Raw genomic sequence first — 204484 nt, 5'->3', positions numbered from 1 at the left:
GCGCTGCGTGAGCGGCTGCCCGACTACATGGTCCCGGCGCACGTCGTCGCCCTCGACCGGCTTCCGCTCAACCCGAACGGGAAGATCGACCGGGCCGCCCTGCCCGAGCCGGTGGCCGAGCAGGCCGCGTACGCGGCGCCCTCGACGCCGAACGAGGAGCTGGTCGCCGGGGCCTTCGCCCGGGTGCTCGGCGTGGAGCGGGTCGGCGCGGGCGACGACTTCTTCGCCCTCGGCGGCGACTCCTTCGCCGCCGTCCGCGCGGTCAAGGAGATCGGCCGCGGGCTGCGCGTGATCGACCTGTTCACCCGGCCCACCGTCGCCCAGCTGGCCGCCTTCCTCGGCCAGGAGAGCGGCGCGGGGCTGCTGCACCGGCTGGGTGGGGGCCCGGCCAGCGAGTTCACCCTGCTCTGCGTGCCGTACGGCGGCGGCTCGGCGGCGGTCTACCAGCCGCTGGCCCAGGCGCTGGGCGACCGGGTCGAGGTGCTCTCCGCCGAGCTGCCCGGCCACGACCCCGCCAGACCCGACGAGCTGCCGCTGCCCCTGGCAGATCTCGTCGAGGCGTTGTCCGCCGAAGTGGCGAAGTCCTCGATCAGCCGTCCGGTGGCGGTGTACGGCCACTGCGTCGGCTCCGCGCCGGCCGTCGCGCTGGCCCGCAGGCTGGAGGCCGACGGCGTGCCGGTGCTGGGCGTGATCGCGGCGGGCAGTTTCCCGTCCGCCCGGCTGCCCGGCCTGGCCAGGAAGCTGTTCCGCGGCGACCGCCTGGTCTCCGACCGGCTGTTCCGCGACGCGCTGCGGGCGTCGGGCGGCCTGCTCGACGACATGGACGAGGCCGCCAAGGCGACCGCGGTGCGCGCGATGCGCCACGACTCCACGCAGGCGCAGGAGTGGTTCACCCGGGAGCTGGCCGCCGACGGCCCGCGGCTGGCGGCGCCGATCCTGTGCCTGGTTGGCGAGCGGGACCGGGCCACCCAGCTGCACGAGGAGCGCTACGCCGAATGGGGCGCCTTCGCGTCGAGGGTGGGGCACGCCGTGCTGCCCAGGGCCGGTCACTACTTCCTGCGCCACCAGGCCGAGCCGCTGGCCGCCCTGGTGTTCGGTCAGCTACGGCGCTGGTCGGACGGGGAGCTCCCGGATCCCGTGCGCCCGCCTGACCGGACCGGTCTGCGCTCCTTCTACTCCGTCGCCGGCGGGCAGTTCGTGTCGGCGGTGGGCAACGCGCTCAGCGCCTTCGCGCTGGGCATCTGGGCCTACCAGCGCAGCGGCGAGATCCTGGACCTCGCGCTGGTCACGATGCTGGCGCAGATCCCGGCCGTGCTGCTCACCCCGCTGGGCGGCGCGCTGGCCGACCGGGTGGACCGGCGGCGGATCATGCTCGCCTGCGACGCCCTGTCCGGGCTGGCGATGGGGGCGCTGGTGCTGCTGATGGCGACCGGCCGGCTGGAGTTGTGGAACGTCTGTCTCATCGTCGCCGTCATCTCGATGGTCACGGCGTTCCATCAGCCCGCCTACCTGGCCGCGATCGCGCAGCTGGTGCCCAAGCCGTACCTGCCGCAGGCCAACGCCATGGCCAACCTGGGGTTCGGCGCGGGCAACGTGGTGGCCCCGCTGGCGGGCGGGGCGCTGATCGGCCTGTTCGGGCTGTCGGCGGTGATCTCCATCGACGTGGCCACCTTCGCGATCGGCGTGGGGACGCTGCTCGCGGTCCGGTTCCCGAACCGGCTCTTCCACCGGCGGGAGGAGAGCTTCCGGGCGGCGCTGAGCGGCGGATGGCGCTTCATCCGCCGGCGGCGGCCGCTGCTGGTGATGGCGGTCTTCTTCGCGGTGGTGAACTTCTGCACCGCGCTGATGTGGGTGCTCATCACCCCGATCGTGTTGTCCATCGGCAGCTCGGCCGACCTGGGCGTGGTGACGGCCGCCGGCGGTCTCGGCGTGGCGGTGGGCACCGGCGTGATCCTGGTGTGGGGCGGCAGCCGCCGCCGGGCGACCGGCATGATCGCCTTCGTGATCGGCTCCGGGGTCGGTGTCGTCCTGATGGGCGCGTGGCCGGTCGTGGGGCTGGTCGCGGTGGGCCTGTTCGTACGGCTGGCCTGCATGAGCATCGGCAACGCGCACTGGTTGTCGGTCATCCAGACCAAGGTGGGCCCGGACCTGCAGGGCCGGGTGCTGGCGGTGAACGTCATGCTGGCCACGGCCATGCAGCCACTGGGCTTCCTGTCGGCCGGGCCGCTGGCCGAATGGGCGGAGCCGCTGACCTCCCGGCCGGGCGGCGGAGCCGCGGCGGTGCTGCTGGCCAGCGGCGTCCTGCTGGTGATCTGGGGCCTGCTCGGGCTGCGTCACCGGCCGCTGCACCACATCGAGGACCTCATCCCCGACGCGGCGCCGCCCTCGGAGGCCGCCGCCGACCTGAACGCGATCCAGGAGAAGGTGCTGAACGGATGATCTTGGTATCCGCGTCCGACGTGCGGGCCGCCGCGGTCCGCATCGCGCCGTTCGTCCGGCGCACGCCGCTGCTGCGGCTGCCCGGCGAACGCCTGTGGCTCAAGCCGGAGAACCGGCAGCCCACCGCCTCGTTCAAGGTGCGCGGCGCCGCGAACGCGGTGGCCCGGCTGGCCGGTCGGGGCATCACGCACGTCGTGGCCCAGTCCTCGGGCAACCACGCCCAGGCCATCGCCTACGCCGCCGCCCGGCACGGCCTGCGGGCCACCGTCGTCCTGCCCGACACCGCGCCGGAGCTCAAGGTGGAGGCGGCCCGCGGGCTCGGCGCCGAGGTGGTCATCGTGCCGCCGGCGCTGCGCGAGATCACCTGCCTGGCGCTGGCCGACCATCTCGGGGCGACCGTCGTGCGCTCCGACGACTTCGACGTGATCGCCGGGCACGGCAGCGCCGGGGCGGAGATCGTCCTGGACCTTCCGGAGGCGGGCACGATCCTGGTGCCCGTCTGCAACGGCGGCCTGCTGGCCGGCGTCGCGGTGGCGGCCAAGGCCGCCGACCGCGCGATCACCGTGATCGGCGTCGAGCCCGAGCTCGCCGCCGACGGCGCGGCCAGCTTCCGCAGCGGCACCCGGACGGCCTGGCCGGTGGAGCTGACCTACCGCACCCGGGCCGACGGGTTGCGCGGCCCCGTCCTCGGCGAGCTGGCCTGGGAGCACATCCGGCGGCACGTGGACGACATGCTGACCGTTCGCGAGGACGACATCGACGCCGCCGCCGAGCTGCTGTGGGACCGGCTGGGCGAGCGAGCCGAGCCAAGCGGGGCCGTGACCACCGCCGCCTACCTGGCCCATCAGGCCCTTCTGCCCGACGGTCCGGTGGTGGCGATCGTCTCCGGCGGCAACGTGGCGCCCGCCCTCCAGCCGGCGGCCCGGCAGGCGGAGTGACGCCGCCCTCGCGTCCCATGGCGCGGAACCACCATGGGACGCGAGGGGCGGGGACGGCCGCTACGCCTCTTCGGAGACCCCCAGGTACATCACGCCCGGGTGCGCGGGGTTGAAGGCGATCGAGGTGACGCGGTCGTAGGCGTTGTGGTTGACGGTGACGCGGTCCTTGCGGGACTCGTACTTGTAGATGTCCGTGCCGATCGCCGACCATCCGGTCCCGAAGTCGAAGTAGAGGACGTCGGCGTCCTTCGGGTGCGGGGCGAGCAGCGGCCCGTTGGGGATCGTCACCACCGCGTCCTGGTCCACGGCGGGGGTGAAGTTCCGGCCGCCGTCGTCCGAGCGGTAGATGTGCCGGCCGCCGGACGGCACGCCGGCCTCCAGCTCCGCCAGGTTGAGCCCCATCGCCCACACGACGTTCCCGGCGGCCGGGGAGATCGCGGCGCTGAACACGTTGACCCGGTCGCCGTCCCCGGCCAGCCCCGCGGCCGAGGCCCAGGTGCGGCCGCCGTCGAAGGTGACGCGGGCGCCGGTGTCGGAGGCGCCGAGCACCACGTGGTCCAGGTCGTGCGGGTCGAACACCGCCGTGTAGGACATGCGGGTGTCGCTCGGTGACCAGGCCGGCACCCCGACGGGCTGCCAGGTGCGCCCGCCGTCCCGCGACTCGTGCAGCTGACCCAGCAGGTCGGAGGCCCGCAGGCGGTCGCCGTCGCCCCGGTCCACGCCGATCCCGATCAGGTCGCCGCCCGGCCCGGTGAGCGGCGTGACGCCCTCAGGCGTGGCGAGCGCCAGGTTGCCGTCGCGGTCCCAGGCGTAGGCCCGGCCGCCCTGGGCGGCGACCAGCTCGACGAAGGAGCCCCTGACCTCGCCGGCCGCGCTCCAGGTGCAGCCCGCGTCCTTGGAGGCCAGCAACCGCCTGTTGGACATGGCCAGCAACTGGTTCGGGCGGTCGAGCGCGACCAGCCCGGTGGTGTAGACGATCGGGCCGAGCACCTCGCTGGTGGACGCGATCTTCTTGCCGTCGTTCCACGCGTACGTCACAGAGCCGTCGCCGGCGACCGTCTGGCAGACCGGCCGGCTCCAGCCCGAGCCGTCGAAACCCTCACTGGAGGTCCTCGCCATGGCGGGCGTGGCGGCGGACAAGACCGTCAGCGCGGTCGCGAGTCCGATGGTGAACGCCTTCTTCAACACTGCCTCCCCGACAGGAATCTGGTACGCGTTCGTTCCTATCGGTGAATGCGATGCTCAGGCTAGGTCTGCCCGCGGCTGGTTCACGCCATGGCAGGTATCTGTCAAACTGTTCGATCATGAACGCGGACGACAACGCCCTAGCCGCCGTCGGCGTGGACGCCGAGGACGAGCAGATCTACCGCACCCTGCTGCGCCGGCCGCGCACCACGCTGCCCGAGCTGGCCGCGCACACCGGCCGCACCACCGTGGCCCTGCGCCGGGCGTGCTCCCGGCTGGAGGCGCTCGGCCTGGTCAGCCGCATGGCCGGTCGTCCGGTCCGGTACGTGCCGACCAGGCCCGACGTGGCGGTGGCCGCCCTCATCTCCCGCCGCGAGGAGGGGCTGGCCCAGGCCAGGCTGGCCGCGCTCGCGCTGCTGGCCGAGACGCCGCGGACGGAGAACCTGGCTCCCGAGGAGCTGGTGGAGGTCGTCCAGGGGCAGGCGGCCGTGGTGCAGCGGTTCACCCAGTTGCAGCAGACCGCGACCGAGGAGCTCCTGGTCCTCGACCGGCCCCCGTACGCCCAGGATCCCTCCCAGCAGAACGCCCCCGAGATGGAGCGCCTCGCGCACGGCCTCGTGGTGCGCGGCATCTACGACGCCTCGGCCCTGGAGATCCCCGGCAAGCTCCGTCTCGCCCAGGAGTCGGCGGCGGCCGGGGAGCAGGCCAGGGTCAGCCCCGAGGTGCCCATGAAGCTGGCCATCGCCGACCGCAGGACCGCCATCCTGCCGCTGAACGCCGACGCCTCGGCCCACTCCGGCAGCGCGGTCATCGTGCACTCTTCGTCGCTGCTCGACGCGCTGGTCGCCCTGTTCGAGGTCCTGTGGCGGGCGGCGCTGCCGCTCCCGCTCTACGACGCGCGCTCCCGCCCGGCGGACCTGCCGGACCCCGAGCTGTTCACGCTGCTCGCGGCCGGGCTCAAGGACGAGGCGGTCGCCCGCCAGCTCGGGGTGAGCCTGCGCACGGTGCACCGCAGGGTCAGCGAGCTGATGGACCGGCTCGGCGCCCGCACCCGCTTCCAGGCCGGCCTGCTGGCGGCGCGCCGCGGCTGGTGCGACCCGGACGCCTGACCGCCCGCGCAAAATCGTTTGCGGCCGCCCGGTCCGGACGCACCGTCCGTGGCGGCCGGTCACCCCCGGCACGGAGGACTCGCGGCTCGTGGTGGACGACACCGTGGAGGCGGTCGTCCCGTTCTCCGTGGTGGACCTCGACGGCGGCGCGCTCGTCGGCGCGGCGACGCTGTGGGGCATCGACACCCACCACCGGTCCGCGCACCTCGGGCTGGGGCTGCTGCCGTCCTGCCGCGGCAGGGGTTACGGCACCGACGTGGTCGCGGTGCTGTGCCATTACGGCTTCGTCCTGCGCGGCCTGCAGCGGTTGCAGATCGAGACGCTGGCCGACAACGTCGCGATGTCGCGCGCGGCCGAGCGCAACGGCTTCGTCCGCGAGGGCGTGCTGCGCTCCTCCGCGTGGGTGATGGGCGAGTTCCTGGACCAGGTGCTGCTCGGGCTCCTGGTCCAGGAGTGGAAGCCGGCCTCGCGGAGCTAGGCGGGGCCGCTCATGCCCCCGCCCACCAGGCCCGCGGCCCCCGTGGCCGCGCGGGCCTGGCCTCCCTCAAGGCCAGGACCGCAGGTCACAGCGTCGGCGGGGTCCCAGTCTCGATGACCGGCCGATTGTCCGGCAGCCCCCCGCACCGGTCCGGACAATCGGCACGACCCGCGCCGGACGCCGCCTTGTAGCATCGGGGCATGATCTTCACAGCGAGCACCGCCGACGTCGCCGTCGTCCTGGGGCCGGGCGGTCCGGTGGGCACGGCCTGGCTGCTCGGCCTGGCGGCGGGCCTGCGCGCGGCGGGCGTGGAGCTCGCGGACGCCGATCTGCTCGTCGGCACCTCGGCGGGCGCGATCGCCGCCGCCGCCCTGGCCGCCGGACGCGACCTGGACGAGCTCGCCGACCTGCCGCCCGCGCCCCCGGACCGGCGGGTCGGGGACCCGACCGTGATGCCGCGCGTCCTGCAGATCCTCAACGCGCCCGGCGCCGACCCGCGCGAGGCGCTGCGCCAGGCCGGCGCGCTCGCCCTGGAGGCGGACGCGCTGCCGGAGGAAGACCATCTGACCGCCATGCGCCGGCTCGTCGGCACCGGCTCCTGGCCCGGCCGGCCGCTGCTGATCACCGCCGTGGACGTCGTCAGCGGCGAGCCGGTGGTCTGGAGCGGCCACAGCGGCGTCCCGCTGTCCGCCGCCGTCGCCGCCAGCAGCGCCGCCCCCGGCCACGCCGTCCCGATCACCGTCGGCGCACGCCGGTACATGGACGGCGCGCTCGGCGGCGGGTCCAACGTGCACCTCGCCGCGGGCGCGGGCGCGATCGTCCTCGTCGAGCCGCTCGGGCACCTGTTCCCGGGCCCGGCGGTCGAGCGGGGCGTGCGGATCCTGCCCGACCAGGCGGCGCTGGAGGCGTTCGGGCCGGACCTCGGCGACCGGAGCCGGTGGGGGCGGGTGTACCTGGCGGGACGCCGCCAGTCCGCCGGGCTCGCCGAGCTGGTCGGGCCGTACCTGCCGGGCCGCTCCGCCCCGGCCTGAACCGGGGCGTGCCCGGCACGCAGCGGATCGGGGCGGGCGCGCGTTCCCTATGCATGAATGTTGAGATCGTCGCCCGCGCGTCCCCGCCGCCGGCCGGCGCCGCCGACGCGGTGGTGGCCGGTTTGTACCGGGAGCACCGGCTCGCCCTCGTCCGCCTGGCCCTGCTGCTCGTGGGCGATCGGGAGAGCGCGGAGGACGTCGTCCAGGACGTCTTCTCCAGGTTGCACGGCAAGAGCCCGGCCACGCTCACCCTGTCCTACGTGCGGGTCTGCGTGCTGAACGCCGCGCGCTCGCTGCTGCGCAGGCGGAGTGTCGCCGCCCGGGCGTTCCTGCGGCGGCGGGACGAGCCGGTGGACTCGGCCGAGGCGATCGCACTGCTGGGCGAGTCGCGGCAGGAGATGCTCGCGGCGCTCGGCCGGTTGCCCCGGCGGCAGCGCGAGGTTCTCGTCCTGCGTTACTACCTCGACCTGTCCGACGCCGACATCGCCGAGGCGACGCGCCTGCGGCAGAGCACGGTACGGTCCACCGCCTCCAGAGCCCTGGAGCGGCTTGAGCGCGAGCTGGGAGGCCGGGCATGACCACGATCGAGGACCGGCTCAGGGACGCGATGGCGGCCAGGGCCGAGACGGTTCAGGACGACGGGCGGCCGCGGGTCGCGCCGTCGCCGCGCAGGCGGGCGACGACGGCCCGATGGTGGTGGGCGCCGGTGGCGGTGGCGACCGCGACCGCCGCCGTGGTGGGCGTCACCGTCCTGGGGACCCGGACGATCGGCTCCGCGCCGCCGTCCGCCGCGGCCCCGCCCGCGGCGGGCGCCGGCCGCCTGTCGCCGCCGGTCGAGCAGGTGTGGCCGGGCGCGGTGCACGAGATCCCGGCGACGGGCCCCGGCGGCCGGGTCTTCGTGCCGGACGTGTTCGTCGCCGACCGGGTGGTGGCCGGCCGGGGGCTCACCGGGAACCGGCTCGACGGCATCTGGTCGTACGACCTCGACAAGCGCGTGTTCACCCAGGTCGCGCAGTTGCGGGACGTCAAGGTCGCGAACGAGCCGCTGGTCTTCGGCGACGGCTACCTGGCGTGGTCGGCGCTCCGGGACGACCGGTCGGAGATCTGGGCGGTGCCCGTCACCGGGGGCGTCCCGCAGCGGATCGCGGCGCTGCGGGCCGTGCTGTCCAGCGACAACGCCTACACCGGGCTCAAGAAGCTGGCCATCGCCGGCGGCATGGCCGTGTGGTCGCCCGCCGACGGCGGCGTCTACCGGGCCCCGCTCAAGGGCGGGAACGTGTCCCTGGTCAGCGGGACGAAGGGCTTCTACCTGGTCGAGTGGCCCTGGGCCGGATGGCCGGCGCACGACCCGACGGTCGACCATCCCGTCGCCCGGCCCCTGGAGCACCTGAAGAACGTGCTCACCGGCCGGTCCAGGAACGCGGTCCCGGCCAAGAAACGCTCGTCGTGGGCCGACTGCGGCCCGGTGTGGTGCCTCGACAGGACGACGGCCTGGCGGCGCGACGGGACGGACCGCCGCGACCTGCCCGGGAACGCCACGGGAACGCTGATCTCCGGCCGCTTCGTCCTGCTCAACCAGGGGGACGCCGGCGGCCGCGCCCTGGCCCTGCACGACGTCGCCACGAAGCGCACCGGCCGGCTCTTCCCCGTGCCGACGCGCAGGGGCGACAAGGCCCCGCCCACCTTGCACGTCGAGAAGGAACTGGTCTGGTTCCGGACGGCGCAGGGCACCCAGGTGGTGATCGACCTGAAGGCGGCCGGCCGCTGACCGGGGGCCGCCCGAGAATCGTCCGGCCGGACAGGCATAGCGGGAGTGCCCCGCGCGCGTCTCAGGGGTGTCATTCACACGTTTGGAGGTGGTCGTGGACCCTGCGGACGAGCAAGGCTTCCGCGAGTTCGTCTCTGTGCGCTCTCCTGCCCTGATGCGGCTCGGGTTCATGCTCAGCGGCGGCGACCAGCACGCGGCCGAGGATCTCGTGCAGGCCGCGCTGGCCAAGCTGGCGGCCCGATGGCGGCAGGTGGACGCCCCCGAGGCGTACGTCCGGCAGATCATGTACCGGCAGCAGGTGAACTGGTGGCGCGCGATCGGGCGGCGCGGCGAGGTGGTCCAGGCCGAGCCGCCCGACCGGCCGGGGGCCGACGGCACGCACCAGAGCGACCTGCGCATGGTGCTGCGCGCCGCCCTGGCCCGGCTCACCCCGAGGCAGCGTGCCGTGCTGGTGCTGCGCTACTTCGAGGACCTGCCGGAGGACCGGATCGCCGCCATGCTGTCCTGCTCGGTCGGCACGGTGCGGAGCACCACGTTCCGGTCGCTCGCCCGGCTGCGGCAGATCGCCCCGGAACTGGCTGCGGAACTGGAGGTCACCACATGAACCGGCTGCTTCGCGACACCATGGAGGAGTGGGCCGACGAGGTGCGGCTGCCGCACGACCTCGCCGACCGGGCGCTACGGCGGCGTGCCCGGCCGCCGGTCATGGCGGTGGTGCTGGCCGCCGGGATGGCCGTCGTCGTGGCGGTGCTGGCCGTCGGGCTGCACGGCCGGAGCACGACGGTGCGCCCGGCGAACGGGGTCACCGTGCCCGTTCGTCCGTCGGTGACGTCCACGGACGTGCGGGCCGACGTCGAGAACGCGCCGCCGAAGAGGTTCGTGGCGGCGGGGGACGTGGCCGTCTCCGCCTACTTCACCACCTGGCTGGAGAAGACGCCCGGCGGCGGCGAGCGCGTGCGGCGCACCTGGCACCTGTACGACCCCCGCTCCGACGGCTACGAGAGGACGCCGTGGGCCTGGCTGGACGTGGCGCCGGGGCTCCAGCTCGCGGCGGTGCTCCAGGGCGAGCGGATCGGCAGGCGGGTGGGGATCGTCGACATGAACACCCGGCAGGCCCTGGCCTGGATCGACCTGGAGCACGACGTCGGCTCGCTGGTCTGGTCGCCGGACGGCACCAGGGTGCTGGCCACGGCGTACTCGCAGTATCCGGAGCAGAGCCGCAAGCAGGTGGGCAAGGACTCCTACACCGTCGAGGAGTTCGTCCAGCCCCGGATCGGCTTCTACGTCATCGACGTCGCCACCGGCCAGGCCGCCTACCACCCGCTGCCGTCGCTGGACCGCGACGGCAAACCCGGGAACATGAACGCGCGCCAGGACCTCGGCTGGAGCCTGGACGGGTCCATGCTCTGGGAGCCCACCGACACCATGCCCGACAGGTTGTGGCTCGGCCTCGACGGCGCCCGCCGGGACGGCCCGGCCGGCGACCGGTACATCGACTACTCGGGCTGGTCGAAGGTCTCGCCCGACGGCAGGCTGACGCTGGACCGCGACCTGCCGCCCTCGGTGCCCGGCCGGCAGCTGGTGCTGCAGCACCTGGCCTGGGCCGACAACGAGAACGTGGTGGTGCTGGGCTGCGCGGGCACGTGCAAGAACGAGTTCGACAACGGCCTGGCGCTGGCGAGCGCCGACGGCGAGCGGATGATCCAGCTCACCGGCAGCCGCGACCGCGGCGGCGAGGAGAGCTGGCAGTGGGTGCTCACCCGCCGGAACTAGGCCCGGCGCACGCCCCGAGCCCCGTGCCGTCTCCGGCACGGGGCTTTCCCGTGCCGCTTGCCAGACACTGAACATGTGTTTAGTGTACTGAACATGTGTTCAGACCTGACCGCTCAGGCCAAGATCCGCAACGCGGCCATCGCGCACTTCGCCCGTGACGGCTTCGCCAGGACCAACCTGCGCGCCGTGGCGGCGACCGCCGGGGTGAGCCCCGCCCTGGTCATCCACCACTTCGGCAGCAAGGAGAAGCTCCGGAGCGCCTGCGACGAGCACGTCCTGGGCATCCTGGTCCGGCGGGCCGGCGGCGCCCGCCCGAGCGGCATGCAGGACCTCTTCCGCGAGTACCTGTCCAACCCGGAGGAGTACCGCCTCCAGGTGCGGTACATGCTGCGCGCGATCGAGGAGGACACACCGGCCGCGGCCACGTTCGTCGAGACGCTGGTGGAGGAGTCGGAGCGGGTCCTGCGGGCCGGGATCGCCGACGGCTCGATGCGGCCGTACTCCGACGTGCGGGCGCTGGCGGTGCTGACCGTGCTCAACAGCGTGGCCACGCTGACCATGCCGCCGTCGCTGGCGCGCGCGCTGGGCCACGAGCAGTTCGGGCCCGACGTGCTGCGCCGCCTCGCGCTGCCCACGCTGGAGCTCTACACCCACGGGCTGTTCACCGACGACGCCGCCCTCAAGGCGGCCCGGGCCGCCCTCGACCACTCACCCCAGGAAGAGGACTGACGCGATGACCATCCCCCTCCCCGACCTCACCCCGCTGGAGAACACGCTCTGGCTCACCCTGGCCGGCAAGGCGCTCGACTACCGGGCCGAGCACCCGATCCTGCGCGACCGGACGGCCTGCGACCTGGCCGCGAAGCTCGACCTCGACACCGCCCGGTTCAAGCTCTCCGCCAGCCCGGTCGTGGGCATCGCCCACCGGTCCCTGGTCATGGACGACATCGTGCGGCGGTTCGTCGCCGGCCGTCCCGACGCGGTGGGGCTCGACCTCGGCGCCGGGCTCGACACCCGCGTCCACCGCGTCGATCCGCCACCCACCGTCGACTGGTACGACGTCGACCTGCCCGGCGTGGCCGAGACCCGGCGCCTGCTGCTGCCGGAGCGTCCGCACGCCCACGTCATCGGCCGCGACCTCAACGACCCCAGCTGGCTGGACGAGGTGCCCTGCGACCGTCCGGCCGTGATCGTCGCCGACGGCCTGATCGGGTTCCTGTCGCGGGAGGAGCTGGCCGGCCTCCTCGACCGGCTCATCCGCCACTTCCCCGCGGGCGAGATCTGCTTCAACGGCTACACGAGGTTCCACGTGTGGGCGGCCAGGAAGTACCCCGGCACACGATCCGTCGCGCCCTTCCTGAAGTCGCCCGGATTCGACACGCCGCAGGACATCGAGCGCCTGGAGCCCCGGCTGAAGCTGGTGCGCGAGATCTTCCTGACCCGCGAGCCCGAGGTCGCCGGCTACCCGTGGACGACCCGGCTGGCGAGCCGGCTCACCTCCTGGAGCACGTCCCTGTCCCGCAAGGGCACCGCCGTCCAGCACTACCGCTTCTGAGGGACGGGCTCGGCCCGGCGGATCAGGCGCCTGCCCAGCCGCTGCGCCGGCGCCTCCACCCACCGCCACGTCAGCGCGCACAGACCGAGCAGCGCCGCGCACACCGCGGCCAGGAGCGTCAGCCGCGCCGCGAGCGGCACGCCCGACGGCATCGCGCGGCGGCGCAGCGTCATCGCGACGGCGAAGGTCAGCCAGGCCGCCACGGTCGCCATCTGCGTCCCGAGCTCGGCGCGCGCCGGCCACAACCCCGCCAGCGGGATCAGCGCCACCCAGCGGAGATGCCGGTGATCGAGCTCTCCGGCCTCGACGCGGCCAGGTACTGCCCGAGCTGCGGGATCCGCGCGTCGGACAGGCGGCTGGACGGGCCGGAGATGCCGGCCGCGCCGATCAGGGAGCCGCGGATCCGCACCGGCACCGCGACGCACCGAACGCCGTCGAAGGTCTCGGCATCGCGGGTCTCGGGCTGATCTCGAAGACGCACGCGGCGGCCTACCAGCGCATGTCCGACGTGGTCGACCTGGTGGCCGGCTGCGACGTCGACCCCGGGGCGGCGTCGGCCTTCACCGCCGAGTTCGGCGCCAAGACCTACACCGGCCTCCAGGACCTGATCGACGACCCGCGGGTCGACGTGGTGGACCTGATCCTCCCCCACCACCTGCACCACGACGCCGCGATGGCGGTGCTGGACGCCGGCAAGCACCTGATCCTGGAGAAGCCCGTCGCGCCGACGTACGAGCAGTCGGTGGCCATCCAGCGCCGGGCGGCCGAGGCCGGCGTGCACTTCATGGTCGCGGAGAACAGCCGGTACATCGCGGCCTACCAGGCCGTGCACCGGCTGCTGAGCGAGGGCGCCATCGGCGAGGTCATCCACGCCAGGACGTACCTGCGCTCCAACGAGAAGGCCCACCTGTCGATGCCCGGCTACTGGCGGACCCAGTACAAGCTCGGCGGCGGCCTGGTCATGGACACCGGCGCGCACTCGTTCTACCTGCTCAAGTGGCTGCTCGGCGAGTTCGAGGAGCTGACCGGCGTCTCCAGGAAGGTGTTCCCGCTCGACAACGAGATCGAGGACACCGCCGAGGTGTACGGCCGCATGCGCAGCGGCGCCCACTTCTCGTGCGGCTTCACCTCCGTGTCGGAGGTCCCCCACAGCGAGCGCCTGGAGCTCTACGGCACCGAAGGGGGCATCCTGGTGGACCAGATGTCCGACCCGGTGGTCAAGATCTTCCGCGGCCAGCACGACTACCAGGGCGAGGCGGTCGCCGGCGTGCCCTTCGGCCCCGACGCCTGGCACCCCGGCGGCTGGCACTACGAGTCCGTCATCACCGAGGTCACCGACCACGTGCGCGCCCTGGTGGAGGGACGCCCGCCGCTGATCGACTCCGGCGACACCGTGTACGCCATGCGCGTCGTCGAGGCCGCCTACGAGTCCATCCAGTCCGGGAAGACCGTCACCGTCCCGGCCGGCGCGCAGCTCTGATCCGCCCCCACAGCAGAATCTGGACCTTCCCATGAGACTCATGCGCATCGGCGCCGCCGGCGCCGAACGTCCGGTCGTCGCGATCGACGACGAGACCTACATCGACGTGTCCGACGTGGTCGCCGACTTCGACGGCTCCTTCTTCGCCGCCGGCCTGGACGGGCTCGCCGCGACCGTCGCCGACCGGGTGGCCGCCGGCGCGGCCCGCCGCTTCGCCGGTGAACGCGTCGGCGCGCCGATCGCCCGTCCGCACCAGATCCTGTGCGTCGGTCTCAACTACGCCGACCACGCCGCCGAGTCGGGCCAGGAGCCGCCGGCCGAGCCGATCGTGTTCACCAAGGCGCCGAACACGCTGGTCGGGCCCGACGACGACGTGCACATCCCGCGCGGCTCCGCGGCCACCGACTGGGAGGTGGAGCTCGGCGTCGTGATCGGCGCCCGGGCCCACTACCTGGACAGCGACGAGGAGGCGCGCGCCGCCATCGCGGGATACGTGCTGGTCAACGACGTCAGCGAGCGCGACTTCCAGCTGCGCCACGGCGGCCAGTGGGTCAAGGGCAAGTCGGCCCCGACGTTCAACCCGTGCGGCCCCTGGCTGGTCACGCCGGACGAGCTGGGCGAGGTGTCCGGCCTGGGCATGTGGCTCGACGTCAACGGGCGGCGCCGTCAGACCGGCTCGACGGCCCACATGTTGTTCGACCCCGTCTTCGTCGTGCGTTACCTGAACCGGTTCATGGCGCTCGAACCCGGCGACCTGATCAACACCGGCACGCCCGCGGGCGTCGGCATGGGCGTCGACCCGCCCGTCTACCTGCGGCCGGGCGACCGGATGGAGCTCGGCATCGACGGCCTGGGCCGCCAGACGCAGTCCGTCGTGGCCGCCCCCTGACCGGCCGGGGGGCGGCCCGCCCCGAAGTCCGGACGGGCCGCCCCCCGGCCGGCAGCCTCACGACGGAGCTGGACTTCCCGTAGGGCTGTCACAGCGCGGACCTATGCTCGTCGCCATGTCGATATCCGCCACCCCCGCGTCCCTGTCCTACGCCGACGCCGACGCCCGTCTGAGCGGCGCGTTGTCCGCCGCGTTCGAGAGTGAAGGAGAGTCGTCCGACCATGACGGCGTGCTGTTCTTCGACGGCGATCTCGCGGTCGACGGTGACTTCCTGGACGCCGTCAATGCCCTGCGAAGCGGGGACGACGAGGACGACGTCGAGCTGATCGTGATCACCGGCAATCTGACGGTCAACGGCCCGATCGCGCTCTATGATGACCAGCCCGGACTCTACGTCGGCGGTCGCACCGAGGCCGAGACCCTGGAGGCCGGCGACTGCGAGATCTACATCCACGACGGCGCCTTCACGCACCTCGTCCACGGCTGTGACAACCACGGCTCGCTACGGACCGGGACCGTCGAGACCCCTTGGGTGATCGACTCCGGACACGCCATGGACGTGCACGCCGTCGGCGGGCGCTGGGTGGACAACCTCGGCGACGTCAAGAACGCCGACTACGCCAAGCCGGGCATCGTCGAGGCGTTCGTGCCCGAGGTCGTCGACGCGGAGGACCGCTGTCTGGACGTCGATGCGTTCCTGGACCGGCTGCGGGCCGGGCTGCCGGTCCTGCGGCCCGGAGCCCGGACGGCGGCCGAGTCGGCCGAAGCCGACGTGTCCCGGTCCCGGGCCGACCGAGTGGAGCACCTCGACCTGACCGGTCGCAAGCTCAAGGAGTTTCCCGCCGAGGTGCTCCAGATGCCGTGGCTTCGTACCCTGATCCTGGACGGCAACCCGATCGGCGAGCTGCCCGAGGCGCTCGGGACGCTCACCCGGCTGGAGCACCTGTCGGTGCGCAACTGCGAGCTGACCGCCCTGCCGGAATCGATCGGCGACCTGGCCGCGCTCCGGGTGCTGTGCGTCGCCGGCAACCGGGACACGGACCTGGACACGGTCGAGTTCACCCTGCCGGCCGCCATCGGCCGGCTCACCGCCCTGGAAGAACTCGACATCTCCTACCTGTCCGTCTCCGTCGACACGGAGTCGGGGTCGGAGTGGAACCTGCCGGAGGTGACGCGGTTCGTCCTGCCGGACGCCTTCGGCGACCTGGTCGCGCTGCGCAAGCTGGTCGCCGACGGGACCGACGTCGTGTTCCCCGACTCCGCGCACGGGCTGGCCGCCGTCGAGGAGGTGTCCATGACCGGCGGGAGCCACTACTTCCTGCGGACCTTCCCCGAGGCCGTCACCACCTTCCCGAACCTGCGCCGGCTCGACCTGAGCGGCAACTCCTTCGACACCGTCCCCGACAGCCTGCTGCGGTTGACCCGCCTCGAAGAGCTCGACCTCGGCGACAGCCTCGGTCTGCTGCGCGACCCGCTGCCCGACCTCGGCCGCCTGCCCGCGCTGCGGGTCCTCGGCTTCGGCGGAGACAGCCGCCGCGCCGGCACACCCCTGCCGTCGCACGATTTCCTGCGGGAGCTGTTCGCCATGGAGCTGCCCGGACTGGAGGAGCTCCGGATCAGCCGGTGGCAGCGGAACACCAAGCGCCTGAAGCTCAAGCCCGAGCACTTCGCCGGGATCGGGACGTTTCGTCGGCTGCGGATCGTCGACCTGAGGTTCAATCAGCTCAACGACCTGCCGGCGGATTTCGACACGCTCCCCGATCTGGCGGTGGCCAACCTGTACGGCAACCTGTTCCCCGGGGCCGTCCGCGACCGGATCACCGCCGCACACCCGACCGCCCAGATCGACTTCGAGTAGGCGCGGCCCGCACCCGATCCGGGCGGAAGCGGTGACGACCAGGGACGACAGGCGCTGTCCGGGTTCGCAGGCCAGATGAACCTCACAGGTCAGGCCGCCGCGGGAGCGGCCCAGGCCGTGGTCGGCCGATTCGATGTCCACCCCGCCCGGCGTCTCCTTCGGGGCTGCGCCGTCGCGGCGGGCGCCGGCGGCGTGCTGATGGGCCCCGGCTGATCGTGGAGTCCACCGTCTGCCGCCACCGGCAACAACGGCTCCAGCACCGCCCACCGCCCATCACTCAAGTCCCCACGCGCCACACCGAGATCATCCCGGTGCAGCGCGATCAACGCGACAGGGTTCTCCAACACGCTCTAGGAACGCCAGCCGGGCAAGCGGTCGGTCTCGCAGCCGGCGTCCTCGATGGCCGCCACGATGAAACTCTCCTCGACCGGGCCCTCGGTGAGCACGCTCACCCGGCCGGCCGCCAGGTTCACGTCCACGCCCACCACCCCCGGGATCAGGGCCAGCTCCCGCTTCACCGCCTCCACGCACGTGGCGCAGCTCCCGGTGTTCAGGTCGGGGATGCCGTAGGTGACGAGGCTGTGGACAAGGGTGATCATAAGGTCCTCCGAAGTGCCGTACAGGGGTTGGGTATGGGGTCCGTTTCACCACGCCGTACCCTTTTCTGAGCTTGCCGCAAGGAGAGCGGCGACGACAGCGGATACGACTTCCCCTTCCCGCCATGGCGGGAAGCGGACAGGAGAGGGACGTGAGCGACGAGGCCACCGCCAGGCGGGTGTACACGCGGATGCGCCGGCACCGGGAGTCGTTCGGCGCGGCGGCCGCCGGGCTGGGGCTGCGCGGCGCCGAGGTCGAGCGGGCCCGCGACCGGCTGACCAGGCTCGGCCTGCTCAACCCCGGCGCCGAGATCGCCGTCGACGCGATGGCGGCGCTCAACCGCATGCTGCTCGGCGGCGAGGAGCTGCTCGGGATGCTCGCCGAGCAGCGGGCGGCCTCCAGGGAGCTCACCGAGCACTACCTGCGCCTGGACGGCGACCCCCTGGACGCCCGCGTCGAGTTCTTCCCCCGGTCCAACGTGGAGGCCCTGCGCGTGAAGCTGCGGGCGGCGACGGACCTGGCCCGCGAGGAGGTCATGGGCATGCACATGCCGCACGCCTGGGAGCCGGATCGGCTGCGGGACTCCCGCGCCGAGGACGTGCGGGCGGTGGCCCGCGGCGTACGGGTGCGCATCATGCACGCCCAGAGCCAGCTGGCTCAGCCGGCGATGCGCGAGCACGTCCAGGGCATGCTGGAGGGCGGGGTCGAGGTGCGCACCATGCCGTTCGTCCCGGTACGGCTGATCATGCTGGACCGCGAGCTGGCCGTGGCCGAGGTGATGCCCGGCGACCTCATGGCGGGTGCGATGCTCATCGAGGGACGCGGGCTGGTCGCCTCCTACGCCGCGCTGTTCGACTACTGCTGGATGACCGCCTCCGAACCGGGCGACGTGCCCAGGGCGGCCGACGGCGAAGAGCTCAACGACCAGCAGCGGGCGGTGCTGCGCCTGCTGGCCACGGGCGCCAAGGACGACGCCATCGCCCGTGCCCTTGGCGTCTCGAACCGCACGGTGACCAGGGTGGTGGCCGAGCTGACCGCCCAGCTCGGCGCCGACAGCCGCTTCCAGGCGGGCGTCCGCGCCGCCAAGCTCGGCTGGATCTGAGCCGGGAAGGCCCTCTCTCCCCCGATCCGCGCGCCGGGCGGATCGGGCTTGTGAAACTCGCATTGTTCTATCAGGATTAGAACATGCTCTATCGCGTCGACCCGAGCAGCAGCACGCCGTTGAGCGAGCAGATCGCCGGATGCGTCCGCCGCGGCATCGCCGACGGGCTGCTGACCCCCGGCGACCGGCTGCCCTCCGGCCGCGACCTGGCCTCCTCGCTGGAGGTCAACATGCACACCGTGCTGCGCGCCTACGCCGACCTGCGCGACGAAGGACTGATAGAGCTGCGTCCCGGCCGCGGCGCCACCGTCACCAGGACGAACCCGCGCGAGCGGGCACAGCTCGTGCAGACCGTCCGGCACCTTGTCACCGTGGCCCGCCGCGCGGGCCTGAACCGCGACGAACTGATGTCGCTGGTGGGGAAGGAATTCACATGATCGGTAAGGTCCGATGGCTGACGGGCGCGGTCGCCCTGCCCGCGACGGTTCTGGGCGGCGCCGTGCTGACCGTGCTCGCCTGGCGTCAACGGCTGCCCGCCGCGTTACCCGGCCGGAGCGGCGCGGCCCACGGCTCCACCGTCACGGTCGAGCAGTTGTCCACCCTGCTGCTCGGCGTCCCGGCGGCCGTCTGGCTGGCCGGGCTGGCCGGGTTCGTCCTGGCCGGTCGCGCGCCGGCCTCGCGCGCCCATGCGATCCGGACGGCGATCCTGGTCGCGGTCGTCACGATCGCCGTCGCGCCGGCCACGTCCCTGCTGGTCATCCTGCACGCGGCACTCGACGCGCCCACCGCGGCCCAGGCGGCCGCGCCCTCGCCGGCGGTGATGGGCGTGCTCGTCCCCGTGGTCACGCTCGCCGGCGCGCTCGCCGCCTTCCTGCTGGCCGGCCGCCGCACCCCCGCCGGCCGGGCCACCGGCGCCCCCGCCCCCGACGCTCCCCGGCTGCCGCTGCGCGGCCAGGAGAAGGTCTCCTGGCAGGAACGGCGCGTCATCCGGGCCGTCGACCTGGGCGTGGCCGCTCTCACGCTGACCGGGGCGGCCATGACGGCGGCGCTGGTGCTCACCGTCGGCCCCGCGGGCTGGGCCGGGGCCGCCGTCGTGGTCGTCGCCGTGGTGCTGCTGCCGATGCGCTCCTACCGGCTGGCCATCGACGAGCGCGCGGTGACCGTCGCGCTCGGCCCGATCAGCCGGGAGGTCGCGGTCGGCAGCGTGCGCCGGGCCGACGCGGTCGACGTCCCGGCGGATCGGTGGCTGCTGAACGGAGCCCTGCACGGCGCCGGGGCGGGCATGTTGCTGCTGCCCGGGCCCGCGCTGGCCCTGCGCCTGGCCGACGGCACCGACTTCCTGGTGTCCTGCCGCGACGCCCCCACCGCCGCCGGCCTGATCAACAGCCTGCGCGACCAGGCCGCCTGAGCGCCCGGGGCCGGCACGCCGGTGACATTGGTCAATGTGATCACGCTGATCCCATTGATCACTCGGCCACCGGCGTGCCGGGACCCGGCCTATACACTGCCGCTGTTCCTGGTTTTCGTGGCGCCCGGCCCGTCGCGGCCGTGCGGCACCGTTCTCCTGGGGGGCGCACCTGCGCCGCCTGCGTGTACACCCGATTCACGGATGGCATGGGGCAGGTGGGATGACGACGGTCGGGAAACCGGATCGGGTCGTGCCCGAACAGGGGCGGCCGTGGCCGCTGGGCGCGGCGCGGCACTACCGCCGCGATCCGCTGGGGTTCGTGGAGCGGGCGGCGGCCGAGCGCGGGCCGGTGTTCCGCCTGCCCGACGACGGGTCGCTGTGCGTGGCCGACCCGGCGCAGGCCCTGCGCATCCTGCACGACGAGGCGGGCGACTACGACGACGTGTCCGGGTTCTTCCACGTCGGCGGCGGGCTGCTCGGGCCGCGGGCGACGCAGGTGGCGATCGGCCGGGCGGCCCGCACGACGTTGCGCGCCCACGTGGCCGCCCGGCGCGAGCGGCTGCCCGCCGTCGTGGCGGAGCTGGGCGAGGTCAGCGAGTGGCCGTCGGCCGGGCGGGCCGCCGTGCACCGGTTCCTGGCCGACGCCCTGCTACGGCCGGACAGCCCGCCCGCCCTGCGGGAGCTGATGGCGCACGTCGTGCGGCGCGAGGTGCTGATCCGTCCCGCCGGCCGGCTCGCGCGGTTGTCGCGGCGCGCCCTGTGGGCCCGCGTGGTGCGGACGCTCGCCGCCGAGGCCCGCGCCCGGCGGAGCGATCCGGGGAGCGATCCGGGGAGCGATCCGGGGAGCGATCCGGGGAGCGAGGCGCGGCCCGGCGACCTGCTGGACGCCGTCCTGGGCGCCACCCCGCCCGAGACGCCCCACGAGCACGTGGCGCAGGTGTACCTGCTGCTCTTCCGCACCTCGATCGCGCCGGTGGGGCACGCGGTGGCCTGGGCGCTGCTGTCGGCGGCGGCCCACGGGGTCGACCTGGCCGCCGTGCCGCCCGAGTCGGCCGTCCGCGAGTCGCTGCGGCTGTGGCCGGTGGCCTGGCTGCTCGGCCGCCCGGTGCGCAGGGCCCACCAGGTCGGCGGCGTGCCGCTGGAGCCGGGCGACAGCGTGTCCGTCTGCCCCTACCTGCTCCATCGCGACGAGCGGCACTGGCCGCGGGCCACCACGTTCCGCCCCGGCCGCTGGGACGGTCCCGAGCCGCGCGGCCCCTACCTGCCCTTCGGCGGCGGCCCGTTCACCTGCGCCGGAGCGGGCGTCGCCCAGGCGCTGGCCACCGACCTGCTGGCCGCCCTGACCGACGGCGCCCGCCTGGAGGTGCGCGGCGGCGCCGGGCGGCCGCACGTCGAGGGCATCATCACGCCCCCGCCCTTCCAGCTGCGCCGCACGCCACGCCAGACCTGACCACCAGCGGTTCGTCGAGGAAGGAGGTGATCTCCCATGAGGAAGCTGCTGCGCCGCGTCACCGGCCGCCGGGTCAACCGGCAGGCCTGGTACATCTGGTAACCGAGTCCGAGCGACCGCGCCGGGCCGAGGGCCCGGCGCGGTCACCAGGCCCGCCGGCCGTTCAGGAGGCACGCATGTCGCATGTCGAGGAGACCCTGGCGGCCTACGAAGGCGTCGCCGCCCGCTACGACGAGCTGAACGCGCGGATGGACACCGAGGCGCTGGTGGACCGCTTCGCCGAGGCGGTGGAGCGGCACGGCAACGGGGGGCGGCGGCTGCTGGACGCCGGTTGCGGCACCGGCCGCAGCAGCACGGCGTTCAAGAAGCGGGGATTCGCGGTGACCGGCTACGACCTGTCCCCGGCGATGGTGGCGGCCGCGCGGCGGCGGCCGGGCGCCGACGGCATCCCGTTCCTGGTCGGATCACTCCTGCGCCCTCCGCCGGAACTGTCCGGCTTCGACGTGGTCGCCTGCGTGGACGTGCCCCTGACGTACCTGACGAGCGCCGGCCAATTGCGGCAGGCGCTGGCGGCGGCGCGTGACCGGCTCGCCCCGGGCGGGCTGGTGGTCTTCGACCTGAACACCATCGGCTACTACCGGCGCACGTTCGGCGTCCCGGTGGTCGCCGACCGCGGTGACCGGTACGTGGCCTGGTTCGCGCACTCGCCGCGGATCGAGGCCGACGAGATCGTGATCACCCAGTTCGACCTGTTCGAACGGGCCGGGGCGGGCTGGGAGCGGCTGTCGATGCGGCACGTGCAGCGCCACCACTCCGACCGCACGGTACGCCGGGCCGCCGAGCTGGCCGGGCTGCGCGTGGTGGCCGCGCACGGTCTGGTGGGCACCTCGGTGCGCGACCCGGCCGACGAGGAGGCCCACGACCGCATCCTGTACGTCGCCCGCCCCGCCTGACGTTCGCTATATTCAGAATATGGTGAATCTACCGTCCGTCCTCTCCCTGCGGGGTTGCGACCTGCGTTACGCCGACAGCGGGGGCGGCGGCGTGCCGGTGGTGTTCTCGCACGGCGCCGGGGCCGACCACGTGATGTTCGACGCCCAGGCCCGCCACCTGCGGGCCCGGGGGTACCGCGTGGTCACCTGGGACCTGCGCGGTCACGGCCTCTCCCGCCCGGCCGGCGGGTGCTTCACCGCCGAGCAGGCGATCGCCGACCTGTGCGCGCTGGTCGAGCACCTGGCGCTGGACCGGCCGGTGCTCGTGGGGCAGTCCCTCGGCGGCAATCTCAGCCAGGCCGTCGTGCGGCGGCATCCCGGCCTCGCCCGCGCCCTGGTCGTCATCGGCGCCACGCCGAACACGGCGTCGTTGTCCTGGCGGGACCGCCTGCTGCTGAGGGCGGCCGCGCCGATGCTGATGATGATCCCCGCCGGAAGGCTTCCGCGGCTGATGGCCGACGCCTCCGCGACCACCCGAGCCGCCAGGGACGACGCCCGGCGGGCCTTCGGCCAGGTGCCGAAGAAGGAGTTCGTGCAGGTGTGGCGAGCCACCGTCGAGTTCCTCTCCCCCGACCCCGGCTACCGCACGCCGGTGCCCCTGTGCCTGATCCGCGGCGGACGTGACACCACCGGCGACATCGCCTCGGCCATGCCCAATTGGGCCCGCGCCGAAGGCGTCGAGGAGGTCGTCGTCCCCGGGGCGGGCCACATCGCCAACCAGGACGACCCGCAGGCGGTCAACGAGGCGATCGACGCGTTCCTGTGCACGCTCCCGGCGCCGGGGCGGGCGCGGCGATGAGCGCGCGGCACACGTTCGTCACCTCGGTGGGCGACCTGCTGGCCTCGTGGAACCTGCCGCACGCGACCGGGCGCGTCTACGGGCTGCTGCTCCTCGCCGAGGAGCCGATCTCGCTCGACACCATCGCCGCCGAGCTGGAGCTGAGCAAGGGGGCGGTGAGCACCGCGGTACGGCAGCTCGACTCCTGGGGGCTGGCCAAGGTGATCCCGCAGCCGGGCAGCCGGCGGCTCCTGGTGGAGGCCACCGGGGGGATCGAGTCGCTGCTGGAGGCCAGCCAGGCGCGGGCCAGGACCCTGATCGCCGCCCTGCGCGAAGGCGAGGCCCTGGTGAACGCCGGGCCCGCGCAGGAGCGGCTGCAGGACGTGATCGGGTTGTTCGCCGGTTATGTCGACGTCGGCGGGCAGCTGCTGGCCAGGCACCGGGAGCGACGCCCAGGATCCGACACTGCGCGGCCCTCCTCCGCCGGGTAGGGTCTGCCCCACGAAGTCGATCAAGGGGGACCGGCGGTGGAACTGCCAGACACGCGCCTGGACATGTCCCGGGGCGAGCGGGCCCGCAGATACGGCGACGTCGCGAGCGCGCTGGCGTTGCACAGCGACCGGCAGCTCGGCCAGGCGCTGGAGCAGGCGCGGGTTGTGGGCGCGGGCATCGGCGGCACGTCGGTGCTGCTGGACGTCGAGGGCGTGCCGGTCTTCGCCAAGCGCATCCCGCTGACCGACCTGGAACGCCGGCCGGCCAACGTGATGTCCACCGCGAACCTGTTCGGGCTGCCGCCGTTCTGCCAGTACGGGGTCGCCGCCATCGGCACGCCCGGCTTCGGCGCGTGGCGGGAGCTCGCCGCCGCCGCCATGACGACCGGCTGGGTGCTGGCCGGGCACAGCGCCGCCTTCCCGCTGCTGTACCACTGGCGGGTGCTGCCGGGCGCGCCGCCGCCGGCCGCCGAGCACGCCGACGTCGAGGCGGCCGTGGAGTACTGGGACGGGTCGCCCGCGGTACGGGAGCGCCTGCACGCCCTCGCCCGCGCCTCGGCCGGCATCGTGCTGTTCCAGGAGTTCATCCCCCACGACCTGAACCACTGGCTCGCCGCCCAGGTCGCCGCCGGCCAGGAGGCGGCGACGGCGGCGGCCGCCATGCTGGAGTCGTGCCTGCCGCGCGACGTGGCGTTCATGAACGGCCGGCACCTGATGCACTTCGACGGCCACTTCGGCAACATCCTGACCGACGGCGAACGCCTCTACCTGGCCGACCTGGGGCTGGCGACCTCCTCCCGGTTCGACCTGGCCAAGCCGGAGATCGAGTTCCTGGAGCGCAACCGCACCCACGACACCGCGTACGCGCTGGCGCGGCTGGTCAACTGGATCGTCACCGATGTCTGCGGGGTGCGGTCGCCGAACGGCGCCGTCGAGGAGCGCAACGCGTACATCCGCGCGTGCGCCGAGGGCGCGGACCCCGCCGGCGCGCCCCCGGCCGTGGCTCCGACGATCCGCCGGTACGCTCCCGTGGCGGCGGCCGTGAACGACTTCCACTGGCACCTGTGGGGCACCAGCAGGACGACGCCCTATCCGAGCGAGAAGATCGAACGCGCCCTGAGCGCGATGCGCTGACGACCGGGGCCGAGGTCGCTGGTGACGACCCGGCCACCGGTGTCATACCGTCACATCATGGACGAGCACCGCCAGAGCATCCCCGACGTTCTCCGCCCCGTACGGGACGCCGCCGCGGCCCTGGGCGAAGACCTCACCGACCTGGGCGACGCGCTGCGGGCGTTGCGACGGGTCGAGGTGGAGGTGGAACTGGCGACCGATCTGCTGATGCGGCAGTCCAACGCGAAGGCGAACCAGGCCCGGCAGGAGACGTCCTGACCGGCCCGGCGAAGACGCCGCCGCGCTGTCGCCTGTCCCGCCCCGATGCGGCCGCCGCTCAGCCCCGGCCGGACGCCTGCTTGGCGGCGTACGCCTGCCGCCACTCCTCGGCCGCCTGCAGCATGGCGTGGCCGACGTGGTCGAAGAAGTCGCCGATGTCCTGCAGCCGGGTCCCGGCGGGCGAGGCGGCTCCGAGCATCGCCGCGCCTTGGCGGGCGACGTCGGCCAGCAGCGCGTTCTGGCGGGCGCTGGCCGTCCAGCCGCGGAACCAGGCCTCGGCGTCGATGACGTAACGGTCGCGCCGCCGGCGCGGGTCGCGGTCGCGCCGGATCAGCTCCTGCCGTTCGAGCTCGCCGATCGCCTTGGAGACCGAGGCGGGGCTGACCTGGAGCCTGCGGGTGAGCTCGGCCGCGGTGAGGCTGCCGCTGTCGGTGAGGTAGAGGCTGGCCAGGACGCGGGCGGTCATCCGCGACAACCCGGTGCCGATCATCACCGCGATGAACTCCTCCTCCAGATCGGTGACCGCCTTGCGGTCGCGCGTCCCGGAGGCCGCCGGACGTCTGCGGGCGCGGTCGCGGGTGGCCTGGTGCGCCTGGTCGGCCTGGTAGCCGTCGGGGCCGCCGTTGCGGGCCACCTCGCGCGTGACGGTGGACAGCGGCCGGTTCAGGCGGGCGGCGATCTCGGTCTGGGTCAGCCCTTCGGCCAGCCCCTCGGCGATCTGCCGGCGGTCCTGCTGGGTCAGCCTGCCTCCGGGCATCGGCGGCCCCTTCCTGGTCGTACGCGCAACGGACGGCCGCAGTCTTGCATTCGCCGCCATCTCATTGCAACTCAACCGACTTGCGTTCATCATCATGCCATTGCAATTAACGCTAAATACCTGATGAACAAGCACTTTTCAGTTGACGATTTCGCGAATGCAAGTTAGCTTTTCCGTTGTCGCGAACGTCAAGAATCGCGCCGCCCACCTCTAGACAAGGAACCGACGTGACCGCATCCCAGTCCGCAAAAGCGGCGGTGCTCACCGCCGCGACCCTGGCCGCCACGGCCCTGCCCGCCGCCGCGTCCCCCGCTCCCGGACATGCCGGGGTGCAGCAGGTGCTCGACCGGACGGTGGCCGCCAAGCTCGCGCCCGGCATGGTCGCCGACGTCCGCGACGGCCGCCGCTCCTGGTTCGGCTCGGCGGGCGTGTCCGACACCGGGACCGGACGCGAACGCCGGCAGAACGAGCGGTTCCGCATCGGCAGCACCTCCAAGGCGTTCACCGCCACCGTGGTGCTCAAGCTCGCGGCCGAGGGAAAGCTGAGCCTCGACGACACCCTGGACAGGCACCTGCCCGGCCTGTTCGACGGCAGCGCCTACGAACCCGGCAAGATCACCATCAGGCAGCTGCTCAACCAGACCAGCGGCATCTTCGCCTACACCGACGACGAGAAGTTCGTCGGCACGGGCGGCGGCGAGGAGTGGTTCAAGCACCGCTTCGACACCTACACCCCCGAGCAACTGGTGAGGATCGCTCTGGCCCACCCGCCCACCGGCGAGCCGGGCCGGCGTTTCAAGTACTCCAACACCAACTACATCCTGGCCGCGATGATCGTCGAGAAGGCGACCGGCCGGACGTTCGAGCAGGAACTCGACCGGACCGTCATCCGCCCCCTGAGGCTGAACGGCACCTCCCTGCCCGGCGCCGACCCCGGGATCCGGGGCCCGCACCCCGTGCACTACTCCATCCTGTTCTCCCGCGACCCGCAGCCCACCGTCTACGACGCCACCCGGATGAGCCAGTCCTTCGCCTGGGCCGCCGGCGGCCTGATCTCCACCACCACCGACCTCAACCGCTTCTTCGCCGCCCTGTTCGGCGGGCGCGTCCTGCCGGGCGCGCAGTTGCGGGAGATGCTCACGACCGTCTCCACCGAGGGAGCCGGCTGGATCCCCGACACCCGGTACGGCCTGGGCGTCTTCGAACAGAAGCTGCCCTGCGGCGCCAGTGTGTGGGGCAACGGCGGCGCCACGTACGGGTCGTGGAACTACAGCATGGGCACCCGCGACGGCAAGCACCGCCTCACCACGCAGGTCAACGGCGACTGGGCGCCCCTGAGCGTCTTCAACGACGCCCTGGCCGCCGAGTTCTGCCCCTCCCCCGCCGCTAATGGATCTTGAGGCATTCGAACATATGGTAAAAAAGGGAGTTAGATCATGACCGAAATGCCAGCAGATTGAAGGATGCCTGTGCTCAGGAAGACCCTCACGGCCGCCGCGTTCACCCTCGTCGCCGCCACCTCCCTCATGGCGATCCCGACGGCCGCCAGCGCGGACGTCTACTGCGGCGACGGCTACAAGGTCGTCCACCAGAGCGAGATGCACAACTACACCAAGGTCTGGGGGACGGTGTACCTGACCTACAACAGCAGCACCGGCAAGAACTGCGTGACGGTCGTCAAGAGCAACTACGTCGGCACCAGCACCTGGACCAACGTCACGCTCACCGTCCAGGGCGGTAGCAGCTACGGCGTGAGCGAGACCGTCAAGTACTACGGCGGCCCGGTCTACGCCGGCGCCAAGGGCGCCTGCGTGAAGTACTCGGCCGTCATCGAGGCCCCCAGCGGCGCCCGCGCCATCGGCGGACGCTCCACGTGGGGCAACTGCGGCTGACCCGAACGGACCCGATCCGTCCACGCGGAGGGTAGGGGGGCGAGGAAGTAGGCGGGCTGGTGTTGAAGTTGCGATCAGGGTTTCCCGCCGCGTACTGGTCAACGCTGGCGACCGCCTCCCGCCAGTCGGCGCGTAGTGTCGCCGCCGAGCTCCGCCACGACCTTGCCACCCGGATCGGCTCTCCGGCCTGGCGGTCTCCCGCCAGCGTCAGGAAGGTGAACGCGTCACCGACATGACGCAGGCGGATCAACTCCCGTTGTGCCACAGCACAAGATCGTCTAGCGTGGACCGGTGCCAGGAAGCAACGCGACGCCCTGGACGGCCTCCTACACTCGCCAGGTCGCCGAGAACATCCGCCACCACCGCAGACGCCAGGGCTTATCCGTGCAGAACGTCGCCGACCGGTGCGCGGCCCAGGGCTACCCGCTGCAGCGCAACCACCTCACCAAGCTGGAGTCCGGCCACCGCGCCTCCCTGACCGTCGCCGAACTGCTCGTGCTCGCCCACGCTCTCACCGTGCCGCCCGTGCTCCTGCTCGCCCCGCTCGGCCGCTCCACCGACACGGTGGAGATCCTGCCCGGCGTCGACGCCGACCCCGGCGAGGCCGTCTTCTGGCTCGACGGCACAGCGCCGCTCCCCGACACTCCGCCCGACGACGGGGCCGGCGCCCGCGCCGAACTCCAAACCCTACGCGCTCACCGGACCTTGGTCGGCGAGTGGAGCGCCCGCGCCCGCGCGGCTGCAGCAGCCCGCGGCCGCGCGGGCGACGAGAACGAGCCCTACCGGGACGCGTGGCGGACAGCGGCGCACGACCACGCCGAGCAGGCCGACCACGCCGCCGAACGCATCAGCCACCTCCGCGACAACATGAGGCTACGTGGCCTGCCCCTGCCCGACCTGCCGCCCGGCCTCATCCACCTCGACCTGCGGCCCGAGTAGACGACGCGCGGGCACCGACAGCTCGACCTCGATCGACTCCCACGGCGCCCCGAGCTTCACCAGCTCCGGCAGGACCTCCCGCCGCCGCATGTCGAGCACTGCCACCCCGAACGGCGGCTCGGCGAAGTAGCGGTAGGCGGCCGTGGGCAGCGCCACCGGCACGCATCCCTCCTCGACCACTCTGGCGAGCAGCTGCTCCAGCATGCGCCGCTCGACCAGGTGTCGGCCGAGCTGGCCGGGCAGGTGGCGCCGGATCGGGCGGCCCCGGGTGGTGGTCTACTGCTCCGGGCCTTACTGCAACACTCGAAGATCGCGGCTGCCGCGTTCGTGCGGCTCGGCTAGGCCCTCCACTCAGGTTGCTGCGACCGCCCGAAAGCCAGAGTTATGTTCGGGAGCGGTACGCATGGGTCACAACATGGCAATACTGCTCGGTAGTCGCGGCGACATCGTCCGTCACTGCAGGTTCTTCTGGGCACTCCTCTCCCAGGCGGTGTTGGTGTCGAGCTCGGGCGGGGAGCCGACGAAGGCCGTACGAGCCTCGGGGTTGTCCTGGAGCGTGTACATGAGCCACGCCGTCACGTATCCGAGAGGCCCGCTCCCCGCACCCTTGATCATGGTGTGGGAGCCGTCCTTGAGTATCGCCATGGCGGCAGGTCCGGGGACGCTGTCGTAGTACGTCTGGACGGCCCGGTAGGGCGACAGCAGCAGGTCGCGGCCACCGCTGGCGAAGAAGACCGGGCAGGTGAGCTCCTCCACGTGCATCTCGCCGATGGTGGCGGCGGCCCAGGGGGCGGGCAGGGAGACGGCGACGACCGCCCTGATCAGGCCGCCGGAGTGGTTCGCGGCGTTGATCGCGCCCATGGCGCCCTGGGAGGAACCGATCGCGCCGACCCTGGTCAGGTCGAGCTTGCCGTGGAACACGCTGGCGGGATCGGCGTCGGCGTCCACCAGCAGACGGACGCCGGCGAGCATCTCGGTGCCGGAGCCGGTCGAGCCCGAGGTGGCGGCGATGACCACGAATCCCCAGGAGGCGAGCTGGTTCGAGATTCCGGGGAAATCCTCGGGCGTGGTGTTGGTGCCGTTGCCCCAGGTGACGACGGGGTGGCGGAAGCCGCCCGCGCCGAGGTCGGCCGGGTAGTGCAGGCGGTACGCGGTGCCGACCTGGGCGGTGGTCACGGCCCAGGGGCCGGGGGCGGTGTAGCTGGTCTCGACGGGGAAGCAGGACAGCAGGAGGAGGGCGGTGGTCACGATGCGGCTGATCATGCGTCCTGCACCGCCTGCTCACGCCGGGCCTGCAGCTCCTGCTGGACGCGCTCCACGTCGGGCGTGTACGTGCGGTAGAGCAGGCTGAGAAAGGCGCCGTTTGCCAGCATCAGGATCACGAGCACCCAGAGGAAGACCGCCTGGAGCCCGATCACGTCGCCGAGGAAGCCCGCGCCGAGGCTGAAGACGGCCCAGGCGATGGCCTCGAAGATGTTGATGTAGACGGTGAAGGCCGACCCGCGCAGCTCGGGCGGGGTGATGGCCATGACCATCGGCCGGTTGATGCCGGGGTTGACGCCCTGCATGCCGCCCATCAGCGCGAAGAAGACCGAGAAGAGCGCGATGGAGCCCAGGTCGAACTGGGTGCCGACGAACGCGGCCGCCGCGAAGCCGAACTGGGCGCCCTGCAGGACCGCGACGAGGCCGTGACGCGGGCTCCGCCGGATCGCCCAGTCGGCCATGAAGCCGCCGGCGAAGTTGCCGAGGAAGTAGCCCACGCCGTACGGCAAGAGCACGACCGAGGCGACGGCGGTGGTGTAGCCGTAGACGTCGACGAGGAAGACCACGGCGAAGACTCCGAGGAGCAGATGCCCGGACAGCAGCCGGGACCCCAGCAGGATGAGGAAGCTGGGGATGCGCAGCAGGGACAGGGCGCGGCTCCAGGTGAGCTCTCCTTCGCGGGTACGCGCGTCCAGCCCGGCCAGCCGGGGCTCGGTCGCGCCACGGCCCGGGTCGCGGAACCAGAGCCAGATGGCCGCTCCGAGCAGCATGTTGAAGGCGCCGATGCCCCACAGGCCCCACCGCCAGCCGTCGTCGACGTTGGCGAGCTGCCCCTTGATCGGCCCGAGGACGGAGGCCACCAGGGCGAGCACACCGTACAGGAGACCGACGGCGCGGCCGCGGGAGGCTTGGTCGAACAGGTCGCCGATGATCTCGGTGACGATGGGGTGGGCCGCGGCGTATCCCGCTGCCAGGATGGTGAAGAAGATCAGTAGCTGGGCGAAGTTCTGGGAGAAGCCCGCGGCGATGCCCCAGACGCCCCATAGGCCGATGGAGACGGCCAGTACGGCCCGCCGCGACCAGCGCCGGGCGGCCCAGACCCACAGCGGGCCGCTGAACGCGCCCACGATCTTGCCGGCTGCGGTGAGGACGCCGAGCGCGCCGAGGGAGAGCCCGAGCGCCTGCCTGATGACGGGGAAGAGCGCCGAGGCCAGGCTGGCCTCCGTGCTGTCGACGAGCACGGCTCCGCCGAGCAGCGATAACTGCCGCCAGCGACCCCGGATGATGATGGGCGCGTCCTCGATAATCTTGGACATGACGCCACCTCTTTCTGTGTGGGAGGAGAGGGTGTTGAAGCTGGTGGCGGGGATGCCGCCCCGCCACCAGCGGCAGAGTCAGAGCTTGGCGAGCTCTTCGGCGATGGCCCGGACCTTCGCCGGGGGGAACGAGCCGCCGGCCATGGCGGCCAGGTCGAGCAGCGGCGTCCCGGCCACCAACTGCAGGATCTCGCTGTCGACGATCCCCGGCAGATGCCTGGCCAGCACGTCGGCGGCCTGCGGATCAGCGATCAGCGTCCTGAGCGGGTCACGCACCGACAGCCTGCCCTCGGGGAACTCCTGCGGGGTGGGGAGCGGCGCGGCGAAGCTCGTGGCCTGCGCGCGCTGGGCGCGCACGAGCAGGTGGTCGGCGGTGACCTCGCCCGTCTCCGGCAGGCCGAGCCGCTCGAACTGGCTGGGCGGGGCGTCGTTGGCTCGCATCGCCTCGACGAGCAGCGCGGCCATCCGCAGCTCCACCTCGTCGTCGACGATCGGTTCGAGCTGCTCGGGGTCGGTCTCCAGGTCGAACAGGAGCGTGCCCATGTGGAAGGGGTTGATGAAGCTCCGGCCCGGCACGCGCACGGTCCGCACGCCTTTGGTGAAGGGGAACGGCTCGGCCAGCTCCATGTCGGCCAGCTCGGCGGGGGAGAAGCGGCCGCGCATGTGGGTGGGCATGAGCGTGTGCTCCAGCAGGGGCGCGTTGTCCGCCGTGCCGGGGGCGCGCATGTAGACGTAGCGGCCGTCGGTGACGTTGACGTGGCCGCCGTGCGCGCCGAACAGGCCGGCCTGCCGTACCGGGCCAGCCTGCAGCGGCAGGCCCTGCATGGCGTCGGGGATCTCCACGCCGAAGTAGTCGAGCAGGGTGGGCGCCAGGTCGATGGTCTGCACGAGGGCTTCGCGGCGCTCGCCGGCGGACCGGGTGCGGGGGTCCCAGACGAACAGCGGCAGCCGCACGAGCTCGTTGTACCAGGGCTGCACCCACTTGGCCCACCAGTTCTTCTCGCCGAGCATGAAGCCGTGGTCGGTGTTGACGATGAGCAGCGTGTCGTCCCACAGGTCCAGTTCGTCCATGAGGTCGAGCACGCGGCCGAGCGAGTGGTCGCACATCGACAGCAGCGCCGCGTACTCGTACCGGGCGTGCCGCACCTGGTCAGGGGTCTCGGTGACGCGCTTGTAGTCGGGCCAGTCGAAGTGCGGGCCGTCGTAGTCGTGCGGGTAGAGGTCCTTGAACCGCTGGTGGCTGAAGAACGGCTCGTGCGGGTCGAAGGTCTCGATCTGCAGGAACCAGCGCTCCTGGTCGGCGTTGGTGCGGATGAACTCCAGTCCCGCGTCGAAGGTGCGCGTCTGCGAGTGGCGTTCCACGGTGTCCATGTACTGGCGGTTGATCCAGTCCTGCCGGTAGCCGTCGCGCCGCATGCGCTTGACGTCCTCGGGCATCTCCGGATCGGCCACGTGGCCCTTCCAGGGATCGCCCTCCTGGCCGCGGAAGAACTCCCAGGTGGTGTAGCGGTTGTGATAGGTCGCGCCGCCGTCCTCCCAGTAGTGGTAGTGGTCGCTGACCAGATGTGTGTAGACGCCGTGCTGGCCGAGCAGCTCCGGCATCGAGTCGTCGAACGGCTCCAGCGGGCCCCAGCTGCGGTGCAGGAAGTTGTAGCGTCCCGTGTGGAGCTCCCTGCGCGCGGGCATGCATGGCAGCGATCCCGCGTAGCAGTTGTCGAACGTCGCGGCGCGCTCCGCCAGGCGGGCGAAATTCGGCGCGTGCGTCCAGTCACCTCCGTAGGGCGGCAACATGTGCCTGTTCAGGCTGTCGAACATCACCATGATCGCTCTCATCTGGCCTCCAGCCATGTCTTGGTCTCCTCCAGCCATGCCACCCACCGGTCCACCCCGGCCGCGCCGTACTCGTGCAGGCGGTCGAAGGTCGCCTGGGCCAGCTCCTGGTCCAGTTCGGGCAGCGGATCCTCGAAGCGCATCGTCCGGCCGCGGTCACGGTTGCGGGTGATCTGCGCACGCCGGTAGCCGAGCTCGGTGTCGATCATCCGGAGTGCCGCCTCGCGGTCCAGCGCCACCGTGAAGCCGAAGCGGGTCAGGAAGTCGGCGTCCTGGAAGCGGCTGGTCGGCTCGTACGGCGAGCGCACCCACTGCATCAGGACCTCGCGCCCCCGAGGGGTGAGGCGGTAGACCTTCGCGTCCGGTCTGCCCTCGCGCGGGTCCACCTCGAACTCCACCCAGCCGTCCGTCACCATCCGGCTGAGCAGCCGGTAGATCTGGCTGTGGTGTGCGCGCGAGCGCACGAACTGGCCCTCGGTCTCGACCCATTTGCGCAGGTCGTAGCCGCTGTAGGGGCGCATGCTCAGCAGGGCGAGCAGGACGAACTCGAATCTCACCGACTATCTCCTATGTGCGGATGCACTTATGTGAGTTGATTCATATACTCTGCCCATGGAGCCGTCAATGACCTGTTGCAGCCCCTCCACCGGTGACGCGCCGCGGCCCCCGACGCCCGTGACCCCGTCGGTCGCCCCGGTCGCGCACGACGACGTGCCGCTTCCCGGCGGGTCCTTCCTCATGGGTGACGCCCACGGCGAGGGCTATCCCGCCGACGGCGAGACTCCCGTCCATGAGGTACGGCTGGAGCCCTTCCGCGTCGACGTCACCGCGGTCACGGTGGAGATGTTCGCGGCCTTCGTCAGCGACACCGGATACCGCACCGAGGCCGAACGCGCGGGCGCGTCCTCCGTCTTCCGCCTCGCCCTGGCTGCCTCGCGCCACGACGTGCTGGGGATCGATCCGGCGGTGCCGTGGTGGGTCGTGGTCTGCGGCGCGGACTGGCGTCACCCCTTCGGGCCGCTGTCACGAGCCGAGCCCGATCACCCCGTGGTCCACGTGTCGTGGGACGACGCCGCCGCGTACTGCGCGTGGGCGGGCAGGCGGCTGCCCACCGAGGCCGAATGGGAGTACGCGGCGCGCGGCGGCCTGGCAGGGCAGCGCTTCGCGTGGGGGGAGGAGCTGAACCCGGGGGGCGCGTGGATGTGCAACATCTGGCAGGGGCGCTTCCCCTCCGACAACACGGCAGAGGACGGCTGGCTGGCGACCGCTCCCGTTCGGTCGTACCCGCCCAACGGCTTCGGCTTGTATGAGATGACGGGAAATGTCTGGGAATGGTGTGCCGACTGGTTCGGCGCGACCTACTACGAAGAGTCACCTTCGGTCGATCCCCGCGGCCCTCGGACGGGGGACCGCCGGGTGATCAGGGGTGGGTCCTACCTCTGCCACGACTCCTACTGCAACCGCTACCGCGTCGCCGCTCGCTCGGCCAACACCCCGGCCTCCAGCAGCGGGAACTGCGGCTTCCGAACCGTGGCCGCCCTGGGCGGCGGGCCTGACCGGGGCAGGACGAGCGCTGGGCAAAGCTTCCCGGCATCGGGGTGATGGGCGGTCAGCGGCGACGCGCCCTCACCGCGTTTGCCATGCGTACCGGCAGCCTGTCGAATCCCGCATGCCGGCCGTTCTCGTAGCGCCGGGTGGCCCCTCCGCACAACTCGGGGCCCACTCCGGTTCCGTCCTCTCAGAACAGCGTCCGCGCTAGGTTTTGCGACATGACCGAGTTCGCGGACCCCGCCGCCGCTGTCGAACAGTTCGATTGCCCGATGTGCGAGGCGCCCGCGGGCAGCACCTGCCGGACACGGGGCGGCAAGGTCGCGCCCAAGTACCACACGCCTCGCTTCATGCTGGTGCCGCAGTTGCGTACTGAGTTGGAGGTGCGCACTCCCCCCGAGCGCGGGCCCGGCCGCGTCTGGCAGGTGGGACCGGCCCTGGACGCTGTAGCGCCTGCGGCCGCGAGGAGGCCGACCCGGGTGGGCTATGCCCGGTGCAGCACGGCGCAGCAGGAGCTGGACAGTCAGCTCGACGCTCTGAAGGAAGCGGGCTGCGAACCGATCTTCGCCGAGAAGATCAGCACGCGCATCAAGCTGCGGCCGGAGTTCGCCAAGGCGATGGACTACGCCCGCACCATCAAGCAGGCCGTCCCGCATCAGCGGGTGATTTTTACCGTGCATGAGATGAAGCGCCTGGGGCGGGGTGCCGCCGAGCTGCTCGCCATCGCCGAGGAACTACGCCGCCACGATATCGAGCTGGAGTTGCTGAGCGGCCCGCTGCAGGGCATCTACAACCCCTCAGGGCACGGGGCGGCGTTGTTCGCCTTCTTCGCCGGCATGGCCGAGTCCGAGCGGGAGCACATCCGGGAGAAGTCCCTCGAGGGCCAGGCCTCAGCCCGCGAGCGCGGCCGGCACGGCGGCCGCCCCAAGGTGTTCGACGACGACATGATCGCCTATGCCCGGTCGCTGCGCGCCCGAGGCGTGGCGGTCCCCGACATCGCCCGCAAGCTGGTCATCCCCTCGGGCAAGAACAAGGGCCGGCATCCTTCGGTGGCCAGCATCTACCGGATGCTGGCCGATGACGGCGAGGTTCCAGCCAGGAGCTGATCACCTCGCCGCCGGGTAGGGATCAGCCGGCCTGGTGGCCGACGGGCACCACGGCGATCGTCGCCCCGGCCGAGGATCCGGGCACCAGGCGGACCGTGTCGCCCGGTTGCGCCGAGGCAAGCTCGTGAGGATCGGCCAGACGGGCGCTGTGATAGAGGACACGACGATGCACGTCATCCAGGAGGATCTGCCGGCCACCAGGAGCGGTGGCGAGGCGAAGACAGGCGTGAACCATTTCGGTCTGGCGCGACAAGAGTACGTGTGACCGGCATACGCCAAGAAGGGGTCGACATGCATGACCCCATACGCGACGTCATCAAGGCTGACGATGCGACCCTCATCGAGAGGTCGCTGAACGAGCCGGAGACCTTCGCCGTTTTATTCGACCGGCATGCGCCGTACCTCCATGGCTACGTGGTCCGGCGACTGGGTCCCAGCCAGGCCGAGGACGTCGTGGCCGACACCTTTCTGACCGCCTTCCAGCGCCGGGGCGATTACGACAAGGCCCGCGCCAACGCCCGCCCATGGCTGTACGGCATCGCCTCCAACCTGATCGGCAAGCATCGGCGCACCGAGATGAGCCTCTACCGCGCCTACATCCGCAGTGGGGTGCATCCGGCGGAGGTGTCCGGCGCACCGGTTGAGGACGGGGTCGGCACCCTGGCCGTCAACCGGCCGCTGGCACGGGCGTTGCTGAAACTCAATCGAGCCGATCGCGATGTGCTGCTGCTCGTCGCCTGGGCCGAACTGAGCTACCAGGAGGTCGCGGACGCACTTGCCATCCCTGTGGGAACCGTGCGCTCGCGACTCAACCGGGCCCGCACCCGGGTTCGTCAGGCACTAGAACGAGGAGCAGAATGATGGACGAGCTCAAAACCATGTGGGTGACTCCCCCGGGCACTCCGGACGACCTCGCCGGAGCGCGGCGGCGGCTGCTGGACGGAATGGACGGCCCGCCCGTGCGCCGGCGCATCTTCGGGGGAGCCCGGGCGATCTTCACCGGTCCACGGCTGCTGGTCGCGGCCGGCGTCGCGATGGCCGCTGTCGCCGCACCGCTGGTGATCGGGGACGGCGAGCCCGCTTACGCGGTGGCGAAGAACCCCGACGGCACGCTGATCGTGACGATCAACGAGCTGCAGGATCCCGAAGGCTTGCAGGCCGCGCTGAACGCCCAGGGCATCAAGGCCGACGTCACCTACAACCCACGGGACAAGAAGTGCGCGTCCGGCCGGTTCGTCGGCGCGGACTACATGTACGGCTCGCCTAACCCCGAGAACTTGACCGCGGAGCAACGTAAGGAGTTCTACCGGCCAGAGAACTGGCGGTCCAGGGACGTCACCCGCCCCATCTCCAAGGACAAGTTCAGGATCTCCCCAAAGTTCATGAGGACCGGAGAGACCCTGGTGCTGGAGTTCAGGCTCGGCAACGATCCGGGGGTCAGCTGGAGCCTGGGGGCCTGGCTGGCCAAGGCGGGTAGCTCCGTGATGCCCTGCACGCTCGTGGATGAGGGAGGGCAGGACAAGGAGCACGCCGAGGAGATGGCGGGAGGCTGACAGTGAGGCTCCTGCGGGACGACCATGGTCCCGCAGAGTGCAGGCCCGCGCCGACCAACCGGTGTGCCAGCGTCTTCACTCACCGCAGTGGATCGGCGACGACCTCCAACTCCAGGTGGCGGTTCATGTCGAGCTCGAAGCGCCCGTACAGGTTCAGGTGCGACCAGAACAGGGCGCTCAGCCCTCGCCGGTCGGCCGGGCTCAGCTGCTTGGTCCAGGCCGGATCGCGCAACACCATCTGGATCAGGTGCGTGTTGAGGTAGGTGATGGCGGCGGCCAGCAGGTGCAGCGCCAGCGCGGAGACCTCGGCGTGCTCGCGGTCGTCGCCGGTCAGATCCCCGGCCTTGCCGTAGAACAGGTCCTTGCTGGCGGAATTGAAGTTCTCCACCACGTTCAGGCCCTCGCCGATCTCGCGCCAGAGTTCCTCATCCGAGAGGTACTCACAAATGAAGATCGTCCTGATGACGCGGCCCAGCTCCTCGATCGCCTGGTAGGTGGGGGGTGCTTGGGACCGCCGCGGGTGAAGCGGCGCCCGGAGCGCACTGCCCTCGTCTACGTCAGCTGACCGTCGCTGAGAGCACACCACCCCGGGCCGTCGAGGCAGGCCATCGTATGAGACCCAGCCGTACCGCACCACGATGTTGGCTTGGCCGGCGGCTGGGGCCCAGGTCCGCTTCTCCCGTGCACAGCCATGGCGGCCCTGCCTGCCCCTCAGCGCAGGAACCGACGGTCCACAGCAGGATGGTCTCGCGCCGCCAAGGAGGGGTGCTCAGTGGAGCCGGCGGACGGAACGACCGGGCCGGGCACCAGTGGGCCGCCCCTCATCGATCACCCAGGTGCCGGCCACCATGACAAAGGGAATGCCCGCGGGGGCCGCCGAGGTTCGTCGTACGTCGCCACCTCGCCGACCGTTTCGGGGTCGAAGAGCACGAGGTCGGCCAGGTATCCGGGCTTGACCAGACCACGGGTGGCGAGCCCGAGGCGGCGGGCGGGCCGTGACGTCATCTTCGCGACGCATTCCTCCAGGGTCAGCAGGTTGAGTGCACGGACGTAACGGCCAAGAAGGCGAGGGAAGGTGCCCCACGCGCGAGGGTGCGGCCGAGTTCCCGCGAGCAGCCCGTCACTGCCTACCGTGTGCGCGGGGTGGCGCATGATGGCACGCACGTTCTCTTCGTGCCCTACGTGCTGGAGGCATGTGGTGCCGAGCCGGTCGCGGACGAGCAGGTCGAAGTACACGTCCGCGGCCGCTCGTCCCTCCCGTGCGGCAAGGTCGGCGAGCGTGGCGCCCACGTAGGGCTGGTTGGCGGGATCCCGGACACCGCTGATCCGGACGGTGCTCCAGTCGACCGGTACGCCGTGGCACCCGTCGGAGCCGCGCTCTTCCAGATCCCGTCGGAGCCGCATACGAGTCGGGAGGTCCTGCAACCGGTCGATCAACGCCCGCGGACCGCCCTCGGCCGCCCAGTTCGGCAGCAACGCGGCAAGAGTGGTCGAACCTGCGGTGTAGGGATAGCTGTCCATGCTGATGTCGCAGCCGTCGGAGAGGGCGTCGTCGATCAGGCGCAGGAGGTCGGCGGCGCGTCCGGCGTTGTCGGGAAAGTTCATCATGGTGTGCGCGAGGTGGAGGGGGCAGCTTGCACGCCGCGACACCTCGATCATCTCGGCGTAGGCGGCGAGGGCGTCCCGGCCGTAGCTGCGGTGGTGCGGGCTGTGGTAGCCGCCGTGGGCCGCGACCACGCGGCACAGTTCCACCAGTTCCTCCGTGTCGGCGTACATGCCGGGCGGGTAGGTCAGGCCGGACGACATGCCGACGGCTCCCTGCCGCATTCCCTCGGCCACGAGTTCGCGCATCATGTCGAGTTCGCCGCTGGTCGGTGGCCGGTTCTCCCAGCCGAGGACGAGCGCGCGCACCGTCCCATGCGGGATCAGGTAGGCGGCGTTGACGGCGATGCCCTCGTCCAGCCGGTCGAGGTAACCGCCCACGGTGCGCCAGTCCCAGTCGAGAGCCTCGGGATCGCCGTTCCAGCCGGCGAGCTGGATCCGCAATTGCCGGAGAGTCGTGTCGTCGACCGGCGCGTAGCCGAGGCCGTCCTGACCGAGGACCTCGAGCGTCACACCCTGCGCCGCCTTCGCCACATGATGCGGGTCCGTGAGGAGGGCGAGGTCGGAGTGCGCGTGCATGTCGATGAAACCCGGCGCCAGTACGAGCCCGTCGACGTCCATCACGCGTCCGGCGCCCGCCGTTGCCTGCCCGGGTTCCGTGATTTCGGTGATCATGCCGGCCTTCGTGACGACGTCGGCGCGGTATGAGGGCCGGCCGTCCACGACCCGGGCGCCACGGAAGGTGTAGTTCACGAGTCCATCACCTCAGAACAGCGTACGGATGTAGTCGACGACGACGCCGTCCTCGACCACGGGGATCAGAGGCCACTTGTCGAAGACCGTGCAGGGGTGCGAGAGGCCGCAGCCCACCCAGTCGCCGACCTGGAGCTGCGTGTCTCCCGCTACGGCGACAAAGGCGTGCTGATCGTTGAGTGATACGACCTCCAACCCCTTGCCCGGCATCGAGCAGCCATCCGAACGGCGGATCTCGCGGGGGACCGGCAGCCCCACATCGAAGGAAGCGTCCCTCTTGCCGAAGTCCAGCAGCGCCAGGCCCGGCTCAGGGCGGGAGATCACCTGGCTCCACAACAACAGCGCGGGACGCAGCGCGTCCGCCGTCACGCCACGTGCGGACGGCCCGACCCCGGCATGGAAGCCGTCGTCATGGGTCGCATATGCACCGCTGCGCAGCAGAGCGGCGGGTCATGGTGACGCCGCAGATGACCATCTCCGACACCCGCGCCGGGTGGGCTTGGGCGTAGGCAAGCATCAGTGTGGATCCCCACGACCCGCCATAGAGCAGCCATCGGTCGACACCGAGATGCTCGCGCAGCCGTTCCATGTCAGCGATCAGGTGCTGGGTGGTGTTGGTGCTCAGGTCGACTGCCGGGTCGCTGGCGTGCGGCTGTCCGCCGGTTCCTCAACCCCGGAACCGCCGTTCGTGCCGGAAGCCCCGCGAACTCGCGAGGAGCACAGCAGGATCCCCGGCACGAGGTTCCTGAGAGCTTCCTGTTCTTCGTTCTCGAAGCCAATCAGGTGCACACAGCAATGATCAATTGCCATGGTTAGCGCTTCCGCGTGCGATTCCCGCCAACTGAAGCGCTAACTCACAGCCACCGCGCGCTAACGATTGCTTCAGCGCCCAGGCCGATGACAGAACGTAGCAGTGATTACAGAGAGCTACTTTGGAGCTGGTCGCACGGACCCGAGCGGGGGCCGATCTTCGCGTTGACGGTGAAGACCCCAGGGAAGCGGCAGCATCCCCGACGTCTACCTCGCCACCGCACAAGGGATGGCGTTGAGGGTGAAGGTCGCGGGGACGCCGTTGGTGCCCTGGGCCGAGGAACCGTTGAGGCCGAAGCTCACCGTGCCGCCGGCCGGGATGGTCGAGGTCCAGGACTCGTTGGTCACGGTGACCTGCCGGCCCGACTGCGTGGCCTTGGCGTTCCAGACGCTGTTGATCGTTTGAGCGGCCGGGAAGGCGAACCGCAACGTCCAGCCGCTGATCGCAACGGCGCCGTTGTTGCGGATCGTCACCTCGGCGTTGAAGCTCGACCCCCAGTCGGACAGCCCGTACGAGACCGTGCAGGCCGAGGTCGTGGGAGTCACCGTGGGAGTGGGGCTCGACGTCGGGGTGACCGTCGGGGACGGGCTCCCGGTCGGGGTGACCGTCGGCGAAGGGCCGGGGCCGTTCCTGGCGGCCTGGCGGTCGGAGTGGGCGCGGAAGGCGGCCAGTTCGGGAGCTCCCTGGGCGACGCCGAACTTGCCGTCGATCTGCCGGTCCTGGTACCACCAGAACCCCGTCCCGTCACCGCCCTCCGCCTCGAAGGTCTGGAAGATCGCGTTCCACCACTGCGTGCGGTCCACGTTGTGCACGTTGAACTCACCCAGGTAGAACGGCTTGCCGATGACGTCGTGCGACTCGCGGATCCAGGTGCGCACCAGCGCCTGGGTCTCCTCGATGCTCAGATCGGCCCAGTCCTCGGTCGGGTAGGGGTGCGCCGAGGCGAAGTCGATGTAGGGCGACTGGTGGATGTAGACGAAGGGGTTGCCCTCGTCGCCGCCGAAGCCGAACCGCGTCTCGTGCGCCTCCAGGCCGGTGCCGAGCAGGTGGTTGGCGTCGATGCCTTTGATGAAGGCGCCCATCTCGTCGACCCACTTGCGCAGGGTGTGGCCGGACTTGTTCTCCTCGGGGCTGACGTCCTGGTAGCGCGGCTCGTTCATCAGCTCCCAGGCGGCGATGGCCGGCTCGTCCTTGTACTTCACGCCGCTGTAGTGGTTGGTCCGGTTGAGCACGTAGCTGACGTAGTTCTTGTAGGAGGTGAAGCAGCCGCCGCAGCGCGTCTTGTCGAAGAAGGCCGCGCGGCCGGGGTGCCCGCCGGACAGGCCCTCCCACCGGAGCCGGGTGTCGATGCCGCCGTAGGCCTCCCAGTAGTTCTCGAAGACGGGCAGCAGCTTGACGCCGTGCCGCTTGGCCGACTCGATGACGTAGTCGAACAGGGCGAACTGCTGCTCGTTGTAGACGCCTTTCTCGGTTTCGAAGCCGTGCCAGCTCTCGTGGTTGAACAGCCAGGTGCGCAGCACGGTCACCTTGTCCGCCTGGAGGCGGGCGAAATGGGCGTCGATGCGGGCCTTGTCCATGTACTGCGTCTCGGTGTCGCCCGAGGCGCTGCCGTACGTGAAGAGGTCGTAGGTGTTGGCGCCGGCGAAGAAGAAGGTCTTGCCGTCGAGACAGAAGTGCACGCCGCAGCGGTAGGCGAACCCGGGCGGAGCGGCGGCGGCCGCGGAGGGCCGAAGCGCGAGGAGTCCGGCTCCCGCGACGGCCAGAGCGATGACCGCAGCCCACACGATGGGGCCGCGTGCTACAGGGGGGTGGGCGTTCATACCTCCAGTGAAATTCTTAACCAGTTAAGTTTCAAGGGGTCAGACTAATTCAATGTGGTATTCGTGTGCCCCTTCTGGAGCGATCCAAATCAGGCTCGACCCGAAACACGTCGCCATCGACCCAGACCTGTGCACCCGCGGGAGGGCGGCTGCCCCAGAAAGACAACTGCCGCTTCCACCTGCACCGGCCCCTTCACTCACCAGATAATTCCGGGATATCGACCATTGATTTCAGCCTCTTCTCCAGCGCGGATCACATCGAGCCTGAATTCGTCGGCAGAATGACCGAACGGTGAGGACGGAGCGGACGACATTGTCAGAGCTTCCCATGACCTCCACACAGGCTGCGGGAGCCGTCGGTGGCGTGTTCGCGCGCGGGCGCGACGGTCCCGGCGTCGGTCTGCCAGTTCCCGGCCGTCAGCGCGGCGGGTCTCATGGTGTGCTCCTCGGCGGGTTCAGGACGAGAGCGGCGGCCCCGAGCAGTCCGGCGTCGCGGCCCAGGCGCGTGGGCTCCGCCCGCAGGCGGCGGGGGAAGCTGAAGCCGGCGTTCTCCCTCACCGCCCGCCCGAGCGGGCCGAACAGAGTCGGCCCTGCGGCGGCCACGCCCCCTCCGATGACGACGTGGTCGAGGTCCAGCAGGACGGCTGAGCTGAGGATGCCGATGGCGAGCGCCCTCGCCGCGCGCTCGAAGGCCCGGGTGGCGATGACGTCCCCGGCCGCCGCGTTCGCCGTCAGGTGCTTGGCGTCAGGCCCGTCCCAGCCCTGGTCGCGGGCCCAGGCTGCCATGTTGGGACCGCTGGCGTAGATTTCGACGCAGCCGGTCGCGCCATACGGGCAGAGCGGTCCCCCGGGGTCTGCGGCGAGGTGGCCGATGTGCCCGGCGTTGCCGGTCGGCCCGGTGTACGGCAGGCCGTCCAGGACGATGCCGCCGCCCACGCCCGTCGAGACCACCAGGCCGAGCATCGCGCGTGCGGTACCGGAACCGCCGCGCCACCACTCCCCCAGGGCCATGCACTGGGCGTCGCCGGCCAGGCGCACCGCACGCTCGGGCAGCGTCTCCTCCACCGTCTTGACGGGCACGACCCGGGTGATCGCCTCGATCACGTCCAGCAGTGTCCGCTCGGCCAACACGGCGGGTTCGAGCAGCAGCTCAGCGCGGGCCAGCAGCTCGCCATCGGCCGAGACGGCCGCCGCGGCGAACTTGGTGCCGCCGAGATCCAGCGCCGGCACGGTCATGGTCTCGCCTCGTTGACGCAGCGCAGGACCGGGTGGCCGACCAGGGCAGCCGGGTCCAGCTCGCGTTCGGTGGCCACGTGGAAGGTGATCGACTCGCCGGGCAGGAGCGTGACGAGCTGCTCGTCCACGGTGGCCGCCGGGTCGAGCCGGTCGGGGAAGAGCGCCAGTTCCCGCAGCAGGGTCCGGGCGGTGACGGTGACCGCCACCCCGTCCGGCTCCGCCGTCACGCGCGTCTCGTAGGCGGCGACCGGCAGGCCGGCTCGGGGGTCCTCGGCGAAGAAGTGCAGCCGGCGCCGCTCACCCAGGGTGATCGCCACCAGGTCGGCGTCCGGGCCGTCGAGCAGCGGGACCACGGCCGTGGACCGCGCCGGCACCTCGACGGCGACACTGCCCTTGGCCAGCGTCCGGCCGTCGAAGGTCAGCCGGTGTTGCTCCAGCTCGCCGGACCAGACCTCGGCCGAGTCGTTGACCACGACGACTTCACCCTCACGCACGGTGAGCAACCGGTCGGCGTAGACGCGGCGCAGCGCGTACCACAGCGGCTTGCGCCGCCCGCCGCCGTCCACCGCCGCCCACGACACGACCGGCCAGCAGTCGTTGAGCTGCCACACGATCGTGCCCATGCAGACGGGCAGTTGCGCGCGGAAGTGCTCGATGCCGAAGGCGACCGCGCGCGCCTGGTTGACCTGGGTGAGGTAGTGCCAGTCGTCGAAGTCGCGCGGCTGCGGCAGGTGCTCGCCCAGGCCGCGCAGCAACTTCTGCTCGCCGTCGATCGCCTTCTGGTGCCCGGCCGGCGGCTCCTGCGTGCTGCCCTCGCGCAACGTCGCGTGCGTGGGCGGCCCCTGGAAGCCGAACTCGGCGACGAAGCGCGGCCGGTAGGCGGCGTAGCGGGTGTAGTCCTCGCGGTTCCAGACGTCCCAGATGTGGATCGTGCCGCGCCCGGGGTCGTTCGGCGGCAGGTCCGGCGCGCCCGAGTAGGGACTGCCTGGCCAGTACGGGCGGGTCGGGTCGAGCTCGGCGACCACCTTGGGCAGCAGGTCGAAGTAGAAACCGGCGCCCCACGACAGCTCGCCCAGCCTCTCCCGCCAGCCCCAGTCCGCGTGGCCCTCGATGTTCTCGTTGTTGCCGCACCACAGCACCAGGCTCGGCCGGGCGCTGAGCCGCGCCACCTGCTCGCGCGCCTCGGCCTCGACCTCGCTCGCGAACGGCTCCTCCTCCGGGTAGGCCGCGCAGGCGAACGGGAAGTCCTGCCACACCAGCAGGCCGAGCTCGTCGGTCAGATCGTAGAAGTCGTCGCTCTCGTAGCGGCCGCCGCCCCAGACCCGCACCAGGTTGACGTTGGCCTCGACGGCCTGGGTCAGCCGGGTGGCCAGCCGGTCGCGCGTCAGCCTGGAGGGGAAGCAGTCGTCGGGGATCCAGTTGACGCCGCGCACCGCGACCGGCGTGCCGTTGACCTGGAGGGCGAACGCGCCGCCGGTCTGGTCGAGGCGCACGTCGCGAAAGCCGATCCGCTTGCGCACGACCTGCTCGCCCAGGCGCACGGTCAGGTCGTAGCGGTACGGCTCGCCGTACCCGCGGGGCCACCACAGTCGCGGCTCGGGCACCTGGAGCCGCAGCACGCCCTCCCCCGCGACCTCGGCGGAGACCGTCACCCCGGCCACCTCGGCGCAGACCGTCCCCGCGCCCGCCACGACGACGTGCACCTCGACCCGGCCGTCGCCGTGCACCAGCGGCCGGACCTGCGCCAGCCGCGCCCCGCTCCAGCTCTCCAGCCCGATCGGCTGCCAGATGCCCGAGGTGACCAGCGTGGGCCCCCAGTCCCAGCCGAAGTTGCAGGCCATCTTCCTGATGAACTGGTACGGCTCGGCATAGGCCCCCGGCCGCTCGCCCAGCTCAGCCCGTCTCGCCTCGGCGTAACCGTACGGCGAGGCGAACCGCACCTGGAGCGTGTTGACCCCCTCGACCAGCAGGTGCCGCACCGGGAAGCGGTAGGAGCAGTGCTGGTTGGCCGTGCCGCCCACCTCGACGCCGTTGAGCGTGATCGTGGCCACGGTGTCAAGCCCCGCACAGACGAGGTCGGTGTGCTCGTGCCCGTCGCCGGCCCAGGTGAACTCGGTCCGGTAGAGCCAGTCCGTGCGGCCGATCCACCCCAGCCGGTCCTCGTTGTCGTCGAGGTAGGGGTCCTCGATCAGTCCCGCGGCCAGCAGGTCGGTGTGCACGCAGCCGGGTACGACGGCGGGCACGCCGGTGATCCGGACGTCCTCCGAGACGGCCGAGAGGGTCCAGCCGTCGTGCAGCGGACGGTGAGTGCTCAACGTGGTTTCTCCTAAGGACGGGTCTCAGCCCTTGAGGCCGGACATCGCGATGCCGCGGGTGAAGTGCTTCTGGAACAGCAGGAAGAACACGACGGTCGGCAGCGAGGCCAGCAGCGAGGCCGTCGTGATCACGCCCATGTGCTGGGCGCCGGTGAAGGCGGAGTTCAGCCTGGCCAGGGCCACGGGCAGGTTGGCCATCTGATCGCTCTCGACGATGATCAACGGCCAGAGGAAGTTGTTCCACTCGTTGAGCATCACGAAGATCGACATGGCGGCGAGCGCCGGCCGCAGCAGCGGCATGACCACCTGCCACCAGATGCGCCACTCCCCCGCGCCGTCGATCCTGGCGGCCTCGATGAGGTCGTTCGGGATCGACTGGAGGTACTGCACGAGGAAGAAGACGACGAACGCCTTGGGGATGGCCGGGACGATGTAGCCGAGGTAGCTGTCGATCCACCCGAGGTTGCGCACGACCAGGTAGTTGGGGACGAGCGTGGCCTGCCAGGGGATCATCATCGAGCCGAGGATCATCAGGAAGATCACCCGGCGGCCGGGGACGCGGTGCTTGGTGATCACGTAGGCGGCCAGCGAGGCGGTCAGCAACGCCAGCACGGTGATCACGGTGGCGATGAGCACGCTGTTGATCGCGAAGCGCCAGAAGCCGAGGTCCACCTCGGTGAAACGCTGGAACAGCCCGGCCACGTGACCGGGGTTGTCGGCCTCCGGGTTCCAGTCCGGGTCGCTGAAGCCGACGGTCGTCGGGTTCTGCGGCACGAACGAGGGCGGGTTGCGGGTGATCTCGAAGACAGGCTTGAACGCGGTGATCACCATCCAGTAGAACGGCACGATCATCGTGAACGCCAGCAGGTAGAGCGGCGCCTTGGCCCAGCGGATGCGCGTGCGAGGCTTGGCCGCCCGGTGCAGGGCCGTCATCCCAGCTCCTTCGTGGTCCGGCCGAGGCGCAGTTGCACCAGGCTGATGGCGAAGATGATCAGGAAGAGCGTCCAGGCGATCGCCGAGGCGTAGCCGAGCTGGAACTTGGTGAAGCCCAGGTCGTAGAGGTAGGGGACGATCATGAGGCCGGAGTCCATGACGCCGCCGACGTTGCTGACTGAACGGAACACGATGTAGACCGCCTCGAACACCTGGAAGGCCGCGATCATCGTGGTGATCACGACGTAGGTGGTGACCGGGCGCAGCAGCGGCAGGGTGATGCCGGTGAACTGCTGCCAGGTAGTGGCGCCGTCGATCCGCGCGGCCTCGTAGTACTCCTCCGGGATGGTGTTGATCCCGGCGACGAAGATGACCATCGCGTAGCCCATGCCGGACCAGACGGCCATCAACACCATGATCGGAATCGTCAGCGACGGCGTGGCCAGCCAGGCCACCGGTTCGCCGCCGAACCAGCCGGACACCGTGTTGGCCAGCCCGTAGTCCTCCGCGGCGAAGATCCAGCGCCACATCAGGAACAGCGCGATCGTCGAGGTCACGGAAGGCAGGAAGAAGACGGTGCGCATGATCCGGTCGCCCCAGCCCTGGCCGCGGAAGGCCAGCGCGAGCAGGAGCGCGAACGCCGAGGTGAGCGCCACCGCCGCCAGGACGTAGACCAGCGTGTTGGACAGTGCCCGCAGGAAGCGCTCGTCCTCCAGCAGGCGCGCGAAGTTGGCCAGGCCGACGAACTCCGGCGGCTTGACGCCGTTGAACTCGGTGAGGCTCAGGTACAGCGAATTGATCAGCGGCCAGATCAGGAAGCCCGCGAAGAGCGCCAGGAACGGCAGGAGCATCACGACGGAGGTGAGAGTGCCCCTCTTGGTGGCCATCGGATCGCCTTTCGATGGTGGGGACGGGCCGGTCGGGCCAGGTGACGACCGGCCGAGGGCGGATCAGCCGGCGTTCTGCTCCATGATCTTCGCGGCGGCGTCCAGTGCTGCCTTGGGCTCGGCCTTGCCGTAGATGACCTCCTGCAGCTTCTTGGTCACCTCGGCCTGGCTGGTCTCCCAGCCCGGGCAGTTCGGCGGGCCGTACCCGGAGGCGAAGGCGGCCTTGATGGCCTCCACCTGGTCCGGCGTCACGGGGAGGTTGGCGATGTTGTCGGTGAGCGGCGAGATCCACAGCACACCCCTGGTGGCGGCGGTGTCGGTGATCACCTTGACCGCCTCCGGGGTGTAGAGGGACTTCAGGAAGTCGGCGGCCTGGGCGGCGTGCTTGCTGTAGGACATGACGCCGGCGATACGGCCGCCGATGAAGGCGCCGGCGCCGGCCGGGCCGACGGGCAGCGGGGCGGTGGCCCACTTGTCCTTGATCTTCGGCTGGGCGGTGTCGATGGCCTTGATCTGCCAGCTTCCGCCGGACACCATGGCCACGCCGTTGGCCAGTGCCGCCGGGGTCTCCGCGGTCTGGGTGGGCGCCTTGTGCTTCTTGTAGAGGTCGGCCCAGTAGGTCAGCGCGGTGACGCCGGCGTCGTTGTTGAGCGCGGGCCTGCAGTCGGGTGTGTAGAGAGTGCCGCCGGCCTGACGCAGGAAGTTGAAGTACTGCAGCCAGTCGATGTTGCCCCAGTCCATCGAGTAGGGCACCTTGACGCCGTCGGCCTTGAGCTTGTCCAGGGCCGCGGTGAGTTCCTCCCACGTCTTCGGCGGCTTGAGGCCGGACTTCTCCAGCAGATCCGTACGGTAGTAGGTGAGGTACACCGTCATGTCGAGCGGCGTGCCGTACACGGCGCCGTCACGCGAGGTGATCGACTCCCAGACGCCCTGCTGGGTCTTGGCCTTGATCGCCTCGGGCAACCCGTGGTCGCGCAGGTCGATCATGCCACCGAGGGCTCCGAACTCGATGCCCCACGACAGGCCGCCGGAGACGATGTCCGGGCCGGTCTTGCTGGTGGCCGCGGCCAGGACTTTGGCGTGGCCGTCGTCCCAGCTCAGCGCCGAGACCTTGATCTTCACGTCGGGGTGGGTCCGGGTGTAGAGATCCGCGGCCTTCTGGACGGCCAGGGCCTCGTCCTCCGACCCGGTCATCCAGAACGTCAGGTTGGCCGGACCCTCCGCCGGGGCCTGCTCCTGCTTGGGTGCCGTGCTGGTCGCACAGGCACCGGCCAGCAGGCCGAGTGCGACGACAGTCACCGTGGCCGTGCGGCGCCTCTTCACGGTGTCCTCCTGAGAGTGTGGGGGGAGTTAACTTAACCGTGTAAGTTGCGCCTAATGTAGGAGCGGCATGGCAACGTTGTCAACGACGGGTTTACCGGGGATTTCGGCGTGCTAGATTCCCCATGGTTTACTTAACTAATTAAGGAGCCTCGGTGAAGCGTCCAACCATCGCGGACATCGCGCAGCGTGCCGGAGTGTCGAAGGTGGCGGTCTCCTACGCACTGAACGGCCAGCCGGGGGTGTCGGAGGCCACCCGTGCGCGCATCCTGGCCATCGCCACCGAGATCGGCTGGCGGCCCAACAGCGCGGCCCGCGCCTTGAACGGGGCCAAGGCCCGCACGATCGGCCTGGCCCTTCGCCGGCCCGCGCGCACCCTCGGCATGGAGCCCTTCTTCATGGAGCTCATCAGCGGCATCGAGGATGCGTTGTCGATGCACTCCTACGCCCTGATGTTGCAGGTTGCCAGGGATCACGCCGAGGAGATCGAGTTGTACCGCCGCTGGTGGGGCGAGGGCCGCATCGACGGAGCGATCCTGGTGGACCTCCATGCCGATGACCCGCGCATCCCCGTGGTCCAATCGCTGCACATGCCCGCGGTCACCATCGGCCACCCGTCCGTGTCGGGCTCCCTCCCCGCGGTGTGGTCCGACGACGGCGCCGCCATCCGGGAGACCGTGCAGTACCTGGCCGCCCTTGGACATCGCCACGTCGCCCGGGTCGCCGGCCTGCCCAAGCTGGCCCACACCGCGATACGTGACCGCGCCTTCGCCGCCGTCTGCCAGGCGGCCGGGGTCAAGGAGTGGACGATCGAGCACACCGACTATTCCGGGGAGCAGGGCGCTCGCGCCACCCGCCGGCTCATCACCTCACCGCACCGGCCCACGGCCATCGTCTTCGACAACGACATCATGGCCGTGGCCGGTCTGTCCGTCGCGCAGGAGCTCGACATGAGCGTGCCGGGCGAGCTGTCCATCGTGGCCTGGGACGACTCGCCGCTTTCCCAGGTGGTCCGGCCGGCGCTCACCGCACTGAGCCGGGACATTCCGGCCTATGGCATGAACGCCGCGCGCACCCTCATGGCAGTGATCGCCGGAGAGCGAACCGAGCATTTCGAGGATGTGGCGCCCCACCTGACTCCGCGGGCCAGCACTGGACCGGCCCCCACCCGGCAGGACATGAGCCTGTGATCCCGCGCTCGTCAGCGGAACAACGGAGATCCACACGCGTCCGCGGGAACAACGCTCCACGCCAGGGCGGGCTGCCATCCTGAGCAAGGCGCGGCGGTAGGCCAGGTCGAGGTTCTCGATGTTCAGTGATCCCTCACCCTGGCGTTCGACCTGGCCTGAACAGCCACACCAGCACATCGGAACGGTGGACGGCGACATCTCGGCCCGCTGATGCCGTTGGGCGGGCGATCAGCGCCTGCGCAACCGCCGCGCCCGGGTCCGGCGCAAGGGCGGCGCCGTCGACGTCATCGTCTGGCGCACCGCCAACGCCCGCCTGCTGCCCCGCCTCCTGGACGGCCGCCGCACCGGCCCGCTGTTCCTGACCGGCCGCCGCGTCCGCGCCGAACTGCCGCCTGGCGGCCTCGACCCCGCCACCGGCCAGGCCCGGCTGTCCTACCGGCGCGCCGCCGAACTCTTCGAGACCGCCACCAACGACCTGCCCGGCGAACCGTACACGCTGCACCAGCTGCGACACTCCGCGCTCACCCACGCCGCCGAGGACGCGGCGAACACCACGACCCTGCCGGCCCACTCCGGGCACACCCCGGTCGCCTCGCCGGCCTGCTACGCCCGCGTCTCACCCGAGGCCCTCGCCCGGGTGAGCAGCTCGCCGATGCGGTGGCCGCCCTCGCACTCCGCGGTCGTTGATCTGGTGTTTACGGCCATCTCCTGGAAGACCGTTTACGGAATGTCCGATTTGGGGTGACCGCAAGGCGGGGATCTTTATGGGCGATATGTCCGACAGGAGGGGCGAGGGAATGAGAGCGTCCAAGCTCGCAGTCGCCGTCGTGGGGCTGTCGATCGGTGCGCCGGCTTGCTCCAATGGCGCTCCGGCGGCGATCTTCGCGGCTCAGCCCAGCCCGACGGGCACCTCCGCCGACGACGCCGAACTCGACAAGGAACTGCTGGGACCGAACCCGCCCCAGGCTCCCCGGTTGAGCGCTCCGGTGCAGAACCTCACGGTGAGGGTCGGCGGCATGACCCGCTCCTACGTCGCCTTCGTTCCCAAGGATCTGCCGAAGAACGCCCCGCTGTTGCTGGCCTTCCACGGCACGGGCATGAACGGCGAGCTCATGCGGGCCTACACGGGATACGAGTTCGACAAGCTTGCCGACTCCAGGAAGTTCGTCGTCGTCTACCCCAACGGATACGGACGGCACTGGAACGACTGCCGCACGGACGCCACGTACCCCGCCCGCACCGAGAACGTCGACGACGTGGGATTCGTCCGCGCGATCATCGACAAGTACCGCGAGTCCAACGACATCGACCCGAACCGGATCTTCGCCATGGGCTACTCCAACGGCGGCCACATGACCTACCGGCTGGCCTCGGCGACGCCCGGCCAGATCAAGGCGATCTCAGCGGTCGCGGCGAACTTCCCAGGGCCGGGCAACAATGTCTGCCCGGCGATCAGGAGCCCGATGCCCATGCTCATGATCACCGGCACTAAGGACCCGCTCGACCCGTACAACGGTGGCGACGTCGTCGTGGCCGGCACCTCCTACGGCAAGGTGCTGTCCTCTCCCGACACCGCGGCCCACTTCGCCGAGCTCAACGGCAACACCGCGACGCCGCACGACACCAAGCTCCCGCACCAGGCCGCTTCCGGATCCACCTCGGTCTCCGTCAGAAGCTATGCAGAGCCCGGCAAGCCTCCCGTCACCCAGTACACCGTCGACAACGGCGGCCACGTCGTCCCCAACCGCGTCTTCGAAGCCCCAAGCCAACTCGGCCCGACAACACATGACCTCGACGCACCACCGGTCATCTGGGACTTCTTCATGAAGAACAGCGGCTGACCGATCACTCAGCCCGGCTTCGCGAGGAACGCGGGCACGGCCACGCCCCTGCCATGAACCAGCTGTTCGGTGCGACGAGGAAGAGGCCCGGCAGCAGGCGCGCCCACCCCCGCGTTTGGGGCTGGCTCTCCCGAGGCTCTTCCCTACGCGCCGGCATAGATCGTCGCGCCAGGAAGAATCTCTTCCTGACGGTAATAGCGATGTGTTACCGTCAGCCCATGGATTTGGCCGATTTCCCGGTCCTCGGCACCGAACCCATCTCGGTGGAGTTCGCCAACACCCTCTACGGCACCGGCCCGGACCGCATCGACTTCCTGGCCACCCCGGAGTCGATCTCCCAGTGGTTGTCACTGATCCCGGGCCAGGGGCCGGGCCTTGCCGGCGCCACTGTGCAGGTTCGCGCCTTGCGCGATGCCGTCCGCGACGTCCTTCTGGCTGCCATCGATCAAGCCACCCCCTCTCCCGCGGCCCTGGACACGATCAACGCCGTCGCCGCCGCGGCGCCTACCTACCTGCGGCTGGACTGGGCTGATCACACTCCCGTCGCCTCGCGGCTCGACTCCTCCACGTTCGGGCGGATCGCGAACTGCTGCATCGGACTGGTCTCCGGCCCGCGCGTCCACGACCTGCGCCGCTGCGCGAGCCCCGACTGCACTCTGCTGTTCGTGCGCGCCCATCAGCGCCGTCGCTACTGCCACCCCTCTTGCGCGCATCGCGACCGACAGGCCCGTTACTACCGCCGTCACACCATCGGAGCAACCTCATGACGATCACCTTCCGCCGGGTGGAGACCCTCGACTTCCCGCTGCTGGGGAAGTGGCTGGAGCAGCCGCACGTGTACCGCTGGTGGCAGCATGAGTCCACCGCCGAGGCGGTGGAACGCGACTTCGGTCCCACGGCCCGCGGCGAGGAACCCGCCGAGGACTTCGTCGCCCTCCTGAACGGTGAGCCGGTCGGGATCATCCAGCGGTGCCGCATCCACGACTACGCCGAGGACCTCGGCCCGCTGTCCGCCCTGGTCGAGGTACCCGCCGAGGCCATGACCGTCGACTACTTCATCGGTGATCTCACCCAGACCGGCCAGGGCCTCGGGCCACAGATCATCTCCTCGATGATCGCCCGGACGTGGGACGACCACCCCGCCGCCACCTGCGTCATCGTCACCGTGGTCGCCGCCAACCGCAACTCCTGGCGCGCCCTGGAGAAGGCCGGATTGCACCGCGTCGCCGAAGGCGCGATAGCCCCCGAGAACCCGATCGACCCTCCCCTGCATTACATCTACCGCGTTGACCGCCCGCACGCTTGAATCGGTGCGCACCTTCACCGAGCCTGAACCCCAAGATCGCGCTCCTGCCGCACCGCCGCCGCGTTCCTGTCCGTCCTGACAGCTCAACGCACCGACACCCAGGCGTGGCTCCAACTTTCTGACGCCTCCGTCAAGGTCACGCCCTCGGCGATGCCGATGCTGCGACATCAGGAGGCTGATTGGTTCCCTTGGGCAGTCTTGTGACCATGGATATCAGCCCATACCTCTGTCAGTCGGCGAGACGGGACAGGGCAGCGGCGGTGCCATCCAGGAGAACGCGCAGGCCATGGTTGAAGCTGCTTTCCGCCCAGGCGCCGCCCTCCGCGCGGAACGCCTCCAAGAGGGGGGCGTCGCTGCCGAGCAACTGGACGACTGCCTCCAGGTGGTCATGCGGCGGCTGCTCCACCTGGCCGGCAGGGGAAGCGCCTTGCACTTGCAGGGCCCATCCGGTCACGTAGTGGCTGATCGCCGTGATCGTGTGAAGGGCCAGAACCGGGGTGAACCCCTGCTCCACCAGACCCGCGATCTCCTGGTTGAAGCGCACCATCGTCGCGGGGCTCAGCTGCCGGGCCTGGACGACCACGAGGGCGCCGTCGCGGTGGGCCAGCAGGCTCTCGTAGTAGGCGCGGGCTCGGCGCTCAAGCCATTCCCGCCACGACTCCCCCGTGCGCGGCGGCCCCATCCCCGCACCCTGAACCATCGCATCGGCCATGCCGTCGAGCAGTTCCTGCTTGGTCCGAAAGTGCCAGTACAGGGCGGGGGATCGGACGCCCAGATCAGCGGCGAGTCGTCGGACCGTGAGTCCCTCCAACCCAACCTCATCGAGCAACCTCAGCCCGGATTCGATGATGATGTCCCGGGTCAGGCCAGGGCGTCTGTTCGCATGCATCGTTGACACCTTAGCACTGCTAAGGCTAGCTTAGCAGTGCTAAGGGACTCTTGGCAGGAGAGGCGACGATGCTCACCACGACCTCGGCGGACGGCACGCAGGTCCGCGCCCACGATGAAGGAGACGGGCCCTCGATCGTGCTGGTGGGACCGGGCATGGACGACGGAACCCGCACCCGCAAGCTGGCCGCCCGCCTGTCTCATCGCTTCCGGGTGCTCCGCCTCCACCGCAGGCAGTATCGGCTCGATCTCAAGGCCGCGGGTGCCTGCACCGTCGCCCAGGAGGTCGAGGACGTGCTCGCGCTGGCGCGCGTAGCGGGCGAGCCCGTCGTGCTGTACGGGCACTCCTCCGGCGGGGTCGTGGCGCTCGAAGCACTGGCGTTCTCGCCCGCTGCCTTCGCCGGGGCCGTGATCTTCGAGCCGGCCGTCGTGATCGATGCGCCCCTGTCGGGAGAGGGCGGCCACGCTCTCCAACGTGCCCGTACGGCGTGGGCCGAAGGCAGCGTGCGCAGAGCCGCGGACATCTTCTACCGCGAGACCATCGGCCTTCCCCCATCGGCATCCTGGCTGGCTGCCGCGTTCACCGCACTCCACCCGCACTACCGCAGGCTGGTCGGGTGCCAACTGGACGACCTGGAAGCGCTGGACCGGCTCGGCGTGCGCCTCGGCGCCTACTCCGCGCTCAAGACACCGCTCGTCCTGATGGGCGGCGACCGCAGTCCCGCCCATCTCACCGAGCGGATTGAAGCCGTCGCAGGCGTACTGCCACATGCCGAACGCGTCGTGATGCGGGGCCGAGACCATGGCGCCGACCTCAAGCACTCCGGCGAGGTGGCCGAGATCATCGCCGCCCTCGCCGTCCGTGTGCTGCATCGGTAGGTCTGGTACGAGCTTTGCGGACAATATCGCGATGAACTAAGCACATCGACTCGCTGTTCGGCGAGGAGGCGATCGACTGGCAGCTGATCGAGACGCACTGGACCGACCTGTCGCGCACCGCGATCTCCGTGATCTCCTCGGTAACACTTCTGTGGGGGCCGGGGACGCACTCCCACAAGAATCGCCTCCACAGAGCCTTCCGCCGGCTCGGCCGCGCGGTCCGTACCGTCACGCTCCTGCGCTACCTGTCCGACCCGGATCTACGCGAGGGAGTGCAGGAACGACGGTGTGACTCCTGATCATGGAGGACGCACCCAAGGCCAAGAAGTCGGATCGGGAGTTGGCGGCCCGGCCGGTCGACCAGGCGCGCGACGAGGGCGTGGAGTTGGTGGGTGAGAACGTGCTGCTCAGCCGGCTGTCCAAGCTGGTTCTGGAGCCTGCTTGGAAGGTGAGATCTCCGACCATGTCGGCTACGACAAGCACGAACCCGAGCGGTTCGCTGGACTGTTCGACCGCTACGTCGAGCAGATCCACCGCTATGTCGCCCGGCGACTGGGCGTTCAGGCGGCCGACGACATCGTGGCGGAGACGTTCCTGACCGCCTTTCGCTGCCGCGTGGCCTACGACCACACACAACGGCTGGCCCTGCCGTGGTTGTACGGCATGGCGACCAACCTCATCGCCCGGCATCGGCGCGACGAGGAGCGCTTCCCGCGGGCGCTGTCACGTACCGGAGTGTCCTACGCCTGGACCCAAGGGAAGAGCTTGCCAGGGCAAGTGGGGTCCGCGACCCGTGGAAGCCCATGTCGTTCATCAACAAGAACGGCAGAACGTCACCAAGACGGGGGCGGCCCCCAACGGCGCATCAGGGGAATGGCGGCTGGACATCCTTGATTCCGACGGCACGGTCAGCTCGCAGACGCGCGACTACAGCGTCCCGTGCGGCTGACGTCCGTGCTCGGATGACGGCAGGCCAGGACGTCGGACGACGTCCGGGCCTGCCGCCTTCGCTTTGATCGCTCCGGTCAGGGACGGGCGCCCAGGGAGTCCACCCAGCCCGAGGACAGGATCGCGACCTGGCGTCCGCTCACCGAGGCCGCCCGCACCGAGGTGCCGCTCCACTTCTCGGGGCTGCTCGGTCCCGTGTAGGTGAAGGACAGGAGCCTTGCCCCCGTGGGGTCGATGACGAGGCGGAAGTCGCCGTCACGCAGGCCGATCTCGACGCCGGTCCGCCCGGTCGGGTCGGTGACGTCCTGCTTCATGGTCAGCCCCGGCTGCGCCGCGAGGATCCGCAGGATGGCGGCGCGGGTGGCCGGGGTCGCGGGGGAGTCGAGCAGGTAGCGCGCGGCGCCGAGGACGAACGACGGGTACGACTCCGCCCGCGCCTCCGCGGCCGCCTCGGCGGGCAGCCCCTTGCCCGCGCCCCGATAGGCCTCGCGCAGCCACGCGTCGAGCGCCTCGTGACCGCCGGGCAGATCGGCCATGCTCTCGTCGGTGACGCGCGCGCCGCCGATCGCGGTCTGGAGAACCATCGGCCCGTGGTCGACGGTCTTCTCCTTCGGCAGCTTCGCGCCGGGGCGGGCCGGGAGGTAGGCGGCGTCCTTCCCGGTCACGAGCCGGCCGCCGCTCGGAGCGCTCCAGACCTCGTCGGTGACCGCCAGCACGCCGCCGCCCTTCACCGGGTCGAACGTACGGGTGCTGGCGAACCAGTAGCGGGCCGTGGCCGCAGGCGTGCGCGCGACGGTCTCGGCGCCGGCCAGCAGGAACGAGCGGGCGTCCACCGTCGCGACCGGGCCGGCCGTCGAGCGGGACCCGGCGGGTGCGGAGCTCTTCGCCACCCGGGGCGCCGCGGCGGGTGCGCTGCTGATCGCGTACGGCACGCCCACCGCGGCCGCCGCCGCGAGCCCGAGCGCGGTCTTGACCAGGCGCGCCGTCAGTGGCGAGCGGGACCGCCTGTACGCGGAGAACGCGGCCGACAGGTCACGCTCGCGGCGCAGCCGGTGGCTCTCCTCGGTCAGAGTGTCGGGCCGCAGGCTGAGCATGAAGTCGTCGGGGGTCATCGCTGTTCCTCCAGGGTGAGTGCGTCACGGTCGAGCGCTTCCGAAAGGCGGCGGCGGGCACGGTGCAGGCGGACGTTGAACGCCTTGACGGTGCAGCCCGCGACGCGGGCGGCCTCGGCAGGGGTCAGCCCGTACCAGCTCACCAGGACCAGGGCCTCGACGTCGTTGTCGCCGAGTTCGGCGAGGGCCGCGAGCGCGGTCGCCCGCCCGGTGACGTGGTCGGCGACGTCGCCCTCCGGCGCGGGGGCGAGATCGGCGAGCCGAGCGGCGAGCGCACGCCCGCGCAGCCCGGAGTCCTGCTGCTTGCGCAGGAGGTTCCGGGCCACGCCGAGCAGCCACGGCAACACGGGGTCGGGGACCTCGCGCAGCCGTCGCCACGTGATCAGGAAGGTCTCGCTCACCACGTCTTCGGCGGCCTGCCGCTCGGCGCGCAGGAGCGCGTAGCCGAGGACGTTCCGGTAGTGCCGGTCGTAGAGCTCGGTGAAGCGTTGCTGGGGATGGTCCACGAACAGAAGTCCCCGGAGGAGGGCGTGGATTACACGCCGAAACGAAGAATCCCGACGAGAGCGAAAACGGCAGCGGCCGGTACGCCCCGGTGCAGCGTACAGCCCGTCCGACCAGGCCGCCCGGCGACCGAGACCCCGGCCCATCGACGGCCGCTGCACCGACGCGTTCAACGGCCTCAGGACCGGCGCCTGCAGAAGCTGATAAAGCGGTAGTGGGAGAAACAGAAGCTGAAGTTGTGCGGCCTGATAACCAACATGCCCGACTGTGGAGGGGCAAACCTCACCACCGCGGCGTCGGCGGTGTTCGGAGTGCCGATGGATCTCTTCGTATTCCTCGCAAACAGCCGGACAACCTCAGCCTCGGTGAATTGAGCACGCGCGTCAGAGATCGGGCCGCCAAAGTTCCCGGCGCCAAATGTTCATGGAACAGCGCAACTGGGCTGAACGTGTGCACGAGGCTCGCTGGACCCGTGCCAGAAACCTATGAACGGCAGGCGGATGCCGTGTACAAAACGTACAGCGAATGCTGGAGGGTGTGCTGTGTGACGGCGAAAGGTGCAAGGGGGGCGGATAACTCTGGGCGACGCGAAGCAGTTCAAGCAGGTGGAGACCGAAGGGGTTCCGGAGACTTACCGAATGGCATTCACTAAAGCTCTTCCCGAGACGTCTGCCGGGCCCTTATATTGCTCAAAACTGAACGCCTTTCAGTTATGGTAGCGGAGGGTGACGCCAGACTCATGAACGCCGACATCGTCTTCACCGGAGTTCGGCGACGGGCACGTCCACCCTCTGGCCGGTGGCATGGGGCTGCGGGACGTCCAGGTCCGGGGGGCGCGAGCGTCGAGGAGGTCCGCGAGGCCGTACAAGCGTGGGCCGCCGCGCACCCGGAGGCCGAGTGGATCACCGGTGACGGCGTCGACCCGTGGCTCGCCCCCGACGGGACCTTCGACGTTCGTGGCGGCGGCGACGCCGAGCACGGCCGCCCAGGAGGGGTGGAACGGGCGACGGAGCAGGAGAGGTGGTACCGGTTGTTGAAGTACGTGATCTCGGGTGACCAGACGTTGCCGAAGTTCGATGTCCCGATGCGCTGGGTCACCCACGCGGGCGTCTGGTCGAAGACTGTGCCGATCTGCGCGGCGCGGGTGCTGGCCGTGGCGGCCGGGGTGGCTCCCGAGGCTTGACATTCACCTGAACCAGCCGCACCCCATGCCGCACGGCCTATGCCCCATGGCCGAACCGGGATGAATCGCGCACCTGCCGGAAGAACCAGGGCGGGCGTACGACGGTCGGCCTTCATCGGACAGCAGCAGGGACGCCGTCCGCGCGCGGGCCGTCCGACAGATGCGAATGTCGTCATGCGGGCGATGCATTGGTGCCGGACTGCGCCCTGTGTGCGCTAGCGGCGTGGCCGAGCCCGTCGGCTCCTGCCGCGGGCGTGTCGGGCGAGGTCGTCCTTGTGCCGGTCGACGCCCGGGGAGAGGGCATCGTGTCCACCGTCTCCGACCTGCCGGCTGCGGACCCGAGCGGGATCGTGGCCGGATTCGCCGACATGACCGGCCGGTTCCTGCCGGTGGTGTGCACGCTGAACGCCGCTCGGGTGCTGGACGCCGCCGCGACCATGCTGGGCGTGGACCACGCGGAGCTGTCGGAGCTGGCACTGTCCGCCCCGCAGGGCGCCGACGGGCTGGTCCTGGTGCCCTATCTGGAAGGCGAGCGCACCCCGAACCGCCCGCACCCCACCGGAGCCGTGCACGGCCTGACCCTGCGGACCTCGACCCCCGCCCACCTGGCCCGCGCGGCGGTGGAGGGCATGCTGTGCGCACTCGCCGACGGGCTGGACGCGATGATCGCGCAGGGCACGACGGTCGACCGGGTCATCCTGGTCGGCGGCGGCGCCCGCTCCGAGGCGGTGCGCCGGATCGCGCCCATGGTCTTCGGCCGCCCCGTGCTCGTCCCACCATTGGGCGAGTACGTCGCCGACGGTGCCGCCCGCCAGGCGGCCTGGGTGTTGTCGGGCGGGCGGCAGCCGCCGTCGTGGACGGTCGGGCAGGTTGAGACGCACGAGGCGGACGCCGTGCCGGCGATCCGCGAGCGGTACGCCGAGGCTCGCGCGAACGTCCTCGACCGTGCCGGCTGACGGCGGCGGTCAAGTGGCTGCCATGCGGCAGCCCAGGCAACGGGTTCGGCCATCCCGGCTTCGAGATGGCCGGACCGGGGTCGAGCGTCTCAGTCTCGCGCAGCCAACAGGTGGTCCATGGCGAGCTGGTCCAGGCGTTCGAACGCCATCCCGCGCTCCGCGGCGGCCTTCACGTCGAAGTCCTCGTAGGCGGAGCGGTCCGCGAGGAAGTCGGCCACGGTCTCGCCCTCGCCCAGTGTCGGCAGCGCGAGTTCGTCCAGGCGTGAGGCACGCAGGGCCTCCTGCACCTCCGGGTCGGCGCGGAAGGCCGCGGCCCGCTCCTTGAGGATCAGGTAGTTGCGCATGCAGCCGGCGGCCGAGGCCCAGACGCCGTCGATGTCCTCGGTCCGCGGCGGCTTGAAGTCGAAGTGGCGGGGGCCGTCGTAGCCGCCGGTTTCCAGCAGGTCCACCAGCCAGAAGGCGGCCCTCAGGTCACCGGCGCCGAAGCGCAGGTCCTGGTCGTACTTGATGCCGTTCTGGCCGTTGAGGTCGATGTGGAAGAGCTTGCCCGCCCACAGGGCCTGGGCGATGCCGTGCGGGAAGTTCAGGCCCGCCATCTGCTCGTGGCCGACCTCGGGGTTGACGCCGTACATGTCGGGCCGTTCCAGCTGCTCGATGAAGGCCAGGGCGTGTCCGATGGTCGGCAGGATCATGTCGCCGCGCGGCTCGTTCGGCTTCGGCTCGATGGCGAAACGCATGTCGTAGCCCTGCTCGACGACGTGCGCGCCGAGCACGTCGAAGGCCTCCTTCATCCGCTCCAGCGCGGTGCGGACGTCCTTGGCGGCGCCGCTCTCCGCGCCTTCGCGGCCTCCCCAGGCGACGTACGTCTTCGCGCCGAGCTCGGCGGCGAGATCGATGTTGCGGATGGTCTTGCGCAGCGCGTAGCGGCGCACGTCCCGGTCGTTGGCCGTGAAGGCGCCGTCCTTGAAGACGGGCTGGGTGAAGAGGTTCGTCGTGGCCATGGGGACGACGAGACCGGTCTCGTCCAGGGCCTTGCGGAACCGCTTGATGTGCTCTTCGCGCTCGGCGTCGGAGGAGCCGAACGGGATCAGGTCGTCGTCGTGGAACGTCACGCCGTAGACGCCGAGACCGGCGAGCCGTCGCACGGTCTCGGCGGGATCGAGGGCCTGCCGGGTGGCCTCGCCGAAGGGGTCCCTTCCCTCCCAGCCGACCGTCCACAGGCCGAAGCTGAACCGGTCCTCCGGGGTGGGGGTGTAACTCATGCTGCCTCCCTGCCATTTGTCATGCCGATTGACAAATTAGTACATTGAGGCGTCCCGGGGAACCCTTCATCCGCATCCCGGGTTCGAGACGAAGGACGCGAGGGCGAACAGATGGCGGCAGCCGTACCCGTGCAGGAAGGCCCCCTGGTCATCGGCGTGGACAGCTCCACGCAATCGACGAAGGCGCTGGTCGTCGATGCCGCTACCGGCGCCGTGCTCGCGCGGGGACAGGCCCCGCACACCGTGAGCGGCGGGCCCGAAGGCGACGGCAAGGAGAGCGACCCCGAGCGGTGGTGGGCGGCGCTGCGGGAGGCGCTCGCCCAGTGCGGACCGTACGCCTCGCGGGCCGCCGCCGTCTCCATCGCCGGCCAGCAGCATGGGCTCGTCACGCTGGACCGCTCCGGCCGGCCGGTACGCCCCGCGCTGCTGTGGAACGACGTCCGCTCCTCCCCTCAGCGCGACCGGCTCATCGGCGAGCTGGGCGGCCCCCAGGCGTGGGCGGAGAGGACCGGCAGCGTTCCCGCGCCGTCGTTCACGGTCACGAAGTGGGCCTGGCTGCGCGAGAACGAGCCGGAGGCGGTCCGCGCGACCGCGGCCGTCCGCCTCCCCCACGACTACCTGACCGAACGGCTCACCGGGCAGGGCACGACCGACCGCGGCGACGCCTCGGGCACCGGCTGGTGGGCGGCCGCCTCCGAGACGTACGACGAAGAGATCCTGGAGCACGTCGGGCTCTCCCCCGAGCTGTTGCCGCGGCTCCTGCCGCAGGGCGCGGTGGCCGGGACCGTACGGAGCCTGCCCGGCCTGCCCTTGGCGCCCGGCACGCTGGTCGCGGCGGGCACCGGCGACAACATGGCGGCGGCCCTCGGGCTCGGGCTGCGTCCGGGGCGGCCAGTGCTCAGCCTCGGGACCTCCGGCACGGTCTACGCCGTCACCGCCCGCAGACCCGCCGACCCGACGGGGATCGTCGCGGGGTTCGCCGACGCCCGCGACGCGTGGCTGCCGCTCGCCTGCACGCTCAACTGCACGCTGGCCGTGGACAAGATCGCCGGCTTCCTCGGCCGCGACCGCGAGGCGGTCGAGCAGGGCGGCTCGGCCGTCCTGCTTCCCTTCCTCGACGGCGAGCGCACGCCCGACCTGCCCCTGGCCTCCGGCCTGCTGTACGGGCTGCGCCACGACACGACACCAGGGCAGGTGCTCCAGGCCGCGTACGACGGCGCCGTCTTCGCCTTGCTCACCGCCCTGGACCGGGTCCTCGACGAGGACGCCTCGCCGGACGCCCCCATCCTGCTCATCGGCGGCGGCGCCAGGGGCACGGCCTGGCGCGAGACCGTCCGCAGGCTCAGCGGCCGTCCCGTCCAGGTGCCGGAGGCCAGGGAACTGGTCGCCCTGGGAGCCGCCGCGCAGGCCGCCGGGCTGCTGCTCGGCGCCGACCCGGCGGCGGTGGCGCTCGACTGGGCCACCGCCGAGGGCGCCCTGTACGAGCCGGTCCAGCGCGACGACGAGGCGTCCCACCGCATCAGCGAGGTCATGTCCGGGGCGGAGGGACTGCTGCGGCATGGATGATGCCGCCCGCGCCGTAGCCTGACACCTGGCGGTTCTCGCTTCGCACCGCGGAGTCCGGGGCTCTCCACACGAGCCGCCTCCGCCACCCCCGGTGGCACGGAGCTGGAGAGACACGACGACCGGTCAAGAGGAGTCCAGGTGTCAGAGCCACCGTCCATCACCCAGCAGGAGATGCGCCGGCGCAACCTCTCGCTCGTCGCGCACGCCGTGGCTCGGCTCGGCCCGCTGTCCCGCGCTTCCGTCGCGGCCCACATCGGCTTGACGCGGGCCGCCGTGTCGACGCTCGTCGACGAGCTGATCCGCGACGGGCTGCTCGTGGAGTTGGGACCGTCGCGCCCGGGAACCGTAGGACGTCCCGGCAGCGCGCTGCAGCTCAACGACCAGGGACCGGCGGGTCTCGGGGCGGAGATCGGGGTCGATCGTCTCGCCGTGTGCGCGGTGGACCTCAGCGGGCGGGTGCGGGGGCGGGTCACGTACGAGGCCGCCAACCGGGGGCGCGAGCCGGGGCCGGTGCTGCGCGACCTCGCGAGGCTCGTCCGGAAGGTCTCGGCGGAGGCGGAGGGCCAGGGGCTACGACCGGCGGGGCTCGCCGTCGCGGTGCCCGGCCTGGTGGCGCGCGGGTCGTCGTCCGTGGTACGCGCCCCCAACCTGGGCTGGGAAGGCGTGGACCTCGCCCCCGCGCTCCCCGCTCTCCCGCTGACGGTCGACAACGAGGCCAACCACGGCGCGCTCGCCGAACTGTGGCTCGGGGCGCACGACCCTTCCCTCCGCAACTTCGTGCACGTCTCCGCAGAGATCGGCATCGGTGCGGCCATCGTCATCGATGGACGCCTGTTGCGCGGAACACACGGCTTCACGGGGGAACTCGGCCATGTTCCGGTACGCCCCGAGGGCCCGGCGTGCGCCTGCGGCGGCCGAGGCTGCCTGGAACGGTACGCGGGCGAGGAAGCCCTGCTGCGGTCGAGCGGCGTCGATCCGGCGCGGGTCGCGGCCCTGCATCCGGGCCCGGGCGGGCGCATCGCCTTTCTGGCGGAACGCGCCCGCGAGGGCGACCAGCAGGTACGGCGTGCCCTGCGCGAGGCCGGCAAGGCACTCGGCATCGCCCTCGCCGGCGTCGTGAACCTCCTCGATCCGCAGAAGGTGATCCTCGGCGGCGGGCACTCCCCGCTGCTGCCCTGGCTGCTGCCCGCCCTGGAGCGGGAGCTGGACCGCCGGGTCATGGATCCGGGCCGCGTGGGCCAGGGCGGGGTGATCGTCTCGCGCCTGGGCTCGGACGGGCCGCTCCTCGGCGCGGCCAACTCGGTCGTGCAGGCGTGTCTCGACAACCCGGCCCGGCTCAAGGCAGGCGGCAAAGGCGCAGCAGCAGGTCCTTGACCTCCGTCGCCTCGAATCGGTCCTTGCCCACGGACGGGTCCGAGCAGAGCAGCACCGGCGCGTCGGCGGCATCGGCGGGAAGCAGCCCGTGCGATCCGCGTACGGCCCGGGCGCCCTGGTCGAGGCCGACGACGTTCATGAGGTAGCGCAGGCCGAGCTTCTTGCGCAGCAGCGCCACCCCGGCCCTGCGCTTGGCGGCGGCCGGGCGCGCCGGGTCGAAGAAGAGCTCGGCGGGGTCGTAGCCGGGCTTGCGGTGGATCTCGACGAGGCGGGCGAAGTCGGGCGCGCGGGCGTCGTCGAGCCAGTAGTAATAGGTGAACCACGCCTCGGGCTCGGCGAGCAGGACCAGTTCGCCGGAACGGGGATGGTCCAGGCCGTACGCCTTTTTCCCGCTCTCGTCGAGCACCCGGGCGACGCCGGGCAGGGACGCGCAGAGCTCGGCGACGGCCGGCACGTCGGCGGGGTCGGCGACGTAGACGTGCGCCACCTGGTGGTCGGCGACGGCGAACGCGCGCGACGTCCACGGATCCAGGTACTCCATGCCGTCCTGGGTGTGGACGCGCAGGAACCCCTCGGCGCGGAGCATCCGGTTGACGTCGACGGGGCGCGAGACGTCGGTGATGCCGTACTCCGACAGCACCACGACCGTCCGGCCCGCCGCCACGGCGGCCTCCAGCAGCGGCGTCAGCACGGTGTCGAGCTCGGCGGCCGCGGCGGCGGCGCGCGAGTCGGAGGGGCCATATCGTTGCAGGTCGTAGTCGAGGTGGGGGATGTAGGCCAGCGTCAGGTCGGGGTCGTGCGCGGCCATGACGTGCTGGGTGGCGCGGCAGATCCAGGCCGAGGAGGCGATGCCCGCCCCCGGGCCCCAGTAGCTGAACAGCGGGAAGACGCCCAGTTCGGCGGTGAGCTCGTCGTGCAGCTCCGGGGGGTGGGTGTAGCAGTCGGGCTCCTTGCGTCCGTCGGCGTGGTAGATCGGCCGGGGGGTGATCGTCCAGTCGACGTCGGCGCCCATGGCGTACCACCAGCAGACGTTCGCCACCGTGAGGCCGGGCCGCTCGCGGCGGGCGGCCTGCCACACCTTCTCCCCGCCGACGAGCGCGTTGTGCTGGCGCCACAGCAGGACCTCGCCGAGGTCGCGGAAGTACCAGCCGTTGCCGACGACGCCGTGGCCCGCCGGCGGCACCCCGGTGAGGAACGTGGACTGGACCGAGCAGGTGACGGCGGGCAGGACGGTGCCGAGTTCGGCCTGGAAGCCGCCCACCGCGACCGCCTTGAGCCGCGGCATGTGCGCGAGCAGTCGCGGGGTCAGCCCCACCACGTCCAGGACCAGTAGTGACGTCATGCGCGAACTCCCAGGTGACGCAGCTCGTTACGGGCGAACTCCAGCTCCCCCGCGATGCCCGCGGCGAGCTGTCCGGGGGTCCGCGGACGCAGGGCCGGCGGCAGCACCCCCCAGGTGTAGGTCTCCACCTCGAAGTGGTCGCAGAGCGGCCGCGGCCCGCCGAGGAGCTCCGCGAGCGCCGCGCGCAGCACGGGGACGGTCGTGGCGAGCGGCGCGGACGGCCTGACGTGGAGCGGAACGTGGTAGTGGACCCGCCATGGTCCGGGCAGCGACCGCTCGAACGCCTCGTCGAGGTCGTCAGCGGCGTCGCCGGCGGGGTTGCGCGTCTGGTGCAGGAAGCGCGGCTCGGCGTACTCGCGCAGGGCGTCCGGGTCGGCGCTCTCCAGGGCCGCGGAGAGCTGGACCTTGACGACGGGCAGGCCGACCCGGCCCAGCTCCTTCAGCGCGTCGGCCGGATCCTCCCAGGCGCAGGCCAGGTGGGCCAGGTCCAGGCAGATGCCGAGCCGGTCACGGTCGACGTCGGCGAGCCGGGCCGCCGCCTGGGGCGTCGTCTCCACCACGCAGCCGGGTTCGGGTTCGAACCCCACGCGGATCACCCGTCCGGTGGCGGACTCGACGGCGGCGAGGCCGGTGGCCAGCTCGTCGACCCGGCGGGCGGCGAGGTCGGCCGTCCCGGCGTCCCAGGGGTCGCGCCAGGCGAGCGGCAGCGTCGAGACCGACCCGCGGGCCGCGTCGTCGGGGAGCAGGCCGGCGAGGACGAGCGCCAGGTCCAGCGTGTACGACAGCCGCTCGTGGGTGGTCCAGTCGGGACGGTAGACGGCGTGCTTGACGACCGGGTCCTGGAAGGAACGGTAGGGGAACCCGTTGAACGTGACCACCTCCAGCCCCCGTACGGACAGCTCGCGGCGGAGCCGGGTCCGAAGCGCGGGGTCGGCGGCCAGGGCGGCGGCGACCGGCGCGGCCAGCCAGAGCCCGACGCCCAGGACGTCCGTGCCGAGGCGCTCCCGGATCGGGACCGCGTACACGTCGAGCTGGGCGACGATGCCGTCAAGGTCCTCGGCCGCGTGCACGTTCGTGCAGTAGGACAGGTGCAGCGGGGTTCCTTCCGGGTGGATCAGCCGCATCAGCTGCCGCCGCGCTTGATGGAGCTGCCTTCGAAGGTCTCCTCGCCCGCCGCGGTCTCGGTCAGGTCGAGCCGCCCCGACTGGCCGTAGAACTCCACGGGGTTGCGCCACAGCACCCGGTCGACGTCGTCCTCGGTGAACCCGGCGGCCAGCATCGCCCTCCCCGTCTCCGCCGTGAGCAGCGGGTCCGAGACGCCCCAGTCGGCGGCGGAGTTGACCAGCATCCGGTCCAGGCCGTACCGCCGGAGGATCTCCACCATGCGCGGCGGCGACATCTTCGTCTCGGGATAGATGGAGAAGCCCGCCCAGCATCCGGACTCGCGCACCATCTCGACGGTGACCTCGTTGAGGTGGTCGACGGCGACCCGGTCGGGCGCGATGCCGGAGGCGGCGACGACCTCCAGCGTGCGCCGGGTGCCGGCGGCCTTGTCGCGGTGCGGGGTGTGCACGAGCGCCGGCAGGTCGTGCTCGACGGCGAGGGCGAGCTGCCGCTCGAAGGCGTCGTCCTCCTCCGGCGTCATGGAGTCGTAGCCGATCTCGCCGACCGCGACGACGCGGTCCTTGTCCAGGTAACGCGGCAGCAGGTCGAGAACGGGACGGCAGCGGGGGTCGTTGGCCTCCTTGGGGTTCAGCGCGATCGTCGCGTGGTGGACGACGCCGAACTGCGCCGCCCGGTACGGCTCCCAGCCGATCAGCGAGTCGAAGTAGTCGGTGAAGGAGCCGGGGCCGGTGCGCGGCTGGCCCAGCCAGAAGGCGGGCTCCACGACGGCCCGGACGCCGGCGGCGGCCATCCGCGCGTAGTCGTCGGTGGTGCGGGAGGTCATGTGGATGTGCGGGTCGAAGATGCGCATCAGGGCTCCTCGCGGGTCAGACGGTCGAGCAGGGCGGCGGCGTCGGCGGGCATGGGGCGTCCCGCGGCCGCGCGCTCGTCGGCGAACGCGGCCAGCATGGCGGCCAGCTCACGGTCGGCCCGCTCCTCCAGCCCATCGACCGCGGTCAGCGGCACGCCCGTGAACACACACTTGAGCACCGCCTGCCGCCAGGCCGCCTGGTCGAGGTGACGGGCGTAGGGGCCGAGCGCGGCGGCCAGCAGGCGGGCGTCGTTCGTGCGGATGGCGTCGTGCAGGAGCGGCAGGCCCGCTACGCCGACGGCGAGCATCGGCAGGGCCTTGAGCGCGGCCCGCTTCTCGTCGGCGTCGCCGTGGTGGTAGAGGTCGGCGATCCCGGCCCCGGCCCGGTCCGGCGGCAGCGCGGCCAGCAGCAGCGCGCGGGTGGCCTCGTCCGCCGTCCAGCCGGGCACGCCGGGCAGCGGGGTGCGCCCGGCCCGCCGTCCGGCCTGGGCGAAGGACCGGCTGATCGTCTCGGGCCGCTCGCCCGCCTCGGCGAGCGCGGCGTCCACCCATTCCGCCCGAGAGGTCTCCCGCAGCGTCTCCCGAAGCGTCTCCCGAAGCGCGGCGCGCAGCCGCTCCGGACCTGTCATGCCGTCCTTCCTTCGTTGGAGGCCCGCTCGGCGTCGCGCAGGAACTCGATCGAACGCGCGGCCACGACGGGCGCGGCGTGGCTGTGCCGGGGCAGCTCGACCGCGACCAGGCCCCGGTAGCCCGCGTCGGCGAGCGCCCGCAGCACTGGCGGGAAGTCGATCTCCCCTTCGCCGAGCTCCAGGTGTTCGTGCACGCCGCGCCGCATGTCGTCGATCTGTACGTTGACCAGGTGCCCGGCGAGGGCGGCGACGCAGTCGGGCACCGGCTGGGGCTCGTTGCAGCGGCAGTGCCCGATGTCCAGGGTGATGCCGAAGCCGTCCGGGGAGCCGAGCGCCTGGTGCAGCGTCCGCCAGCCGGCGATCGTCTCGACGAGCATGCCCGGCTCGGGCTCGAACCCCAGCGGCACGCCGGCCCGCCGCGCGGCGTCGAGAACCCGCCCGCAGCCGTCGACCAGCCGATCCCAGGCGGTGGCCCGGTCGACGCCGGCCGGGCGTACGCCAGACCAGAACGACACCGCCTCAGCGCCGAGATCCGCGCCGACGGCGACGGCGCGGCTCAGGAAGTCCACCCGGCGGTCGCGGTCGTCGTCCAGCAGGGTCGGGGCGTGCTTGCGACGCGGGTTGAGCAGGTAACGCGCGCCGGTCTCGACGACCACCGCCAGGCCGAGGTCGCGCAGCCGGTCGGCGACCCGCGCCACGCGCCGTCCCAGGCCGTCGGCGTACGGGTCGAGGTGGCAGTGGTCGAGCGTCAGGGCCACACCCTCGTAGCCGAGGCCGGCGATGACGTCGAGGGCGTCGGTCAGGCGGTGGTTGGCGAAGCCGTTGGTGCCGTAGCCGAATCGCGTCATGTCGCGGAGATCCTTCTGACCAGGCGCCGGGCCAGCGGGACCGCCGCCCCGAGGGCGAGCGCGACGCGGGCCGCGCCGGCGCGCGCGGTGAGTGCCGCCTGGAGGGCGGGCAGGCTGACGATGCCCGCGCTGACCGCGTCGCGCACCCGGCCCGCGCAGGGGTCGGCGACTGCGCGGGCCTGGGAGAGCCCGAACTGCGCGGCGTACCAGGCGGCGAGGGCCGGCTGCGTGAGGCTCACGCCGGTGCGGACGGTGACGGCCGCCCGATCGGGGCTCGCGCCGCCGCGGGCGGTGACGGCGGCGAGCGCGACGGTTCCTGAGAGGGTGAGCGCGGGCAGGCGCGGACCGGTGCCCGACACCTCCGCCCGCGAGAGCGCGGTCAGCAGGTACGTGTGCGCGCCGACCGTGACCGCGGCAGGCAACGCGTCCGCGACATGCCTGGTGGAAAGGGCGGGGGCGGCGCCGAGGAGGACGTCGAGGGTGCGGCAGAGGGCCATGGTCAGGGGACCGGCGCGGGTGCCCTTGGCGGCCACGTCGTACGCCCAGACGGCGGCGGCCAGCGGGACGGCGACCGCCAGGGCACGCCGGCCGCCCGCGAGCCCGGCCACGGCGAGCCCGGCAGCGGTGAGGCCCACCGCGACGCCGAGAGCCGCTCCGGCGGGCACCCGCCCTGAGGGGATGGGACGTTCCGGGCGTTCGACGGCGTCGAGACGCCGGTCGGCCCAGTCGTTGGCCGCCATTCCCGCCCAGTACAGGCAGACCGAGGCGCAGGCCAGCCCGACGGTACGGCGGCCGAGCACCCCGGCTGCGGCCGCCCCGGCGATCACGTCGCCGGGCACCGACAGCGCGGCCGGAGCGCGGACCAGGTCCAGCAGGTCGCGCGGCGCCGTCATCGCGCCGTCATCGCGTACGCCTCGACGGCCGCCCGCAACGACTGCCACTGCTCGGCCAGCCCGTGCGGCACCTCTCCGAGGGGGTCCTTGAAGAAGAAGGCGAGTTCCGTGAGCGGGCCCGTGCGCCCGGCCCGGTGGGCGGCGGCGGTCAGCCGTGCCAGGTCCAGGATGAGCGGCGCGGCCAGGGCGGAGTCGCAGCCGTGCCAGGTGAACTCCATGCGCATGCGGGTGCCGAGGAAGCCCTCGAAGGAGATCAGGTCCCAGGCGGTCTTGAAGTCGTCGAGGTCCTCGACGAAGTCGATCCGGGTGTCACCCTGCGGGACGTAACCGAGCGTCTCGGGGAGCACGCGCTGCTTGCTGGCGGCCTTGGCCGCGTTGGCGGCCGGATCCGCCAGGTTCGCGCCGTCGCCGCCGCCCAGCAGGTTGATCCCGGACCAGGTGCGCACCTTCAGGTTGCGCTGGGCGAACATCGGGGCGAGCACCGACTTGACCAGGGTCTCGCCGGTCTTGCCGTCGTGGCCGCCGTACGGGAGGGCCTTCTCCCGGGCGAGGGCGTCGAGCGCGGGCAGGCGGGCGCCGGTGGAGGGCGTGAAGTCGACGTACGGGCAGCCGGCGGACAGCGCGGCGTAGGCGGCCAGGGCACTGGGCGGGAGAACCGGGTCCGGACCGTCCAGCGCGGAACGCAGGGCGTCGAGGTCGGCGTGCGCGAGGTGCGGTGACGGCGCCGGTTCCGTGGTGGAGACGTTGATCACGACGACCCGGTCCAGACCGTGCCCGGCGCGGAACCGGTCGAGGTCGGCGGCGATGGCGCGGGCGGTCTCGCCCTGCGTCGCGGCGACCGGCAGGGGCCGCACGTCCTGCTCGATGCCGAGCAGCGCGTCCTGCACCGCGCTCGCCAGCCCGTCCGGGACGACTCCCGCCTCGGCCAGCGCGGCCGCCTTCTTGTCCAGGGGTGTGGAGGAGATGTCGTGGCCGCCGAAGACCAGGTCCCCGATGCCGGGCAGGGCGTCATGGCGCAGTTCCGGCGTCTCCAGGACGCATCCGGTCGGCGCGGCCAGGCCGGCCCGGATCGCCAGTGCGCCGATCATGCTGGTGACCGCGACCGATCCTCGTGCCCCGATCAGCCATAATCCCGTTCTCATTGCTTTCCTCTCGCTGTTCTTCTCGCGATCGGTCAGCCGGGACGGCGGTGCCGCCGTCCCGGCGAGGCGCGCTACTCGGCCGAGAACGCGGCGTCGAAGGCGGCCGTGGGCGGGGTGATGGCGTTGAGCTCGCGGATCAGCGCCAGCGCGTCGGGCGCGCCGACCAGGCGGTCCATGCCCGCGTCCTCCCACTCGACGGAGATCGGGCCGTCGTAGCCGATCGCGTTCAGGGCCCGGAAGCAGTCCTCCCAGGGCACGTCGCCCCGGCCGGTGGAGACGAAGTCCCAGCCGCGGCGCAGGTCGGCCCAGGGCAGGTGCGACGACAGCCGGCCGCGGCGGCCGTTGCCGGTGCGCACCTTGGCGTCCTTGCAGTCGACGTGGTAGATCCGGTCGGCGAAGTCGAGGATGAAGCCCGCCGGGTCCAGCTCCTGCCACACCATGTGGGAGGGGTCCCAGTTCAGCCCGAACGCGGGCCGGTGCCCGATGGCCTCCAGCGTGCGGACGGTGGTGTGGTAGTCGTAGGCGATCTCGCTGGGGTGCACCTCGTGGGCGAAGCGCACGCCCACCTCGTCGTAGACGTCGAGGATCGGGTTCCACCGGTCGGCGAAGTCCTGGTACCCGGCCTCGATCATCGACGGGGGCACCGGCGGGAACATGGCCACGGTGTGCCAGATCGACGAGCCGGTGAACCCGACCACGGTCTTGACGCCCAGCTTGGCCGCCGCGCGGGCGGTGTCCTTCATCTCCTCGGCGGCGCGCCGCCGTACGCCTTCGGGCTCGCCGTCGCCCCAGATGCGGGCGGGCAGGATGCCCTTGTGCCGTTCGTCGATCGGGTTGTCGCAGACGGCCTGGCCGACGAGGTGGTTGGAGATCGTCCACACCCGCAGGTTGTGCTTGGCCAGGGTCTCCTTCCTGCGCTCGACGTAGGAGTCGTCGGCGAGGGCCTTGTCGACCTCGAAGTGGTCGCCCCAGCAGGCGATCTCCAGGCCGTCGTAGCCCCATTCCGAGGCCAGGCGGCAGACTTCCTCGAACGGCAGGTCCGCCCACTGCCCGGTGAACAGCGTGATGGGCCGGGTCATGAAACCTCCACAGGGGTGAAGCGGCTGTCGTCAGCCGCGCTCTGCTCGACGGCCGCCAGCACGCGCTGCACCTGCAGCCCGTCGTCGAAGGACGGCGCGGGGTCGGTGCCGGCGGCGATCGCCTCGATGAAGTCCTTCGCCTCGTGGGTGAAGGCGTGCTCGTAGCCCAGGCCGTGGCCGGGCGGCCACCAGGCGCCCGCGTACGGGTGTCCGAGCTCGGTGACCAGCACCCGCCGGAACCCGGCTTCGGCGTCGTCGAGGGTGTGGTCGTGGAACCACAGCTCGTTCATCGACTCGAAGTCGAAGGCCAGGCTGCCCAGGGATCCGTTGATCTCGATGCGCAGCGCGTTCTTGCGGCCGGTCGCGAAGCGGGTGGCTTCGAAGGAGGCCAGGCCGCCGCCGCTGAGCCGCCCGTTGAACAGCGCGGCGTCATCGACGGTGACCGGACCCGTGCCCGTGCCGCTGCCTGCCGACAGGCCGGACGACCCGGCGGCCAGCGGGCGTTCCTTGACGAACGTCTCGGTCATGGCGGAGACGCCGGTCAGCCGCTCGCCCGTGACGTACTGGGCGGTGTCGATGATGTGGGCGCCGATGTCGCCGAGCGCGCCCGATCCAGCCTTGTCCTTCTGCAGCCGCCACACCAGTGGGAAGTCCGGGTCGACGATCCAGTCCTGCAGGTACTGGGCTCGTACGTGCCGGATCTGTCCCAGCTTGCCTTCGGCCACGAACCGTCTGGCGAGCGCGATGGCCGGGACGCGGCGGTAGTTGAAGGCCACCATCGCCCGCACGCCCCGTCCGGCGGCGGCGCGGGCGGCGGCGGCCATCTCCTCGGCCTCGGCGACGCTGTTGGCCAGCGGCTTCTCGCAGATGACGTGCTTGCCCGCGGCCAGCGCCGCGATGGCGATCTCGGCGTGGCTGTCGCCGGGCGTGCAGATGTCGACGATCTGCACGTCGTCACGGTCGAGCACGCGCTTCCAGTCGGTCTCCGCGTGCGCCCAGCCCAGCTTCGCCGCAGCCTGCTCGGTCGCCTCGGGGTTCCTGCCGGCCAGCGCGACCATGGCGGGCCGGAGCGGCAGGTCGAAGAACGCGTCCACGTTGCGCCAGGCCTGGGAGTGGGTGCGGCCCATGAAGGCGTACCCGACCATGCCGACGCCGGCCACCGGCCTCATGATTCGAACCCCGACGGGAGGTACTTGGCGACGTTGTCCTTGCTCACGGTCTGTGAGGCGAGCGTGATCGACTGCGGCACCTCGTTCTCCATCAGGTCGCTCATGCCCTTGCCCTGAGCGATCAGGCGGGCGAGCTTGATCGCGGAGGCGGCCATCGTCGCGGGGTAGGTGACGGTGGCCTTCAGCACGCCGGAATCGGCCTTGATGTCGCGCATCGCGTTGGCCGAGCCGGCGCCGCCCACCATGATGAACTCGTCGCGGCCGGCCTCCTTGATCGCAGCCAGCACGCCGATGCCCTGGTCGTCGTCGTGGTTCCAGATCGCGTCGATCTTCTTGTGCGCCTGGAGCAGGTTGCCGGCGACCTGCGTGCCCGACTCGACGGTGAACTTGGCGTCCTGCTTGGCGGTCACCTTGAACCCGTACATCTGCAGGGCGTCGGCGAAGCCCTTGCTGCGCTCCTGGGTCAGCGGCAGCGTGGCGATGCCCTGGATCTCCAGGATCACCGGGTTCGACACCCCCTTGTCCTTGAGCGTCTTGCCGATGAAGTGCCCGGCGGCCACGCCCATGCCGTAGTTGTCGCCGCCGATCCAGGTCCGGTACGACAGCTTGTCGGGGAAGACCCGGTCCACGTTGATCACCGGGATGCCCGCGTCCATCGCCTGCCGGGCGACCTGGTTGAGCTGCTGGCCGTCGTTGGGCAGGATCACCAGCGCGTTGACCTTGGCCTGGATCAGCGACTCCACCGCCGAGATCTGCTGGTTGATGTCGTTGGTCGGCTCGACCGCCTTCAGCGTGACGTCGGAGTACTGCTTGGCCGCCTCCTGCGCGTTCTTGCTGATGGCCGCGATCCAGCCGTGGTCGGCGGCCGGGGCCGAGAAGCCGATGACGACCTGCTCGCCCGGCTTGTCGTTGTCCGTCCCGGCCGACGCCGCCGCCTGCGGGGCGGCGGAGGAGGCCGACACGGCGGCGGGCTCGTTACTGGTGCAGGCCGCGAGGAGGGCGCCCGCGCCGAGGACGGCGCCGCTCGCGAACAGCCCTCGACGGCCGACGTTCTTGCTCATGTATTTCTCCGATGGGTGGGGGCCCGGGTCAGGGACGGAAGGGTTTCGGTGGGTCATAGAGGTGATTTGAGACTTCGCCGCTGCAGGAGCACGGCGGCGACGATGATCGCGCCCTTGGCGACGAGCTGGTCGGCGGTGTTCAGGCCGTTCAGGATGAACAGGTTGGTGATCACCGTGAAGATCAGCAGACCGAGGATCGACCCGATGATCGTGCCCTTGCCGCCGCTCAGCAGCGTCCCGCCGATGATCACCGCGGCGATCGCGTCCAGCTCGTACAGGTCGCCGTGTGTGGAGGAGCCGGTGGTGGTCCGCGCCATGATCAGCACGGCGGCGATCCCGCAGCACAGGCCCGACAGCGCGTACAACATCAGCGTGTGCTTGCGTACGTCGATGCCGGCCAGGCGGGCCGCCTCGGGGTTGCCGCCCACCGCGTACGTGCGCCGGCCGAACGTCGTGCGGTTGAGCACCAGCCAGCCGACCAGCACCACCAGCGCGAACATGTACACCAGCAGCGGCAGCCCGAGCACCCGCGTGGTCGACAGGTCGACGATCAGCGAGTTGTCCGGCTGGACCAGCTGGGTGCGCTGGTTGGACATGCGCTGGGCCAGGCCGCGCGCGGCCACCATCATGGCCAGCGTCGCGATGAACGGCACCATCCGCCCGTAGGCGATGAGGAATCCGTTCAGCAATCCGGCGCCGGTGCCGACCAGCACCGCGCACACGATCATCACGACCGGCCCGTACGCCTGCGTCGCCAGCGTGGTCGCCCACACCGACGCCAATGCCATCAACGCCCCGACCGACAGGTCGATGCCACCACCGATGATCACGAACGTCGAGCCGACCGTGATCACGCCGATGGTCGAGGCCAGCGCCAGGATGCTCACCAGGTTGGAGGGGGTGGCGAAGTTCTCCGGTCTGGTCACCACGCCCACGATCGCCAGCAGCACCAGCGCCGCGACCAGACCCAGATGGCGGATCTCGCCGAGCCGGCCGAGGCGGCCGCGCGCCCCCACGGCTTTCAGGCGCGGGCCGGCCGGCGCGCTCTGATCAACGTCAGTCATGGAACGCTCCTTCTAGGGGATTCGCTTCGTCGGCCCCGGACGCCGACCCTGTGGAGACCATCACCAGGTCGAGCACGCGGTGCTCGTCCAGGTCCTCGGCCGGCGCCTCATGGACGATCCGGCCCTCGCGGACGACCAGCACCCGGTCGGCCAGGCCCAGCACCTCGGGCACCTCGCTGGAGACCAGCAGCACGCCGATGCCGTCGTCGGCCAGCTTGCGGACCAGCGCGTACAGCTCGGCGCGGGCGCCGACGTCCACACCGCGCGTGGGCTCGTCCAGCAGCAGCAGCTTGCGGTCCTCGGCCAGCCAGCGGCCCAGCACCGCCTTCTGCTGGTTGCCCCCCGACAACGTCCTGATCGCCCGGAGCGGATCGGGCGGGCGGATGTCCAGCGCCTGCGACAGCCTCGTGGCCTCGGCGAGCTCGCTGCGGCGGTCGAGCCAGCCCAGCCACCGCGGCTTGGTGTGGCGGCTCATGCTCGCCAGCGTGATGTTCTGCGCGACCGAGTGGTCCAGCAGCAGCGCCTGCGCCTTGCGCTCCTCGGGGGCCAGGCCCATGCCCATCCGCACCGCCCGGGTGGTGCTGCCCGGCCGCACCGTGCGCCCGTCGAGGACGACCCGGCCGCTGCCCTTGCGCGCGCCGTAGATCGTCTCGATGATCTCGCTACGGCCCGAGCCGACCAGCCCGGCCAGCCCGACGATCTCCCCCGCCCGTACGGTGAACGAGACGTTCTCGAAGCGGCCGGGCAGCGTCAGGTTCTCCACGCGCAAGATCTCCTCGCCGGGCGGGGCCGAGGAGCGGGGCGGGAAGACGTACTCGACGTTGCGGCCGGTCATCAGGGAGACGATCTGCGAGGTGGGCGTCTCCTTGGCCGGCAGCCCGACGGCGACCGTACGGCCGTCCTTCAGCACGGTGACCCGGTCGCCGATCTCGCGGATCTCCTCCAGCCGGTGGGAGATGTAGATCACCGCCACGCCCTGGGAGGTGAGGTCGCGGATCACCCGGAAGAGATTGTCCACCTCGTCGTGGGCCAGGGCGGCCGACGGCTCGTCCATGATGATGAGCCGGGTCGAGTGCGACAGCGCCCTCGCCATGCTGACGATCTGCTTGTGCGCCGGGGACAACCGGCCCACCTCGGTACGCGGGCGGATCTCCCCGTGCCCCAGCCGCCTGAGCAGCTCGGCCGTGGCCCGGTCGGCCTCCGACCTGCGGGAGAAGCCGAAGCTCGCCGGCTCATGGCCGAGGAAGACGTTCTCGGTGACGCTCAGCCCGTCCACCAGGTCGAGCTCCTGGTACATCGTGGAGATGCCGAGACGGATCGCGGCGGTGGGGCCGGACAGGCGGGCTTCCTCGCCGGCGAAGGTGATGGTGCCCTCGTCGGGCTGGTGCGCCCCGGCCAGGATCTTGATGAGCGTGGACTTCCCTGCGCCGTTCTGGCCGAGCAGGCAGTGCACTTCCCCGGCGCGTACGTCGAGGTCGACCCCGTTCAGAGCGCGGACACCGGGGAACTGTTTGACGATTCCCCGCATGTGGAGCAGAGACGCCGAGTCGGATGTTGACCGCGGCACAGGTGCCTCCCTGGATTCATGGTGCGGTCGGGTCCCGCCCGCCTGACGGCGCCGGTTGGCACCGCCGACGGCATCGAGGTCGGCGTGAACGATGCCGATACGGCTCCGGACTGCCGGTCAGGCGGGGCGGGACGTTCTGGGGGGAGAGGTGGCGGGTTCCCGCCCGCCTGACGGCATGCGCCATCGCCGCGGCACCTATGTGGGCGGGGTGCGCCGAGGCGGGCGGGACGATCGGGCGGACGGGAGGTCTAGTGGGGTGATCGGGTGTCGTGGGTCATGCCGATGGCTGAGGATGTCGGATCTCGATGTTCGCGGGGTCGGACAGCGCTCGTTCGACGACGACGCCGGCCGCTCCTCGCGAGGCGGCGCCGAAGCCGAGGTCGGATGCGACGAACCGGCAGCGGCCGGCGGCGCCGCTCATCCCGAGGCGGGCCAGTTCTCGCTCGGCCGCGGGGATGAGCAGGTCGGCCAGTCTGGCGAAGTAGCCGCCCAGCACTATCACCCGCGGGTTGAAGAGGTTGACCAGCATGGCCGCTCCGATGCCGAGCCACGCGCCGACCTCCGCGACGGCCGTGTCGACCCGGGGGTCGCCTTCTGCGCGCCGCTGCTCGATCTCGGCCAGCCGCTCCTCCGGGTCGCGGACGATCTGGGACCTCATGCCGTACGCGCGGTCGGGGGTGGCCATGCGCACGAGCGCGGCCAGCCCGACCTTGGTCTCCCAGCAGCCGGTGAGGCCGCAGCGGCACGCCTCACCGGACGGGTCGACCACGACGTGCCCGACCTCTCCGGCGAATCCGTCCGCTCCACCCAGCAACCGGCCTCCGGAGATGACGCCGCCGCCGACGCCGACCTCACCGGTCAGGTAGACCAGGTCGGAGGTGCCCGCCGCGACGCCGAAGGTGTACTCGGCCAGGGCCGCGAGGTTGGCGTCGTTGTCGACCCCGATGGGGATGTCACCCGGAATGTCGGCGTGGGACAGTCGCTCCGCCACCTTCACGCCGCGCCAGCCGAGGTTCGGGGCGACGACGACGGTGCCGTCGGTTGTGTCGACCAGGCCGGGGACGGCCACGGTGATCCCGGCCGGCGTGACTCCGAGCGGTTCGAGGTCGGCCAGGGTCTTCTCGATCACGCGGGCCAGCTCGTCCAGCGAGCGTTCCGGGCCGGATCCCATCGCGTCGAAGCTGATCCGCCGGTCGATGAGGACCCTGCCTGCCAGGTCGGTGGCGATCGCGGCGATGTAGTCGACGTTGACTTCCACGCCCAGGGCGCCGACCCGCGAGCCGTCCAGGACGAGCGCGACACTCGGTCGGCCGACGGAACCCGCGTGCTGCGGGCCTGTCTCCTTGACCAGCCCGCGTGCCTGCAGCTCGCTCACCAAGCTGGTGACGGTGGTCTTGTTCAACCCGGTCTCGACAGCGACGGCGGACCGGGAGCACGGGCCGTGCCCGCTGATGTGACGCAGCACCAGAGCGAGGTTGGAACGTCGCACGGTGGTCTGGTCCGCGGGGACTCCCGCGGGCAGGCCCCGACTCGTCGAGTCGGTCGCTGGGGCGTCAGCCCTGCCGTGGTGCACGCGTCTCCTCCGCAATTAGTACGTATGGCTGGCCGAATTAAAAGCGGCAAAGACTGTGAAGCACAAGAGGGAAAGCGTTTGCACTTCCCGTAACAGTCCGGTAACGAGATCGGGAATGCTCTCTGAACTGCTGGAAGATCGTCGATGCCAACTCGTTACGCGGGACGGGGGTGCACGGTCGGACACCTTCGTGTTACAACCCTCATTAATTGATCCCCGATACAAAACAAAGGGCGGGTGACACGAGTGACCAACAGGCACCTCACCCGCACGTCCACCGGCGGCACTCCCCCGGCAGGCTCCACCGCACTGCGCAGGGCGAACCTCTCCTCAGTGCTGCGCGAGCTGCGCGACCACACCTCCCTGTCCCGTGCCGACATCGCGGAGGCGACCGGCCTGCACCGCGCCACCGTCTCCAATCTCATGGCCGAGCTCCTGGAACGGCGGCTCGTACGGGAAGTGGGAGTCGAGCACGTGGGCGCGATCGGCCGGCCCAGACGGGCGGTGGCGCTGCATGGCGCGCATGTCGGCGCCCTGGGCATGGAGATCAACGTCGACTACATCGCCGTCCACGGCACCGACCTCAGCGGCCGGGTCCTGGTCGAGCGCCGGGTCGTCTTCGACGCGATGGGCAGCACGCCGGATCGTGCGGTGCGCCGCCTCGGGCTCGTGGCCAAGGAGGCCGTGGAGGCGATGTGCCGGGCCGGAGCGACGCCCGCCGGCATAGCGGTGGCCGTCCCCGGGCTCGTCGACGTGGCACGCGGTGTCGTGACGTTCGCGCCGAACCTCTACTGGCATGATTTGCCGCTGGCCGAGCGGCTGACCTCCGTGCTCGGCCCGCTGAGCGTACCGGTGCTGGTGGACAACGACGCCAACCTCGCCGCGCTGGGCGAGTACATCTCGGGTGTCGCCGCAGGCACGTCCGACCTGGTCTATCTCACCGGCGAGGTCGGGGTCGGCGGCGGCATCATCTCCGGGGGCCGGCTCCTGCGCGGCGCGGACGGGTTCTCCGGCGAGGTCGGTCATCTGCGGCTCGACCCCAACGGCGACCAGTGCGGCTGCGGCCGCATCGGCTGCTGGGAGACCAAGGTCGGCCTGGCCGCGCTCGTCCGCGCGGCGATGCCGGAGCACGCCTACGGGCTGCCCGGCATGCCGATGCCCGACCCCGGCGAACGAGTGGCCGACATCGCGCGCGGCCTGGCCTCGGGCGATGTACGGATGACGAAGGCGGTGGCGCAGGTCGGCGAATGGCTCGGGCTCGGTGGCTCGATCCTGGCCAACCTGTTCAACCCGCGGGTGATCGTCATCGGCGGCTACTTCGCCTCCCTGGCCGAGTGGCTGCTGCCGCACGCGCAACATCAGCTGCAACGGCTCGTGGTGGCCGCTCCCGCCGCCCAGTGCCGATTCGTCGCCTCCACGCTCGGCTTCGGCGCCGCCTCCCGGGGCGCCGCGAGCATGGTGGTCACCCAGATCATCGACGACCCGACCACGATCATGGACTCGCCACCGCGGCCGGCAGTCCACTGACAGCACCCCACAGACCTGGAGACGGCACCCTCCAGCACCCCGCAACACCCGCTCGAAAACCAAGTGGCAACAAGCGCGGCGGCGCGCGCCTTGCCTGACGTCCCCCCGGTCAGGAAGGGTTTCCATGTCACCACGTCATCGAACGTGGGCCAGGCTGCTCCACGCGGCCCCGCCACAGGACCGACGTCGTCCGCGACGTCGCATCGCGGCGGCGACGGCTCTTGCTCTCGTCGCTCCCTTCATCACCTTCTCAGCCGCACCGGCGAGCGCCACGGTCACCGCGTCGTCGGCCGCCACGGAAGCCGCCGCGGCGCCTGACTTCAAGGTGCTGGTCTTCTCGAAGACGACCGGCTTCCGGCACGACGCGATCCCCGAGGGCATCGCCGCGGTGCAGAAGCTCGGCCAGGACAACAACTTCGCGGTCGACACGACCGAGGACAGCGCCCGGTTCACCGATGAGAACCTGGCGCAGTACCAGGCCGTGGTCTTCATGTCCACGACCGGCGACCCGCTGGGCACGCAGGAGCAGAAGGACGCCTTCCAGCGCTACATCCAGAAGGGCGGCGGGTTCGTGGGCGTCCACGCCGCCGCCGACAGCGGGTACAACTGGGCCTGGTACGGCAAGCTGGTCGGGGCGTACTTCAAGCAGCACCCGGCGATCCAGCAGGCCACGGTCAAGGTCGAGGACCCGGCCCACCCGTCGACCAAGGACCTGCCGACCACCTGGACCCGTACCGACGAGTGGTACGACTACCAGGCCAACCCGCGCAACACGGTCCATGTGCTGACCTCGCTGGAGGAGAAGTCCTACACCGGCGGCACGATGGGCGCCGACCACCCGAACACATGGTGCCAGGACTTCGACGGCGGCCGTTCGTGGTACACGGGGCTCGGCCACCTCAAGGAGAACTACACCGAGCCGAACTTCCTGAAGCTGCTTCTCGGCGGCATCCAGACCGCCGCCGGCGCGATCAAGGCCGACTGCTCGGCCTCGCAGAGCTCCAGCTTCGAGAAGGTCACGCTCGACGACAACACCTCCAATCCGATGATGGTGGACGTCGCCAAGGACGGCCGGGCCTTCTACATCGACCGGCTCGGCGAAGTGAAGATCATCAAGCCCACGGGCGGCACGGTCACCGCCGGGAAGCTGAACGTCTTCACCGCCAACGAGAGCGGCCTGCTCGGCCTGGCGCTCGACCCCGGCTTCGACACCAACCACTGGGCGTACCTCTACTACTCCCCCAGCGGCGAGAACGTCGACCGGCTGAGCAGGTTCACCGTCAACGGTGACAGCCTGGACCTGACGAGCGAGAAGAAGCTCCTCGACGTCCCGGTGCAGCGGGCCGAGTGCTGCCACCACGGCGGCGGCATGGTGATGGATCCCAAGACCGGCAACCTGTGGCTGGCCACCGGCGACAACACCAACCCCTTCGCCTCCGACGGCTACGCGCCGCTCGACGAGCAGTCCGGCCGCACCAACTGGGACTCCCAGCGCACCTCGGCCAACACCAACAGCCTGAGCGGCAAGCTGCTGCGCATCCACCCCGAGGCTGACGGCACCTACACCGTCCCGTCCGGCAACCTGTTCCAGCCGGGTACCGCGAAGACCAAGCCGGAGATCTACGGCATGGGCTTCCGCAACCCGTTCCGCATGGGGCTCGACCCGAAGACGGGCGGCATCATGCTCGGCGAGTACGGCCCCGACGCCAACACGGCGAGCGCCACGCGGGGCCCGGAGAACACGGTCGAGTGGAACCTGGTCGCCAAGCCGGGCAACTACGGCTGGCCGTACTGCGTCGGCAACAACACCCCGTACGTCGACTACGACTTCGCCACCAAGAAGTCGGGGTCGCCGTTCAACTGCGCCGCGCCGGTCAACGACTCGCCCAACAACGACGGCCTGACCAACCTCCCCCCGGTCATCCCGGCGACGATCTGGTACCACTACGGGGCCGACCCGCAGAACTTCCCGGAGCTGAGCGGCGGCGCGCCGATGGGCGGCCCGGTCTACCGCTTCGACCCGAACCTGCAGTCGGACGTGAAGTGGCCGGCCTACTGGGACGGCAAGGCCGTCTTCGGCGAGTGGAACAACGACAACGTGTGGTCGTTCCAGCTCGACGAGAACGGCACCAAGCTCGTCGAGATGAACCGCATCCTCGGCTCGCTGAAGTTCAAGAAGCCGATGGACATGAAGTTCGGCCCCGACGGCGCGCTGTACATGATCGAGTGGGGTTCCGGCTTCGGCGGTGACAACGCCGACTCCGGCATTTACCGCATCGAGTACATCAAGGGCAACCGCCCGCCGATCGCCCGCGTCACGGCGGACAAGACCGACGGGCCGCTGCCGCTGACCGTGAAGTTCTCCAGCGAGGGCAGCCGCGACCCGGACGACAAGGCGATCACCTACGCCTGGGACCTCGACGGCGACGGCGACACCGACTCCACCGACCCCAACCCCACCTTCACCTACGACAAGGCAGGCGAGTACGGCGTCGTCCTGACCGTCACGAACTCCGACGGCAAGACCGGCACGGCGAGCGTGACGATCACCGCGGGCAACACCCGTCCCGTCGTGACCGTCGACGTGCCGCCGAACGGCTCCTTCTTCGAGTTCGGCGACCAGGTGAAGTTCAAGGTCACCGTCACCGACGCCGAGGACGGCGCGATCGACTGCGACAAGGTCCAGATCCAGGCGATCCTCGGCCACGACAGCCATGGCCACCCGCTCGACCAGCTCAAGGGCTGTGAAGGCACCCTGCAGACCTCGCAGAGTGGCCACGGCGAGACCGACAACCTCTTCTATGTGATCGAGGCCAGCTACGCCGACAAGGGCGCCGGCGACGCCAAGCCGCTGACCGGCCGCGGCCAGGTCATCCTGGAGCCCAAGCGCAAGCAGGCCGAGCACTTCGCGCAGACCGGCCGGGTGGCCGACGGCAAGGGCACCGACGCCGCCGGCGTCCAGACGGAGACCACGACCGACCCGCAGGGCGGCAACCTCAACATCGGGTTCGTCCAGGACGGTGACTGGTGGTCGTTCGACCCGGTGAACCTGTCGAACGTCACCGGGATCCGGTTCCGGGTCGCCTCGGGCGGCGCGGGCGGGACCGTACAGGTCCGGGCGGGCAACCCCGGGACCGGGACCCTGGTGGGCTCGGCCGAGGTGAAGCCCACCGGCGGGTGGCAGACGTTCACCGACGTCACGCTCGACCTGACCGGTCCGCCGTCCGAGAGCGGGCCGCTGTACTTCGTCGTGCGCAAGCCGGCGAGCGCGGCGAACGACGCCTACCTGGCGAACTTCAACTGGGTGGACTTCGTCGGCAAGGGCGCCACCGACAACCAGCGTCCGACGGTGACCGCGACGGCGCCCCAGGCGACGGGCGTCGCGCCGCTGAAGGTGGACTTCAAGGCGACGGCCACCGACCCGGAAGGCGGTCCGATCACCTACAAGTGGAACTTCGGGGTGACCGGCGCGCCGCAGCCCACCACCGCCGAGGCGAGCTACACCTACACCGCGCCGGGCTCCTACACGGCCGTGGTGACCGCGACCGACGACAAGGGCGCCTCGGCCACCGCCCAGATCCCGATCAAGGTGGACTCGGCGACCACCGTCTGTCTCACCGGCCGTTCGGACGGCTTCACCGGGACCCAGCTCAACCGTGACCGCTGGTCGGTCATCCGGGAGAACCAGGACCTCAAGGTCGCCGACGGCAGCCTCGTGATCCCCACGTCCAGCACCGACATCTACGGCGCAGGCGGTAACACGTCGAACATCGTGGTGCAGCCCGCACCGCAGGGAGCATGGACCGCGACCGCCAAGGTCACGCTGAAGGCCCTCGACGCCTACGAGCAGGCCGGCCTGGTCCTGTACGGCGACGACGACAACTACGCGAAGATCGTTCTGGAGGGACGGGGCACCAACGACCGCGCGGGCCGCATCTTCCAGTTCATCCGCGAGGAGAACGGCGCCCCGAACGAGGTGAACGCGAGCAACACGGCCAACCTCGGCGACGCCTACCCCGACACCGTGTACGTGCGCCTCGTCACCGACGGCACCAACCTGAACGCCTCCTACTCGGCGGACGGCGTCACCTTCACCGCGATGCCGGAGACGAAGAAGCTCGCCGGCATCACGAACCCGAGGATCGGCCTGCTCGCCCTGTCCGGGACCGGCGGCCACCCGGTGGTGGACGCGTCCTTCGACTGGTTCCAGATCACTCCGGACGACACGGCCACCGGCGCGGCGCCGGACGACGAGTTCGACGGCGGCGCGCTCGACTCCTGCCGCTGGAACGCGGTCGTCCGTCCCGACGCCACCGGGATGCGGGTGACCGGCGGCAAGCTGGAGATCGACACCTCGAAGGGAGACATCTACGGGTCCGACAACAGCGGCCCGAAGAACTTCGTCCTGCAGAACGCGCCCGGGGGCGACTGGACGCTGGAGACCAAGCTCGACGGTTCGGCGTTCAACCAGGCGTACCACCAGGGCGGCCTGGTGGTCTACGGCGGTGACGACGACTACGTCAAGGTCGACTACGTGGCCGACAGCGCGACGGCGACGAGGATCGAGCTGCGCAGCGAGGTCGGCGGAGCCGTTCAGGACCCGCAGCCGCAGGTCGACCAGCACGGCTCCGGCGTGTGGTGGCTGCGGCTGAAGAAGGAGGGCGACACCTTCCACGGCTACTACTCCGCGAACGGCACGGACTGGACCGAGCTCGGCGCCACGGTGCAGAACGGCGCCGTGGCGAGCGGGGCGAAGGTCGGCGTGTTCGCCTTCGGCGGCAACAGCCAGACCGCGTCGGCGACGGCGAAGTTCGACTACTTCCACCTGGTCAAGGGCGGCGGGGGCGCCGACGACAAGACGGCGCCCACGACGACCGCGACGACCGACCCGGCGGCTCCGCAGAGCGGCTGGTACACCGGCCCGGTCTCAATCACGCTGTCGGCCGCCGACGAGCCGAACGGCAGCGGGGTCGACAAGACCGAGTACCGGCTCGACGGCGGCGATTGGAGCGCCTACACCGCTCCTGTGGTCGTCTCCGGCGACGGCTCGCACACGCTGGCCTACCGCTCGGCGGACAAGGCGGGCAACGTCGAGGACGCCAGGACCCTCACGGTCAAGGCGGACGCGACCGCGCCGATGACCAGGGCGGAGTTCGCCTCGCCGAACGACAGCGGGTGGCACGACGCCGCCGTGCCGGTGACGCTCACCGCCACCGACGCCACGGCCGGGGTGGGGAAGACCGAATACGCGCTGGACGGCGGCGACTGGACGCCGTACACCGAGCCGGTCACCGTCTCGGGCGAGGGCAAGCACGAGCTCAAGTACCGCTCGACCGACAAGGCCGGGAACGCCGAGGACGTCAAGGCCGCCGCGTTCCAGGTCGACACCAAGGCGCCCGCCGTGGTGATCTCGGGCGTGGCGAACGACGAGAAGTACGGCGACAGCCAGGACCTGCAGATCGCCTGGCAGGTCGTCGACACCGCCTCCGGCGTGAAGTCGGTGAGCGGCACGCTCGACGGCAAGCCGTTCGAGTCCGGGACGCTCCAGCCGCTGTACGGGCTGGCCCTGGGCACGCACACGGTCACGGTCACCGCGGTCAGCAACGCGGGCAGACAGACCGAGCAGTCCGTGACGTTCACCGTCGAGACCTCGACGCAGGACCTCGCCGCCCTGATCGACCGTTTCGAGAAGGACGGCAAGCTGACGGACAAGGAAGCGCACCGCTTGCAGACGAACCTCGCCACCGTGCGCGATGCCGAGGACAAGGGCAAGAAGGATGACAAGATCATCAAGGAGATCCGGAAGTTCAAGGACGCCGTCAGCGGCAACAAGGGCGTCTCGGACGAGCAGGTCCGGGCCGTCCTCCTCCGGGACGCCGACGCACTGATCGTCCGGCACGGCGGCACGCCGGCCTGACGACGAGCGAGACCGGCGTTCCGGACGCCGCCATAGAGCGCCGCTCCGTCACGTCGCCGACAGACGGTGAGTGCCCTCGCCAGGCGAGGGCACTCACCCCCTCCCGCTCCACGACGCGGTCTTCATCCCGGCCGGCCGGGACCGCCTTCATCGGACGCCGGCACGTGCTCGCGCCGGCATCGTCCGGCGACGACCCCGAAGGGAACCACACCCCGTGAACAACGCACTGCGATACGCCGTGACCGTCCTGCTGGCCGGGCTCGCCCTCATGCTCGCCGCACCCGCGGCATCCGCCCATCGCGGACCGATCAAACTGGAGGTGACCGGGGACGGCGGCCACAACGTCAATGTGCTGGTCACATGGAAGGAGGACGGGCATCCCGTCACCGACGTCGTCGAGGCGACACTGACGGCGACCTCCTCCGACGGTCGCTCCTTCGGCCCCGTCCAGCTCAGGTCCTCCTCCGAGGGCCAGAACCTCTACACCTCCCCCGAGCCGCTGCCGAGCGGGACCTGGAAGGTCACGGTGACCGCGACCAAGCCCGCCAAGGCACGCGCGACGGCGAAGGTGAAGGCGGCGGACCTGGCCGCCACCCCCGTGGCGGCGACTTCGCCCGCGCCGCGCGCGGCGGCCGCCGCGGCTCTGGCCGACCGCGAGGACGCGGACGACACTCCGTTCAAGATCGGAATCATCGCGGTCGCGGTGGTGATCGCTTCCGGGATCTGGATCGCCTTCGCCCGTCGCGGGCGGCTGCACAGCCGTCGCTGAAGGCACCTCGGCCGGTGCGCCCAGTGGGCGTCGCGACGCTGGTGCGCACCCGGCACACCCGGTTGTCGACGCCCCGGAGACCACGCTCTTCGTAGATGAACGCATCCGGTTCCTGCACGGCCCTCGACCAGTAAGCTCCCCTTCCTACCGCACACCACAGCCATTGACGGGTCCAGTTGTGTTAGCGCTAACATCCCTCAGGAGTCCTCATCATGAAACGCGTCGCGTTATCGGTCATGCTCGTCGCCGCCCTCCTCGCGGCACCACCGCCCGCGTCCGCCTCAGCGGATCCCATCCCTCAAGGAGCAGCCGTCGACCAGTTCGACGGCGACAGCCTGGGGCAGGAGTGGAGCGTCCTGTCCCCCGACGACTCCCGCTGGTCGCTGTCAGGGGGCGCGCTCCATCTGGACACCTCCCCCGGTGACACGTACGGGGGCGGCAACAGCGCCAAGAACGTCTTCCTCGTCGACGTTCCGGCCGGCGACTTCGAGGTGATCACCAAGCTCAGCGCGCCCGTCGCGCTGGACTACCATAACGCGGGCCTTGTCGCCTGGCAGGACTGGGACAACTACGTACGAACCGGGCTGGCCCACGTCAGCTTCTCCGGCGGCACCGTGATCGAGACGGGGACGGAGGTCGGCGCGAGCTACACCGGCGGCTTCAAGACCCGTCCGGGATCCACCGGCGAGATCCTCAGGCTGGCCAGGACCGGCGACGAGTTCGTCGCCTCCTACTGGGACGGCTCGGCATGGATCGAAGCAACCCGGTCCACCGCGAAGCTGGACATCAAGCAGGTCGGCCTCTACGGTCTGTCCGCCCAGAACGGGACGCCCGTCCGCGCGGACTTCGACTACTTCGCCGTCAAGGCCGCCGAGGGACGGCCGGTGAGCCCGCAGGGGCGGTTCACGCTGAAGGCGGTCGACGCGCCCTACCTGTCCGTCAGCAAGTCGGGCGTGGTGCGGGCCTCGGACAGGGCGCCGATGACCGGCCTTGTCATGACCGCCGAGCCGCGCGACGGCGGACTGGCGCTCAAGGACGCCGCGTCCGGGAAATACCTGGAGGCCGGCGACAAGGTGCGGCTGGGCGCGAACCCCTCGGTCTTCCAGCTCAAGGACGCCGGTGGCGGCAAGGTCGAGCTCTCCTCCAGCGGCAAGAACGTCTCCGTCAGCGACGGCGCTCTCGTCACCGGCCCGGCGATCACGAAATTCACGATCGAGGGCTACACGTCCGGCGCGCTCACCGTGGACACCAAGGCCAAGGGCACCGAAGTCAGTCCCAACCTGTACGGGGTCTTCTACGAGGACATCAACCACGCCGCCGACGGGGGCCTGTACGCCGAGCTGGTCCAGAACCGCTCGTTCGAGTTCAACGACCAGGACCACGCCTCCTACACGGGCCTGACCGCGTGGAGCAAGACGGAACGCGGCGCGAGCGCCACCCTCGCGGTCACCGGCGATCAGCCGCTGAACTCCAACAACCGCAACTACCTGCGTCTCGACGTCACGGGAGACGGCACGGCCGGGGTGAGCAACGCCGGGTTCAACCGCGGCCTGCCCTTGAAGAGGGGCGCCCGCTACGACCTGTCGTTCTGGGCCAGGCGCACCGAGGCGGGGACGCTGACGGTGACCGTCGAGGACGGCACCGCGGTCCTCGGCACGGCGGCCCTGCAGGTCAAGGCGGGCGGCTGGGCCAAGTACGAAGCGTCGTTCACCGCGGCGGCGACGACCGACACCGGTCGCCTGATCGTCCAGGCGCCGAGCGGGCGCACCGATCTGGACATGGTCTCGTTGTTCCCGCATGACACCTTCAAGGGGCACGGCATGCGAGCCGACCTGGCCAAGGCCGTCGCGGAGTTGAAGCCGGGCTTCCTGCGCTTCCCCGGCGGCTGCGTGACCAACGTCGGCACCTACGCCCCCTACTCCGACAAGCAGGACCGGCGGCGGATCTACCAGTGGAAGGAGACGATCGGCCCGGTCGAGGAGCGGCCGACGAACTTCAACTTCTGGGGCTACAACCAGTCGTACGGCATCGGCTACTACGAGTACTTCCAGTTCGCCGAGGACATCGGCGCCGAGCCGCTGCCGGTGCTGTCGGTGGGCGTCAACGGCTGCAACGTGAACCAGCCGCTGACCGACGAGGCCAAGCTGGCCCGGTGGGTCCAGGACACGCTCGACCTGATCGAGTTCGCCAACGGCCCGGTCACCTCCGAGTGGGGCGCCAAGCGGGCCGCGCTCGGGCACCCGAAGCCGTTCGGCCTGGACTACATCGGCCTCGGGAACGAGGAGATCTACTCCGAGTTCTTCACGAACTATCCCAAGTTCGCCGACGCGGTCAGGGCCAAGTACCCCACCATTAAGATCATCAGCAACTCGGGGCAAGCCCCACAGGGCGCCTGGTTCGACAAGATGTGGCAGTTCGCCCGCGACCACAAGGCCGACCTGGTCGACGAGCACTACTACAGCAGCCCCGGCTGGTTCCTGACCAACAACCACCGCTACGACTCCTACGACCGCAACGGGCCGAAGGTGTTCGCCGGCGAGTACGCCTCGCAGGGCAACACGTTCGGCAACGCCCTGGCGGAGGCGTCGTACATGACCGGGTTGGAGCGCAACTCCGACGTGGTGGAGCTGGCGTCGTACGCGCCGCTGCTGGCCAACGTGGACTACGTGAACTGGTTCCCCGACCTCATCTGGTACGACAACGACCAGGTCTTCGGATCGGCGAACTACTACGTGCAGAAGTTGTTCTCCACGAACCTCGGCGACCGGATCCAGCCCAGCACGTTCGAGAGCGCGACCAGGCCCCCGGCCGACATCACGGGCGGCATCGGGCTCGGCTCGTGGAGCACCCAGGTCCGTTACGACGACGTCAAGGTCACCGCCGCCGACGGCACGACACTGTTCTCGGACGACTTCTCCGGCGGGGGCGAGAAGTGGACTCCAGGCCAGGGAGCATGGGCCGTGCGGGACGGCGCCTACGTCCAGACCGCCGACGTCACCGACGCCCGATCCACCGCCGGCTCACCTGACTGGTCGAACTACACGATGGAGGTCAAGGCCCGCAAGACCGGCGGCGCCGAGGGATTCCTGGTCATGTTCGGCGTGGGCGACACCTATTACTGGTGGAACCTCGGCGGCTGGAACAACACTCGGTCCGCCGTCGAGAAGGGCATCGGCGGCGGCAGGTCGGAGATCGCCTCCTCCCCGACCACCATCGAGACCGGCCGCGACTACCAGATCAAGATCCAGGTGAACGGACGCAGGATCACCACCTGGCTCGACGGCCAGAAGATCAACGCGTTCACCGACAATGCCGTCGTGGAGCCGCTCTACCAAGTCGTCTCGCGAGACGGCGACAACGTCACGCTCAAGGTCGTCAACGCTCAGGCGACCGGCGTGCGCAGCACCGTCACCCTGAAGGGTCCCCGCCTTCGCCCGTCCGCCACGGTGACCTCGATGGCCGGCGCTCCGGGCGATGCCAACTCCCTCACCGAACCGACCAAGATCAAACCGGTTGAACGCCACCTGAACGGCTTCTCCAACGCCTTCACCTACGACTTCCCCGCCAACTCCGTCACCTTCATCCGCCTCACCGAACGCTGACCCGCCGACCAGGGGCGGGCCGCCCGCCGGCTCGCCCCTGGTCGGCCTGCCACCCCGGCCCCATTCGATGAACCGCCCAAGGAGGAGGGCGGCCGAACGTCAGGGCAGGGCGCACGGTGGAACATCGAGGAGATCGTCAGGCGGGCGGGGGTTCAGCGCGATCCCGGATGGGCGCCGGCGACGTCGTCGCCGGCGTTCGTCGGCTGCTCGGCGGCCAGGGATGCGAGCAGGCGCAGGCGTTCGGCGGAGGGGGAGCCGGGTTCGGCGGTGTAGATGATGAGCACGAGTCCGGGTTCGGCGGTGATGGCGAGTTCCTCGTAGGCGAGGACGAGTTCGCCCACCTCGGGGTGGTTGAACCGCTTCGTGCCCGTTCCGTGGGTGCGGACGTCGTGTGCGGCCCAGAGCGTGCGGAACGTGTCGCTGCGAGTGGAGAGCTCGCCGACCAGGTCCTGCAGGGCGCGGTCGTGCGGGTCGCGGCCGGCTTCCGCCCGCATGATCGCGACGCACATCTCGGCGAACAGGTCCCAGTCGGGGTAGAAGTCGCGGGAGGACGGGTCGAGGAACTGGAAGCGGGCCAGGTTGGGGGTGCGCCCGCCGTCGCCGATGACGGGCGCGTAGAAGCGGCGGCCGAGCGCGTTGGCGGCCAGCAGGTCCTGGCGGGGGTTGCGGACGAACGCGATGCCGTCGGTGATGGCCTCCAGCGCCCAGTGCAGGCTGGGGCGGGAGGCGCTCTGGCGGGTGGCGCGGCGGCGCGGGCGGCCGGAGGCGGGGATGCCGTCGGCGGCGCGGGCCAGGTCGAACAGGTGGGCGCGCTCGGTGTCGTCGAGGCGCAGCGCGCGGGCGATCGCCTCCAGGACGGACGCTGACGCGCCGGCGATCTGGCCGCGTTCGAGCTTGGCGTAGTACTCGACGCTCACCCCTGCGAGGACGGCGACCTCGGTGCGCCGCAGGCCGGGCACGCGCCGGTTGAGGCCACCGGGCAGGCCGGCCTGCTCGGGCGTGACCTTCGCCCGGCGCGAGGTGAGGAACTCGCGGACTTCGCGGCGGTTATCCATAATCCCAGCGTAGAGGCGGTCTGGAAGGTCTGGGGTGCCCTGTCGGTACACCCCTTGACAGAGACTCCCGCTCTGCCGCGGGGGCCCCTTGACTGGAGCCATGCTCAATCAATCTCCGCCCACGCAGCGGCCGGTCTCCCGGCTGTTGCCCATGCTGTTGCTCCTGTTGACCGTGTTCGGTCCCATATCGATGGATATGTACCTGCCGGTTCTGCCCGCGTTGACGGACGAGCTGAACGCGGCGACGTCGATGGCGCAACTGACCGTCACCGCTTGCCTCATCGGGCTGGCGTTGGGGCAGCTCGTCGCCGGGCCGCTGTCGGACCGGTTCGGCCGCGCCCGGCCTCTGTACGTCGGCGTGGCCGCCTACGTCGCGACCTCGCTGCTGTGCGCGCTCAGCCCGAGCATCGAGACGCTCGTCGCCGCCCGGCTGGTCCAGGGGCTCGCCGGGGGCGCGGGCATCGTGATCGCGCAGGCGGCGGGACGTGACCTCTACTCCGGCGGAAAGCTCATCCGCTACTACGGCCGCATGACCGTGCTCGGCGGCCTGGCCGCCATCGTGGGACCGCTGGTGGGCGGCCAGCTGGCCCGGGTCACCGACTGGCGCGGACTGTTCACGTTCCTGGCGGTGATCGGCGCGCTCATCCTGGCGCTCATCGCCTTCGGCTACCGCGAGACGCTGCCCCGGACGAGCCGTACGACGGGTGGGTTCGCCCAAACCGGCCGCGACTTCCGCACCCTGCTGGCCGACCGCGTCTTCACCGGCGCGGTGCTGCTGCAGGGGTTCGTCAACGCCGCCCTGTTCGCCTACCTGGCCGGGGCCACCTACGTCCTGCAGGGCGTCTACGGCCTGTCGCCGCAGCAGTACGCGCTCGCCTTCGGGCTGAACTCGGCCGGGTTCATGGTCTTCGGTTACCTGGCCGGGCGTAGCAGCGAGCGGTGGAGCGTGCGCGGCACCCTGGCCGTGGGCCTGGCCATGTGCGCACTCGGCGCGCTCGGCCTGCTGGCCGCCGGGCTGTGGACGCTGCCGCTGGCCGTGGTGATCGTCTCGCTGCTGATCATGGTCAGCGGCGTGGCCGCCACCACCCCGCCCGCCACCACGCTGGCCCTGGCCGGATACCCGCATATGGCGGGCACCGCCTCCTCGCTCCTTGGCATGGCCCGCTTCGCCTTCGGCGGTGTCGCCGCGCCCTTCGTCGGCCTGGCCGGGGCGGACGGCATGCTGCCGCTCGGGATCGTCACCGTCGTCTCGATCGCGCTCGCGCTGGCGGCCTGCGCCGCTCTCGGCCCCCGGCATCGCGCGCGGACGGCGCGGCCGTCCCCGGCCGTCGAACCCGAGCTCGCCGCCGCGCCGACGCGGTGAGCACGTCGTGCGGACGCCGGGCTAAATGCCGGGAAAGAGTTCCTCTCGCCTGTTCATGCCTCACCTACCGGGGGAAATGCCTCCTCTGCTGGGGAACCGTGCGGGACGCTGCCGGCGCCGGTTCGGCCGCGACATCTGGCCACCGGCCGGCGAGGCACCTTGGGCGTCGGGCCTTCGACGCTCGACGGAGTCCGCTGATCCGCCGCCGTCACCCAACACTCGAAGGAGACACCACTCATGCGTGGAGCAGTTCTGCACGGACCGCGCGACGTGCGCGTCGAGGACCGTCCCGACCCGCGGATCGTCCAGCCCACCGACGCGGTCATCCGCATCACCGCGACGTGCGTCTGCGGCTCGGACCTGTGGCCCTACCGGGGCGTGGACGCCGCCGACGCGCCGGCGCCGATGGGACACGAGTACGTCGGCGTGGTCGAGCAGACCGGCGAGGCGGTCGAAACGATCAAGCCCGGCGACTTCGTGGTCGGATCGTTCTTCGCCTCCGACAACACCTGCGAGATCTGCCGGGCCGGCTACCAGTCCCGGTGCGTGCACGCCGAACTCATCGGCGCGATCGGCACCCAGGCCCAGTACGCCCGGATCCCGCTGGCCGACGGCACCCTGGTCGCCACCCCCGCCATGCCGGACGCCGACCTCGTCCCGAGCCTGCTGACCGCCTCCGACGTGCTGGGCACCGGCTGGTTCGGCGCGGTCGCCGCCGAGGCCGGGCCCGGCAAGACGGTCGCCGTCGTGGGCGACGGTGCGGTCGGCCTGCTCGCCGTCCTGGCCGCCCGGCGGCTCGGCGCCGAACGCATCGTCGCCTTCAGCCGCCACGCCGACCGGCAGAAGCTCGCCCTGGAGTTCGGCGCCACCGACATCGTCACCGAACGCGGCGACCAGGGCGTCGCCCGCGTCAAGGAGCTCACCGGCGGGCTCGGCGCGCACTCGGTCATCGAGGCCGTCGGCACCCAGGAGTCGATGATGCAGGCCATCCGCTCCACCCGGCCCGGCGGCCACGTCGGCTACGTCGGCGTCTCCCACGACGTCGAGCTGCCGGGCGAGGAGCTGTTCTTCTCCGGCGTGCACCTGCACGGCGGCCCGGCCCCGGTACGCCGCTTCCTGCCCGAGCTCATCGGCCTGATCTGGAACCGCGCGATCGACCCCGGCAAGGTCTTCGACCTCGAACTCCCGCTGGAGGACGCCGCCGACGGCTACCGGGCGATGGACGAACGCCGCGCCGTCAAGACCCTGCTGCGCCCCTGACGGCCCCCATCCCTTCGCAAGAGATCACCGACCACGAGAAGGAACGACCATGGAACTGCTGAAGCAGCCACCGACCACCAAGGGACCAGCCGAATGGTTCACCGGGGACGTCTGGTTCGACGTCATCCACCGCGGCGAGGACCCGTCCCGATCCCGCGCGAACATGGTCAGGTTCGCGCCCGGCGCCCGAACCGCCTGGCACTCCCACGGCCTCGGCCAGACGCTGCTCATCGTCGAAGGCGTCGCGCTGATCCAGTCCCGCGGCGGCCGGCTGATCGAGGCCCATCCGGGCGACGTCATCTGGACCCCGCCGGGCGAGGAGCACTGGCACGGCGCCGCCCCCGGCCACTTCATGACCCACCTGGCCCTGTGGGAAGGCGACGACACCGCCTGGCTGGAGCACGTCACCGACGCCGACTACACCGCGACGCCGGCCGCCACCCGCCAAGCACTCTGAAGAGGGTCGACATGGACTACGAGCACCTCGGCCGCAGCGGGCTGCGCGTCAGCCGGCTCGCCCTGGGCACGATGAACTTCGGCGACGCGACCGACGAACCCACCGCCTTCCAGATCATGGACGCCGCGGTGGAGGCGGGCATCAACTTCTTCGACACCGCCGACGTCTACGGCGGCCCCCAGAGGCCGGACATGGACCAGGGGTACGGCCTCTCCGAGGAGATCATCGGCCGCTGGCTCTCCCAGGGCGGCCGCCGGGACCGGATCGTCCTGGCGACCAAGGTCTACCAGCCGATGGGGCTCGGACGGAACGACAAATACCTGTCGGCCTACCACATCCGCCGCGCCTGCGAGGCGAGCCTGCGCCGCCTGCAGACCGACCACATCGACCTCTACCAGATGCACCACGTCGACCGTGCCACGCCGTGGGAGGAGATCTGGCAGGCGATGGACCAGCTCATGCGCGAGGGCAAGGTCACCTACATCGGCAGCAGCAACTTCGCCGGCTGGGACATCGCCACCGCCCAGAACGCCGCCACCTCCCGCAACCTGCTCGGCCTGGTCTCGGAGCAGAGCCTGTACAACCTCATCGCCCGCACCATCGAACTGGAAGTCATCCCGGCGCTGCGCTACTACGGCATCGGCCTCATCCCCTGGAGCCCGCTCGCCGGCGGCCTGCTCGGTGGCGTCCTGCGCAAGGTGAGCGAGGGCCGCCGCGCCGGCGACCAGATCCAGCGGCAGATCGAGCAGCACCGCCCCCAGCTCGAACGCTACGAGGCCCTCTGCTCCGACCTCGGCGAGCAGCCCGCCGACGTCGCCCTGGCCTGGCTGCTGCACAACCCCGTCCTGACCGCCGCCATCATCGGCCCGCGGACCGCCGAGCAGCTCAAGGACAGCCCGCGCGCCCTGGAGATCGCCCTGTCGCAGGAGACGCTGCGTGAGCTCGACGACATCTGGCCGGGTCCGGGAGGAGAAGCCCCCCAGGCATACGCCTGGTGACCAGGCGTATGCCGCCGGCCCGCAGTGAGCCTCCCGCGCCGCCGCTGACCTTCCTGCACCGAACGGCGCCTCGGCCCGTCATCCGGGTGGGGGCCGGTCCCTGCCAACCCCCGAACCACCAAAGGTGCCACCCACGATGAGCAGATCAGTCTCCAGGACCGCGCTGGCGGCCCTCCTCACCGTCACAGCGTGCGGTGGGGCGGGCGGCACCGGCCAAGCAGCCCATGCTCCGGCAACGACATCATCGGCCGCGCCAGCCGGTACCGAGCAGCCCGAGAGGACCACCGACATGAAGATCCGCCTGATCCTCGACGATGTCACCCTTGACGCGACGCTCGCCGACAGCGCCGCCGCCCGTGACTTCGCCGCTCTCCTGCCGCTCACCCTCACTCTCAGCGACTACGCGGGGAACGAGAAGGTGAGCGACCTGCCGAGGAAACTGTCGACCGCCGGCGCCCCCGCCGGAACCGCCGCCAAGGTCGGAGACATCGACTACTACGCCCCCTGGGGCAACCTGGCCATCTTCTACCAGGACTTCCGCCATTCCGACGGCCTGGTCAACCTCGGCAGGATCGAATCCGGCATGGAGAAGCTCACTGCCAAGAACGGCGACTTCACCGTCACCGTCGAACGCGCCTGACTCCGGTCCGCGCGCCCCGCTGAAGGCTTCCCGCCAATGCACCGGATGACAGCCTGTCATCACGTACATGAGCGATCACGGTCGCGCGACGACCAGGGGAACCCATGGTGTCCGAGCGCCGACCGGACACGCGCTCCTCCCTCCTGATCCCGCCATCCCTGCACGCCGGGTGTTGATCGTCCAGTCTCCCGACGAGGACGGCGTGCGGGCTTGGGACGAATCGGAAGACCGTGACCAGCTCGTGAACGAGGCAGAGGAGTTCTCAACCTTCCACGCCCAGCGGGCCAGTGACCTTGAGACGTGGTTCGCTCTGTCAGGCAGGCGGGCCGTTGTTCCGCCTCCGCGTTGGAAGCAACTCCTCGCAACACTCATAGGCGCTTACCCGCTCGTCGTTCTGATGTCCGCCTTCGTCCTGCCGCGGCTGACGGGGCTCGCCCCTCGAACGCGGACACCGGTCCGTCGGCCGGCGTGAGGTCGATGTAGTCGACGTTGACCGCGTCGCGGTCGTCGCCCGCGTCGCCTCCACCGGGATCCGATTGGTGCCCGCGGCCTGGAACACCCTCCTCGTGACGGTGTTCCAGTCGTTCCAGGGTGGGCGTGGCGGGCAGGGCGAGGTCGGTGATCGGCGAGCCGTCGAGTCGCAGCCCGACCGACCGGTCGGCGGAGGCCCGGGGAAGCCCGTACGTGACCTTCGCGGTGCCGCCGAGGGCGGCTACTTTGCTTCAGAGCTCGGTGCGGCGATGCCTGTTGAAGTGAGCGAGAGCATATGAAGCGCTTCAGAGCTGAAGCGCTTCATACGCCCACCCATGCGTTAGCATGGCCGCGCAGAGACGGGCATGGAAGGCGGAGGCACCTACACAGTGGCAGCGATTCGGCCGGGCCTGAACGGGCGTGCCAATCCGAGCATCCGTGACGTGGCCGCGGCCGCCGGCGTCTCGATGGGCACGGTCTCCAACGTGCTGAACCATCCCGACAAGGTGAGCGAGGCCACCGCGCGCCGGGTGCGGGAGGCGATCGACCGGCTCGGGTTCGTCCGCAACGACGCGGCGCGGTCGCTCGCGTCCGGTTCGAATCACAGCATCGGCCTCGTGCTGGCCGACATCGAGAACTCGCTGTTCGTCGACATCGCCCACGGCGCCCAGGAGGCGGCGCGGGCCGCCGGGCTCAACCTGCTGCTGGCCAACGCCGCCTGCGATCTGTCCCAGCAGGACCAGTACCTGGACCTGTTCGACCAGGCCCGGGTCACGGGGGTGCTGCTGGCGCCCATGGAGGACTCGACGGCGGGGATCGAGCGGATGCGCTCCCATGGCCGGCAGATCGTCCTGCTCAACTACGCGCCCGAGCCGGGCACGTGCTGTTCGGTGCTGGTGGACAACGAGCGGGTGGGCTATCTCGCCGCGCGTCACCTGATCGCGGGCGGCCGGAGAAGGCTCGGGTACGTCGCGGCCCGTGACGTCTACCAGCCGGTACGCGACCGGCGCCGGGGCATCAGGGCGGCGATCGACGACCTCGGCGCGGGCGTCGGCCTGGAGGAGATCGACAGCGGCGGGCTGACGGTGGCCGAAGGGCGGCGGGTCGGCCGGGAGCTGGCGGCGCGGCCGCCGTCCGAGCTGCCCGACGCGCTGGTGGTCGTGACCGACGAGCTGGCCCACGGGATCATCCAGGAGCTGCACGCCGGGGCAGGGGTTCGCGTGCCCGAGGACGTGGCCGTGGTGGGGTGCGAGAACAACCGGTCGGCCGCGGGATTCACCCTGCCGCTGACCGCCGTGGAGCTGTCGGGGCGGCAGATGGGCCGCGAGGCGGTCCGGCTTCTGCTCGACGAGGTCGCCTCCGAGGATCACCGGCACGTGACCGTGACGCTCCAGCCGGAGCTGGTCGTCCGGGCCACCGCCCCCTGAGCCCTTCACCAGCCACGGACGCCGTCGGCATGCCCTGACGCCGGGACGAGGCCGGTGGTCACAGTGCGGACTCGTTGTTGACACCGCGACGCGACCCGCCATACATTCCTTCCACTTGAAACGCTTCAAAAGCGTGTCTCTAGGAGGAAGCGGTGCGGATCATGCACAGGCGCCGGAAACCCGTGATCTTCATAGCCCTCGCCGCCGTGGGCCTGTCCGCGACCGGCTGCGGGGGCGCCGCCGGCGGTCCGCCCGGCGAGTTCAGCCTCATGATCAACGACGACAACCACATCGTCCAGCAGGAGCTCGCCGTGCTCAGCACCGGCGCGTGCAGGACCCAGAACCAGGCGCTGCCGCTCAGGACGGAGACGCTGCCGATCGGCAACGTCGACCAGAAGGTGCAGCTCCTGGCCGGGCAGAACGCCCTCCCCGTGCAGTTCGCCGCCGGAGGCACACCGCAGCTCACCAAGACGCTGAGCCAGGCCGGCCACGTCCTCGACCTGGAGAAGACGCTCAAGGAGCTCGGCGTCTGGGACAGCGTCGAGCCCGCCGCCGTCAAGACCGTCCAGAACCTGTACGGCCGGTTCGACGTCATGCCGTACCAGTTCAACATCGAGGGCATCTGGTACAACAAGAAGCTCTTCGCCGACCACGGCATCGCGGTCCCGGCCACGTACGACGACCTGGTGGCGGCGGCGGCGAAGCTCAAGGCCGCGGGCGTGCAGCCGTTCTCGGCGTCCGGCAAGGCCGGCTGGCCGATCACCCGGCTGATCAGCGGCTACCTCTACCGTGACCTCGGCCCTGAAGCGCTCCAAGAGGTGGCGGACGGCAGGGCCAAGCTCACCGACCCGCCGTACGTCAGGGCCGCGCAGGCCGTCGCCGACCTCGGCAAGGCAGGGTACTTCGGCGACGGCGTCGGGTCGATCGACTACGACACGGCCGTGCAGCAGTTCCTGACCGGCAAGGCCGCCATGTTCTACATGGGCAGCTGGGAGCTGGGCAGCTTCAACGACCCGGCCAAGGCGAAGATCGGCGCCGACACCATCGGCTTCATGCCCTTCCCCGCCGTGAAGGGCGGCTCCGGCAGCGCCGACCAGCTCCCGGCGAACGTCGGCCTGCCGATCGCCGTGTCGGCGAAGACGTACGACAAGAAGGTCGGCGACTGGCTGGCGTGCATCACCAAGAACTACGGCGCGGCGTCGCTGAAGGACCAGGGCACGATCTCCGGCTTCAAGCCGGTCGGCGACACCGGGACGCTGCCGCCGCTGACGCGGACCGTCCGCGAGGCGATCTCGAAGACGACCACCAGCGTCCTGTGGTTCGAGGCGCTGTTCACCACCAAGGCCACCGAGACGAGCCAGACCAACGCGGCGCCGCTGCTCACCGGCGGGATCTCGGCGCAGGACTTCATGCGGAAGATCCAGACCGACCTGGCGGCCCGGTAGTCATGGGCACAGTTCTCGGCGACCGCCGGGCCGTCGCCATCCTGCTCGGGCCCGCGCTGCTGGTGTACACGCTGGTCATGCTGATCCCGATGCTCTGGTCCCTGGGGTACACGTTCCAGACCGGCAACGTCATCGGCGGGTTTCGCTTCAACGGCCTCGGCAACTTCGCCAAGCTCTGGGACGACCCGCAGGCCATGTCGGCGCTGTGGTTCACCGTCAAGTACGCGGTGGTCGTCAGCGCCGGCCAGGTCCTGCTCGGCTACCTGCTGTCCCTGCTGTACGTGTTCGCCCTGCGCAGGTCGTCGGCCCTCGTGCGCACGCTCGTGTTCTTCCCGGTGATCCTGCCGACCGTCGCGGTGTCCCTGCTGTTCCAGAAGCTGTTCGCGGTCGCCCCGCAGAACGGCCTGGCCAACGTCGCCCTCGGCATGGTCGGGATCCATCCGGCTGACTGGTTCGGCAGCGGCACCGGCGCGTTCTGGGTCATCGTCGCCATGGACCTGTGGCGGTCGATGGGCTTCTACGGCGTGCTGATCTACGCCGGCCTGCTGGAGATCCCGGAGGAGATCCTGGAGTCGGCGCGGCTCGACGGCGCGACGGGCTGGCGGCTGGTCCGCCACCTCGTGCTCCCGTTGTCGATGCCGGTGCTGCTGTCGGCCGTCGTGTTCAGCGTCAACGGCACGCTGAAGGTCTTCGACTCGGTCCTCGCCCTGACCAACGGCGGCCCGGGCAGCGACACCACGCCCCTCACGCTGCACATGTACCGGACGGCGTTCTCGTACGGCGACTACGGCTACGGCAGCACCATCGCGTTGCTGCTGACCGTCCTGTGCCTGGGCGTCACCCTGCTGATCTTCCGTTTCGCGCGCCGCGACCCGACCAGGAGCTGACCCGATGCTCGACTCGTTGGCCCCCACCTCGCCGATCACGGCCCCGGCGCCGGGGCGGCGGCGCGACCGGCGGCGGTCGTACCGGCGGTTGCGGCGTGCGCCGGTGACCGTCGCGGTCGCCCTGTTGATCGTCGTCGAGGTCGCGCCGCTGCTGTGGCTGCTGCTCAGCTCGTTCAAGACGCAGGCGGAGTTCGTCAACGAACCGGCCTGGTCCCTGCCGCACTCCTTCGCCCTGGACAACTACCGGGAAGCGTGGACGACCGGACGCGTCGGGGCGTACGTGCTCAACAGCGTGCTCGCCACGGTCCCGTCCCTGGCGTTGATCGTGCTGCTGGGCGTGGCCGCCGGGTTCGCCCTGGAGGTGCTGGTGTGGCGCGGACGCCACCAGGTCCTGCTGGTCTTCCTGGTGGGGATCATGGTGCCCAGCCAGATGATCCTCCTGCCGCTGTTCCGGGTGTACTTCCAGGCGGGGCTGTCGGGCACCCTGTGGCCGCTCATCGTCACGTACACGGCCACCGGGCTGCCGCTGACGGTCTTCATGATGGCGACCTACTTCCGGGCGATCCCGCGCCAGGTGTTCGAGGCCGCGACCATGGACGGCGCGAGCGTGCTGCGCTCGTTCGTGTCCGTCGGCTTCCCGCTCGCGCGCAACGCCGTCTTCACCGTCGCGCTGGTGCAGTTCTTCTTCATCTGGAACGACCTGCTCATCGCCCTGACCTTCACCACCGACGACGACCTGCGCACCATCCAGGTCGGGCTGCTGAACTTCACCGGCCAGTACGGCGAGACCGCCTTCGGCCCGCTGTTCGCCGCGATCAGCGTCAACGTCGTCGGCACGTTCCTGCTGTACCTGTTCATCAACCAGCGGATCATGCAGGGTCTGACGGACGGGTCGGTGAAGGGTTGAGCCTCCCCACTCCCCTCACGCCCACGGTCGAGCACCACCGCGAACCGCTGGGCATCGGCGAGGCCGCGCCGCGCGTCTCCTGGAAGACGGTCGCGCCGCCGGACTGGAGCCAGCGGGCGTACCAGATCCGGCTGGAGCGCGAACACCGCACCGAGACGAGCGCGTGGCTGGCCGGTGCGGAATCGGTCCTCGTGCCCTGGCCGGGCGCGCCGCTCGTGTCCCGGGAACGGGTGCGGGTCCGGGTCCGGGTGCGCGGCGACGGGCCCGCGAGCGAATGGAGCCCGCCCCTGACCGTCGAGGCCGGTCTGCTGCGCGCCGACGACTGGTCCGCCGCCGCGATCGCTCCCCTGGCGGCGGGTGACCGCCGTCCGCCGCTGCTGCGCAGGGAGTTCCGTCTCGACGGCGAGGTGGCCCGGGCCAGGCTGTACGTCACGGCCCACGGCCTGTACGAGGCCGAGATCAACGGCGTACGGGTCGGCCGGGACGCGCTGACGCCGGGCTGGACCAGCTACGGGCACCGCCTGCTGTACCAGACCTACGACGTCACCGGCCTGCTGGAGCCGGGCGCGAACGCGGTCGGCGCATGGCTGGGCGACGGCTGGTACCGGGGCCGGCTGGGCTTCCACGGCGGCCACGCCAACCTGTACGGCACCGACGTGGCGCTCCTGGCCCAACTGGAGGTCGTCCTCACCGACGGCCGCCGCGTGACGGTCGCGACCGACGAGTCCTGGCGCGGCACGTGCGGACCGATCCTGGCCGCCGGGCTGCTCGACGGCGAGACCCACGACGCGCGAGCCGAACGACCGGGCTGGTCACGGTCGGGCTTCGACGACACCGGCTGGACCCCGGTCCGGATCGTCGAGCGGGACCCGTCCACGCTGGCCGCACCCACCGGCCCGCCGGTGCGCTGCACGGAAGAGGTCCGCCCGGTCTCGGTGACCGCGCGCCCGGGCGACCGGCTGATCCTCGACTTCGGCCAGAACCTCGTCGGCCGGCTGCGGATCACCGTCGACGGCCCGGCCGGGCACGCGGTGACGCTCCGGCACGCCGAGGTCCTCCAGGACGGCGAGCTGTGCGTGCGCCCGCTGCGCGACGCGGTCTCCATCGACCGCTACGTGCTGCGCGGCGACGGCCCGGAGACCTGGGAGCCGCGCTTCACTCTCCACGGCTTCCGCTACGCCGAGGTCACCGGCTGGCGCGGCGGCGACCCCGCCGAGGAAGTCGTCGCCCACGTCCACCACACGGACATGGCCCGCACCGGCTGGTTCTCCTGCTCCGACGAGCTCGTCAACCGGCTGCACCGCAACGTCGTGTGGAGCATGCGCGGCAACTTCGTCGGCCTGCCCACCGACTGCCCACAACGGGACGAACGCCTCGGCTGGACCGGCGACCTGCAGATCTTCGCCCCCACCGCCGCGTTCCTGTACGACTGCCACGGCATGCTCGGCTCCTGGCTGCGCGACGTGGCCGACGAACAGCTCGGTGACGGCACCGTCCCCTGGTACGTCCCCGTCATCCCCGGCGGGCCGGAGTGGACGCCCGTCCGGCCCGGCGCGGGCTGGGGCGACGTGGTCACGCTCGCGCCATGGACGCTGTTCCAGGCGTCCGGTGACACCGAGGTGCTGGCCCGCCAGTACGACAGCGCCCGCCGCTGGGTGGACCTGGTCGCCCGCATCGCCAGCCCCTCGCACCTGTGGAACACCGGCTTCCAGCTCGGCGACTGGCTCGACCCCGCCGCCCCGCCCGACGACCCGGCGGCCGGACGCACCGACCGCTACCTCATCGCCACCGCCTACTTCGCCTGGTCGGCCCGTCACCTCGCCCGGATGGCGCGGACGCTCGGCCTGCAGGAGGACGCCCGGCGCTACACCGACCTGGCCGCCCGGGTAAAGGCCGCCTTCCAGGCCGCTTACCTGCGCCCGGACGGCACCCCCACCGACGACACGCAGACCGCGTACGCCATCGCGCTCGTCTTCGACCTGCTGCCGGACGCCGCCAGCAGGGAGCGGGCCGGGCGGCGGCTGGCCGAGCTGGTCGAGGCCGACGGTCACACGATCCAGACCGGGTTCATCGGCACCCCGCTGCTGGCTCCGGCCCTGGCCGCCACCGGACACTTGGAGACCGCCTACTCGCTGCTGCTGCAGCGTAAGTGCCCGTCCTGGCTGTACGCGGTGGACCAGGGCGCGACGACCGTGTGGGAACGCTGGGACAGCCTGCTGCCGGACGGCACGGTCAACCCTGGCGGCATGACGTCGTTCAACCACTACGCCCTCGGCGCGATCGCGGCCTGGCTGCACACCGACGTGGCCGGGATCACCGCGCACAGCCCCGGCTACCGCCACATCCTGTTCCGCCCCCGTCCCGGCGGCGGGCTGACCTGGGCCGCCGCCGAGCACGAGTCGCCGTACGGCAGGATCGCGATCCGCTGGGAGCTGCACGGCGACGACCTGAGCGTGCGGACCACCGTGCCGACCGGGACCATCGCCCGCCTCCAGTGGCCGGACGGCACGGTCAGCGACCTCCCCCGCGGCACCACCGAGACCCGCCGCCCGTTCACCCGCTGATCAGGCGGCGCGGAACACCCACCCCCCACATGAAGGGAGCCCGACATGGTCGGCAGTCCCACCCGAGCGGCACCGGCCACGCGCCGGACGGCACTGTTCCTGGTGGCCGTGCTGCTCGGCGCGTTGCACGTGGCGCTGGCGAGCCCGGCTCAGGCACTCACCGGCGAGACCCGCCTGCACGACCCGAGCGTCATGAAGGTCGACTCGTGCTACTACGCGTTCTCCACCGGTTTCGCCGGTGACGCGCAGAACCCGAACGGCCAGATCCTGCGCTACCGCTCGTGCGGCTCGGCCACCGGCCCGTGGACGAAGCTCGGCACGGTCTTCGACGAGACGCCCGCCTGGGTGACGCAGCGGATCGGCCGGTCGAACTTCGGCAACGTCTGGTCGCCCGAGATCCAGTACTTCAACGGCCGCTACCACCTGTACTACTCGGTCGCCCGCTCCACCCCCTCGTGGGCGGCCGTGCTCGGCGTCGCCACCGCGACCGACATCGAGGGCCCCTACACCGACCAGGGATTCGTCACCGACGTCGAGTTCCCGATCGACCCCACGGTCAACGTCGGCGGCGACGGGCGCATGTACATCACGTGGGGCTCGTTCGGCGGCATCTACCAGCACGTCCTCGACCCCGCCACCGGGAAGCTGTCCACCACCGACCACAACCTGTGGCACCTGGCCGCCGACATGGAGGGCGTCACGATCGTCCAGAACGGCGGCTACTACTACCTGTTCGGCTCCAGAGGCCCGTGCTGCAACGGCGTCAAGAGCAACTACTGGACCGTCGTCGGCAGGTCCACGAGCATCAACGGCCCGTACGTCGACATGGCGGGCGTGCCGCTGACCTCGAAGGGCGGCACGACGGTGCTGACCGGGAGCTGGCCGAAGACCTCGGCCGGCGGCGGCGACGCCTACACCGACGGGCCGGACACGTACCTGGCCTACCACTACTACGACGCCGACAACGGCGGGCGGGAGACGCTCGACATCCGGCAGGTCACGTTCGCGGGCGGCTGGCCGGTGCTCGGGACGCCGCTCGGCGAGACGTCCTTCCACCTGCTCAACCAGTACAGCAGGATGTGCGCGGACGTCTGGAACCTCAGCACGGCCGACGGCGCGCCGGTGAAACAGGGCTTCTGCAACAGCGGCGCGAACCAGCGATGGTCGCTCACCCCGGCCGGGGGGAACATGCGGATCGTCAACCAGAACAGCGGCAAGTGCCTGGAGATCTCCGGCTCCAGCACGGCGGCCCGCGCCCCCGCCGTGCAGGCCCCGTGCGACGGCGGCGCGAACCAGCAATGGACCAGGACGGCCACCTACGGCGCGTACATGACGTTCAAGAACGTCAACAGCGGCATGTGCCTGGAGGTCTACGGCAACTCCACGACCAACGGTGCCGCGTTGAACCAGTGGCCCTGCAACGGCGGCCCCAACCAGCAGTGGCTGCTTGGCTGACCGTCATTCCGACCGACAACAGTGGTGCGGCGAAGCTCCTTCGCCGCACCACTCCACGGTGGTGGCTCGGTCAGGCGGCGGCCCGCTCGTCGGCGATCTTCTTGAGCAGGTTGATCGCGGTCATCGCGTTCGGCCAGCCGGCATAGAAGGCGAGGTGCGTGATCACCTCAGACAGCTCCTCGACACTCAGCCCGTTCTCCAGCGCCACGCGAAGGTGGTAGTCGAGCTGCTCAGGGCGGTACAGCGCGGCCAGCACGCTCACGGTGACCATGCTCCGGTCACGCGGTGAAAGCGCGGGCCGCTCCCAGACGTCACTGAAGAGAACCCGGTCGGTGACCTCCACCAGCTTGGGCGCGATACCGGCCAACTCCTGTGGTGCGGACTGCTTCACCATGGAACAACTGCTTCGCCCGCGACAGTGGTGAACCGGACGCTTCCGATCCGTGGTCAGTTGCCCGTGCCAGCGGCACCTAACCCCTCGTCCTGAGCGCGCCAATGGCGGGGGAAGTGCGGCCACGATCGTCTGGCCCGTACCCGCGCCTGGGCCGCCTCCGGATCCGGCTCTGCCATGTGCACCGCCGCCAGCGGCTCGCCCTCGGCACGTGCCCAGACGCACCCGCCGACACAGCGACCAGCTCAGCGGTTGGCGCAGAGCGCGTTGTCGATCAGGCGGGCCGTGGCCCGGCCTTGGGCTGGGGTGCCGGGGTAGGTGGTGCGGGAGACGATCACGCTGGTGCGGCCGTCCTCGGTGACGGCGTTGTCGGTGATGAACCCGGGTGTGCCACCGGGATGCGACCACGCCGTGATCCCGCAGCTCAGCCGCTGCTTGGCCATGCCCAGGCCGAACTCCCTGCCGGGCGCGCCGACGGGGACCGTGGTGGTCATCTTTTCGAGCTGACGTGGCGTCAGGAGCCGGCCACCCAGCAACGCTCGCCAGAACCTGCCCAGGTCGCCGGTGGTGGTGACGGCCTCGCCCGCCGGGCCGGCCCAGCCGAGGCTGAGCACCGTGGCGCGGAACGGCCGGCCGGTCCTGGCGTCCTCGGTGTAGCTTTGCGGGTGCGGCTTGGGCAGCCGTGAGGCGTCACCGGGCAGCGTCGTCTCGCGTAGCCGCAGCGGCGTGATGATCCGGCGGGTCACCACATCGCGCCAGGAGTTGCCGGTGGCCTTCTCGATGATCATCCCGGCCAGGAGGTAGTTGATGTTGGAGTAGCTCCAGCGGGCGCCGGGCGAGAAGAGCGGGCGCCGGCCAACGCTGAGAGCGACCAGCTTGCGCGGGGACATGCGGAGGAACCGGTAGGCGCGGTAGCCCTGCTCGGTGCGCATCTTCATCTCGATGTCGCCCACGGAGTCGTGCAGGCCGCTGGTGTGCTGGAGCAGGTGCCTGACGGTGATGGCGCGCCCGTCGTTGCCGTTGCCGCGCACCAGTCCGGGCAGCCACCGTTCGACGCTGTCGCCGAGGGACAGGCGGCCCTCCGCCTCCAGCTGCAAGATCACGATGGCCACGAAGGTCTTGGTGTTGCTGCCCATCCGGAAGTGCCCGTCGAGCGGGATCGGCACGGTACGGCCGCGCACCGCCGTACCGGCTGCCGCGGACAGGCCACCGGCGGGAGAGACCACCCGTGCCTGCACCCCCAGCGTGCCGGCGTCGCGGATCGCGGCCAGATCCCGCTGCAGGGCCGCCCGGTCGTAGCCGGACGCGGCGTGGGTCGGGCCCGCCGCGAGTGTGACGAGCGTCGCGGCCGTGACCGCTGACGCCACAATCGCGTGGATGCGGTGGTTGATCGGATTCCTCTTCGTCATTCTTGCCTCCCGGCAGATGCGACCGCCGTAGCAGTCGGGTGGGACTCAAAAGCAGTCGGATGGGACTCGAAAGGTCCGGTGCGATGGCTGTCTGCGGCGGGTTGTGGGCGCAGCGGCCACCAGATGGCCCGGCCGAGCAGCGCGGCCAGGGCGGGGACCAGGATCAGTGACACGACGAGCGCGGAGAGCAGGATGCCGAGCGTCATCGCGAAGGCGATCTGCTCGTTGCCCGGGGACGTGACGAGGCCGGCGAAGGAGGCGGCCAGCACCAGGCCGGCCGTGGCGATGGCCGGCGCGGTGTGCCGTACGGCGCGGGCCACGGCGGCGCGAGCCGTACCCGGTCGCCGCATCTCCTCCCGGATGCGGTCGGCGATCAGGATGTTGTAGTCGGTCCCCAGTGCCACGACGAACAGGAACAGCACGAGCGGGAGTGTGAAGCCGACGCCAGGCTCGCCGATGACGTGCTGGAACAGCAGCCCGGCTGCGCCGAGGGTCGCGGCGAAGCCGAGTCCGACGGAGAGCAGCAGGATCAGCGGGGCGAGCAGGCTGCGCAGGAGCAGCAGGAGGATCAGCGCGATCAGCGCGGCCGCGACCGGGAACACGATCTTCAGGTCGTGGTCGACCGCGGTCGAGATGTCGGCGACGATGGCGGGCGTCCCGCCGACGTGGGCGGTGATCCCGGCAGGCGTGTGCTGGGCGACCGTGGCCCGAATCGGTCCGACGGCCAGGTCGCGCGCCTGCCGGCTCCGCGGGTCCGCGGTCGGGTAGAGGTCGATGCGGGCGGCACGGTGGTCCTTGTTCAGGACGGTCGGTGCGATCTGGCCTACGCCCTTGACCTGGGTGAGCGCCCGGGAGAGGCCGTCGAGCCGGTCGGCGGTGAGGGTGCCGCCGTCTTTGGCGGTGATGAAGACGCTCGTCGGGTCGGACACGCCGGCCGGCAGCGTACGGGAGATCTCGGCCGCGGTGGCCGCCGCGGGGGTCTGGGCGCCGGAGCCGCCCTGGCCGTAGTCCATGCGGGTGCCGATCAGCCCGGCGGCCAGTGCGGCGAGCAGGCCGATGGAGGCGGTCAGCATCATCAGCGGCCGGCGCGTGACCAGCGCACCCAGGCGGGCGGCCCAACCCTCACCGGTCTCGGGGCGCAGAGCCGTACGGGAGGGCCAGAACATCTTGCGCCCGGCAGCGGCGAGCAGCGCCGGCAGGAGCGTGAGGCTGCCGACCATCATCACCACGACCGCGACGGCGATCGCGGGGCCCATCGAGCGGAACTGCCCGAAGGTCGCGAGACCGAGGGTGGCGAACGCGGCCACGATGGTCAGCGCCGCCGAGGTGATCGCGGTGCCGACCCGGCCGGAGACCTGCGCGGCCACCTCACGGGCGGACTGCTCGGGCCTGGTACGCAACTGCTCGCGGTAGCGGAACAGCAGGAACAACAGGTAGTCGATGCCGATGCCGAGCAGGACCACGTTGATGAGGCCCGGGGTGCCCGCGTCGAGCTTGAGCCCGGTGAGCATCGCGGCGCCCGCGACGGCTCCCGCCGCCACGAAGCCGATCATGGCGACCGCGAGCAGCGGCAGCAGGGCCGCCAGCACGCTACGGAACACCAGCACGTTGAGCAGGACGATGAGCCCCACGATGAGCCCGCTCCCGACCGTCGTGACGGTCTTGCGGGAGTCGACCGTGTCAACGGTTTCGGCGAGCGCCCCGGTGAAGCCGGTACGCATCCCCGCCTCGGAGAACTGGGTCCTGGCCGAGTCCCGGAAGGTCCGGTAGACGTCCTGGACGCCCTTGTCCCCGCGGTTGCCGATCAGCTCGACGGAGAGCAGTTGGAAGCGCCGGTCGGGCGCCGTCATCGCCGGGGCGATCCGGGGCGTCTGGGAGCGGTCCGGGATCAGGAACCGCTGGGGGCCGTCGTCCTCCCTGGGCATGATCACCCGGCGCTCGGCCAGCTTCGCCGCCTCGACCTCGACGCGCTGCCGGTCGGCGGCGCTGAGGGCCTTGCCGTCGGACCGGGCGACCAGCACCGTCACCGTGGTGGCGTCGGGGTTCACCCCGAACCGCTCCTCGGCGATGCGCAGCGCGGCGGCCGAGTCGTAGCTCCGGGGCAGGAAGGCGCCGGCCTGGTTCTGGGTGACGCGGTCGACCAGCATCGGGGTCAAGGCGCTCAGTACGACACCCAGCACCGCCCAGAGGGCGATGACCTTCCATGGGTGTCTGGTGGAGTACCCGGTCAGGGCACGGATCACGATCTCCTCCGGCGGACGGCGTCTGCCGGGGGGGCTCCCGGCCGATATCCAGACCATCAGCCGCAGAAGCGGTAAACCTCCTGGTAGCGGATGATTCGCACCGGGGCCCTGGGCCCTTCCTCCTCTCGGAGACCAGGACCGTGGTCCTGGTCCCGGCCTGGCCATCGCCGCCGCTGTGCAACCCTGTTCCGGGGGGCCGTAAGGCCGGATACGGGGGAACAGGATTGTTGAGCAACGCCCGGGAGCTGCCGTGGGCCCGCAGCGACGCGCTCGTCGCCGGCGGGGCGTGCGTGATGAACCTGCTCAGCTACGCGTTCTTCAACGCCCCCGACGGCCGGCACGCCGTGAGCGTGGCGGGGTTCCTCTTCGTCGCGCTGGCGGCCCTGCCCTTGCTCGCCCGGCGCCGCCATCCGGTGGCGGCGCTCGCCGTCGTCCTGGTACTCGATACCGCGGCCACCCTGATCGTGCCGCTGCCCAGGCATTTCGGCGCCGTCCTGGTGGTCGCCCTGTACGCGGTCGCCAGGGCCCGCCCCGGCCGGGTCACGGCGATCGCGGCCGCCGCGACGGTGGCGCTGACCCTGCTGAGTCAGAACATCGGCCACGTCCCGCCGTGGCAGGACGCCGTCATCCCGCCCCTCACCATCCTGATCGTCGTCGGCACCGCCATGGCGGTCAACCGCTGGCAGGCAGAGGTGGCGGCCAACCGCAGACTCCTCGCCGACCGCGCGGTGGCCGACGAGCGGCGCCGTATCGCACGGGAGTTGCACGACATCGTGGCCCACCACATCACCACCATGCAGCTGATGGCCGGCGGCGCCCGCGCCAACGTCGCGGAACCGGAGGTGGTCAGGGAGGCCCTGGTCGCCCTGGAGTCCTCCGGGCGGCTCGCGCTGCGCGAGATGCGCCAGCTCCTCGACGTGCTGCGGGACGGCGACGAGCCGGAGACCACGCCCGCCCAGCCCCAGCCCGGCGCCGACGACCTCGGCCGCCTGGTCGAGGAGTCCCGCCTGGCCGGACTGCCGACGGACTTCGGCGTCCACGGGCAGCGGCGGCCGTTGCCGCCGACCGTCGGCCTCACGGTGTTCAGGATCGCCCAGGAGGCCCTCACCAACGCCCGCAGGCACGCGGAGCCGGCGCGCGTGTCCGTTCGGCTGACGTACCGTCAGGACCGGGTCACCATCGAGGTGCGAGACGACGGCGGGGGCACCCTGCCGCAGGAGGGGGCATCGTCGGTAGGCTCTGGCGGTTACGGCCTGATCGGCATGCGCGAGCGCGTCGCCCTGCACGACGGCACCCTCACCGTCGGCCCGCAGGCCGACGGGGGGTTCGCTGTGGTGGCCGACCTGCCGCTGACCACGGACGAGGCCGCCGAGGCGGCCGTCCAGCACGAGGGGGCGCGCCGATGACCGGGACCGGGCCGACGCCGCCGAGGATCAGGGTGCTGATCGTGGACGACCAGCCGCTGGTACGGCGCGGACTGTCGCTGATTCTCTCTCCCGACCCGTCCTTCGAGGTGGTGGGAGAGGCCGAGAACGGCGCGCAGGCCGTCACCCTCGCCCGCCAACTGCGCCCCGACGTCGTGGTGATGGACATCCGGATGCCCGTCCTCGACGGCGTCGCCGCGACCAGGGAACTCGCCGCCACCGTGCCCGGCAGCCGGGTCCTGGGGCTCAGCACCTTCGACATGGACGAGTACCTCGTGGGCGCCCTGCGAGCCGGAGCCTACGGGTTCCTGCCCAAAGACAGCTCCCCGGAGGAACTGAGCGCGGCGATCCGCACCGTCCACGCCGGCGACGCCGCCGTCGCGCCACGCCTGCTCACCCGGCTGATCTCCACCTACGTACGGGCGCCCCACGGCACCCGGCCGAACCCCACGGGCCTGGGCGAACTCACGCCCCGCGAGGTCGAGGTATGGCGCCTGATGGCCACCGGCCTGGACAACACCGAGATCACCCGCGTCCTCGACCTCAGCCTGTCCACCGTCAAGAACTACATCACCAGCATCTTCGACAAGCTCGCCGTCCGCGACCGCGCCCAGGCGGTCATCGTGGCCTACGAGTCCGGGCTGGTCACGGCCCGGGTGGCAACCGAGGGCGGCGAACAGCCGGGTTAGGAGCTGTTTCTTGGATCAGGTCCGGAGCCAGATGACCATGGCGGCCAGCGTGACCGTGCCGAGGAAGATGTAGGCGCGCTTGTCGTAACGCGTGGCCATGGCCCGGAAGTTCTTCAGCCGGTTGATCGCCCGTTCGACGACGTTGCGCGCCTTGTAGCGCTCGGCATCGAAGCCGGCGGGCCGCCCTCCAGCCGAGCCGCGCCGGCGGCGGTGGGCGCGCTGGTCGCGTGGTTCAGGGATGGTGTGGCAGATCTTGCGGCGGCGCAGGTAGACGCGGTTGGCGCGGGAGGAGTACGCCTTGTCCGCGGCCAGGCTGGCGGGCCGGGTGCGCGGGCGGCCCGGCCCAGGCCGGGGGACGCGGATGGCCTCCAGCACCCGCCGGAACTGTGGGCTGTCACCGTACTGGCCCGGCGTCAGGACCAGCGACAGGGCCCGGCATCGGCCGTCTGCCGACAGATGGATCTTGGTGGTGAACCTGCCACGCGAACGGCCTAGACATTCCCCGTCGGCGCCGGCGCGGTCCCCAAGGATCAGGTTCCAGGCCAGGATGTTGGTCGCGCGGTCCCAGATGCCGATGTCGGTGACCTCGTGGCTGGACGGGGTGGTGTTGCGGTCGTCGAGCATCGGGTAGCTCAGCGCCTGGAACAGCGGCGCCGGTTCGCCCTGGTCGCGGATCACGAGCGCGGTGGCTGCGGCGATACCGCCGCCGCCGCTCTGCCCGGCCAGGGCGACGCGGGCCGCGTCGATGCCGAGCGCGGCTGCCTGGATGCGAAGTCAGCGATAGGCGAGCAGGCCGTCCTCGGCGGCGGCCGGGGCGGGGGCCTCCGGCGCGAGGCGGTAGTCGACAGAGGCGACGATGCAGCCGACCTCCGGGACCAGCTGCTTGAGGGTGGGATCGTCCTGGGCCGCGTACCCGAGAACCTGCCCGCCGCCGTGGAACCAGACCAGCACCGGCAGCGGCCCGGCCGCCTCAGTGGGCCGCAGCAGCCGGATGGCGAGGGTGGATCCGTCCAGGCGGGGCGCCTGGACCTCTTCGACCGACACGGACGGCTCATCCGGTATCTGGGCCGCGATCGCCTCGGCGAAGGCGCGGACGCCTACGCGCGTGCCCTCCAGCTCACTGAGGTCGAACACCCCAGCCTCCGTCATCGGCACCGTCTTCAGGACCTCGGCCAGTTCCGGGTCGAGCCGCTCGTGTGCGTTCTTGGTGTTCATGTTGTTCGTCTCCTTCCGGCTGCACAGCAGCCGGTCGTGCAGGGGGTGACGGGTCGTGTGGACCGGTTCCGCCCGAGCCGTCTGGAGGGGCGCGGGAAAGGACCGGGATGGAGAAGGGGGCGGGCTCAGCGCGCGGTGGTGGTGCCGGTGTCGAAGTAGTGGCCCTGGCCGAGGTCGTCGATGAGGCCGAGCTGGACGGGCGTCCAGCCCAGGAGGTCGCGGGTCAGCGTGCTGGAGGACGGGTTGTCGGCCTGAGCGTGGGCGCTCAGGAAGCCGAAGTGGGCCTCAGCCTCGGTCGGCGCGATGCTGACCACGGGCAGGTTCAGCCCGTGGCCGATGCCCTCGGCGATCTGGCGGAAGGCGATCCCCTCGTCGCCGACGGCATGCAGCCGTGACCCCGCCGGCGCGGATTCCAGCGCCAGCCGATACAGGCGTGCCGCGTCGAGCGTGTGCACGGCGGGCCAGCGGTTGGCCCCGTCGCCGACGTAAGCCGAGACGCCCTTGGAGCGGGCGATGGAGATGAAGGTCGGGATGAAGCCGTTGTGGTCCAGCGAGCTGTGCACGGTCGGGGTGAGCCGGACGACGGACGACCGGATGCCGCGCTCGGCGAGTGCGACCACCGCGTTCTCGGCCTCGATCCGCGGTCCTGCGTCGAGCACGTCGGCCTCGGTGAGGGAGCCCTGCAGTCCCGCGAAGGCGAACAGCACGGTTCCCGACGTGGCCACCAACGGCTTGCCGGTGCCGGCGAGCGCGTCCCCGAGCGCGTGGAGGGCGCGCAGATCCGTTGCGACCGCGCCGTCGAAGTCGCCGGCGAACATGGCGTCGTGCTTGAAGGCCAGGTGGATGACCCCGTCAGCCGCAGCGGCGGCCGCGGCGAGGCCGTCGGGGTCATCGAGGTCGCCTCGGTGCACCTGGGCACCGGCAGCCGTCAACGCGGCGGCGGACTTGTCCGAGCGGGCCAGCCCGACGACCTGGTGTCCCGCTTCGAGGAGCTCGGGGACGACGGCGGAGCCGAGATGTCCGGAGGCTCCGGTGACGAATACGCGCATGGTGTTGCCCCTTTGCTACGGGCTCCCCACCAGGGGCGGAGAGCCGTGATGTCAGTTCGTGACATGACGGTAGCACCCATGTCAGCCTCTGTCATCACTCTGATGTCAGATTCTGTCGTCGCTGTGTAGGATCGGGACATGAGCCGATGGAAACCCGACGCACGAGGCCGCCTGGAGAAGGCGGCGATGGAGCTTTACAACGACAAGGGCTTCGACGCCACCACCGTGGCGGAGATCGCCGCCCGGGCCGAGGTCACCGAACGCACCTTCTACCGGCACTTCGTCGACAAGCGGGAAGTCCTCTTCCAGGCCAACGCCCTGGCCGACGTCCTCGCGCACGCCACGGCCACCGCCGCCGACCCTCTGGCGCCGCTGGAGGTGATCACCCACGCCCTGACCGAAGCCGCTCCCGTCTTCGAAGAACGCGCGGAGCTGGTACGGCAGCGCCAGGCCGTCATCGCCGCCAATCCCGAACTGCAGGAACGTGAACTGGCCAAACTGGCCTCACTCGTCTCCACCCTCGACCGCGCGCTTCAGGAACGCGGTCTGGATTCCGCCACCGCGGCACTCGCTGCCGAAATAGGGATTGCCGCCTTCAAGGTCGCCTTCGAGCGCTGGATCGACGACCCCGACCAGCACGCCCTCGTCCAACACATTCGGGAAACCCTGGACGCCACCAGGCACCTCACCGCACCGGCCGAACACGCCGCTGCGACCGACGACGCGAGCTTCCAAGGCCAGGAGAACGTGGCATGAATGCGGTGGTCACCCTGAGCAAGGGGCCCGCAGCCAGTCCCGGGGGCGAGCAGCGCAGGCTTCCCACCCGGCCCGCCACGCCTCCGCGTACAGGCGGTCGATCAGCTCGATAGCCTTCACCGGCGTACCGTCCGGGTCGCCAAAGTCGAGCACCTCCTGAACCCATTCGTCCGGAGGCTCCGGCGGCGCCCCCTCGTCCAGCGCGGGCCCGACGCGCAGGCCGCGCTCCTGCAGCGCGAGCTGATCGTGGCCAACACGATGGACGGCCTGGCCTCCGCCCGCGCCCGCGGCCGCGGCCGGGTCGGTGGACGCCGGCCCAAGCTCACCGCTGACCAGGCCGCCCTCGCCCAGGAGCTGTACGACACGCGGGACAAGACCGTCCAGCAGATCGCGGACCTGTTCGGGGTGCCGCGCTCGACGGTGTACGGGCACCTGAAGGGCGACACCGTGCGCCGCCAGCCAAAGAAGACCCCGGACAGGCGTAGGACCCGGTAGGAGCCTTGGGCCATCCGGTCGAAATGCGGAGGCAGGCCAAGTACGCCAGAAGGGGTTAACAGGGCTGGTCAGAGGCCGTGACTGTCGCTTACTCGGCATGACCGTCAGGCGAGCCCGGAGCACGGCCGTCCGGATCCTGAACCCCGGACGGCCGTACCGCCCCAACACCAGGGCCGGGAACCCCCGGAACCGTGTGCCTCCATGAGGCCCGTCAGCCCCTCGCCTCCGCCGCTCGCAGCGCACCCACTGCGACACTTCTTCGAGCCCGTGCCATCTGGGGCCCGCCCCACAGCCGGCCCACCACGCTGCGGCGCCCGCCCCTTCAAGCACCGGCTCCAGCCCGGACGCCCGGCCGCACCGACCAGCGGCCCTCTGGCCACCGACGGCCCCCGAGCCCTCGCCCCCGGCACCCGCGACCCCCGCGACCCCCGCGACCCCCGCGAGATCAACGCGCCCAAGCCGTATGCCAGCGTTTGCCTTTATAGCGCGTGTGCAACTATTGTCGAAGCCCGCAAGAAGCAGTAGCAATAGTAAGAAGGGTCGCGCGATGCCTCTCGCACTCCTCGCCCTGGCCATCGGGGCCTTCGGGATCGGCACCACCGAGTTCGTGATCATGGGCCTGCTGCCCGAGATCGCCGGCGACTACGGTGTCTCCATCCCCACCGCCGGCCTGCTGGTCACCGGCTACGCGATCGGCGTGGTCATCGGCGCGCCGCTGATGACGGTGCTCGGCACCAGGATCAGCCGCAAGACGATGCTGCTCGTGCTGATGGGCCTGTTCGTGATCGGCAACCTGCTGTCCGCGCTGGCGCCCGGGTTCGGCGTGATGCTCGGCGGCCGGATCGTGGCCTCGATGGCGCATGGCGCGTTCTTCGGCATCGGCTCGGTGGCCGCCGCCGGCCTGGTCGCCCCGCACAAGAAGGCCGGCGCCATCGCCACCATGTTCACCGGCCTGACCGTCGCGAACGTCGTGGGCGTGCCGCTGGGCACCTTCATCGGGCAGGCGGTGGGCTGGCGCACCACCTTCGCGATCGTCGCGGGGCTGGGCCTGGTCGGCCTGCTCGGCATCGCCGTGCTCGTGCCCGCCATGCCCCGGCCAGAAGGCACCCGCCTGCGCCCGGAGCTGACGGCGTTCCGCAACCCGCAGGTGCTGCTCGCGATGGCGATGACCGTGCTCGGCTTCGGCGGCGTCTTCGCCGCGATCACCTACGTCGCGCCGATGATGACGCAGGTGGCCGGCTACTCCGCCGACGCGGTCACCTGGCTGCTCGTGCTGTTCGGCGCCGGCATGTTCCTCGGCAACCTGCTCGGCGGCCGGTTCGCCGACCGCGCCCTGATGCCGCTGCTCTACACCACCCTCGGCGGCCTCGCGGTCGTGCTGGCGCTGTTCACCCTGACCGCGCACGACAAGGTCGCCGCCGCGGCGAGCATCTTCCTGGTCGGGGCGCTGGGCTTCGCCACCGTGCCGCCGCTGCAGAAGCGCGTCCTCGACCAGGCGCACGGCGCGCCGACGCTGGCCTCCGCGGTCAACATCGGCGCGTTCAACCTCGGCAACGCGCTCGCGGCCTGGCTGGGCGGCCTCGTCATCGCCGCGGGCCTGGGCTACACCGCGCCGAACTGGGTCGGCGCCCTGCTCGCCGCCGCGGCCCTCGCCCTGGCGTTCTGGTCCGCCGCTCTGGAGCGCCGTGCGCCCGCGGGTGAACCGGCCGGCGCCGCCGTCCCGGTTCCCGCCCTCGTCCGCGACTGACAGTCCCTCTCGTCAGGCCCGGCCACCGGCGGCCATCTCCGCCAGGACGGCGTCCACCGGTGTCGCCACGACGCCGAGGATCTCGACCGTCGAGGACGCGTCGAGCACGTTGGGCCGGTCGTACAGGTACAACATCTCGGGGAACTCGGCCATGATCGAGTCGGTGCGCCCGATCTCCGCCAGCTCGCGCAGGGACATGCGCCCCAGCCGCGGCGCGGGCGCCTGGGCGGCTTCCGCCAGGCGCCGGGCGAGCCCGCGCACCGGAAGCTCGCTGGTGGAGGGCACGTGCCAGGCCCGTCCCCAGGACGCCTCGTTCCCCGCGGCGGCGACGAGCGTGCGGGCCGTGTCGCCGGTGTAGGACCAGCTGTGCGGCGCGTCCAGATCACCGGGATAGGAGACCGGCGCGCCGGCCAGCACCTGCGCCCCGACCATGAGCGTGAACGGCGAGTACGCGCCGGCGCCGAGGAAGTCGGCGGCCCTGACCTCGGTCACCCGCACCCGGCCCGCCTGGTGGGCGGCGAGGGCGTCCTGCCACATCCGCGCCCGGACCTGCCCCTTGCGGCTGGTCGGCGCCATCGGCGCCCCGTCGGCGACAGGCCCCTCGACCGGCCCGTACCCGTAGGTGTTGCCCAGCATGACGTAATCGGCGCCGCTGCGCCCGGCGGCGGCCAGCAACGCGGCGGCCAGCGGCGGCCACTCGGCCGGCCAGCGATCGTAGGACGGCATCGCGCAGTTGAACAGGACGGCGGCTCCCTCGGCCAGCTCCGCCAGCCGGTCGGCGTCGCCGGCGTCGGCGGGCACGCGTTCGATCCGGGGATGGACCGGGCCACTGCCACTCCGGGTGACCAGGCGGACCTGCCGCCCGGATTCGGCCAGCAACCGGGCGGTGGCCGATCCGGTGGCTCCGGCGCCGACGACGACATGAAAAGACACGATCTTCTCCAAGGACAGGGGACAGTGACACCGGTTGTCCACCCTGTACCGCCGGCGATCAGTACGATAGTGGCCCGAATGCCAAGTATCTGGAGGTTCGGGCCATGCACCGGGTGGCCGTCATCGCCGTCCCGCCGGCCACGACGTTCGACCTGTCCATTCCGGAGCTGGTGCTCGGCGAGATGACCGTGGACGGCCGGCCCGGCTACGACGTCCGGATCTGCACCGCCGACCCCGGCCCCGTCGCCACCGGCGGCAGCCTCCACGTCACCGTCACGCACGGGCTGGAGATCGTCGAGGACGCCGACACCGTCATCGTCACCGGAACGGGCGCCCGCGACGACGTCGACCCCCGGGTCCTGCGGGCCCTGCGCCGGGCGGCGGAGACCGGCAGGCGCGTCGCCTCGATCTGCACCGGGGCCTTCGTCCTGGCGCGGGCGGGGCTGCTGGCGGGCCGCAGCGCCACCACGTACTGGGCCAGATCGGAGGAGTTCCGCCGCCGCTTCCCGTCCGTCGACCTGCGTCCTGACGTGCTCTACGTCGAGGACGGCAACATCTGGACCTCCGCCGGCCTGTCCGCCGGCATCGACCTGTGCCTGCACATGGTGCGCGGCGACTACGGCGCCGCCGCGGCCAACGCCGTGGCCCGGCTGGTCGTGGCCGCGCCGGTGCGTCCCGGCGGGCAGGCCCAGTTCATCGCCTCCCCGCTGCCGCCCGAGACCGGGCTCTCCCTCGCCGCCACCCGGGCATGGGCGCTGGAGCGGCTGCACGAGCCCCTCACCCGCGCCGACCTGGCCGCCCACGCCCGCACCAGCGTGCGCACGCTGACCCGCCGCTTCCACGCCGAGACCGGCCACAGCCCGTTGCAATGGCTGCTCCACCAGCGGGTGGAGCAGGCCAGGGAACTGCTGGAGAGCACGGACCTGCCCATGGGCCAAGTGGCCCAGCTCAGCGGCCTGGTCACCACGGACTCGCTGCGCCAGCACATCTCCCACCGCACCGGCCTCACGCCCACCGCCTACCGGGCGGCCTTCACCCGCGGAACCGCGGCCGGCGCGCCCGAGGTATTGCACCAATCGATGCAAAACCGGTAGCGTGCCCGTATGGCGAGGCCGAGATCGTTCGACGAGGACCGCGCCCTGGACACCGCGATGCGCACGTTCTGGGCGAACGGCTACGAGTCCACCTCCACCCGAGACCTGTGCGAGGCGCTCGGCCTCGACCGCAGCAGCGTGTACAACGCCTTCACCAACAAGCGCGAGCTGTTCAAGCGCGCCCTGACCCGATACATGGACGCCACCACCGCCGACCAGCTGCGCATCCTCGACGACCACGAGCTGCCGGCGATCGAGCGCCTCCGCGCGCTGTTCGCCAGGATCCTGCGGACCGAGGCGGAGAACCGGCGCGACGGCCACGGCCTCGGCTGCCTGACCGTCAACACCACGATGGAGCTCGCCGGCCGCGACCCGGAGATCGCCCTGATGCTCGCCCGCGACGCCGAGCGCCGGGCCGCCGGCCTGAGCGCGGTCATCAGGAGCGGGCAGCGCGACGGCGACATCGGCTCCACCCGCGACCCCGCCGAGCTCGCCCGGTTCGTCAACGCCGTGATCGCCGGGATCCGGGTGGCCGCGCAGGGCGGCGCCGACGACGCCACCATCGAGGCCATCGCCGCCACGGCCATGGACGCCCTGAGCTGACCGCTGTTTTTTCGCGCCCGAGTTCTACACCGATCGATGCAAAAAGCAGCCCCCTTGCCCAGAGCCGTCTATGTCCTGGCCGTCGGCATCTTCGCGATGGTGACCAGCGAGTTCGCCGTCAGTGGCCTGATGCCCCAGATGGCGGGCGGGCTCGGCGTGACCATCTCGCAGATCGGCTACCTGATCACCGCCTTCGCGGTGGCCATGGCGGCGGGCGGCCCGCTGATGACCGTCGCCCTGGTACGGATCCGCCCCAAACCCGCACTCATGCTGCTGTTCGCCCACCTGAGCGTGCCTGCGGTGATCGCCATGCTGGGCGTCGGGCTGGTCGGCGTGACCATGAACCCGGCGATGGCCGTACGCGTCCAGCGCGTCGGCACCCCGGGGCCGCTGGTCAACACCGTCCACGCCTCCTTCATCACCCTCGGGGTGATCGTCGGCTCGTCGGTCGGCGGGCTGGTCATCGACGGCTTCGGACTGCGCGCCCCCCTCTGGCTGGGCGCCGGGCTGGCCGTGCTCGGAGTGGTGTCCCTGCTGCCCGAGCTCGGCCGCCGTACCGGGGCGCGGTCATCGGCGCCGGGCCTCGTCGACTCCTGCCTGGCCTCGCCCGCCGGACAGGAGCGTCCCTAGGAGAACCAGCTCCCGCCGAGTTCCTGGACGGCCTTGCTGCCCTTGGGCACCAGCACCGCCTCGCTCAGCACGTTGTTGACGCTCTTGGCGTCGTTGAGCAGGGCGAACAGGAAGAACATGCCGCCACTCGCCGTACGGAAGCCGAAGACGGAGCCGCGGCCGGCGAACCCGACGTACATCCCCTTGTTGACCTGGGGGAACGCCTTGCGGCTGTAGCTGTCCTTGGCCAGGCGGTAGCCGGAGTCGCCCTCCTTCTTCCTGTCCCCGTTCCAGAAGTTGCGGTACTCCTCGGCCACGGCGGCCGCCATCGCGTCGTCCATGTCCGTGATGTAGCCGTCGGCGTCGAGCAGCGGCTTGGGCATCTGCTGTCCCCAGTGCAGCGGGGTCGCGACGGCCAGCCGGAAGGACTGCCCGGGAGAGCGCAGGAACGCCAGCACGTGCGGGCGGCTGTGGCCCTTGGTGTCCCGGTAGGTCGCCTTCGCGATGAACCAGTCCCCGGCCGGTGGCTGCCGCTCCGGCCTGGGCACATAGATCGTCGGGGTGCCCGCCGGGTTGATCGGTTTGTGCGCCGGCTTCCATCCGAAGCCTTCACGACTGCGTTCCAGGACGCCCTCGTACAGGGCGCCTTCGACGAACAGCGCGTCGAGCCGGGCGTTCGACCGCCACCACTTGCGCTTCTTGATCGCCGCGTTGTACGCGGCCACCCACGTGCGCATGGCCGTCCGGGCCTGGGCGACGGTCAGGGCCCGCACGGTCGCCGAGGGAGCCGGGGTGGCGCTCGAGGACGGCGTGGCGTCCTGCGACTGAGACTGAGACGGCGAGATGGCGGGCGAGGCGGCCCGGCTCAGCGTCGGCGGGTCGGCGGGGCGATAGGGCAGTCCCGGGATCGCGCCGCAGCCGGCCAGGCTCAGCACGAGAGCCACGATCAGCGGTAGTGCGCGCACCGACAACTCCCCCAAGACAACACAAAGAACTGACAAACAAGAACATATCGGATGCGCCCCGCCGCGCCGGTATCCCCGCAGCTCACCCGCCACGCGCGCGGACCGGCACCCGCGAACCGGCCCCGTGGACCGGCGGACCATACACTGCCGGTCATGCCACCCAGACGCAGGCGCAGCCCTGCGGAATCACGTGCCGAGCTGCTGGCCGCCGCGGCCGAGCTGATCAGGGAACGAGGTCCGGACAACGTCAGCCTGCGGCAGATCGCCGAGGCCGCCGGGGTCGCCCACGGGCTCGTCTCCCACTATTTCGGCACGTACGCCGTCCTGGTCCGGGAGGTGCTGCGGGCCGAGAACGACCGGATCGAGGCCCGCGTACGCGAGCGCATCCAGGCCGAGGACGGCGTGCCCACCGCGGCGGGAATGATGGACGTGCTCTTCGACACCCTGGCCGACGAACGTTATCTGCGCCTGTTCGTCTGGACCGAGATGCACGCCGACTACCGGGGCGCCGCGCGGCCGGAGCTGGTGGAGCTGATCGACACGATGGAGGCCGGGATCCGCGCCGCGCTCGCCGGACGGCCGGCGCCCAGCCGGTCGCGCATCGAGGCGGTCGTCCTGGTGGGCCTGTCGGCCGCGTACGGGTTCGCGATCGGCGGCCGGTCGTGGCTGGCGGGCCTGGGCCACGATCCCGACGACCCGGCCCGCGAGGCGGAGTTCCGCGTCCAGCTCGCGCGGATGATGGGCGCCCACATGGTGGAGGAGTCCGGGCTGGAGCCGTCCGGCTGACTTGTTCTCCACTTGGAGAATAGGATGGTCCAGTCACTTCGACCACACGGACAGGACCGCCCATGCCCGAGCACCCCGACCTCATCCCCGCCCGGCCGGTACGCCCCTCCGACGAGGACCGCGAGCAGGCGGCCCGGCGACTCCAGGAGGCCGCCGCCGCGGGCCGGATCGAGCTGGCCGAGCTGGACCAGCGGCTCGGCGAGATCTACACGGCCCGCACCCAGGGCGAGCTCGCGCACGCGGGCCGCGACCTGCCCGAACCGGCCCGGACGGACTCACTGGTGGTCCGGGACGAGCCCCACTCGCGCTTCGCCTTCAGCGTGTTCGGCTGGTTCAGCCGCAAGGGCCGCTGGATCGCCCCGCGCGTGTTCACCTCCCTGTCGGTCTTCGGCGGCGGCGAGATCGACCTGCGCGACGCCCGCTTCGCCGGCCAGGAGATCCGGGTCCGCGCCTTCGCCCTGTGGGGGTACACCGAGGTCGTGGTCCCCGACGACGTCGAGGTGGAGGTCAAGGGCCTCGGGCTGTTCGGCGCGTTCGACCGGAGCGCCGTCAACAGGAGGCAGGGGGCGCCGCGGGTCATCGTCAGCGGCCTGGCCCTGTTCGGCGGCGTCGGAACGAAGACCAAGCGGCCCGCCGCCAGGTGAACCGCCCTTCGCCGGTCAGAGGCGGGGGATCTCCACCTCGCGCACGGCCGACAGCGCGGCCGGCGGGAAGTCCGGCCAGTGCGGCCCGTGGTGCCCCTCGCCCTGGAGGTGCTTGTCGGCGAACGCCTGGGCGGCGGCCAGCACGTCCGCGACCTGCCGCGCGGTGAGTCTCCCGGACGTCAGCGCCTCCCCCAGCTCGTGCAGATCCAGCACCCGGTACGGAAGTCCGGGCGGGCCGACGACGAAGTCGACGTAGTGGTCGGCCACCCGCACCGTGTCACCGCTCTCCCGGATCCCGACCAGGTCGATGTACCACCAGCCGGCGCGCTCCGGCCCGAACACCACGGGCTGGTGGAGTTGCACCGACTCGTCCAGCAGCAGGAACGCCCGTTGCCGGCGCCCCGCGCCGGGACGCACGTACCTGCCCTCCGGGATGTCGAACTCGTACGCCGCCACCCGCCCCACCCGGACCCCCGGGCACGGCAGCTCACCGCGCACAACGGTGACCCGCTCCTGAAGAGTTCGGCCCGCGCTCACACGGCGGATCGTATAGGGGGCCGGCCGTTCAGCGGGACGGATCGGCGGTGGGCGTCTCCCGGGGATGGGCGGCCGCCAGGCCGGCCAGGTGCGCCGGCCCACCGACGCGCTGGTCCGCGTCACCGCGTCCTGCATCTGCGGCAGCGACCTGTGGCCCTACGGCTCGATGAAGCCGGAGGAGGGCCCCGCCCGGATGGGTCACGAGCTCATCGGCGTCGTCGAGGACATCGGCTCCCAGGTGACCACCCTCGCCCGGGGCGACCTGGTCGTGGCGCCGTTCGCCATCTCCGACAACACCTGCCGGTTCTGCCGCGAGGGCCTGCACACCTCCTGCGCCGACCCGCAGGCCGGCTTCTGGGACGCCGAACCGGACGAGGGCGGCCAGGCCGAGGCCGTGCGCGTCCCGCTGGCCGACGGCACCCTGGTCAAGCTGCCCGTGGAAGCCGACTCGGCCCTCATGCCGTCCCTGCTGACACTCGCGGATCCTCATACAGCCTTGATTCCCGACGCTCACGGGGACGCCGGGCCCCATCGGCCAGGACGGACCCGGCGCCGGAACACCACCCGCGGGCGAAGCCGCTGCCAAGCGGGAGGAAGGAAACAACCCCGCGAGGAACGATCCTCAGCCCGCCAGGCCACCCCGCCCGTCCCTCCCCGGCGCACGGTCGCCATACTGCAGAAGGCGCACGGTGAAGAGCCCCCTGGTGGCCTGAGCACAGACCACCACGGCACCTCCCGCCGACCCGGTGCTCCGGAGCCGCCGTCGGCCCGGAGCACCCGCGCCCACGACATCCACGACGTCGGAAGGCCCTGATGACAGCCGACCAGCCCATCTGCTGCCCCACCTGCAAGGGAGTCCTCCCCGGCCGGCAGCCCAGCGACTACACGGCCGCCCGCGGACGCCTCGTCGTCGTCAACGGCTACTGCCAGGGCCGCTGCCCGGCCCCCGAGCAGCGGCCCCGCCTCCAGGCCCACGCGGAACACCCCGCACCCGCCGAGCACGGCACCCGGCAGCCGCTGAACGTCCCGGCGCCGGCACTCTGACCCCCGGCACACGAGACCGGGCCGCCGCTCAGTCAAGGAGCTCCACGTACCCGTCGGTCCCGTGAACGCGGATCCGCTGCCCGTCCCGGATCAGCCGGGTGGCCCCCTCCACCCCCACCACCGCCGGCAGCCCGTACTCCCGCGCGATCACCGCTCCATGCGTCATCAGGCCGCCCACCTCCGTCACCAGCCCGGCGATGCCCACGAACAACGGGGTCCAGCTCGGGTCGGTGAAGGCGGTGACCAGGATGTCACCCGCCGCCAGATCGGCCCGCGCCATGTCCAGCACCACCCGGGCACGTCCCTCGACCGTCCCCGCCGACACCGCCAGACCGGCCAGCGCCCCCGGCGGCACGTCCTCGCGCTGGTACCGGCCGGCGAGCACCTCGCCGTCCGACGTGAGCACGCGCGGCGGGCGCAGCGTCTCGTGCCACCGGAAGTCCTCCCGACGCCGCAGGACGAGCTCGCCGTCCGCCTCGCCCGTGCGCACGACCTCCTGCAGTTCCTGGAAGCGCAGGAAGAAGACGTCCTCCCGGTCCCGCAACACGCCCGCCCGGACGAGCCGATCGGCCTCCCGCCACAACGCCTGCTTGTAGGCCAGGTAACGGCAGACCATGCCGTACTTGGGGAACTCCCGATAGCCCGCGAACGTGCGCACCCGGGCGATCATCCGCTCGGTCTCCGCCGCCTTCCGCTCCCCGTCGGGCAGGGCCCGCAGGCGCGCCAGCACCTCCCGCTCCTTGCGCAGGGCCTCCTGACGTCCCTGCTCGAAACGCCGCGCACCAGCACCCGCCTCGAAATTCCGGACATTGCCGAGAATCACCGGAACGAGCATGGCGGGCCGCTCACTCCAGCGCGTCCGGGTGATGTCGATCTCCCCCGCGCAACGCATGCCGTACTGCTCCAGGAAGCCCCGCACGGCCTCGGCCGCGTCCTCGCCGCCGGGCAGCTCGCCCAGTTCCTCCAGGAATGCGTCGCCCTCCCGCTCCTCCGCCGCCACCCGCTGCAGGAACGCCACCACCTCCGCGTGCGGACGGATCACGTCCGCCACGTCCAGCAGCGCCAGCCCCATCTCCGACGTCACGTTGTGCGGGACGGACTGCGTCAGCACATCGGCCGCGTTCCGCTCCCCCAGCCACTCCTCCAGATGATCGTTCAGCCACCAGGCCGCCTCCATCCCCGCCATGATCGCCTGGAAGCTCCGCGGGCCGAACAGCAGACGCCGCAGCTCCGCGATGTCCGCCAGGATGAACTCGAACAGCTCCGGCCCGGACAGCTCCTCGATGCGGCGCCGCAACGCGGCCACCGACTCCCGGCCGTCCCGGACGAGCTCGGCGACCAGCTCCGGATCGGTCTCGATCGGCGCGGGCGGAGCAGCCGCAGGCGCGACACCCGACTCCTCCTCCGGCACCGCGCGGACGAAGTCGCCACGATCCACCACCGTCTGCAACGCGTCCCGGATGAGCGGATCGGACTTCCCCAGCGTCCCGATGAGGTTCGCCCGGCCCGCCGCCGTCGCCAGGACCGGGGCCACGTCCACGAACAGCCGCCCGCCCGCCTCCGCCATCGGCCGCGACGTCGTCAGCTGCCAGAAGGACAACCCCAGCGGCTTCATCGCGTCGGTCATCATCTGCTGATGCCCCACGGAGACATAGACGTGGTTTTCCTGGTCGTCGGCGACCGGAACCGGGAACAACGTCGTGATCGGCCGGCTCTGGACGACATGGAACTCCTCACCGGCCAGACACCACTCGATGTCCTGCGGCCGGCCGAACCACGCCTCGATCCGCCGCCCCAACCCCACCAGACGAACCGCCTGCTCATCGGTCAGAGCCCGCCGGACCGACCGCTCGGCCTCGACCGGCCCCTCCTCGGTGCCGCCCGCCGGCGACGCCCGCACCACCCGCGCCTTGGCCCCCACCGACACGTCCACGACCCGGTCGTCCCGCACCGTGTAGACGTCCCCCGCGACCACGCCCGAGACCAGTGCCTCGCCCAGCCCCCACACCGCCTCCACGACGGCGGCCTTGCGGTCCGACGTCACCGGATCGGCGGTGAACAGGACCCCCGCCGCCTCCGGGAACACCATTCGCTGCACGACCACCGCCATCCGCACCCCGCGGTGATCGAACCCGTTGCGACGCCGATAGACCACCGCCCGCTCCGTGAACAGCGAGGCCCAGCACCGCCGCACGTGCCGGAGCACCTCCGCCGGCCCCACGACGTTCAGGTACGAATCCTGCTGCCCGGCGAAGGACGCCGTCGGCAGGTCCTCGGCCGTCGCGCTCGACCGCACCGCGCAGGCGGTGTGCTCGCCGAGCCGGGCCAGCGACTCCCCGATCGCCGCCACCACGTCGTCGGGCACTGGCGCGCCCTCGACGACGGCGCGGATCTCCGCGCTCAGCGCGCGGACCGCCGCACGGTCGTCCGGGTCCACCTTCGACAGCAGGTCGAGCTGGGCGTCGAACGACGGCGCCGCGGACACGACCTGCTGGAAGGCGTCGGTCGTGACGCAGAAGCCGTCCGGCACGCGGACGCCGTCGATCCGCGAGAGCTCGCCCAGGGCGACGCCCTTCCCGCCGACGTCCGCAAGGTTCGCCGCGTTGATCTGCCCGAACTCCAGCACGTAACCCAATTCCGTCGCTCCATCCTTCGTCGGGGTTGGTTCGCAACGGGCAGTATGAACGACTTTTCGAGGTCTCATGAGGGGCGGGGATCCGCTATAAAGTGAAAGTGAGGGGACGTTTCCCAGCATCGTGCCCGACCGCCGATCCCGGCCGGTCCGACGGGCCGTTCGATCCAAGATCACATTCGCGCCTGGACATCGCCTTTACTTCGTAGATTAATAGTGGCGCGCCGGGACGAGACGGTGGCGACAGGCCCTAGCGCGCGCAATCACCAAAAGCCGATAAGGCTACCCCCATCCCGGACGCCCCTCCCCCCACCATCACCCAGAGACATGAAAAACTAGCGTCCGGGATACGGAAGCACAGCGCCCCCAACGCGGGAGTCGCAAATCCCCATATAACCGGAAATATCCCCAGCTTCCCGGCGCTCCCCGCGCGCGACGGGGTTCGGGAATCGCATGAGTTCTCCGCCTTTGTCACCCAGCGAGGCTTTCTGGCGAATTATTCCAAATGCGGGATTTTGCGTTTCCCTCGCCGCCAAAGAGCTGGTCACCCACGCGTCAGGTTCCGTTATAGAGTCTGCACCCGGACCCCGCCGAAGAAAGGTGACAGGCATGCAAGACGCGGCCATCGACCGAGTAAAACTCATCTTCACCCTGTTCGACGCCGACGGCACCGGTTACCTTGAGGCCGAAGACTTCGACCGCATGGCCAACCGGGTATTGGCGGCGTCCCCTCGTTCCACGGAAGCCGCCAAGAGCGCGATCAGTGACGCTTTCCGCCGTTACTGGACAACTCTTGTCGAGGAACTCGATTTGGACAAAGACGGCCGCATCAGCTTCGAGGAGTACAGCGCGTGCGTCCTGTCCCCCGAACGCTTCGACGACGCCCTGACCGACTTCGCCGAGGCGCTGGCCGAGCTGGGTGACCCCGACGGCGACGGCCTCATCCACCGCACCGATTTCATGGCGCTCATGACCGCCATCGGCTTCAAGCGGCGCAATGTCAACACCCTCTTCGACGCGTTCGGCCCCTCCCAGGACGACCAGGTCAAGGTCCCGGTCTGGGCCGAGGGCATCAAGGAGTACTACAGCCCCGAGAAGGCGGACATCGCGGGCGACCTCCTGCTCGGAGAGTCCAGCTGACGGCCGCCACGAGCCGGCGCGTCCGGCCTTCGACGACGAAAAGGGAGCAGTAGTGGAACCAGTCATCGGACTTGCCATCGGCCGGGGGACGGGCCCCGAGCTCGCGGCCGTCTTCGAGCGGGTGCTGGCCGGGATCGCCGACGCCTGCGGCACGAAGGTGGCCCTCACCCGCTCTGAGCGGATCTATCACTCCTACGTGTCCTTGAAGGCCGGCGCGGAGGCCGAGGAGATCCGCGAGAGCACGCGGCAGGACGCCGACCACTACACGCGCTTCTGCCGCTCGCTCGCGGCCGCCGGCGTCCCCGCCGTCTTCCGTACGGCGATCAACGCCCAGTCGCTCTACCTGGTCCGCCAGCGCCTGCAGGCGGTGAAGATCGACGCCATCACCACGGCGGGGGCGTCGCTGCTGCTGGTCAGAGACCAGGCCCAGGGCTTCTACACCGGCGAGAACGTGCACCTTCCCGGCGCGCTCGTCCGCACGATGACCTTCAGCAGGGAGATCACCGAGAAGGTCATCGCGCTGGCCGTGCGCCGGGCGCGCCAGGAGTGGCCCGACGGCCGCATCGACGAGATCGTCATGGCCTACAAGTTCCACCTGCTCGACGGCGCGCTCGACGAGTGGGTGGCCGAGAGCGCCGCCCGCCACGGCGTGCAGATCGGCCTGTTCCAGCCCGACACCGTCAACCGCAACCTCATCGAACGCGGCCCCCGCCCCCGCACGGTGATCATCGCGGGCAACGAGTGGGCCGACATCATGCACGTGGTGCTGCTCGACCGCTTCGGCTCCGAGCGGCAGGAGAACCGCTGCACCGAGAACGTCTACCTGCATCCCGACGCGCGCGGCCTGGTCGAGTACCAGACCGTGCACGGCTCCGCCGACGACCTGGCGGGCACCGGGAGGGTCAACCCGGTGGCCACCGTCCGGGCCGCGGCGGCCATCGCCGAGCGGCACGCGGGGTGCGCCGGGGCGGTGCGGATGGTCGAACGCGCCCTGATGGCGCTCGACCGGCACGGCGTCGCCACCCCTGACGCCGGCGGACGCCACTCCACCACCGGCGTGGTCGACGCCCTCCTCGACGCCCTGGAGCCCGTGGCCCGGCCGGTATCGATGGCGGACTCATGACCGACGAGCAGCCACAGTCCCAGAAGGAACGTTCCATTCTGGTCAGCGGGGAACACCAGGAACGTGCCGCCGGCGTGATCGCCGAGGAGCACCGGCCCGTCCAGGAAGGTGCCGACCTGGTTGCCGAGGAGCGTCCGCCCGTCCAGGAAGGTGCCGGACTGGCTGCCGGGGAGCGCCGGCCCGGCACCGAGCGTGCGGCTCTGGTCGTCGTCGACCTGCAGAACGACTTCTGTACCGGTCCCACCGCCCGTGCTCGTTACGCCGGTGACCCGGCGGCTCTGGAGACGGCCGCGGCCAACACGGCCAGAGCCCTCGCATCGGCGCGAGCCCGCGGCATGGACGTGGTGTTCGTCCGGTTCGTCGGTGACGCCGAGCATCAGGGGCCGAGCTGGCGGCGGCGCGACCTCGCCCAGGGCAAACCCCTCAAATGTCTCGAAGGCACCTGGGGCGCGCAATTCCACAAGGTCGAACCCGCGCCCGGGGAGCCGGTCTTCACCAAGTGGGCCTGCTTCGACGCCTTCCTCAGCGAGGGCTTCGAGCGGCACCTGCGCGGGCGCGGCATCGTCCGCCTGGTGTTCGCCGGCCTGTACACCGACGTCTGCGTGGACAGCACCGCCCGCACCGCGTTCCAGAAGGGCTTCCACATCACGGTGCTGACCGACTGCACCGCCAGCCGCCACCTGCCCGACTCGGAGATCCTGCGCTTCATGGCCGTCCTCTACGGCGCCCATCTCAGCTCCCACGACCTCCCCGGCTCGTGGATCCCGGAACAGGAGACCGCCGCGGTGTCAGCGGACGGTCGACCGGCCCGAGAGGAGCGCACGTGCCGGACAACCGACAGCTCGAGATCGACAGCGGCGTCGGCCTGACCGCGCTCATGGTCGCCGCCGCGCGGGCGATCGAGACCCACCGCCCCGACTCCCTGGCCGCCGACCCCTACGCCGAGCACTTCGTCCGCGCCTCCGCCGCCTCGGCCGCCTGGCCGACCCGTCCGCAGGACGTGCCCGGTGGCGACGCCAACCCTCTGTGGGGCAGGCTCGGGCGCTACTTCGGTCTGCGTACCCGGGTCCTCGACGACTTCCTGCTGCGCGCGGCCAAGGCGGGCATCCGGCAGGTCGTCCTGCTCGGCGCGGGGCTCGACAGCCGGGCTCTGCGGCTCGGCTGGCCTCGGGGACAGGTCGTGTACGAGATCGACCGGCCGGGTGTGCTGGCGTTCAAGGAGCACGTGCTCGCCTCGCTCGCCGTCGAGCCATCTTCCCCGGTTCGGGGCGTCCCGGCGGCACGGCGTCGGGTGGTCGCGGCCGACGTGGGCGACGACTGGGCCGGCGCGCTGCTGGCCGCGGGCTTCGACGCGAACGCGCCGACCGCCTGGCTGGCCGAGGGGCTGCTGCTCTACCTGGATCCGGAGGTCGAGCGGCGGCTCCAGCGGACCATCGACGTCCTCAGCGCCGAGGGGAGCGTCCTGGCGTTCGAGGCGAAGCTCGGGCTGGGGTCGCCGGCGGTCCGCGCCAACCCGGTCTACGCGGCGACCAAGGCACAGATCGGCGTGGATCTGCTCGCGTTGTTCGACCGGAAGCCGCGTCCTGACTCCATCGGGCTGCTGAGGGGGCGGGGCTGGTCCACCACCGTCCGCACGCCCTTCGACTTCACCCGTCAGCACGGTCGCGGCCCCCTCCCCGAACCGGACGACGCCTTGGCCACCAACCGCTGGGTGTTCGCCGACAAACCACGACAGAGTCACGTCTTGGGCGTCTCCGTGCCCACGTTCCGCGACTGCTGACGGCCGGCTCCCGGGCCAGCCACGAACAGACGGCGAGACCCCCTCGGCTGCCCCGACCGGTCGCGACCCGCGAACGGTCGGAGAGCGGGGCGGCCCAGGTGGCGGAGCCGCGAATGGTGCCATGTGCGGCTGTCGGGACGCTGGTCCGGCTCGGGGTCGGGGCGCTGGTCCGGCTCGTGGTCGGGGCTTGGGGGTTGGTGTCTGGGGGCGGTTGATGGTGGGGGTGGTTCTCAGGCGGTGGGGGCGTGTTCTCGTGCTGAGATCAGGATGTCCAGGATTGCGAGGGTTTCGGCCCATGGCACTGGGTTCGGGGCGCCGTTCACCATGCCGAGGAACGCCTCCATCGTCCGGACGTATCCCAGGTTGTGGACCGGGTCGGGGCCGCTTTCGATCACGATCGACTCGCTGCCGTGCCGGCCGTGGAGGGTCACCGTGTAGGCGTTGTCGTCCGAGACGCCCAGGATCTCGACCGTTCCGACTATGCCGTTCGCCCACTGCAGTGCCAGGACGCCGGTGTCCTCGGAGCTGAGTGTCCGGTAGTGGCGTCTGATTCCGGCTGCCCCGACCAGGCGCACGTCCGGGCCCAGCAGGGCGACCAGCGGCTCGACGCCGTGGATGCCCATGGTCACCATCGTCCCGCCGCCCTCGCCGGGAGTGTCCTGCCAGGCGTTGTAGCCGTCGGCCCACTGGCCCACGTCGTGCCGGACCGTCGCCCGTACCGACAGCACGTCCTGCGCGTCGGCGCGGACCTCGGCGAAGGCGGGCGCGAAACGCAGCACCGAGCCCGACATCACCCGATCGTGCACCGGCAGCCGGCGCAGGGCGTCGAGCTGCTCCCTGGTCGCTGCGGCGGGCTTGTTCACGAAACACGGCACGCCGGTCTCCAGCACCCGGCCGAGGGCGGCGGGCACGTGCGGGTTGGGCAGCGTCAGCACGACGCCGTCCGGGTTTCCCGCCAGCAGCTCGTCGAGGTCGCCCGCCGCCTTCGCCTCGGGATGCTCCTCGGTGAAGCGCCGCAGCCGCTCGGCGTCGGGCTCCCAGACGGTCAGCTCGGCGTGGCGGGTGAGGGTTCGGGCGTCGGTGTACGGATGGCTGGTGGCGAGCCCGGCGAGCGCGATGCGCACAGCTTTCCTCCAAAGGGGCGATATTTCAGGAAATGATCCACATCATGTCAGGACCATGGGAACCGCTCCGGCCCCCTCAGGGGCGAACCCTTTCCAGGGGCGCCAGGCCACCTCATTCCCGGCCCCAGCAGCGAAGCCCTTCCTGGAGCACGTGGGCGGACAGTTGGGCCGGCCGTCCTGAGGTCCGGTGCGGGCGTCATCGGCTTGAGTGAGGTGCAGGGCGGCTATGAGGCCCCTGGCGAAAACTCGGTGGACCAGACGGACGGTCGCTGCGAGCATGGCCGGTGATGTACCGAGCGTAGGAACACGTCGATCACCGGCAGGGGGACGGCCCAGGAGCCGTCGCTCCCTTGTCGGCAGCTCTCTGACTCTTCCCTCAGACGATCGACGTACGGGCGCCCGAGCGCGCCCGGAGAAGGACTTTCCATGGACATCCATGAGTACGCCAGGTTCGACGCCACCGGCCTCCGCGACCTGATCAGGACGGGCGAGGCCGACGCCGGCGAGGTCGAGGCGGCGGCCCGCCAGGCACTGGCGCAGGTCGACGAACACGTGAACGGCCTGGCGCTGCCGGTGTTCTCTCCGGCGCTCGACCACGCGGCCGACGGCCCCTTCGCGGGGGTGCCGTTCCTCATCAAGGATCACGGGCCGGTGGCCGAAGGGGTGCCGTTCACGCTGGGCAGCCGGGCCTATCCCGGCGTCCTCGCCCGGCGCGACACCGACCTGATGACGCGGTTCCGCGCCGCCGGACTGGTCACGCTGGGCCTGACCACGGTGCCCGAGCTGTGCGTCAGCTTCACCACCGAGCCCGTGCGCTACGGGCCCGTACGCAACCCCTGGGTCCTGGGCCGCACCGCGGGCGGGTCGAGCGGCGGCGCCGCGGCGCTGGTGGCGGCCGGTGCTGTGCCGGTCGCGCACGCCAGCGACGGCGCCGGCTCGACCCGCATCCCGGCCGCCTGCTGCGGGCTGGTCGGGCTCAAGCTGAGCCGTGGGCGCGGCCCCTGCGGCCCGGACGCCGGCGAACTGGTGCTCGGCATGGCGGACGAGTTCGTGCTCACGCGCACGGTCCGCGACGCCGCGGGCCTGCTGGACGCGGTCCACGGGCCGGGGATCGGCGACAAGTACACCGCGCCTCCCCCGCGCGGGCCGTACGCGCGGGAGCTCGTGACGGATCCGGGCCGGTTGCGGGTCGCGCTGACCACCACCTCCTGGATGGGCACGGACGTGGACCCGGAGGTCGCCGCGGCGGCGGTCGCGACGGCCCGCGTGCTGGAGCAGGCGGGGCACGTCGTGGAAGAGGCGAGCCCCGCGGTCGACCGGGAGGACGCCATGAGGGCGTGGATCATCGAGGCCGTCGGGGTCGCCTCCCCGTGCCTGCTCGCGCCACGGCAGCCCGACGAGGCCAGGATGGAGGCGGTCTCGCGGGAGTTCCTGAAGGCGGCCAGGCAGGCCACCGCGCTGGACATGCTGGCCGCCTTCGACGCCCAGAACCGGATCACCCGTTCGGCGGCGGCCTTCTTCGCCGGGTACGACCTGCTCGTCACGCCCACCCTGGGCCGTCTGCCGGTGCCGCACGGCACGTTGCGGTACGACGATCCCGGTCAGACACTGCGGGGATGGCTGGAGACGTTGTCCTGGTTCGGGCCGTTCACGCAGTTGTTCAACACCACCGGGCAGCCGGCGATCAGCCTGCCGCTGGGGCAGAGCGCGGGCGGGCTGCCCATCGGCGTGCAGGTCGCCGCCGCCTACGGGCGCGAGGACCTGCTGTTCCAGGTGGCCGCGTACCTGGAACGGGCGATGCCGTGGCGGGACCGAGTGCCGCCGATCTTCGCGGGCGGCCTGCCCGGCTGACGGGGAGGCGGCCTCTCTGAGGCGGTGGGTGCGGGCGGCTCGGCTTCGAGCGGGGGCATGGTCATGCCCGCTCGAGGTCGTGGCCGCCCTTTCGTGCCGGTTCCAGGGCCGTCGCGAGTGCACTGTGGGGGTTCCCGCGAACGGCCGCGTCGCGGGAACGTCGCGTGAACTCGGTCGCCGGTTCGGGTGAAAGACGGGCGACACCACTTCCTTGCAAAGGCTCAACCACATGCCGCCCAGTACAACGCTGTCTGACGCCGCCCTGATCGAACGGTCGTGGCGAGATCCCGAGGACTTCGCCCTGCTGTTCGACCGGCACGCAGGACACATCCACCGTTATGTGGCCCGCCGGCTCGGCGACGACACGGCCGACGACGTCGTCTCCGAGACGTTCCTCGCGGCGTTCAGGCAGCGCCGGGACTACGACACCGCCCGTCCGGAGGCTCTCCCCTGGTTGTACGGCTTCGCGACCAACTTCGTCCGCCGGCACCAGCGCGCCGAGATCAATCGCTACAAGGCGTACTCGAAGGTGGGCGCGCTGCCCGACGCGGACGACGCCGCGGAACAAGCGCTTGAGCGGGCGAGCGCCCAGGCCGTACGCCGCCCGCTCGCCCGGGCGCTGGCCTCGCTGAAGGCCCGCGACCGGGACGTCCTCTTACTCGTGGCCTGGGCCGACCTCAGCTACGAGGAGGTGGCCAACGCCCTGTCCATCCCGATCGGAACGGTTCGTTCCCGCCTCAGCCGCGCGCGGGCCATCGTCCGCGACGTCCTCGGCAGCATCGACCCCACGATGGAGCAGACCTCATGAACGACCAGACCGACCTGACCGAGCTGCGTGACCTGTTCGCCGACAAGCCGTACCCGACGGCGGATCGCCTCGCTCCCGCCCGTGCCGCGCTCCTGGCCGAAGCCCGTACGAAGCGCCGGTTCCGGCCGACCGGGCCGCGGCGTCTGGTGCCGGCAGCGGGCCTGGTCGCGGCGATGGCCGCGGGGGTGATCGTCGTCCAGACGGTCAACTCCTCCGCGCCCGCGAGCGCCGCCGAGGTCCTGCGGCTGGCGGCCGAGGCCGCGACCGCCGCGCCCTGGCCGCAACCCCGTGACGACCAGTACCTCCACTACGAGCGCATCGCGGAGTCGCACAGCGAGAAGGGGGTCCGCAACGTCGTTCCGCGGCACAACACGGGTGAGGTCTGGGAGTCCGTGGACGGCTCCCGCACAGGGCTCCACTGGCACAAGCCGGCGAAGACCGTCCCCCGAGGGGGCGAGTACAAGGAGCTCCTGATCCGGTGCCCCGGACGCGGCTTCGGGCGTCCCACCTACGCCGACCTGCGCGAGTGGCCGGTCGACCGGGAGCGGCTCCGGCGCAAGCTGGCCGAACTCGGCAACGAGATGGTCGCCGGCACGGACACGGCGACCCGGACCTGGTACGGCGCCCGCTCCGTCCTCGGCAGCCCGGTCCCGCCCAGGCAGCAGGCGGCCATCTTCGAGATCGCCGCGACCCTGCCGGGCATCGAGATGGAGGAGCTCAAGGACGCCACCGGCAAGCCGGGCATCGCAGTGACCCGGGTGGACAACCTGGGGCCCGGGGGTACCGTCTCCCGGGAATCGCTCATCTTCGACAAGACCTCCTACGTCCTTGTGGGCGGGCAGGACTTCGTGCCGGGGCAAGGGCGTGAAGTGTGGTCCGTCACCCGTCCGCAGCTCACCGACGTCCTCCCGGCCTGGTCCGAGTCGGTGAAGCGGAAAGGCTGCGCCTGAGCTCGCGTACGGCGGACGACAGATGGACCGCGTCGGCTGCCCCTCCGCCCTGATCCAGTTACCGGCGCCGCCCCCGGCCACCGGCTCGAACGCCTCGTCCGAGATCAGCGACGGGTTCGGCTTCGCAGGGGCCGGGGCAGCCTCGCGGCTCGCGGCCGCTTCGGCTTTCACGCCGGTGGACGGGCAGACGATCTTCAGGGAACCGCCTGCGTCGCCGAACTCCTGCGCCCGGCCAGGCCCGTCCTCCTCGACCTCGCCGACCGCGCACACCTTCGCGAGGCCGCCCGCGCCTGGGGGCAGCGCGTCGACGTCCACACCGCCAGGACCGACCGGCGACCGTCCGACGCCCTGCTGATCCGCCCCGACGCGCACGTCGCCTGGGCCGCGTCCGTCGACGAACCCGCCGACACCGCCGTACCGGCGCTGCACGAAGCACTCTCCCTCTGGTTCGGCACCCCCTGACGTGGATCGGAAGCCGACCGGATGCGGGCAGGTTCGTACCGGTCGGGTAGGGGGCCACGTCCGGGGCCACCGGAACCAGCGGATCAGGAATCCGGTGACCCGCTCGCGGTCGCGGACGCCGGCCGCTCCCGCCCGGCCGCGCCGACGAGCGGGAGGACGACGTCGTCGACGATGGAGGCGATCACGTCGTCGGCGAGCGGCAGGCCGCCCAGGACCACCTCGTTGCGTGCCAGGTCGAAGGGCAGCCGGAGCACCCGGGCAGGTAGGTCGGCGGTGGGGATCTCGCCCCGCTCCGCGGCGCGCGCCAGGATGGCGGCCGTCGCATGCCCGGTCGTGGAGCGTGCGATCCACGACCGCACCGCGGCGGCGGCGTCCGGGTCGCGGGCCGTTTCCGCGAGCAACCCGGCCAGCACCTCGCCGCGGACGGCGACGAGGCGCTGCTCGACCGCCCCCTGGAGCTGGACGTGCGGCGGCCCGCCGGACGACATCTCACCTTCGGCCACGGCGCCCACCAGTGCCTCGGGCAGAACCTGGCCCGCGCCGAGCTGGAGACGGCCTTCCGCGCCCTGTTCACCCGCATCCCCACGCTCACCCTGGCCGCACCGGCCGGCGAACTGACCACCACGCGCGGATCGGGCCTGGAGAGGCTGCCCGTCACCTGGTGACGGACTCCGTGGACCGGCCCGGACTACTCCCGGCGTCGTAGCCGGCCGCGCACTGGTCCCCTGGCGGTAGAGGCAGGTCACTCCGCCGGCAGGACGCCCCCGGGCGGCGGCGCGACCATCATGGCGGGCATGAGATCAGCAGTGAATGACCGGGAGAGGTCGGAGGTCCTGGGTTCCGCGCTGGACGGCGTGCGCCGCGCGGGCGTGCCGGGCGTGTACGCCGAGGTGCGCGACGCCGGCCGGGTGTGGCGGGGCGCCGCCGGGGTCGCCGACCTGGAGACCGGCCGTCCGGTCGAGCCCGGGATGGCGCAACGGGTCGGCAGCATCACCAAGACCTTCGTCGCGGCCGCCGTCCTGCAGCGGGCCGAGCGGGGCGACCTCCAGCTCGACGCGCCGATCGGCCGCTACCTGCCCCGGCTGGTGCCGGGCGGGCGCGGGCAGCGGATCACCGTCCGGATGCTGCTCAACCACACCAGCGGCATCGCCGAGTACCTTCCCGCCGCGTTCCCGTCACTGGGCGGATTCCCGTCCCTGCCGGACGTCTCGCCGGACAGCCTGGACGGCAACCGGTTCACCTACTTCCCGCCGGCCGAGCTGATCAGGATGGGGCTCGCGGCGCCTCCGACCGGCGAGCCCGGCGGCTCTCCCGGCGTCTACTCCAACACCAACTACATGATCCTCGGCCGGCTTCTGGAGCACGTGACCGGCGCCACGGCCGAGGGGTACGTCACCCGGCACGTCATCGAACGCGCCGGGCTGCGCAACACCGCCTTCCCCGGCGGACCGAGGATCGAGCAACCGCACCCGCGGATCTACGAGTCGTTCTTCGGCATGATCGACCCGCCCCGCGACTACAGCGTGTACGACATGTCCTGGGTGCGGACGGCGGCGTCCCTGGTGTCCACCATGGAGGACCTCAACACCTTCTACGGCCTGCTGCTCTGCGGCGAGATCGTCGGCCTGTCCATGCTGGCGGAGATGCACCGCACGGTCCCGGTCCGCGCCCACACCGGGGAGATCATCGACTACGGCCTCGGCCTGCAGAGGGTCGAGATCCCGGGAGGCGGCACCTGCTGGGGCCACGGCGGCACGGTCTGGGGGGCCACGACGATGTCGCTGACCCGCGACGACGGCAGGCGGCAGATGTCCATCACGACGAACCTGGCGAGATGGAACAGGCCGGACGCGTCGGGCAGGCCCCGGCCTCATCCGATCGACGCCGCCCTGGCCGCCTTCAGCCGGCAGGTCATGGGTCCTCGCAGCAGAGGCGGCAGCCGTGCGTGACCGAGCCCGTGCCGCCGCCCGCCGTGGCCGGACGCGGGGGCGGGGTCAGTCCGCGCGCCGGTACTGGAAGTCGTCGAAGTAGTCGCGCAGCCGCTTGTCGTGCCTCTCCACGGCCCCCGGATCGACGATCCAGAACGCGTACGCCTCCGCGAACAGCTCGCCCGCCGAGGTCTGCGCGTACGGGGTGAGGTCCTGCCGCACGTTCTCCTTCTTCACGAACACCACGAAGTTGCGCAGGCACGGGGTGATGTCGTTCCCCTGCGGCGTCTTGTACTTCGCCCGCCAGCGGGCCTCCAGGATCTGCGCGTCGCACCACCGGACGACCTCGTCCCGGTAGGTCTGCCAGGTCGTCTGGGTGACCTTGGCCGTCACGTCGAGCTTGAGCTGCTCGAAGGCGCTCTCCTGCTGGTAGAGGCCCTTCTCGCCCGCCTCGATCCACCCCTGGACCTTCACGATCGCGTCGAGCAGGGCGTTGTACTCGGCCTTGGCGCCGGCGCCCGTGAGCGTGGGGCCGAGCTCGTTCAGCGCGGTGTTGTCGGTTCTGAGCTGGAGGGCCTCGGTCACCGCGTCCTGCGGGACGCGCTCGGCCGGGCGGTACCGCTGCCCGCCGACGCTCTGGACGGCCCAGGCCGCGTTGTTCCGGGACTCGGTCCGGCACGCGGCGCTCTCCACGACATGGCCGACCTCGTGCAGGATGTCACGCACGCTCGGCGGGCAGGCGCGCGTGGAGGCGCCGCCGTAGAAGGTCGGGGGCGGGGACGAGCCGCAGGGCTTCGTTCAGCTTGACCAGGTGCTCGACGGTCCAGGGGCCGGTGATCGCCGCGAGTTCGTAGGTGTTCGTGAGTGACTGCGTCAGCTGGTTCAGGTCGCGGCTCGGCGGCTCGGCGCCGGCCGGCAGGCCGCGCCCGACCAGGGTCGCGGTCGCGTGGCGGCCCTGGCCGTAGGCGAGGATCACCTGGCCGACGGTGGTGTCCGTGAGGGGCAGGATCTGGTGGTTGGTCTGAGGGCTGATACGGTCCGACTCCTTTACAACGTAGATTCCTTACGTCCGGATAGAGAGCAGGCCGTCGGGGTTGCTCGCGGGGTGGTCGCGGATGGCTCGCGATCAGGTCACGGGAACGGCCTCGGGGCCGTTTGCTGGCTAGCGTCACCGGCATGCCCCTCGCCTCGATTCCCAGCCCTTCCCAGGGGGTCTGGTATCTCGGATTCGTGCCGATCCGGGCCTATGCGTTGTGCTTCATCGTCGCCATCGGGTTCGGCATCTGGCTGAGCGAGCGCCGCTGGCGCGCCCGCGGCGGCGAGCGGGGCACGATCGGCGACATCGCGATGCCGGCGGTGATCTTCGGGCTGGTCGGCGGGCGTCTGTACCACGTCCTCGTCGACTGGCAGACCTATTTCGGCCCGCGCGCGATCAAGGAGCCGTACCAGGCGCTGTTCGTCTGGGAGGGCGGGCTCGGCATCTGGGGCGCGGTCGCCCTGGGCGGCGGGGGCGTGTGGCTGGCCTGCCGCCGCCGGGGGGTGCCGCTCGGGCCGGTGGCCGACACGATCGCGCCCGGCATCGCGTTCGGGCAGGCCATCGCCCGGTGGGGCAACTGGTTCAACCAGGAGCTGTACGGCAGCCCGACCACCCTGCCGTGGGGCCTGGAGATCGACCAGGCGCACGGCGGCCTGCCGGGCACGCTCTACCACCCGACGTTCCTGTACGAGTCCCTGTGGGACGTGGCCCTCGGCTTCGCGCTGATCCTGGCCGGCCGGCGGCTGCGGCCGGACCGCGGCCGGCTGTTCGCCCTCTACGTCGCCGGTTACACCGCCGGACGGTTCTGGATCGAGGGGCTGCGCATCGACCCGGTCGGCGGCGTGGACCACGCCGTGACGCTGCTGGGCCTGCGGATCAACCAGTGGACCTCGATCGCGCTGTTCGCCGGCGCGCTGATCTTCCTCTGGGCGACTCGCCGCAAGGAGGACGAACCGGCCCTGGAGCACAGCGCCTGACGGCCAGGACGGCGTCAGCCGGCCGGGTCGCCGAGCAGCCGTCGCAGGTCGGCGACCGGCTGGACCCCGGAGACCGGCGGACGGCCGTCGATCACCAGGCTGGGCACGCCGGTGACGCCGTGCTCGGCCGCGCGGCGCCGGTCGGCGCGCACCTGCTCGGCGTACTCGTCGCCGGCCAGGACGGCGCGCGCCTCCGCGCCGTCCAGCCCGGCCTGACCGGCCAGCCGCCGCAGGACCTCCGCGTCGGCCACGTTGAGCCCTTCGGTGTGGTACGCGTGCAGCAGCGCCTCCAGCATCTCCTCGGCCCGGCCGCGGGCGGCGGCCAGCTTGACCAGCCGGTGGGCGTCGAAGGTGTTCACCGGCCGGGCCAGGTGCAGGTTCAGCTCCAGGCCCTCGGCCGCCCCCACCTCCCGGATGTGGGCGACGCGGGCGGGAGCCCGCTCCCCCCACCAGCCCGCCATGGCCTCGGCGGCGGTCGGGCCGGGGGTGCGGCCCTCGTCGGGCGCGAGTTCGTGGCTGCGCCAGACGATCTCGACGCCGTCGCGGGCGGGGTGCCCGGCCAGCGCGCGGGACAGGCGTCGCTTGCCGATGTAGCACCAGGGGCACAGCACGTCGGCGTAGATCTCAAGCTTCATGAACGTCCTGTCCTGATCGGGAGAAGCGGTCGGGGGGCCAGGACATCGTGCAATCTCAACCGCGCTTGAGGTCAACCCGGCGGTGGAAGGCCGCGCCGGGAGTCCCGGCGCGGCCGTCGACGAGGGACGGGTTCAGCGGGTCGTGATCTCGCTGACGGACAGGTTGCCCCAGGTGTGGTTGGCGGCCTTGACGACCAGGCGCACCTGGGTGGTGGTGACCGGCGCGGGCAGCGGCACCGGCCGCCGCTCGACCGTGGCGGTGTTGCTCGCCCAGCTGATCGCCGCGCCGGCCGTCCGGGTCACCCAGGCCGAGCCGTCCCAGGTCTGGACGTCGAGGGAGGTGATGCCCTGGCCCTGGCCGAAGTGGGTGGCCAGCACGACCTCGCCGACCGTCCTGGGGCTGGGGAAGGTGAGCGTGACGGTGCCCGGATAGGTGACGCCGGAGGACGGGCTGGCCCAGGTCGTGTAGTCCCAGCCGTCGGTGAGGGCGGCGGGGGTGGTGCTCTGGCCGTTGCCGAAGGAGGTGGTCACGGTCGCGGCCGGCTCGGACAGGCCCGCGCCCGCCGTCCGCTGGACGGCGCCGAGGTCGGGCATGCCCGAGGGCAGGGCCGTGCCGGAGACGTCGCGGCCGCCGTCGGAGGCGATCTCCAGGCCCTGCCGCAGGACCGGGGACGACGCCGTCGGGAGGTAGCCGGACAGGTCGGCGAGCGTGGTGGCGGCGCCGGGCGCGGTCAGCAGCGGGTTGCCGGACAGGGCCGCCCGGTCGCCGCCGGGGACCGGCCCGGAGTAGTAGAGGTTGCGGTCGTACTGCACGGCGCCGCCGTCGTTGTAGGGCAGGTTGGCGCCGTTGTGGATGACGTTGTTGCGCAGCCGGACGTTGCTCACCGAGCTGCTCCACACCTTCACCAGGCTGAACGAGGCCCGGTCCGGATGGTTCTGGATGAACGGCGTCAGCGGGACCCAGATGGTGTTGTTGTAGGCGTCGATGTTCCTGGTGTTGGTGGAGAAGGCGAAGACCTGGTTGGCGTCGTTCTGGCTGACGTTGTAGCGGATGGTCGCCTCGGCCGGTCCGGTGCCGGCCGAGACGGCGATGAAGAAGCCGCCCTCGTTGTCGTGGCTGAAGTTGTACTGGACCAGGCTGCGGTGGACGGAGGCGTCGGCGTCGAAGGCGTTGCCGTCGCTGGCCAGGCCCCAGTACTTCGTCCCGGACACCTCGTTGAACTGGACCACGGTGTCGTCGGCCCCGGCCCACCAGATGCCGACGTTGCCGTGGTTCTGGGCGGTTCTGGCGACCCGGTTGCGTTCGATGAGCGCGCCCTGGGCCTGCATGACGGTGATGCCGCCCGCCGAGATGTCGTGCACGTCGTTGCCGCGGACGACGACGCCCGTGCTCGGCGTCCAGGGCCGGTAGTCGGCGGCGGGGATGCCCATGAGGTCGCTCCACAGGGACGTCCAGCCTTCGCGCTGCATCCACTGCGACCAGGTGACGATCCCGTACGAGCGGGAGTCGGCGACCTCGTTGCCCTCGATGAGCAGGTCCTGGTAGTAGGTGGCGGTGTTCTTGCCCAGCGCGCTCACGATGATCCCGCCCGCCGACGGGTTGGAGGACTGCGAGCCGGAGGCGGCGCCCTGGATGGCGTGCACGTGGTTGCCGCGCACGGTGATCCGGGGGACGGCGCCGAGGTCGGTCGCGGTGACCGCGATGCCGATGCGCGGCGTGCTCCCCGACCCGGTGTTGGTCACCTCGAAGCCGTCCAGGACGACGTCGTGCAGGTCGGCGAGCTTGACGGCCGCGTCCACGACGCCGCCGCCGGCGATGGACGGCCGGGCGCCGGCGCCGTAGGAGGTGAAGGTGACCGGGCTGCCGGCCGAGCCCGAGCCGCGCGGCGCGAGCCGTCCGGTCCACTGCCCGCCCGCCTTGAAGCGGACGGTGTCGCCGGGCTGGAAGGTCTGGGCGTTGACCTTGTCGAGGGTCCGCCACGCGGTGGACGGGGAGTGCCCGTCGGCCGCGTCGTTCCCTGCGGGGTCGACGTAGTAGGAGGTGGCGGCGTAGGCCGGGGCGGGCGCGGCCACGAAGGTCAGGACCAGCGCGGCGCACGGTAAGAGAACTCGGAACACGGCAACTCCTGGGGAGAGGTGACGGTCGGGCGCCCGAGTTACTAATTAATCAAGGTTTAATATCTTGCCTGAAGAGGGTCAGGTCAAGAGGGAGATCCACGTCGTAGAGAAGCTCGTCCACGTGGTTGAGCGCGTGCCGTACGGCGCCGAGCACGACGGCCTGGTCGGCGAGGGTGGAGATCTCCAGGGCGGGCGGTTCGAGGCAGAGCGGGTCCAGGTGCCGGCGCAGCGGCTCCATGAGCACGTCGCCCGAGCGCGAGACGCCGCCGCCCACCACCACCAGGTCGGGGTCCACGGTCAGCACGATGGCGGCGATGCCCTCGGCCAGGTCGTGCGCATACTGCTCGACCGCCCACCGGGCGGCGGGGTCGCCGTCCCTGGCCGCGGCGAAGACCAGCCCGGCCACCTCCTCCGGCGCGGCGCCGGGGGCGAAGCGGGCCAGGTGGTCGGGGGCGCGGTGCCAGCCGACCAGGTGCAGCGCGCCGATCTCGCCCGCCATGCCGCGCCCGCCGCGGTGCAGCTCGCCGCGCACCAGGATGCCGGCGCCGGTGCGCACGCCCGACAGCACGAACACCACGTCGTCCACCTCGCGGGCCACCCCGGCCCACCGTTCGGCCAGGGCGGCCAGGTTGCAGTCGTTCTCCACCAGGACCCGGCAGGGGTAGTCGCGGCCCACCTCCGCCGCCAGGTCCAGGCCCGTCCACTCGGGCAGCCCCACGCACAGGCGGACCGTCCCGGACGGGCTCACCACGCCGGTGGTGCCCACGGCCACCGACAACACCTGGTCGGCGGTGACGCCGGCCTCCCGCAGCGCGGCCGCCATCGTCGCGCGGACGGCCGCCAGCCGCTCGGCCCTGCCGTAGTCGGCCTGCACGCGGGTGAAGCCGAGGCCGACGGGCTCGCCCTCCAGGTCGGTCACCTGGGCGCGGACGCTGGAGGAGCCGATGTCGACGCCGACGACGTAACCGGTCGTGGCCCGGAACCGGTAGAGGCGGGCCGGGCGGCCCATCTGGCCGGCCTCGGGGGCGACCTCCTCCAGCCATCCGTGTCCGTGCAGCTCCTCGACCAGGCCCTCCACGGTCGGCCTGGACAGCCCGGCGCGGCGGGCCAGGTCGGTGAGCGGGACGACGCCCGCCGCGCGGATCGCCCGCAGCGTCGCGATCATGTTGATCCGCCGCAAGCGATGTGCGTCGCTTCCTTGGAGCGCGACCTTCCGCATGGACCCCCCTTGACAGTGCTGCCTGGCGACCAATACAAACAGGGACTAATAAAAACAGCTTTAATTACTAAGTGGCAAACCGGAAGGACATCGATGTCGGAACCCGTCGTCACGCTCGCCGTCGCGGGCGCGGGGCTGCGGAGCACGCTGTACGCCCGCCGGGCCCTGACGACCGGCCGCGCGAGGATCGTGGCGGTCGCCGAGCCTGATCCGCGACGCCGCGCCGCCTTCGCCGCCGAGCACGGCATCGCGCCCGGCAACGTCTTCGCCGACTGGGCCGACCTCGTCGCGGCCGGCAGGCTGGCCGACGCCGTGATCATCGGCACCCAGGACCGGATGCACGCCGAGCCCGCGGTCGCCGCGGCCGACCTCGGCTACCACATCCTGCTGGAGAAGCCGATGGCCCCGACCGAGGAGGAGGCCGCGCGCATCGCCGAGGCCGCCGAGCGCAACGGGGTCATCCTGGCCGTCTGCCACGTCATGCGCTACACCGACTACACGCGGGCGCTCAAGTCGCTCCTCGACCGGGGCGCCGTCGGCCAGATCATGAACATCCAGCACCTGGAGCAGGTCGGCTGGTGGCACCAGGCGCACTCCTTCGTCCGCGGGAACTGGCGCAACGAGGCGGAGTCGGCTCCGCTGCTGCTGGCCAAGGCCTGCCACGACCTCGACTGGATGGCCTACGTCAAGGGCAGTCTGCCGCACCGGGTGTCCTCCTTCGGCGATCTCGTCTATTTCCGCGAGGAGCAGGCCCCGGCCGGCGCCACGGCCAACTGCCTCGACTGCCCGGTGGAGGCCACCTGCCCGTACTCGGCCAAGCGGCTCTACCTGGGCTGCCTCGGCGACCCGGACAAGGAGTGGTGGCCGCTGTCGGCGGTCACCGCCGACCACACGGAAGCGGGCGTGCTGACCGCGCTGCGCGAGGGCCCGTACGGCCGGTGCGTGTTCGCCTGCGACAACGACGTGGTCGACAGCCAGGTGGTGAACCTGGAGTTCGCCGACGGCGCCACCGCCTCGCTCACCGTCACCGCCTTCGCCGCCCTGGAGCACCGCAAGACCCGGATCTTCGGCACGCACGGCTCCATCGAGGGCGACGGCGTGCGACTGCGCCTGCACGACTTCCTCACCGACCGGATCACCGAGATCGACACCCGGACCGGCGCCGGGGCCTCGATGGCCGGCGGCCACGGAGGCGGCGACGACGGCCTGATGGACGCCTTCCTCGACGCCGTGGCCTGCGGCGACCCGGCGATGATCCGGTCCAGCGGCCACGAGAGTTTGGCCACGCACCGCGTGGTCTGGGCGGCCGAGCGCGCCCGCCTGTCCGGCACGGTGATCACTCTCGCCGAGCCCTCCCCCCTTGAAAGGTGACAACCATGACCAACGTCCTCTCCCGGACGGCCGCGCTGGTGGCGGTCGGCGCGCTCGCGTTCGGTGTGACCGCGTGCGGCAACAAGAACAGCGGCGGCCCGGCCGGGCAGGCCGAGCAGAAGTCCCTCGTCTACCGCTCCTCCTGGGGCGAGCAGGAGCCGCAGGCCAAGATCTTCAAGGCGATTCTGGACGACTTCGCCAAGCAGAACAACGTCAAGGTGGACGCGAAGTTCGTCGGCCGCAAGGGCACCGAGAACCTGCCCACCGAGATGGCCGCCGGCCAGGGCCCCGACCTGTTCGACGTCGCGACCGACAACCTGCCCGGCTGGCGGGCCCAGAACCTGAACGCCCCGCTGGACGACCTGCTCACCAAGCAGGTGCCCGGCGAGGGCAAGACCGTCGGCGACGTGCTGCCCGACTCGGTCCGGCAGGCCGCCTCCGACGACAAGGGGCTGGGCTTCCTCCCGCACACCGTGATCTCCACCGCCGTCTGGTACGACGCCGCCAAGCGCCCCGAGCTGGCCGACAACCCGCCGCGCAGCTGGGCGGACCTGATCGCCTTCCTCGACAAGGAGAAGGCCGCCGGCCGGACCGGCATCGGCCAGGACGGCACCATCCCCTTCTACAACGTCTACTGGTTCTACTCGGCCCTGGTCCGCGCCAACGGCGCCGGCAGCCTGCTGGCGCTGTCGAAGGACGCCGCCGCCTGGGACAAGCCCGAGGTGCTGGCCGCCGCCAAGCAGGTCGAGCAGCTCACCAAGGGCGGCTACTTCCAGAAGGACCACATGGCCACGAAGTACCCGGCCGCGCAGGACGACTGGGCGCAGGGCAACTCCGCCCTGAACATCAACGGCACCTGGCTGGCCAGCGAGGTCAAGGCGAAGACCCCGCCCGGCGCCAAGATCCGCTCCTTCCAGCTCCCCGTCGGCGGCAAGGACTCCGTCGAGGTCGGCGCGCTCGGCTGGGGCGTCAACGTCAAGGGCAAGAACGTCGAGACGGCCAAGGAGTTCCTGGCCTTCGCGCTGCAGAGCAAGTACCTGAGCCGTGTCTCCACCGAGGCGCTCAACATCCCCTCGCGCCCCGACATCCCCGCCCCCGACTTCCTCGCCGACGTGCAGAAGGCGATCGCCGAGGCGCCCGCCGTGCACAAGACCTACGACACCCTGGCCGCCGACAAGGCGTACTGGGTGGACCTCCTGCTGCCCCTGGACGACCAGCTCCTGGCCGGCAAGATCGACGCCGCCGAGTTCGTCGCGCAGGGCAAGAAGAAGACCGCCGACTACCTCGCGAACAAGGGCTGACATGGCATACGGCTCCCTCGTTGCGGAGACGGCGCTCCCGTCGCGGGATCCGTACCGCGGCAAGATTCTGCGGCCGGCGCGGGAACGGGCCTTCTGGCCCTTCCTGCTGCCCGCGCTCGCGCTCTACACGCTGCTGTTCGTGCTGCCCTCCTTCTACGGCGTGTGGGTCAGCCTGTACCGCTGGGCCGGTCCTGGCGCCGAGATGGAGTGGCGCGGCCTGCGCAACTACCAGGCGCTGCTGCGCAACGACGCGTTCCTGCAGTCGTTCGCCAACACCTTCCTCCTGGCGGTCGCGGGCGGCGCGCTGGTCTTCGGGATCACGTTCCTGTCGATGATGGCGCTGCGCCACCTGAAGGGACGGGCCTTCATCCGGTCCGTCGTCTTCCTGCCGATGATCATCTCGGCGATCGCGGTCGGCGCCGCGGTCGGGTTCCTGCTCAACCCCGGCGGCGTCGTCAACCAGGTGCTGGGCTGGGCGGGCATCGACGGGCTGCCCTGGCTCGGCCCCGACCTGGTCTTCCGGTGCGTCATCGGCGGGCTGGTCTGGTCCTCCACCGGCTTCTACATCGCGCTGATGATGTCGGCCGTGGACGGCATCCCGCCCCACCTGTACGAGGACGCGGTGCTCGGCGGCGCGACCAAGTGGGAGCAGTTCCGCCACATCACGCTGCCGCTCACCTGGGACGTGTTCGCGGTCGCCGCCGTGTTGTGGGTGGTCAACAGCCTCAAGGTGTTCGAGATCGTGATCGCCTTCACCACCGGCGGCACGCCCGGCGCCCCGCCGCTGCAGGCCAGGACCGTGGCCGTGCAGCAGTACACGGTGATCACCGGGGGCGGCGTGCCCGATCTGGGGTCCGGCGCCGCGATGGGGGTGGTGGTGACCCTGATCACCATCGTGCTGATCGTCCTGGTGCGCCGCATCACCCGCCGAGAGAGCGTGGAGCTGTCATGACGACCGTCCCGGTGAGGCGTCCGCTGGCCCGGCTGCTGGGCGACCTGCTGCTGCCCCGGCTGACCGCCGTGGCCCTGTGGGCGTGGGTGGTCTTCAACCTGGCCCTGGTCGCCTGGGTCGGCCTGCAGTCGCTGAAGTCCTCCGGCGAGGTGTGGCTGCACCCGTTCGCGCTGCCCGACTCCCCCGCCTGGGAGAACTACGACTCGGCCTGGCAGGCCGGCCAGTTCTCGATCGCCGCGCTCAACAGCGTCGTGCTGACCGCGCTCGGCGCGTTCCTCATCGTCGCGATCGCGGCGCCCGCCGCCTACGCGCTGTCGCGGTCGTCGCGGCGGATCGCCGGGCCGATCACCGGGTTCTTCGCCGTCGGGCTGAGCATCCCGCTGCAGACCATGGCGATCCCGATCGTGGTGGCCAAGCTGTCGGTCTACACGTTCATGGAGGACTGGGTCACCGGCTGGTGGGACAACCGCATCACGCTGCTGGTGTTCGAGGTCGTCCTGTCGCTGCCGTTCGCGGTGTTCGTCCTGACCGGCTACTTCCGGTCGCTGCCCAGGGAGGTCGAGGAGGCCGCCGAGCTCGACGGCGCCGGGCCGCTGACGGCGTTCGTCCGCGTGATCGCGCCGCTGGCCCGGCCGGGCCTGACCACCGTGCTCGTGCTCAACGTGATCGGCCTGTGGAACTCCACCCTGCTGGTCCTGCTCATCACCCCGTTGCCCGAGGAGCGCACGCTCCCGGCGGCCCTGCTCAACCTGTACTCGACCATGCAGTACAGCTCCGACTGGGGCGGCCTGTTCGCCGGGATCGTGATCCTCATCTATCCGATGGTCATCCTCTACATCTGGCTCGGCCGGCGGGTCGTCGAAGGCATGACGGCCGGTATCGGCAAATGACCTGGAAAGGACGCCCGCTCTTGCGCGTCATCGTCACCGCTTTAACGTTGTTCGCCGGACTCCTGGCCGCCACCCCCGCGCAGGCCGCGACCGGCACCACCTACTACGTCGACGCCTCGGCCGGCAATGACGCCGCCGACGGGTCGAGCCCGGCCACCGCCTGGCGGAGCCTGGACAAGGCGAGCGAGCTGCGGCTCGGCCCCGGCGACCGGCTGCTGTTCCGGGCCGGGCAGCGCTGGACCGGCCGGCTCACCCTGAAGGGCGCCGGCGCGCCCGGCGACCCGGCGACGGTCGGCTCCTACGGCCAGGGCGCCAAGCCGCTGATCGCGGGCGGCGGGCTCGACGGCGCCGCCGTCACGATCGCCGACGTGCACGACTTCGTCGTGGACGGCCTCCAGGTGACCAACAGCGACGGCCGGGCCGTCTACCGCACCGGCGTCAACCTGTACGCCAAGGACTCCGGCAAGCTGGCCAACGTCACCCTGCGCAACCTCGACATCCACGACGTGGACGGCGCCGGCGGCCACAGCGTCGCCACCGCCGGGCTGCTGATCTCGATCAGGGGCAACCGGACGCCGACCTGGTTCGACCGGCTGGTCATCGAGGACAACGAGATCTCCAAGATCGGCTCCTACGGGATCATCATGTGGTCCACCTGGTCCCGCCGCAACGGCATGACCAGCCTCTACCCGGTCGAGACCGGCATCCCCGACAGCGAGGTGGTCGCCTGGACGCCGAGCACGGGCGTCGCCATCCGCGGCAACCACGTCCACGACGTGACCGGCGGCGGCATCACCCCGATGCACACCAAGGGCGCGCTGGTCGAGGGCAACAAGGTCGAGCGGGCGGTGACCGGCCGCACCAAGCCGACCGGCGGCAACGTCGGCATCTGGTGGCAGGGCAACGACGACCTCGTCGTCCAGCGCAACGAGGTCAGCGGCACCGGGTTCAACGGGCCGGGCTCCGACGGGCACGGCTTCGACTCCGACGCCGACAACAACCGCAGCATCGTGCAGTACAACTACAGCCACCACAACGACGGCGGCTTCTTCATCGCGGTGTCCTTCGCCGGCGCGCCCACCCGCGACACCGTGGTCCGCTACAACGTCAGCGAGAGCGACGGCTACGAGGTGTTCGGGCTGTCCACGGCCACCCACGGCACCGACATCCACCACAACACCGTCTACGCCGACGGCCGGGTGGTCGAGGTGAAGCCGCCGCTGGCCGGGGCCGGCAAGTATCCCCTGGGCAAGGTCGTGCGGATCTACAACGACGCCGCGGGCGTCACGGTGCGCGACAACGTGTTCCTCAACGCGGCCGGCGCCGGGTTCGACGGCAAGAACGGCGCGATCTACGACCACAACCTGTACTGGGGCACGCCGCAGCCGCCGACGGGGCCCGACCACAAGGCGATCGTGGCCGACCCCCGGCTGGCCTCGCCCGGCTCCGGCGGCCTGGCCGGTTACCGCCCGCTCGACGGCTCGCCGGTGTTCGACGCGGGCGTGAGCGTGCCCGCCGTCTCCGACCTGGCCGGCACGCCCGTCCCGGACGCGGCGCCCGACCTCGGGGCCTACCAGCGGGCCGTCCCGCTCCCCGAGGTGAGCAGCACGTTCACGCCCAAGGGCCATCTGGAGCGGCTGGCCGACCGTGACCCGGACACCTTCTGGCAGAGCGTGCCCAAGCCGCGGTTCCCCGGCACCGTCGACCTGACCTACGCCGTGCCGCGCACCTTCGGCCGCGTCGAGGTGAGCGGCTCGCCGGACATCGTGTTCGACGTCCAGACCTCCGCGGACGGCCGTACCTGGCAGACCAGGGCGAGCGGCGCCAAGCAGGCGGTGACGCTGCCCGAGCAGGTCACCACGCGCCGGGTGCGGCTGGTCGTCACCGGCGAGGGCCGCTTCCGGATCGGCGAGGTGCGGCTGAGCGTGCCCGCCGCCGCCGAGCCGTACCTGCCGCCCGGCGGCGTGCCGGTGGCCACCTCGTCGTTCGTGTCGGCGTCCGCGCTGGAGAACCTGATCGACGGCGACCCCGGCACGCCGTGGGCCTCGGCCTCGACCGGGGTGACCTTCCCCGGCGACATCACCGTCGACTACCGCACGCCGCGGACCGTCTCCGAGGTCACCCTGCACACCGCCTGGGCCAAGGGCCAGGGCATCACGGACGTCTCGCTCCAGACCTGGGACGGCGACTCCTGGGTCACCCGGGTCGACCACCATCTCATCGACTGGCCGTCCAGCAGCGCCACCGTCGAGACCAGCACGATGCGGCTGCCCGCGCCGGTGTCCACGCAGAAGATCCGGCTGATCGTCCACAAGGCGAACCTCGAATGGGGCAACCTCGCCCTCTACGAGATCGTCACCCGCTGACCAGATCAGGAGAATGAAGGCATGACTCAGGTGCTGTCGGGAGCGACGCATTACTTCCGGGTCCTTCCGGAGCAGTGGCGGCAGCGCCTGGCCATGCTGCGGGCCATGGGCCTGGACACCGTCGAGACGTACGTGGCCTGGAACCTGCACGAGCCGCGGCCCGGCCACTTCGACTTCACCGGCCGGGCCGACCTGGGCCGCTTCCTGGACCTGGCGGCCGAGGAGGGGCTGCGGGCGATCGTGCGGCCGGGGCCCTACATCTGCGCGGAATGGGACAACGGCGGCCTGCCCTGGTGGCTGCTCACCGACCGGGACGCCCCGCTGCGCTGCCACGACGAGACCTTCCTCGGCCACGTCGGGCGCTTCTTCGACGAGGTGATCCCGATCGTCGCCGCCCGGCAGGTCACCCGCGGCGGCAACGTGATCATGGTCCAGGTCGAGAACGAGTACGGCTCCTACGGCTCCGACCGGCGCTACCTGGCCTGGCTGGCCGACGGGCTGCGGGAGCGCGGCCTGGACGTCCCGCTGTTCACCTCAGACGGCGCGATCGACCACATGCTGTCCGGCGGAACCCTGCCGGGCGTGCGGGCGACGGTGAACTTCGGCTCCGACCCCGAAGGCTCCTTCGCCGAGCTGGCCCGCTTCCGGCCCGAGGACCCGCCGGCGTGCATGGAGTTCTGGAACGGCTGGTTCGACCACTGGGGCGACACCCACACCACCCGGGACGCCGCCGAGGTGGCCGGCATCCTGGAGCGCATGCTCGCCGCGGGCGCGTCGGTCAACCTCTACATGGCCCACGGCGGCACCAACTTCGGCACCTGGGCCGGCGCCAACCTGGGCGGCGACCTGCAGGACGGCGTGTACCAGCCGACCGTCACCTCCTACGACTACGACGCCCCGATCGACGAGCGGGGCGCGCCGACCGAGAAGTTCTGGGCCTTCAGGAAGGTGCTGGCCGCCCACCGGGAGGGCCAGGTGCCCGAGCCGGAGCCGCTGCCGCCGACGCTGCCGCCCGGCGCCGTCGAGCTGACGCAGTCGTTGCGGCTGTTCGACGCGCTCCCGCCGGTCGCGGCCCGCTCGGCGCGCCCGCCGACGTTCGAGGAGCTCGGGCTGGCCCACGGCCTGGTGCTGTACCGGGCCACCGTGCACGGGCCGCGGGGTCCGTACGAGCTGCACGTCGACGGCCTGGCCGACCGGGCCCACCTGTTCGTGGACGGCGAGCCGGTTGCGGTGCTCGAACGGGACCGGCTGACCGGCGTGCCCGTCGCGGTGCCCGGCCCGTCGGCGGTGGTGGAGCTGCTGGTCGAGTCGATGGGCCGGGTCAACTACGGCCCCCGGCTGGGCGACCGCAAGGGCATCGTCGGCGGCGTGCGGCACGAACGGCAGTACGTGCACGACTGGGAGGCCGTGCCCATCCCGCTGGACGACGTGTCCGGGCTGCCGTGGGGCCGTACCGGCGCGACGACCGGGCCGGTCTTCCACCGCGGCACGCTCACCGTGGCCGAGCCGCGCGACGCCTACCTCGCCCTGCCCGGCTGGACCAAGGGGTACGTCTGGGTCAACGGGTTCTGCCTGGGCCGCTACTGGGACCGGGGCCCCCAGCGCACCCTCTACCTGCCGTGGCCGGTGCTGCGGGCGGGCGGCAACGAGCTGGTCGTCCTCGAACTGGACGGCTGCCGGGAGCCGGTCGTGGAGATCCGCGAGGAGGCCGGCCTTGGCTAACCCGTGCCCGGTCGTCGTGCCCCGCCTGCAGCAGTGGGACGGCGGCGCCGGCGTGCTCCCCCGGGCCGCGCTGGCCAGGGTCGTGAGCGACGAGAACGCCCTGCGTGACCGGCTCGTCCGGGAGATCGGGCAGGTCACCGGCCTGACCCTGGCCGCGGCCGGTGGGCCGGCGGGCGCCGGTGACGTCGTCCTGACCCTCGACCCGGCGCTGACGTGCGAGGCGGGCGGCGCCCGCTTCGCCGAGGAGGGCTACCTGCTCGCCGTCACCGGCGAGCAGGTCCGGATCTCCGCGCCCACGCCCACCGGCCTGTTCTACGGCACGCGCAGCCTGCTGCAGATCCTGCGCACCACCGCCGAGCTGCCGGTGGGCGCCGCCGCCGACTGGCCCGACTACCCGGTGCGCGGCTTCATGCTGGACGTGGGCCGCCGCTTCTTCACGCCGGGCTTCATCCGCGAGCAGCTGGCCGTCATGGGCTGGTTCAAGCTCAACGAGCTGCAGCTCCACCTCAACGACAACGGCTTCCTGGCCCCGGACGGAACCTGGGCGGAGGTGCAGGCGGGCTTCCGCCTGGTGCCGGAAGATCCCGCGCTGGCCGGGCTGGCCTCGGCCGACGGCGCCTACGACCGGGCGGACTGGGACTCCTTCGAGGAGGCGGCGGCGGCCGAAGGCGTCACCCTCGTCCCCGAGATCGACGCGCCCGCCCACTCTCTGGCGTTCGTCCGGTTCCGTCCCTCGCTCGGGCTGGGGGACGACCACCTGGACCTGTCGAAGCCGGAGGCCACGCAGTTCGTCAAGGACGTGTTCACCGAGTTCGTCCCCTGGTTCCGCGGCCCGCACGCGCACTTCGGCGCCGACGAGTACCTGGCCGACGAGCCGCGTTACCGGGAGTTCTTCAACGCGATGGCGGCCCACCTGCGGGCGCTGGGCAAACGTCCGCGCGCGTGGGGCAGCCTGACCAGGATGGCGGGCGGCGTCCCCGAGGGCTACGACCGGGACGTGGTGATCAACTGCTGGGCCACCGTCTGGTACGGCCCGCACGAGGCCGGGCGGGACGGCTACTCCTTCGTCAACACCAGCGACTCCCTGCTCTACATCGTCCCGGCCGCCACCTACTACCACCCCGACGGCCTGGACGGCGAGTACCTGTACGACCACTGGGCGCCGCACGTCTTCCCCGACGGCCAGAGCGTGGCCCCCGGCGATCCGCGGCTGCTGGGCGCCATGTCGGCGGTGTGGAACGACATCACCGCGGCGCCCTACACCGAGGACGACGTGCGCGACCTGGTCGAGCCCACCTTCGCCGTGCTGGCCCAGAAGATGTGGAGCGGCGCGGGCGGCCTGCCGTACGACGCCTTCATGGGCGCCGTGCGGGAGGCCGGCGGGCCGGTGGGCGGGTAGTTCCGTCAGGGGCGGAGGGCGGGCACGATGCGCCAGTCGCGCTGGAAGACGAGGTTGTGCAGGTCGGCGGCGGCGATGGCCCTCAGGACGGGGACCAGCTCCGCCGCCTGCTCCGCGTCCGCGACGTTGAGCGGCCACTCCCCCACGGTGGCGCCCCGCAGGTGCGGATGGTGGAATCCGGCGCCGTAGTGGGCGGTCAGGGTGATCGGCGCGAGGCCCGCCGCCCGCTGCGCCGGCCACGACAGCGTCCAGACGGCGAAGCTGCCGCCCGCGGCGTCGGCCCGCGTGCCGGTGGCCTCGACGGCGCCGGCGCCCAGCAGGAGGTGCCGGTCGAACTCGGCCAGCACCTGCCGTGCGGGCGCGTCGAGGAGCGCGACGGCCCGCCGGAAGGCGTCCTGCTTGCCCCGGCGGGTGACGTGCCCGGCGTGGGTGCCGTCCCGCAGGTCGGCGAAGTGGCGGACGAGCGCCTCAAGGGGGGAGGGGGGAACGTTCATCGGTGGTCCTCTCGATGGTCGGAGGGGTCCGGCCCGCGCAGAGCCCGCGCGAGCAGCCGGAGAAGGGGACGGCCGGGGCGCAGCACGTCGCCGTGGACGGCGCCCGGCGGGCGGAGCAGCCGCGCCGGGACGCCGTCGGCGCGCAGCCGCCGCGCGTAGGACTCGACGTCGTCGTGCACGGGGTCGTCGCGGCCGACGGCGAGCACGGCGGGGGCCACCCCGGCCAGGGTGGGCGCCTCCCAGTGCGTGGTGTACAGGCGGGTGCCGTCGGCGTCGCGGACGGCGGCCGGCCGGTCGCCGCGCCAGGCGCGCCAGGCCCGGCGCAGCGGCTCCGCCTGCGGGAACGCCGGCGGCGAGCGGTGGTAGGAGGCGCCGGCGCAGGCCGGGTCGAACGGCGGGTAGGCCAGCACCTGCGCGGCCAGCGGCAGCCCGCGGTCGCGGGCGGCCAGGGCGGCGACGGCGGCGAGCGTGCCGCCCGCGCTGTCGCCGCCCACCGCGAGCGGCATCCCGGCCGCCTGGCCGTGGGCCCAGGCGAGGGCGGCGAGGACGTCCTGCACGGCGCCGGGATGGCGATGGCGCGGCGCGAGCCGGTAGTCGACGCTGATCACCGCCCAGCCGGACCAGGCGGCCAGCGCCGCGGTGGCGTCGTGCCAGCCGGCGGCCGAGCCGCGCTGCCAGCTGCCGCCGTGCGCCCAGACCAGCAGCCCGGCGGGCGGCGGGCCCTGCGGCCGATGGATGCGGACCGGCACGGGAGGCGAGCCGGGAAGGACGAGACGTGACCACGGCGGCTCCCGGCGTCCGCCGGTCACGGCGATCACCGCGCCACTGGGCTGAGGATCCATGAGGTGCTCCGCGACGAGAGAGGGATGGCGGGTCAGGCGTGCGCGCGGTCGCGCCGGCCGCGCAGGAAGATCGCCGCGACCAGGACGCCGAGCAGCACGAGCGCGGCGTTGACCGCGATCGCGACGGTGACGCCGTGCAGGACGGCCGCGCCGGTCACGGCCCCGGCCGTCGCGGCGGTGACGATCGCGGACATGATCGGCGTGCCCATGGTGATGCCGATCTGCTGGGACATCGAGGCCAGACCGGTGGCCAGGCCCTGCTCGCGGTCGGGCAGGCCGGTGGTGGCGGTGACCATGAAGCCGACGATGACCAGCATGTTCCCCACGCCGCCCAGGAAGGTGGCGGGCAGCAGCAACGCCATCGAGCCCGAGGTGCCGCCGAGGAGCAGCAGCGCGCCGGTGCTGACCGCCTGCAGCAGCCCGCCGCCGACCAGCACGGTCACGGTGGAGGTGCGGGCGATCGCCTTCGGGGCGAGCAGGCCGCCGGCCACGGTGCCGAGACCGAGCACGCCGAACGACAGGCCGGCGGCCAGGGCGGTGAAGCCGAGGGTCTTCTGCAGGTAGAGGGTGAGCAGGTACACCAGGGACGTCTCGGTGACGAAGGCCAGCAGGCCGAGCAGGTTGCCCCAGGCCACGGTCGGCTTGCGCAGGACGTGCAGCGGCACGAGCGGCGCGGCGGCGCGCCGCTCGACCAGGTGGAACAGGCCGAGCAGGACGGCTCCGCCCAGCAGCCCGGCCAGGGCGAGGGGGTGGGTCCAGCCGTGCTCGCCGGCCTGCGTCAGGCCGTAGACGACGCCGAGCAGCCCGAGGGTCACGCTGAGCGCGCCGGGCAGGTCGAGCCGGGGACGGTCGGCGGGCCGGGACTCGGCGATGACGGCGGGCGCGACGATGAGCACGGCGAGGGCGACGGGCACGTTGACGAAGAACGCCCAGCGCCAGGAGAGCAGGTCGGTCAGGACGCCGCCGAGCACGGCCCCCGCGGTGAACCCGGCCGACATCAGGGCTCCGTTGAGGCCGAGCGCCTTCTGCCGCAGCGGCCCTTCGGGGAAGGACGTGGTGAGCAGGGCGAGCCCGGCCGGGGTGGCGGCGGCCGTCGCGAGGCCCTGGGCGATGCGGGCCACGATGAGGACGTCGGGGGTGGGGGCGAGCCCGCCGGCGAGCGAGGCGGCGCCGAGCAGCGCCAGGCTGCCGAGGAAGATGCGCTTGCGGCCGACCAGGTCGCCGATGCGGCCGAAGAAGAGGGTGAAGCCGGCCGCGCACAGGGCGAAGGCGGTGGCGATCCACTGGAGGCCGGACAGGGAGAAGCCGAGGTCGTCGCCGATGGCGGGCAGGGCCACGTTGAGGATCGAGAAGTCGACGGCCAGCATGAACTGGGCGACCAGGAGCACCGCGAGGACGAGGCGCAGGCGGCCGGTCAGGCGCCGTGGCGGAGCCTGGGCGGCGGACGCGGGCAGGGGTGTGGTGGTGGTCATGGCAGGGCCTTCTCTCGGGCGTGCCGGTCGGCATGCCGACGCAAACGGTTCTTTGGTTCCGTTAAGATGCGAGAACAGTAGCACTGGAATCGGTGTTAAGGGAACTGTGGTTCCGATAAGGGTTCGAACGAGGGGAGTCCGTATGGCCGCCGTGCCACCGCCGGGTGCCGTCCGTCCTGGTGGGCGTACCGCCCGCGTCCGCGAGGCCGTTCTGCGGGCCGCCGGCGACACCCTGGTCGAGAAGGGCTTCGCCGGGCTCGACCTCGCCGACATCGCCCGCCTCGCGGAGGTCGGCAAGACCACCGTCTACCGCCGCTGGGGCACGCCCGGCGCGCTCGCCGCCGACCTCCTCAAGGACATGGCGGAGACCTCGCTGCCCCGCGCCCGCAACGGCGACGTGCGGGCCGACCTGCGCGACAACGCCCGCCTGGTGGTGAAGACCCTCACCGACCCCCGCCAGGGACGCCTGTTCAAGGCGCTGATCGCCGCCTCGCTCTGCGACGGGGAGGCCGCGCGGGCGCTGCACCGTTTCTACGCCGTCCGCATCGAGGAGTGGGCGGGCTGCGTCACCGACGCGATCGGGCGCGGCGAGCTGCCGCCCGGCACCGACCCGCGCCGGGTGATCGCCGCCGTGTCCGCGCCCCTGTACTACGCGCTGCTCAACACCGGGCAGGCCCTCGACGAGGCCGCCGCCGACCGGGCCGCCGCGGCGGCGCTGGCCGCGGCCCGCGCCGGAGCCCTGTGAGCCCTGTGAGCCCTGTCAGATCTTGAGCTCGGCGTAGACGGTGTCGAGGTAGCCGGTGAAGTCCGCGGTGTACTCCCGGTACCGTCTCCGCCAGCGCTCCAGGTCGGCGGCCGACACCGAGGAGCCGAGCACCGCCGTCAGGTGGGCGATGAGGAAGGTGTCGTCCTGACCCGCCTCGAACCGCACCCGGCTCTCGACGATCTCGAACCTGCGCATGAGGTCGAGGCGGAGCAACTGGTAGAGGAAGGACTCGGCGGCGAACCTGAGGGACTCCGGCATCTCCTTGGAGATCGACTGCGGGCCGTGGTACCAGGACAGGTAGATGGCGTCGTCGAAGATCTCGAACCGGTAGGTCGCGGTGTCCTCGATGTAGGCCAGGTCCACCGGGCAGATGTGCCGGTAGTCGAACAGCGCGACCGTGCTCATGACGAGCTCCTCGCGCAGCTCCTCCGACAGGGTGGAGTTGTCCTTGCCCGCCAGCCTGGCCCAGCTGGTGCGGTCGATGGCGCGGCGCGAGATGGCCAGCTTGTCGCCGGGGTTGAGCATCGCGACCCGGACCTGGTGGGGGAAGTGGCGGGACCTGGTCAGCCGGGCCGACACGTAGCGGGCGCTCGGGCCGCAGAAGGCGTAGAACCCGGTGGCCTCCAGGCTCGCGGTCACGTCCTTGTTGAAGGCGTCCCCGTACGTGCCGTCCACCGGGTCGAAGGACGGGTAGACGGCCGTCGGCATGAAGCCCTTGTGCATCGAGGCCACCTCGGCGCGCAGTCCCGTGGCCAGGTCGTCCAGGTGCTGGGCGATGTTCTCCTCCATGCTGCGCTGCTGCACCTGGGAGCTCAGGACGGAGAACACGACGGCGAAGGCCACGGACGCGATCAGGTTGAGGCCGATCGAGGAGAGCACCGCCGCCCTGGTGAGGTGCGGGTCGAAGAACAGCATGAGGACCGCGGCGAGCAGCGTCACCGCGCAGGAGAGGCCGAAGGCGTACCAGCTCAGGGTGTCGCGGAGCTTGCGCGGGGGCGTAGGCATGCACAGATCTCGCTTCGTCGCCGAGTGTCGCCACGATCCCCGATCCCGTTCCATGCTAACCGCACCGTCGGCGCCGTGTCGTAATCACGACATGGCAGACAAACGGCACGGGTGACACCTGGCGCGCCGCGCGTCCGATCACCCACTCTCGTGTGCACTGATTGTTGCTACGAGAGGTTTCACCCCCATGCACTGGTCCGCCCATGTGACGGTGGCAGGAGTCACCACCGCCGCCCTGTTGAGCTCCCCGTTATCGGCGGCCTCGGCCGCGGCCGAGCCCGCCGGCGGGAGCGTCCACCGCGTCACGCTGATCACCGGGGACGTGGTGACCGTCAGGCAGGCCGAGCCGGGCAGGCAGGCGGTGGAGGTGAAGCCGGGGCCGGGCCGTGAGCGGATGGCGTTCAGCACCACCGAGGAGAACGGCGAGCTGCGCGTCCTGCCCAAGGACGTCGTCCCCCTCCTGGCGGCCAAGCGGCTGGACCCGGCCCTGTTCTCGGTCACCCGGCTGATCGCCCAGGGGTACGACGACGCCAGGTCGGACAAGCTGCCGCTGCTGTTCCTCTACGACGGCGCCGCGCCGAAGAGCGCGTCCGCGCCCGAGCTGGAGAGCGTCAACGGCCGGGTGGTCGCCGCCGACAAACGCACGATCGGCGGGTTGTGGAAGTCGCTCGACGGGCAGCGGGCCACACTGTCGCAGGGCGTGTCGAAGATCTGGCTGGACGCCAAGGTCAAGGCCACCCTCGACCACAGCGTCCCGCAGGTGGGCGCGCCGGAGGCGTGGCAGGCCGGGTTCGACGGCAAGGGCGTCAAGGTCGCCGTGCTGGACACCGGCGTCGACGCCACCCACCCCGACCTGGCCGGACGCGTCAAGCAGAGCAAGGTGTTCACCGGCGAGCCGAGCGTCCAGGACGGCAACGGGCACGGCACCCACGTCGCCGCCACCATCGCCGGCGGCGACGGCAGGAAGGGCGTCGCCCCCGGCGCCGAGCTGCTGGTCGGCAAGGTGCTCGGCGACGACGGCTCGGGCACCCTGTCCGGCGTCATCGAGGGCATGGAGTGGGCCGCCGCCGAAGGCGCGTCGGTGATCAGCATGAGCCTCGGCGGCAGCCCGACCGACGGCACCGACCCGCTCAGCGAGGCCGTGAACACCCTCACCGAGCGCACCGGCGCCCTGTTCGTGGTCGCGGCGGGCAACGACGGCGCGTCCTACTCCATCGGCACGCCCGGCGCGGCGACCTCGGCGCTGACCGTCGGCGCGGTCGACGGCAAGGACGCGCTCGCGGAGTTCTCCAGCCGCGGCCCGCGCCTGGACGACGCGCCCAAGCCCGACCTGACCGCGCCCGGCGTGGCCATCGTCGCGGCCCGCGCGGCGGGCACCAGCATGGGCGAGCCGGTGGACGAGCGTTACACGGCCGCCTCCGGCACCTCGATGGCCACGCCGCACGTGGCCGGGGCCGCCGCGATCGTCAAGCAGCGCCACCCCGCCTGGACGGCCAGGCAGATCAAGGACGCGCTGATCGGCTCGGCCAAGCCCATTCCCGGCCAGCAGATCGACGACGCCGGCGCCGGCCGCCTGGACGTGGCCCGCGCGGTGCGCCAGGGCGTGACCGCGACCGGCGTGGTCGACCTCGGCAAGCACCAGCAGGACCAGGGCCCGGCCACGGCCGAGGGCACCATCACCTACGCCAACGGCACGGCCGCCCCGGTCACGCTGCAACTGGCCGCCACCCTGGACAAGGCCGAGCTCAGCGCCGCGTCCGTGACGGTCCCGGCGGGCGGCACCGCCGACGTCAAGGTCACGGTGGACCTGGCCGAGCTCTCCTTCGGCCGGTACGGCGGGCTGGTCACCGCCACGGCGGGCACGGAGCAGGTGCACACCACGCTGGCGCTGACCTGGAAGGGACCGCAGCACAAGGTCCGCTTCACCGCCGTCGACGCCGCGGGCAGGCCGACCGGCGCCGACACGCTGTCGATGTTCGGCGCCTCGCAGCAGGACGACCTGTTCACCTGGCTGCCCGAGGAAGGGCTGACCGTGGAGGTGTCCGAGGGCACCTACATGACGCAGTCGCTCAACCTGGGCGGCGGCTGGGGCCGCACCCACCCGCGGGACGGCATGGTCGTCATCCCCGAGCTCAAGGTCGACCGCGACCTGGACGTGGTGCTCGACTTCCGCAAGACCACCCCGGTGACCATCAGGACCAAGGAACCCGCCGAACAGGTGGGCATCTACACCTACTTCACCTATCGCGCGTTCGGCTCGCGCAAGATCTCCCAGGGCGTCATGAACTTCGACGTCATCGAGGGGCTCAACGTCTCGCCGACCCAGCCCGTGCGGGACGGCTCGTTCGAGTTCGCCTCGCGCTGGCAGCTCGTCGCGCCGAAGCTCACCGCCCGCGTGCCCGGCTCGGGCGAGCCGTACCCGATGGGCTTCCTGGGCCGGTCGCCGGGCGTGGACGGGCGGCACATGTGGCGGCTCGCCGACGGGGCCGCCGGGTCCAAGGGCAAGGCCGCGGTCATCCGCAGCGACGACATCGACTGGTCCGACCCGTCCGGGGCCGCGGTCAAGGCGGGCGCGGTCGCCGTGATCCTGGTGCTCTCCCCCGACGACGCGTTCGGCCACGGCTGGAAGCCGGTCGGCGCCGACCTGCCGATCCCGGCGCTGGTGGTCGCCAGCGACGACGGGCAGCGGATGCTGGAGCGGATGAAGAAGGGCAACGCCAAGCTGGAGGTCACGGGGCAGATGGACTCGCCCTACCTCTACGACGTCATGCAGGTCTCCGACGGCCGGGTGCCGGACAAGATCGTGCATGAGGTGAACGACGGCAACACCGCCCGGGTCACCACGACCTATGCCGACAACGGCGGCTTCGGCTGGGCCAAGGAGCAGCGCTTCGGCTGGCGTCCCTGGCAGTCGTACGCGCTGGGCCAGCAGATGGAGACCCAGCGGATCGTCAGGACGCCGCTGCGCCGCACCGAGTACGTCAGCGCCGACGGCTCCTACTGGCAGCACCTCGTCAACCACCAGTACGTCTGGGACGAGATGGGCCGGCTGCTCGACGGCATGACCGAGCAGCCGCGCACCTACCAGCCCGGCGCGCGGATCAGCGAGAGCTGGCACGCCCCGGTGGTCCGCCCGGCGATCCCCGGCTGGCTGAAGCCGTCCACCCGGGAGGGCGACACGATGGAGATCCGCGTCCCCGAGTTCGTGGACTCCTCCGGGCACGTCTCCCGCGCGGGCGTCGACAACGACACCGCCTCGGCCCGGTTCTTCCGCGACGGCACGCTGGTGGCCGAGCGCGACGCCGCCTGGGGCGCGTTCCCCGCGGCGCCGCAGGAGGCCGCCTACCGGCTGGAGCTGTCCACCAGGCGCACCTCGGAGGAGTGGACCACGGCCACCGCCACCGAGACGGCCTGGACGTTCCGCTCCAAGCCGGGCGACCGGGTGCTGCCGCTGCTGCAGGTCGACTATGACGTGCGCCCGGAGCGCCCCGGTCTGGTGGGCTTCGCCGTACGGCATCAGGAGGGCGTGACCGGGGCGCGCGCGAAGGACCTGAAGCTGGAGCTGTCCTACGACGACGGCGCGACGTGGCGGCGGCAACCGGTGATCCCGCTCGGCGGCGGCCGCTACGACGCGATCGTGCTGCGCCCGCACCCGTCGCTGCGGGTCACCGCCACCGACTCGGCCGGCAACACGGTCCAGCAGACGGTGATCAGGGCCTACTGATCGGTCAGAGCCAGTTCTCGCGGGCGGCGTGCCAGGCCAGTTGCATCCGGGTCTGCGCACCCGCCCGCTCCATCAGGTAGGCGATCCTGCGCTGCACCGTCCGCTGGGAGATCTTGAGCTGGGTGGCGATCGACTTGTCCGGCACGCCCGCGACCAGCAGCGACAGCAGGTAGAGATGGTCGGCGTCGAGCGGGCTGCCCGGGTTGGTGAGGCTGACCGGGGTGGCCCGCTCCCACAGGCTCTCGAACAGGGCCTTGAGGGCGTCGAGCAGGCTGCTGGGCCGGATCAGCGCGGCGGTGAGCTGGGTCAGGCCGTCGGTGTGCTGGATGAGCGGGAGCACGCCGAGCTCGCCGTCCGCGATGATCATCCGTACCGGCAGGACGGGCAGCGCGCGGGCCTGCTCCCCCAGCGTGATGCCGTCGGCGAGGTTGACCAGCATGCCGGGTTCCTCCAGCAACGCCCCTTCGTAGATGACGCGGTAGCCGACGCCGCGCCGCAGCGCCGCGAGCTCCTCGCCGTTCTCCTGCGAGCTCATCGCCACGTGCCCGGCCCGGCAGAGGCTGAGCACCTCGTGCCGGGCGCCGTCCTGGAGCAGCCGGAGCTGCTCGCGCAGCGCCGCCCGGCTGGTGATCACCTCGATGAGCTGCGCGGCCTCGCGCCGCCTGGCGTGCGCCAGGTACTCCCCCGTGAGCTGCTCCATGGCGTGCCGCGCCCGGTCGACCTCGGCCTGCCGCCGGTGCAGCCGGGCCGCGAGCGCGACGTCGGGGGCGACCGCCGTGAACCGGCCGGGCTCGCCCGCGACGGCGCGCGCCAGGCCCTTGGCCAGCAGTGAGCCGAGCGCCTGCCGCGCCACCTCGGCCGGCACGCCCAGTTCCTCGGCCAGGGCGTCGGACTCCACCTCGGTGGTCCTGACCAGCAGCCGGTAGGCGGCCTCCTCCTCCGCGCCCAGCCCCGCCGCGCTCAGCACGTGCCGCACACGGCCCGATCCAGATTCACCCGGCCATTGTAGAGAGCGGCCGCCGGGGCGGCGGCCGGGCCTGTCACGTCACGAGCTCGGTGCGCAGTTCGTGGCTGTCGTCGGGGAGCCGGGCCTCGTAGAAGACGCGGTGGGCGCCGTCGGGGAGCGGGAGCACGTCGAGGTAGCGGACGTCGGCCACCGGCGGCCCGTCCACCGGCGTCAGCAGCGGCGCTTCTCCGGCCCCGGTCGCGCCGGCGGGCGTGGCGAGGCCGGTGCGTTCGCGCCAGTTCTCCGCCGCCGAGGCGCGCCCGTCGTAGCAGGCCCGGCCGTCGGGCAGGACGCTGGTCAGCCGGGCCCCGCGGGCGTCCCACGAGCCGGGGCGGCCGGTGAGGACGGTGCCGCGCGGCCGCCAGTTCAGCCCGTCGCGGCTGGTGGCGTACGCGGTGCTCATCCGGTCCTCCGCGCCGGGCGTCTCCAGCGGGTGGCAGCAGATCCAGGCCCGCCATCCGGTGCCGTCGTACCGGATCACCGGGTCCTTGACGCCGGTCCGGGCGTCGCCGGTGAGCACCGGCCGGACGTCCGCCCCGGCCAGGCCCTCCGGGGACGCCGCCTCCACGACGCCGATCCACCAGTGCCTGGTCCCCGGCGTGGCGCAGCTGACGTACAACCGCCATCGGCCGGACGGCAGGCGTACCAGGGCGGGGCGTTCCACCATCGCGGCGCCGAAGCGGCCGCGCGGCAGGACGGCGACCGTGGTGAACCGTTCGCCGTCCGTGGAGCGGGCCACCGCGTTGTGGTCCTCGCCGCCGGCGCGTACGCGGTAGGCCAGGACGTACGTGCCGTCGGCGTCGAGCGTGGCGCTCGGCGCGCCGGCCCAGTGCTGCGGCCCGCGACCGGGCGCCGGAACGGCGACGGCGTGACGCTCCTTGCCCAGGCCGGGCAGCGGGAAGGAGGACACGAGCGGAGAACGGGGGTACGCGCTTGCGGTCATGGTCCGAGTCTGCGCGGGAGGGGGATCGCCAGGCAGTGGCAGTACTGCTCATATACGGGAATTTCCTGCCATACTCGGTGACCGGGATCCGGCACCCCTGACGAAAGGGCGACATGACGGCACGATCGGCACGACAGCCCGCTCCTGCCCGCGCGGGCAGAGCGGCGGACAGGCCGGTTCCGCCCGGCTGCCGCCTCCCCACGGCGGGCGCGTCCGCCGGGCGCGGACGGTCGTCGTGACCGCGGGCCTCGACGTGCCCGACCGGCGTGGCCGTACCGGCCTGGACCAGGCGGGACGCGACCTGACCGGCAACCCCCGGGTGCGGGTGCGCGACGTGCGGCTGCTGGCCTGCAACTGGTACGTCCTGCGCACCACCACCTTCGACTACCAGCACGCCGACGGCCGCTGGAGCACCCAGCAGCGGGAGACCTACGACCGCGGCAACGGCGCCACCGTGCTGCTGTACAACCCCGCCCGCCGCACCGTCCTGCTGACCCGGCAGTTCCGCTACCCCGCCTACGTCAACGGGCACCCCGACGGGATGCTCCTGGAGACCGCGGCCGGGCTGCTGGACGACGACGCGCCGGAGGAGGCGATCCGGCGCGAGGCCGCCGAGGAGACCGGCCACACCGTCGGCGAGGTCGAGCTGGTCTTCTCCGTCTACATGAGCCCGGGGTCGGTGACCGAACGCCTGCACTTCTACGCCGCGCCGTACAGCGCCGCGACCCGCACCTCGGCGGGCGGCGGGGTCGCGGCGGAGGGCGAGGACATCGAGGTCGTGGAGCTCGACTTCGACCACGCCCTCGACCTGATCCGGCGGGGCGAGATCGCCGACGCCAAAACGATCATGCTGCTGCAGTGGGCGGCGTTGAACGGCCCCTTCTCCCCCGCCCGCACGCCGGACCGGCCCGTGGCGCGGCCGTAGGGGCCGTCGCCGAGGTGCGCGGCCCGGCGTCACGGAAGGCGGCGGAAGGCGCGGCGGTAGGCGGCGGGGGCGACGCCGCGCCGGGCGGCGAAGTGGTGGCGCAGGGTGTCGGCGCCGCCGAACCCGGCTCGGACGGCCACGGCCTCCACGCTCAGATCGGTGGTCTCCAGCAGCTCCTCGGCCAGCTGGAGGCGGCGTTCGAGCAGCCAGCGGTGCGGGGTGGTGCCCGTCAGGTCCTTGAACCGCCGGGCGAACGTGCGCGGCGACATGGCCGCGCGCGTCGCGAGCGCCTCCACCGTCAGTGGCCGGTCGAGGTGCTCCTGGATCCAGTCGAGCAGCTCCGCCAGTTCGTACGGGGTGCGCCGCGGCGGCATGGGCGCCTCGACGTACTGGGCCTGCCCGCCGGCGCGATGGGCCGGTACGACCAGGCGCCGGGCCAGGGCGTTGGCCGTGGCGGCTCCGTACTCCAGCCGGATGAGGTGCAGGCAGGCGTCGATCCCGGCCGCGGCTCCGGCGCTGCTGAGCACGGGGCCGTCCTCGACGTACAGGACGCCGGGCTCGACGGTGATCCGCGGATGGCGGCGGGCGAGCAGGTCGGCGAACTGCCAGTGGGTGGTGGCGCGCCGGCCGTCGAGCAGCCCTGCGGCGGCCGGCAGGAACGCGCCGGTGCAGACGGTCAGCACCCTGGCGCCGCGCCCGACCGCCTCCCGCAGCGCCGCCAGCAGGGCGGCGGGGACGGGCGCGTCGAGCCGCGGCCAGGCCGGGACGGCCACCAGGTCCGCCTCGGCGAGCCGGTCGAGCCCGTGCTCGACGTGGACGGCGAACCCCGAGGTCGTGGGGATGGCGCCGGGCTCGGCCGCGCAGACCGCGAAATCGTGCGCGGGCAGCCCGTCGTCGGTGCGGTCCAGCCCGAACACCTGGCAGACGATCCCGAGCTCGAACGCGGCGACCATGTCCCCGACCACGGCCGCGACCCTGCGCATCACGCCCGCCAGTATGGCAGGAACTTCCCGGACCCGGGCATTTCCGCCGCGCGGTCAGGTGAGTGCCCGGACAGGGCCGCCGGACCACCGGCGGGCCTCGCCGCCGACGGGCGGCCTGGCGTTTGCGGCGTGCTTCTTCGGGCATGGCGTGCTGACCCAGGAGAACGTGAGTTCGAGGAGAGTCAGCATGAGTCACGGACCGGTGGAGAAGGACCCCGACGAGTGGACGACCGGCGACGAGCCCATGACCGGCCCGCAGGAGTCCTACCTGCACACCCTGGCCAGGGAGGTGGGCAGGGAGGTGCCCGGCGGGCTGAGCAAGGCCGAGGCGTCCCGGTTGATCGACGAGCTCCAGGAGAACAGCGAGCGCCTGCGCGCGTCCGGCGCCCCGCCGCAGGGCGCCGGCTGATCCGCCGGGCGCTGGCCCGCGAAGGGGAGGCGGTTCCCCCTCGGGAGGGAGATCGCCGGCGGGCCGCGCGGCCTACCGTGGGCGGCCATGAGATCACTCACACGGCCCGCGCTGCTGGCCGCGGGCTGGACGGCGGCGGCCGCGCTCGTGCTGGTGGCGCCGGGGAACCTGGTCATGCGGCTGGCGTTCGGCAAGCTCGACGACCCCGCGCTGGCCCGGCAGTCGCTGTTCGCCGCGCTGGGGCTGCTGCTGGCGCTGACGGCCGTCCGCTTCGGGACGCGTACCGCCGCGCGGCCGCACCGGCGGCGGGCCGACGGGACGGTCCGGCCCGCCCGCTGGGCCAAGGCGGCGACCTGGACGGCGGCCGTCCTGCCGATGCTGGGCTTCTCGGTGCCCCACCTGCTGTGGGGGCTGGGCCTGCCGCTGGGCGTGGCGGAGGGCTCCCGCGCGGGCCTGGCCGGGCTGGGCGGCTCGGCGGTGTTCTGGGTGCTGCTCGTCGCCGGGCCGGTGGCCGGGGGCCTGCTCACCCTGGGACTGATCGCCCGATGGGGACAGATCGTCCCGCGCTGGGTGCCCCTGGCGGGAGGACGGCGGGTGCCGCGCGCGCTCGCGGCGGTCCCGGCGGCGGCCGTGGGCATGCTGGTCGGCCAGTACGGCGCGATGATGACGAGCTGCCTCGCGTTCGGCGTCACCCGCGGGTGCGCGCCCGGCGGCGGCGCCGAGGTCCTGGACGGGAGCTGGGGATTCGCCGGGACCTACCCGGTCTTCCTGCTCTGGGGGACGTCGCTGCTGGCCGCCGCCGCCGGTTACCTGGACACGACCGCGCGGGCGCCGGTCAGTGGCTCATCCAGTGGCTCATTCAGTGGCTCATGACGTGCCGGCGCTTCGGGGGCTTGCCGTAGCCGAGCAGGCCCATCATGCCCTGCTCCTGGTGGTAGAGGTTGTGGCAGTGGAACATCCACTCGCCGGGGTTGTCGGCGTGCACGTCGATGCTGATCCGCTTGTACGGCATGACGTTCACGGTGTCCTTCCGCGGCCCGCCGCGCTCGGTGGTCCGGACCTGGAAGGTGTGGCCGTGCAGGTGCATCGGGTGCCACATGTGCGTGTCGTTGTGCATGACGATCCTGATCGTCTCGCCCCGGTCGACCCGCAGGCGCAGCGGGTCGTCGGCGAGGTGCCCGTTGAGCGGCCACTCGCTGCCGGAGGTGCCCTGACGCCAGCCGAGCGTGACGGTGACCGTCCTGGACGGCGGGCGCAGCTGGTCGCGGCGGCGCGCCTGGAGGTCCTGGTAGGCGAGCTGCCGCCGCGCGAGCTCCGGCACGGCGCCGTCCGGTGACGGCGTGCGGGCGCTGGGCGAGGTGCGCACCACCGCGAACGCCCGCCCGGCCTTGCCCTCCGCCATCGCCATCAGCGGGAACGCCCCCGCGTCGAGCGTGACGACGAAGTCGTAGCGCTCCCCCATGCCGATCACGACCGTGTCCACGGTGACCGGCTTGACCGGGAAACCGTCGGTGTGGGTGATGGTCAGGCGGTGGCCGCCGAGCGCCACCCGGAAGGCGGTGTCGGCGGCCGCGTTGATCACCCGGAACCTGGCGCGCACGCGGGGACGGCTCATGAAGATGGTGGGCTCGTCGGCGGTACGGCCGTTGACCAGGTAGTACGGGTAGCGGGCGTGCCCGGACGTGCCGCCGAGGACGTGGCTGCTCAGGGTGTCGTCGTGCGGGGTGGTGTTCAGCGCGCGCAGCGTGTCGTCGGGCGTGCCGTTGACGCCGTCCTGCCAGTCGTCGAGGACGACCGTGAACTCCTGGTCGTACCCGAGCGGCTCGTACGGGTCCTCCACGATCAGCGGGCCGTACAGGCCGCGGTCGCTCTGCATGCCCACGTGGGAGTGGTAGAAGTAGGTGCCCGGGTCGGGGACGGTGAACACGTAGTCGAACGTCCCGCCGGGCCGGGTCGGCCGCTGCGAGAGCCCGGGCGCGCCGTCCATGTCGGCGGCGATCCTGATGCCGTGCCAGTGCACGGTGGTCGGCGCGGGCAGGTCGTTGACGAGCCTGGCCCGTACGGTGCCGCCGGCCGTGGCCCGGATGGTCGGGCCGGGCAGCAGGCCGTCGTAGGCCCAGGTGGACACCGTCCGTCCGCCGAGGGACACGGTGGCGGGCGCGGCCCGCAGCACCCTCCTGCCGGCCGTCTCGGCGGCCCTCCCCGCCGACGGCCCCGCGGACGCGCCGGCGGCGGCCGACGGAACGGCGCCCAGGGCGGCGAACATGCCGCTGACGAACAACCTGCGGGACACGGTCCCACGCGAATCAGTCACTACGGATCCCCCTCGTCCATCTCGCAAAATAACGGAGAGTCACCGCGGAAGGACGACGCCACGCGCGTCGGGCGGTTCAAGATCGCCGTACTCCGGCCGGGGACGGCCCGCACCCCGGCCCCGGCGCCGTCGCGACGCCGCGATCCCGGCATACTGGGCCATCGGATCATCACGTCCAGGGAGATCATGCGCATGAGCACGCCGTCGTCACAGCCGGGGGCCGGGCGGGCCGGCGGGCCGTCCGTCCGGATCGGCGCGCTCGTCCCGCTCACCCCGCCCGGCTGGGTCGAGGCGGGCCGCCACCTGCTGGCCGGGCTGGAGCTGGCCGTCCGGGACGTCAACGACGCCGGCGGCATCGGCGGCCGGCCGCTGGAGCTGGTGGTCCGGGACACCGCCGCCGACCCGCGGAAGGCGGCGGCGGCCGTGGACGAGCTGGCCCGGCTCGGGGTGGCCGCGCTGACCGGCGAGTACCACAGCGTGGTCGCCCGTGCCGCCGCCGCCCGCGCCGAGGCCGTCGGCCTGCCGTTCCTCTGCTCCTCGGCGGTCCTCGACGCGCTCACCGAAGAGCCTGCGACGTGGGTCGCGCGCCTGGCCCCCGCGCAGTCGCGCGGGTGGCGGATCTTCGCCGACTTCCTTCTGGGCGCGGGCCACGAGCGCGTCGCGGTGGCCACGCAGCCGAGCGTCTACTGGGCGTCGGGGCTCGGCGTCCTGCGCGACCGCCTCGCCGCGCGCGGCGGCACGGTCACCGAGCTGGACATGACCGCGCTCACCCCCGCGGCCGTGTGCGACGAACTCGCCCGCGACGGCGCGACGGCGCTGCTTCTCCTGGTGGGCCACCCGGAGCCGGCGGTGCCGATCGTGCGGGCCGTGCGCCGCGACCGGCGCCTGGCCGGGACCCTGATCGGCGCGCCGGCCGGGCAGCCGGAGTTGCCGGGGTGGGCCGAGTCGCTGGGCGACGACGGCGCCGCGATCCCGTTCCTGCGCTACCTGCCCGAGAGCCTGAGCCCACTGGGCGTACGGGTGGCGGCGGCCCTTCGCGAGCGGCTGGCCGCGACGCCGTCGTTCGTCGCCTTCGAGGGCTACGACACGGTCACCGTGGTGGCCGAGGCGCTGCGGTCGCACGGCGTGGACCGGGCGGCCGTCGCCGGATCCTGGCCGCACGTCGCGGTCGAGGGCACCCGGGGACCGATCCGGTTCTCCCGCGCGCCGGGCATCGGCGTCTGGCAGTGGGCCTGGCCCCCGATCCAGGTCGCCGACCGCGACCCGGCGAACCCGGCGCACTTCCGCACCCTGCACACCGCCTGACCGCCGCGCGGGACGCCTCAGGAGGGGTGGCGGGACACGTCGTGTCTCTCCGTCAGCCGTTCGAGGCCGGCCGACCGGTAGGTGGCGACGGCACCGGCGTTGGAGCTCGGGCAGCACACGAGCACGCTGGACGAGCCGGCCTCCCGCAGCGCGCGCGCCGCGGCGACCGTGATCGCCCGGCCGTGCCCGCGCCCCCGGTGGTCCCGGTGCACCCCCAGCGGCTCGATCAGCCCTGGCCTGCCCGCCCCGGCCGACCAGACCGCCACGGCCGCCACCGCCGCGCCCTGGTCGTCGCGGGCGAGCAGGCACCGCGCGCCGGCGTACGGGACGCCCGCCGCCATCGCGTGCCAGCGCTCCTCGGTGAAGGTCGAGCCGTCGAACGACGCCCGGATGACGGCGGCCCACTCGGGCGCCTGCTCCGGCCCCACCGCCTCGACGTGCACGCCGGGATCCGGGACGGGCGCGCCGAGGTCGCGCCCGAGGACCGTCCACGGGTCGTCGGCCGCCCAGCCGTCCTTCAGCAACAGGTCCCGCACCAGCGCGCCCGGCGGCGACTCGACGTACGCCCGCCCCTCGGGCAGCACCCCGCGTCCGGGCTCCGACACGTCGCCGGCCACCCGGCGGGCCAGCTCCTCGTCCTGCGACGCCCCCGGCGCGAACGCCAGCCGCAGCAGGTCGGCGCCGTCCAGCAGCCCGGCCGCGACGACCTGCCCGGCCCGGCTCCAGGTCAGGGTGGCCGCCGCCGTGCGCCCAGGGCCGAACCGCCAGAACCACCCCAGGTCGCCCGGATGCAGTTGCACGGGCTCTCCTTCGCGCTGCCACTCCCCCAGCAGCCGCACCACGTCGCCGAGCCCGTCGATCCCCGGCCTGCCCGTCTCGATCGTCATCCCCCGATCACACACCACCCCGCCCGCCGCCCGCACCCGGATTTCCCGCGGGCCGGGAGGGCGGCCAGGGCGGCGGCATCGCGCTCGGCCGGAACACGCGTCGCGCGCCGCGACATGGCGTCGCGGCGCGCGATGGGAGGGCGGTTCTCCTGGCTCAGGCCACGTCGGGGTGCACGCGGAAGCGGTCCCAGACCCGGTGCAGGGGCAGCAGGGCGAGCACGTCGCGCAGCACCCCCTCGCCGTCCTGGCCGGTGACGACGCCCGGCGCCTGCGCGGGGATCCCCGCGGCCTGCAGCGCCTGCGCGGCCGTGCCCCAGCCGCCCACCGCCTTGGCGTGCCGGTACGCCTCGCCGACCAGGAGCAGCACGCGCGGGTCGACGGGGGTGCCGCCGTCGCCGGCCTTGGCGTCGCGGGCGCCGTACGCGTCGTCGCCCGGGGCGGGCGCCCCGGCCAGCAGCACGGCGTCGAACTCGACGGAGCGGGCCGTGGCGAAAGTGCGCTGGACGGCCAGCGTGCCGCCCAGCATGCCGCCCTTGGGCGCGATGACGAGCGGCGTCATCCCGCCGTCGAGCACGGCCTGGCGGACGGCGCCCACGACGCCGAGGTCGCTGGTCTCGTCCGCGACGATGCCGATGATCCGGCCGTCCAGCGGCCACTCCCGGCCTACCTGCGACAGCGCCGGGCTCGGCGCCGGGTCGGCGAGCGGCACGGTGGGCTCGGGGGCGGGCAGCCCGAGGCCGTCGGCGACCTCCCGGCACAGGACCGGGTCGATGTTGGCCAGCACCCGGAGCTGGCGTTCCTTGACCGCCTGCTCGTAACACTTGCCCAGCTCGAAGGTGTAGGCGCTGATCAGGTGCTCGCGCTCGACCGGGGACAGGCTCAGCCAGAACAGCCGCGGCTGGCTGTAGTGGTCGGAGAAGGTCGCGGGCGCCTCGCGCGCCTTGCGTCCGGCGACCTCCAGCGGCACCTCGACGTAGGCGCCCTGCTCGGCGCCGGCCTGGAAGGGGCAGCCGCCGTCCAGGGAGTTCGGCCGGTACGGGGCCACCCCGCGGTGGACGGCCGTCTGGTGGAAGCCGTCGCGCAGCATGTCGTTGACCGGCGCGTGCGGCCGGTTGATGGGGATCTGCGCGAAGTTCGGGCCGCCCAGGCGGGTGATCTGCGTGTCGAGGTAGGAGAACAGCCGCGCCGCCAGCAGCGGGTCGTCGGTGATGTCGATGCCCGGCACGAGGTGCCCGACGTGGAAGGCGACCTGCTCGGTCTCGGCGAAGAAGTTCGACGGGTTGGCGTTGAGCGTCATCAGGCCGACCGGGTGGACGGGGGCCAGCTCCTCGGGCACGATCTTCGTCGGGTCTAGCAGGTCGATGCCCTCGAACATCTGCTCCGGCGTGTCCGGGAAGACCTGGATGCCCAGCTCCCACTGCGGGTGCGCGCCGGCCTCGATGGCGTCGGCGAGGTCGCGCCGGTGGAAGTCGGGGTCGACGCCGCCGGCGATCTGGGCCTCCTCCCAGGTCAGCGAGTGCACGCCGAGCTTGGGCTTCCAGTGCCACTTGGCCAGCGTCGTCTCCCCCGCCGCGTTGACCAGGCGGAAGGTGTGCACGCCGAAGCCTTCCATCATGCGGAACGAGCGCGGGATGCCGCGGTCGGACATGTTCCACATCGTGTGGAAGGTGGCCTCGGTGTGCAGGGAGACGAAGTCCCAGAACGTGTCGTGCGCGCTCTGCGCCTGCGGGATCTCCCGGTCGGGATGCGGCTTGCCGGCGTGGATGACGTCGGGGAACTTGATGCCGTCCTGGATGAAGAAGACCGGGATGTTGTTGCCGACCAGGTCGAACACGCCCTCGGCGGTGTAGAACTTGGTGGCGAAGCCGCGGGTGTCGCGGACGGTGTCGGCCGAGCCGCGCGAGCCGAGCACGGTGGAGAAGCGGACGAAGACCTGGGTCTTGACGCCCTCGGCGAGGAAGGCCGCCTTGGTGATGTTCGAGGCGGTGCCGTACGCCTGGAACACGCCGTGGGCGGCGGCGCCGCGGGCGTGCACCACCCGCTCGGGGATGCGCTCGTGGTCGAAGTGCATGACCTTCTCGCGCAGGTGGTGGTCCTGCAGCAGCACCGGGCCGCGCGGGCCGGCCTTCAGCGAGTGGTCGGTGTCGCGCAGCCGCACCCCCTGGGCGGTGGTCAGGTACTCGCCACCCTGCGCCACCTGGTCCTGCGAGGCGCCGGTCGGCTGCCCGGTGGGCGAGACGGTCTCGGGCCCGGTCTGGTCCGGCTTGGGCGGCAGCGGCTCCCGCGGCTCGGTCGGCTCCTCAAGCTGGGGCGGCAGGCTGCTGGGCACGCCGGGGATCTCGGCCGCCTGCACGGCGTCGTGGTCGGTGACGGCGCCGACGACCTTCTCCACGGCGGACTTGAGCGGGTGCGACTCGTTCATGCTTGGTTCCTTAGGAAGGGCCACAACGGATTGACCAGGTCTGGCGCCTCCCTACCCATGCTCAGCCGTATAACGCGAATAGTCGCACTTCAGGGCGTTTCGCGACCCCGCGCGAACACGCTCGGAGCGCTTCGGGAGCAGCGCGGGACGCCGATCCCCTTTTCACGTTCTTTGCCCTGCGTTGGGGTGTTCTTGGTTTGGCGGAGGCCGTCCGGGTAGCCACAGGCGGCATCAATCCCACGAGGAGGGCACCCATGAGTGAATACCCGACGGGGACCGGCCAGGAGGGAACGCTCCATCAGGGCAAGGCCGCCGCGCAGGAGGTCGCCGGGACCGCCAAGGAGGCCGGCGTCCAGGTGGCCGGCGAGGCCAGGGCCCAGGCCAGGAACGCCGTCGACGAGCTGCGCGACCGGGTGCGCGCCCAGTCCGAGCAGCAGAGCCGGCGTGCCGCGCAGAGCCTGCGGGAGTGGTCGGAGGACCTGTCGGCCATGCACGAGCAGGCCAAGCCCGACTCGCCGGTGACCAACGTCGTACGCCAGGCCGCCGACCAGGGCCGGCGCGCGGCCGACTACCTCGACAGGCACGGCCTGGCCGGGGTCGTCGGCGAGGTGCAGAGCTTCGCCCGCCGCCGCCCGGCCGCGTTCCTGGCCGGCGCCCTGGCCGCGGGCTTCCTGGTGGGCCGCGTCATCAAGGCCTCCGGCGACAGCTCAGGGACGGCCTCCCAGCCCGCGGTCCCGCCGCCGCCCGCCGACCCCACCCTGCCGAGCGCCGCGCGACCCGGCACGGCGCCGCCGCAACCGCTGCACCGGCCGCTCGGCGACCCCCTCGGGCAGGACGACACCCGCCCCGTGCCGCCGCTCACCACGCCACCGGCCGCCCCGGCCGCTCCCGCGGCGCCCGCCTACGGCGCCGGGAGTGACCTGCCATGACCGCGCAGCCCGAGGAACCGACGCTCGGCCAGCTGGTCGGCGAGATCGGCGAGGACATCTCCAAACTGTTCCGCCAGGAGGTGGAGCTGGCCAAGATCGGGCTCCGCCAGGAGGCGACCAAGGCGGGCAAGGCGGCCGGGATGCTCGGCGGCGCCGGCTTCGCCGGTTACATGATCGCGCTGCTGGTGACCCTGGCCGTCATGTTCGGCCTGGGCGAGGTGATGGGCCTGGGCTGGGCCGCGCTCGTTCTCGCGGTCGTCTGGGCGGTCATCGGCGGAGTGCTGTACGTCAACGGGCGCAACCGGCTGCGCGAGATCAACCCCAGACCCGAGCAGACCATCGAGACGCTCAAGGAGGACGCGCAATGGGCACGCGACCTGAGGAAGTGAGAAACGAGATCGCCGCCACGAGGGCCGAACTCGCGGCCGACGTGGACCGGCTGGCCGACCGGACGAGCCCGGCGCGGATCGCGCGCCGCCGTACCGAACGGGTGCGGGAGGCGGCGCGATCGTTGCGGGAGCGGGTGATGGGAACCCCCTCCCATGGCGCGTCCCATGCCGCCGGACGGGCGCGGCACGGCGTCGCCGCCACCGCCGGCTCGGTGGGCGAGGGGGCGCACCAGGCCGGCCACGCGGTGCTGGAGGGCGCCCACCAGGCGGCCGGCACCGTGCGGCACGGCGCCCACGTGGCCGCCGAGACCGTACGGGCCGCGCCGGAGCAGGCCAGGCGGGGCACCCAGGGCAACCCCCTGGCGGCCGGCCTGATCGCCTTCGGCGCCGGTCTGCTGGCCGCCACGCTCATCCCCGCCACCGAGGCGGAGGAGCAGGCCGTCGGCCAGCTCCGCGAGCAGGTCGGCGACGTGCTGGAGCCGGTCGTGGAAGCCGGCCGCGAGTCGGCGCAGCAGCTCGGCCACGACGCCAAGGAGCTGGCGGGGCAGGCCGTCCAGCAGGTGAAGGACAGCGCGTCGGAGGCGGCCGCCGCCACCGCCGACCAGGCCCGCGAGCAGGCCCGCCAGGTGGGCGGACACCGCTCCGGCTGACGCCCGCCCGGACGTGCCCAGGCCCTCACCGCCGCGTCAGGCCGTGAGGGCCTGCGCCGTTGTCCGGCGGGTCACCTGGCGTCCCCGGCCTCCTCCGTGGCCGCGGTGTCCGGGGGCTCGAAGGCCAGAGGCAGGCACAGGCCGATCTGGGAGTAGATCTCCAGCTGGTCGTAGTAGAGGCGCTGGCTGGAGACGAGCCCGTCGCGCAGGTCCCAGAACCAGCAGGCCCGCACGGTGATCTGGCGGCCGGTCGCGGCCAGCACCTCGCCCCCGACCGTCAGGTAGGGGCCGGAGTGCGTCCCGGTCGCCGTCAGCTCGGTGGCGATCGTGTCGCCCAGGGCGACGGTCTCCCACAGCGTGAAGTGCAGGTCGGGAAAGCCGTCCCAGATCTGGGTGAAATAGGAGGCGATCTCCTCAGGACCGCCCGCCTCCATCTCGGGGCTCACGACGACCGCGTCCGGCGCGTAGCACCGCGACACCGCCTCGACGTCGTGCGCGTTGGCGGCGCCGATCAGCCGGTGCACGATGTCGTGGGTCGGCGGCGGCACCTCTTCCATGCCAGGGACCGTACCCGGGCCAGGGCAGCGCACCGCCAAACGGTCGTCAGCAGCGGCTCATGGATGGGTGGCCGCCGCCGGGGCGGCGGGTGTGCGGAGGGTGCGCAGCTCGCCGAGCAGGTCGCGGATCAGCGCGGAGCCGGCCAGTTCGCGGGTGGTGACGTAGCCCACCCGGCGGCGGGGGGCGCCCTCGCCGAGCTCGGCCGTGGCGACCCTGGCCGGGGCGCCCACCGTGGACAGGCGGGGCACGATCGCCGCGCCGAGCCCGTGCCCGACCATCGACATGACGACGCCGTCGTCCTCGGCCGTGATGTCGCCGGGCGGGATCCACTCCTGCGCGGCCAGCCAGCGCCGGGTCTCGCCCGAGCAGTTCTCGTGCCAATCGATCATGGGGAGCGACCGCGGGTCCGGATGCCCCAGCGGATGGGCCAGCACGTACGGCTCCTCGTACAGCTCCTTGCAGACCAGGCCGTCCACGTACATCGGCAGGGTCAGGACGCCCACGTCGGCCCGGCCGTCGGCCACCTCGCCGGCGATGCCCCTGCCCAGGTCCGGCACGACGCGCACGTCCACGGTGACCTTGGGGTGCCGCCGGCCGAACCGGACCAGCACGCGCGGCAGCAGGTGGAAGGCGGCGCTGCGGAAGGCGGCCAGCCGGATGGTCCCGGTGGCCTCGCCGCGGGCGGCGGTGCGCGTGTCGGCCCGCATGACCTCCATGAGCCGCAGGATGTGCCGGGCGTGCCCGACCGCGGCCCGCCCCGCCGCGGTGGCCCGCGCGCCGGCGCGGCCCCGCTGGAACAGCACGGCTCCCATCTTCCGCTCGGCCGCGCGCAGGGCGTGGGAGACGGCCGACTGGGTCAGCCCCAGCCGTACGCCGGCCGCCGTGACGCTGCCCTCGCCGTCGACGGCGACCAGGACGCGGAGTTCCGCGGGGGTGAGATCGTCCACGGCGGCGACAACGGATGAAGACCTCTCATGCATTCCGCGACCGCTGAGGAAGGCCGCCGGTCCGGGCTAGGCGATCAGCAGGCGGAGGCCGAGCTCGGCCTCGTCGAGTTCGAGCAGGTCCCGGTTGCGCGCGGCCCACCGGCCGGAGGCGAGGTCGGCACGCAGGTCGCGCACCGCGCGCCGCTCGACGTCCGGCCCGAGCCTGGCCCAGACCGACATCCCGCGGCGGACGTCCTCCTCCAGGTACGCCTCCGGCCGGCGCCAGAAGGCCTCGAACAGGCCGTCGGCGCAGTCCCACGGGATGGGCACGGGTTCCAGCCGGGCCCCGATCGCCGCCGCCAGCTCGGTCACCGAGGGCCGGCCTGCCACGAGGCCGGCGACCTCGGGCAGGTAGTCGCGGGACAGCCAGAACCGGTCGCGCCAGCCGGCGTCGCCGGTGTCGTGGGTGAACACCACCACGCGCCGGGCGACCCGGCGCATCTCGCGCAGCCCGCCGAGCACGTCCGGCCAGTGGTGGACCGACGAGACGGCCATGGCGGCGTCGAAGGCCCCGTCGTCGAACGGCAGGCGCTCGGCGGACCCGGCCAGGCACGGCGCCGCCTCCGCCGGGCGCTGCGAGCGCATGAGCGCCGACGGCTCCACGGCCAGGACGTAACGGCCGGGCGGCTCGTAGGACCCGGTGCCCGCGCCGACGTTCAGCACGGTCCGGGCGTCGCCGAGCGCGGCCCAGATGCGCGCGGCGATGCGCGGATCGGTGCGCCGCGTCGTGGTGTAGGCCGCTCCGATGGTGTCGTACAACGGCGCTCCGGACATTCGGCACCGCCTTCCCGGCCGTCACCGTCCGACGGGAGGCCGCTTGATCGTTGTTCTCGGATCGATCGGCAGGTGAAACCTCTTCACGGCCCTGGCTCGGACGTCGTCACAACCGCCGGACGCGCAACACGGCGGTCAGCATCGGCAGGGTGAACTCGCCGTCGGCGGTCTCGGGCCGGCCGGCGAGGTAGGCGCGGATCCGGCCGAGCCGGGCCGTGCGTTCCCCTTCGGGCATGACGAGCATGCCCGCCCTGGTCGCGAGCGTCTCGGCGAGGGAGTCCGCGGTGCGGCGCTGGCCGTGCGGGAACTGTTCCTGCTCCGGCGTCCCGAACCGCGGCGCGCCCGACCCGGGCAGGTGCATCCCGGCTGTCTCGGCGCGCCAGGCGGCGGGCGTGTCGCGCGGGCCGACCGCCTCGCCGCCGCCGGCCCGCGCGAGCCCGGCCACCCAGTCGACGCCGTCGTCGAGCACGTTCCACAGGCCGGCCAGGACGCCGCCGGGAGCCAGGACCCTGGCGATCTCGGGCCCCGCGACGGCCATGTCGAACCAGTGCATGGCGTTGCCGGCCAGCACCGCGTCGACGGACGCGGCCGGCAGCGGGATCGCCTCGGCGCTGCCCGGCAGGGCGCGGACGTCCGGCAGCGCCCGGCGCAGCTCGGCCAGCATCGCCGGGTCGGGCTCGACCGCGACGACCTCGACGCCCAGCTCGACCAGCGTCGCGGTCAGCTTGCCGGTGCCGGCCCCGAGGTCGAGCACCCGAAGCCCGGGCGCCGTCTCCAGCGCCCAGCGCACGGCGGCGTGCGCGTAATCCGGCCGGTGCTCGGCGTACGCGGCCGCCGCGGCTCCGAATGACGAGCTGTGACGTAGCCGTTCGTCCGGCTCCACGCGCTCTCCTTCCCCGCCCCGCCGCCCGGCGGAACCCCTGGGTCACCCGCATCCTAAGATCACCGATCCCGGAACGCGCGGCGGCGTCTAGGAGCGGGCGGGATCGGTGGCGCCGGTGTAGGCGGGGACGGGCAGCGGGCGGTCGAGGAGGAAGGCGCGGATCAGGCCGCGGTAGAGGTCGGGACGGCCGTTGGCGATCGAGTGGCCGGCGCCCGGGACGTACACCAGGGTCGAGTCCGGCAGGGTGCGCCGGTAGTCGTAGGTGACCTCCCACTTCAGGTAGTCGCACTGCCCGCGCATGATGAGCACCGGCACCCGTACCCCGCGCAGCCGGGGCCGCGGGTCGGGGACGGCGGCGGCGTCCTCGGCGGTGACCTGGTTGCTGTAGAAGCCGGGCAGGTTCCCGTGCACGGGGGCGGGTTTCGCGTCCGCGCAGCCCGTGGCGTCCTTGGCCACCAGCAGCAGCTCGCGCATCCGGGCGTCGGCCTCGGCGTCGGGCACCAGCGCCCGTGCCGCGGCCGGGTTCACGCCCAGGAGCAACGACTGGACCAGCATGCGCGGGGAGCTCGTCAGCGCGTCGGCCTGGGCCTGGAGGGGGGCGGGCAGGCCGTCCCACGGGCTGCCGACGCCGCCGGGGAAGGCGGGCTCCCAGATCGCGCCCGGCGAGGTGAGCACGGCCTTGGCCACCCGGTCGGGGTGGGCGGCGAGGTAGGCGGCCGACAGGGTGCCGCCCCACGACCTGCCCACCAGGACGATCTTCGGGGCGCCGATGGCCTGGCGGACGGCCTCCAGGTCGGCGACGTGGCGGGCGACCGTGTACCCGGCCGGGTCGGCCAGCCGGGTCGAGCGGCCGGCGCCGACCTGGTCGTAGGCGTAGACGTCGAACCCGGCGGCGGCCAGCTCCTCGCTGCCCTCCGGCAGCCCCTCCCCCGGCGTGCCCGGCCCGCCGTGCAGGAAGATCACGGGCGGGCGGCCGGCCGTGCCGGATCCGGCGAGCTTGACGTAGGCGAGCCGGGAGCCCGTCGGGAGCTGCCAGTACGCGACCCCGGCGGGCGCCGCGGCCGGCGGCGGGACGGGGAAGGGCCGGAAGGCCGCCAGCCCGGCGAGGGCGGTGACCGCCACGGTGTTCACCACCACGTAGGGCGGCACCAGCCGGGGCAGCCCCAGCAGGCGGAGCGCGGGACGTCCGAGCAGCCAGGAGACGGCGGCGACGGCGAGCACCCCCGCCCCCGCGAACAGCGGCACGACGGCCGTCACGGCCGCCACGAGCAGGAAGACCAGAGCCCCGGCGGCGACCGCGGCGATCTCGGCGCCCACCAGCAGGATCGCGCCTGACACACGTTTCATGTGCCACAACGTTAGGAACGCGCGCGCCGCGTCTCCTCCTGCCGGCGACCGAACCGTGCCCCCGCCACGCGGCGGGGGTCAGCCGGCCCCGGGACGGATCAGGCCGGACTCGTAGGCGTGGATGGTCGCGTGCAGCCGGTCGCGCACGCCCAGCTTGGCCAGGATCGCCGCCACGTGATCCTTGACCGTGGCCGGGCTGAGCGCCAGGACGGCGGCGATCTCGGCGTTGGACAGCCCGCGCGCGACGTGCCCGAGCACCTCGCGCTCGCGGGCGGTGAGCCCGTCGGGCCGCGCGGGCGGGCCGGGGTCGGCGGCCGCGGCGAAGCGTTCGAGCAGCCGCCGGGTGATCACCGGGTCGAGCAGCGCGTCGCCGCGCGCGATCACCCGCACCGCGTCCACGACGCGCGCCGGCTCGGCGTCCTTGAGCAGGAACCCGGACGCGCCCGCGCGCAGCGCGCCGAACACGTACTCCTCCAGGCCGAACGTGGTCAGCACGACGATCCGGGTGCCCGGCGTGCCGGCGGTGATCCGGGCGGTGGCGGCGAGCCCGTCGAGGCCGGGCATCCGGACGTCCATGAGCGCCACGTCCGGGCGCAGCTCGGCGGCGAGCGCCACGGCGGACTCGCCGTCGGCGGCCTGCCCGACCACGTCGAGGTCGGGTTCGGCGGCCAGCACCGCGGCGATCCCGACCCGGACCACCGCCTGGTCGTCGACGACGATCACCCTGATCATCTGGGCAACCATACCCGCACGTCGTCCGGGCCGCCGGTGGCCAGCGTCCCGCCGTACCCGTCGGCCAAAGTGCGCAGCCGGCGGCGGGCGCGCCGGGCCGCCGCGCCCTCGACGAGCACGCCGTCGGGCAGGTACGACACGGTGATCCGGTCCCCGGCCAGCTCCTCGACGGCCCGGAACACGCCGACCTCCAGCTCCGGCGTCAGGCCGCCGGGGTCGCCGAGGTGGCGGACGCCCGACTGCCGCCGGGCGGCCAGCAGCTCCAGCCCGGCGAGCGTCGGCGGCGGGCCGTCGGATCCGGCGGGGCGGCGCAGCTCGTCCAGCAGCCGCCGGAGCGCGTCGATCGCGGCGCGGGCGGCGTCGCGCACCGCCGTCAGGTCGCCCTTCCCGGCCGCCGCGACGACCGCGTCCGCGTGCCGGGCCGCCGTGCTGCGCAGGCCCTCGACGATTCGTTCTCGTTCGCCGCGCGCCACGTCCGCCAGCCGGCCGGCCAGCAGGTCGCGTTCGGCGGTCGCGGCCGCCCGCCGTCGCGCCCGCGCCCGGCCGACCAGGACGCCCGCCGCCCACGCCGGAGCCGACAGGAGCGCCACGGCCGTGGCGAGCACCGCCCAGGCGGCCGTCCGGTCGCCGGCGATGCCCGGCCCGAGGGCCAGCGCGAGGCCGCCCACCAGGCCGACGGCGAGGATCGCGAGCACGCCCCGGCGCCTGGGGTGGTGGGCGCCGAAGGCGTAGAGCTGGGCCAGCTCCACCCACCACGCCCAGAGGAACAGGTCGCCCGCGGGGGTCGGGGTCAGGCCCGCCATCGCCACCGGATGGATCGACAACATCGCGGCGAGGCTCCACGCGGGCCGCCGCACCCGCCACCACAGAGGCAGGGCGTGCAGGACGAAGAGGGGGCCGAGCACGAGGAACTCCCGCGGCGCCGGAGTGCCTCCCGGCAGCAGGCTCGCCCCCATCGTCAACGCGACGGCGAGCCCGGCCAGCGCCGCGTCCCAGGCCCGCCGCCCCCGCCACCACGCCCGCCGGAACGGGGGCGGCCCGGCGGGGGCGGGGAAGGCGGCCCGGACCGTCCAGCCGCCGGCGTCCGGGCCCGCCGTGAGCGTGCCGCCGCAGGCCGCCACGGTCGTGGCCAGCCCGGACAGGCCGTGGCCGGTGCCCAGGTCGTCGTGCTCCCGCGCGCCGCCGGTGTCGCGCACCTCGACGGTCAGCCGGCCGGGTCCGCCGAGGACGGCGACGTCCACCCGGGCGCCGCCCGCGTACCGCGCGGCGTTGGTGAGGCCCTCCTGGACCACCCGGTAGGCGGCCGCCGCGACCTCGGGCGGCGCGGCGGCGGCCGTCCTGCGGTAGCCGACCCGGCCGGGGTCCGCGCCTGGCCCACACCGGTCGGCGACCAGGGCGTCGATCTCCGGCAGGTCGCGGACGGCCTCCCGCGCGCCCGCCAGTTCGGCGCGGGCCAGGCGGGCGGCGTCCCCGGCGTGGCGCAGGGCGGACTCCCGCATCGCCGGGTCGGCCACGTGCAGCGCGGACGCCGCGGCCACCGCGATGCCGGTGAGCCGGTGGGCGGCGGTGTCGTGCAGTTCGGCGGCCATCCTGAGGCGCACGGCGTCCGCCACGGCCGCGGCCGCCCGCGATCGCGCCGCCCGGTGCGCGGCCAGGGCCGCCCGCCGCGTCCGGCGCCGCCGGTGCGCCCGCCCGAACGCCCAGACGACCGCGCCCACGCCGCCCGCCACCAGCGCCACGCCCGCCAGCGCCTGCGGCGGCCAGCCGCGGGCCGCCGCGACGGCCGTCGCCGCCGCCACCAGGGCCGCGGCGACCGCGATCGTGATCCCGGCCGTGCCGCGGACGGCCGCGCCGTACAGGAGGGCGACGCCGACGAGCGCGCACCACAGCAGAACGGAGCTCACGGCGTCAGGCTAGCTTCCGCGGATCGGCCGCGACCATGCGCGCGTTCGTCGGCCCCGTCGGGGCATGATCCCGTCGCCGGACAGGGCGGCGTTCCGCGGGGACCTCGCGCGGATCGTCGGCCGCGACTAGCGGCGCACCTTGTACCGCAGGTGCAGCACCCCCTCGCCCTGGACGACCACGTGCGGGTCCGCCAGGAGGTGCTGCCCGGCGACGCGGCCGAAGTAGGGCTTGCCGGAGCCGAACACCACCGGCACGACGTCCATCGCCACCTCGTCCACCAGACCGGCCGCGAGCAGCTGGCCGCCGACGTCGCCGGCGTTCACGCTGACGACCCGGTCCCCGGCGAGCTCCTGGGCGCGGGCGACGGCGGCCGTCACGTCGGCGGCGAAATGGTAGGACGCCTCGGGGTGCCAGCCCTCGGGCTTGGGCCGGTGGGACACCACGACCACGTGCTCCCCCGCGGGCGGCCGTCCTTCCCAGCCGTTCACCAGGTCGAACAGGGTGCGGCCCATGATGATCACGCCGACCGACTCCCAGATCGGCCGGACGTACTCCGCCGACGCCTTGGAGACCCTGAAGCGGCCGCCCGCGCCGGAATGGTCGTAGTCCGGGTCGTCGCCCAGCGTGAGCGGGGTGTCGCCGTTCCAGTACCAGTCGTGCAGGGGGCCGACGTCGTCGTTGCCGTCGGCGATGAAGCCGTCCACCGACACCGCGCTGTTCATGATCACTGCGCCCACAGGGTCTCCTCGGTCCTCGTCAGAAGTGCGCCTGCGATCCTGCCGTCCCGGAGGGCTGCCGGGCTTGTAGAAAATCAATCGGCGGGCATCGGGCCGTCGTCCGGCGGGAAGCCCCGCTCGGCGGGGAACCGGCGCCGCAGGGCCAGGTACCCGGTCGGGGTGTGGCCGGTGAAGTCCTTGAACTCCCTGCTGAAGTGGGCCTGGTCGAAGTAGCCCGCCGTGTGGGCGAGCGCCGTCCAGTCGACCGGGCGCGACGCGTCCACGGACAGGATCATCCGGGCGAAGCGGTAGATCCGGGCCACCCGCTTCGGGGTGACGCCGACATGGGACTTGAACTGCGCGGCCAGGTGGTTGCCGCTCACCCCGGCGGCGTCGGCCAGCGCGCCGACCGGGACCGCGCCGTACGTGGCCGCCAGGCGGCCGCCCGCGTGCCGGACCAGGTCGAGATTGCGCGACGCCGTCCCCGCGAACCGCGCCCGCAGCTCCTCCTCCACCACCCGCAGGACGCCGGCGGCCGAGGCGAGGTCGCCGGCCCGGTCGCGGATCCGGTCCAGGGACCGCTGCCAGAGGGCGTCGGCCGGCACCCACCGGTCGCGCAGCTCGCCCGCCGGCACGCCGACGAACGGCGTCATCCCCCACGGCTTGAAGTGCACCCCGACCAGCCGCACCCGGGCGGGGTACTCGTAGCGGAACCGCCTGGTCCACATCCCCATGAACCAGCCGTCGGCGAACACCGCCGGCGGCACGGAAGGGTCGGAGTCCCACAGACGGGCGGGGTCGCCCAGGTTGACGAACAGGTGTCCCGACGGCATCGGCGGGACGTTCATCAGCCGGTGTCGCGGCACCCCGGTCAGGCAGTAGATGTCGTCGATGAACCGGTCGAGCGGCGGCGCGGGCACCCGTCCGACGTATTCCATGGGACCAGTGTGGCCGAGGTGATCGGGGCCCTGCACCGAATCTTCACCTCGGGTGCGCATCGGCCGCAAACCGGTCTGCTTCGATGTCGGCGTGACCGATCGGAGCGGGCCGTCGTCCGGGGCCGGGGATGTTCGCCGGCCCTTCGGCTGCGCGCTCCCGGCCGTCGCCGCGATCGCGTGCGCGGCGGCTGCCGTGGGCGGCCCGGCGGCTGTGGCCGCAGCTCCTCCTGACGGTGCTCGCCCTCGCCGTCACGCTCGCCGGGCCCGTTGCGCTGACCCTGTACGACGTGGCCACCCAGGGCACCCCCGGCGACTGCGTCCTGCCCTGGTGGCCTGCGTGGCTGCCCACGTAGGGACGGTCTCCGGTGCTCGGCGAGCCGGGCCGCGCGCCTAGGGTAGGGGCTTGTGCTCTACGGCAGATCTGCGGAAATCAGCGTTCTCGACGAGGTGATCGCGCGCGCCCGCGACGGCGCCGGCGGCGCGGCGGTGTTGCGCGGCGAGGCGGGGGCGGGCAAGACGGCCCTGCTCGACGCGGCGGCCGCGCGCGGCGGCGCGATGCGGGTGTTGCGGCTCACCGGCGTCGAGTCGGAGTCCGACCTGGCGTTCGCGGCGCTGCACCAGCTTCTGTGGCCGGTGGCCGGTTCGCCCGGCGTGCTCGACGCGCTGCCCGAGCCGCAGCGCCTCGCCGTCCGCGCGGCCCTGGGGCTGGCGGCCGGGGGCGCCGGTGACCGGTTCCTGCTGGCGGCCGGCGTGCTCTCGCTGCTGGTCGAGGCCGCCGCGCCGGACGGGCTGGTCTGCGTGGTGGACGACTTCCAGTGGGTCGACCGGGCCTCGGCCGACGCGCTGCTGTTCGCCGCCAGGCGGCTCGCGACCGAACGCGTCGCGATGCTGCTCGCGGTGCGCGGGGACGCCGCGGTCAAGGGCGTGCCGCTGACGGTGGAGGTGCGCGGCCTGGCCGAGACCGCAGCGGACGAGCTGCTGGCGTCCCGCCACGGCACGCTGCCCGTCCAGGTGCGGCGCGAGCTGGTCACGCTGACCGGCGCGAACCCGCTCGCCCTGCGCGAGATCGCCGCCCGTCTGACGCCCGCCCAGCTCGCCGGACGCGAACCGCTGCCCGACCCGCTGCCCGGCGGCGCCCGGCTGTTCGGCGACCGGGTGGCCGCGTTGTCCGCCGCCGCCCGGCTGGCCGCCCTGGTCGCCGCCGTCGAGGGCGACCTCGACGTGGTCCTGCGCGCCACCGGCCGGCTCCTCGCCGAACGCGCGGAGTCTGAGGCGGAGGCCGGGCGGGCGGCGTTGGCCGAGTTGGAGGAGGGCGGGCTGGCGGAGGTGTCGGGCGCCGGCGTGCGCTTCCGCCACCCGCTGATCCGTTCCGCGGTGCACGAGGCGGCCGCTCCGGCCGAGGTGCGCCGGGCGCACGCCGTCCTGGCGGAGCTGACCGCCGACGACCGCCGCGCCTGGCACCTGGCCGGAGCCGCCCTGGGCCAGGACGAGGAGGTCGCCGCCGCGCTGGTGGCCGCCGCCGGCCGGGCCCGCGACCGCGGCGGGTACGGCGCCGCCGCCACCGCCCTGGCCAGAGCCGCCGAGCTGACCCCCGAGCCGCGCGAACGCGCCGTCCGGCTGAAGGACGCCGCCGTCGCGGCCTGGCTCGGCGGCCGTCCCGGCCAGGCGGAGTCGCTGCTGGCCGAGGCGCGCGAACGGGCCGGCGGCGACGTCGGCGTGACCATGGAGATCGCCCAGCTCCGCGGCCGGTTCGAGCTGAACTCGGGCAACGCCGCCGAGGCCGTGCGGATCCTGGCGGCGGGCGACAGCCTGGACATGCTGGCCGACGCCTCCGAGGCGGCCGCGTACGTCGGCGACACCGCGATGATCGTCGAGCTCGGCCGCCGGGCCGCCGCGCACCCGGAGGGTTTCCTGCGGGACACGGTGGCCGGCATCGGCCTGACCCTGGGCGGCGACGCCGCCGGGCCCGGACTGCTGCGCCGGGCGCTGGCGCGGGCCGGTGAACTGAAGGACCCGGCGGGCCACCTGTGGGCGGCGGCCGCGGCCAGCCAGCTCGGCGAGACGGACCTGGCCGCCGAGCTGAGCGACCGGGCCGGGCAGGTGGCCAGGGTGTCGGGCATGGCGGGGCAGTTGCCGGTCGTGCTGGAGTTCGTGGCGACCGCCGAACGGCTGGCCGGGCGGCTGGCGCGCAGCCAGGCCCTCTCGGAGGAGGGCCTGGAGCTGGCCCGCGAGGCCGGTTACGAGAACACGGTGGCCGCGCACCTGGCCAACCTGGCGGTCGTGGCGGCGCTGCGCGGCGAGGAGGAGGACTGCGAGCGGCAGGCCCGCGCGGCGCTGGCCATCGCCGTCCCCCATCGGGTGGGGCTGCGCGCGGGGGTGGCGGCGTACGCGCGGGCGATGCTCGACCTGTGCCTGGGCCGGCACGCGGCGGCGCGCGACCGGTTCGCGGCCATCGCCGCGGCCGGGCCGGGCACCGGGCATCCGGCGGTCGTCTGGCGGACGACCCCCGACCGCGTCGAGGCCGCCGTCGGAGCGGGCGACGAGGAGGGCGCGCGGGCGGCGCTGGAGGCGTACGAACGGGGGTCGCGGCACGCGGCGACGCCCGAGTCACGCGCGCTGCTGGCGCGTTGCCGCGGCCTGGCCGAATCGCACGAGGACGCCTTCGACGAGGCGCTGCGGCTGCACACCAACCCCTTCGAGGCGGCCAGGACGGCCCTGCTGCTGGGCGAGCGGTTGCGCCGCGGGCAACGTCCGGGCGAGGCGCGGGCGCATCTGCGGATGGCGTGGGAGACGTTCGAGCGGGCGGGCGCGCGGCCGTGGGCGCGGCGCGCGCAGGAGGAGCTGCGGGCCGCGGGCGAGAGCGGGCAGGCGCCGCCCGCGGCCGTGCTCGACGCGCTGACCCCGCAGGAGTTGCGCATCGCGGGCCTGGTCGCCGACGGGTTGTCGAGCAAGCAGATCGCCGCCCAGCTCTTCCTGAGCCCGCGGACGGTCGAGTACCACCTGTACAAGATCTATCCGAAGCTCGGCATCGGCTCCCGTACTGATCTGGCGCGGCTAGTAGTTCTACAGAAGGCGCCCGTAGCCGGGCCGGGCAAGCTGTGAGGCATGCAAAACGTGAACATCTGGAGTGAAGAGTTCGGCGCCGCCACCGACGAGCCGATCCTGCTGATCATGGGTTCGATGTCGCAGGGCGTCCTGTGGCCGGACGAGTTCGTCGGGCTGCTGACCGCGGGCGGCCGCCGGGTGATCCGGTACGACCACCGTGACACCGGCATGTCGGACACGGTCGACTTCGCGGCGCACCCGTACACGTGGGACGACATCAAGGACGACGTCTACCGGGTGATGGACGCGCACGGCCTGGACAGCGCGCATCTGGTCTGTCACTCGGCGGGCGGGCTGCTGGGGCAGTTCGTCGCGGTGGAGCGGCCGGAGCGGGTGCGGTCGCTGACGGTCATCGGCTCCTCGCCGCTGGGCGGCGGCGAGGGGCAGGTCATCATGCGGGCGCTGCTGGGCCAGCCGCAGCCGGAGGGCAGCCTGCCGGTGCCGCTGCCGGAGTTCGTGGCCTTCTACCAGGCCCTGATCGCGTCGCCGCCGCCGCAGGACCGGCGGGCGGCGATCGAGGGCATGATCGCCGAGCAGCGTCTGCTGCACGGGACCGGGCTGCCGTTCGACGAGGACGCGGCGCGCCGGTTGCAGGAGCGCATCTACGACCGGGCGCGCGACCTGTCGGCGACGGTCAACCATCGGCTGGCGGCGGGCGCCAAGCCCGATTTCGAGCCGGTGGGCGTGCTGCACCAGGTCAAGGCGCCGACGCTGGTGATCGAGGGCACCCACGAGGTGGCCAAGCCGGGTCATGGCGCGCTCATCGCCGAGCAGGTGCCGGGGGCGCGGCTGATGATGGTGGAGGGCCTGGGGCACACGCTGCCGCCGGAGGTGCACGAGGAACTGGCCACCGCCGTCCTCGCGCACACGGCCCCTCGCGATCGTTGACTCCGTGGTCCCCGCCGGGTCGGCTCGCCGGCCCGGCGGGCGGGCGGGTTTCGGATGGCCTGAACTGCTCGTTTTCCGTCCGTAAAGAGATTTAGTACGGTAGGCGTCCACGTTACAGCTGCGGCAGAAGTCGCCCCTGGTACGAGAGGTACGCCGTTTGAGCGACGAGTTCGGGCTGACAGTCGAAGCGTTGGCCAGGGAGTACAACCGGCAGGCCCGCGAGCTGCGGACGGCGTACGGCAAGCTGTCGGAGCTGGTGGCGACCGCGCAGAGCCGCGACGGCCTGGTCAGCGTGACGGTGGGGCCGCGCGGTCAGGTGCAGGACATCGCGCTGGACCCCCGGGTGTACCGCAGGCTCGCGCCGTCGCAGCTCGCCCGCTCGATCATGGAGCAGATCGGCGCCGCCACCGAGCAGGTGGCGGACCGGACGAAGGAGCTCATGACGCCGTTCATGCCGCAGGGGCTGCCTCTGGAGGAGGTGCTGGGCGAGGGGACGGGCATCGAGTCGTTCCTGCCGAAGCCCGTGCGGCTTCCGCCGGAGGACGGCGCGGCGCATGAGTGACACCCGCGGCCAGGGATACAAGGCGGTCTTCAGCGGTCTGCGGCAGCGTTCCGCGCAGGCCGACGCCAGCGCCACCGCCCTGCGGGACCTGTACAGCGCGCTGGGCGCCGTCTTCTACCGCGAGGGCAACCCGCTGGGCGACGACCACTACGGCAGGGAGCTGGCGAAGAACCAGTACAGGATCGAGAGCACCGTCCTGCTCGCCTTCGACGCCTACATCCAGGCGGTGGAGGCCGTTCGGGACGGGCTCCGGGGCAACGCGCGGAACTACGAGGACGCCGAAGGCCCGGACACCCACGACGCCGGGTATCAGGCCCCGCCCCTCGACGGCCAGGCGCCGTCTCCGCCGAGTCTGCCGGGGACGTGAGCTTGGGGTTCGACGGTTTTCTCGTCCCTGACTGGGCGAAGCCGTTCGTCGGCTACGCCGTCGGCATGGACTGGCCCGAAGGTGACGAGGACGGCTGTTTCCGGCTCGCCGACGCGTGCGCGTCCACCGCGCGGGGCGTCCTGGAGGCGCGGGGCGTGGCGGTCTACACCCGGCTCGGCGACGACTGGGACGGCGACGCGCTGCGGGAGTTCGTCACGTACGTCCAGGAGGGGCCCGATCAGATGCTGGCCGAGCTCGTCAAGGAGCTCGTCTCGGCCGCCCTCCACTACAACGATCTCGGCGTCCAGGTGCAGTACACCAAGCGGATGATCGAGGTCTCGGTCTGGTTCCTGATCCTTCAGCTCATCTGGCTGCTGGCTGCGGCGGCCGGCCCCTGGGGACCGGCCGCCATGGCCGTGGCCGGCTCGCGGATCCAGCTCACCCGGCTGGCCATCGCCCAGCTCGGCAAACGGCTGCTGATCAACATCGGGCTGTTCGGCGGACTGATGGGCGGCATGGACCTCGGGGTGCAGGCCACGCAGTCCCGGCGCGATCACGTGGACTGGGACCAGGTCATGACATCGGCCGGCACGGGCGCCCTCCTGGGCGCCTTCCTGACGGGCTTCACGGGCATCCTGCCCCCTCGGTCGATGCTCGGGTTGATGGGCCGTTCGGGCCTGGCCGGCGTGGCCACGGACGTGGCCACGCAGATCTACGGCGGGCAGCCGTTCGACCCGGACAGGCTGCTCAAGAGCCTCACCTCCGGCGTGCTGGGCGGCGCGGACGCGCACTGGGCGAGCTGGAGCCCGGGAGCGCACGTCAAGCCCGACGCCGGCCCGCCGGCGCACTCCCCGGTGAATACGACGGTGAATTCGCCGGTGAATTCGGCGGTGAATTCGGCGGTGAAGTCCGGCGTGGACCCGGGTTCCGCCGCCACGCTTCCCCCCGAGTGGCTGAACGGCGCGTACCACTCCTACGACCACCAGCCCACGTCGTCGTCGTACTACGCGGACGGTTCGGCGGGGCTCCCGGCCGGGCACTGGCCGGAGAGCACCACGCTGGCCGGCGCGGCCGCCAAGCAGGACCCGTCCTTCGGCGGCGGGCACGACTTCGACGCCCTCCTCAACGACGTGCGGGCCGCGGACGGGCCCGCCGCCTCCCACGCGGGCGGGGGCGTCCTGCCCGGCGGCGCCGCAAAGCCGCAGGGACCGTTCCGGATCCTGGAGAACCCCGGCAAGTCCGGCGACGGCTACGTGAGCGGCGGCCAATGGGGCAAGTACGGCGCGGCGGGCGTGCTGATCCGGGGCATCGACCCGCACGGCGAGCCGCGTTACCTGCTCATGCAGCAGAGCGAGCTGGTCTCCAACGCCGGCAAGTGGCAGCTGCCCGGCGGCGCGCTCGACAGCCTGGAGAGCCCCGTGCACGGCGCGGCCCGGGAGATCAGCGAGGAGCTGGGCGTCGACCAGGTCTACCTGGACGAGCTGCGGCTCAAGGGAGAGCACGCCGTGCACGTCGGGGACGACGGCTGGACGTACACCAACCTGGCCGCCGACGGGCCGATGTTCGCTCCGAAGCTCGACACGTTCGAGACCAGCGGCGCCCAGTGGTTCACGCTGAAAGAGCTCACCTCGATGGCGAACGGCGACAAGCTGCACCCCGCCCTGGCCAAGGCCCTGCCGGACATCCTGGGCCTCTACCACCAGGACGCGGGACCGGCCGCCGCCCCGCCGAAGGACCACTACACCGCGCCGGACACGGCCGGCCGGGTCAAGCCCCCGGTGGACTTCGACGCGCGCTCCGGCGACCTGTCCCCCTCCCCCCTGCCCCATGGCAAGGGCGGCGCGCCGCCCGCGTACTCGGGGCTGGTCGCCGACGGGCCGAACCCGTCGCTGGGGCAGACGATCCGCCGTACCGAATCGGGCCTGTACTACACCGCGCCCGCGCCGCACGTCCCCGTGGACGCGCCCTTCGGCTCCCGCATGGTCTCGGCCTCGTTCGGCGAGGCCGTCTGGTCGGACGTGTCCGCCGGGCTGTCCCAGGCCGAGCGCGCGGCGGCCAAGGAGTACTCCGAGGGCGGCTACCTGGGGATGAACGACTACCTGCGGTACGGCGACTCCTCCATCGAGGGCCTGACGCCCGAGGAGGTCGCCAAGAACAAGGCACGTATCATCGCGGAGATCGAGCTGCTGCAGGAGATCATGGAACGCCGGCCGGTCCCCGAGACGATCGACGTGTTCCGGACGCTGCGGCTGACCCCGAAATTGTTCACCGTGCCCGTCGAGGAGCTGGCGGGAACCGTGCAACGTGACCCCGCCTTCTTCTCGACGAGCATCGGCGACGGGCCCGCCTCCCCCGGGGCCGGGCACGTGGAACTGCACCTGCGCGTGCCCGAAGGCACCCCCGCCTTCTACCTGGACCTGCTCAGCCGGCACCAGGAGAGGGAACTGCTGCTCGGCACTGGTTTGTCATGGTTCGCCGAGGACGTGCAGCGCAAGGACGGCCGATGGCACGTCTACGGCTGGGTGCTGCCGCCCGAGGCCGACGGCTGACGGGAAGGACGAAGAGATGTCGCTGAAGGACCAGCCCGAGTTCCGGACCGTCCACGCCCCGGACGCCTACCCCCGCACGACGACGGCCGCGGTCCGCTACGTCCCGGTGCTCAAGGACGGCGCCGTGATCGGCTACCTGTGGGCCGCCGCCACGGACGACGCGGCCCAGTACGTGCCGCGCGAGCAGGCCGGTGACGCCGCCTTCGACGCCGCCGTGGTCTGGACCCGGCGGCTGCGCTGGGCCAAGGCCAACGGCGTCACCCCGCTGGAGGCGCTGCGGCACTGGGCGGGCGAGGCCGAGGACGCCCGCGCCGGGCAGGTTCCGGTGCGGCAGCCGTTCGAGCTGCCGTCCCTGCGCGCGCTGGAGGAGCTGGCCGCGGCCGCGTGACGTCCCGCCGCGGGGCCGCCCGCGGACCGGGCCTCACCGAGCAGGCGCCGCGGGAGCGCCGGCGGGCAGGGCGCGGCGCGCCAGCGTGACGTAGAAGTCCGTCCCCGTCCGCAGGACGGCGTCGTTGAAGTCGTACTCCCTGCTGTGCAGCGGGTCGCCGCCCCGGCCGGGTTCGGTGCCGTTGCCGAGGAAGGCGAAGCAGGCCGGCACGGCCCCGGCGAACACGCCGAAGTCCTCGCTCGGCATGACGGGCGCGCAGTCGGGGTCGACGCCGTCCTCGCCGGCGACCGCGACGGCCGCCTCGACCGCCGCGGCGACGCAGGCGGGGTCGTTGACGGTGGGCGCGAACTCGTGGGTGTAGGTGACGGCGCACGTCGCGCCGTGGGCGGCGCCGATGCCCTCGCAGAGCCGCCGGACCCGGTCTTCCAGGAGTGCGGCGACGGCGGGGTCGAAGCTGCGGGTGTCCCCTTTGATGACGACCTCGCCGGGGATGGCGTTGCGCGCGCCGTCGGTGCTGATGTCGGTGCAGGACACCACGGCGGGCAGCGCGGGGTCGACGTTGCGGGCGACGACCGTCTGCAGGGCCAGGACGATCTCCGCGGCCACCACGATGGGGTCGACGACCATGTGCGGGCGGGCGGCGTGCCCGCCGCGGCCCCGGATGCGGATCTCGAAGTTGTCCTCGCCGGCCATGATGCTCCCGGCGCGGGTCAGGAAGTGGCCGGCGGGGACGCCGGGCCAGTTGTGCAGCCCGTACATGGCCTGGACGGGGAAGCGGGCGAGCAGGCCGTCGTCGAGCATGGCCCGCGCGCCGCGGCCGGGCTCCTCGGCGGGCTGGAAGACGAACCGGACGGTTCCCTCGAAGCCGCCCTCGGCGGCCAGGACGGCGGCGGCGCCGAGCAGCATCGCCATGTGCCCGTCATGGCCGCAGGCGTGCATGAAGCCGGGGTTGCGGGAGACGTGGTCGTGCGTGCCCGGCTCGTCGAGCGGCAGGCAGTCCATGTCGGCCCGCAGCCCGACGGCCCGGCCGGTGCCGCCCCTGGTCAGGGAGGCGACGACGCCGGTGCCGCCGACGCCGGTGACGACGTCGAGGCCCGCCGCCTCCAGCGCCGCGGCGAGGTAGGCGCTCGTCGCGTGCTCGGCGAAGGCCGGCTCGGGCCGCCGGTGCAGGTCGTGCCGCCAGGCGCGCAGCCGGGAGTCGAGGTCGGTCACGAGCGGGTCCTTCCGTGCCGGTGGGGCACCATGATGGACGCGTCCGGCCGCCCGATCAATGCGGGGCGGGCCGCAGGTGCTCGTCGAGCCAGTTCAGCACCTTGGAGACGAGGCTGATGCGGTTGGCGCGGTTGCGGATCTCGTGGCCTTCGTCCTCGAAGAGCAGCAGGTCGCAGGGCACGCCGCGGGCGCGGGCCGCCCCGAACGCCTGCCGGGCCTCGTGCACCGGCACGTTGGTGTCCTGCGCCCCGTGCACGACCAGGAGCGGGGCGGCCAGCCGGTCGAAGGCGCGCAGCGGGGACAGGGCGTGCAGCAGGTCGCGGTCCGCCTCCGGGTGCCCGTACTCGGACACCGCCGCGGCGGCGATCCACGGTTCGGTATGGGCGTAGAAGGTGGCGAAATCGGCGATGCCGCTCATGTTCACGCCCGCGCGGAAGAGGTGCGGATGGGTGACGAGGGCGGCCAGGGTCAGGTAGCCGCCGTACGACCAGCCCATGCAGGCGAGCCTGGACGGGTCCGCCGCGCCCGTCCGCACCAGCGCGGCGGCGCAGTCGGCGACGTCCTCGACCGCGCGGAAGCGCAGCGCCAGGTCGTCGGCCTGGCGGAAGGCCCGCCCGTACCCGCCCGAACCGCGCACGTTGGGCGCCAGCACCCCGATCCCGGCGGCCAGGAGGTTCTGGTAGAGCGGGTTGAAGGTGGGGCGTTCCTGGTCCTCCGGCCCTCCGTGCAGCGACACCACGAACGGCGCGGGCCCGTGGACGTGCGCCGGGCGGTAGAGCCAGGCGGCCAGCTCCAGCCCGTCGCGGGCGGGGAAGCGCAGCAGCTCGGCGCCGGTCGCGACCGGGAGCCGCCCGGCCCCGGCGGCGTACCGGTACGTCCCGGAGGTCAGGTCGCACAGCAGCACGTGCGAGGGCTCCTCGGGGCTCTCGGCGGCGAGCACCGCCGTGCGGCCGTCCCAGGCGACCCGGACCGAGGTGACCACGTCGGCGGGCGGCGGCGGAAGCGACCTGACGTGCGCGGCGGGCAGTTCCACGACGTCCAGCGCCGAGCGGCCGTGCTCGTTCCACAGCAGGACGCCGCGGCGGCCGTCGGCGCTGAGCGCGAACCGGTCCAGCTCGGCGTCCGGCCGCTCGGCCAGCACGACGGGATAGGCGTTGCGCCGCACCGCCAGCAGCGCGGCCCGGTCGCGGCCCGCGTCCGACACCAGGTAGGCGATCTCGCCGTCGGGCGACAGGACCCCCTGGTCGGTCGAGCCGGGCAGGCCGGGCAGCAGGTCGCGCTCGCCGCCCGGCGGGTGACCCGGGACGGCGTCGGCCGCGTACATCCGGCGCAGGCCGCGCGGCCCGCGCCGGAGCAGCATGCGCGCGTGGTCGCGGCTGACCGCGGCCGGCCACAGCAGCTCGCCTGCGGCGATGACCTGGCGCGCGCCGGTGACGGCGTCGGCCAGCTCGGCCCTGGTCAGGCCGGCGGCGGAGGTCTCGGCCACCAGGACCGACTCGCCCCGGCCGGTCCAGCGGACGAGCGCGGCCGACCCGTGCGGCGGGACGGCGAGCGGCCGCAGCTCGCCGCCGTGCGGGCGCACGGTCCACACCTGCGTGTGCTCGCCGCCGCCCGGCGCCACCAGGACCGCCAGGTGTTCCCCCGTGGGCCCCCAGCTCACGTCCACGACCGGGTGGTGGCCGGTGTCGACCGGCCACGCGTCCAGATCCGCGCCGAGCGGCTGGACCCACACCCGGGGCACGCCGTCCTGGTCGCCGACGAAGGCCACGGCGCTGTTGTCGGGCGCCAGCGCGGGCCGGCGGCAGTTCCAGGCGCGCAGCGCGGCGGCCGACGGCAGGTGCGACAGGTCGCCGAGGATGTCCGGCATCACATCTGGTGGGCCTGGAGCCACAGTTCGAGCAGGCCGATCTGCCACAGCGTGTTGACGCCGGTCGTCGCCCTGTCGGACTCGGGGTCGGCCAGCAGCCGCCGCACGAACTCCGGACGGAACAGGCCCCGCGCGCGGGCGGCCCCGCTGGTGAGGGCGTCCCGGACGAGGTCGAGCAGGGGCCCTTCGACGTGCCGGACGGCGGGCACCGGGAAGTAGCCCTTCGGCCGGTCGACGATCTGCGCGGGCAGCAGCCGACGGGCGGCGTCCTTGAGCACGCCCTTGCCGCCGTGGGCCAGTTTGAGCCCGTCGGGGCAGGCGGCGGCCAGCTCGACCAGGTCGTGGTCGAGGAACGGCGTGCGGGCCTCCAGCCCGTGGGCCATGGTCATGTTGTCGACGCGTTTGACCGGGTCGTCGATCAGCATGGCCGTGGTCTCCAGGCGCAGCACGGCGTCGAGCGCGGTGTCGGCGCCCGGCCGCGCCACGTGCTCCCGGACGAAGTCGCCGCTGACGTCCCGGTCCAGCAGGTAGCCGGGGGCCAGGACGCCGGACAGCTCCTGGTGCGGGCGGTCGGCGAACTCCCTGCGGTAGACCTCGGCCGCCCGCTCGCGCGGCACGCCCGCCAGCGGCGGGAACCAGCTGTAACCGGCGAACACCTCGTCGGCGCCCTGGCCCGACTGCACGACCTTCACGTGCCGGGCGACCTCCTGCGACAGCAGGTAGAAGGCGACGCAGTCGTGGCTGGCCATCGGCTCGCTCATGGCGCCCACCGCGCGTTCCAGCCCGTCCAGCAGGCGGTCGCCGGGGATCCGGATGCGGTGGTGGTCGGTGCCGAACCGGCCGGCGACCAGGTCGGAGTAGGCGAACTCGTCCCCCTGCTCGCCGCCGGCCGCCTCGAAGCCGATGCTGAACGTGGTCAGGCCGCTCTGCCCCTCCTCGGCCAGCAGCGCCACGATGAGGCTGGAGTCCAGGCCGCCGGAGAGCAGCACGCCGACCGGCACGTCGGCGACCATCCGGCGGCGCACCGCCGTGCGCAGGGCGTCCAGGGTGGCCGCGCGCCACTCCTGCTCGCTCAGCCCCGCGTGCTCGGGCATCGCGGAGCGGCTGTAGGGCGGGTCCCAGTAGCGGTGGTCGGTGCTCGTGCCGTCCGCCTCGACGACCCGCACGGTGGCCGCCGGCAGCTTGCGCACGCCCGCGAGGATCGTGCGCTCGCCGGGCACGAGCGAGTGGAAGGTCATGTAGTGGTGCAGCGCCACCCGGTCGATGCCGGTGTCCAGGCCGCCGCCCGCGGCCAGGGCGGGCAGCGTCGAGGCGAAGCGCAGGCGGCGGGCGTCGTGGCTGACGTACATGGGCTTGATGCCGAGCCGGTCGCGGCCGAGCACCAGCCGGCCGCTGTCCCGCTCGTGGATCGCGAAGGCGAACATGCCCTTGAAGTGGCCGACGCACTCGGCGCCCCACCGGTGGTACGCCTTGAGCAGCACCTCGGTGTCGGAGGTGGAGTAGAACCGGTAGCCCGAGCCGCGCAACTCCTCGCGCAGCTCGCGGTAGTTGTACAGGCAGCCGTTGAACACCACCGCCAGGCCGAGCCCGGCGTCCACCATCGGCTGGGCCGCCTTCTCCGACAGGTCGATGATCTTGAGCCGCCGGTGGCCCATCGCGACGGCCCCCTGCGCCCACAGGCCGGAGCCGTCCGGCCCGCGGTCGTGCATGGCGTCGGTCATCCGGCCCACCGCGCCGATGTCGGCCTCCGCGCCGTCGAACCTGAACTCGCCGCTCAGCCCGCACATGCCAGCACCCCCGTCTCGCCGAGGCCGGCCATCAGGCCGCCGGCCGGCACGAAGGGAGGTCGTGGTCGCCCGTCGGCCGGTCCCACTCGCAGGTGCGGGTCTCGCTGAGCACCAGGTCGACCACGTCCGCCAGGCTGCCCCGCTCGGCGTACGCCGCCCGCTGGCGGGCCGCCGACGTGCCCGTCTGCAGGACCTGCCGGGTCAGCCCGGTCACCAGCTCCCAGTCGCCGGCCGCCTCCAGTTGCGGGCGCAGGCCCGTCACCAGGTCCTCGACCACCTCCTTGGCCGGGCGCGGCACGCCCTCCACCGGATCGACCAGGTCGCCCTCCAGCCCCCATCGGGCCGCCTGCCAGGTCGCCGCGCGCGCCGCCTCCACCTGCACCTCCGGCCCGGGGCCGCGGCGCGCCGCGGCCACCTCCCTGGCCACCAGCGCCCGGAACAGCCCGGCGATCAGCACGACGTCCTCCACCCGGGGACAGGCGTCACAGATGCGCAGCTCCACCGTCGGCACATGTTGCGAGGGCCGGACGTCGAAATAGAGCATCCCCGCGTCGCTGATCACCCCGGACCGGATCAAACCCCGCACCATCTCCTGGTACTCGGCCGCCGAGCCGAACTTGCCGATCGGCCCCGTCGTCGGCCACCGCTGCCACACCAGCGTGCGGTAGCTGGCGTAGCCGGTGTCGGCCCCGTCCCAGAACGGCGAGCTGGCGCTGAGTGCCAGCAACGGCGCCAGCCAGGGCGTCAGCCGGTGCGCCACCGCGACCGCCAGGTCCGGGTCGGGCACCTCGGCGTGCACGTGCGTGCCGCAGATGAGCTGCTCACGGGTCAGCACCTGGAAGTCGCTGAGCATCTTCTCGTATCGCTGGTCGGGGAAGACCTTCACCTCGTCGAGGTCGGCCAGCTGCGGCGTGCCGGCCGCCGCGATCCCCAGCCCCAGCTCGTCGGCGGTGGAGATCAGCTTGCGGCGCAGGCGGCACACGTCGCGGGCCAGGTCGTCCAGGGCCAGGAACGGCGCGCTGTTGGCCTCGACCATCGACCGCTGCAGCTCGTGCGTGAAGCTCTCCTCGGGCAGCGCGCTCAGCAGCGCCCCCGCCCGCGCGGTCACCCGGCGTGTGGTCGCGTCGACGATGTGGTACTCCTCCTCCACACCGACCCGGATCGCTCCCCCGGACCCCTCCACGGTCACCACTCCCATCATCAGGCATTCGAAGCCACCCCCTTCTCCCCCGAAAACGGGCTTCAGCACCTCTTGACCTCCACAAATGAAGGTCAGGCCGCGAATACGGCCTGTCGGATGCTCAGTGAGAGTGCCGGTGGGGGTCGGCGTGGATGTGGGTGCGCATGCCTTGGGGGTCGAACAGGATGAGCAGCTCGACCGTGCCGCCGTCGGCGCTGCCCAGCCAGTGGGGCATGGACGTGTCGAACTCGGCCGCCTCGCCGACCGGCAGCGTGAGGTCGCGGTCGCCGAGGACGAGCCGCAGGCGTCCGGTGAGGACGTAGAGCCATTCGAAGCCGTCGTGGGTCTGCGGGGCCGGTTCGAGCGGTTCCGGCCGCGCGGGGATGATCATTTTGAACGCGTGGACCCCGCCCGGCCGCCGGGACAGCGGCACGAACGTCATCCCGAACCGGGTGATCGGCTTGAGGTGGATCCGGGGGTCGCCGGTGCGCGGGGCGCCGACCAGGTCGTCGAGCGGGACGTCGTAGACGCGGGCCAGCGGCAGCAGCAGCTCCAGCGTGGCCCGGCGCTGCCCGCTCTCCAGCCGGGACAGCGTGCTCTCCGAGACGCCGGTCGTGGTGGCGAGCTCGGCCAGGGTGATGCCGCGGTGACGACGCAGGGCCCGAAGGCGCGGCCCCACCGCGCCCAGCACCTCGTCCATGTCGTCGTGCACGACGGCCATCTTGCCATAACCGCAAGTTTTCGTGCCAGATCGGCGGGCTGCTGGTCGGATTGATCCCACACTGATCGACGGCAGCACCGGCCGTCGACCCCGCCACTCTCCTCAGGACAGGACCACATGACCACCGCTCCACGGCCGTCGCCGGGCCGTCTCGCCCGATCCGCGCGCACGGCCGCGACCGTCGCGCTCGCCCTCCTGCTCCCGCTCGGCGCCACGGCCTGTTCGACGCCCGCCGCCGCTCCCCCGTCCGCCGCCTCCTACACCACCGCCACCCAGGACGACCCGCGCTTCGGCACGACGTTCCGGCACGAGTTCGCCGACGTGGACGGCGTGCGCATGCACTACGTGAAGGGCGGGACCGGCACGCCGGTGGTGCTGATCCACGGCTGGCCCCAGACCTGGTACGGCTGGTGGCCGATCATGCCGGACCTGGCCCGGCACCACACCGTCTACGCCGTGGACCTGCCGGGGCTGGGCGACAGCGAAGGCTCGCCCACCGGCTACGACAAGGCCACGCTGGCGCGGTACGTGCACCAGCTGATCGCCGGGCGGCTCGGGATCCGGGACGCCGCCGTCGTCGGCCACGACTTCGGCGCCGCGGTGGCGTTCCAGTACGCGAGCCGGTTCCCCGCCGACACCGCCCGCCTCGGCTACCTGGACCTGCCGCTGCCCGGCCCGGCCGTCGACGCGGCCACGTACCGGTCGCTGAGCTGGCACATCGCCTTCCACTCCCAGCGCCGGGTGCCCGAGGCGGTGGTGGGCGACGACGTCCGCGAGTACCTGGCGCTGTTCTACCCCCAGGTCTCCTACGGCGGAACGGCGTTCGGCGGCACCTCTCAGCGGTCCCCGTTCACCGACGCCGAGATCACCGAGTACGCCCGCACCTACAGCCGGCCGCAGGCCCTGTCGGGCGGCTTCGAGCTCTACCGCGCCCTGGACCAGGACGTGCGCGACACGACGGCGGCGGCGCCGGTACGCGTCCCGGCGCTGCTCATGACCGCCCAGGGGCAGCTCGACGCGATCCGGTCCACGGTGTCACCCCGCCTGACCAGGATCGTCCGCGCGGTGGACGTCCCGCGCGCCGGGCACTGGCTCGTCGAGGAGAACCCCGGTTTCGTCACCGCCGAGCTGGAGCGGTTCCTCGACGGCTGACCCGGCCGGCGACCAGGACGGCGGGTCCACCCGTTCCAGCTTGCTCCAGCCGGTCCAGCCCCGCCGGCGCAGCAGCTCGATCAGCCGGCGGGCGGGCGGGACGGCGTCGAACGCCAGGGCGTCCATCAACCGGACGAACTGCGGTTCCACGTCGAGGTCGTCGACGTAGCCCTCGTCCCGCTCGCCGGTCAGCCGCGTGAGGCAGGCGGCCAGCTCGTCGGCCAGCTCCTCCAGCCGCGGGTCGTCGGCGGACCGGGTGAGGGCCTGGCCCAGGTTGCGGAAGAAGCCGACGAAGTCCGGGTCGTCGAGCTGCTCGCGTTTGCGGGCCATCCACTCCGGCACGCGTCCGGGCGAGTGCGCCGCCAGCAGGATCCAGCCGTCGCGTTCGGCCTGGACGACGTGGTCGTCCACGCCGAGTGCCCGCAGCCGGTCGAGGTAGCCGACCACCTCCGGCGGCAGCGCCAGGCCGTCCCCGGCGGCCAGCCGGGCGATCCGGGCCCGGTGGCGCTGCTGCCGCCGGATCTCCGCGCGCAGCCGCCGGTCGATGTCGGCGAGCGCGGCGGCGAACTCCTCCTCGCCGGCCCGCAGCAGCTCCCGCACCCGCGCGAGCGGCACCCCGGCCTCGGCGAGGGCGCGGATCCTGATCAGCTCGACCGCGGCGGCGGCGTCGTACCTGCGGTAGCCGTGGCGGTCGCGCTCGGGCTCCGGCAGCAGTCCCTTGGCGTGGTAGTGCCGCACCGCCCGCACGGTCACCCCCGCGTACGAGGCCAGTTCGCCGATGGTCAGCATGGGACCAGCCTTCCAGAGCTCGTCAAGAAGCCGCCTGCCGGATGATCCGGGCGATCTCGGTGGCGTGCGTGAAGACCAGCCCGTGGTCGGCGTCGAGCCACGTCGTGGCGATGCGCGGCTGTCGCCGGACGAGCCGCTCGACCCCGGCCCGCCAGTTGCGGTTGAACCGCGCGGCGGGGCCGCCCTCGCCGGCCATCGAGGTCGACATGATCATGCTGATCGGCCGGTCGATCAGGGAGTACCGGGACAGGATCTCGGACCGCACCACGTCGATCTCGACGTTCAGGTCGAGGATCTGGCGCGCGGTGAGCAGCACCTGGCGCGGGGTGCCGCGCCGGGCCTGCTGCTGCGCGGCCAGCTCCGTCCACATCGCCCGGAACGCCGGCAGGACGTCCTCGGTGAGGAACGGCTCGGGAACCGGGTTCGCCCCGTCGATCAGGACGAGCCCGGCGACGCCCCCGGGATGCCGGGCGGCGTGATGGACGGCGAGGTCGGCCCCCAGCGAGTACCCCACGAGCACGGGGGGCTCGCCGAGGCCGAGCCGGCCCACCCGGGCGATCACGGCGTCCAGGTCGCCGAGGAACGCCTCGAAGGAGTACCGGTCCGCGGCCGGGGTGCGGCCGTGGCCGCGCAGGTCGAAGGTGACCACGTCGTGGTCGCGCCGCAGCAGCTCGATCAGCTCGCCGAGGTCGGCCTGGGTCGCGTTCAGCCCGGGGCACAACACCAGCGGGCGGCCCCGTCCGCCGCGGGACAGCGGGATCGTGAGGCCGTCGTGGTGGGCGGTCAGCTCGCCGGACGGCGGGCGGTTCGTACTGGTCGGAGAGGTCATGCCCCCATGCTGGGACATTGACCCTGCGTCAGGGGAAGAGCGCCGGATCGCGGCCCGGGGGCGCGGGTTCTCCCGGTTCGGCATGATCCTGCTAGCCTGATCGCCGTTTCTGCCGGAGCGCGGGAGCCGAGCCTCTCGGCCCGCGCCGCCATGGAGTCTGGGGCCGACTGACGATGAGCGCGGAAGAGGATTTCCTGCAGGTCGGCGCCGAGCTGGCCGACCTGGGGGTGCGGGTCTCCAGGATGATGGGGAGGCCGGCGCTCAAGGACCAGGCGGGCAAGGTGTTCGCCAGCCTGCAGCGTGACGGCGCGATGGTGTTCCGGCTGGTCAGGGACACCCCTGAGCACGCGGCCGCGCTGGAGCTGGCCGGGGCGTGCCTGTTCGATCCCTCGGGCGAGGGCAGGGTGGTCAAGGACTGGGTGGTCGTGCCGCACTCCTCGGCCGAGCAGTGGACGGATCTGGCCGAGGCCGCCCTCAGCCGGCCCCGCTGACCGGCGGGCGCCCCTATGACGGGTGTGCCCGGCGCCTCGACTCCCAGGCCCAACCGGCCGTGAGCACCAGGACGGACGTGATCACGATCAACGGGATCACCCAGATGCGGTCGCCACGCCCGACGTCGGCCATGGCCAGGAACACGGCGATGCCGTCGAAGGCGAGCGCCACGGCGCCGGCCCCGGCGAGGAACCCGGCGGCGCCCCCGGCGACCGCGACGGTCGTACCGGTGAGCGGCCTCAGGAACCGGGCGACCCGGGCGCACAGCAGGCCGGCCAGACCGGCGTCCAGGACGAGGACGGCGGCCAGGGCGGCGCCCCAACGGTGTCCCGTCACCAGCGAGCTCATGTAATCCCAGGGGTCGTCGGCTTCGACGAGGCCGAGCACCTTCGTGAGGCCGAGCACCGCCAGTACGGCGACGGCCGCCGTCATCACCGTGACGGCCCTGCGTTGCCACCCCAGCCCGGGGACCTCGGCGGGCGGCAGAACCTTGGTGCGGTCCCCGGCATCGACCCGGCCCGGCTGCTGCTCGCCGAGCAGGGCCGGCGCCTCCTCGGCGGTCGGCCTGCCGTGCGGATCCTTGTCGAGCAGCCGGGTGATGAGCGGCGCGAGCCGGCCCGCCCGGCGTGGCGGCGGGGGCTCCGCCAGCAGGACGGCGGTCAGCGTGGCCGGCTGGGTGTCGCGGCGGAACGGCGAGACGCCCTCGACGGCCTGGTAGAGGGTCACGCCGAGGGAGAACAGGTCACTGGCCGGGAGCCCGTCGGTGCCGCGCAACCGTTCGGGGGCCGTGTACTCGGGTGAGCCGACGAGCATCCCGGCGGTCGTCAGGGCGGTGTCGGCGGTGTGGACGGCGATGCCGAAGTCGGTGAGCAGCACTTTGCCGTCCGCGGAGAGCATGACGTTGGCCGGCTTGACGTCGCGGTGCACGATGCCGGCCCGGTGCGCCGCGCCGAGCGCCGCCAGCAGCCCTGCGGCCAGCTGTGCGGCGCGGTCCACCGGCAACGGCCCGTGCGTGTCGAGGTGCTCCTGCAGTGACCGGCCCTCGACCAGCTCCATCACGATCCAGGGCAGCCCGTCCTGGACGATGTCGTGGACGGCGACGACGTTCTCGTGCGCCCGGAGCCGGACGGCGTTGCGCGCCTCGCGTGCGGTGCGCTCCAGCCGCCTGTCCTGCTCCGCCTGCGGCAGGCCGGGCGGCAGGCGCAGTTCCTTGATCGCCACCTCGACGTCCAGGACCTGGTCGTGGGCGCGCCAGACCTGCCCGAACCCGCCGGCGCCAAGAAGGGCGACCAGCCGGTAACGTCCGCCGACCAGGTGACCAGGCTGCGCCGATGTCATGACCGTCCGCCCTCTTGCCCTGCATGTCGATGATCACAATAGCCACCGGACGGGGTGGCCGGCGGGTCACAGGACGATCAGAGGCCGCCGGGGTCGAGGCGGGCGCGCAGGGCGCTGGGCGTCTCGGCGAGGTGCTTGCGGACCGTCCGGGTCAGGTGCGCGTGGTCGGCGAAGCCGTACATGGTGGCCAGCTCGGCGAGCTGGGCGCCGCCGTCGGCCAGGTGCTCCAGCACGGCCCGCACCCTCAGTTCGTTGCGGTACTCGCTGATCGTGCGCCCGGTGACGTGGCGGAAGATCCTGCCGACGTGCTTGGGCGAGGCGCCGACCAGCCGCGCCAGGTCCTCGGCCCCGTCGTTGAGATGACCGCAGGAGAGCGCTTCCTGCACGGCCAGGGCCATGCGGCGGTGGATCACCCGCGTCGTGGGCGGCGCGCCGGGGCCGGGCCGCTCGGTCCGGGGCGGAAGAGCCGCCAGCAGGCTCCGCACCCGTTCACCCACCTCCAGGGGGTCGGCGCCCTTCCTGCAGGCGGACAGCAGCTCGCGATGGCGCAGGTCGAGCAGGGCGCTGATCGCCAGCATCCAGCCCGGGGCGCCCTGGACGCCCGCGACGTGCTCGTCGTAGGCGTCAGGGGTCAACGCGATCCAGGTGTAGCGGATCTCGCCCGCCGACGGATAGGCGAAGCGCTCCTCCAGCCCTTCGCTGGTCACGTAGCCGCCGGCCGCGTCGAGGAAGGAGTCCTGCCCCGACGCGTGCCGGCGGAAGCCGCCCATCCGCATCAGCACCACGGCGTGGCCGACGTCCGGAGCCCACGGCGACCAGCCCTTGACCTGCCCTCCCGTGCGCATGTCATGGACGGACACGCCCGAGCCGGGATCCTTGCCGAGCTCCTGTCGCCACATGACATCCAGACTCGCCGCCCGATCGCCCTCACCGGCGCCGCGATCATCGCGATTCGGCAACACCTGGGCCGGTGGCGCGATCGTCCGGCGGAGCGCGACGCCGGCGAGGGGGCCGTGACGGCGGGCGACCGGCGTCAGCGAATCGGCTGGATCAGCTGGGTGCGCCAGGTCTCCGGGGCCGGCCAGCTCGCCGGATCGGGTCGCGTGTCGAGGTCGAACCAGTGGTAGACCTCCCACGCCCCGCCGTCGGGCTCGTGGTCGTGCTTCCTGAGCCATGCGTCCAGCAGGGCGTAGGTCTCGCCCAGACTGTCGTGCGATCCGAGGTGCCAGGTGGCGACGGCCGTGCCGCCCGGCAGTTCGGCGGCGGCGACCCGTCCCGCGCCGAGCGGGCGTCCGGCCACGGGCACGCCGACCTCCACGTCCGTCTCGTCCCCCGCGAAGGTGTGGTACCTGACGAAGGGCTGCCCCTCCACTCGCACGCCGGACTCCTGGGTGTACTTCCACAGTTCCGCGAACCCCGCACCCTGGGCCTCCGCCAGGCGGGCGATCGCGACCGTCGTCCTGATGCTCACCGTGGTCCGGGGATCGCGGTGGAGGGTCTCGAATGTGCGCTCGTGCGGCTGTCGCGTCATCGTCGTCCTTTCCTGGCCGGCAGATCGAGTCTCATCCTGTCCGAACCGGTCGGGGCAAGGCTTGAACATCGGTGCGCGACCGGCCTCCGTATGCTGTACGGTACGTTGTACGACTTGAGGAGGAGCAGCATGTACCAGCCGAGCGCCGAGGAACTGAAGAACATCGACGATTGGTTCGCCGCCTACGACGCGCTGGCCGAGGAGGGCGCGATCGAGCAGCTCGCCGACCTGGCGGTCTTCCCGATGAACGTGGCCACCGACGTGCCCGGCGGCCACGCGAGCGTCCGCCAGTGGACGCGGGCCGAGTACGTCGAGGG

At 72.1% G+C, this 204484-nt stretch carries 185 protein-coding genes and 6 pseudogenes; 104 read left to right on the top strand and 87 right to left on the bottom strand.

The features are described from left to right. Both AB0C33_RS38930 and AB0C33_RS38925 read left to right on the top strand, forming a co-directional pair. A partial coding sequence (locus tag AB0C33_RS38930; protein ID WP_358297291.1) for an MFS transporter occupies positions 1-2439 on the top strand: 2439 nt, incomplete at its 5' end. Continuing rightward, complete coding sequence (locus AB0C33_RS38925; protein WP_358297288.1) at positions 2436-3377, top strand: pyridoxal-phosphate dependent enzyme; 942 nt, start codon at positions 2436-2438, stop codon at positions 3375-3377. The genes AB0C33_RS38930 and AB0C33_RS38925, both read left to right, overlap by 4 nt. A 60-nt stretch (positions 3378-3437) precedes the next feature. On the opposite strand, the gene AB0C33_RS38920 is transcribed toward AB0C33_RS38925, so the two are convergent. After that, positions 3438-4562 (bottom strand): hypothetical protein, encoded by a 1125-nt coding sequence (locus AB0C33_RS38920; RefSeq protein ID WP_358297286.1) that lies wholly within the window; start codon positions 4560-4562, stop codon positions 3438-3440. A gap of 119 nt (positions 4563-4681) precedes the next feature. Between AB0C33_RS38920 and AB0C33_RS38915 the strand changes: the two genes are divergently transcribed. The 9 genes from AB0C33_RS38915 to AB0C33_RS38875 all read left to right on the top strand — a co-directional run bounded on the left by AB0C33_RS38915 (position 4682) and on the right by AB0C33_RS38875 (position 12276). After that, positions 4682-5671, top strand: a complete 990-nt coding sequence (locus tag AB0C33_RS38915; RefSeq protein ID WP_358297283.1) for a LuxR C-terminal-related transcriptional regulator — start codon at positions 4682-4684, stop codon at positions 5669-5671. Between the two features lie 13 nt (positions 5672-5684). After that, entirely contained in the window at positions 5685-6149 is a 465-nt protein-coding gene (locus tag AB0C33_RS38910; RefSeq protein WP_358297308.1) for a GNAT family protein, read from the top strand. 200 nt (positions 6150-6349) lie between these two features. Further along, positions 6350-7180 carry a patatin-like phospholipase family protein gene (locus AB0C33_RS38905; protein ID WP_358297281.1) on the top strand — a complete coding sequence of 277 codons (831 nt, stop codon included), beginning with the start codon at positions 6350-6352 and terminating at the stop codon, positions 7178-7180. Between the two features lie 53 nt (positions 7181-7233). Next, on the top strand, positions 7234-7758 hold the full coding sequence (locus AB0C33_RS38900; protein WP_358297279.1) for a sigma-70 family RNA polymerase sigma factor: 525 nt from the start codon (positions 7234-7236) through the stop codon (positions 7756-7758). Continuing rightward, complete coding sequence (locus tag AB0C33_RS38895) at positions 7755-8948, top strand: hypothetical protein (protein WP_358297276.1); 1194 nt, start codon at positions 7755-7757, stop codon at positions 8946-8948. Before AB0C33_RS38900 ends, AB0C33_RS38895 begins: the two co-directional genes overlap by 4 nt. Positions 8949-9042: 94 nt before the next feature. Further along, positions 9043-9552, top strand: coding sequence for a SigE family RNA polymerase sigma factor (locus AB0C33_RS38890; RefSeq protein ID WP_358297274.1), 510 nt, complete (start codon positions 9043-9045; stop codon positions 9550-9552). Continuing rightward, complete coding sequence (locus AB0C33_RS38885) at positions 9549-10721, top strand: hypothetical protein (protein ID WP_358297272.1); 1173 nt, start codon at positions 9549-9551, stop codon at positions 10719-10721. Before AB0C33_RS38890 ends, AB0C33_RS38885 begins: the two co-directional genes overlap by 4 nt. Before the next feature lie 93 nt (positions 10722-10814). Continuing rightward, positions 10815-11450, top strand: a complete 636-nt coding sequence (locus AB0C33_RS38880; RefSeq protein ID WP_358297269.1) for a TetR family transcriptional regulator — start codon at positions 10815-10817, stop codon at positions 11448-11450. A gap of 4 nt (positions 11451-11454) precedes the next feature. Beyond that, complete coding sequence (locus tag AB0C33_RS38875) at positions 11455-12276, top strand: class I SAM-dependent methyltransferase (protein ID WP_358297266.1); 822 nt, start codon at positions 11455-11457, stop codon at positions 12274-12276. Here the strand turns inward: AB0C33_RS38875 and AB0C33_RS38870 are convergent. Then, positions 12264-12545 carry a hypothetical protein gene (locus AB0C33_RS38870; protein ID WP_358297263.1) on the bottom strand — a complete coding sequence of 94 codons (282 nt, stop codon included), beginning with the start codon at positions 12543-12545 and terminating at the stop codon, positions 12264-12266. The genes AB0C33_RS38875 and AB0C33_RS38870 overlap by 13 nt on opposite strands. Beyond that, positions 12536-12757, bottom strand: a complete 222-nt coding sequence (locus AB0C33_RS38865) for an IclR family transcriptional regulator C-terminal domain-containing protein (RefSeq protein WP_358297260.1) — start codon at positions 12755-12757, stop codon at positions 12536-12538. Before AB0C33_RS38865 ends, AB0C33_RS38870 begins: the two co-directional genes overlap by 10 nt. An 18-nt stretch (positions 12758-12775) precedes the next feature. Here AB0C33_RS38865 and AB0C33_RS38860 point away from each other — a divergent pair, with 18 nt between their 5' ends. The 3 genes from AB0C33_RS38860 (at position 12776) to AB0C33_RS38850 (ending at position 16503) form a co-directional block, all read left to right on the top strand. Further along, entirely contained in the window at positions 12776-13756 is a 981-nt protein-coding gene (locus tag AB0C33_RS38860) for a Gfo/Idh/MocA family oxidoreductase (RefSeq protein ID WP_358297258.1), read from the top strand. A 31-nt stretch (positions 13757-13787) separates the two neighbouring features. Continuing rightward, positions 13788-14645 carry a fumarylacetoacetate hydrolase family protein gene (locus AB0C33_RS38855; RefSeq protein WP_358297256.1) on the top strand — a complete coding sequence of 286 codons (858 nt, stop codon included), beginning with the start codon at positions 13788-13790 and terminating at the stop codon, positions 14643-14645. Between the two features lie 115 nt (positions 14646-14760). Beyond that, a complete protein-coding gene (locus AB0C33_RS38850) occupies positions 14761-16503 on the top strand; it encodes a leucine-rich repeat domain-containing protein (protein ID WP_358297254.1) in 1743 nt (580 codons plus the stop codon). Positions 16504-16566: 63 nt separating this feature from the next. Here AB0C33_RS38850 and AB0C33_RS38845 read toward each other — a convergent pair. Together AB0C33_RS38845 and AB0C33_RS38840 are read right to left on the bottom strand one after the other, a co-directional pair. Beyond that, positions 16567-16707: pseudogene (locus tag AB0C33_RS38845) on the bottom strand (IS5/IS1182 family transposase); the annotation flags it as partial. A gap of 146 nt (positions 16708-16853) precedes the next feature. Next, the gene (locus AB0C33_RS38840; RefSeq protein WP_352360044.1) at positions 16854-17102 is read right to left on the bottom strand and encodes a heavy metal-associated domain-containing protein; all 249 of its coding nucleotides are present in this window, start codon (positions 17100-17102) and stop codon (positions 16854-16856) included. A 149-nt stretch (positions 17103-17251) separates the two neighbouring features. Here AB0C33_RS38840 and AB0C33_RS38835 point away from each other — a divergent pair, with 149 nt between their 5' ends. From AB0C33_RS38835 to AB0C33_RS38795, 9 genes are all read left to right on the top strand, one after another. Further along, the gene (locus AB0C33_RS38835) at positions 17252-18202 is read left to right on the top strand and encodes a helix-turn-helix transcriptional regulator (protein WP_358297251.1); all 951 of its coding nucleotides are present in this window, start codon (positions 17252-17254) and stop codon (positions 18200-18202) included. Between the two features lie 83 nt (positions 18203-18285). Continuing rightward, a complete protein-coding gene (locus AB0C33_RS38830; RefSeq protein ID WP_352360048.1) occupies positions 18286-18639 on the top strand; it encodes a GntR family transcriptional regulator in 354 nt (117 codons plus the stop codon). Then, positions 18636-19610: a hypothetical protein gene (locus AB0C33_RS38825; RefSeq protein ID WP_358297248.1), complete on the top strand. Its 975-nt coding sequence runs from the start codon at positions 18636-18638 to the stop codon at positions 19608-19610. Before AB0C33_RS38830 ends, AB0C33_RS38825 begins: the two co-directional genes overlap by 4 nt. A gap of 220 nt (positions 19611-19830) precedes the next feature. Further along, positions 19831-21060 carry a cytochrome P450 gene (locus AB0C33_RS38820; RefSeq protein WP_358297246.1) on the top strand — a complete coding sequence of 410 codons (1230 nt, stop codon included), beginning with the start codon at positions 19831-19833 and terminating at the stop codon, positions 21058-21060. 176 nt (positions 21061-21236) lie between these two features. Beyond that, the gene (locus AB0C33_RS38815; RefSeq protein ID WP_358297243.1) at positions 21237-22013 is read left to right on the top strand and encodes a methyltransferase domain-containing protein; all 777 of its coding nucleotides are present in this window, start codon (positions 21237-21239) and stop codon (positions 22011-22013) included. 19 nt (positions 22014-22032) lie between these two features. Then, positions 22033-22851: an alpha/beta hydrolase gene (locus AB0C33_RS38810; RefSeq protein ID WP_358297240.1), complete on the top strand. Its 819-nt coding sequence runs from the start codon at positions 22033-22035 to the stop codon at positions 22849-22851. After that, a complete protein-coding gene (locus AB0C33_RS38805; protein ID WP_358297237.1) occupies positions 22848-23321 on the top strand; it encodes an HTH domain-containing protein in 474 nt (157 codons plus the stop codon). Before AB0C33_RS38810 ends, AB0C33_RS38805 begins: the two co-directional genes overlap by 4 nt. 36 nt (positions 23322-23357) lie before the next feature. Beyond that, positions 23358-24455, top strand: a complete 1098-nt coding sequence (locus tag AB0C33_RS38800) for a serine/threonine protein phosphatase (RefSeq protein ID WP_358297234.1) — start codon at positions 23358-23360, stop codon at positions 24453-24455. Between the two features lie 57 nt (positions 24456-24512). Then, positions 24513-24713 carry a hypothetical protein gene (locus tag AB0C33_RS38795; RefSeq protein ID WP_358297231.1) on the top strand — a complete coding sequence of 67 codons (201 nt, stop codon included), beginning with the start codon at positions 24513-24515 and terminating at the stop codon, positions 24711-24713. A gap of 58 nt (positions 24714-24771) precedes the next feature. Here the strand turns inward: AB0C33_RS38795 and AB0C33_RS38790 are convergent, their stop codons facing one another. After that, the gene (locus AB0C33_RS38790) at positions 24772-25470 is read right to left on the bottom strand and encodes a MarR family transcriptional regulator (protein WP_358297228.1); all 699 of its coding nucleotides are present in this window, start codon (positions 25468-25470) and stop codon (positions 24772-24774) included. A gap of 227 nt (positions 25471-25697) precedes the next feature. Between AB0C33_RS38790 and AB0C33_RS38785 the strand changes: the two genes are divergently transcribed. From AB0C33_RS38785 to AB0C33_RS38775, 3 genes are all read left to right on the top strand, one after another. Continuing rightward, positions 25698-26870, top strand: coding sequence for a serine hydrolase domain-containing protein (locus AB0C33_RS38785; RefSeq protein ID WP_358297226.1), 1173 nt, complete (start codon positions 25698-25700; stop codon positions 26868-26870). Positions 26871-26939: 69 nt separating this feature from the next. Then, positions 26940-27362: a spore-associated protein A gene (locus AB0C33_RS38780; protein WP_358297223.1), complete on the top strand. Its 423-nt coding sequence runs from the start codon at positions 26940-26942 to the stop codon at positions 27360-27362. 291 nt (positions 27363-27653) lie between these two features. Continuing rightward, a complete protein-coding gene (locus tag AB0C33_RS38775) occupies positions 27654-28301 on the top strand; it encodes a helix-turn-helix domain-containing protein (protein WP_358297220.1) in 648 nt (215 codons plus the stop codon). Here the strand turns inward: AB0C33_RS38775 and AB0C33_RS38770 are convergent. The 5 genes from AB0C33_RS38770 to AB0C33_RS38750 form a co-directional block, all read right to left on the bottom strand. Further along, the gene (locus tag AB0C33_RS38770) at positions 28236-28505 is read right to left on the bottom strand and encodes a hypothetical protein (protein WP_358297217.1); all 270 of its coding nucleotides are present in this window, start codon (positions 28503-28505) and stop codon (positions 28236-28238) included. The genes AB0C33_RS38775 and AB0C33_RS38770 overlap by 66 nt on opposite strands. Positions 28506-28754: 249 nt before the next feature. Then, the gene (locus AB0C33_RS38765; RefSeq protein WP_358297214.1) at positions 28755-29564 is read right to left on the bottom strand and encodes an alpha/beta hydrolase; all 810 of its coding nucleotides are present in this window, start codon (positions 29562-29564) and stop codon (positions 28755-28757) included. Further along, positions 29561-30880: an MFS transporter gene (locus AB0C33_RS38760; protein WP_358297211.1), complete on the bottom strand. Its 1320-nt coding sequence runs from the start codon at positions 30878-30880 to the stop codon at positions 29561-29563. The genes AB0C33_RS38765 and AB0C33_RS38760 overlap by 4 nt, the downstream gene beginning before the upstream one ends. Before the next feature lie 78 nt (positions 30881-30958). Next, complete coding sequence (locus AB0C33_RS38755) at positions 30959-32713, bottom strand: sulfatase (RefSeq protein ID WP_358297208.1); 1755 nt, start codon at positions 32711-32713, stop codon at positions 30959-30961. Next, the gene (locus tag AB0C33_RS38750) at positions 32710-33267 is read right to left on the bottom strand and encodes a PadR family transcriptional regulator (protein WP_358297205.1); all 558 of its coding nucleotides are present in this window, start codon (positions 33265-33267) and stop codon (positions 32710-32712) included. Before AB0C33_RS38750 ends, AB0C33_RS38755 begins: the two co-directional genes overlap by 4 nt. A gap of 67 nt (positions 33268-33334) precedes the next feature. Between AB0C33_RS38750 and AB0C33_RS38745 the strand changes: the two genes are divergently transcribed. Both AB0C33_RS38745 and AB0C33_RS38740 read left to right on the top strand, forming a co-directional pair. Then, positions 33335-34312, top strand: coding sequence for a formylglycine-generating enzyme family protein (locus tag AB0C33_RS38745; protein WP_358297202.1), 978 nt, complete (start codon positions 33335-33337; stop codon positions 34310-34312). Positions 34313-34479: 167 nt separating this feature from the next. Then, on the top strand, positions 34480-35364 hold the full coding sequence (locus tag AB0C33_RS38740) for a recombinase family protein (protein ID WP_358297199.1): 885 nt from the start codon (positions 34480-34482) through the stop codon (positions 35362-35364). Positions 35365-35386: 22 nt separating this feature from the next. Here the strand turns inward: AB0C33_RS38740 and AB0C33_RS38735 are convergent, their stop codons facing one another. Then, positions 35387-35536: a hypothetical protein gene (locus AB0C33_RS38735; protein WP_358297196.1), complete on the bottom strand. Its 150-nt coding sequence runs from the start codon at positions 35534-35536 to the stop codon at positions 35387-35389. A gap of 119 nt (positions 35537-35655) precedes the next feature. Here AB0C33_RS38735 and AB0C33_RS38730 point away from each other — a divergent pair, with 119 nt between their 5' ends. Further along, positions 35656-36225, top strand: coding sequence for an RNA polymerase sigma factor (locus tag AB0C33_RS38730; RefSeq protein WP_352326681.1), 570 nt, complete (start codon positions 35656-35658; stop codon positions 36223-36225). Continuing rightward, positions 36225-36917: a hypothetical protein gene (locus AB0C33_RS38725; RefSeq protein ID WP_358297193.1), complete on the top strand. Its 693-nt coding sequence runs from the start codon at positions 36225-36227 to the stop codon at positions 36915-36917. The genes AB0C33_RS38730 and AB0C33_RS38725 overlap by 1 nt, the downstream gene beginning before the upstream one ends. Before the next feature lie 79 nt (positions 36918-36996). On the opposite strand, the gene AB0C33_RS38720 is transcribed toward AB0C33_RS38725, so the two are convergent. From AB0C33_RS38720 to AB0C33_RS38675, 10 genes and pseudogenes are all read right to left on the bottom strand, one after another. Further along, positions 36997-37500 (bottom strand): Tn3 family transposase, encoded by a 504-nt coding sequence (locus AB0C33_RS38720; RefSeq protein ID WP_358297305.1) that lies wholly within the window; start codon positions 37498-37500, stop codon positions 36997-36999. Positions 37501-37745: 245 nt separating this feature from the next. After that, positions 37746-39272, bottom strand: a complete 1527-nt coding sequence (locus tag AB0C33_RS38715; RefSeq protein WP_358297191.1) for a D-aminoacylase — start codon at positions 39270-39272, stop codon at positions 37746-37748. Between the two features lie 12 nt (positions 39273-39284). Beyond that, a complete protein-coding gene (locus tag AB0C33_RS38710; protein WP_358297188.1) occupies positions 39285-39641 on the bottom strand; it encodes a hypothetical protein in 357 nt (118 codons plus the stop codon). A 76-nt stretch (positions 39642-39717) separates the two neighbouring features. After that, positions 39718-39924: pseudogene (locus AB0C33_RS38705) on the bottom strand (alpha/beta fold hydrolase); the annotation flags it as partial. Positions 39925-40289: 365 nt separating this feature from the next. Continuing rightward, complete coding sequence (locus AB0C33_RS38700) at positions 40290-41903, bottom strand: cellulose binding domain-containing protein (RefSeq protein ID WP_358297185.1); 1614 nt, start codon at positions 41901-41903, stop codon at positions 40290-40292. Between the two features lie 432 nt (positions 41904-42335). Further along, positions 42336-43139: an ROK family protein gene (locus tag AB0C33_RS38695; protein WP_358297182.1), complete on the bottom strand. Its 804-nt coding sequence runs from the start codon at positions 43137-43139 to the stop codon at positions 42336-42338. Continuing rightward, entirely contained in the window at positions 43136-45454 is a 2319-nt protein-coding gene (locus tag AB0C33_RS38690; RefSeq protein ID WP_358297180.1) for a glycoside hydrolase family 2 protein, read from the bottom strand. Before AB0C33_RS38690 ends, AB0C33_RS38695 begins: the two co-directional genes overlap by 4 nt. A 24-nt stretch (positions 45455-45478) precedes the next feature. Next, a complete protein-coding gene (locus tag AB0C33_RS38685) occupies positions 45479-46387 on the bottom strand; it encodes a carbohydrate ABC transporter permease (RefSeq protein ID WP_358297177.1) in 909 nt (302 codons plus the stop codon). Beyond that, positions 46384-47274 carry a sugar ABC transporter permease gene (locus AB0C33_RS38680; RefSeq protein ID WP_358297174.1) on the bottom strand — a complete coding sequence of 297 codons (891 nt, stop codon included), beginning with the start codon at positions 47272-47274 and terminating at the stop codon, positions 46384-46386. The genes AB0C33_RS38685 and AB0C33_RS38680 overlap by 4 nt, the downstream gene beginning before the upstream one ends. A gap of 63 nt (positions 47275-47337) precedes the next feature. Beyond that, positions 47338-48597, bottom strand: coding sequence for an extracellular solute-binding protein (locus AB0C33_RS38675; RefSeq protein ID WP_358297172.1), 1260 nt, complete (start codon positions 48595-48597; stop codon positions 47338-47340). A gap of 152 nt (positions 48598-48749) precedes the next feature. Here AB0C33_RS38675 and AB0C33_RS38670 point away from each other — a divergent pair, with 152 nt between their 5' ends. Beyond that, on the top strand, positions 48750-49784 hold the full coding sequence (locus AB0C33_RS38670) for a LacI family DNA-binding transcriptional regulator (protein WP_358297169.1): 1035 nt from the start codon (positions 48750-48752) through the stop codon (positions 49782-49784). A 133-nt stretch (positions 49785-49917) separates the two neighbouring features. On the opposite strand, the gene AB0C33_RS38665 is transcribed toward AB0C33_RS38670, so the two are convergent. Beyond that, positions 49918-50298, bottom strand: a complete 381-nt coding sequence (locus tag AB0C33_RS38665) for a hypothetical protein (protein ID WP_358297166.1) — start codon at positions 50296-50298, stop codon at positions 49918-49920. Between the two features lie 283 nt (positions 50299-50581). Between AB0C33_RS38665 and AB0C33_RS38660 the strand changes: the two genes are divergently transcribed. From AB0C33_RS38660 to AB0C33_RS38650, 3 genes are all read left to right on the top strand, one after another. Continuing rightward, positions 50582-51625, top strand: a complete 1044-nt coding sequence (locus tag AB0C33_RS38660; protein ID WP_358297163.1) for a dienelactone hydrolase family protein — start codon at positions 50582-50584, stop codon at positions 51623-51625. A 218-nt stretch (positions 51626-51843) separates the two neighbouring features. Further along, positions 51844-52392: a CGNR zinc finger domain-containing protein gene (locus AB0C33_RS38655; RefSeq protein ID WP_358297160.1), complete on the top strand. Its 549-nt coding sequence runs from the start codon at positions 51844-51846 to the stop codon at positions 52390-52392. Then, positions 52389-52931 (top strand): GNAT family N-acetyltransferase, encoded by a 543-nt coding sequence (locus AB0C33_RS38650; RefSeq protein WP_358297157.1) that lies wholly within the window; start codon positions 52389-52391, stop codon positions 52929-52931. Before AB0C33_RS38655 ends, AB0C33_RS38650 begins: the two co-directional genes overlap by 4 nt. 229 nt (positions 52932-53160) lie before the next feature. Here AB0C33_RS38650 and AB0C33_RS38645 read toward each other — a convergent pair whose 3' ends face one another. Further along, positions 53161-53820, bottom strand: a complete 660-nt coding sequence (locus tag AB0C33_RS38645; RefSeq protein WP_358297155.1) for a TetR/AcrR family transcriptional regulator C-terminal domain-containing protein — start codon at positions 53818-53820, stop codon at positions 53161-53163. Positions 53821-53888: 68 nt separating this feature from the next. Here AB0C33_RS38645 and AB0C33_RS38640 point away from each other — a divergent pair, with 68 nt between their 5' ends. From AB0C33_RS38640 to AB0C33_RS38630, 3 genes are all read left to right on the top strand, one after another. Further along, complete coding sequence (locus AB0C33_RS38640) at positions 53889-54698, top strand: alpha/beta hydrolase (protein ID WP_358297152.1); 810 nt, start codon at positions 53889-53891, stop codon at positions 54696-54698. Positions 54699-54742: 44 nt separating this feature from the next. Beyond that, positions 54743-54997, top strand: a complete 255-nt coding sequence (locus AB0C33_RS38635) for a Tn3 family transposase (protein WP_358297302.1) — start codon at positions 54743-54745, stop codon at positions 54995-54997. A 142-nt stretch (positions 54998-55139) separates the two neighbouring features. Beyond that, a complete protein-coding gene (locus tag AB0C33_RS38630) occupies positions 55140-55592 on the top strand; it encodes a sigma-70 family RNA polymerase sigma factor (protein ID WP_358297149.1) in 453 nt (150 codons plus the stop codon). Positions 55593-55723: 131 nt separating this feature from the next. Here AB0C33_RS38630 and AB0C33_RS38625 read toward each other — a convergent pair whose 3' ends face one another. After that, entirely contained in the window at positions 55724-56758 is a 1035-nt protein-coding gene (locus AB0C33_RS38625; RefSeq protein WP_358297146.1) for a hypothetical protein, read from the bottom strand. Then, positions 56755-57264 (bottom strand): sigma-70 family RNA polymerase sigma factor, encoded by a 510-nt coding sequence (locus AB0C33_RS38620; protein ID WP_358297144.1) that lies wholly within the window; start codon positions 57262-57264, stop codon positions 56755-56757. Before AB0C33_RS38620 ends, AB0C33_RS38625 begins: the two co-directional genes overlap by 4 nt. 737 nt (positions 57265-58001) lie before the next feature. Between AB0C33_RS38620 and AB0C33_RS38615 the strand changes: the two genes are divergently transcribed. Continuing rightward, positions 58002-58445: a hypothetical protein gene (locus AB0C33_RS38615; protein ID WP_358297141.1), complete on the top strand. Its 444-nt coding sequence runs from the start codon at positions 58002-58004 to the stop codon at positions 58443-58445. A 314-nt stretch (positions 58446-58759) separates the two neighbouring features. Further along, positions 58760-59401: pseudogene (locus AB0C33_RS38610) on the top strand (FGGY-family carbohydrate kinase); the annotation flags it as partial. 89 nt (positions 59402-59490) lie between these two features. Here AB0C33_RS38610 and xylA read toward each other — a convergent pair. Further along, entirely contained in the window at positions 59491-60663 is a 1173-nt protein-coding gene (xylA, locus tag AB0C33_RS38605) for a xylose isomerase (RefSeq protein WP_358297138.1), read from the bottom strand. Positions 60664-60774: 111 nt separating this feature from the next. On the opposite strand from xylA, the gene xylB reads away from it, so the two are divergent. Both xylB and AB0C33_RS38595 read left to right on the top strand, forming a co-directional pair. Next, positions 60775-62229 carry a xylulokinase gene (gene xylB, locus AB0C33_RS38600; protein ID WP_358297135.1) on the top strand — a complete coding sequence of 485 codons (1455 nt, stop codon included), beginning with the start codon at positions 60775-60777 and terminating at the stop codon, positions 62227-62229. Positions 62230-62367: 138 nt separating this feature from the next. Continuing rightward, positions 62368-63603, top strand: coding sequence for an ROK family transcriptional regulator (locus AB0C33_RS38595; protein WP_358297132.1), 1236 nt, complete (start codon positions 62368-62370; stop codon positions 63601-63603). On the opposite strand, the gene AB0C33_RS38590 is transcribed toward AB0C33_RS38595, so the two are convergent. The 13 genes from AB0C33_RS38590 to AB0C33_RS38530 all read right to left on the bottom strand — a co-directional run bounded on the left by AB0C33_RS38590 (position 63566) and on the right by AB0C33_RS38530 (position 77861). Then, positions 63566-64945 carry a nucleotide pyrophosphatase/phosphodiesterase family protein gene (locus AB0C33_RS38590; RefSeq protein ID WP_358297130.1) on the bottom strand — a complete coding sequence of 460 codons (1380 nt, stop codon included), beginning with the start codon at positions 64943-64945 and terminating at the stop codon, positions 63566-63568. The two genes, AB0C33_RS38595 and AB0C33_RS38590, sit on opposite strands and share 38 nt — an antisense overlap. Beyond that, on the bottom strand, positions 64942-66069 hold the full coding sequence (eboE, locus tag AB0C33_RS38585) for a metabolite traffic protein EboE (protein ID WP_358297128.1): 1128 nt from the start codon (positions 66067-66069) through the stop codon (positions 64942-64944). Before eboE ends, AB0C33_RS38590 begins: the two co-directional genes overlap by 4 nt. Next, complete coding sequence (locus AB0C33_RS38580; RefSeq protein ID WP_358297125.1) at positions 66069-66920, bottom strand: TatD family hydrolase; 852 nt, start codon at positions 66918-66920, stop codon at positions 66069-66071. The genes eboE and AB0C33_RS38580 overlap by 1 nt, the downstream gene beginning before the upstream one ends. Next, complete coding sequence (locus tag AB0C33_RS38575) at positions 66920-67549, bottom strand: EboA domain-containing protein (RefSeq protein WP_358297122.1); 630 nt, start codon at positions 67547-67549, stop codon at positions 66920-66922. Before AB0C33_RS38575 ends, AB0C33_RS38580 begins: the two co-directional genes overlap by 1 nt. Next, positions 67546-68397, bottom strand: coding sequence for a sugar phosphate isomerase/epimerase family protein (locus tag AB0C33_RS38570; RefSeq protein ID WP_358297119.1), 852 nt, complete (start codon positions 68395-68397; stop codon positions 67546-67548). Before AB0C33_RS38570 ends, AB0C33_RS38575 begins: the two co-directional genes overlap by 4 nt. Further along, positions 68394-69290, bottom strand: coding sequence for an SCO3242 family prenyltransferase (locus AB0C33_RS38565; protein ID WP_358297116.1), 897 nt, complete (start codon positions 69288-69290; stop codon positions 68394-68396). Before AB0C33_RS38565 ends, AB0C33_RS38570 begins: the two co-directional genes overlap by 4 nt. Beyond that, positions 69287-70432, bottom strand: a complete 1146-nt coding sequence (locus tag AB0C33_RS38560) for an inositol-3-phosphate synthase (protein ID WP_358297113.1) — start codon at positions 70430-70432, stop codon at positions 69287-69289. The genes AB0C33_RS38565 and AB0C33_RS38560 overlap by 4 nt, the downstream gene beginning before the upstream one ends. Before the next feature lie 71 nt (positions 70433-70503). Then, positions 70504-71511 (bottom strand): sugar phosphate isomerase/epimerase family protein, encoded by a 1008-nt coding sequence (locus tag AB0C33_RS38555; RefSeq protein WP_358297110.1) that lies wholly within the window; start codon positions 71509-71511, stop codon positions 70504-70506. After that, positions 71508-72680, bottom strand: a complete 1173-nt coding sequence (locus AB0C33_RS38550) for a Gfo/Idh/MocA family oxidoreductase (protein WP_358297107.1) — start codon at positions 72678-72680, stop codon at positions 71508-71510. The genes AB0C33_RS38555 and AB0C33_RS38550 overlap by 4 nt, the downstream gene beginning before the upstream one ends. Continuing rightward, a complete protein-coding gene (locus AB0C33_RS38545; protein WP_358297104.1) occupies positions 72677-73741 on the bottom strand; it encodes an ABC transporter substrate-binding protein in 1065 nt (354 codons plus the stop codon). Before AB0C33_RS38545 ends, AB0C33_RS38550 begins: the two co-directional genes overlap by 4 nt. 53 nt (positions 73742-73794) lie before the next feature. Next, a complete protein-coding gene (locus tag AB0C33_RS38540; protein WP_358297102.1) occupies positions 73795-74805 on the bottom strand; it encodes an ABC transporter permease in 1011 nt (336 codons plus the stop codon). Continuing rightward, positions 74798-76333 (bottom strand): sugar ABC transporter ATP-binding protein, encoded by a 1536-nt coding sequence (locus tag AB0C33_RS38535; protein WP_358297099.1) that lies wholly within the window; start codon positions 76331-76333, stop codon positions 74798-74800. Before AB0C33_RS38535 ends, AB0C33_RS38540 begins: the two co-directional genes overlap by 8 nt. Positions 76334-76646: 313 nt before the next feature. Further along, a complete protein-coding gene (locus AB0C33_RS38530) occupies positions 76647-77861 on the bottom strand; it encodes an ROK family transcriptional regulator (protein WP_358297096.1) in 1215 nt (404 codons plus the stop codon). Positions 77862-78191: 330 nt separating this feature from the next. Between AB0C33_RS38530 and AB0C33_RS38525 the strand changes: the two genes are divergently transcribed. The 4 genes from AB0C33_RS38525 to AB0C33_RS38510 all read left to right on the top strand — a co-directional run bounded on the left by AB0C33_RS38525 (position 78192) and on the right by AB0C33_RS38510 (position 89760). Next, positions 78192-79472, top strand: a complete 1281-nt coding sequence (locus tag AB0C33_RS38525; protein WP_358297093.1) for an ROK family transcriptional regulator — start codon at positions 78192-78194, stop codon at positions 79470-79472. 325 nt (positions 79473-79797) lie between these two features. Further along, on the top strand, positions 79798-85389 hold the full coding sequence (locus AB0C33_RS38520; RefSeq protein WP_358297090.1) for a ThuA domain-containing protein: 5592 nt from the start codon (positions 79798-79800) through the stop codon (positions 85387-85389). A gap of 214 nt (positions 85390-85603) precedes the next feature. After that, positions 85604-86158, top strand: coding sequence for a hypothetical protein (locus AB0C33_RS38515; protein ID WP_358297087.1), 555 nt, complete (start codon positions 85604-85606; stop codon positions 86156-86158). Positions 86159-86370: 212 nt separating this feature from the next. Beyond that, positions 86371-89760, top strand: a complete 3390-nt coding sequence (locus tag AB0C33_RS38510; RefSeq protein ID WP_358297084.1) for an alpha-L-arabinofuranosidase C-terminal domain-containing protein — start codon at positions 86371-86373, stop codon at positions 89758-89760. 152 nt (positions 89761-89912) lie between these two features. Here AB0C33_RS38510 and AB0C33_RS38505 read toward each other — a convergent pair whose 3' ends face one another. Beyond that, the gene (locus AB0C33_RS38505; RefSeq protein ID WP_358297081.1) at positions 89913-90815 is read right to left on the bottom strand and encodes a helix-turn-helix transcriptional regulator; all 903 of its coding nucleotides are present in this window, start codon (positions 90813-90815) and stop codon (positions 89913-89915) included. A 100-nt stretch (positions 90816-90915) separates the two neighbouring features. Here AB0C33_RS38505 and AB0C33_RS38500 point away from each other — a divergent pair, with 100 nt between their 5' ends. The 11 genes from AB0C33_RS38500 (at position 90916) to AB0C33_RS38450 (ending at position 104689) form a co-directional block, all read left to right on the top strand. Then, on the top strand, positions 90916-92178 hold the full coding sequence (locus AB0C33_RS38500; protein WP_358297078.1) for a multidrug effflux MFS transporter: 1263 nt from the start codon (positions 90916-90918) through the stop codon (positions 92176-92178). A gap of 237 nt (positions 92179-92415) precedes the next feature. Further along, positions 92416-93438 (top strand): zinc-dependent alcohol dehydrogenase family protein, encoded by a 1023-nt coding sequence (locus tag AB0C33_RS38495; RefSeq protein WP_358297075.1) that lies wholly within the window; start codon positions 92416-92418, stop codon positions 93436-93438. 49 nt (positions 93439-93487) lie between these two features. Beyond that, positions 93488-93895, top strand: a complete 408-nt coding sequence (locus tag AB0C33_RS38490; RefSeq protein WP_358297072.1) for a cupin domain-containing protein — start codon at positions 93488-93490, stop codon at positions 93893-93895. Positions 93896-93906: 11 nt separating this feature from the next. After that, positions 93907-94893, top strand: a complete 987-nt coding sequence (locus AB0C33_RS38485) for an aldo/keto reductase (RefSeq protein WP_358297069.1) — start codon at positions 93907-93909, stop codon at positions 94891-94893. 289 nt (positions 94894-95182) lie between these two features. Beyond that, complete coding sequence (locus AB0C33_RS38480; RefSeq protein WP_358297066.1) at positions 95183-95533, top strand: cyclophilin-like fold protein; 351 nt, start codon at positions 95183-95185, stop codon at positions 95531-95533. A gap of 914 nt (positions 95534-96447) precedes the next feature. Then, complete coding sequence (locus AB0C33_RS38475) at positions 96448-97431, top strand: LacI family DNA-binding transcriptional regulator (RefSeq protein WP_358297063.1); 984 nt, start codon at positions 96448-96450, stop codon at positions 97429-97431. A 182-nt stretch (positions 97432-97613) separates the two neighbouring features. After that, positions 97614-98876 carry an extracellular solute-binding protein gene (locus AB0C33_RS38470; protein ID WP_358297060.1) on the top strand — a complete coding sequence of 421 codons (1263 nt, stop codon included), beginning with the start codon at positions 97614-97616 and terminating at the stop codon, positions 98874-98876. 2 nt (positions 98877-98878) lie between these two features. Next, on the top strand, positions 98879-99763 hold the full coding sequence (locus AB0C33_RS38465) for a sugar ABC transporter permease (protein WP_358297057.1): 885 nt from the start codon (positions 98879-98881) through the stop codon (positions 99761-99763). A 4-nt stretch (positions 99764-99767) separates the two neighbouring features. Next, a complete protein-coding gene (locus tag AB0C33_RS38460) occupies positions 99768-100670 on the top strand; it encodes a carbohydrate ABC transporter permease (protein WP_358297054.1) in 903 nt (300 codons plus the stop codon). After that, on the top strand, positions 100667-103234 hold the full coding sequence (locus AB0C33_RS38455; RefSeq protein WP_358297052.1) for a family 78 glycoside hydrolase catalytic domain: 2568 nt from the start codon (positions 100667-100669) through the stop codon (positions 103232-103234). Before AB0C33_RS38460 ends, AB0C33_RS38455 begins: the two co-directional genes overlap by 4 nt. A 45-nt stretch (positions 103235-103279) precedes the next feature. After that, a complete protein-coding gene (locus AB0C33_RS38450; protein WP_358297050.1) occupies positions 103280-104689 on the top strand; it encodes an RICIN domain-containing protein in 1410 nt (469 codons plus the stop codon). 70 nt (positions 104690-104759) lie between these two features. Here AB0C33_RS38450 and AB0C33_RS38445 read toward each other — a convergent pair whose 3' ends face one another. The 3 genes from AB0C33_RS38445 to AB0C33_RS38435 form a co-directional block, all read right to left on the bottom strand. Next, a complete protein-coding gene (locus tag AB0C33_RS38445) occupies positions 104760-105083 on the bottom strand; it encodes a carboxymuconolactone decarboxylase family protein (protein ID WP_358297048.1) in 324 nt (107 codons plus the stop codon). A gap of 242 nt (positions 105084-105325) precedes the next feature. After that, positions 105326-106489 (bottom strand): serine hydrolase domain-containing protein, encoded by a 1164-nt coding sequence (locus tag AB0C33_RS38440; RefSeq protein ID WP_358297046.1) that lies wholly within the window; start codon positions 106487-106489, stop codon positions 105326-105328. Next, on the bottom strand, positions 106486-108732 hold the full coding sequence (locus AB0C33_RS38435; protein WP_358297044.1) for an MMPL family transporter: 2247 nt from the start codon (positions 108730-108732) through the stop codon (positions 106486-106488). Before AB0C33_RS38435 ends, AB0C33_RS38440 begins: the two co-directional genes overlap by 4 nt. A gap of 227 nt (positions 108733-108959) precedes the next feature. Between AB0C33_RS38435 and AB0C33_RS38430 the strand changes: the two genes are divergently transcribed. Then, a complete protein-coding gene (locus tag AB0C33_RS38430; protein ID WP_358297042.1) occupies positions 108960-110138 on the top strand; it encodes a sensor histidine kinase in 1179 nt (392 codons plus the stop codon). Next, a complete protein-coding gene (locus AB0C33_RS38425; RefSeq protein ID WP_358297040.1) occupies positions 110135-110845 on the top strand; it encodes a response regulator transcription factor in 711 nt (236 codons plus the stop codon). Before AB0C33_RS38430 ends, AB0C33_RS38425 begins: the two co-directional genes overlap by 4 nt. Positions 110846-110860: 15 nt before the next feature. On the opposite strand, the pseudogene AB0C33_RS38420 reads toward AB0C33_RS38425, so the two are convergent. The 3 genes and pseudogenes from AB0C33_RS38420 to AB0C33_RS38410 form a co-directional block, all read right to left on the bottom strand. Further along, a pseudogene (locus tag AB0C33_RS38420) lies at positions 110861-111346 on the bottom strand (IS5 family transposase); the annotation flags it as partial. Positions 111347-111364: 18 nt separating this feature from the next. Next, positions 111365-111994 (bottom strand): annotated as a pseudogene (locus tag AB0C33_RS38415) (alpha/beta hydrolase); the annotation flags it as partial. Between the two features lie 191 nt (positions 111995-112185). Beyond that, complete coding sequence (locus AB0C33_RS38410; protein WP_358297038.1) at positions 112186-113109, bottom strand: SDR family oxidoreductase; 924 nt, start codon at positions 113107-113109, stop codon at positions 112186-112188. 138 nt (positions 113110-113247) lie between these two features. Here AB0C33_RS38410 and AB0C33_RS38405 point away from each other — a divergent pair, with 138 nt between their 5' ends. The 3 genes from AB0C33_RS38405 (at position 113248) to AB0C33_RS38395 (ending at position 116107) form a co-directional block, all read left to right on the top strand. Further along, on the top strand, positions 113248-113865 hold the full coding sequence (locus AB0C33_RS38405; protein WP_358297037.1) for a TetR family transcriptional regulator: 618 nt from the start codon (positions 113248-113250) through the stop codon (positions 113863-113865). A gap of 246 nt (positions 113866-114111) precedes the next feature. Continuing rightward, entirely contained in the window at positions 114112-114360 is a 249-nt protein-coding gene (locus AB0C33_RS38400; RefSeq protein ID WP_358297035.1) for a helix-turn-helix domain-containing protein, read from the top strand. A gap of 547 nt (positions 114361-114907) precedes the next feature. Beyond that, positions 114908-116107 carry an MFS transporter gene (locus tag AB0C33_RS38395; RefSeq protein WP_358297033.1) on the top strand — a complete coding sequence of 400 codons (1200 nt, stop codon included), beginning with the start codon at positions 114908-114910 and terminating at the stop codon, positions 116105-116107. Between the two features lie 12 nt (positions 116108-116119). Here AB0C33_RS38395 and AB0C33_RS38390 read toward each other — a convergent pair whose 3' ends face one another. After that, positions 116120-117040 (bottom strand): NAD-dependent epimerase/dehydratase family protein, encoded by a 921-nt coding sequence (locus AB0C33_RS38390; protein ID WP_358297031.1) that lies wholly within the window; start codon positions 117038-117040, stop codon positions 116120-116122. Between the two features lie 104 nt (positions 117041-117144). Between AB0C33_RS38390 and AB0C33_RS38385 the strand changes: the two genes are divergently transcribed. Genes AB0C33_RS38385 through AB0C33_RS38375 form a run of 3 tightly spaced genes read left to right on the top strand, consistent with a single transcriptional unit; the run spans position 117145 to position 119367 of the window. Then, the gene (locus tag AB0C33_RS38385) at positions 117145-118134 is read left to right on the top strand and encodes a helix-turn-helix domain-containing protein (protein ID WP_358297029.1); all 990 of its coding nucleotides are present in this window, start codon (positions 117145-117147) and stop codon (positions 118132-118134) included. 9 nt (positions 118135-118143) lie between these two features. Further along, positions 118144-118737 carry a helix-turn-helix domain-containing protein gene (locus tag AB0C33_RS38380; RefSeq protein ID WP_358297026.1) on the top strand — a complete coding sequence of 198 codons (594 nt, stop codon included), beginning with the start codon at positions 118144-118146 and terminating at the stop codon, positions 118735-118737. A gap of 54 nt (positions 118738-118791) precedes the next feature. Beyond that, entirely contained in the window at positions 118792-119367 is a 576-nt protein-coding gene (locus tag AB0C33_RS38375) for an MFS transporter (protein ID WP_358297023.1), read from the top strand. On the opposite strand, the gene AB0C33_RS38370 is transcribed toward AB0C33_RS38375, so the two are convergent. Further along, positions 119364-120311: a hypothetical protein gene (locus AB0C33_RS38370; protein WP_358297020.1), complete on the bottom strand. Its 948-nt coding sequence runs from the start codon at positions 120309-120311 to the stop codon at positions 119364-119366. The genes AB0C33_RS38375 and AB0C33_RS38370 overlap by 4 nt on opposite strands. Before the next feature lie 153 nt (positions 120312-120464). On the opposite strand from AB0C33_RS38370, the gene AB0C33_RS38365 reads away from it, so the two are divergent. Both AB0C33_RS38365 and AB0C33_RS38360 read left to right on the top strand, forming a co-directional pair. Further along, on the top strand, positions 120465-121097 hold the full coding sequence (locus tag AB0C33_RS38365) for a TetR/AcrR family transcriptional regulator (protein ID WP_358297017.1): 633 nt from the start codon (positions 120465-120467) through the stop codon (positions 121095-121097). Between the two features lie 62 nt (positions 121098-121159). Further along, positions 121160-121741, top strand: coding sequence for a DUF1707 domain-containing protein (locus tag AB0C33_RS38360; RefSeq protein ID WP_358297015.1), 582 nt, complete (start codon positions 121160-121162; stop codon positions 121739-121741). A 15-nt stretch (positions 121742-121756) separates the two neighbouring features. Here the strand turns inward: AB0C33_RS38360 and AB0C33_RS38355 are convergent, their stop codons facing one another. Beyond that, on the bottom strand, positions 121757-122278 hold the full coding sequence (locus tag AB0C33_RS38355; RefSeq protein ID WP_358297012.1) for a hypothetical protein: 522 nt from the start codon (positions 122276-122278) through the stop codon (positions 121757-121759). A gap of 64 nt (positions 122279-122342) precedes the next feature. Between AB0C33_RS38355 and AB0C33_RS38350 the strand changes: the two genes are divergently transcribed. Further along, positions 122343-123092 (top strand): alcohol dehydrogenase catalytic domain-containing protein, encoded by a 750-nt coding sequence (locus AB0C33_RS38350; protein WP_358297009.1) that lies wholly within the window; start codon positions 122343-122345, stop codon positions 123090-123092. Further along, positions 123092-123322 carry a hypothetical protein gene (locus tag AB0C33_RS38345; RefSeq protein ID WP_358297006.1) on the top strand — a complete coding sequence of 77 codons (231 nt, stop codon included), beginning with the start codon at positions 123092-123094 and terminating at the stop codon, positions 123320-123322. Before AB0C33_RS38350 ends, AB0C33_RS38345 begins: the two co-directional genes overlap by 1 nt. A 28-nt stretch (positions 123323-123350) precedes the next feature. On the opposite strand, the gene rph is transcribed toward AB0C33_RS38345, so the two are convergent. Continuing rightward, on the bottom strand, positions 123351-125948 hold the full coding sequence (gene rph, locus AB0C33_RS38340; protein ID WP_358297299.1) for a rifamycin-inactivating phosphotransferase: 2598 nt from the start codon (positions 125946-125948) through the stop codon (positions 123351-123353). Positions 125949-126563: 615 nt separating this feature from the next. Here rph and AB0C33_RS38335 point away from each other — a divergent pair. Genes AB0C33_RS38335 through AB0C33_RS38320 form a run of 4 tightly spaced genes read left to right on the top strand, consistent with a single transcriptional unit; the run spans position 126564 to position 129997 of the window. Further along, positions 126564-127094: an EF-hand domain-containing protein gene (locus AB0C33_RS38335; RefSeq protein WP_358297003.1), complete on the top strand. Its 531-nt coding sequence runs from the start codon at positions 126564-126566 to the stop codon at positions 127092-127094. Between the two features lie 52 nt (positions 127095-127146). After that, entirely contained in the window at positions 127147-128217 is a 1071-nt protein-coding gene (locus AB0C33_RS38330) for an isocitrate/isopropylmalate family dehydrogenase (protein ID WP_358297001.1), read from the top strand. Further along, entirely contained in the window at positions 128214-129086 is an 873-nt protein-coding gene (locus AB0C33_RS38325) for an isochorismatase family cysteine hydrolase (RefSeq protein ID WP_358296998.1), read from the top strand. The genes AB0C33_RS38330 and AB0C33_RS38325 overlap by 4 nt, the downstream gene beginning before the upstream one ends. Continuing rightward, on the top strand, positions 129041-129997 hold the full coding sequence (locus AB0C33_RS38320) for a class I SAM-dependent methyltransferase (protein WP_358296995.1): 957 nt from the start codon (positions 129041-129043) through the stop codon (positions 129995-129997). The genes AB0C33_RS38325 and AB0C33_RS38320 overlap by 46 nt, the downstream gene beginning before the upstream one ends. A gap of 230 nt (positions 129998-130227) precedes the next feature. On the opposite strand, the gene AB0C33_RS38315 is transcribed toward AB0C33_RS38320, so the two are convergent. Continuing rightward, entirely contained in the window at positions 130228-131121 is an 894-nt protein-coding gene (locus tag AB0C33_RS38315; protein WP_358296992.1) for a Gfo/Idh/MocA family oxidoreductase, read from the bottom strand. 426 nt (positions 131122-131547) lie between these two features. Between AB0C33_RS38315 and AB0C33_RS38310 the strand changes: the two genes are divergently transcribed. The 4 genes from AB0C33_RS38310 (at position 131548) to AB0C33_RS38295 (ending at position 135192) form a co-directional block, all read left to right on the top strand. Beyond that, complete coding sequence (locus AB0C33_RS38310; protein ID WP_358296989.1) at positions 131548-132972, top strand: amidase family protein; 1425 nt, start codon at positions 131548-131550, stop codon at positions 132970-132972. A gap of 229 nt (positions 132973-133201) precedes the next feature. Continuing rightward, positions 133202-133780, top strand: a complete 579-nt coding sequence (locus tag AB0C33_RS38305; protein WP_358296987.1) for an RNA polymerase sigma factor — start codon at positions 133202-133204, stop codon at positions 133778-133780. Beyond that, complete coding sequence (locus tag AB0C33_RS38300) at positions 133777-134730, top strand: CU044_5270 family protein (protein WP_358296984.1); 954 nt, start codon at positions 133777-133779, stop codon at positions 134728-134730. Before AB0C33_RS38305 ends, AB0C33_RS38300 begins: the two co-directional genes overlap by 4 nt. A 36-nt stretch (positions 134731-134766) precedes the next feature. Next, positions 134767-135192, top strand: a complete 426-nt coding sequence (locus AB0C33_RS38295) for a hypothetical protein (RefSeq protein ID WP_358297296.1) — start codon at positions 134767-134769, stop codon at positions 135190-135192. A gap of 83 nt (positions 135193-135275) precedes the next feature. Here AB0C33_RS38295 and AB0C33_RS38290 read toward each other — a convergent pair whose 3' ends face one another. After that, entirely contained in the window at positions 135276-135680 is a 405-nt protein-coding gene (locus tag AB0C33_RS38290) for a TetR/AcrR family transcriptional regulator C-terminal ligand-binding domain-containing protein (protein WP_358296981.1), read from the bottom strand. Between AB0C33_RS38290 and AB0C33_RS38285 the strand changes: the two genes are divergently transcribed. Beyond that, positions 135657-135857, top strand: coding sequence for a cytochrome P450 (locus AB0C33_RS38285; protein WP_358296979.1), 201 nt, complete (start codon positions 135657-135659; stop codon positions 135855-135857). The two genes, AB0C33_RS38290 and AB0C33_RS38285, sit on opposite strands and share 24 nt — an antisense overlap. A 129-nt stretch (positions 135858-135986) precedes the next feature. Then, entirely contained in the window at positions 135987-137141 is a 1155-nt protein-coding gene (locus AB0C33_RS38280; protein ID WP_358296976.1) for a serine hydrolase domain-containing protein, read from the top strand. A gap of 45 nt (positions 137142-137186) precedes the next feature. Here AB0C33_RS38280 and AB0C33_RS38275 read toward each other — a convergent pair whose 3' ends face one another. Beyond that, positions 137187-137846: a hypothetical protein gene (locus tag AB0C33_RS38275; RefSeq protein ID WP_358296973.1), complete on the bottom strand. Its 660-nt coding sequence runs from the start codon at positions 137844-137846 to the stop codon at positions 137187-137189. After that, positions 137839-138096 (bottom strand): hypothetical protein, encoded by a 258-nt coding sequence (locus AB0C33_RS38270; protein WP_358296970.1) that lies wholly within the window; start codon positions 138094-138096, stop codon positions 137839-137841. The genes AB0C33_RS38275 and AB0C33_RS38270 overlap by 8 nt, the downstream gene beginning before the upstream one ends. Positions 138097-138296: 200 nt before the next feature. On the opposite strand from AB0C33_RS38270, the gene lgt reads away from it, so the two are divergent. Beyond that, entirely contained in the window at positions 138297-139133 is an 837-nt protein-coding gene (gene lgt, locus AB0C33_RS38265) for a prolipoprotein diacylglyceryl transferase (protein ID WP_358296968.1), read from the top strand. A gap of 14 nt (positions 139134-139147) precedes the next feature. Here the strand turns inward: lgt and AB0C33_RS38260 are convergent, their stop codons facing one another. The 3 genes from AB0C33_RS38260 to AB0C33_RS38250 form a co-directional block, all read right to left on the bottom strand. Next, entirely contained in the window at positions 139148-139768 is a 621-nt protein-coding gene (locus AB0C33_RS38260; RefSeq protein ID WP_358296965.1) for a DsbA family oxidoreductase, read from the bottom strand. 132 nt (positions 139769-139900) lie between these two features. After that, positions 139901-141886, bottom strand: a complete 1986-nt coding sequence (locus AB0C33_RS38255; RefSeq protein ID WP_358296962.1) for a right-handed parallel beta-helix repeat-containing protein — start codon at positions 141884-141886, stop codon at positions 139901-139903. A 49-nt stretch (positions 141887-141935) separates the two neighbouring features. Then, positions 141936-143066: an ROK family transcriptional regulator gene (locus tag AB0C33_RS38250; RefSeq protein WP_358296959.1), complete on the bottom strand. Its 1131-nt coding sequence runs from the start codon at positions 143064-143066 to the stop codon at positions 141936-141938. Between the two features lie 132 nt (positions 143067-143198). Between AB0C33_RS38250 and AB0C33_RS38245 the strand changes: the two genes are divergently transcribed. From AB0C33_RS38245 to AB0C33_RS38215, 7 genes are read left to right on the top strand one after another with little or no spacing between them, the layout of a single operon-like run. After that, on the top strand, positions 143199-144476 hold the full coding sequence (locus AB0C33_RS38245; protein ID WP_358296956.1) for a Gfo/Idh/MocA family oxidoreductase: 1278 nt from the start codon (positions 143199-143201) through the stop codon (positions 144474-144476). 5 nt (positions 144477-144481) lie between these two features. Beyond that, on the top strand, positions 144482-145777 hold the full coding sequence (locus AB0C33_RS38240) for an extracellular solute-binding protein (RefSeq protein ID WP_358296953.1): 1296 nt from the start codon (positions 144482-144484) through the stop codon (positions 145775-145777). A gap of 1 nt (position 145778) precedes the next feature. After that, a complete protein-coding gene (locus AB0C33_RS38235) occupies positions 145779-146729 on the top strand; it encodes a sugar ABC transporter permease (RefSeq protein ID WP_357977939.1) in 951 nt (316 codons plus the stop codon). Next, positions 146726-147619: a carbohydrate ABC transporter permease gene (locus AB0C33_RS38230; RefSeq protein ID WP_358296950.1), complete on the top strand. Its 894-nt coding sequence runs from the start codon at positions 146726-146728 to the stop codon at positions 147617-147619. The genes AB0C33_RS38235 and AB0C33_RS38230 overlap by 4 nt, the downstream gene beginning before the upstream one ends. A gap of 47 nt (positions 147620-147666) precedes the next feature. Next, the gene (locus AB0C33_RS38225; RefSeq protein WP_358296947.1) at positions 147667-149985 is read left to right on the top strand and encodes a discoidin domain-containing protein; all 2319 of its coding nucleotides are present in this window, start codon (positions 147667-147669) and stop codon (positions 149983-149985) included. Positions 149986-150006: 21 nt separating this feature from the next. Further along, positions 150007-151707 carry a beta-galactosidase family protein gene (locus AB0C33_RS38220; protein ID WP_358296944.1) on the top strand — a complete coding sequence of 567 codons (1701 nt, stop codon included), beginning with the start codon at positions 150007-150009 and terminating at the stop codon, positions 151705-151707. Beyond that, a complete protein-coding gene (locus tag AB0C33_RS38215) occupies positions 151700-153106 on the top strand; it encodes a glycoside hydrolase family 20 protein (protein WP_358296941.1) in 1407 nt (468 codons plus the stop codon). Before AB0C33_RS38220 ends, AB0C33_RS38215 begins: the two co-directional genes overlap by 8 nt. Positions 153107-153111: 5 nt before the next feature. On the opposite strand, the gene AB0C33_RS38210 is transcribed toward AB0C33_RS38215, so the two are convergent. Genes AB0C33_RS38210 through AB0C33_RS38200 form a run of 3 tightly spaced genes read right to left on the bottom strand, consistent with a single transcriptional unit; the run spans position 153112 to position 155914 of the window. After that, on the bottom strand, positions 153112-153600 hold the full coding sequence (locus AB0C33_RS38210; protein WP_358296938.1) for a hypothetical protein: 489 nt from the start codon (positions 153598-153600) through the stop codon (positions 153112-153114). Further along, a complete protein-coding gene (locus AB0C33_RS38205; protein WP_358296935.1) occupies positions 153597-154442 on the bottom strand; it encodes an alpha/beta hydrolase in 846 nt (281 codons plus the stop codon). The genes AB0C33_RS38210 and AB0C33_RS38205 overlap by 4 nt, the downstream gene beginning before the upstream one ends. 32 nt (positions 154443-154474) lie before the next feature. After that, entirely contained in the window at positions 154475-155914 is a 1440-nt protein-coding gene (locus tag AB0C33_RS38200) for an MFS transporter (protein ID WP_358296932.1), read from the bottom strand. 142 nt (positions 155915-156056) lie between these two features. On the opposite strand from AB0C33_RS38200, the gene AB0C33_RS38195 reads away from it, so the two are divergent. Continuing rightward, a complete protein-coding gene (locus tag AB0C33_RS38195; RefSeq protein WP_358296929.1) occupies positions 156057-156659 on the top strand; it encodes a TetR/AcrR family transcriptional regulator C-terminal ligand-binding domain-containing protein in 603 nt (200 codons plus the stop codon). A gap of 15 nt (positions 156660-156674) precedes the next feature. On the opposite strand, the gene AB0C33_RS38190 is transcribed toward AB0C33_RS38195, so the two are convergent. Beyond that, positions 156675-157685 (bottom strand): hypothetical protein, encoded by a 1011-nt coding sequence (locus AB0C33_RS38190; protein ID WP_358296926.1) that lies wholly within the window; start codon positions 157683-157685, stop codon positions 156675-156677. A gap of 238 nt (positions 157686-157923) precedes the next feature. Here AB0C33_RS38190 and AB0C33_RS38185 point away from each other — a divergent pair, with 238 nt between their 5' ends. Then, positions 157924-161409: a S8 family serine peptidase gene (locus tag AB0C33_RS38185; protein WP_358296923.1), complete on the top strand. Its 3486-nt coding sequence runs from the start codon at positions 157924-157926 to the stop codon at positions 161407-161409. A 4-nt stretch (positions 161410-161413) separates the two neighbouring features. On the opposite strand, the gene AB0C33_RS38180 is transcribed toward AB0C33_RS38185, so the two are convergent. Both AB0C33_RS38180 and AB0C33_RS38175 read right to left on the bottom strand, forming a co-directional pair. Next, entirely contained in the window at positions 161414-162385 is a 972-nt protein-coding gene (locus AB0C33_RS38180) for a helix-turn-helix domain-containing protein (RefSeq protein ID WP_358296920.1), read from the bottom strand. Between the two features lie 64 nt (positions 162386-162449). Further along, the gene (locus AB0C33_RS38175; protein WP_358296917.1) at positions 162450-163358 is read right to left on the bottom strand and encodes a hypothetical protein; all 909 of its coding nucleotides are present in this window, start codon (positions 163356-163358) and stop codon (positions 162450-162452) included. Positions 163359-163593: 235 nt separating this feature from the next. Here AB0C33_RS38175 and AB0C33_RS38170 point away from each other — a divergent pair, with 235 nt between their 5' ends. Next, positions 163594-164283, top strand: coding sequence for an NUDIX domain-containing protein (locus AB0C33_RS38170; RefSeq protein WP_358296914.1), 690 nt, complete (start codon positions 163594-163596; stop codon positions 164281-164283). Positions 164284-164312: 29 nt separating this feature from the next. Here the strand turns inward: AB0C33_RS38170 and AB0C33_RS38165 are convergent, their stop codons facing one another. After that, on the bottom strand, positions 164313-165266 hold the full coding sequence (locus tag AB0C33_RS38165) for a helix-turn-helix domain-containing protein (protein WP_358297294.1): 954 nt from the start codon (positions 165264-165266) through the stop codon (positions 164313-164315). 187 nt (positions 165267-165453) lie between these two features. Between AB0C33_RS38165 and AB0C33_RS38160 the strand changes: the two genes are divergently transcribed. Continuing rightward, positions 165454-165675, top strand: coding sequence for a DUF3072 domain-containing protein (locus AB0C33_RS38160; RefSeq protein WP_358296911.1), 222 nt, complete (start codon positions 165454-165456; stop codon positions 165673-165675). Positions 165676-165762: 87 nt separating this feature from the next. Further along, the gene (locus AB0C33_RS38155; RefSeq protein ID WP_358296909.1) at positions 165763-166548 is read left to right on the top strand and encodes a hypothetical protein; all 786 of its coding nucleotides are present in this window, start codon (positions 165763-165765) and stop codon (positions 166546-166548) included. Here the strand turns inward: AB0C33_RS38155 and AB0C33_RS38150 are convergent. Next, positions 166535-167968 (bottom strand): multicopper oxidase family protein, encoded by a 1434-nt coding sequence (locus AB0C33_RS38150; RefSeq protein WP_358296906.1) that lies wholly within the window; start codon positions 167966-167968, stop codon positions 166535-166537. The genes AB0C33_RS38155 and AB0C33_RS38150 overlap by 14 nt on opposite strands. Before the next feature lie 213 nt (positions 167969-168181). Here AB0C33_RS38150 and AB0C33_RS38145 point away from each other — a divergent pair, with 213 nt between their 5' ends. Beyond that, entirely contained in the window at positions 168182-169294 is a 1113-nt protein-coding gene (locus tag AB0C33_RS38145; protein WP_358296903.1) for an ABC transporter substrate-binding protein, read from the top strand. 17 nt (positions 169295-169311) lie between these two features. Here the strand turns inward: AB0C33_RS38145 and AB0C33_RS38140 are convergent, their stop codons facing one another. Both AB0C33_RS38140 and AB0C33_RS38135 read right to left on the bottom strand, forming a co-directional pair. Further along, complete coding sequence (locus tag AB0C33_RS38140) at positions 169312-170181, bottom strand: GNAT family N-acetyltransferase (RefSeq protein ID WP_358296900.1); 870 nt, start codon at positions 170179-170181, stop codon at positions 169312-169314. Positions 170182-170335: 154 nt separating this feature from the next. Further along, positions 170336-172603 carry a catalase gene (locus AB0C33_RS38135; RefSeq protein ID WP_358296897.1) on the bottom strand — a complete coding sequence of 756 codons (2268 nt, stop codon included), beginning with the start codon at positions 172601-172603 and terminating at the stop codon, positions 170336-170338. Between the two features lie 254 nt (positions 172604-172857). Here AB0C33_RS38135 and AB0C33_RS38130 point away from each other — a divergent pair, with 254 nt between their 5' ends. The 3 genes from AB0C33_RS38130 to AB0C33_RS38120 are packed head-to-tail and all read left to right on the top strand — an operon-like array spanning position 172858 to position 174571. After that, a complete protein-coding gene (locus tag AB0C33_RS38130) occupies positions 172858-173532 on the top strand; it encodes a hypothetical protein (protein WP_358296894.1) in 675 nt (224 codons plus the stop codon). Further along, positions 173529-173921, top strand: a complete 393-nt coding sequence (locus AB0C33_RS38125; RefSeq protein WP_358296891.1) for a phage holin family protein — start codon at positions 173529-173531, stop codon at positions 173919-173921. The genes AB0C33_RS38130 and AB0C33_RS38125 overlap by 4 nt, the downstream gene beginning before the upstream one ends. Next, positions 173918-174571, top strand: coding sequence for a DUF3618 domain-containing protein (locus AB0C33_RS38120; RefSeq protein WP_358296888.1), 654 nt, complete (start codon positions 173918-173920; stop codon positions 174569-174571). The genes AB0C33_RS38125 and AB0C33_RS38120 overlap by 4 nt, the downstream gene beginning before the upstream one ends. A gap of 71 nt (positions 174572-174642) precedes the next feature. Here AB0C33_RS38120 and AB0C33_RS38115 read toward each other — a convergent pair whose 3' ends face one another. The 9 genes from AB0C33_RS38115 to AB0C33_RS38075 all read right to left on the bottom strand — a co-directional run bounded on the left by AB0C33_RS38115 (position 174643) and on the right by AB0C33_RS38075 (position 183410). Then, a complete protein-coding gene (locus AB0C33_RS38115; protein WP_358296885.1) occupies positions 174643-175128 on the bottom strand; it encodes a nuclear transport factor 2 family protein in 486 nt (161 codons plus the stop codon). 57 nt (positions 175129-175185) lie between these two features. Further along, a complete protein-coding gene (locus AB0C33_RS38110) occupies positions 175186-176076 on the bottom strand; it encodes a LysR family transcriptional regulator (protein ID WP_358296882.1) in 891 nt (296 codons plus the stop codon). Between the two features lie 66 nt (positions 176077-176142). Further along, entirely contained in the window at positions 176143-176874 is a 732-nt protein-coding gene (locus AB0C33_RS38105) for a class I SAM-dependent methyltransferase (protein ID WP_358296879.1), read from the bottom strand. Between the two features lie 121 nt (positions 176875-176995). Beyond that, positions 176996-177772, bottom strand: coding sequence for a class I SAM-dependent methyltransferase (locus AB0C33_RS38100; protein ID WP_358296876.1), 777 nt, complete (start codon positions 177770-177772; stop codon positions 176996-176998). A gap of 87 nt (positions 177773-177859) precedes the next feature. Then, a complete protein-coding gene (locus tag AB0C33_RS38095; RefSeq protein WP_358296873.1) occupies positions 177860-179119 on the bottom strand; it encodes an alpha/beta hydrolase in 1260 nt (419 codons plus the stop codon). 78 nt (positions 179120-179197) lie between these two features. Beyond that, a complete protein-coding gene (locus tag AB0C33_RS38090; protein WP_357977843.1) occupies positions 179198-179851 on the bottom strand; it encodes a response regulator transcription factor in 654 nt (217 codons plus the stop codon). Beyond that, complete coding sequence (locus tag AB0C33_RS38085) at positions 179848-181755, bottom strand: histidine kinase (RefSeq protein WP_358296871.1); 1908 nt, start codon at positions 181753-181755, stop codon at positions 179848-179850. The genes AB0C33_RS38090 and AB0C33_RS38085 overlap by 4 nt, the downstream gene beginning before the upstream one ends. 126 nt (positions 181756-181881) lie before the next feature. Further along, positions 181882-182493: a dihydrofolate reductase family protein gene (locus AB0C33_RS38080; protein WP_358296868.1), complete on the bottom strand. Its 612-nt coding sequence runs from the start codon at positions 182491-182493 to the stop codon at positions 181882-181884. 74 nt (positions 182494-182567) lie between these two features. Continuing rightward, positions 182568-183410 (bottom strand): helix-turn-helix domain-containing protein, encoded by an 843-nt coding sequence (locus tag AB0C33_RS38075; protein WP_358296865.1) that lies wholly within the window; start codon positions 183408-183410, stop codon positions 182568-182570. Positions 183411-183815: 405 nt separating this feature from the next. Between AB0C33_RS38075 and AB0C33_RS38070 the strand changes: the two genes are divergently transcribed. The 6 genes from AB0C33_RS38070 (at position 183816) to AB0C33_RS38045 (ending at position 191269) form a co-directional block, all read left to right on the top strand. Further along, on the top strand, positions 183816-186512 hold the full coding sequence (locus tag AB0C33_RS38070) for a LuxR C-terminal-related transcriptional regulator (protein WP_358296862.1): 2697 nt from the start codon (positions 183816-183818) through the stop codon (positions 186510-186512). Positions 186513-186515: 3 nt separating this feature from the next. Then, a complete protein-coding gene (locus AB0C33_RS38065) occupies positions 186516-187403 on the top strand; it encodes an alpha/beta fold hydrolase (RefSeq protein WP_358296859.1) in 888 nt (295 codons plus the stop codon). A 157-nt stretch (positions 187404-187560) separates the two neighbouring features. Next, positions 187561-187965: a YbaB/EbfC family nucleoid-associated protein gene (locus AB0C33_RS38060; RefSeq protein ID WP_358296856.1), complete on the top strand. Its 405-nt coding sequence runs from the start codon at positions 187561-187563 to the stop codon at positions 187963-187965. Further along, complete coding sequence (locus AB0C33_RS38055; protein ID WP_358296853.1) at positions 187958-188332, top strand: hypothetical protein; 375 nt, start codon at positions 187958-187960, stop codon at positions 188330-188332. Before AB0C33_RS38060 ends, AB0C33_RS38055 begins: the two co-directional genes overlap by 8 nt. Beyond that, positions 188329-190881: an ADP-ribosyltransferase gene (locus AB0C33_RS38050; protein WP_358296850.1), complete on the top strand. Its 2553-nt coding sequence runs from the start codon at positions 188329-188331 to the stop codon at positions 190879-190881. Before AB0C33_RS38055 ends, AB0C33_RS38050 begins: the two co-directional genes overlap by 4 nt. Positions 190882-190897: 16 nt before the next feature. Continuing rightward, positions 190898-191269, top strand: a complete 372-nt coding sequence (locus AB0C33_RS38045; RefSeq protein WP_358296848.1) for a hypothetical protein — start codon at positions 190898-190900, stop codon at positions 191267-191269. A gap of 33 nt (positions 191270-191302) precedes the next feature. On the opposite strand, the gene AB0C33_RS38040 is transcribed toward AB0C33_RS38045, so the two are convergent. The 5 genes from AB0C33_RS38040 to AB0C33_RS38020 are packed head-to-tail and all read right to left on the bottom strand — an operon-like array spanning position 191303 to position 198027. Further along, positions 191303-192481, bottom strand: a complete 1179-nt coding sequence (locus AB0C33_RS38040) for an amidohydrolase (protein WP_358296845.1) — start codon at positions 192479-192481, stop codon at positions 191303-191305. A 55-nt stretch (positions 192482-192536) separates the two neighbouring features. Then, a complete protein-coding gene (locus AB0C33_RS38035) occupies positions 192537-194348 on the bottom strand; it encodes a S9 family peptidase (protein WP_358296842.1) in 1812 nt (603 codons plus the stop codon). Continuing rightward, complete coding sequence (locus AB0C33_RS38030; protein ID WP_358296840.1) at positions 194348-196135, bottom strand: N-acetylglutaminylglutamine amidotransferase; 1788 nt, start codon at positions 196133-196135, stop codon at positions 194348-194350. The genes AB0C33_RS38035 and AB0C33_RS38030 overlap by 1 nt, the downstream gene beginning before the upstream one ends. A gap of 31 nt (positions 196136-196166) precedes the next feature. Continuing rightward, the gene (locus AB0C33_RS38025) at positions 196167-197384 is read right to left on the bottom strand and encodes a glutamate--cysteine ligase (protein ID WP_358296837.1); all 1218 of its coding nucleotides are present in this window, start codon (positions 197382-197384) and stop codon (positions 196167-196169) included. A 52-nt stretch (positions 197385-197436) separates the two neighbouring features. Beyond that, positions 197437-198027: an XRE family transcriptional regulator gene (locus tag AB0C33_RS38020; protein ID WP_352360203.1), complete on the bottom strand. Its 591-nt coding sequence runs from the start codon at positions 198025-198027 to the stop codon at positions 197437-197439. Between the two features lie 126 nt (positions 198028-198153). Here AB0C33_RS38020 and AB0C33_RS38015 point away from each other — a divergent pair, with 126 nt between their 5' ends. Beyond that, entirely contained in the window at positions 198154-199188 is a 1035-nt protein-coding gene (locus tag AB0C33_RS38015) for an alpha/beta hydrolase (RefSeq protein WP_358296834.1), read from the top strand. Here the strand turns inward: AB0C33_RS38015 and AB0C33_RS38010 are convergent. Both AB0C33_RS38010 and AB0C33_RS38005 read right to left on the bottom strand, forming a co-directional pair. Next, a complete protein-coding gene (locus tag AB0C33_RS38010) occupies positions 199072-199977 on the bottom strand; it encodes a MerR family transcriptional regulator (protein WP_358296832.1) in 906 nt (301 codons plus the stop codon). The genes AB0C33_RS38015 and AB0C33_RS38010 overlap by 117 nt on opposite strands. A gap of 22 nt (positions 199978-199999) precedes the next feature. After that, a complete protein-coding gene (locus tag AB0C33_RS38005) occupies positions 200000-200806 on the bottom strand; it encodes an alpha/beta hydrolase (RefSeq protein ID WP_358296829.1) in 807 nt (268 codons plus the stop codon). Positions 200807-200979: 173 nt separating this feature from the next. Between AB0C33_RS38005 and AB0C33_RS38000 the strand changes: the two genes are divergently transcribed. Continuing rightward, a complete protein-coding gene (locus AB0C33_RS38000; protein ID WP_358296827.1) occupies positions 200980-201297 on the top strand; it encodes a hypothetical protein in 318 nt (105 codons plus the stop codon). A 13-nt stretch (positions 201298-201310) separates the two neighbouring features. Here the strand turns inward: AB0C33_RS38000 and AB0C33_RS37995 are convergent, their stop codons facing one another. The 3 genes from AB0C33_RS37995 to AB0C33_RS37985 all read right to left on the bottom strand — a co-directional run bounded on the left by AB0C33_RS37995 (position 201311) and on the right by AB0C33_RS37985 (position 204167). Next, positions 201311-202636, bottom strand: a complete 1326-nt coding sequence (locus AB0C33_RS37995; RefSeq protein ID WP_358296824.1) for a serine/threonine-protein kinase — start codon at positions 202634-202636, stop codon at positions 201311-201313. 77 nt (positions 202637-202713) lie between these two features. Beyond that, the gene (locus tag AB0C33_RS37990; protein WP_358296822.1) at positions 202714-203535 is read right to left on the bottom strand and encodes a helix-turn-helix transcriptional regulator; all 822 of its coding nucleotides are present in this window, start codon (positions 203533-203535) and stop codon (positions 202714-202716) included. Between the two features lie 134 nt (positions 203536-203669). Continuing rightward, a complete protein-coding gene (locus AB0C33_RS37985) occupies positions 203670-204167 on the bottom strand; it encodes a GyrI-like domain-containing protein (RefSeq protein WP_358296819.1) in 498 nt (165 codons plus the stop codon). A 129-nt stretch (positions 204168-204296) separates the two neighbouring features. Here AB0C33_RS37985 and AB0C33_RS37980 point away from each other — a divergent pair. Next, positions 204297-204484 (top strand): annotated as a pseudogene (locus tag AB0C33_RS37980) (nuclear transport factor 2 family protein); the annotation flags it as partial.

Origin of the sequence: Nonomuraea sp. NPDC048881 (assembly GCF_040649795.1) — a bacterium.
GTDB lineage: Bacteria > Actinomycetota > Actinomycetes > Streptosporangiales > Streptosporangiaceae > Nonomuraea.
Note: the sequence above shows the minus strand (reverse complement) of the source record. Positions and strands in the feature narration are given on the sequence as shown.

Coding starts and splice junctions, on each gene's coding strand:
- AB0C33_RS38925 (WP_358297288.1), top strand. CDS start 2,436: ATGATCTTGGTATCCGCGTCCGACGTGCGGGCCGCCGCGGTCCGCATC.
- AB0C33_RS38915 (WP_358297283.1), top strand. CDS start 4,682: ATGAACGCGGACGACAACGCCCTAGCCGCCGTCGGCGTGGACGCCGAG.
- AB0C33_RS38905 (WP_358297281.1), top strand. CDS start 6,350: ATGATCTTCACAGCGAGCACCGCCGACGTCGCCGTCGTCCTGGGGCCG.
- AB0C33_RS38900 (WP_358297279.1), top strand. CDS start 7,234: ATGAATGTTGAGATCGTCGCCCGCGCGTCCCCGCCGCCGGCCGGCGCC.
- AB0C33_RS38895 (WP_358297276.1), top strand. CDS start 7,755: ATGACCACGATCGAGGACCGGCTCAGGGACGCGATGGCGGCCAGGGCC.
- AB0C33_RS38885 (WP_358297272.1), top strand. CDS start 9,549: ATGAACCGGCTGCTTCGCGACACCATGGAGGAGTGGGCCGACGAGGTG.
- AB0C33_RS38880 (WP_358297269.1), top strand. CDS start 10,815: ATGTGTTCAGACCTGACCGCTCAGGCCAAGATCCGCAACGCGGCCATC.
- AB0C33_RS38875 (WP_358297266.1), top strand. CDS start 11,455: ATGACCATCCCCCTCCCCGACCTCACCCCGCTGGAGAACACGCTCTGG.
- AB0C33_RS38860 (WP_358297258.1), top strand. CDS start 12,776: ATGTCCGACGTGGTCGACCTGGTGGCCGGCTGCGACGTCGACCCCGGG.
- AB0C33_RS38855 (WP_358297256.1), top strand. CDS start 13,788: ATGAGACTCATGCGCATCGGCGCCGCCGGCGCCGAACGTCCGGTCGTC.
- AB0C33_RS38850 (WP_358297254.1), top strand. CDS start 14,761: ATGTCGATATCCGCCACCCCCGCGTCCCTGTCCTACGCCGACGCCGAC.
- AB0C33_RS38840 (WP_352360044.1), bottom strand. CDS start 17,102: ATGATCACCCTTGTCCACAGCCTCGTCACCTACGGCATCCCCGACCTG.
- AB0C33_RS38830 (WP_352360048.1), top strand. CDS start 18,286: ATGCTCTATCGCGTCGACCCGAGCAGCAGCACGCCGTTGAGCGAGCAG.
- AB0C33_RS38825 (WP_358297248.1), top strand. CDS start 18,636: ATGATCGGTAAGGTCCGATGGCTGACGGGCGCGGTCGCCCTGCCCGCG.
- AB0C33_RS38820 (WP_358297246.1), top strand. CDS start 19,831: ATGACGACGGTCGGGAAACCGGATCGGGTCGTGCCCGAACAGGGGCGG.
- AB0C33_RS38815 (WP_358297243.1), top strand. CDS start 21,237: ATGTCGCATGTCGAGGAGACCCTGGCGGCCTACGAAGGCGTCGCCGCC.
- AB0C33_RS38810 (WP_358297240.1), top strand. CDS start 22,033: ATGGTGAATCTACCGTCCGTCCTCTCCCTGCGGGGTTGCGACCTGCGT.
- AB0C33_RS38805 (WP_358297237.1), top strand. CDS start 22,848: ATGAGCGCGCGGCACACGTTCGTCACCTCGGTGGGCGACCTGCTGGCC.
- AB0C33_RS38795 (WP_358297231.1), top strand. CDS start 24,513: ATGGACGAGCACCGCCAGAGCATCCCCGACGTTCTCCGCCCCGTACGG.
- AB0C33_RS38790 (WP_358297228.1), bottom strand. CDS start 25,470: ATGCCCGGAGGCAGGCTGACCCAGCAGGACCGCCGGCAGATCGCCGAG.
- AB0C33_RS38770 (WP_358297217.1), bottom strand. CDS start 28,505: ATGCTGGAGCAGCTGCTCGCCAGAGTGGTCGAGGAGGGATGCGTGCCG.
- AB0C33_RS38765 (WP_358297214.1), bottom strand. CDS start 29,564: ATGATCAGCCGCATCGTGACCACCGCCCTCCTCCTGCTGTCCTGCTTC.
- AB0C33_RS38760 (WP_358297211.1), bottom strand. CDS start 30,880: ATGTCCAAGATTATCGAGGACGCGCCCATCATCATCCGGGGTCGCTGG.
- AB0C33_RS38755 (WP_358297208.1), bottom strand. CDS start 32,713: ATGAGAGCGATCATGGTGATGTTCGACAGCCTGAACAGGCACATGTTG.
- AB0C33_RS38745 (WP_358297202.1), top strand. CDS start 33,335: ATGACCTGTTGCAGCCCCTCCACCGGTGACGCGCCGCGGCCCCCGACG.
- AB0C33_RS38740 (WP_358297199.1), top strand. CDS start 34,480: ATGACCGAGTTCGCGGACCCCGCCGCCGCTGTCGAACAGTTCGATTGC.
- AB0C33_RS38730 (WP_352326681.1), top strand. CDS start 35,656: ATGCATGACCCCATACGCGACGTCATCAAGGCTGACGATGCGACCCTC.
- AB0C33_RS38725 (WP_358297193.1), top strand. CDS start 36,225: ATGGACGAGCTCAAAACCATGTGGGTGACTCCCCCGGGCACTCCGGAC.
- AB0C33_RS38700 (WP_358297185.1), bottom strand. CDS start 41,903: ATGAACGCCCACCCCCCTGTAGCACGCGGCCCCATCGTGTGGGCTGCG.
- AB0C33_RS38695 (WP_358297182.1), bottom strand. CDS start 43,139: ATGACCGTGCCGGCGCTGGATCTCGGCGGCACCAAGTTCGCCGCGGCG.
- AB0C33_RS38685 (WP_358297177.1), bottom strand. CDS start 46,387: ATGACGGCCCTGCACCGGGCGGCCAAGCCTCGCACGCGCATCCGCTGG.
- AB0C33_RS38680 (WP_358297174.1), bottom strand. CDS start 47,274: ATGGCCACCAAGAGGGGCACTCTCACCTCCGTCGTGATGCTCCTGCCG.
- AB0C33_RS38660 (WP_358297163.1), top strand. CDS start 50,582: ATGAGAGCGTCCAAGCTCGCAGTCGCCGTCGTGGGGCTGTCGATCGGT.
- AB0C33_RS38655 (WP_358297160.1), top strand. CDS start 51,844: ATGGATTTGGCCGATTTCCCGGTCCTCGGCACCGAACCCATCTCGGTG.
- AB0C33_RS38650 (WP_358297157.1), top strand. CDS start 52,389: ATGACGATCACCTTCCGCCGGGTGGAGACCCTCGACTTCCCGCTGCTG.
- AB0C33_RS38645 (WP_358297155.1), bottom strand. CDS start 53,820: ATGCATGCGAACAGACGCCCTGGCCTGACCCGGGACATCATCATCGAA.
- AB0C33_RS38640 (WP_358297152.1), top strand. CDS start 53,889: ATGCTCACCACGACCTCGGCGGACGGCACGCAGGTCCGCGCCCACGAT.
- AB0C33_RS38625 (WP_358297146.1), bottom strand. CDS start 56,758: ATGACCCCCGACGACTTCATGCTCAGCCTGCGGCCCGACACTCTGACC.
- AB0C33_RS38615 (WP_358297141.1), top strand. CDS start 58,002: ATGAACGCCGACATCGTCTTCACCGGAGTTCGGCGACGGGCACGTCCA.
- xylA (WP_358297138.1), bottom strand. CDS start 60,663: ATGAGTTACACCCCCACCCCGGAGGACCGGTTCAGCTTCGGCCTGTGG.
- xylB (WP_358297135.1), top strand. CDS start 60,775: ATGGCGGCAGCCGTACCCGTGCAGGAAGGCCCCCTGGTCATCGGCGTG.
- AB0C33_RS38590 (WP_358297130.1), bottom strand. CDS start 64,945: ATGACGTCACTACTGGTCCTGGACGTGGTGGGGCTGACCCCGCGACTG.
- eboE (WP_358297128.1), bottom strand. CDS start 66,069: ATGCGGCTGATCCACCCGGAAGGAACCCCGCTGCACCTGTCCTACTGC.
- AB0C33_RS38580 (WP_358297125.1), bottom strand. CDS start 66,920: ATGCGCATCTTCGACCCGCACATCCACATGACCTCCCGCACCACCGAC.
- AB0C33_RS38575 (WP_358297122.1), bottom strand. CDS start 67,549: ATGACAGGTCCGGAGCGGCTGCGCGCCGCGCTTCGGGAGACGCTTCGG.
- AB0C33_RS38570 (WP_358297119.1), bottom strand. CDS start 68,397: ATGACGCGATTCGGCTACGGCACCAACGGCTTCGCCAACCACCGCCTG.
- AB0C33_RS38565 (WP_358297116.1), bottom strand. CDS start 69,290: ATGACGGCGCCGCGCGACCTGCTGGACCTGGTCCGCGCTCCGGCCGCG.
- AB0C33_RS38560 (WP_358297113.1), bottom strand. CDS start 70,432: ATGAGAACGGGATTATGGCTGATCGGGGCACGAGGATCGGTCGCGGTC.
- AB0C33_RS38555 (WP_358297110.1), bottom strand. CDS start 71,511: ATGACCCGGCCCATCACGCTGTTCACCGGGCAGTGGGCGGACCTGCCG.
- AB0C33_RS38550 (WP_358297107.1), bottom strand. CDS start 72,680: ATGAGGCCGGTGGCCGGCGTCGGCATGGTCGGGTACGCCTTCATGGGC.
- AB0C33_RS38545 (WP_358297104.1), bottom strand. CDS start 73,741: ATGAGCAAGAACGTCGGCCGTCGAGGGCTGTTCGCGAGCGGCGCCGTC.
- AB0C33_RS38540 (WP_358297102.1), bottom strand. CDS start 74,805: ATGACTGACGTTGATCAGAGCGCGCCGGCCGGCCCGCGCCTGAAAGCC.
- AB0C33_RS38535 (WP_358297099.1), bottom strand. CDS start 76,333: ATGCGGGGAATCGTCAAACAGTTCCCCGGTGTCCGCGCTCTGAACGGG.
- AB0C33_RS38510 (WP_358297084.1), top strand. CDS start 86,371: ATGAAACGCGTCGCGTTATCGGTCATGCTCGTCGCCGCCCTCCTCGCG.
- AB0C33_RS38505 (WP_358297081.1), bottom strand. CDS start 90,815: ATGGATAACCGCCGCGAAGTCCGCGAGTTCCTCACCTCGCGCCGGGCG.
- AB0C33_RS38500 (WP_358297078.1), top strand. CDS start 90,916: ATGCTCAATCAATCTCCGCCCACGCAGCGGCCGGTCTCCCGGCTGTTG.
- AB0C33_RS38495 (WP_358297075.1), top strand. CDS start 92,416: ATGCGTGGAGCAGTTCTGCACGGACCGCGCGACGTGCGCGTCGAGGAC.
- AB0C33_RS38490 (WP_358297072.1), top strand. CDS start 93,488: ATGGAACTGCTGAAGCAGCCACCGACCACCAAGGGACCAGCCGAATGG.
- AB0C33_RS38485 (WP_358297069.1), top strand. CDS start 93,907: ATGGACTACGAGCACCTCGGCCGCAGCGGGCTGCGCGTCAGCCGGCTC.
- AB0C33_RS38480 (WP_358297066.1), top strand. CDS start 95,183: ATGAAGATCCGCCTGATCCTCGACGATGTCACCCTTGACGCGACGCTC.
- AB0C33_RS38465 (WP_358297057.1), top strand. CDS start 98,879: ATGGGCACAGTTCTCGGCGACCGCCGGGCCGTCGCCATCCTGCTCGGG.
- AB0C33_RS38460 (WP_358297054.1), top strand. CDS start 99,768: ATGCTCGACTCGTTGGCCCCCACCTCGCCGATCACGGCCCCGGCGCCG.
- AB0C33_RS38450 (WP_358297050.1), top strand. CDS start 103,280: ATGGTCGGCAGTCCCACCCGAGCGGCACCGGCCACGCGCCGGACGGCA.
- AB0C33_RS38445 (WP_358297048.1), bottom strand. CDS start 105,083: ATGGTGAAGCAGTCCGCACCACAGGAGTTGGCCGGTATCGCGCCCAAG.
- AB0C33_RS38440 (WP_358297046.1), bottom strand. CDS start 106,489: ATGACGAAGAGGAATCCGATCAACCACCGCATCCACGCGATTGTGGCG.
- AB0C33_RS38425 (WP_358297040.1), top strand. CDS start 110,135: ATGACCGGGACCGGGCCGACGCCGCCGAGGATCAGGGTGCTGATCGTG.
- AB0C33_RS38410 (WP_358297038.1), bottom strand. CDS start 113,109: ATGCGCGTATTCGTCACCGGAGCCTCCGGACATCTCGGCTCCGCCGTC.
- AB0C33_RS38405 (WP_358297037.1), top strand. CDS start 113,248: ATGAGCCGATGGAAACCCGACGCACGAGGCCGCCTGGAGAAGGCGGCG.
- AB0C33_RS38395 (WP_358297033.1), top strand. CDS start 114,908: ATGCCTCTCGCACTCCTCGCCCTGGCCATCGGGGCCTTCGGGATCGGC.
- AB0C33_RS38385 (WP_358297029.1), top strand. CDS start 117,145: ATGCACCGGGTGGCCGTCATCGCCGTCCCGCCGGCCACGACGTTCGAC.
- AB0C33_RS38380 (WP_358297026.1), top strand. CDS start 118,144: ATGGCGAGGCCGAGATCGTTCGACGAGGACCGCGCCCTGGACACCGCG.
- AB0C33_RS38365 (WP_358297017.1), top strand. CDS start 120,465: ATGCCACCCAGACGCAGGCGCAGCCCTGCGGAATCACGTGCCGAGCTG.
- AB0C33_RS38360 (WP_358297015.1), top strand. CDS start 121,160: ATGCCCGAGCACCCCGACCTCATCCCCGCCCGGCCGGTACGCCCCTCC.
- AB0C33_RS38350 (WP_358297009.1), top strand. CDS start 122,343: ATGGGCGGCCGCCAGGCCGGCCAGGTGCGCCGGCCCACCGACGCGCTG.
- AB0C33_RS38345 (WP_358297006.1), top strand. CDS start 123,092: ATGACAGCCGACCAGCCCATCTGCTGCCCCACCTGCAAGGGAGTCCTC.
- AB0C33_RS38335 (WP_358297003.1), top strand. CDS start 126,564: ATGCAAGACGCGGCCATCGACCGAGTAAAACTCATCTTCACCCTGTTC.
- AB0C33_RS38325 (WP_358296998.1), top strand. CDS start 128,214: ATGACCGACGAGCAGCCACAGTCCCAGAAGGAACGTTCCATTCTGGTC.
- AB0C33_RS38310 (WP_358296989.1), top strand. CDS start 131,548: ATGGACATCCATGAGTACGCCAGGTTCGACGCCACCGGCCTCCGCGAC.
- AB0C33_RS38305 (WP_358296987.1), top strand. CDS start 133,202: ATGCCGCCCAGTACAACGCTGTCTGACGCCGCCCTGATCGAACGGTCG.
- AB0C33_RS38300 (WP_358296984.1), top strand. CDS start 133,777: ATGAACGACCAGACCGACCTGACCGAGCTGCGTGACCTGTTCGCCGAC.
- AB0C33_RS38290 (WP_358296981.1), bottom strand. CDS start 135,680: ATGTCGTCCGGCGGGCCGCCGCACGTCCAGCTCCAGGGGGCGGTCGAG.
- AB0C33_RS38280 (WP_358296976.1), top strand. CDS start 135,987: ATGAGATCAGCAGTGAATGACCGGGAGAGGTCGGAGGTCCTGGGTTCC.
- lgt (WP_358296968.1), top strand. CDS start 138,297: ATGCCCCTCGCCTCGATTCCCAGCCCTTCCCAGGGGGTCTGGTATCTC.
- AB0C33_RS38260 (WP_358296965.1), bottom strand. CDS start 139,768: ATGAAGCTTGAGATCTACGCCGACGTGCTGTGCCCCTGGTGCTACATC.
- AB0C33_RS38245 (WP_358296956.1), top strand. CDS start 143,199: ATGTCGGAACCCGTCGTCACGCTCGCCGTCGCGGGCGCGGGGCTGCGG.
- AB0C33_RS38240 (WP_358296953.1), top strand. CDS start 144,482: ATGACCAACGTCCTCTCCCGGACGGCCGCGCTGGTGGCGGTCGGCGCG.
- AB0C33_RS38235 (WP_357977939.1), top strand. CDS start 145,779: ATGGCATACGGCTCCCTCGTTGCGGAGACGGCGCTCCCGTCGCGGGAT.
- AB0C33_RS38230 (WP_358296950.1), top strand. CDS start 146,726: ATGACGACCGTCCCGGTGAGGCGTCCGCTGGCCCGGCTGCTGGGCGAC.
- AB0C33_RS38220 (WP_358296944.1), top strand. CDS start 150,007: ATGACTCAGGTGCTGTCGGGAGCGACGCATTACTTCCGGGTCCTTCCG.
- AB0C33_RS38210 (WP_358296938.1), bottom strand. CDS start 153,600: ATGAACGTTCCCCCCTCCCCCCTTGAGGCGCTCGTCCGCCACTTCGCC.
- AB0C33_RS38205 (WP_358296935.1), bottom strand. CDS start 154,442: ATGGATCCTCAGCCCAGTGGCGCGGTGATCGCCGTGACCGGCGGACGC.
- AB0C33_RS38200 (WP_358296932.1), bottom strand. CDS start 155,914: ATGACCACCACCACACCCCTGCCCGCGTCCGCCGCCCAGGCTCCGCCA.
- AB0C33_RS38195 (WP_358296929.1), top strand. CDS start 156,057: ATGGCCGCCGTGCCACCGCCGGGTGCCGTCCGTCCTGGTGGGCGTACC.
- AB0C33_RS38190 (WP_358296926.1), bottom strand. CDS start 157,685: ATGCCTACGCCCCCGCGCAAGCTCCGCGACACCCTGAGCTGGTACGCC.
- AB0C33_RS38175 (WP_358296917.1), bottom strand. CDS start 163,358: ATGACCGCAAGCGCGTACCCCCGTTCTCCGCTCGTGTCCTCCTTCCCG.
- AB0C33_RS38165 (WP_358297294.1), bottom strand. CDS start 165,266: ATGCGCAGGGTCGCGGCCGTGGTCGGGGACATGGTCGCCGCGTTCGAG.
- AB0C33_RS38160 (WP_358296911.1), top strand. CDS start 165,454: ATGAGTCACGGACCGGTGGAGAAGGACCCCGACGAGTGGACGACCGGC.
- AB0C33_RS38155 (WP_358296909.1), top strand. CDS start 165,763: ATGAGATCACTCACACGGCCCGCGCTGCTGGCCGCGGGCTGGACGGCG.
- AB0C33_RS38145 (WP_358296903.1), top strand. CDS start 168,182: ATGAGCACGCCGTCGTCACAGCCGGGGGCCGGGCGGGCCGGCGGGCCG.
- AB0C33_RS38140 (WP_358296900.1), bottom strand. CDS start 170,181: ATGACGATCGAGACGGGCAGGCCGGGGATCGACGGGCTCGGCGACGTG.
- AB0C33_RS38135 (WP_358296897.1), bottom strand. CDS start 172,603: ATGAACGAGTCGCACCCGCTCAAGTCCGCCGTGGAGAAGGTCGTCGGC.
- AB0C33_RS38130 (WP_358296894.1), top strand. CDS start 172,858: ATGAGTGAATACCCGACGGGGACCGGCCAGGAGGGAACGCTCCATCAG.
- AB0C33_RS38125 (WP_358296891.1), top strand. CDS start 173,529: ATGACCGCGCAGCCCGAGGAACCGACGCTCGGCCAGCTGGTCGGCGAG.
- AB0C33_RS38115 (WP_358296885.1), bottom strand. CDS start 175,128: ATGGAAGAGGTGCCGCCGCCGACCCACGACATCGTGCACCGGCTGATC.
- AB0C33_RS38095 (WP_358296873.1), bottom strand. CDS start 179,119: ATGAAACGTGTGTCAGGCGCGATCCTGCTGGTGGGCGCCGAGATCGCC.
- AB0C33_RS38090 (WP_357977843.1), bottom strand. CDS start 179,851: ATGATCAGGGTGATCGTCGTCGACGACCAGGCGGTGGTCCGGGTCGGG.
- AB0C33_RS38075 (WP_358296865.1), bottom strand. CDS start 183,410: ATGGAATACGTCGGACGGGTGCCCGCGCCGCCGCTCGACCGGTTCATC.
- AB0C33_RS38065 (WP_358296859.1), top strand. CDS start 186,516: ATGCAAAACGTGAACATCTGGAGTGAAGAGTTCGGCGCCGCCACCGAC.
- AB0C33_RS38055 (WP_358296853.1), top strand. CDS start 187,958: ATGAGTGACACCCGCGGCCAGGGATACAAGGCGGTCTTCAGCGGTCTG.
- AB0C33_RS38045 (WP_358296848.1), top strand. CDS start 190,898: ATGTCGCTGAAGGACCAGCCCGAGTTCCGGACCGTCCACGCCCCGGAC.
- AB0C33_RS38035 (WP_358296842.1), bottom strand. CDS start 194,348: ATGCCGGACATCCTCGGCGACCTGTCGCACCTGCCGTCGGCCGCCGCG.
- AB0C33_RS38030 (WP_358296840.1), bottom strand. CDS start 196,135: ATGTGCGGGCTGAGCGGCGAGTTCAGGTTCGACGGCGCGGAGGCCGAC.
- AB0C33_RS38015 (WP_358296834.1), top strand. CDS start 198,154: ATGACCACCGCTCCACGGCCGTCGCCGGGCCGTCTCGCCCGATCCGCG.
- AB0C33_RS38010 (WP_358296832.1), bottom strand. CDS start 199,977: ATGCTGACCATCGGCGAACTGGCCTCGTACGCGGGGGTGACCGTGCGG.
- AB0C33_RS38005 (WP_358296829.1), bottom strand. CDS start 200,806: ATGACCTCTCCGACCAGTACGAACCGCCCGCCGTCCGGCGAGCTGACC.
- AB0C33_RS38000 (WP_358296827.1), top strand. CDS start 200,980: ATGAGCGCGGAAGAGGATTTCCTGCAGGTCGGCGCCGAGCTGGCCGAC.
- AB0C33_RS37995 (WP_358296824.1), bottom strand. CDS start 202,636: ATGACATCGGCGCAGCCTGGTCACCTGGTCGGCGGACGTTACCGGCTG.
- AB0C33_RS37990 (WP_358296822.1), bottom strand. CDS start 203,535: ATGTGGCGACAGGAGCTCGGCAAGGATCCCGGCTCGGGCGTGTCCGTC.
- AB0C33_RS37985 (WP_358296819.1), bottom strand. CDS start 204,167: ATGACGCGACAGCCGCACGAGCGCACATTCGAGACCCTCCACCGCGAT.